We start from the raw sequence: 216965 nt of genomic DNA on the forward strand, positions 1-216965 counted from the left end.
GTCGAGCGACCGCGCCAACCGCATCGCCCGTCCGGTGCTGGACGCGATGCAGACCACGCCGGCCTTCGTCTACCTGGTGCCGGTGGTGATGCTGTTCGGCATCGGCAACGTGCCGGGCGTGATCGTGACCATCGTGTTCGCGCTGCCGCCGCTGGTGCGCCTGACCACGCTGGGCATCCGCCAGGTGCGTCCCGACCTGATCGAGGCCGCGCGCGCCTACGGCGCCTCGCCCTGGCAGCTCTTGACCAAGGTGCAGCTGCCGCTGGCCATGCCGTCCATCATGGCCGGCATCAACCAGGCGCTGATGCTGTCGCTGTCCATGGTCGTCATCGCCTCCATGATCGCCGTGGGCGGCCTGGGCCAGATGGTGCTGCGCGGCATCGGCCGGCTGGACATGGGCCTGGCCACCGTGGGCGGCCTGGGCATCGTGCTGCTGGCGATCACGCTGGACCGCATCACGCAGGCCATGGGGCAGCCGAGCCGCGGCGCCCGCCACTGGTGGCAGACCGGGCCGGCGGGACTGGTCTGGCGCCGGCTGCAAAGCCAGCAGGCCGCCAAGGCGAGTGCCGGCACCACGACCGCCACCGCCACCACCGCCGGAACAGCCAGCGCAGCCGAAGCAGCGTCCACGGCCGCCCTGGCCGTGCGCATCCACTGAATCCCAACCCCAAGGAGCATCCGCATGAACATCCAACCGATCCGCACCCTGCTCGCCTGTGGCCTGCTGGCCGCCAGCAGCCTCGGCGCCGTCGCCCAGACCATGCCCGGCAAGGGCGTCAAGGTGCAGCCGCTCAAGAGCTCCATCGCCGAGGAAACCTTCCAGACGCTGCTGGTCAGCCGCGGCCTGGAACAGCTGGGCTACGACGTGCAGCCGATCCGCGAGGTCGAGTACGCCACCGCCTACCTGGCCATCGCCAACGGGGACGCGACCTTCCTGGCCTCGGCCTGGAAGCCGCTGCACGACGACTTCTTCAAGAACGCCGGTGGCGACGCCAAGCTCTACCGCCAGGGCACCTACTCGACCAACGCGCTGCAGGGCTACCTGATCGACAAGAAGACCGCCGACGCGCACAAGATCCGCAGCATCGACCAGCTCAAGGACCCCGCGCTCGCCAAGCTGTTCGACACCAACGGCGACGGCAAGGCCGACCTGACCGGCTGCAACCCAGGCTGGGGCTGCGAGGCGGTGATCAACCACCACCTGAAGGCCTACGGCCTGTCGGACAGCGTCACGCACCAGCAGGGCAGCTACGCCGCGCTGATGGCCGACACCATCACGCGCCACAAGGAAGGCAAGCCCATCCTGTACTACACCTGGACCCCGTACTGGGTCAGCGGCGTGCTGCAGCCGGGCAAGGACGTGGTCTGGCTGCAGGTGCCGTTCTCCTCGCTGCCCGGCGAGCAGAAGGGCCTCGACACCAAGCTGCCGAACGGCCAGAACTACGGCTTCACGCCCAACACGCAGCACATCGTGGCCAACCAGGCGTTCGCCAAGGCCAACCCGGCCGCGGCCAAGCTGTTCGCGCTGATGCAGCTGCCGGTGGGCGACATCAACGCCCAGAACCTGCGCATGCGCGACGGCGAGAACACCGCCGCCGACATCGCCCGCCACACCGACGCCTGGATCAAGGGCCACCAGAAGACCTTCGACGGCTGGATCGCGCAGGCGCGCGCCGCAGCGAACTGATCCACGCACTGCGGGAGGCGTCCTATGGACGCCGCGGCACCGCAGGTTTAGCGTGCACGGGTCCGCGGCCTCTCCACACCCATGCACGCATCCGTCCGACGGCAGCGCCGCCCCGCCCGCCATGGCTGACCCGCTCACCCTGTGGCGCACGGCGCTGGCGGCGCTCGCCTTGTTCAACATCGCCGTCTGGTGCTGGAGCGCCCGGCGCGTGCAGCGTGCCGGTCTGCCCTGCGACGCCCGGTGGCAGGGCCTGCGCCGGCTGCAGCTGTGGCTGTCGGCCGGCTACGTGTTCGGCTGTGCCTTCCGCTCCGTCGTGCCGGTCTACGACATTCCCCGCCTCGCGATGGTGGACGCGCCCTGGTCCAGCGCGCTGGTGGGGCGCTCGGTCGCCACCGTGGCCGAACTGTGCTTCGCCGCGCAATGGGCGCTGATGCTCAAGGACACCACGCGCGGCGGCGGGCGGCCGCTGGCGCGGCTGGCGGCGCTGCAGATCGTGCCGCTGATCCTCGTCGCCGAACTCTGCTCCTGGTACTCGGTGCTGAGCACCTCCAACCTGGGCCACACCATCGAGGAAAGCCTGTGGGGCCTGTGCGCCACGCTGGTGGCGCTGTGCCTGCTCGCGCTGTGGCCGCGCGTGGTGCCGCAGCAGCGCCCGCTGCTTGCGCTGTGGGTGCTGGGCGCGGCGGCCTACGCGCTGTACATGTTCGCGGTCGACGTGCCCATGTACTGGCAGCGCTGGCTGGCCGACGAGGCCGCCGGCCGCGGCTACCTCACGCTCTCCGCCGGCGTGGCCGACGTGGCGGGCCGCGTCCATGTCTCCACGCGGTGGGCCGACTGGAAGACCGAGGTCGTCTGGATGACGCTGTACTTCAGCGTGGGCGTGTGGGCCAGCATCGGCCTGGTGCACGCGCCGCGGCTGCAGTTGCTGCCGCTGGCCAGCCGGCCCCGGCCATCGCCGAAAATCGCCGCATGACGACAGCCATTTATGAGATCAGCCTGATCCTGCCCGACCCACACGACCCGCGCCCGCGCAGCATCCGCGTGAGCGAGAGCTACATCCACCAGGAGAAGGACCTCAGCGCCGCGCAGAAGGCCGCCATCCTGGCGCTGCCGCCCGGCGGCACCTGGACCGGCCGCGCCATCCGCATCCAGCGCCTGGCTGACGCCGGCTGAGCCTACCGGGCCGTATCGGCCGCCTCCTGCACGCGCCGCTCGAAGGTCTCGGCGCAGCGCCGGTAGCCCTTGTGCTCCTTCTCGAACTTGGCCACCGCCTCGCGGTCGGCCGCCTCGAACACCTGGCCGATGCCCTGCTCCACGGGCTCGAAACCGCGGTGAGCGAACAGCAGCAAGCGGCGCGGATTCAGCGCCAGTTGCGCCTGCTCGAAGCTGCAGCCGCACACGTCGCGGCTGGCGCGCAGGTAGGCCATGGCCTTGGCGGGAAAGCCGTTCTCCTTGGACAGCCGGTTCAGCAGCAGTTCGTCCAGCGGATACAGCAGCGCGGTGCAGCGCGCCAGGTAGGTCTCGCGGTCGACCTCGATCTTCTGGGCCGCGGCCAGGCCGGGCAGGAGCAGCAGCAGGGCCGAGCAGGCCAGCGCGGGAATGGAGCGCATGGGCATCGTGGTGGCAGGTTCAGCGGCCGGCCATGGTAGTGCATGGCGTGGCACCGCCCTGCACCACCATCCCGCGCTACAGCTGCTACCATTTGTCAACAGGACTGGGACAAACAACGCCTGGATTTGATCCACAGGGTGGACGAAATCGCGCGTTCCGCGGCGTACAGCGCACACCGCCCGGCCAACAACCGCCCCGACGAGGAACCCGCCGTGCCCCTTGCCAAGACGCTGCTGGAGCAGTTCAACATCAACGAGATGGAGATCATCCGACGGATGGAGCTGCTGGACCTCAGCCAGCGCGAGCTCGACCTGCTTGCGGCCCAGCAGCCTCTCATCGAGCGCAAGCTGTCCTACATCGTCGCCAAGTTCTACGAGAAGCAGACCGCCTTCGACGAGATCGCGCTGCTGATCGGCGACGCCGACACGCTGGCCCGGCTGCGCGCCGCGCAGACGCGCTACATCCAGGACCTGTTCGCGGGCGACTACGGCCACGCCTACGTCAACGGCCGCTTGCGCATCGGCCTCGTGCACAAGCGCATCGGCGTGGAGCCCAAGCTGTTCCTGTCGGCCGCCTGCACGCTCAAGTACCTGCTGGCAGAGGTGCTGGCCCACGAGATCGACGACCGCGGCACGCTGCTGGAGGTGCTGCGCGCGCTCGACAAGCTCATGAACTTCGACAACGCGCTGGTCTTCGACACCTACATCGGCACCCTGCTCAGCGCCATGGAAAGCGCCAAGAAGCGCATCGAGACCTATGCCCACGCGCTGGAGCAGAAGTCCAAGATCCTCAGCACACACGCCGAACGCGACCCGCTGACCGAGCTCTACAACAAGCGCGGCATGACCATGGCGCTCACGCGCGAACTCAACGCCGCGCAGCGGCGCAAGAGCCAGGTGTCGCTGGTCTACATGGACGTCAACAAGTTCAAGTTCATCAACGACACCTTCGGCCACGCCAAGGGCGACGAGGTGCTGCGCGCGCTGGGCGAGGCCATCGCCAAGAGCTGCCGCAGCACCGATTTCGCCTGCCGCGTGGGCGGCGACGAGTTCTGCGTGATCCTGCCCGACGCCGCCGCCGACGTGGCCGAGGGCGTGGCCGGCAAGATCGCCGAGGCCTTCACGGCCCTGTTCCCCGAGTTCTCGGTCGCCGTCGGCGTGGCCGGCACCGGCCCCGAGCAGTTCATGACCGAGAGCGAGCTGCTGGAGGCGGCGGACAAGGCCATGTACGCGGCCAAGCGCGCTGTCTGAGCCGGCTCGCCGGCAGCGCTAAAAGCCCACCACCATGCGCCCGCGCGTGCCGCGCTCGCGCATGCGCGCCATGGCCTCGGGCAGCTGCGCGAACGGCAGCTGCTGCGCGATGCGCGCCAGGTGGCGCGGCCTGTAGTCGCTGGCCAGCCGCGCCCACACGGCCCGGCGCAGCGCCATCGGGCTGTTGGCGTTGATGCCGATCAAGCGCACACCGCGCAGGATCAGCGGCAGCACCGTGGTGTGCAGCTCGGCGCCGCCGGCATTGCCGAAGCTCGTGACGACGGCCTCCGGCGCCGCGCTGCGCAGCAGCCAGGCCAGCATCTCGCCGCCCACGGCGTCCACGGCACCGGCCCATTGCGCCTTGTCCAGCGCGCGGCCCGCGCCCGCCGCGACATCCGGCGCCAGCACGCGCGCCGCGCCCAGCGCGCGCAGATAGCCGTCGGCATCGCCCTTGCCGCTGACCGCCACCACCTCGTAGCCGCGCCCGGCCAGGATGTCGATGGCCACGCTGCCCGCGCCGCCGCTGGCCCCCGTCACCACCACCGGCAGGCCGCCCGGCGCCAGGCCGTTGTGCTCCATCCAGTGCACGCAGAGCGCGGCCGTGTAGCCGGCCACGCCCAGCGTGCCGGCCTCCTCGAGACTCAGGCCGGCGGGCAGCGGCAGCGCCCAGTCGGCGCGCACGCGGGCGTACTCTGCATGGCCGCCGTCGTGGTCCACGCCGATGCCGAAGCCGTGCACGATGACCGCGTCGCCCGGCGCGAAGCGCGGGTCGTCCGATGCCACCACCTCGCCCGCCAGGTCGATGCCGCCGATGCGCGGGTACTGGCGCACGATCTGGTTCAGGCCGGCCGCGGCCAGCGCGTCCTTGTAGTTGATGCTGGTGTAAGCCACGCGCACCAGCAGATCGCCGGGCGAGAGATCGGCCACGCTGAGCTCGACGAAGCGGCCGGACACGGGGCCGTCGGCCGCATCGCGGTGCAGGCGGAAGGCCCGGAAACGTTCGGGCAGCATCTCAATCGGCCTTCACATTGGCGGACTTGGCGACGCGGCCCCACTTCTCGGTCTCCGCCTTGATCAGCGCCGTGAACTCCGCCGGGCTGCAGCTCTCGGGCTCGATGCCCAGGCGCGCCAGGTGCTCGCGCATCTGCGGCGTGGCCAGTGCCTCGACCATGGCCTTGTTGAGCCTGGCCAGGATGGCCGGCGGCGTGCCGGCCGGCGCCAGCAGGCCCCACCAGGACGAGGCCTCCATGGGCACGCCCAGTTCGCCCGTGGTCGGCACGTCCGGCAGCAAGGCGCTGCGTCTGGCGGCGGCCACGGCCAGCGGGCGCAGCTTGCCGGCCTTGATCATGCTGTTGGTGGGCGGCAGGTTGTCGAAGCTCAGATCGATCTGCTTGCCCACCAGCGCCGCCACCGCCTCCGAGCTGCCCTTGTAGGGCACGTGCAGCAGCCGCGCGTCGGTGTTCGCGCGGAACAGCTCGCCCGCCAGGTGCGGGATGCTGCCGTTGCCGGCCGTGCCGTAGCTGAGCCCGTCCTTGGTGCTGCGGGTCTGGGCGATCAGGCCCTTGAGATCCTTGAGCGGCGACTCGGCATGCACCACCACATAGACCGGCGCCTTGGTGATCAGCGAGATCGGCGCCAGGTCGCGCTGCGCATCGTAGGGCAGCTTGTCGAACAGCACGGCATTGGTGGCCAGGTTGGCCGTGCCCAGCAGCAGCGTGTAGCCGTCGGGCGCAGCGCGCACCACCGCGAGCGTGCCGGTCTGCGTCGAGGCGCCGGCCTTGTTCTCGACGATGAAGCTCTGGCCGAAGACCTCCGTCAGGCGCTGGCCGATGGCCCGTGCCGCGGTGTCGGCGCCGCCGCCCGGCGCGTAGGGCACGATGATGCGCACGGGCTTGTCCGGGTAGTCGGCGGCCTGGGCGGGCGGCAGCGCGCCGGCCAGGGCCAGCAGTGCGGCAGCGGCGGCGCGGCGCGTGCATGCCATGGTGGTGTTCTGAATTCGCATGTCTGTCTCCTCGTGGTGGTTGTGCTCAGCGCAGGTCGTGCCCGGCGCGTGCCAGCGTGCGCTTGGCGATGTTGAGCTGGTGGATCTGGCTCGTGCCCTCGTACAGGCGGAACAGCCGCACGTCGCGGTAGAAGCGTTCGATGGCATGGCCGCGGATGAAGCCGGTGCCGCCCAGCATCTGCACGCAGCGGTCGGCCACGCGGCCGCACATCTCCGAGGCGAAGTACTTGCACATGGACGCCTGCATGGTCACGTCCTCGCCAGCGTCGCGCGCCCGCGCGGTCTCCAGGATCAGCGCGCGCGCCGCGTGGATCTCGGTCTGGCAGTCGGCGATCAGTGCCTGCACCAGCTGGAAGCCCGCCACGGCCTGGCCGAACTGCTGGCGCTGCGCGGTGTGGGCCACGGCCTCGTCGAGCATGCGGATGGCCGGGCCCGTGCACAGCGCGGCCAGGTGGATGCGCTGCTTGTTCAGCACCTTCATCGCGGTCTTGAAGCCGTTGCCGGTGTTGCCGGCGCCGCCCACGATCTGGTCGGCATGCACGCGGCACTGGTCGAAGAACACCTCGGAGACCGGCGAGCCGGCCTGGCCCATCTTGTCGTAGGGCTGGCCGGTGGACAGGCCGGGCGTCTCGCGCTCGACCAGGAAGGCCGTGATGCCGCGCGCCGAGCGGTCGTTCGCATCGGTGCGCGCCATCACCGTGAACAGCCCGGCGATGGGCGCGTTGGTGATGAAGCACTTGCCGCCGTTCAGCACATAGTGGTCGCCGTCGCGCACCGCGCTGGTCTGCAGCGCCACCGCGTCCGAGCCGGCCTCGGGCTCGGTCAGCGCGAAGCAGCCCGTCAGCTCGCCGCGCGCCATGCGCGGCAGGTAGCGGTCCTTCTGCGCGGGTGTGCCGTCGGCCACCAGCGCCTCCGAGCCGATGCCGGTGTTGGTGCCCACGCGGGCGCGGAAGGCCACACTGGCCTGCGACAGTTCCATCGCCGCCAGCACCAGTTCCTCGGTGGTCATGCCGGCGCCGCCGTAGGCCTCGGGGATGGACCAGCCGAAGTAGCCGCTCGCGGCCAGTTCGGCCACGAGGTCGTCGGGCACGGCGTCGAGGCGCTCGACCTCGGCCTCGCGCGGGATCATCTTCTCGCGCACCTGGCGGCGCACGCTGGCCAGCAGTTCGCCGAAGGCCTGGGGATCGCGGATCATGGGCAAGCTCCTGTTCAGATGACGTGGGCGGAACGCAGCGCGGCCAGGTCGCCGGCCGTGAGACCCAGCGCGCCGTAGACCGTGGCGTTGTGTTCTCCGCAGGCCGGGCCGGTGCGCGGCGGTGGCGGGTTGTGGCCGAAGCGCGGCACCGCGGCAGGCGCGGGCAGCGAGCCCAGCTCGGCGTCGGGCAGGCGCCAGAAGGCCTCGCGCGCCTGGAAATGCGGGTCGTCCAGCACATCTGCGATCGAATAGATCTTGCTGAAGGGCACGCCGTGCGCCTCCAGCAGCGCGGCCAGCCCCGCATAGTCCTGCGTGGCGAACCACTGCGCGATGGCACCGTCGATCTGGTCCAGGTGCCGCAGGCGCTGCGGGTTGCTCGCGAAGCGCGCATCGTCGGCCAGCCCGGGCTGCCCCATGGCCGTGCAGAGCCGGCGGAAGATGGCGTCCGACGAGCCCACGAGGGTGATCCACTGCCCGTCCTCTGTGCGGTAGATGTTGGATGGCGCCGTGTAGCTGGCCCGCGCGCCGGAGCGGCCGCGCACCTGGCCCAGGCATTCGTGCTCGGCCGCCAGCGGCTCCAGCACGCGCAGCAGCGCCTCAGTGGCCGAGAGGTCGACCTCGCGGCCCGGCGCCTGCGGCGCGCGCGCCCGCTCGGCCGCCAGGCTGGCGATGGCGAAGGCGCCGAACAGCCCGGCGATGGAATCGCCCAGCGGAAAGTTGATGTGCAGCGGGTTGCCGCCGGCCTCGCCCGTCAGGTGCGCCAGCCCGCCCATGGCTTCGAAGATGCGCGCGAAGCCGGGCCGGTCCGCATAGGGCCCGGTCTGGCCGAAGCCCGTGAGCCGCAGCACCGACAGGCGCGGGTTGGCTGCCTGCAGCGTGGCCCAGTCCAGGCCCCAGCGGTCCAGCGTGCCGGGGCGGAAGTTCTCCACCAGGATGTCGAAGCCCGCGATCAGCTGCAGGAACAGCGCCCGCCCCGCGGGCTTGCGCACGTCCAGCGAGATGCCGGCCTTGCCGCGGTTCAGCACCTTCCAGTACAGGCCCGTGGGCGCCAGGCCGCGCAGCGGGTCGTTGCCCTCGGGCAGTTCGAGCTTGACGACCTCGGCGCCCGCGTCGGCGCACAGCGTGGCGCCGAACGGCGCGGCCACCACGGTGGCCATGTCCAGGATGCGCAGGCCGGCCAGCGGGCCCTTGGTTGCATCGGTCATGACACTGCCTTTCGCAGTGTCCTGTGCTCGTTCGCTCGCATGCATCGTCTCCAGTCGTTCGGGATGAATCTGGTGCGCAGCTTAGGTTTGGCACCCACCCCGCGCCAATCCTTGTTTCGCTATATTGAACGCATGCCCGCCGCCGCCGACCCCCGCTACGCCAGCAGCCTCGCCCACGGCCTGGCCCTGCTCGACGCCTTCGCCGACGCGCCAGCCGGGCTGTCCAACAAGCAGCTGGCCGAGCGCACCGGCCTGTCCAAGGCCAGCATCTCGCGGCTGAGCACGCAGCTGCTCGCGCGCGGCCTGCTGCTGTTCGATGCCGGCACGCGGCGCTACCGGCTGGGCAGCAGCGCGCTGACGCTGGGCTACCCGCTGCTGGCCAGCCTGGGCGTGCGCCGGCTCGCGCGGCTGCCGATGAGCCAGCTGGCCGAGGCGCTGGGCGGCGCCGTCTCGCTGGCCATGCGCAACCACCACCACATGGTCTATGTGGAGACCTGCCGCTGGCACCAGCCTTCGGCCTTCAGGCCCGACGTGGGCGCGGCGCTGCCGCTGCTGGCCAGTGCGGTCGGCCGCGCCTGGCTGGCCAGTGCGGCGCCGGCCGAGCGCGTCCAGGCGCTGGCCGCGCTGCGCGGGCACGCGCCGGCCGAGCTGGCGGCCTGGGCGCCCGCGCTGGCCCAGGCCAGGCGCGACTTCGCACAGCACGGCCTGTGCTTCTCGCCCGGCCATTTCCAGAGCGGGGTGCACGCCGTGGCCGTGCCGCTGGACGTGCGCCTGGGCGGCGAACGCCTGGTGCTCAACTGCGGCCTGCCGGCCCGGCGCCTGGCCCCGGGCGAACTGGCCGGCCGCGTGGCCCCGCGGCTGCTGGCCCTGGCCCGGCGCATCGAGCAGGAATGGCGCGCCGAATCCAGCGGCGCGGTGCCGCCCGCTGCCGCCTGGCCGCCAGCACCCGCGCCGGCCCCACCGGTGCGCCGTGCCAGCGAGGACCCTGCCAACGCCGCCGCGCAGACGCTGGCGCGCGGGCTGGACCTGCTGGCCTGCTTCCAGCCCGGCGACGAGGTGCTGGGCAACGCCCAGCTCGCGCGCCGGCTCGGCCTGTCGCCGCAGACCGTGGTGCGGCTCACCTACACGCTGGTGCAACTGGGCCTGCTGCGGCGCGACCCGCTGGGCGGCAGCGGCTACCGCCTGGGCGCGGGCACCGTGGCCATTGCCTATCCCATGCTGGCCGGCCTGCGCCTGCGCGCGCTGGCGCGGCCGGGCATGCTGGCGCTGTCGCAGAAGATCGGCGGGGCGGTGTCGCTGGGCCTGCGCCACCAGGCCGGCATGGTCTACGTGCAGACCGCCTGGCGCACCGACGGCCGGCTGCTGCCACCGGACACCGGCGCCGTGATGCCCATGCTGGCCACCGCCATGGGCCGCGCCTGGCTCTGCGGCGCGCGCCCGGCCGAGCGCCGCGCCGCGCTCAACGAGATCGCCGTGCGCGACCCGGCCGCGGCGCGCCGGCATGCGGGCGTGGTCGAGCGGGCCATGGCGCAGTTCGCGCGCCACGGCCATTGCAGTTCACGCGATTTCCGGCCCGAGATCGAGGCCGTGGCCGTGCCCTTCGCGCAGCCCGTGGACGCGATCCGCTTCGTCCTCAACTGCGGCGTGCTGGCACCGCAGCCGCTACCCCCGCGCAAGGTGCTGGCGCTGGGCAGCGCGCTGACCGAGCTCGTGCACGCGCTCGAAGCGGCGCTTGCGACCTAGAAGGCTGTCGGGCTTGGGCATGGCGCCAGCTTGAAGTTGACGGTGTAGCGCGCCATGCAGGAGGCATGGGGCAGGCCAGAGCCGCTGGGCCGCAACTGCAGTTGCGCGTCGATCTGCGAGGGTTTTCAGGTCCGCGGCAGGCCATCCAGCCAGTGCAGCCGCTCGCGGGCGCCGCTCCAGAGCATGAGCCGCGTGTCCAGCCTGTCGGCCAGCGCCGGTGCCAAGGCCGCGGCCGTGCCCAGCCAGCGCAGGCGCCGGGCCGACAGCTGCACGTAGCCCAGCCCGTAGCGCCGCCCCAGCGCCTGCCACAGCGCGTGCGCGCCGGGCGACTGGCGCGCACCGCTGACCAGGCAGATGCCGCTGTCCAGCGCCCAGGCATAGACGGCCGTGGCGATGCCGCGGCCCTGGTAAGCCGGCAGGTAGCGCGAGTGCGGCGAGCGCACATGCGGGTCCACGGCCCGGCCCACTTCCACGAGCCGGTTCAGCACCGTGGTGCCGGCCAGGCAGCCGGCCGCCATGTCCTCCACGTAGACGTAGTGCTCGCCATCGGCCTGGCGGTGCCACAGCCGCAGCCCCTTCAAGGGGCCGGGCAGCAGCAGGCGGGTGGCCTGCAGCGTGCCGTCGGCCAGGCGGCCGTGCAGGCCCTGCAGCTCGCGCGCCAGGCCGTCCAGCGGCCGGTCCACGTCGATGCGCAGAAAGGTCCATGGGGCCAGGCAACGGCCCAGCCGTCGCAGCGCTTCGGGCAGCGGCCCTGCCGTCACCGGCGTGGCCGGCCATGCCAGGGCGGCGCTCATGGCAGCGGGCTCGCGTCGGCACGCTGCGGTGCCAGCACGGACGCGCCGCCGGGCGGCGCGCACCACGCCGCGCCCTGCGCGCCGTCCAGGCGCGCACGCGCCACCCGCGCGCCGGGCTCCGGCGTCGGCAGCCACAGCACATCGCTGGCCGCGCGCGCGGCGAGCTGCCGCGCCAGCGCCGGGCGCAGCAGGTCGGCCCAGCGGCTGCGCCGCGGCTTGCCCACCACCAGCAGCGAGGCTGCGCGGCTGTGCTGCGCATGCAGCAGCCGCGCCAGCGCCGGGCCCTGCAGCACCAGCGCCTGCCCGGCGGGCAGCCCGGCCTGCGCGAGCTGCCGGCCCAGCGCCAGCTCGGCCCGCCGCCTGGCGGTTTCCATCCACGACTGCACGCTGGCCACCGGCAGGTCGGCCGCGTGCAGGTGGCGCTGGATCGCCGGGTCCAGCACATGGCAGGCCATCACCCCGTCGGGCCGGCACAGCCAGCCGGCTGCGTGCAGCAGCGGGCCGGCGGCCTCGGCGTCCAGGCCCGTGGCCACCAGCGCGCTGCGGTGCGCCGTGCCCGCCGGGCGCCGCACCAGCAGCACGGGCACGCCCGCCTCGCGCAGCAGCCGCTCGGCCAGGTTCCCCTGCCACCAGGCCGGAGCCCCCGCCGGGCCCGCCGACGCCGGCAAGACGACCAGACTGGCCGCGCGCGCCTGCTTGTGCAGCAGTGCGCCGCCCTCGCCTTCCAGGTCTACCGCCACCTTGGGCCGCACGCCGATGGCGGCGGCCATGCTGCCAGCCAGGTCGCTCAGCGCCTCGCGCATGCGCACGGGCGGAGCACTGGGGCCGTGCCGCGAGGCGGGGTGCCGGTCCGGCAGCACCACCGGCGCCACCAGGCTCAGCGTGGCGCCATGCGCCCAGGCCAGGCGCGCAGCGCGCCAACCCGCCTGCACACCTGCGGCGGACGCATCGACAACGGCAAGGATCTGCCGCAACTGCATGGGAACTCCTTCATCGCACGGGGTGCGAACGCAACGACCACCCCCGGCGCGCGGACGCACTGGGGCCTTGGGGCTGTTGGGGCCCGGCGATCGGCAGCGAGGAAGGGGAAGTGCTTCTGGTGCGGACCGCCGGGCTCAGGAATGGCCGGCGGTTCGGCGCGGAGCGGCGCACCGGGCCAGCACGCTGCGCGCACGGCAAGGCCGGTCGGCTTGCGGGCGGGCGTGGTGGCGGGAAGACATGGGCGCGCAGTCTAGACGGCCTTGGCGCCAGCTGCGGCCATGGCCCCACGGTCCTTGCCAGATTGGCCTGCTGGAGCCCCGCTCAAGGGCTGTCGCCCGGCACGCGCCAGCGACTGGACAGGCGCCGCACCGTCGCCAGGGCGATCGTCTCGGCCGAGGGCGGAACCGGCTCGGGCCCGGCCCGCCCCAGCCCGGTGCCGCCCCCTCCTCAGCCCTCGCGCAGGAAGGCGATCAAGGCGTCGTTGAACTCGCGCGAATGCGAGGTGTTCAGCCCGTGCGGCGCGCCGGGCACCGTCACCAGCCTGCTGTGCGGCACGGCGCGGTGCGTGCGCAGTCCCGAGCCCGCCAAAGGCACGATGCCGTCGGCATCGCCGTGCAGCACCAGCGTGGGCACCGTGAGCTTCTCGAGGTCGTCGCGGAAGTCGGTGGTGCCGAACGATTCCATGCAGGCCAGCGCGGCCTGCTGGTCGGATTGGCGGCACAGCGCCACGGCTTCGGCGCGCTGCTGCTCGCTGACCTTCAGCTGCCCGTTGGCCGAGTAGAAATCGCGCGTGAACTGCTCGAAGAAGGCATCGCGGTCCTGCTCCAGGTTCTGCTTCATCTGCTTGGCCTTCTCGGGCGTGAGCGGGCCCTCGGGGTTGTCGGGGCCCTGCATCATGAAGGGCGGCACCGCCGCGGCGAACACCACGCTGCGCAGGCGTGCCTGGCCGTGGCGCGCCACGTAGCGCGCCACCTCGCCGCCGCCCATGGAGAAGCCGACCAGCGTCACATCCTGCTGCAGGCCGCATTCGTCCAGCACCTGGGCCAGGTCGTCGGCGAGCTGGTCGTAGCCGTAGCCGCCTGCGGGCTTGGCCGAGCGGCCGAAGCCGCGCCTGTCGTAGGCCACGACGCGGTAGCCGGCCGCGGCCAGCAGCGGCACCTGGGCCTGCCAGGCCTGGCCGGACAGCGGCCAGCCGTGGATCAGCACCACCGGGCGGCCGTTGCCGCCGCTGTCCTCGATGTGCAGGCCCACGCCCGTGCCGGCCATGGCCTTGCCTGTGGCCGCGCCGCCCACCGCGCCGGCGATGCCGCCGATGGCGCCGCCCACCACCACGCCGGCCGGACCACCCACGACCGCGCCGACGGCGGCCCCCGCCGCGGCCCCGGCCAGCACGCCACCGGCCGCGAGCGCGCTGCCGGCCTCGCGCGTGGCCTCGGCCGGCGGCAGCGGCTGCTGCGCACCGGGCCGCGGGTCTTGCGACGGCACGCCGTAGCCCGGGCGGGCCTGCGCCGCGAGATCGGCGTCGGCCGCTTCGGGCGGGGTGATGGGAGTCGGAGTCTCGGGCATGGTCTTCTCCTGGAGTTATGCCGGCGGGCCGGCAAGAGGCGGCCCGTCCACCACGGTTGTAGAAGCCCCGCCATGCCGCCGGCGCCGGCAGCCATACCCTTGCGCCGTGGGACGCCGCATGCCGCCGGCCGCGGGCCGGCGCGCCCCGTGGCTGGCGGCCAGCGCCGAGGCCGCACGTCGGCCAGCGCCTTGCCCAGGCGCAGCGATCTCCTCGCTTCACGGGCGCAACTTCTGGTGTTGCGGCAGTCCGCCGCTTTCTCCAGGCCAATGCAGGCTCGCGCATGGCTTGCGACCTGCAAGGCCTCGCACCGGCAGCCGTACCCCGAACGACGTCGTCCTATCCGTCCGTCAGGCGCTGCACCATCCTGCGCACGGCCGATGGCTGCAAGCCGCTGCGCGAGGCGTAGGCCGGCCCGGTGTAGAGGTAAGGCCCCAGTTGCCCCCACCAATCCCAGCAGCCCTTGGGGTTGAACGGGGACGCGCTGCTGCGTGCCACCTGTGGATACAGCACGATCAGCCGGTTGGTGTCGGCCCAGCGGTTGAAGCCACCGCCATCCACCACGGTGCGGCCCACGGCGCCAACACCCTGCATGCAGCCATGGAACACCACATGCACTGCGCAGCCGCGCCCATCTGCGGCGCAGGCCGCGGGAATGTAGACGAAACCCGTATCGCCCAGACCCGACGATTGGCTGGCGAACTCCCGTTGGTCGAACGGCCGCGCCGTGGCCGACAGCGCGACGGCGGGCCGCTGCAGCGGGCCGAGCAGATGGCGCAGGATCTCGCGCGGCTGGTCATAGGCCTTGCCGCCCACCGTGCACTGTTGGACATAGGGCGTGTTGTTGTCGCCGCAGCCGTTGCGGGCGCCCGGCACGATGAAGGCATGGCCGGACGGCACTCTGTCGTCCAGCCGCAGCCGGTGCGGCGGCACTCCTGCGGCGCGGTAGAAGCCGGCTGCGGCGGCCACCACGGCCGATGACACCGTCTTGTCCTGCGTGCCGCTGTACAGGTAGATGCGCTGTCGTGCAACGCCCGCCAGAGGATCGATCTGGTCGAGCGCCTCATAGGTCTGCGCGAGCCCCCAGCTTCGCACAGCCGAGGGCGAGCCCGTCATGCAGCCCCGCACATCGCCGCCCACCGTGACGGCGCAGCGGTAAGGGCCGCCTGCCACCACGCCCACCCCTTGCACGCTGGCCGAGAAGGCCACCGCGTACTGCACCGCCATGAAGCCGCCGGAGGACAGGCCCGACACCGTGGTGCGTCTGTCGTCGGCCCGCAGCGCCGGCAGCGGATCGGCCGCGCCGGCCAGCGTGGTGCCCCACAACAGCGCAACCAGGGCAACGCGGTACAGAGCATGGTGCATGGAGCTTCTCCTGCGAGAGCGAAGTCCATGGGACACGCAAATACGGTGCCGTGGCCGCTGGCCGCATCCAGTCGCCGCGCGTCGCCACGGCCCACCGCGCTGCGCCGCCAGCGGCCGCAAGCCACGCCGTCGGGCCACCGTCGCCGTCGCCGTCGCCGCCGCAGCGCCTCAGCGCGCCTTGCGGCGGCGCATCACCAGCAGGCCCGCCAGCGCCGCGCCCATCAAGGCGGTCGTCGCCGGCTCGGGCACGGCCGTCACCTCGACCGCATCCAGCGACAGGAAGCCGACCGGGTCGAAGAAATCGAAGCTCAGCGTCATGTTCTCCGCCGTGGTGAAGCCACTGAACTGGTAGACCATGTAGTCGCTCGCCACGGGATCGGTGATCGACAGCAGCGTCTTGCCGCCGAACGAGACCGTGAAGCTGCTCGGCATGCCGCCATCGGGCATGAACGCGAACGACAGGCTCCACATCTTGCCGATGCTGCCGACATCGATGGTCTGCGCGATCCCGCCCTGCGACAGGAAGGGGCCGAAGTAGGCGCTGCAGTTGCCCGCATACACGCTGGCGCCGGGCCCGGCGCACTGCACGCCGTTGAAGTCGGACTCACCGGTCTGCGCCCAGCCGGAGAAATCGCCGGTCTCGAACCCGCCGTTGGTGACGAGGTTGGCCTGCACCGGCGCCGCAAACACCGCCGTGGCGGCCAACGCGATGCCTGCAATCGACGAACCGATTTTCTTCATGCTCATTTCCTTCAGTAGACAAACAAAACTCGTGGGGGCTGCCATCACACCGCGGTGACCGTCACACGGCCGCCCTGGTAGGAGATGCGGTACTGCCGTCCGCCCGACTGGAAGCTCGCACCCTCGGGCAAGCCTGCGAAGGTGCCGAGGATGCTGGCGCCCTGGATCAGCGTGTAGCTCTCGCCCGGGTTGGGTGCCACCGCCGCCGACAGGCTCAGGCTGCCGCCGAGCGCCACGCTGCCCGAGGCCACCAGGCGCGAGGACACGCCACCGCCTTTGAGCGTGGCGGCGAACGCGCCGCCCATGCCGATCTTGGCCGTGCTGGCACGCAGCACGTCGCCAGCGGCCACCGTCACATCGGCCACCACGCCGGTGACGCCCGTAGCCTCGGCCGCGCTGACGCCCGGCGACAGCACGCCGCCGCTCATGACGACGATGGCGCCCGCCACCGTGCCCGTGCCGCCCAGCGTGCCACCGCTGGTGACCGTCACGCCCGAGCCGTTGGTGCCGACGACCGACAGCTTGCCGCCCGCCACCGTCGAGCCACCCGCATAGCTGTTGTTGCCCGTGAGGATCAGCGTGCCGCTGCCCGACTTCGTCAGCGAGGCCGTGTACTGGCCGCGGTCGATCTTGCTCTGGATGGAGGCCGCGCGCGCGTCCATCCATTCCTTGCGCCAAGCCACCGCGTTCGCATAGGGGATCTTGTCGTAGGTCTCCGGACGGCCGTTGGTGATGGCCTGGATGGCCGGGTCGTTCAGCAGGCCCTGGACCATGAAGGCCTGCGGGCTCAGCGTGCCGTTCTGGTTCAGCACATTGGGGCTGAAGGGGCCGGCCAGCGCGATGCCCTGCTGCTTGTAGCTGGCCAGCCATTGCCGGTCTTCCTGCTCGCGCTGCTTGATCGCGACCTGGCCGATGTCGTTGGACCAGACGTCCAGCGGCGCCTTGTTCATGGCGTAGACCATGGGGCTCAGGAACTGGCGCGGCCCGTGCACGCCCTTGGCCAGATCGGGAATGCCCCAGCCCCAGCGCTCGTCCGGCAGGCCGTCGGGTGCGGTCCAAGCGATGGATGCGCCGGTGGGCGAGGTCTGGCCGGTGCCCAGGAAGCGCGTGCCGTCCGACATCCGGTTGTTGGCCGTGGTCAGCATCACGTCACGGACCTGCTTGGCATCCATGTTCGGGAAGCGCGACAGCAGCACCCCCATCACCGCGGTGGCGACCGGCGTGGCCGGCGAGGTGCCGCTGGAGTTGGAGTAGTTGGTGTCGCCCGCGCTGCTCGTGGTGCGCACGCTGTTCGACGGGGTGGACACCGACCACCACTTGGCCAGCCCCGCCTCGTTGTAGCCGAACTGCTTGGTGTATTCCGGGTTGGCTGCCGTCGGCGGCTGCACCCCGCCCACGGCCACGAACTGGTTCTCCGCCAGCGGGTTGAACAGCGGGTACGCGGGCCGGAAGTACGGGTTGCTCCAGTCGTTGTTGCCGGCCGAGCGCACGTTGACCGTGCCGGTGACCTTGATGGCCTCCCAGATGGCGTCCATGAACGAGCGCCCCGGGTAGGCCGGGTTGTACTGGATGCCGCCGGCCGAGTAGGTCTTCTTGGTGAAGAAGTACTGGTACTCCAGATCCTTGAAGGTCTCGTTCGGGATCATGCTGGCCATCGCTGCGGGATTGGCGCTGTCCTTGCCGGCGATCTGGTACGCATTGGCCAGGTTGCCATTGGCGCCCAGATCGTTGCCCGACGCGTCGAACTGGGTGCGGTTCAAGGTCTGGACATACGAGCCCCAGCTGCTGTTGATCACCTGGGCGCCAGCGTCCACCAGGGCCTTGTTGGCCGTGTACCAGTACACGTAGTCGTGGAAGGGGCCGTGCGACTGCGTGTCGGAGCCGCCGGTCTTGGCCACGACCATCCTGGAGCCAAAGGCGATGCCGTGCTGGTCCAGGCCATCGCGGATGCCGGAGGTCACGCCTAGCATGCCGGTGCCGTGCGAGTAGTCGCTGGTGCGCGCCTGATCGCCATCGACCACGAAGGCCTCACCGGCCGTGAACGGGTTGCCCGGCGTGGGCGTGCTGCGGTAGCCGAAGCCCGAGGTGGCGTAGACGCCGCCGGCGCGCACCGGCGCGATCATGGTCGTCTGGAAGCCTTGGTGCGTCGTGCGGTAGCCCGAATCCATCATGCCCAGCGTGACGCCCTGGCCGAAGTAGCCCAGCGCGTAGGCCGTGGACGCGTTGACGGCGACGAGCTGCCACGGCGCAGTGATGGCCGTGCCACCGCCCAGCGAGCCGAAGTAGGTGCCGTACTCGGGCGTCTCCCAGCTGGCCTTGGCGCCGGGCACTTCCGCCGCGCTGCGTGCGACGAAGCCGGGGTCGCCCGGGTAGGACCACTCGTTGGCACCGGCCGGCATGGCCATCACGGCCAGCAGTGACAGGCAGGCCAGTTGCACCTGCATGTTTTTCAGTGCTGGTTGGGTGGGCCGTGGGCGCCGTGCGCGCGCTGTGCGCCGTGTGCCATTGCTGCAGATTCCTTGGTACATCCCTGATCCCTCAATTGACGTTGGACTTGGCGGGCTGCCACACGCAGCGGACATGCCGCGCACTGCCGGTGCGCGCATGCAGCCCTTCTGGAGGACAAGACCCTCGCCGTCTACAGCGCACGATCCGTGCCACCGGCAAGAGCTCGATTTGCGTGGCATGCCACCGGTCTGCACGGGCCGCCGCGCGTTGGAGAAAGGCCGCTGCGTGCGCGCGCCCGATGGCTGCCGGCACGAGCACGGCCAGAGGGACCCTGGCGACCGCAGACGCGGTGTCGAAAGACTTGGCCTGTCGGGGGAGGCTCAGGCCGGCGGTTCGATGGCAGCCGTCGACGGGCCTGGGCTGCAGACGGTTTTCCGAACGGCGGGCACTGTCGCGTTCGGCCACCCGAACGCAGGCGCGCGACACGCCGCCAAGCCACCGTTGCAACTGTCTGCAAGACGGTCGAAAGAGCGCGCTTTGACGTTCAAAAATCGCGCAGCTGGGCAGACCGGCACCCGTCGGCACGTCGGGTGCGGCGTGGCGTCTCAGGACCGCCTGCGCCACGCAACACGGTTGACACGCTGGCAAGCGCCCTCTCCACCAATTGATGGAAAACGCGCGCGGCTGAGTTTCAACGCCTGCGCAAATCCCTCTTAGGATTGTTTCAGAAGGTTTCTGAATCGACATTCTGTACGAGAGGGAGACGATGGGAAGACGGCGCAGATCCAGCACGGCCGACGATCTGATGGACCTCGTGGCGCTGCTGCCCTGGTGGGATGGCGTGGCGCTGGCGGCCGTAGCGTACAGGGTGCTGCATGCCGTTGCCACCCGCCCCTTACCTTCCGTGCAAACAGGCAAGCAGCTCAGCGACGCCCTTCCCTCCATGCTCATTCAGGGCCTCGCCACGGCCAGTACCTCATTCCCTTCGTTTGCCTGCTGGGCGCCCTGGCATCGTTCATGCGTCGGCGCAAGCGCAAGGCGCTGTTCGACACGACCTCCCAAGTATCTGGCGCTGATGCACTGCACGGCATGTCATGGCAGGAATTCGAGATGCTGGTCGGCGAAGGTTTCAAGCGGCGCGGGTACGGCGTGCGCGAGACGGGAGGCGGTGGAGCGGATGGTGGCGTGGACCTCGTGCTGACCAAGGGCGGGGAGAAGTTCTTCGTGCAGTGCAAGCTGTGGAAGGCGTTCAAGGTGGGTGTGGCCACGGTCCGTGAGTTGTACGGGGTCATGGCGGCGGAGGGGGTGGCCGGTGGCTTTTTGGTCACGTCCGGACGGTTCACGGGAGACGCTCGAACGTTTGCGGAGGGACGAAACATCCAACTGCTCGACGGGCTGGCATTGACGCAATTGCTGCGTGAAGGCCGCAGTGCGCAAGCGGCCAAATCCCCCACAGGTAAACCCGGTGTTCCTCACCCGGCCGCCGCGGACCTACAGCAAGCGCAGGCGACGAGCCACAAGCGACTCCGCGCGTCTATGGAGTCTGCTACCGAGCCCACCTGCCCGCGATGTTCAAAACCTATGGTTCGGCGGGTCGCGAAAAAGGGCGCGGCAGCTGGAAAAGATTTTTGGGGGTGCCCGGCGTACTCGACCGGATGCCGCGGAACGCGGGAAATCGAATGGCCGCAGAGTTTGGGCGATTAAGTACGGAGGCGCTTTTTCGTGAAGTTTTTCCTTCCGCCCTCGGCCAAGCGGACATTGCTGAGCTGGGCCAACGTTGCGGCGCATGCTCAATTTTCGAGCAGAATTCGCAGACAATCCATATATAACGTGGGCGCCTGACTACAGGCCCACAACAATCGGAGCGATGCCGCATGCACGAGGTACTTGATGACGTTTGCGAGTCACTCGACGCGCTTTCGAGTTTGATTCTGAAATCGTGGACAGATGACAGAACACTCGCAGAAGTCTACGGCTGGCACCACCCGGCTATCACAAGACACGATATCTCCGCCAAGCCGGCGGAACTGGCCTCCAAGATTCGTTTGGCTAATGTCAATGAGGTAGATGCCAAACTGTCAGCGCGTCTGCAAGACGCTCCTCGCAGGCTCCAACTTCTGCATCCGACGACAGTTCCGCACTTATTTAATGGCAACGCTCATCAGGCCCTACAAGCTCTCACAGAGACCTTGAATTGGCTGTCCGATCTCTTAGACCCGATATTTGGTTGGCAAACACTGCAAGACAACAAAGCGATGCCCGCTCCTATGGCGCGCCGCTTAAGAGGAATTCAAGCCGACATCGACGAATTGGTGCCTAACAAGGATCGCCTGCAAGAACAGATTAGGCAGATCCAGGATGCGACCGACGCGGCTGAATCTCTCCCAACAGATATGCAAAGTCTCAAAGAGGCGCGAAACACAATTAATCGTCTATCTGAACCGCCCCGTATTTTGAGGAGGCTCCAACTTTTGAGAGGATGGAGCCATGAGGAAGTCAGTGAAGTTTTCGCCCGAGGTACGCGAGCGCGCCGTGCGCATGGTGTTCGAGCACCGCGGTGAGTACGAGTCGCAGTGGGCGGCGGTGGTGTCGATTGCCGGCAAGATCGGCAGCACGCCGCAGACGCTGCTGAACTGGGTGCGCCAACAAGAGCGTGACACGGGCCAGCGCGAGGGCGTGACCACGACGCAGACGCAGCGCATGAAGGAGCTTGAAAGGGAGAACCGCGAGCTGCGCAAGGCCAACGAGATCCTGAAGCTGGCCAGCGCGTTTTTCGCCCAGGCGGAGCTCGACCGCCGGCTGAAGTCGTGAAGGCGTTCATCGACGCGCATCGCGCCGCGCACGGGGTCGAGCCGATCTGCAGGGCACTGCAGGTCGCCCCGTCGGCGTACCGGCGCCATGCGGCCCGCCAGCGCCACCCCGAGCTGCTGTGCGCCCGCGCGAAACGCGATGCGGTGCTGATGCCGCAGATCGAGCGCGTGTGGCAATCGAACCTGCGGGTCTACGGCGCCGACAAGGTCTGGCACCAGTTGCAGCGCGAGGGCGTCACGGTGGCCCGCTGCACCGTGGAACGACTCATGCGCCACATGGGTCTGCGCGGCGTGATGCGTGGCAAGGCCGCACGCACCACGATCAGCGACGCCAAAGCGCCTTGCCCGCTGGACCGGGTCAATCGCCAGTTCAACGCGCAGCGGCCCAACCAGCTTTGGGTGTCGGACTTCACGTACGTGTCCACCTGGCAAGGCTGGCTGTACGTGGCCTTCGTCGTGGACGTGTTTGCGCGGCGCATCGTGGGCTGGCGCACGAGCAGCTCCATGCGGACGGACTTCGTGTTGGGCGCACTGGAGCAGGCGCTGTACGACCGTCGTCCGCAGCGCGAAGATGCCCTTGTGTGCCACTCCGACCGCGGATCGCAGTACGTCAGCATCCGCTACACCGAACGGCTTGCCGAGGCCGGCATCGAGCCCTCCGTGGGCAGCAAGGGCGACTCCTACGACAACGCGCTGGCCGAGACCATCAATGGGCTGTACAAGGCCGAAGTCATCCATCGGCGCAGTGCGTGGAAGACCAAGGAATCGGTAGAGCTGGCGACGCTGCAATGGGTGGCCTGGTTCAACCACCAGCGCCTGCTCGAACCCATCGGGTACGTGCCACCGGCCGAGTTCGAGGCCAACTACTATCGAACTCTTGAGCAGCAGGCCATGTCGGCCTGACTCAAGCCAACGGGCCTCCGCGAATTCCGGGGCGGTTCAATCAACCGAATCTGCCGAGCTTTACGGAAAAATTGACGAACGACACAAGGATGCGGTTTCGGCGGTAACGCAGATGAATAGTCGACAAGTAGAGGCTGACAAGCTAGTTCAGCAATGCGAAGAAGCCTATCGAATTACCACCACGAAGGGTCTTGCAGCGGCGTTTGATCAACGCGCCACGCGACTCGGTTGGTCAATGTGGGTTTGGGTATTCGGCTTGCTTAGCGCGCTGGCGATTGGCGCCTACCTCGGGTCTCATCGCGTAGAACTGCTATCAACTGTGATTGCAGAAAAGGAACCTCACTGGGGCGTTATCTGGATGCATATCGCTCTCTCTGCACTCAGCGTCGGTGCGCCGTTGTGGTTTGCTTGGCTGGCAACGAAGCAGATCGGCCAACGCTTCAAGCTAGCTGAAGACTACGGATTCAAAGCGTCAGTCGCAAAAGCGTATGAGGGATATAAGCGCGAAGCCGCGCGCATTGATGAGGCGTTCGAGGCGCGTCTTTTCGCGTCGGCTCTTACTCGCTTAGAGGAAGCCCCGTTACGACTTGTGGGCAGCACAGACCATGGAAGCCCATGGCATGAATTGGTGAGCTCCCAAGCCTTTCAAAAGGCAATTACCGTAATCCCGGAATTAAAAGACAAGTTTGTCGAAGTCGCCAAGGAAGGCTTCTCTCAGGCCGGAAAGCTTGGAAAGAGAGCGACAACAGAAACGCCATCAAAAGGGGAGTAGTTCGCACACGGGGTCCTCCCCTTCCATCGAGAGGACACACCTCGTCAAGCCGTGTCATGCCTCTCACTTCAAACGTTGTGCACCATAGAAAGTCCTGATGCGGCTATCAAAGTCTCTCTGCGCGGTTGTTGGAGAGGTGCTCGCGAGCACCGGCTCACACGCGTCTCTCGAAGAGCTCTTTATATCTTCGGGCGCAACCGGCGAACCACCGAACCTCTCTCACGGCTCAAAGTGGAAGAGCTGGTTGTTCCGTTGTGGCCAAGACCAGAACGTGGACAGCCTTACGTTGCTCGGAAATCTTCTCGAAGAGTTCATGGATCTTCCGCCGAAGGATCCGGAGTACCTACCCGACTGGAGAACAAAGCGCGCGCGAGTCGACGCCGTGCTGGAAGAAAACGGCCTTCGATACTTTCGATTTGGTCGCGTGCTTCCTCAAGGCAACACGCCGGAAGATAGGGAACGCCCATTGCGCGCGACCACCGTTGCACCGCAGCCAGCGAAGCCCAGTAATGTCGAGGAACTTCTTGAAGTCGTAGTTCGAGGGCTGCGGCGGGCTATGCATCCGTTGACACACCGTCGGAAGGGATCCCAGCCGCTGTACTTTGGCAGTGAGTACGACGTGCAAGATCTCTTGCACGCTCTGCTGCGTCCCTGGATTAGTGATATCCGCCCGGAAGAATTCACACCCAGCTATGCCGGATCAAGCACACGCATGGACTTCCTTTTGCCCGCACATCAGCTGGTGATAGAGACAAAAATCGTTAGAGATCGTGCACATGCAAAGCGAGTGGGCGACGAACTCATTATCGACATCGAACACTACAGGAAGCATCCTGAATGCAATAAACTCTGGTGTGTCGTCTATGACCCGGACGGTCTCATAACGAACTCGCCAGGCTTGAAGGCCGACTTAGACGGGAAACGAAAAACTGCGGGCGGGGATGTTAACGTCAAGACATTCATTCTTTGATCTCTTGAACTACCATCCCTCACTTGCGCGGACGCCTTCGGCACCGAAGAATTTATGCGTGAGGCATAACGTCAATATCCTTCTTCAAGGAGGGATGCAAATTTAAAATTTATTGATGAGCCGAATTTTCAAGGTCTTGTGGTCTTGAAATGGGCTGCCAAATCGGATCTCCGGCACCACCGATGGCGATCAACACCACGCAATCAGAAGCGCATTTAAACTCAAACAGCAAAAAATTCACATGAAAAAAGACGATCCCCAAGAAACAGAACACCAGAAAATTGCGCAGGAAATTTTATCTCTTATCAAGAATAAAATCTCAACTTCCGACATTTTTTCGAGGGCTTCGCGCTGGGTTCGCCAAGCCCATCCTTTCAGCACTTGGGATGTGGCCAAAGCGGTTTCAAACGACCTTGTAAACAACGAGCACGTGGTCGATGAAATCTTGAAATTAGCCACCCTACAGCGGAATCCGACATACGAGATCGCTACCAAAAACAGCAACAATTCTCCTGACGACTCTGTTCAAGACAAGTTTGACAATCCTCTTTCGAGCGAAGATCGAGCTAAAAATCAAAGGTATCTTCAGATTATTTCTTTGAGCGCAAAAAATCGAGCAGAAAGCCTAACCGATAGGGCAGACTTCTATCCTGTCTTTGCCACTGTACTTACAGCCGCATCGGCAGTTATTTTTTACTTCAACGATGATTTGGTGAAATATGTTGGGTCAGCAATCACGGTCGGATTTATCATCAACGCAGTAACCGTTCGACTTCGAACAAAAACACAGATTGCGGAGCTAAAGATGCTGGCGAACGTGCTGGACCTTGTAGACAAGCGCTTTCCAAAATCTCCATAGCCGCCCATCCTGATTTTCTTCATTTAAGTCGGCGAGTTGTAAATTTATCCACCAATATTTGGGCTCTTATTTAAAATCTGGCCCCTCCCACAATCTACATTTGTTAACTGCGCCATTCTGCCTGTTGGCATTTAGTAGACCTGCGGGGGTTGGAGATCAACTTGGGCAACCAATATAAGACTGTCACGCCGCCATGCTCGAAGCAAATGACAACTGCAGTCTTGAAGAACAGGATGTTGCAGCAGCTTGCTTGGGCCATCACGTCGTCAATTTTTTACGTTGTCATCACTATGCATGGCTGAACCCTTCGATCCAAGCTGCTTCGTAGTCGCACCGCGTAAGCAGCTATGCCGCTGCCTTTGAGCCAGTAAACGTAACGCCACAAGGTATTGCATCACCTCGCCCGCGCCATCCCCTCCACCAACGCCCTCCCCCCCAACCCCAACGGCCTCTCCCGTGACCACACCACGTCCACGCAGAGCGCCATCCCGTTGTCCAGCGTCTTGAGCGGCAACGCCACCAGCCTCCCGCGGTCCAGCCGCTCCTGCACCAGGCTGGTCGGCAGCCAGCCCCAGCCCAGGCCGGCTTCCAGCAGGCCCATCGCGGCCTCGGGGCTGTCGGTGTGCCACACGTGGCGGCCGAACACCACGCGCGGGTCGGCCACGCCGCCGTCGCGGCCCGCGATCACGATCTGGCGCGTGTTGGCCAGCTGCAGCGCGCCCAGGCCGCCCGGCTGACCGGCCTCCTGCAGCAGCGCATGGCCGGGCGCCACCACGGCCAGCAGCGTCTCGTTGCCGACCTGGCGGAAGGCCTCGCGCCCGTCCAGCCGCGGGCGCTCGAACACCAGGGCCAGCTGCGCGCGGCCCGTGTGCAGCATGGCCAGCGCGTCGGCCTGGGGCGAGACCAGCACCTCCACGTCCAGCAGCGGGTGCTCGGCCGCCAGCTGCGCGAGCGGGCCGGTCCAGCGAGACGACAGCAGCTCGGGCGTGATGGCCAGCGTGAGCCGCTCCTCCAGCCCCTGCGTGAGGGCCAGCGCATGCGCGTCCAGTGCGCGCAGCTGCTGCGCGATCTGCCGGGCCTGCGGCTCCAGCGCGCGTGCGGCCGCCGTGGGCCGGGGCTCGCGGCCGCTGCGGTCGAACAGCCCGATGGCCAGCTCGGCCTCCAGGTTGGCGATCGCCATGCTGACGGCCGAGGGCACGCGGCCCAGCGACCGTGCGGCGGCGGAGAACGAACCCTGGTCGAGCACGGCCAGGAACAGCAGCACGTTGTCGGAAGTGAACAGCATGGGCTGCAATCTATCAGCTGCGCTGACATGAGTTGACTTTTTCTTTCAGCGCGACGCTCATACAGTCGCGGCCATGCAAGGCATTCAACGCAAGATCGTCTACGTCACCCTCTACGAAGGGATCGCCATCCTGTGCGCCAGCGTGGGGCTGGCCGCCATGTCCGGGGCGGGCGCGGGCCAGTCCACGGTGCTGGCCACCATCGCCTCGGCCATCGCCATCGCCTGGAACCTGGTGTTCAACACGCTGTTCGAGGCCTGGGAGAAGCGCCAGGCCGTGCGCGGGCGCTCGCTCAAGCGCCGCATCGCCCATGCCCTGGGCTTCGAGGGCGGGCTGGCCTTCATCCTGGTGCCGGTGTTCGCCTGGTACCTGGGCGTGGGCCTGTGGGAGGCCTTCCTCTACGACGCCGCCCTGCTGCTGTTCTTCCTCGTCTACACCTTCGTCTTCAACTGGGGCTTCGACCGCGTGTTTGGCCTGCCAGCCTCTGCGGCCGCGGCACAGCCGGCCTGACACGGGCCGCGCCTGCCGCCCGGGCGCGGCGGCCACCGGCGCGGCACGCGGCCAACGCATACTGCGGGCCGCCCATGCCCACTTCCACCCGCGCCCCCCTCCCCTCGTTCGCGGGCTCCCGCGCCCGGCTGCTGTGCGGCCTGCTGTGGCTGGCCGCGTGGCTGGTGCCCTGGTCCGCCGCCGCCCAGGCACTGCCTGCGGCCTCCGCGCCGGTGGCGCCTGCGGCGGCCGGCGTGGCGCCGATCCCGGTGGGCGCCATCCTGGCCCGCGCCGACGAAGACCAGGGCCTGGTCGACCGCGCGCGCCAGCTGCTGGCCGCGCCCGACCCAACGCCCGCTCTGGCGCGGGATCTCGAACGCATCGCCGCGGCCGTGGACGGCAAGCAGCGCGCCGGCGGCGGCGTGGCCATGGCCGACCTGCCCGTGATGCGGCTGGAGAGCCTGGGCCGGCACTGGCGCTTCGACGAACGCCGCTTCGACGCCTGGCAGGCGCGCGCCCAGCGCAGCCTGGCGCCCTACGGCGAGCAGCTGGCCCAACTGGCGCAGCGCCGCATGGCCTGGGCCGCCACGCGGGCCGAGGGCCTGCTCGACAACCTGCCGGCCGTGCTGGCCGCGCGCGTGCAGGGCATGCTGGACGCGGTCGACGCGACCGAGGCCGCGCTCTCCTCCGCGCTGGACCAGCAGGTGGCGCTGCACCAGCGCGCCAGCGAACTCAAGGCGCGCATCCAGGCCGGCAGCGCCGCCACCGAGGCGGCCATCGACGAGATCGACCGCCGGCTGCTGCGGCGCGACGTGCCGCCGCTGTGGGCGCAGTGGCCCGCGCTGGGCACGCCGGGCCAGGCCCTGGACCAGGCGGAGCGCAGCCTGGGCATCGAGACCCGCTTTGCCGAGGACTACCAGGCCGACGGCAGCAGCAACGTGCAGGCGCTGCGCCTGCTCGAGCTGTTGCTGCTGCCGCTGGTGCTGTGGCTGACCTGGCGCAGCCGCCCCACCGCGCACCCGGGCGACCACCATGTGGAGCGCGCGCTGCGCCGGCCCTTCTCCACCTGGCTGCTGCTGTCCATGCTGGCGGTGCTGGTGCTGGAGCCCGATGCACCGCTGCTGGTGGCCGAGGCCGCCCTGCTCATCGCCCTGGTGCCGGTACTGCGGCTGCTGCCGTCCGGCGTGCTGCAGGCGCTGGGCAGTTGGCCCTCCGTGGCCATCGGCCTGTACCTGGCCGACCGCGTGGGCGGCGTGCTGTCGGCCAGCCCCGGCGTGTACCGGCTCTACCTGCTGGCGCTGACGCTGCTGGCGCTGGGGCTGACCTGGCAGATGCAGCGCGCCATCGCCCGCATGGCCGCGGCGCCCGGTGCGCCGGATGCGCCCCATGCGCGGAGTGCGCAGCTGCGCCAGGCCGGACACCGGGCCGGCTGGGTGGTGCTGGTGCTGCTGGGCATCTCGGCGGCCTGCAACATCGGCGGCAATGTCACGCTGGCCGAGACGCTGACCAGCGGCGTGATCGACAGCGGCTACTTCGCGCTGATGCTCTACGCCGCCGTGGCGGCCAGCCTGGGCCTGGTGCAGGCGCTGCTGCGCCAGCCCGAGTTCGCGCGCCGGCGCGCGGTGCAGCAGCATGCGCCGCAGTTGCTGGCGGCCTGCCGCCGCGTGCTGCTGCTGGCCGCCGCGCTGGGCTGGCTGGCCTACACCATGGAGCGGCTGCGCGTGCTGCGGCCGGCGCAGCAGATCGGGGCGGCGGTGCTGGACATCGGCGTGGAGGTGGGCGAGGTCTCCATCAACCTGGGCGACGTGCTGGTCTTCGCGCTGGCCGTGTGGCTGGCCTGGTGGGCCGCGCGCGGCGTGCGCGGGCTGCTGCGCGAGGAGCTGCACGAACACGCGCGGCTGCCGCGCGGCGTGGGCAACAGCATCGCCACGCTGAGCTACTACGGCGTGCTGGTGCTGGGCTTTCTGGTGGCGCTGTCGGCCGCGGGCTTCAAGGTCAGCCAGCTCACGCTGGTGTTCGGCGCGCTGGGCGTGGGCATCGGCTTCGGGCTGCAGAACGTGGTCAACCATTTCGTGTCGGGCCTGGTGCTGATGTTCGAGCGGCCGATCCAGCCCGGCGACATCGTGGACGCGGCCGGCATCTCGGGCTCGGTGCGCGAGATCGGGCTGCGCGCCACCACCATCCGCACCTTCGAGGGCGCCGACGTGGTGATGCCCAACGGCCTGCTGCTGGGCGGCAACCTCGTGAACTGGACGCTGTTCGACCGCAGCCGCCGCATCGAGGTGCCGGTGGGCGTGGCCTATGGCGCCGACCCCGCCCAGGTGCTGGCCCTGCTGGTGGAGACGGCACGCGGCACGCCGGGCGTGGCGTCAGAGCCCGCACCGGTGGCCGTGATGACGGGCTACGGCGACAGCGCGCTCAACTGCTCGCTGCGGATGTGGACGCGCGACGTGAACGACTGGGTGATGGTGCGCAGCGCGGTGCTGGTGCGCGTGCTGGCCGCGCTGGAGGCGGCGGGTGTGGCGATTCCGTTCCCGCAGCGCGAGGTGCGGCTGCTGGGCGCTGCGCCGGCCACGGCAGACAGCGTGCCGGGTGCCGCGCCTGGCGCGGGCCCGGTCTAGCCAGCTTCCAGGGCCGCGCCACCGCGGCGCGGCACGCGGGGGCACACCGGCCGCGTGCTCAGCGCGGCTGCTCGCCGCGCGCCAGCCGCTCGGCGATGGCGTCGAGCACGGGCGGCAGATCGGCCACGGAGTCGATCACGTAGTGCGCACCAGCGCCGCGCAGCCTGGCCACGGCCTCCGCCCGGCGGATGCCCTGCTCGGCCGGCGACAGCGCCTGCCAGTCGGCCAGCGGCAGGCCCATGGCGTTGCCGCTCACGGCCACGCCCACGGCCCAGGTACCGGCGTTCAGGCCCTCCTCCAGGCCGAACTCGGTATCGTCCACCTTGACCACGGTGGCGGGCCAGCAGATGCCCAGGTCGGCAAAGCAGCGCCACATCATGAGCGGCGTGGGCCGGCCGGTGGCCTGGTCGCCAGCGCAGACCAGGTTGTCGGGCACGTAGCCGCCCTTGGCCGCGATGGCCGTCACCACTTCCATGATGGGCCGGTTGTAGCCCGTGGTGGAGCCGACCTTGAGGCCGCGCGCGCGCACCGCGGCCACCGCCTGGAGCGCGCCGGGGATGAAGGCGGCAAAGTCGGGCACCACGGCGGCGTTGAGCGGCGTGAAGACCTCGTACAGGCGGTCGACATCGGCGTCGGTGGGCAGCTGGCCGTATTGGGCTTCCCACTGCGCGGCGACCTCGGGCAGGCGCGTGAGGGCCTGGATGTGGTCCCACTTGGCCAGGCCCATGGGGCCGCGCGCCTGCGCGATGCTGATGGTGATGCCGAACTGATCGAACAGGCGCACGAAGGCGCCCATGGGCGCGCAGGAGCCGAAGTCCAGGATGGTGCCGGCCCAGTCGAACACCACGGCGCTCAGGCGGTCGCGGGCGGTGGAGACGGGTGTGGGTGTGGGTGCGGGTGCGGGGGCGGTCGTTGGCATGGTCTTGTCTCTTGGGGTGGATGGGTTCACCAGGCGGCGAACACATCTTCGGCGATGCCGAAGGCGGTGCTCGCGCCGGTGCCGCTGGTGACCAGCACGACGCGGGTGGCGTCGTCGGGCCGGTCAATGACGCAGTCGGTCTCGGCCGACGAAGGATAGGTGCCGACCCAGCGTTCGGTCACCTCGCAGCTGCGCAGGCGCAAGGTCTCGCGCAGGTGGCGCAGGATCAGCGCGTCCACGCGCTGGTCGGCAAAGGGCTCGGGCGCAGCGCCGTAGTGGTGCGAATCGCCCACCACCAGCGTGCCGTCGGCGCTCTGCACCACGATCAGGTGGATGCCGTGGGCCAGCGATTCGCCTTCCTCGCGCTGCATCTGGGCCAGCAAGGGCGCGGCCTCGGGCAGCCGGCTGTAGCCGTGGTAGCGCACCAGGCTCAGGTCGGCCATCACCGCGCCGGGCAGCTGGAAGCCGGGCTCGGGCCGCACGCGCAGCATCTGCAGCTGGCACAGGCGCAGCGCGTGCGGCGCCAGCCGCTCGGCGAACAGGCCGTGCAGCTCGGTGTTGGTGCACACGACCACGCGCTCGGCGTGCAGCACGGCGCGCGATGTGCGCACGCGCGGCGTGGCGACTTCGAGCACGGCCTCGCCGAAGCGGAACACCACGGCATGCGCCTCGGCCAGCCAGCGCGCCAGCAGGCCGATGGCGGTGCGCGACTCCACGCGCATCTCGTGCGGGCTGTACAGCACGCTCTGCGCGCCTTCCAGCTGCAATGCCGGGGCGCGGCGGGCGGCCTCGGCGGTGCCCAGCAGTTCGCAGCCGGCGCCCATCGGTGTGCGCAGGAAGGCTTCGAGCACGCTGTGGGCCGCGGGCCGGAAGGCCGTGAGGTACAGGCCGTGGTGCACGGCTTCGATGCCGGCCTGCGGCGCGACCTCGCCCCAGACTTCGCGCGCACGCCGCGCACGTCGCCAGGTGTCGCCGGCACCCTGGCCGGTGACGGTGATGAAGCCGAAGTTGCGGATCGAGGCGCCGACGCAGGCCGCATCGCGCTCGACCACGCAGACCTTGAGGCCGCGCTTCGCAGCGGTGTACGCATGGGCCAGGCCGACGATGCCGGCGCCGACCACGACCAGGTCGAAGTGGGTGGATGGGGTCATGGGCAATCGCGTTGCAGCCGCAGGATGGGCCAGTGGCGCTGCTGCGCCTGGGCCAGCAGCTGCGCATCGGGGTCGACGGCGCAGGGGTGGCCCACCGCCAGCAGCAGCGGCAGGTCGTTGATGGAATCGCTGTAGAAGGCGGCGCTGGCCAGCGCGGCATCCACGTCTTCGCCGCGCGCGGCCAGCCAGTCGCGCAGCCGGGCAAGCTTGCCTTCGCGCATGTTCAGCGTGCCGGCAGTGCGGCCGGTGAAGCGGCCGTCGGCCGCGGTCTCCAGCTCGGTGGCGATCAGGTGCGGGAAGTCCAGCGCCTGCGCGCTGGGCTCGGCCAGGATGCGGCTGGAGGCAGTCGTCAACACCAGCCGGTCGCCGGCCGCGCGGTGCTGCTGCACCAGCGCGTGGGCGGCCGCCGGCAGGCGCGGCGCCAGCACGGTGGCGAACCAGTCGTCGCGCAGCGGCTGCCACTGCTGCGGCGTGCGGCCGGCAAACAATGCGGCGTAGAAGCCGCAGAACTCTGCGGGCGTGGCCTCGCCGGCGTGGTAGCGGCGGTCCATCTCGGCGTTGCGTGCGGCCATGGCTGCGTCCAGCAGGCCGCGGGCGCGCAGGTAGTCGAGCCACAGCACCTCGCTGTCGCCCGTCAGCAGCGTGTTGTCGAGGTCGAACAATGCCAGGCGTGTCATCGTGCGGGCGCCTTCCACGCCTGGGTACGCCGCTCCACCAGCTTGCCCACCGCCAGGTACAGCAGCGTGACCACGGCCGAGGTGGCGGCGATCAGCACGGCCATGGCGGCGGCGGGGCCGGTGTCGCCGGCTTCGTCCAGGTTCAGGATGGCCAGCGAGGCCACGCGCGTGTCGGGCGCATACAGGAACACCAGCGCCGAGATGGTGGTCATGGCGTTGATGAAGAAGTAGCGCGACACGTCCAGTAGCGCCGGTAGGCAGATCGGCAGCGTGACGCGCCGCAGCGTGGTGAGCAGCGGCACCTTGAGCGAGGCCGAGACCGACTCGAACTCGCCGTCGATGGACTTGAGCGCCGTGACCATGGTGATGTGGCCCGTGGTGTAGAAGTGCACCACGGTGCAGAGCACCATCAGCGCCAGCGACTGGTACAGCCCGTTCAGCGGATTGCCCGGCGCGTTGAAGAAGAAGATGTAGCCCAGCCCCAGCACCAGGCCCGGCACGGCCATGGGCAGCGTGGCCATGAGCCGCAGCACCGGGCGCACCGCACCCAGGCCGCGCGTCTTCTCCAGCAGATAGGCGCCCATGAACACCACCAGCGTGCCGACCACGGCCGTGCAGGCCGCCAGCTTGAGGCTGTTGAGCATGGCGCCGCCCAGGCCGGCGTCCAGCAGGCCGGCCACGTAATGGTTGAGACTGGGCGCGAGGTTGTAGGGCCAGAAGGTGGCAAACGATGCGAACACCGCCATGCCGAACATGGCCAGCACCAGCGCCACGACCACGCCGCAGTACAGCGTCATCGCCACATCGAACCCGCGCCGGGGCCGCGGCACCAGGGCCACGGCGCGCGCGGTGAGCGTGGCGCTCTGGCGGCGCTGCACGGCCGCGTCGATGCCGAAGCTCAGCACAGCGGGTGCCAGCAGCAGCAGGGCCACCACCGCGCCGCGCTGGAAGTCCTGCTGGCCGATCACGAGCTTGAACACGTCGGTGGCCAGCACGTTGAAGCTGCCGCCCACCACCTTGGGGATGCCGAAGTCGGTGATGACCAGCGTGAAGCAGACCAGCGCGGCCGAGACCAGGCCGTACTTGGCGCCCGGCAGCGTGACGGTGAAGAACTTGCGCACGGCGGAGGTGCCCAGCGCGTCGGCGGCCTCGTACAGCCGCGCGTCGGCCAGCGCCAGCGCCGTGACCAGGATCATCAGCACGTGCGGGAAGGTGGCGAAGCACTGCGCCAGCACAATGCCGCTGGCGCCGTAGATGCCGTCGAAGCCCAGCGCCAGCCAGAAGTCCTTGGCGATGCCCTGGTTGCCGAACCAGTAGATCACCGAGATGGCCGACAGCAGCGAGGGCGCCAGCAGCGGCAGCAGCATCACGGTGCGCAGCAGGCCCTTGAACGGCATGCAGCTGCGCGTGAGCGCATAGGCAAAGGTGAAGGCCAGCGGCACCACGATGGCCGTGACCAGCAGCGACACCCACAGGCTGTTCCACAGGCTGCCGAGCAGCGCGGGCGAGCCCAGGTAGGCGATGAACGCGGCCAGGCCGGCATCGCCCCGGAAGGCCTGCGCCAGGATGGACGCCAGCGGCGCCAGCAGGCCCACGACCAGCAGCAGCGCCACCACCAGCAGGCCCAGTTGGGGCAGCCGGTCGCCCAGGCCCTGGCGCAGGCGCGGTGCGGGCAGGTGCACGGTGGCGGCCACCGTGTTCACGCGTGAGCCCCGGGCGCGGGGAACACGCGCAGCCGGTCCGACCGCAGGCCGAAGCGCACGCGGGCCCCGTGGCGCACCTGGAACTCGTCCATCTGGTTCAGCGAGTACTGCAGCTGCAGCTGCTGGCCGCCCAGACCGTCGACGGCGACGTCGGCCAGGCAGTTGCCGCCCAGGAACTCGATGCCGCGCACCGTGCCCTCGCACAGGGTGGGATCGTCCTCGCGCAGCGGGCCGACGACGCGGTCTTCGGGCCGCAGGTACAGCGCCACCGGGCGGCCGGGGTGGAAGTCGGCGCCATGGCCGGGCGCGCACTGCCAGCGCTTGTCGCCGCAGCGGAACCACTGCGCGCCCTCGGCCACGGCGTCGAGCCGGTTGACCTTGCCGATGAAGCTGGCCACGAAGGGCGTGGCCGGCTCGCGGTAGACCTCGGTGGGCGTGCCGACCTGCTCGATCACGCCATGGTTCATGACGACGATGCGGTCGGCCACGGACAGCGCCTCTTCCTGGTCGTGCGTGACCATGATGGTGGTCACACCCAGCGTGCGCTGCAGCGTGCGCAGTTCGTTGCGCAGGTGCACGCGCACGATGGCGTCCAGCGCCGAGAGCGGCTCGTCCAGCAGCAGCAGGCCGGGCGAGGTGGCCAGCGCGCGCGCCAGCGCCACGCGCTGCTGCTGACCGCCCGACATCTGCGCCGGGTACTTGGCGCCGCTGTCCGGCAGGCCCACCAGCTGCAGCAGCTCCTGCACGCGCGCGGCGATCTGCGCGCGCGGCTGGCGCCGGTTGACCAGGCCGTAGGCCACGTTGTCGGCGATGTTGAGGTTGGGGAACAGCGCGTACGACTGGAACACGATGCCGTAGTCGCGCTGGGCCGGCGGCAGCACCGAGATGTCGTGCCCGGCCTGCAGGATGCGGCCGGCGCTCTGCACCTCCAGGCCCGCGATGGTGCGCAGCAGCGTGGTCTTGCCGCAGCCCGAGGGGCCGAGGAAGCAGACGAACTCGCCGCGCCGGATGTCCAGGTCGATCGCCTGGAGCGCCGTGAAGCTGCCGAAGCGCTTCTGAACGCCTTGCAGGCGCAGGTAGGCGGGTTCGGGCGCTGCGGCCACGGCATCGGGGGCGGCGTGCATCACTTCTTCGCTTCGCTCTTGGCGTCGTAGCGCTTCGTCCACTCGGTCAGCACGCGCTCGCGGCTGGTGGCCGACTGGTCGAAGTCCATCTTGATCAGGCGCGCCTCGTAGTCGGCCGGGATGTGGGCCAGCTTGGGCGCCACGCCGGGCTGCGCGGTGACGGCGAAGTTCTTGCCGTACAGCAGCATCGCGTCCTTGGACGACGCCCAGTCGGCCAGCTTCTTGGCGGCATCCAGCTTCTTGGTGCCCTTGTGGATGGCAAAGCCTTCCAGGTCCCAGCCCAGGCCTTCCTTGGGGAACACGAGTTCGATGGGGGCGCCCTTGGCCTTGTTGGTGTAGCCGCGGTACTCGAACGAGATGCCGGCCACGAACTCGCCGGCCGCCGCCATGTTGCAGGGCTTGGAGCCCGAGTGCGTGTACTGCGCGATGTTCTGGTGCAGCGCGTCCATGTACTTCCAGCCGCCGCCCTTGCCGTTGTCGTCGCCCCACATCTGCAGCCAGGCCGCCACGTCGAAGTAGCCGGTGCCCGAGGAAGCCGGGTTGGGCATCACCACCTGGCCCTTGAACTCGGGCTTGGTCAGGTCGTGCCAGCTGGTGGGCAGCGGGATGTTGCGCTTCTTGGCTTCCACGGTGTTGAAGCACACCGTGGCGCCGAACACGTCCATGCCCCACCAGGCCGGCGGCGTCTTCTTGTCGCGGTACTTGGCCATGATGGCGTCCAGGTTCAGCGGCGCGTAGGGCTCCAGCATGCCGTTCTTGTCGAACAGCGCCAGGCTGGAGGCGGCCACGCCCCAGACCACGTCGGCCTGCGGGTTGGCCTTCTCGGCCAGCAGCTTGGCCGTGACCACGCCGGTGGAGTCGCGCACCCACTTGATGGCGATGTCGGGGTGCACCTTGTTGAAGGCTTCCTGGTAGGCCTTGAGCTGGTCGGTCTCCAGCGCGGTGTAGACCGTGAGGTCGGTCTTCTGCGCATGCGCAGCGGCACCGAAGGCCAGGCCGATGGCCAGCGCTGCGACAGTTTTGGAGAGGGGGGCGAACGGCATGAAACGACTCCTGGGTCTGGGAAGAACAGCCGGCAATGTGCCAAGTGCAAATGTCATCCTCATGACATGGAGCCGCCGCACAATGCGCACCAGCACGGATGATTGTCTATTGCAGATCGTAGACAATCTGCATTTCGCAACCCACGCTCCGCACGCATGCCCACCAGCGCTCAACCCCACCCGACGATTGCGCAGCTGCAGGGCAACTCCCTGGCCAAGCTGGTGCAGAACGAAATCGAGCGCATGGTTCTGGATGGCCGGCTGCTGCCCGGCGCGAAGCTGACCGAATCCACCCTGGCCGACCAGCTCGGCGTGTCGCGCGGCCCGGTGCGCGAGGCCTTCCGCCTGCTCGAAGAGGCCGGCCTGGTGCGTACCGAGAAGAACCGCGGCGTGTTCGTGCGCGACGTGCCGGTCGAGGAGGCGCTGGAGATCTTCGAGGTGCGCGCCGTGATGGACCTGTACGTGGGCCGCAAGCTCGCGCAGACCGCCACGCCGGCCCAGGTGCGCGAGTTGCGCCAGCTGGTCGAGGCGATGGACCAGGCCGTCAAGGCCGGCAATGCGCAGGACTACCACCGCTTCAACCTGCAGTTCCACGACCGGCTGCTGGAGCTGGCCGGCAACGCCAAGCTGACCGCCACCTACCGCAAGCTGGTCAACGAGCTGTCGCTGTTCCGGCGCAAGAACCTCACGGACGAGTCGATGGCGGTGTACTCGCGCGAGCACCGCGCCATCGTCAAGGCCATCGCCTCGGGCGACGCCGATGCCGCCGGGCAGGCCATGTACGACCACGTGATGAACAGCCGCGAGCGCACGCGGCAGAACTTCGCGGCCGGCGAGCCGGCTGTGGCGGCCACGCCGGCCCGCGCGGCGCGGCGCGCGGTGGCCGCCTGAGGCGGCCATGGCCTTGACGCTGGACGACATCCGCACGCTGTTCGACCGGCGCGGCGCCGAGCAGTACAGCGGCGAGCCCGTGACGCAGCTGGCGCATGCGCTGCAGTGCGCCTGGCTGGCCGAGCAGGCCGGCGCCGACGACACGCTGGTCACGGCGGCCCTGCTGCACGACCTGGGCCATCTGCTGAACGACCAGGGCGCATCGCCCACGCTGCGCGGCATCGACGACCTGCACCAGTTCTACGCCCTGCCCTTCCTGCGCGGCCTGTTCGGCGACGCCGTGCTCGACCCGATCAAGGGGCATGTGGACGCCAAGCGCTACCTGTGCGCCACGCGGCCGCACTACCACGCCGCGCTGTCGGAAGACTCGCGGCGCAGCCTGGTGCTGCAGGGCGGCGTGTTCACGCCGGCGCAGGCCGACGCCTTCATCGCCCGCCCGCATGCGCACGAGGCCGTGCAGCTGCGGCTGTGGGACGACCAGGCCAAGGCGGCGGGCCTGGCCACGCCGCCGCTGGCGCACTTCCTCGCGCGCGCTGAACGCTGCCGCACCGGCGCCCCTGCGTGACGCTGAGCGGGTCCGTCATCGCGGCCGTGCTGTTCGCAGCGCTGCTGCACGCCAGCTGGAACGCGCTGATCAAGTCGGCGCCCGACAAGGCGCTGGACACCGGCCTGGTCCACAGCATCGGCGTGCTGTTCGCGCTGCCGCTGCTGGCCCTCACCGGGTTGCCGGCGGCGGCGGCCTGGCCCTACCTGGCCGCCTCGGCGCTGGTGCATGTGGGCTACTACATCGCGCTGGCCGGCGCCTACCAGCACGGCGACCTGGGGCTCACCTACCCGATCATGCGCGGCTGCGCGCCGCTGCTGGTGGCGCTGGGTAGCCACCAGCTGGTCGGCGAGCAACTCTCGGCCACGGCGTGGCTGGGCGTGGTCGGCGTCTGCGTGGGGGTCGTGGTGCTGGGCCTGTCGCCGGCCAGCCTGCGCGCGGGCCACGCCAGCCGCAACAAGGCGCTGCGCTTCGCACTGTTCAACGCCTGCATCATCGCGTTCTACACCGTGGTCGACGGCCTGGGCGTGCGCGCCGCTGGCGACGCCGGCGCCTATGTGGCGGCGTTGTTCCTGTTCGACGGCATCCCTTACCTGCTGCTGGTGCTGTGGCGCCGCGGCCCGGCCGGCAGGGCCGCGGCCCTCGCCTACCTGGCGCGGCGCGCGCGCATCGCCTGGCTGGGCACGCTGGCCTCGCTGGGCAGCTACGCCATCGCGCTGTGGGCCATGACGCGCGCACCGGTGGCCGTGGTGGCGGCGCTGCGCGAGACCTCGGTGCTGTTCGCCGTGCTGATCGGTACGCTGTGGCTGCGCGAGCCCTTCGGCGCGCACCGGGGCGTGGGCGTGCTGGTGATGCTGGCCGGCATCCTGGCGCTGCGGGCGGGGTGAGGCGCTGTCGGCCTTGTCCGCCCGCGCGGCCGTACCGGCGAAAATGCCGGCGTTCCACCGAAAGACCACCTGTGCCCACACGCCAACAACGCATCAACGACCTGACCGCCATGATCCAGCGGATCGCGGACGGCGACAGCTACATCCAGCGCATGGAAGGACTGGTGGCCCGCTCCATCGAACGCGGCGAAGAGTCCGCGGAACTCTCGCGCTACCTTGCGGACATGCGCACGATGCAGGCCCTGTTCAAGGAGAGCCGCGACACGCTGGTGCAGGCCCTCGGAGAGGGCGCCCGCATCGCGGCGCTGCAGGCCCTGAACGTCATGGACTCGCCCGAGGAACGCGCCTACGACGACATCACGCGCCTGGCTTCCACGGTCTGCGGCACGCCGATCGCGCTGGTGTCGCTGGTCGACGGCACGCGCCAATGGTTCAAGTCGCGCGTCGGATTGCAGGCGAAGGAAACGCCGCGCGAACTGGCCTTCTGCGCGCATGCCATCCAGGACCCGGGCCACGTCATGGTGGTCAACGACGCGCAGGCCGACCCGCGCTTCGTCGACAACGCGCTGGTGACGGGTGACCCGAAGATCCGCTTCTATGCCGGGGCGCCGCTGGTCACCTCCGACGGCCACGCATTGGGCACGCTGTGCGTGATCGACACGGTGCCACGCACCATCGCGGCCGAGCAGATCCGGGAACTCGAGTTTCTCGCGAACCAGGTGATCGCCACGCTCGAGCGGCGCCAGTCCTGACCGGCTGCCTGCGGCGCGCCAGTCGACGGCGCACTGGCGGCCAGGCCAGGATGGCGGCGCGGCCTGCCCCGCGCCATGCAGCTCAGAACGTCGCGCGCGGCAGCTGTTTGTCGGTGAACACGAGGTAGGCCGGGTGCGGCACTGCTCCGCCAGCGGCCAGCAGCGTGGCGGTCCAGTCCATGGTCTGGTTCGGCACGGCGCTCGTGCTGCCGGCCGGGATCACGCGCGGCCAGCGCGTGAGCAGCGGCACGCGGATGCCGCCTTCCAGCAGATCCATCTTCTGGCCCACGAGTGGCCAGTTGTTGGCGTAGCGCTCGCCACCGTTGTCGCTCGTGAAGACCACGAGTGTGTTCTCGGCCATGCCGCGGCGCCCGAGCGCATCCAGCACCCAGCCGATGCCCTCGTCCATGTGGTGGACCATGCGTTGGTAGGTGGCGATGGAGCCACCGTCGGTGTGCTTGCCCACGCCCGCGATGCGGCGCGATTCCTCGGCGTCGTCGCGCGTGAGCCAGGGCCAGTGCGGGGCGCTGTAGTGCAGGCTCAGCAGGAAGGGCCGGTCGGCAGGTTGCTCCTCGATGAAGCGCACCGCCTTGCGGCTCAGCAGGTCGGTCAGGTAGCCCTCTTCGCGGATGGGCTGGTCGTCCTGCCAGAGGTCGGGCTGGCCGCGCGGGTTGCAGTGCGCGAAGTAGTCGTTGCCACCCGCGTGGAAGCCGTAGAACCGCTGGTAGCCAGACAGCCGCGGCGAGAAGTGCGGCGGGTAGCCCAGATGCCACTTGCCGACCAGTGCCGTGGTGTAGCCGGCGTCCGCCAGCAGCGAGGCCAGGCTGGGGTGCTCGGGCGGCAGGCCCAGCACCTTGTCCTCGGCCACGGTGGGGATGGGTTCCTCGGCGCCGCCGCGCAGCCGGTACTGCCAGCGCCCCGTGGCCAGCGCGAAGCGGGTGGGCGAGCACACGGCCGAGTTCGCGTAGCCGCGCGTGAAGCGCATGCCCTCGCGGGCCAGCCGGTCCAGGTTGGGCGAGACGTCGGCGGGCCGGCCATCGGCATCGCGCGCGCCGGTGCAACCCAGGTCGGCATAGCCCAGGTCGTCGGCCAGGATGAAGACGATGTCGGGGCGGGTGCTGGCGGGCATGGTGCTCACTGCAGGCTGATCTTGCTGCGATGGGCCAGCGCGTTGAACTTGCTCAGGCTCTGCACCACGAAGTCCTGCGTCTGCGCGGGGCTCAGGCTGCCGGGCAGCTGGCCCGCAGCCTCGAGCGCGACCTTCACCTCGGGCGTGGTCAGCGCCTCGGCGATGGCGGCGTGCAGCTTGCCGACCACGGCCGCATCCGTGCCCGCAGGCACGGCGGCCACGAAGAACTGCGTGGCGTCGTAGCCCTGCAGGCCGGCCTCGGCCATGGTCGGCACATCGGGCAGGCTGGGGATGCGGAACGGCGTGGTGACGGCATAGGCGCGCAGCTTGCCGGCCTTGATCTGCGCCAGCACGGGCGTCACGCCCAGCATGCCCAGCGACACCTGGCCGCCGACCACGTCGGTCACCGCCTGGCCGCCGCCCTTGTACGGCACGTGCACCATGCGGGTGCCGGCCATGGTGTTGAAGAGTTCGCCGGCCAGGTGCTGGCCCGTGCCGGTGCCCGAGCTCGCGAAGTTCCACTTGTCGGGCTCCTTCTTCATCGCGGCGATGAGATCCTTGAGCCGCGGCGGCGTGCCGGCGGCCGCACCCACGAACACGATGGGGCCTTGCGACAGCAGCGAAACGGCGGCGAGTTCGCGGCCGATCTCGGGCTGGCGCTGCGCGTGCAGCACGGGACCGGGCACGGTGACCAGCGTGTAGCCGTCGTGGCCGGCGCGGGCCGCGTACTGCAGCGCGAGCGCACCCGATGCGCCGGGCCGGTTGTCGATGACGATGGACTGGCCGATCTTGTCGGCGACCACGCGCGCCACGGCGCGCGTGAGCACGTCGACCGAGCCGCCGGGCACGAAGCCCACGATCCAGGTGATGGGCCTGGCCGCGGGCCAGGGTTTGGGGGTCTCGGCCTGGGCGGCGAACGCCGCGAACGCGAGGGCACCGGCGGCGAAGGCACGGCGGGTGAAGGCAGAACTGGGGGTCATGGAATGCTCCGGAAGGTTGGGGCGGCTCAGGCGGGATCCCTGGCGCCGGGCCTGGTGTTGGGGTGCTGCTCGACGCTGTCGTTGAAGGCCTTGACCATGCGCAGCATCGGCCCCATGACCCAGGTGTTGAACACCAGCACGTCGCTCTCCTCCTTGGGGTCGCGCGTGAGGTTGAACAGGTAGGGCGATTCGAGCTTGCCCTTGCCCTCGTTGACCTCGGGCTCCCAGTAGAAGTGCAGCTTCCAGTCGCGCCACTTGAGCGCGCGCATCTCCTGCTTGATGTAGAAGATGAAGCCCTCGCGCGCCGACTTCTCCTGCGCACCGAACAGGAAGTCGCGCTGGTCCACGCCGTCGATGGGACGGTCGGCCGGCACCTCGGCGCCCCCCACCTTGGCCAGCGTCGTGAAGAGGTCGGTCACGTGCACGATCTCGTTGCTCACGCGGCCGGCGGCGATGCGGCCGGGCCAGCGCGCGATGAAGGGCACACGCAGGCTGCCCTCCATGGCCGTGTGGTAGGTGCCGCGCCAGGGGCCGGCCGTGCCGCGGTAGGGCTGGCGGAACTCGGGGCCGTTGTCGCTGCAGAAGACGAACAAGGTGTCGTTTGCGATGCCCAGGCGCTCGACCTCGTCGACGACCTGGCCGACGCGGTGGTCCATCTCGGCCATGGCGTCGGCGAAGTCGCCGTGGCCGGTGCGGCCTGCGAAGTCGGCATGCGGCAGCGTCGGGAAGTGCAGGTGCACCATCGGGAAGTACAGGAAGAAGGGCCTCTTGGCCGCCACGTTGCGCTGCATGAAGGTGCATGCGCGCTGCACCAGTTCGGCGTCGATGCCGCGGCGCGCATCCAGGTCGTAGAGCTGGACCTGCTCGGTCGGCGCGCCGGCCTGCCCTTGCATGACGTAGGGCAGATCGGCCACGCTCGGGTCGTAGCCGATGCTGGAGGTGAACTGGCTCTCGTCCGTCGTGCGCGGGATGCCGTACCAGGTGTCGAAGCCGCGGTCCGAGGGGTAGCGGCCTTCGACATCGCCCAGGTGCCATTTGCCGTAGTGGGCCGTGGCGTAGCCCTGCTGCGACAGCAGCTGCGCCAGCGTGATCTCCCAGCGCGTGAGGCCTTGCGGCAGGCCGGGCGGCACGGACTGCAGGCTGCCCGTGCGGATCGGGTGGCGGCCCGTCATGAGGGCCGAGCGCGTGGGCACGCAGTCGCTCTCCACGTTGAAGTTCTGCAGCAGCAGGCCCTGGCGGGCCAGCGCGTCGATGCGCGGCGTGGGCGCGCCCCTCAGCGCGCCGCCGCCGTAGCAGCCCAGTTCGCCCCAGCCGAGGTTGTCGGCCAGGATGAGAACGATGTTCGGAGAAGACATGTGAAGCCGAAAGCAGTGGTGACGGCTTCAAGATATGCGAGACGCGCGCCGCCAGCATTCCCGACGGGCGCACAAGCATGAATGCGGGGAATCACCGCGCCATGCTCTGCGGCTTCATGGGGCGCTGGTCGAGCAGGAGCTGGCGGAAGGTGGTCATGAGCGGCGTCCAGTGCGCCTGCGGATGCGACAGCAGCACCTGGCTGCGCTGGATGGCGAATTCGCGCAGCGGCAGCGGCTGCACGCGGCCGAGCCAGCTGCGCAGCACCGAGGCCGGCACGAGCGCGAGCAGGTCGGTGGCCATGACCACGCCCATCACCGCTTCGGAGGTGTATTCGACCTCCACGCAGACATGCGGGCGCGGCGCCTCGTGGCGCGCGAAGATCTCCACCACATGGCGTCGGGCCGCGCTCTGCGCCGAGGGCATGACCCAGCCGTAGGGCGTGAGGTCGTGGATGGCGGGCGTGGGCAGGTGCAGCAGCGGGTGGGCGGCCCGCACCACCACGTGCATGCGGTCCTCGCCGATGTCGACCTGGGCGCAGCTCAGCGCCTGGCCGCTGTAGGTGGGCACCACGGCCAGGTCGAGCTCGCCGTTCTCGACCTGGGCATTGAGCTCATCGGACTTGCCGATGCCGAGCTGCAGCCGCATGGCGGGGCGCCGGCGCACCATGTCGGCGATCGCGCGCACCGCGATGCTGTCGGCGGCCGGGCTCGTGATGCCCAGGCGCAGCAGGCCGGCGTGGCGCGCGCGCAGGTCGGTGGCCATGCGCACGAGTTCGAAGTGCTGGGCCTCGAAGCGCCGCGCGGTCTCCAGGAAGACCTGCCCCTCCCCGGTCAGCCGCGCGCCCTTGGTGCCACGCTCCAGCAGCGGCACGCCCACCTCCTGCTCCAGCCGCCGGATGGCCTTAGAGACGGCGGGCTGGGTCTGGCCGACTTTCTCGGCGGCCCGGCTCACGCTGCCGGAGCGCACCACCTCCAGGAAGGTGGCGACATCGTTGTTGAAGAAATTCATGATCGACGGGGATGCGGATGCGACTCCGCGCCATGGTAGGACCGCCGGCAGCCGGCTGCTGCAGGCTCAGAAGCTGTGAATGAACCGATCGCGGCCACGACGGGGTGCGCCGGGCCACAGGCGTAGGCGCAGTCCGCCGCCCGGGCTCGTGCCCGGGCAAGGACTGCAACGCCCGCATGTGGCCTGGCGTGCCCCGGCCCGAAGGGCGAGGCCCTGGGCGCGGCGATGGTGTTGGAAGCCACTGGTCATCGGGCCTCGCGTGGTCGTGAGGGGTTCGTTCACAGCTTCTTCAGGCGCCGCAAGACCGTGAACCCGCGCAAGCGCCGGGGGCCGATGGCCTTGGCTTGCGTGCGATTCGGATAAGGTAGGCCCGCCCGCCTCGCCCTCCCCACCACCATGCCTCACCAGATCCGCACCGCGACCGCAGACGACGCCGGCCCGGCCTGCGCCGTGCTGCACGCGTCGATCACGCACTGCTGCGTGGACGACCACCACGGCGATCCCGCGGCCGTGGACGCATGGCTGTGCAACAGGACGCCCGCGCAGGTCCGCGCCTGGATCCTGAGCCCGCCCACCATGCCATCACGGCCTTCGCGGGCGGTCGGCCAGGCCGCCGGCACCACGCCTATTCCCCCGGGGAGCCCGACACCATGAAAACCGCCGTCTTCAGCGCCCGCCGCTACGACCAAGCCCTGCTGGCACAGGCCAACCGGGGTGCAGGCCACGAACTCGTGTTCATCGCCGACCGGCTCACCGCCGACACGGTGCCGCTGGCGGCCGGCTGCCCGGCGGTCAGCGTGTTCGTCAACGACCAGGTCGATGCCGCCGTGCTGCGCGGCCTGGCGGCCCAGGGCACGCGGCTGGTGGCCACGCGCTCGACCGGCTTCAACCACATCGACCTGGCCGCCGCCCAGGCACTGGGCATCGCCGTGGTGCGCGTGGCCGACTACTCGCCGCATTCGGTGGCCGAGTTCGCCGTGGGCCTGCTGCTGGCCGTGAACCGCAAGATCGCGCGCGCCAGCATGCGCACGCGCGACGGCAACTTCGAACTCGACGGGCTCATGGGCTTCGACCTGCACGGCAAGACCGTGGGCGTGGTCGGCACGGGCAAGATCGGCGCGATCTTCGGCCGCATCATGGCCGGCTTCGGCTGCACGGTGCTGGGCCATGACCCCTGCCCGAATCCGGACTTCGCGCAGGCGGGCGGGCGCTACGTGGCCCTGCCGGAGCTGCTGGTCAGCGCCGACGTGGTCTCGCTGCACTGCCCACTGACCGAGGCCACGCGCCACCTCGTCAACGCGCAGACGCTGGCCGGCGCCAAGCGCGGCGCGCTGCTGGTGAACACCAGCCGCGGCGGCCTCGTGGACACCGAGGCCGCCATCGCGGCGCTCAAGACCGGCCAGCTCGGCGGCCTGGCCATCGACGTCTACGAGCAGGAGGCCAGCCTGTTCTTCCAGGACCTTTCGTCCACCGTGATCACCGACGACGTGATCCAGCGCCTGGTGTCCTTCCCCAACGTGATCGTGACCGGGCACCAGGCCTTCTTCACGCAGGAGGCGATCGGGCAGATCATGCAGACCACCATCGACAGCATCACGGCCTTCGAGCGCGGCGGTGCGCTGGTGAACCGCGTGCAGCCCGGCTGAGCCAGGCCAGCGCGCCAGCCAGCCGATCACGGGCGCGTTGGCCAGGTCGATGAAGGCAAGCGCCGAGCATGCCGGCGCCCTTTCACACCGCTCTTGCCGCGGCGGCCCGGTACGGCGCGAGGCCTACCCGCGCCACTCGCGCACGTGCGGCGCCGGGTCCGCCCGCCCGGCGGGACGCTGGCCAGTGTTCTGCGGCGTGCCCACGTAGACGAAGCCCAGCAGCCGCTCATTGGGGGCCAGTCCCAAACCGGCGTGCACGGTAGGGTCGTAGGCATTGGGCCCGGAGACCCAGAAGCAGCCGTAGCCCTGCAGGTGCAGCGCGTTGAGCAGGTTCATCGTGGCCGCGCCCGTGGCCACGGTCTGCTCGATCTCGGGCACCTTGGGGTGCGGCTGCAGATGGGCGACCACGGCCACCAGCAACGGCGCCACCAGGGCCTTGCGGCGAAAGCGCTCGGCATCGCCCGCCGGATCGCGCAGGCGCGCGGCCTGCACGAACAGCTCGCCCAGGCGTTCGCGCGCCGCACCGCGAACCAGCACGAAGCGCCAGGGGCGTAGCGCGCCGTGGTCGGGCGCGCACATGGCGGCGGCGAAGGCGCGCTGCAGCTCGGCCTCGCTCGGGATGGGTTCGACCAGCGGCCAGGGGGAACGGCGGGAGAGCAGCAGGTCGAGAGCCTGCGGCGCAATGGCTTCGGTCAGGGGTGCGTCAATCATCATCGCCGGCACTATAGATGCGAGCCAATCGCAAATGGACCAGCCGCGGCAAAGACCTTGCGGCGTGCTGCAGGCGGCTGAAAAACCACAGTGCGGCCGCTGTCCAGGCGCAGGGCTTGGCAGGCAGGGGTCGCCCCGCCACAATCGCGGCCTTGGCGGCACCGCAAGGTCCGCCACACCCGGCCGGCATCCCAGATGCCGACCGGCGTGGGATCGGGAGAGTCCGCACCGCAGCAACATGCCGCGGTCGGCGCCGAAGGAGCAACCGCCCCGGAATCTCTCAGGCAAAAGGACCGGCCCCACGAACCGAACTCTGAAGAGCGCCCGGCGGCTACGCCAACCGGGTGCACCGAAGGAGCAAGCGCAGACCGTCGCGTCTGCGTGAATCTCTCAGGTCCAGCACAGAGGGGGTGTCCGCCGCACGGTCGTGCGGTGGTCCCAACCCCCTGGCGTGTTCTGGAACCTGACATGAAGCAATCCCATATCGCCGTGGTCGGCGGCGGCATCACCGGTGTCACCACCGCCTATGCCCTGGCACGCCGCGGTCTTGCCGTGACGCTGTACGAGCGCCACCGCTATGCCGCCATGGAAACCTCGTTCGCCAACGGAGGCCAGCTGTCGGCCTCGAACGCCGAGGTCTGGAACCTGCCGGCCACCATGCTCAAGGGCCTGAAGTGGATGCTGCGCGCCGACGCGCCGCTGCTGGTCTCGCCCAAGCCGAGCTGGCACAAGCTGTCGTGGTTCGCCGAGTTCATCGCCGCGATGCCGCACTACGAACGCAACACCATCGAGACCGCGCGGCTGGCCATCGCCGCGCGTGAACACCTGTTCGGCTGGGCCGCGGACGAGGGCATCGATTTCGACCACAAGCGCGAGGGCATCCTGCACATCTACCGCGACCAGGCCGGCTTCGATCATGCAGGGCGCGTGTCCACGCTGCTGGCCCAGGGCGGGCTGCAGCGCCGCGCCGTGACGCCGGGCGAGATGCGCGCCATCGAGCCCACGCTGGCCGGCAGCTACTACGGCGGCTGGTACACCGAGAGCGACAGCACGGGCGACATCCACCGCTTCACCGTCGGCCTGGCGCAGGCCGCCGCGCGGCGCGGCGTGCAGTGCCTGTACGAGCAGCAGGTCGAGTCGGTGCAGAGCGATGCCGGCGGCGTGACCATCACCGCCACCGGCCCCGACGGCCAGCGCCACCGGCGCCAGCACGACGGCGTGGTGGTCTGCGCGGGCGTGGCCAGCCGCCAGTTCGCCGCCATGCTGGGGGACCGCGTGAACATCTACCCGGTCAAGGGCTACTCCATCACCGTGCACCTGGACGACGAAGCCAGCCGCGCTGCCGCGCCCACCGTGAGCCTGCTGGACGACGCGACCAAGCTGGTCACCAGTCGGCTGGGCCCGGACCGCTTCCGCGTGGCCGGCACGGCCGAGTTCAACGGCGAGAACCGCGACATCCGCGCCGACCGCATCCGCCCCCTGGTGGACTGGGTGCGCGACTGCTTCCCGGGCGTGGACACGCGCCGCGTGACGCCCTGGGCCGGGCTGCGGCCGATGCTGCCCAACATGCTGCCGTGCGTGGGGCGTGGCCGCTCGGCCAACGTGTTCTACAACACCGGCCACGGGCACCTGGGCTGGACGCTGTCGGCCGTGACGGCGGACATGGTGGCCGGGACGGTGGCCACGGCCTATGGCAACACGGCAAGCGTCGCAGGTGCGCCGCTGGCCGCCGCGGCGGCCTGAAGCGCGGGCCTCAGCGCAGATCGATCCGCACCAGGCTCTCGCGGCCGTCCTTGCGGAAGGCCTGGTGCTTCTCGCGCGGGGCCTTGACCGAGACGTACAGCGTGTCGCCGTCCGGCGTGACGGCCAGGCTGTTCGGGTGCACCGGCAGGTCGATGCTGCGCTTGACGGCGTAGCTCGCGCCATCGATCACCGTCAGCGCCCCCGTGCCGTCCGGCTTCTCGCGCGAGACACCGCGGTTGGTGGCATAGATCTCGTTGCGCTGCGGGTTGTAGGCCACGTCCAGCGCGCCCGTGCCCAGCGGGACGGTCGCGAGCTGCCTGCCGCTGGCGATGTCGAACACGTAGAGCTGGCCGGTGTTGGAGTCGACGCTGAACAGGCGCTGGCCCCGCGCATCCAGCGCCAGGTTCAGGAAGAAGTGCCTGGAGTCCTGCGCCGTGTTGCCCTTGGAATCACCCGTGGAGAAGCGGCCGACGACCTGGCCCGCGTCGGGGTCGATGGCCAGGATCTCGTGCACGCCGCCCTGGCTCACGTACAGGCGGTTCGCAGCCGCGTCGTAGACGGCACCGGCGGTCCAGATGCCTTCGCTGCGGATGGTGTGCGTCAAGCTGCCCTTGGCGCCGTCGACGATCCAGACGACGCCGGGCTGGCCAGGGCTGGTGACGAACACGCGGTTGTGCTTCTCGTCCACGATCACCTTGCGCGTGTGCGGCATGCTTTCCTTGCCGTCGGCCTTCTTCTCGGCCACGCCGAGCTGGATCTGGCCTCGGACGGCGCCGCTCGCGGCATCCACCACGGTCAGCGAGCCGTCCAGCGTGTTGCCCACGTACAAGGTGTTGGTCACGCTGTTCAGGCCCAGCGCGAAGGCGCGGCGAGGCAGTTGCACGGTCTGCAGCAACTGCAGCGTGCGCGCGTCCAGGCGGTGCACGTAGCCAGGCGAAGCGGCGTCGAACGAGGGCGCGGTGGCCACGAACACGGTGCCGGTGGCGGGCGCCACGGCGACTTCGTAGATGCCCTGGAAGGCGTCCTGGCGCAGCACGGGTGCCGCGCCGATGGCCGCCGCGCCGGAGCTGGCGGCGTGCAGGGACGGGCCGCTCTGGCAGGCCACCAGCGCCAGTGCGGCGGCCAGGGTGGCGCACAGGCGCCAGGCGCGTTGGCGGACGGGACCAGTGGCGGGACGGATTCGCATGCGAGACATCAAGACATTTCCTTGGGAAGAGGGGTCATCACCAGGTGCGCCACGGCGGCCGCACTGACAGGCGAGAGCATACCCTCAAATGCAATCTATTCGCATTTGCCAACAACCATTCCGCGCATGCATGGCGCGCGCCATGCCGGTGCGCGCCAGTGCGTGCTGCACCAGCATGAATAAGGCGTAGGCGCTCCAATTTCCACCGTGCATCGGACCCTCTTCCGATGAATTTCCCTTATGCGATGGCGCAGAGCTTGCTATAGCATTTCAGCGTATGCACTGGAAGTCGTGCGCTCCTGCCGCTCCCGTTCTGCGCGCCCTGCCCCTTCACCCTGGAGTAAGCCATGCGAAGCCTGTGCAATGCCACGATGCCTGCCGGTGCCGTCCTGTTGACCCTCGCCCTGTCGGGCTGCGGGGGCAGCGACGGAGACCCCGAACCGACCGCGATGACGCTGGAGCAGTTCCAGGCGGCCTGCGCCGCGCTCAACGGCACGGCCGTCACGGGCGGCGCGGTGAGCGAATCCACGTTCACGGCGGCGTCCGACGGCGCGGCCAGCGCGACCGCAGTGCCGCAGCACTGCCTGCTGCGCGGCGCAATGAACCAGCGCACCGGCATCGACGGCAAGCCCTATGCGCTCGGCTTCGAGATGAGCCTGCCGGTCACCTGGAACAAGCGCTTCTACTACCAGGGCGGATCGGGCGTGGACGGCACGCTGTTCCGCGCCCTGGGCGCCTACACCGGCGGCGGCAACACGCGCAACGCGCTGCTGGACGGCTATGCCGTGGTCACCACAGACTCGGGCCACCGCGCCGAGGCGGGCGTGGCCAACGGCGCCTTCCTGTTCGGCGCCGACCCGCAGGCGCGCTACGAATACGGCGACCAGCAACTGCCCCAGGTGACGGCGGCAGCCAAGGCGCTGATCCGCAAGTTCTACGGCATCGTGCCGGTGCGTTCGTACTTCGTCGGCTGCTCCAACGGCGGCCGCCAGGCCATGATCGCGGCCCAGCGCTACCCCGACCTGTTCGACGGCATCGTGGCCGCGGCACCAGGGTTCCGCCTCACGCAGGCGTCGATCCAGGGCTCGGTCTACCAGGCGCAGATCGCAGCGGCCATCGCCCCCACCGGCACCGACGGCCGGCCGGACATCACCAAGCCGCTCACGGCCGACGACCAGGCCGTGGTGCGCCAGCGCATCCTGGACGCCTGCGATGCGCTGGACAGCGCCGCGGACGGCATGGTCAGCCGCATGAGCGCCTGCAAGCCCGACCCGCTGGCCTGGGCCTGCCAGCCGGGCGAGAGCGGCAACTGCCTGTCGCCCGAGAAGGCCAGCTACGTGAAAAAGCTGTTCGACGGCGCGAAGACGGCCGCCGGCACGCAGATCTATGCGCCCTGGCCGTTCGACCCCGGCATGGCGGCGCAGTCGGGCAATCCGTTCTACACGATCTTCGCGGGCGAGGCCTCGCACATCTACACCACGCCGCCCACCATCACGGCCGACCTGCTGGGCTACGGGCTCACGGCGGACGTGGACACGGAGTTCGCCAAGCTCAGCGCCACCACGGCGACCTTCGCGCGCTCGGGCAACGACTTCACCAATGCGGAGTCGCCGGACATGGACCGCTTCCGCGCCCGCGGCGGCAAGCTCATCGTCTTCAACGGCGCGGCCGACCTGGCCTTCTCCATCCACGATGTCGAGGCCTACTACAACCAGGTGCAGGCCCGCTACGGCGCGGACCAGGCGGCCGGTTTCGCGCGCGCCTTCTTCGTGCCGGGCATGGGGCATTGCTCCGGCGGCGCCTACGGCACCGACCAGTTCGATGCGGTGGGTGCACTGGTGGACTGGGTCGAGAAAGGCCAGGCGCCTGACGCGATGGTGTCCACGGCCCGGGCCGCGGCCGGCGTGGCCTGGCCTGGCCGCACGCGGCCGGTGTGCGCCTATCCGAAGGAAGCCGTCTACAAGGGCACCGGTAGCATCGAAGACGCCGCCAACTTCAGCTGCCAGTAGCGCTGCACCGCATGCCCCGCAAGCCCCCTGCCCCGCCGCACGACCCGGGTGCCGACTACGCCGTCACGGCGCAGGTGGGCCATCTGCTGCGGCGGGCCTACCAGCGGCACGTGGCGCTGTTCCAGTCGGAAATCCCGGACGCCCAGCTCACGGCGGCACAGTTCGTGACGCTGTGCGCCGTGCGCGACATGGGGGCTTGCTCGCTCAACGACGTGGTCAAGCGCACCGCCATCGACCAGGCCACGGTGCGCGGCGTGGTCGAGCGGCTGGCGGCGCGCGGCCTGCTCACGGTCTCGGCGCACCAGCGCGATGGACGCAAGCGCGAACTGGCGTTGACGGATGCGGGTGCCGAACTCGTGGCGGCCACCGTGCCCTTCGCCCAGCGCGTCACCGAGCGCACCTTCGGCGACTTCAATCCCGCCGAGCGGCTGGCGCTGGTCTACCTGCTGCAGCGCATGGCCGACATGCCTTGAGCGGACGGGCCGCTCAGCGGCCCACCATGTTCGCGGCCACCACCCACTGGTCGAACTGCTCGCCCGTGACGTGGCCCGAGGCGATGGCGGCATCGCGCAGGCTCAGGCCTTCCTTGTGGCCCTTCTTGGCGATGGCGGCCGCCTTGTCGTAGCCGATGTGCGGGTTCAGCGCGGTGACCAGCATCAGCGACTGCTCGACCAGGTGGGCGATGCGGTCCAGGTTGGGCTCGATGCCGACCGCGCAGTTGTTGTTGAAGCTGACCATGCCGTCGGCCAAGAGGCGCACGCTCTGCAGGAAGTTGTGGGCCACCACCGGGCGGAACACGTTGAGCTCGAAGTTGCCCGAGGCACCGCCGATGTTGATGGCCACGTCGTTGCCGAACACCTGGGCCGCGAGCATGGTCACGGCCTCGCTCTGCGTGGGGTTGACCTTGCCCGGCATGATGGACGAGCCGGGCTCGTTCTCGGGGATGCTGATCTCGCCGATGCCGCTGCGCGGGCCGCTGGCCAGCCAGCGCACGTCGTTGGCGATCTTGGTCAGGCTGGCGGCCAGGGTCTTGAGCGCGCCGTGGGCGTGCACCAGTGCGTCCTGCGAGGCCAGCGATTCGAACTTGTTGGGCGCGGTGACGAACGGCAGGCCGGTGATGCCGGCCAGCTCGCTGGCCACGCCTTCGGCATAGCCCTTGGGCGCGTTCAGGCCCGTGCCCACGGCCGTGCCGCCGAGCGCCAGTTCATACAGGTGCGGCAGCGCGGCCTGCACGTGCTTCCTGCCGTGCTCCAGCTGCGCGACCCAGCCCGAGATCTCCTGGCCCAGCGTGAGCGGCGTGGCGTCCTGCAGGTGCGTGCGGCCGATCTTGACGATGTGGTCGAAGGCCTTGGCCTTGGCATCCAGCGTGGCCTTGAGCAGGTCGATGGCCGGCAGCAGCTTGTGGGTCAGCGCGTCGACGGCGGCCACGTGCGAGGCCGTGGGAAACACGTCGTTGGACGACTGGCTCTTGTTCACGTCGTCGTTGGGATGCACCAGCCGGCCCTCGCCGCGCTCGCCGCCCAGCAGTTCGCTGGCGCGGTTGGCGATCACCTCGTTGAGGTTCATGTTGGTCTGCGTGCCCGAGCCGGTCTGCCAGACCACCAGCGGGAACTCGTCCGGGTGCCTGCCCTCGATGACTTCCTGCGCGGCGGCGACGATGGCGTCCTTCTTCTTGGCGTCGAGCAGGCCCAGCGCATGGTTCACCGTGGCCGAGGCCCGCTTGACCTGGGCCAGCGCACGGATGATCTCGCGCGGCTGGCGCTCGCCCGAGATGTCGAAGTTCTGCAGCGAGCGCTGGGTCTGCGCGCCCCAGAGCTTGTCGGATGGCACCTCGATGGGGCCAAAGGTGTCGCGTTCGGTACGGGTGGTCATGGTGGTGGTCTCAACAAACAAGAGCAATTCTCATCTTAGCGGACGCACCACAGCCAGGGTGTGCACACGGTTTCTCCCCGATTCGCCGGCACAGTGCCGTCCACCCCTTCACCACGGAGAACCCGATGCCCGAAACACGACCGCTGCCCGCGCTGCCGCGCGCCTTCAGCCGCCGCCACACCCTGGAAACCCTGGGCGCACTGGGTGCGCTCGGCAGCCTGGCCCTGCTGGGCTGCGGCGGCGGCGAGGACGACGCGACGGGCACGACGACGGGCAGCAGCACCTCGGGCAGCAGCGGATCCGGCACGGCCACCGAGACCGGCGCCAGCTGCTCCGTCGTGCCCGAGGAAACCGCCGGCCCCTACCCTGCCGACGGCAGCACGGCCAGCAGCCGCACCTACAACGTGCTGGCGCTGGCGGGCATCGTGCGCTCGGACATCCGCACCAGCATCGGCGCCACGGCCCAGGCCCTGGGTGTGCCGCTGGCGGTGGAGATCACCCTGACCAGCACCACGCAGGACTGCGCGGCGCTGGAGGGCTATGCGATCTACCTGTGGCACTGCACAGCCGACGGCAACTACTCCGTCTACACCACGCAGAGCGTCAACGACAACCAGCTGCGCGGCGTGCAGGCCACCGACGCCAACGGCAAAGTGAGTTTCACCACCATCGTGCCGGGCTGCTACTCGGGCCGCGTGCCACACATGCACCTGGAGGTCTACCGCAGCCTGGCCACGGCCACCGCGGCGGCCAACAAGCTGCGCACCACGCAACTGGCCTTCCCGCCCGAGACCATGGCCACCATCTACAACAGCAGCGGCCTGTACAGCGCGAGCATCCGCAACTTCAACAGCATCAGCCTGGCCAGCGACAACATCTTCAGCGACGGCTACGACCTGGAGATGACCACCATGAGCGGCAACGCCACCGACGGCTACACCGCCGCCATCACGATCTCCATCGCGACGTGACGGCAAGGCCGCGGTCCGCCTGGCCGCCGGCTGCCGCACAATGCCCGGCCCGCCGACCCCATCCTCCATGCCCCGCCTGACGCTGCAAGCCAAGGTCTTCGCCGCCTTCACTGCGATGCTGGCCGTGCTGCTGCTGGCCTTCGCAGCGTTCTCGCGCATCGGCCTGCAGCAGGGGCTCGGCCCCTACGCCGCCGAGATCGAGCTGGCACGCATGGACGGCCTGGTGCAGCGGCTTGCCCAGCACCACCGCCAGAACGGCGGCTGGGCCCGGCTGCAGGCCCAGCCGGCGCTGTGGCAGGAGCTGCGCCGGCCCGAGTTCGGCGGCATGCCACGCCGCGGCGAACCGCCGCCGCCCTCCGAGGAAGGCAGGCCTGGCTTCGGCGACGAGCGCCCACCCATGGGCCGGCCACCGCGCGGTCACCCGGACGAGCCACCGCCCGGCAGCCCGGATCGCCGCCTGGGCCTGCGCGACGCCCAGGGCCGCTCCGTGGCCGGCATCGACACCCGCATGCCGGACGCCGCCACGCGCCCCGTGCTGCTGGACGGTGCCGTGGTCGGCACGCTGGTTTTGGAGCCGGCCCGCGTGCAGGACAGCGCCGCAGACCGCGCGCTGCTGCGCCGCCACCTGGGCTTCGTGGCCGCCACGGGCCTGGCCGGGCTGGCGCTCGCAGCGCTGCTGTCGTGGTGGCTCACGCGGCGCTGGCTGGCACCTGTGCATGCGCTGGCCGAGGGTGCGCGTGCCGTGGCCCAGGGCCAGCTGTCGGCGCGTGTGCCGGTGGCCGGCGAGGCCGAACTGGCGCGCCTGGCCACCACCTTCAACGACATGGTGCAGCGCCTGGAGCAGGCCGACGGCTCGCGCCGCGACTGGCTGGCCGACGTGGCGCACGAGCTGCGCACGCCGCTGGCCGCCATGCGCGCGGAGATCGAGGCCTTGCAGGACGGCATCCGCCACTTCGACGACAAGGCCGCGCTGCGCCTGCACCGCCAGGTCATGCGGCTGATCCAGCTGGTGGACGACCTGCGCACCAGCCTGGAGACGCCACGCACGGGACTGCGCCTGGGCCATGTGCCCGTGCACCCGCTGGCGCTGCTGGCCGAGGCGCTGGCGGGCATGCAGGAGCGCTTCGCCCAGGCCGGCATCGCGGTGGAGGCAGCGGCGCTGCTGGCCGCCGCGCGCACAGAGGCGCAGCCCACCATCTCGGCGGACCCGCGCCAGCTGCACCAGGTGTTCCTGAATCTGCTGGAGAACAGCCTGCGCTACACCGACGCGGGGGGCCAGCTGCGCCTGCGGCATGCGGTGGTGAGCGACGCCGGCCGCCGTTGGCTGGCGCTGCGCTTCGACGACAGCCCGCCCGGTGTGGCGCCGGCCGAGCGCAAGCGCCTGTTCGAACGCCTGTACCGCGGCGAGGCTTCGCGCAACCGCGCCCATGGCGGCTCCGGGCTGGGCCTGGCGATCTGCCGCAACCTCGTGCTGGCCCATGGTGGCCACATCGAAGCCGAAGATTCGCAGCTCGGCGGCCTGTGCATCGTGCTGCGCCTGCCCCTGCTGGAAAACCTGTGACCCGCGTTCTCGTCGTCGAAGACGAACCCGACATCGCCTCGGTGCTGCTGGACTACCTGCGCCATGCCGGCTTCGAGGCCGAACACATCGCCGACGGCCGCGCGGCACTCGCGCGGCTGCTGGCCGACCCGCCCGACCTCACGCTGCTGGACATCATGCTGCCCGGCCTGGACGGGCTGTCCATCCTGCGCCAGCTGCAGCCCGGCACCACCCATCCCGTGATCCTGCTCACTGCGCGCGTGGAAGAACTCGACCGCCTGCTGGGCCTGGAACTCGGCGCCGACGACTACATCTGCAAACCCTTCTCGCCGCGCGAGGTGGTGGCACGCGTGAAGACGGTGCTGCGGCGCGCGCGCCCGGCCACCGCCGCACCGGCAGCCGCTCTGCTGCTGAACCCGCAGGACTGGTCGGCCCGCCTGCTGGACCAGACCCTGACGCTGACCAAGCGTGAATTCCGCCTGCTGCAGGCTTTGGCGCGCCAGCCGGGCCGGCTGTTCTCGCGCGCGCAGCTGCTGGACCTGGCCTACGAGGACACGCAGGACGTCAACGAGCGCGCGGTGGACAGCCACATCAAGAACCTGCGCCGCAAGCTGGCCGCGGCCGGCCCGGGGCGCGAGTGGATCCGCTCGGTCTACGGCGTGGGATTCGCTTTCGACCCTGCGCCCGAACCGGGCTGACGCCGTTGGGGATAATTCGGCCCGCCTCCTACAACGATCCCCCCACGACATGACCACGACCATCAAGCAGGCGGACCTGATCGAATCGATCGCCGCCGCGCTGCAGTACATCAGCTACTACCACCCGACCGACTACATCGCCCACCTGGCGCGTGCCTACGCGCGCGAGCAGAGCCCCGCGGCCAAGGACGCCATCGCGCAGATCCTGACCAACAGCAAGATGAGCGCCACCGGCCAGCGCCCGATCTGCCAGGACACCGGCATCGTCAACGTGTTCCTCAAGGTGGGCATGGACGTGCGCTGGGAAGGCTTCACGGGCAGCCTGGACGACGCCATCAACGAAGGCGTGCGGCGCGGCTACAACCACCCCGACAACACGCTGCGCGCCTCGGTCGTGGCCGACCCGCACTTCGACCGCAAGAACACCAAGGACAACACGCCGGCCGTGATCTTCACGGAGATCGTGCCCGGCAACACCGTGGACGTGACGGTGGCGGCCAAGGGCGGCGGCAGCGAGAACAAGAGCAAGATGGCCATGCTGAACCCGGGCGACTCCATCGTCGACTGGGTGCTCAAGACCGTGCCGACCATGGGCGCGGGCTGGTGCCCGCCGGGCATGCTGGGCATCGGCATCGGCGGCACGGCCGAGAAGTCGGTGCTGATGGCCAAGGAGTCGCTGATGGACGACCTGGACATGTACGAGCTGCAGGCCAAGAAGGCCTCGGGAGCCGAGCTCAGCAAGGTCGAGGCGCTGCGCATCGAGCTGTACGAGAAGGTCAACGCGCTGGGCATCGGCGCGCAGGGCCTGGGCGGCCTGACCACCGTGCTGGACGTCAAGATCAAGATGTACCCCACGCATGCGGCCAGCAAGCCGGTGGCCATGATTCCGAACTGCGCGGCCACGCGACATGCGCACTTCGTGATGGACGGCTCGGGCGCGGTGTACCTCGATCCGCCCTCGCTGGACCTGTGGCCCGACGTGGCCTGGGCGCCCGACTACAACAAGAGCAAGAAGGTCGACCTCAACACGCTGACCAAGGAAGAAGTCGCCAGCTGGAAGCCCGGCGACACGCTGCTCTTGAACGGCAAGATGCTGACCGGCCGCGATGCGGCCCACAAGCGCATCAAGGACATGCTGGCCAAGGGCGAGAAGCTGCCGGTGGACTTCACCAACCGCGTCATCTACTACGTCGGCCCGGTCGACCCGGTGCGCGACGAGGCCGTGGGCCCGGCCGGCCCGACCACCGCCACGCGCATGGACGGCTTCACCGAGATGATGCTGGCCGAAACCGGCCTGATCTCCATGATCGGCAAGTCCGAGCGCGGCCCGGTCGCCATCGAGGCCATCAAGAAGCACCAGAGCGCCTACCTGATGGCCGTGGGCGGCGCCGCCTACCTGGTCAGCAAGGCCATCAAGACCGCCAAGGTGGTGGGCTTCGCCGACCTGGGCATGGAGGCCATCTACGAGTTCGACGTGGTCGACATGCCCGTCACCGTGGCCGTGGACGCCGGCGGCACCAGCGCGCACATCACGGGCCCGGCCGAGTGGTCCAAGCGCATCGCCAGCGGCGAGTTCAAGGGCATCGAACTGGCCAGCGCCTGATGCTGCAGGCCATGCCGGCGGGCGACCCCAGACCCATCGGCGTGTTCGACAGCGGCACCGGCGGCCTGTCGGTGCTGCGCGCACTGCATGCGGCGTTGCCGCACGAGGACTTCATCTACGCCGACGACAGCGGCTTCGCGCCGTACGGCGAGCGCGATGCCGGCTTCGTGCAGCAGCGCACGCAGGCCATCACGGCGGCGCTGCAGGCGCGCGGCGTCAAGGCGCTCGTGATAGCCTGCAACACGGCCACCGCCGCCGCGGCCGAGGCCGTGCGCGCCGAATGGCCTGCCCTGCCCATCATCGGTGTGGAGCCGGCCTTGAAGCCCGCCGTGGCGGCCAGCCACACGCGCCGCATCGGCGTGATCGCCACGCGCGGCACCTTGGCCAGTGCGCGCTTCGCGGCGCTGCAGGCGGCCGTGGCCGGCGACGTGGACTGCGTGGTCCAGCCCTGCGACGGCCTGGCCGCCGCCATCGACGCCTCGGTGCACCGTGACGACGGACCCGATGCGGTGCAGCCGCTGGCCGCGCACTACCTCGCGCAGATGGGGCCCTTCGGCACCGGCCCCGGCGAGATCGACACGCTGGTGCTGGGCTGCACCCACTACGTGCTGATCGCCCCGCTGCTGCAGTCGCTGCTCGGTCCCTGGGTGCGGCTGGTGGCCACCGGCGAGGCCGTGGCCCGGCAGACCATGCGCCGGCTCGGCCCCGGGGGGCTGGCGCGGCGCACACGGCTCGGCGAGCTGAGCCTGCTCAGCAGCGGCCCGACCACGCAACTCGACCGCGCCGCCCGGCATTGGCTGGCACGCCTGCACGTGCCGGCCGCCTGTGGGACCATGGCATGACCGACTTGCGCCCTGGAGCCCTGCCATGTCCGAACACCCCCAACCACTGGCCGACTGCATCGCCGTCGTGACCGGCGCCAGCCGTGGCGCGGGCCGCGGCATCGCCCTGGAACTCGGCGCCGCGGGCGCCACCGTGGTCGTGACCGGCCGCAGCACACGCGAGCGGCCTGCCGCGGGCTACGACGGGATCCTCGCGCTGTCGGGCCAGAGCCTGCTGCCCGGCGACATCGACAGCACGGCCGAAGCCGTCACCGCCGCTGGAGGCCGCGGCATCGCCATCGCCTGCGACCATGGCGACGAAGCCCAGGTCGAGGCCTTGTTCGAGCGCGTGCTGCGTGAACACGGCCGCATCGACCTCCTGGTCAACAACGCCTGGGGCGGGCACCAGAGCTTCGACGGCGTGTTCGACGCGCCGTTCTGGCAGCACCCGCTCGCGCACTGGGACAGCATGCTGCAGCACGGTGTGCGGCACCACCTGCTGGCCAGCCGCCAGGCGGCACCGGCCATGGTGGCGCAGGGCCGCGGGCTGATCGTCACCACCACCTTCCACGACCGCGGCCACTACCTGCGCGGCAACCTGTACTACGACCTGGCCAAGGCCGCCATGACGCGCCTGGCCTTCGGCATGGCCGAGGAGCTGCGGCCGCACGGCGTGGCGTCGCTCGCGCTGTCGCCAGGCTGGATGCGCACCGAGTTCGTGCTGCAGGGCCACCGCACGGACGAAGACCATTGGCACGAACGCCCGGAACTTGCGCGGACCGAATCGCCGCGCTACCTGGGCCGGGCCGTGGCCGCGCTGGCGGCCGACCCGCAGGTGCTGGACTGGAGCGGCCAGGTGCTGCTGGTGGCCGAGCTCGCGCAGCGCTACGGCTTCACCGATGTCGATGGGCGCCAGCCACCGGCCTTCGCGCTCGACGCGCCGGCGGGCCGCTGAGCTTCAGAGGGTGGCAGGCGCCACGGCCACGCCCTGCGCCTGCGCGGCGTGCTCCTGGGCCGCCAGCGCCCGCAGGTGGCCGGGCCGCTGGCGCAGCCGCTCCCAGTAGGCCTGCACGCTGGCCGGGTACTGGCCCGACAGCCCGACGAGTTCGCCCAGCATCAGCGCGTAGCCGACCGAGACGTCGGCCGCCGTGAAGCGGTCGGCCGCCAGGAAGGACTGGTGCTCCAGCCGCGCCGCGATCGCGCGCAGCCGCGCCAGGAACCAGCGGCCGTAGTCCTCGGCCACCTGGGGCTGGCGCCGCTCGGGCGGCTCGAAGCGGCCGTAGCGCAGCACCAGCGTCTGCGGGAAGGTCAGCGTGGCCTCGCCGTGGTGCAACCAGTTCAGGTAGTGGGCGTGGTCGCGCTCGCCGCGGCCCACCCACAGGCCCAGGCGGTTGTCCGGATCCTGCGTCTCCGCGAGGTACTGGCACATGGCGGCCGACTCGGTCATGGTCTGGTCGCCATCCTCAAGGAAGGGCACGGTGCCCAGCACGTTGGTGTCCAGGTAGCTGCGCTGCAGCGCGCGCGGCGGGAACGGCAGCATCTTGAGCGCGTAGGGCACCTGCAGTTCTTCCAGCGTCCACAGCGGACGGAACGAGCGTGCGCTCACACAGTGGTAGAGGGTGGGCATGGCGTCGAAGGATAGCGTGGGCGTCGCAGGATTCTTGCGTCATTGCGCTGCGCGCGCTGTCGCGCGCAGGATATCGGCGTTGTGCGCGCGACCGGGTCGCCGTCCTCTTGCGCAGTGGCGCGTGGCGCAGTGCAATGGCCTGGACAAGCGGCATCGGCCGACCGGGAGAGCACATGCAAGCACAGCAAGAGACCAAGACCAGGCACGGGCTGGCCGCCGGCGACACCGGCCGGCCTGCACGCGCGGACTGGACCATCCCCCAGGGCTGGTCGCAGTACACGGCCGCGGAGCATGCCGTCTGGAAGACGCTGTTCGAACGCCAGAGCCGGCTGCTGCCGGGCCGCGCCTGCGATGCCTTCGTGCAGGGCATGCGCGATCTGCCCATCGGGCCCGAGCAGATTCCCGACTTCGAACGCCTCTCCGAGATCCTGCACGCCCGTACCGGCTGGCAGGTCGTGGCCGTGCCGGGCCTGGTGCCAGACGAGGTGTTCTTCGAGCACCTCGCGAACCGGCGCTTTCCAGCCGGCCACTTCATCCGCCAGGCGCAAGAGCTCGACTACCTGGAAGAGCCCGACGTGTTCCACGACGTGTTCGGCCACGTGCCCATGCTCATGAACCCGGCGATCGCCGACTACATCCAGGCCTATGGCGTGGGCGGCCTGCGCGCGCAGCAGCTGGGCGTGCTGGACAAGCTGGCGCGGGTCTACTGGTACACGGTGGAATTCGGGCTCGTGCAGCAGGCCGACGGGCTGCGCATCTACGGCGCGGGCATCGCCTCCTCGTACACGGAAACCGTGTTCGCGCTCGACGATCCCTCGCCCAACCGCATCGCCTTCGGCCTCGAGCGCGTGATGCGCACGCGCTACCGCATCGACGATTTCCAGGAGAGCTACTTCGTGATCGACGACCTCGATCAGCTGCTGGAACTGGCCCGCATCGACTTCGCGCCGCTGTACGCGCGCACCCAGGGCCAGGCCGAGCACGTGCCCGGCACCGTGCTGGCCAGCGACCGCGTGCTGGTGCGCGGCACCGGCCGCTACCACGCAGCCAAAAGCGCCCAGAAGTTGGTATAGAATCGTGGGCTTTTGGCGCGATAGCAAAGCGGTTATGCAACGGATTGCAAATCCGTCTAGCCCGGTTCGACTCCGGGTCGCGCCTCCAGATTCTTCGTGATGATTTCGTAAAGATCGGCAGCCCCTGCAGCCCTGTGCTCCAGGGGCTGTTTCGTGTCGGCAGGCCTGCTTTGTCGATGTGCCCCGATGGTGAAACTGGCAGACACAGCGGACTTAAAATCCGCCGCTTACCCGCGAGGGGGCGTACGGGTTCGACCCCCGTTCGGGGCACCACAACCTCCTGCAAGCCCGACCCGCCAATGCACCGGGTCCAGATCCTTTCCCGGCATGCGCCTTCACGCTCCGACCGTTTCCTGCACCGCAGGTGCCTGGCTTCGCCCCGCGGGATTCCTGCTGGCCGCCGCGCTGGTGGCCTGCGGTAGCGCGCCGCCCGCCAGCACCGTGGCCGCCGCGGCCAGCGAACCGGCCGCGACATCGCCCTCGCCTTCCGCGGCCATCAAGATCGGCGTCGCGCTCGGCGGCGGCGCAGCCAAGGGCTTCGCGCACATCGGCGTCATCAAGATGCTCGAGGCCAACGGCTTCGCGCCCACCGTGGTGGCCGGCACCAGCGCCGGCAGCGTGGTGGGCGCCCTGTACGCCAGCGGCATGAACGCGTTCGAGCTGCAGGAAAAGGCCGTCGCGCTCGACGAGGCCCGGATCCGCGACCTGCAGCTCTCCTCCGGCGGGCTGGTGCTGGGCCAGAAACTGGAGGACTACGTGAACGAGCAGGTGCGCCGCCAGCCGCTGGAACGGCTGGCCAAGCCCTTCGCGGCCGTGGCGACCCGGCTGGAGGACGGCGAACGCACGGTCTTCTCACGCGGCAACACGGGCCAGGCCGTGCGGGCCTCCAGCAGCGTGCCGGGCGTGTTCCAGCCCGTCACCATCGGCAGGTTCCACTTCGTCGATGGCGGCGTGGTCAGCCCCGTGCCGGTCGATGCGGCACGCCAGCTGGGCGCCGACGTCGTGGTCGCGGTGGACATCTCCAGCAAGGCGCGCGGCCAGGCGCCCGCCGGCATGCTGGGCACGCTCGGCCAGTCCATCGCCATCATGGGACAGAAGCTGGGCCAGGCCGAGCTGGCGCGCGCCGATGTCATCGTGCGCCCGCAGGTGCTGGACATCGGCGCGGCCGACTTCACCCAGCGTGCCAACGCCATCCTGGAGGGCGAGAAGGCGGCCCTGGCCGCCATGCCGCAGATCCGCGAGCGCATCGCGCAACTGCAGGCGGCGCGCAACCAGGCCACCCGCCTCGCGCAGCAGAAAGCGGCCGAAGCGCAGCACGAGGCCTGCCTGGCGCAACGTTCGCGCCTGCAGAAGCTGGCCGGCATGGCGGGGATGGACAGCGGCTGCCCGGCGCCGTAGGCAGCCCGGCGCCATGCCCCCGGCAGCTGGCATCGTCGCGTCCACGGGTGGCGCGAGGGCTCGCCGGCGCGCCACGGCGCGGAACTTGTGGACACTGGCGCCGGCCCTGCCCTTGCGCACTCCGACACCCTCACCTGGAAGCGACCCATGGATCGACGACTCTTCATCACCGGCGCCAGCGCCTTCGCCGCCGCACCCTGGCACAGCGCGCTCGCGCAGCCGCGCGCCGCCTGGCAGGACGACGCCGGCAGCATCACCGACGTACCCGGCCTGCGGGTCGGCCACTTCACCGACAGCCGCCGGCCCACGGGCTGCACGGTCATCGTGACCGAGGACGGCGCAGTCGGTGGCGTCGATGTGCGCGGCTCGGCACCGGGCACGCGCGAGACCGATCTGCTGCAACCGACAAATCTCGTCGAGAAGGTGCACGCGGTCATGCTGTCCGGCGGCAGCGCGTTCGGGCTCGACGCGGCCACGGGGGTCATGCGCTACCTGGAGGAGCGCAAGATCGGCTTCGACGTGGGCGTCACGCACGTACCCATCGTGCCCGCGGCCATCATCTTCGACCTCGGTGTCGGCGATGGCCGCATCCGTCCCGACGCGCAGGCCGGCTACCGCGCCTGCGAAGCCGCCAGCACGCAGCGGCCGGCCGAAGGCAACGTGGGCGCTGGCGCGGGCGCCACGGTCGGCAAGCTGTTCGGCGCCAGGCGCGCCATGAAGGGCGGGCTCGGCATGGCCTCGCTCCAGGTGGCCGGCCTCACGGTCGGCGCCATCGTCGTGGCCAATGCGGTGGGCGACGTGATCGACCCCGACACGGCGCAGCCCATCGCCGGCGCGCGCACCGAGGACGGCCGCCGCCTGCTGGACGCACGGCGCGCCATCGCGGCAGGCCAGGTGCCGCAGCGCCTGCTGGCCGGCACCAACACCACCATCGGCCTCGTCGCCACCGATGCCGTGCTGACCAAGGCCCAGGCGCAGAAGATCGCCCAGATGGCGCACGACGGCCTGGCGCGCAGCATCAATCCCGTCCACACCATGAACGACGGCGACACCCTCTTCGCGCTGGGCACGGGAAAGTCCGGCAAGACGGGCAACCCCAACCTGCTGGGCATGCTCGCCGCCGAGGCCATGGCGCGCGCGGTGGTGCGCGCCGTCCGGGCCGCCAACGGCATCGAGGGCTACCCGAGCGCCGCCGACCTCAGGACGTGACGGACACCTCGAACCAGGCGTCCGTCACGTCGGCCAGGCTCTGCAGGCCGGTGTAGCGCGCAGCGGCATTGGCACGCTCCCAGCGGCGCACCAGGTCTGGCGCCGGTGCCTCGCCATCGCGCTCCGCCTGCATGAGCTGGCGCACCAGGGCCGCCACCTGTTCGGGTGGACCCAGCCGGTCTTCCAGCGCCGCCCGGAAGCGCAGTTCCGCCGCAGCGCGTTGCTGCTCCGTCATGCCCGCATCCTCGCGCAACACCGCGGCATACGGCGGTGGCGGTGGCGGAGGTGGTGCTGGAGGCGCCGGGGGTTGAAGATCCAAGCAGAGCTGGACGGGATCCATCGCGCAATGGGTGACTGTATTTAATTACAGTATATGTGCCCGCATGCCGTGCCGAGCCTGGCCCCGTCCGGCATGTTGCAAAATACGCGCCTTGCCAACGTCCGCCGGACTCCCCACGCCGGGCGCCCACACAGTCTGGCGGCCGGCGAAAGCAGCGCGCGCCACAGTGCGTCCGCGCTGCCCGACCCCGCTTGCGGGCCCCGCCGCACACCGCGTTGGCATGGCCTCACGCACCCGCTACCATCCCCCTATGTCACGCTACAACGCCCCCTTCGAGATCCACGTCCACGGCCAGGTGCCGCTGCGCGCGGACGTGAACTACGAGCAGATCCAGGAGGCGCTCAAACCCCTGTGGAAATACGCCGGTGCACGCTCACTGGCGGCTGCCGCGGCCAGCGCCTATGAGGAAGAGCCCGGCATCCGCTTCGAGACCGCCGAGCACCTGCTCGACATGTGCTGGACCGTGCCCGGCGACGAGGACTTCAAGCAGGCGCTGGACGAGATGTGCATGAGCCTGAACGAGCTGTCCGAGCGCGGCGCGGCCATCGAGGTCAGCTTCTACGACGCCGAATTCGACGAGGACGACGAGGAGCCCCCCGAGGACGAGGAGTCGCGCGACGACTTCGTCATGCTGTTCGTCGGCCCCGACCCGGCGGCCATCATGCAGGTGCAGCGCGACCTGCTGGTGCAGGACGTGATCCACACCATGGAGCGCCACTTCGACGCGAGCGAGCTGTCCGGCGTGGTGGCCGAGATCGACAAGCTGTTCACGCAGCGCTTCGACGCACTGACGAACTCGCTGGACCTGGGCAAGCCCTCGCGCGGCCCCGGCTCCGGTGGCGGCAGCCACGGCGGTGGCGGCGGCCGCCGCCCGCGCCACCTTCATTGAGACGTCCCACCAGGCCGCTCCGCGGCCTTCGGCACCGCTGCCCGCAAGCCTTGCCGACGATAGACCGAAACGTCAGGAGCGGACGGTGCCGGTGGGCGCCGGCGCGCGCCACAGGTTGAGCAGGTTGCCCACCAGGATCAGCGCCGTGCCCAGTGCCATCCACAGGTCGATGCGCTCGGCGTAGACCAGCCAGCCGGCCAGGGCCGAGAGCGGCACGCGCAGGAAGTCCATCGGCACCACCACGGTGGCATCGGCGTGGCGCATGGCGCTGGCCATGCAATAGTGCGCGTAGGTGCCCGCGATGGCCACCAGCGTGACCCAGCCCCATCCGGCGGCCGTGGGCCAGCGCCACACGGCCAGCGCGGGCAGCAGGCCCAGCACCGACTGCACCGCCAGCATCCAGAACATGATGGTCACGGCCTGCTCGGTGCGGGCCATCGATTTCACGAGGATCACCGACACCGCGAAGCCCAGCGCCGCCACCAGCGCGATGGCTTGCCCGGCACCGATGCCGGCGCCGCCGGCCGGGCGCGCGATCATGGCCACGCCGATGGCGCCGAGCACGACGGCGGCCAGCTTCCAGCGGTGCAGCCGCTCGCCCAGGAACAGCGCGGCCAGCAGGACGGTCCAGATCGGCATCGTGAACTCGATGGCCACCACCTGCCCGAGCGGGATCAGCGTCAGCGCAAGGAACCAGCCGTATTGCGCGGCGTAGTGCACGGCGTTGCGGCCCACGTGGCGCGGCAGCTGGCGCGTGCGCAGCGCCGAGAAGCCGCCGGCCATGCGCACCAGTGGATAGAGCAGCACCAGGCCCATCAGCGAGCGCATCTCCATGATCTGGAACACGTCCATCTCGCGCGTGGCCTGGCGGCCCGCCACGGCGACGACCAGCATCAGCGACAGCCAGCCCGCCATCCACGGAGCAGCGCGCCGGGCCTGGTCCCGCACGGGAACGGGAACGGCGGCGGGCGGCAAGGGAATGCTGGACATGCAAGGCACCGGCGCGTCTCGCGGCGCCGCCGGTTCGTCTCCTGGTTGTAGGGCTGCCACTGTACCGCCAGGGGGTGTGCGCTATGGTCGCGGACCCAACACCTACGACAGGAGACAAGACCCATGAGCCTGCACCGTCAACTGCAGCAGCGCGCGGCCGAGGGCCGCCCCATCCGCATCGGCCTGATCGGCGCCGGCAAGTTCGGCTCCATGTACCTGGCCCAGGTGCCGCGTACGCCGGGCGTGCACCTGGTGGCGATTGCCGACCTCTCGCCCGCGGCCGCCCGCACCAACCTCGCCCGCGTGGGCTGGGACGCCGGCCGCAGCGCCGCCCGCTCGTTTGAGGAAGCGCTGCGCGAAGGCACGACCTGGATCACCGAGGACTGGCAGGCCGTCACGCGGCACCCGCAGATCGACGTGGTGGTCGAGTGCACCGGCCACCCCGTGGCGGCCGTGGCGCACTGCCTGGATGCCTTCGCGCACGGCAAGCACGTGGTCAACGTGACGGTGGAGGCTGACGCCTTCTGCGGCCCGCTGCTGGCGCGCCGCGCCGAGGAGGCGGGCGTGGTCTATTCCCTGGCCTTCGGCGACCAGCCCGCGCTGATCTGCGACCTGGTGGACTGGGCGCGCAGCTGCGGCTTTCCGGTGGTGGCGGCCGGGCGCGGCCACAAGTGGCTGCCGCACTTCAGCGCATCCACGCCCGAGACGGTCTGGGGCCACTACGGCCTCACGCCCGAGCAGGCGCAGCGCGGCGGCCTCAACCCCAAGATGTTCAACAGCTTCCTGGATGGCTCCAAGCCCTCCATCGAGAGCGCGGCCGTGGCCAATGCCACTGGCCTGGCCGTGCCTTCCGACGGACTGCTCTACCCGCCTGCGGCCGTGGACCAGATCCCCAACGTCACGCGCCCGCGCAGCGAAGGCGGTGTGCTCGAGCACAAGGGCATGGTCGAGGTGGTTTCCTCGCTGCAGGCCGACGGCACGCCCATCCCCTACGACATCCGCATGGGCGTGTGGGTCACGGTCGAGGGCGAGACCGAGTACATCCGCAACTGCTTCGAGGAATACAACGCCAAGACCGACGACAGCGGCCGCTACTTCACGCTGTACAAGCGCTGGCACCTGATCGGGCTGGAGGTGGGCATGTCGGTCGCCAGCGTGGCGCTGCGGCGTGAACCCACGGGCGCGGCCGTGGCCTGGAACGCCGACGTGGTCGCCACCGCCAAGCGCGACCTGGCCGTGGGCGAGACGCTGGACGGCGAAGGCGGCTACACCGTCTGGGGCAAGCTGCTGCCGGTGCAGCGCTCGCTGGGCTTCGGCGGCCTGCCGCTAGGCCTGGCGCACGACGTGAAGCTGGTGCGGCCCGTCAAGGCGGGCCAGAGCCTCAGCTGGGACGACGTGGTGCTGGACCAGACCACGCCGGCCTTCAAGCTCAGGCGGGAGCTCGAAACACTCTTCGGCCGCTGATCAGGCCTCGGTCTCCAGCACGCCGCGGTTGATCTGGTCGCGCTCCAGCGACTCGAACAGCGCCTTGAAGTTGCCCTCGCCGAAGCCTTCGCGGTAGTCGCCCTTGCGCTGGATGAACTCGAAGAACACCGGGCCCAGCAGCGGCTCGGAGAAGATCTGCAGCAACAGGCGCGGGCGGCCGCCCTCGGTCGTGCCGTCCAGCAGGATGCCGCGCGCCTGCAGCTCGGGCACCGGCTCGCCATGGCCGGGCAGGCGCGTTTCCAGGTTCTGGTAGTAGACGTCGTTGGGCGCCGTCAACACCGGGATGCCGGCCAGCTGCAGGCTGTCGATGGCCTCCAGCAGGTTGTCCGTCAGCAAGGCGATGTGCTGGATGCCCTCGCCGTTGAACTGCATCAGGAACTCCTCGATCTGCCCACCGCCCTTCTTGGCTTCCTCGTTGAGCGGGATGCGGATCAGCCCGTCGGGTGCGGTCATGGCCTTGCTGGTCAGGCCCGTGTACTCGCCCTTGATGTCGAAGTAGCGGATCTCCTGGAAGTTGAACAGCTTGTTGTAGAAGTCCGCCCAGTGCGTCATGCGGCCGCGGTAGACGTTGTGCGTGAGGTGGTCCACCACCTGGAAGCCGTGGCCCTTGGGCCGGCGGTCCACGCCGGGCAGGAACTCGAAGTCGATGTCGTAGATGCTCTTGCCGTCCTCGAAGCGGTCGATCAGGTACAGCGGCGCGCCACCGATGCCCTTGATCGCCGGCAGCCGCAGCTCCATGGGGCCGGTGCCGATCTCGATGGGCTGGGCGCCCAGCTCCAGCGCGCGGTTGTAGGCCTTGTGCGAATCCTTGACGCGAAAGGCCAGGCCGCAGGCCGAGGGGCCGTGTTCGGCCGCGAAATAGCCGGCTTCGCTGCGAGGCTCGTTGTTGACGATGAAGTTGATCTCGTTCTGCCGGTACAGCAGCACGTTCTTGGAGCGGTGGCGTGCCACCAGCGTGAAGCCCATCTTCTCGAACAGCGGCTCCAGCACGCCGGGCGTGGGCGAGGCGAATTCCACGAACTCGAAGCCGCACAGGCCCATGGGGTTGTCAAACAGGTCGGCCATGTCTTTTCTCCGGTGAAGTGGGGGTTGGCTCCAGAAACATCAATGCTAGGCAAATCTCACGCATGATTCCTGCGTTCTTTCCAGATACCACGCCGCCAGCTGCAGGAATCGCGCGGCCACCGCCTTCAGACCAGCCCGCTGACCGGTATGGCCGCGCCATGCACGGCGCGCGCGGCATCCGAGGCGAGGAACAGCATCACGTCGGCCAGCGCGTCGGGGTGCACCCACTGCGCGGCATCGGCAGCTGGCATGGCGGCGCGGTTGTCCGGCGTGTCGATGATGGAAGGCAGCACGCAGTTGACGTTCACGCCCCGCCCCTTGAGTTCGGCCGACATCGACTCCGTGAGCCGGATCAGCGCGCTCTTGGACGCGGCATAGGCCCCCATCTGCGCGCCGCCCCTGAGCGCAGCGCCCGCGCCCACGGTGACGATGCGGCCACCGCCGTGCGCCAGCAGATGCGGCACCAGCACCGCCGCCACGTTCACGAAGCTGCGCGCGTTCAGGTCCATCAGGAAGTCCCAGTTGCCGGCCGAGGTCTCGTGCACGGCCTCGCCCATGCGGAAACCGCCGGCGATGTGCAGCAGCGTGTCCACCCGGCCTGCCCGTTCGATCTGCGGCGCCAGCGCGGCGGCCAGCGCCGCACGGTCCAGCAGGTCGGCCGCCACCTGGCCCTCGGCGTCGCCGTAGGCGCGCTGCAGCGCGCCGGCATCGCGGTCCAGCAACAGCAGCCGCGCGCCCTGCGCGTGTGCGCGCGCGGCCACGGCGCGGCCCAGGTGGCCGGCGGCGCCGGTGATGAGGATGGTGCGGGCGGTGTTCGTCATGGCAATGCTCCTGGTCGTGCGGCGCAGGCCGCGTGGGCCCGCAGTGTCGCTCGCCCCGGCGCAGCCGCTGGCAAAACGCATAAGCTCGCGCCATGCAAGACCTCGGCAACTGGACCCCTTCCTCCTGGCGCGCGCGCCCGGCCCTGCAACTGCCGGCCTATGCCGACGACGGCGCCCTGCGCGCCGCCGAGCAGCGCCTGGCCACGCTGCCGGCGCTGATCTTCCCGGGCGAGATCGCGCAGTTGCGCACGCGGCTGGCCGCGGTGGCGCGCGGCGAGGCCTTCCTGCTGCAGGGCGGCGACTGCGCCGAGAGCTTCGACGAATTCGGCCAGGACGCCGTGGAATCCACCTTCCGCGTGATCCTGCAGATGGCCGTGGTGCTCACCTATGCCGCGGCCTGCCCGGTGGTCAAGCTGGGCCGCATCGCCGGGCAGTTCGCCAAACCACGCTCCTCGGACACCGAGACCGTGGACGGCACCACGCTGCCCTCGTACCGCGGTGACATCGTCAACGGCAGCGCCTTCAGCGCGGCTGCGCGCCTGCCCGACCCGGCCCGGCTGCTGACGGCCTACGCCCATTCCACCACGACGCTGAACCAGCTGCGCGCGCTGGCCCAGGGCGGCTTTGCCGACCTGCACGAGGTGCACCGCTGGACCGCCGACTTCGTGCGCACCAGCCCGCAGGGCACGCGCTTCGCGGAGCTGGCCGACCGCATCACCGAATCGCTGGCCTTCATGGAGGCCTGCGGTTTCGACGCGGCGCGCACGCCGCAGCTGCATGCGGTGGAGTTCTACACCTCGCACGAGGCGCTGCACCTGCACTACGAACAAGCCCTCACGCGGCACGATGCGCGCAGCGGCCGCTGGTACGGCGGCTCGGCCCACATGCTGTGGCTGGGCGAGCGCACGCGGCAGGTCGAGGGCGCGCACATCGAGTACCTGCGCGGCGTGGACAACCCGGTCGGCGTCAAGCTCGGCCCCAACGCCGCGGCCGACGACGTGCTGCGCCTGCTCGACCGGCTGGACCCGGACCAGCAGCCCGGCCGCACGGTGCTGATCGCCCGCATGGGCAGCGACAAGGTGGCCGAACGCCTGCCGCCGCTGCTGCGCGCCGTGCGCCGCGCCGGCCGCACGCCGGTGTGGTGCTGCGACCCCATGCACGGCAACACCGTGACAGCCTCCAATGGCTACAAGACGCGCGACTTCGCGCGCATCCTCGCGGAGATGCGCGGCTTCTTCGCCGCGCACGCGCAGGAAGGCACCTATGCCGGCGGCCTGCACTTCGAGATGACGGGCCAGGATGTGACCGAGTGCCGCGGCGGCGCCCAGGCGCTCAGCGACGAGGGCCTGGCCAGCCGCTACCGCAGCGCCTGCGATCCGCGGTTGAACGGTTCGCAGAGCCTGGAGCTGGCGTTCCAGATCGCCGACGTGCTGAAGGCCGCGCGGGCCTGAGCGCCGTCCGGCCGCCTGCGGCGCGTCAAGGCAGCACCACGTTGGCCTTCCCGGCCAGCGCCGCATAACGCGCGGCCTCGCTGCCTGTCGTGGGACGCAGGACGGAGGACGATAGACACAGGCGGCAGCGCTGGAGTGGAGCAAGCGTCGTCGACCTCGCTTGCCAGACATTCCCAACGGGCAACCCTCTGGCGCCAAAGCATCGCTTCACGCTCGCGACGAGCATGCCTAAAGTTCGCTCCAGTCTGCGCCACGGGCCGGTCAGCCGGCCGACGGCGACATCCGCCAACGAAGGAGCACGCATGCCATCCCCCACGCCGCCGCCCGCAGCGCCCGCCACCCTGCCCTCGCCCACCACGCTCCCGCTCGCCGGCGTCCGCGTGCTCGAGTTCAGCCACATGGTCATGGGCCCGACCTGCGGGATGATCCTCGCGGATCTCGGAGCCGAAGTCATCAAAGTCGAGCCGCCCGGGGGCGACAGGACCCGCAAGCTGCCCGGCCTGGGCATCGGGTTCTTTCGCAGCTTCAACCGCAACAAGAAGAGCATCGTGCTGGACATCACGAGCGAGGCGGGCCGGGCGACCGCCGCCGAGCTGGCCGGCCAATGCGACGTCGTGCTGGAGAACTTTCGACCCGGGCTCATGGAGAAGCTCGGCCTGGACCACGCCACTCTCTCGGCTCGCTTCCCGCGGCTGATCTACGTCACCCACAAAGGCTTCCTGCCCGGCCCGTACGAGCACCGCCTCGCGCTGGACGAAGTCGTGCAGATGATGGGCGGCCTCTCGTATATGACCGGGCCGGCCGGCCGGCCGCTGCGTGCGGGCACGAGCGTCAACGACATCATGGGCGGCATGTTCGGCGCCATCGGCGTCATGGCGGCCCTGCGCGAGCGGGATCGCACGGGCCGCGGCCAGGAAGTGCAGAGCGCGCTCTTCGAGAACTGCGTCTTTCTTGCGGCGCAGCACATGCAGCAGTACCTCATGACCGGCGAGCCGCCGCCGCCCATGCCCTCCCGCGTCTCGGCCTGGAGCGTGTACGACGTGTTCACGCTGGCCGGGGGCGCGCAGCTGTTCATCGGTGCCGTCAGCGACAAGCAGTTCACCACGCTATGCCAGGTGCTGGGCCGCGAGGACCTGCTGCAGTACCCGGGCTTGCACGACAACGCATCCCGCGTGGCCGTGCGCCCGCAGCTGCTGGCCATGCTGGGCGAGATCCTGGCGCAGCACCGGGTCGAGGAACTCGCGCCGCGGCTCGAGGCCGCGGGCATCCCCTACGCACCCATCGTGCGGCCCGAGCAGCTCTGCGACGACCCGCACCTCAAGCAGAGCGGTGGCCTCGTGCCCATGGCCACCGACGACGGCGGCACGACCGAGGTGGTGCTGCTGCCGCTGACCCTGGGAGGGCGTCGCCCCGGCGTGCGCATGCCGCTGCCCAGGGTCGGCGAGCACACCGACGAGATCCTGGGCGCACTTCGACCGGCCGCCGCCGCCCACTGAACCGACGACAACGACGGAGACAAACGATGCACCCCACCACCCTCACGCGCCGCCAGCTTCTTGGAGCGTGCGCCGCCCTCACTCTGCCGGCCTTCGCCCAGAGCGACAAGCCCGTGCGGCTGATCCTGCCCATCAGCGCCGGCTCTGGCGTGGACGTGATCGCGCGCGCGTCGTCGGTTGCCGTCGGCAAGGCGCTGGGCCAGCCGCTCGTCGTGGAAAACCTGCCCGGCGCAGGCGGCATCACGGGCGCCTCGGCCGTGGCCAAGGCCGCGCCCGACGGCCTGACCCTGGGCATGGTGTCCAACAACCACGTGATCAATCCGGCCGTCTACCGGAAGATGCCGTTCGACGCGATCACCGACTTCACGCCGATCAGCGTGATCGGCGCCACGCCGCTGGTGCTGGTGGCCGGCAAGGGCGTGGCGGCCGGCAACGTCAAGGAACTCGTGGCGCTGGTCAAGGCGCAGCCGGACGCGTTGAACTACGCCTCTTCGGGCAACGGCACCATCATCCACCTGGCCGGCGAGATGTTCGTCGAGCAGGCCGGGCTGCGCGTGCGCCACATCCCGTACAAGGGCACGGGCCCCATGGTCAACGACCTGCTGGGCGGTCAGGTGCAGTTCGGCGTGGTCGCGCTGCCGGCCATCCAGGCCCACATCAAGAGCGGCATGGTCAAGGCCATCGGCCTGTGCGGCGCGCAGCGCTCGCCGGCCGCGCCCGAGATCCCGACGATCGCCGAGCAGGGCCTGCCGGACTACGAGGTGGAAGGCTGGTTCGCGGTCGTCGGCCCGGCCAGGCTGCCGGCGGCCGAGGTCAAGCGCGTGCACGACGCCTTCGCCCGCGGCTTTGCCAGCCCCGAGGTGGTCGAGGCCATGGCCAGGCAGGGCAACGTGATCCGGCCGACCTCGCCCGAGGAGGCGGCCAGGTTCTTCCGCAGCGAGGCCGCGCGCTACGCGGCGCTGGCCAGGAAGGCCAACGTGGTGCTGGACTGACTGGCGCATGATGGCCGGCCTGCCGCCGCACGCCGGCTGCGGCGCCCTGCGCGCCTTCAAGCGTGCAGCGAGGACACCTGGCGCGAGCTGGTCTGTGCCACCGAGCCCAGGAAATTCGGAGCCATCGCCCGCAGCCGCTCGCTCGCCTCGCGCAGCGGCATCAGCAGCCGCTTGGCGGCCTTGGCCTCGGTCGCTTCGCCCGACAACAGGTTCACATTGAGGGCCGCGACCACTTGGCCACCGTCGCCGCGGACGGGCACCGAGAGCCCGCAGACCGCCTCGTCGAATTCGCCATCGACCCAGGCATAGCCCTTGTCCTGCACCTCGGCCAGGCGGGCACGCAGCGCTTCGGGCGTCGCCACCGTCCTGCGCGTGCAGGGCTTGAGCTCCACCGCCGCGAGGTAGCGCGCCAGCGCCTCCTCGTCCTGCCAGGCCAGCAGCACGCGGCCCGGCGAGGTGGCATAGGCGGGCAGCCGGCTGCCCACACCCAGGCGCAGCGACATCACCTTGCGCGAGGGAATGCGCAGCAGGTAGATGCTGTGCCGGCCGTCGAAGGCCGACAGCGCGACCGACTCCTTGACCTCGGCGCAGAGTTGCTCGAGCACCTCTTGCGCGACGCCCCAGAACGGCAGCGAGGTCAGGTAGGTCATTCCCAGGTTCAGGATCTTGGGCGTCAGCCGAAAGCTCTTGCCATCCGTGACCGTGAAGCCCAGCTCAGTCAGCGTCATCAGGATGCGGCGCGCCACCGTGCGCGGCAGCTGCGTGCTCGCGGCCACGGAAGCCACGGTATGTTCACCGGTGCCCGAGCCCATCGCCTCGATGACGCTCAGGCCACGGGCGAATGAACGGACGAAACCATCGCTTTCAGGAGTTGCCATAGGGGACGCTTTTGTCGGCCCGCGATTCTAGGTGGCGCCCACCGGCCCGAACTGGGGCAGGCACAGGCCCTCGCCCATCGGCAGGAAGCGCACCTGCACGCGGTCGCCGATGCGCACGAGGTCGGGCAGCACATCGACGATGTTGGCCATCATGCGCGGGCCTTCGTCCAGCGCGACCACGGCGACCACGTAGGGCAGCTTGTCGGCCATGTGGGCGTTGGCCGCGCGGTGGTTGACGGTGAAGGTGTAGATGCGGCCCAGGCCGGCGCTGCGCTCCCATTGCGGCGCCTCGGCACCGCAGTGGCGGCAGAACGCCCGCGGGATGGACTGCGTGCGTGCGCATGTGCCGCAGCGTTGGAACAACAACATCCCTCGGGCGGTGGCGTCCCAGAACGGCTGGGTGGCCTCGGTCGGGACCGGTGCAGGACGGGGGGCGGTGTTCATGCGACGTTCCCGAGGATCATGGTGGTGTTGGCCGAGAAGACGAGGCCGGGCGCGTGGCACAGCGCGTGGTGGGCGTGCGAGAGCTGGCGCTCGCCGCACTCGCCGCGCAGCTGGCGCACCGCCTCGATGACCAGGAAGATGCCGAACATGCCGGGATGTCCGTAAGAAAGACCGCCGCCCGAGGTGTTGATCGGGAAGTCGCCGCCCGGCGCCAGCCGGCCGCCCTTGACGAAGTCCTTGCCCTCGCCGCGTGCGCAGAAGCCCAGCTCCTCGAGCGACTGCAGCACGCCGATGGTGAAGTGGTCGTAGATCTGCACCACGTCGATGTCGCCGCGCGTGATGCCGGCCATCGCGAAGGCTTCGTCGGCCGTCTGGGCCACGCGCGTGTCGAGCCAGTCGTCCAGCTCCAGCGGCGTGTAGTGGTGCGAGAAGGCCTCGGCGATGCCCTTGACGTAGACCGGCATGCGGGCCAGGTCGCGCGCACGCTCCGCGCTGGTGACGACCAGCGCACCGCCACCGTCGGTCACGAGGCAGCAGTCGCGCTGGCGCAGCGGCGCGGCCACCACGGGCGAGGCGTTCACGTCGTCCAAAGTCAGCGGCCCCTGGCGGTAGGCCTTGGGGTTCAGGTTGGCCCACTGGCGCGCGGCCACCGCGATCTCGGCCAGGTCGGCCGGCCGGCTGCCGTAGCGGTGCATGTGCATTTGCGCCACCATGGCGTAGTAGCCGATCGGGCTCAGCTGCCCGTGCGGCACGATGAACTGGCCGCGCGGCGAGCGCGGGTCTTCCACCAGCCCGGTGAGCTTGCGCGAGCCGTCGGACAGCTGGGTGCTGCCGTAGGTGATGAGCGCCACCTCGCACAGGCCCGCAGCGATGGCGGCCATGGCGTGGCGGATGTGCATGAGGTTGGACATGCCGCCCACGTTGCTGCTGTCCAGGTAGCGCGGCGCGAGGCCCAGGTACTCGGCCAGCTGCAGGCCGCTGAAGCGGTCGTCGGTGTGGGCGAAGATGGCATCGACATCGCGCAGGCGCAGCCCGGCGTCGGCCAGCGCGGCGCGCGCGGCCTGGGCCTGCAGCTCCAGCGCGGTCTTGCCGGGCACCTTGCCGAGGTCGGACTCGGCCACGCCGGCGATGGCGACCGAGGAGGAAAGCGGGGAGCGTCGTGTCATGTCGGTTGTGCAGTGGGAACGGATGCGGCCTGCGGCCAGTAGGCGCGCTTGACCTCGCGCTTGAGCAGCTTGCCGGTCTCGGTGCGCGGCAGCGCGGCAGTGAAGTCCACGCTGCGCGGGCACTTGATCGGCGACAGCCGCGCGCGGCACCAGGCGATGAGCTCCTGCGCCAGCGCGTCCGATGGCGCATGGCCGTGGCGCAGCTGCACCACCGCCTTGACCTCTTCGCCGAACTCCTCGTTCGGCACACCGACCACGGCCACGTCGTGCACGGCCGGGTGCTGGCCCAGCGCGTTCTCGGTCTCCTGCGGGTAGATGTTCACGCCGCCCGAGATGATCATGTTGGCCAGCCGGTCGGTCAGGTACAGGAAGCCGTCGGCGTCCAGGTAGCCGATGTCGCCGTAGGTGGCCCAGCCCTGCGCGTTGTAGGCCTGGCGCGTCTTGCCGGGATCGCCGTGGTATTCGAACACCGGCCCGCCCGAGAACCAGATCACGCCCGGCGTACCGGCCGGCAGCGCGCTGCCGTCTTCGCCTAGGATGTGCACGGCACCGAACTCCGGGATGCCGACCGAGCCCGGGTGCGCCAGCCACTCGTGCGCGTCGAGCGAGGTGCGGCCCACCAGCTCGGTGCCGCTGTAGAACTCGTAGAGGATGGGCCCCCACCAGTCGATCATGGCCTGCTTGACCCAGACCGGGCACGGCGCCGCGGCATGCACGGCCACGCGCAGGCTGGACAGGTCGTGCGCCCGGCGCTCGGCCTCGGGCAGGCGAAGCAGCCGGATGAACATGGTCGGCACCCATTGGCTGTGCGTCACGCGAAAGCGCGCGATGGCCGCCAGCGCGGCCTGCGCGTCGAAGCGCTCCATCAGCACGCAGGTGCCGCCCTGGCGCATCACGTTCATGTTCCAGCGCACCGGGGCTGTGTGATAGAAGGGCGCCGTCGACAGGTAGACCGTGTCGCGGTCGAACGCCTTCCAGTGCATGCGCGGGTTGGGCTCGGCCACGAAATGCCGGTTGGCGCTGGCCAGCGGCCGCTTGATGCCCTTGGGCAGGCCGGTGGTGCCCGACGAGTAGCAGAAGTCCGTGCCCTCGGGCGTCTCGGGCAGGTCCACGTCGGCCGGCACGCTGTGCAGCGCGGCCTCGTAGTCCTCGAACCCCGGCACGGCGCCGTCCAGGCAGAAGCGGTGCAGCCCGACCGTGCCCTGCACGAGCACACCGTCTGCATCCATCAGGGCCGCGGCGCTGAACAGCACCCTGGCGCCACAGTCGCGCACGATGTAGAGCAGCTCGGGCGCCTTCAGATGCCGGCTGACGGTGGTGTAGTACAGGCCGATGCGGTGCGCCGCCCACAGCAGTTCGAAGTAGCGCAGGTGGTTGTCCAGGTAGATCGCCACCGCGTCGCCGGTGCGCAGGCCGCGCGCCAGCAGCAGCGCGGCGCAGCGGCGCGAGCGCTGTTCCAGCTCGGCCCAGGTCACCGCCTGGCCGCTCTCGAGCAAGCGGTAGGCGATGCCCTGCGGATCGGCCGCCGCGTTGCGCGCCAGGCTGTCGTGCGCGCGCGGCGCCATGGGTGCGGAACTACGCGCCATGGACCGCCGCCAGTCCGTGCGTCAGCACGGCCTGTCCCCGTTCGAGCGCCGACGCGCGGAACTGCACCTGCGCGCCGCGGCGCCAGATCTCCACCGCGAGCGTCTCACCCGGGATGAATGGCGCCGAGAAGCGCAGCGAGAAGCTGCCCAGCCGCTCGGGCCGGTTGCCGCAGCAGGCGCGCAGCACCGCCCGCACCGCCATGCCGTAGGTGCACAGGCCGTGCAGGATGGGCCGCTCGAAGCCCGCGCTGCGCGCCGCGGCCGGATCGGCATGGATGGGATTGCGGTCGCCATTGAGCCGGTACAGCAGGGCCGCGCTGGGCACCGTGCGCAGCTGCACCGTGGTGTCGGCCGGCTCCGGCGGCACCGCAGGCAGCGCGGCCGGTGCGTCGTCGCCCGGGCCGAAGCCGCCGTCGGCGCGGCAGAACGAGGTGTGTTCGATCGTGGCCAGCAGCCGGCCGGTGGCCTCGTCGCTGACCTCGCGCGTGGTGACGACCAGCGCGCCGCGGCCCTGGCCCTTGTCGACCACCGCGGTCACGCGCGTGCGGCTGCGCAGGCAGCCCTCGGGCGGCAGGCTGGCATGCAGCGCCATACGGTGCTCGCCGTGCAGGATGCGCATCCAGTCGATTCCGGTGCCAGGGTCGGTCGCCCAGGCGCCGGGCGCGCCGAGCACCGTGACCATCGAGGGCACGGCGCGCAGCCCCTCTTCGTAGACGAAGGGCAGTTCTTCGGCGTCCAGCGGATCTTCGCCATAGCCCAGGCTCAGCGCATAGCGGATGCAGTCCTCGCGCGTGTAGCGGCTCAACTGGTCCGGGATGGGCCAGTTCTTCAGGGTCTGGTAGTCGATCGCCATTGCGTTACTCGGCCTTCAGGTTGGCGGAGCGGATCACCTGCTCCCAGCGGGCGGTCTCGCCGGTCACGAAGCTCTGGAAAGCCTGCGGCGTGCCGCCGACCGGCACCCCGCCCTTCTCCGCGAAGCTGTGGCGGATCTCGGCGGACGCCAGCACCTTCTGCAACTCGCGGTTCAGCGCGGCCACGGTGGCCGGCGGCGTCTTCGCCGAGACGAACAGGCCCAGCCACACCGTCACCTCGATGTCGGGCAGGCCGGACTCGATCAGCGTGGGCACCTGCGGCAACTCGGGGATGCGCTCGCGCGTGGTCACGGCGATCGGCGTGAGCTTGCCGGCGCGCACCAGCGGCAGCGCGGTGATGAGGTTGTCCACCATCAGGTCGACCTGGCCGCCCATGAGGTCGGTCAGCGCCGGCGCCGCGCCGCGGTAGATGATGTTGACGGCCTGGATGCCCGAACGCGCCTTGATCAGCTCGCCCGTCAGGTGGCCCGACGAGCCGCTGGTCGACACCGCCATCGACAGCCCCTTGGGCTTGCTCTGCGACAGGGCCTTGAGCTCGGCCACGGTCTTGGCGCCCAGCTGCGGGCTGGCCACCAGCACATTGGGCATGGACAGCACGTGGATCACGGGCGCGAGGTCTTCCGCCTTGTAGGGCAGCTTGTCCTGCAGCGTGTAGTTGGCGGCGTTGGGGCCCAGGCTGCCCATCACCAGCGTGTGGCCGTCGGGCTCGGCACGCAGCGCGGCCTGGATGCCCAGCGTGCCGCCGGCACCGGCCACGTTCTCCACGATCACGGGCTGCTTGAGCACCTCGGACAGCGACTTGGCCACGATGCGGCTGGTCTGGTCGAGGATGCCGCCCGGCGCAGCCGGCGCAATGATGCGCAGCGGCTTGCCAGGCGCGATGTCGCTCGCGCCGGCCACACCGGCCACGCAGGCCGCCAAGGCGAAGAACGACACGGCGGCAGCCGTGCGAAGGGTCCGGAACCTGGCCATCTTGTCTCCTCAGGGATTACCCCGTTGAATGCCCGCCATGCGGACAATAATCTACAAATAACGGACATCAACATCCGCCAGGCGGTCAATTTAGAAGGGCGTTTGCGGAAAGTCAATACGGTCGACCGCCAAGCAGCCTGCAGCGGACACCCGGCCGCTGCCAACCCAACACGAGTCCACTTCATGCACCGAAGAGCGCTTTTCTCCCCGGACCACGAACAGTTCCGCGACACCGTGCGCCGCTTCATCGCGCAGGAAATCACACCCAGCCATGCCGAGTGGGAAGAACAGGGCCTGGTGCCGCGCGACCTGTGGCGCCGGGCCGGCGCCGCGGGCCTGCTGCTGCCGATGGCACCGGCCGAGCACGGCGGCGGTGGCGGCGATTTCCTGCACACGGCCATCGTGGTCGAGGAGATCGCGCATGCGCTGGCCACCGGCGTGACCGGCTTCACCACGCACTCGGACATCGTGGCGCCCTACCTCGTCGAATTCGGCACCGAGGCGCAGAAGTCACGCTGGCTGCCGCAGATGGCCACGGGCGAGGTGGTCGCCTCCATCGCCATGACCGAGCCATCGGCCGGCAGCGACCTGAAGGCCATCCGCACCACCGCGCGCCGCGTCGATGGCGGCTGGCAGCTGGACGGCCAGAAGACCTTCATCACCAACGGCCACCACGCCGACCGCGTGCTGGTGGTGGCCAAGACCCAGCCCGAGGCCGGCGCCAAGGGCATGAGCCTGTTCTGGGTCGACACCGGCTCCCCCGGTTTCGCGCGGGGCCGGCTGCTGGACAAGATCGGCCAACGCGCGCAGGACACGGCCGAGCTGTTCTTCGAGCAGGTCTTCGTGCCCGAATCCGACCTGGTCGGCGCGGAGGACCAGGCCTTCGGCTACCTCATGCACGGCCTGGTGCAGGAGCGGCTCATGATCGCGCTGCGCTGCGCCACGGCGCTGGAGGCCGCGCTGCAGTGGACCGTCGCCTACACGCGCGAACGCCGGACCTTCGGCAAGCCGTTGATCGACAACCAGCACACCAGGTTCAAGCTGGCCGAGATCAAGACGCTGGCCGCCGCCACGCGCGCCTTCGTCGACCAGTGCGTGGCCGAACACCTGGCACAGCGGCTCGATGCGGACGGCGCGGCCATGGCCAAGCTCTGGGCCAGCGAGGCCACCACCGCCATCGACGATCTGCTGCAGATGTTTGGCGGCTACGGCTACATGCGCGAGTACCCCATCGCCCGCGCCTATGCCGACGTGCGGCCCAACCGCATCTACGGCGGCTCGTCCGAAATGATGAAGGAAATCATCAGCCGCACGCTGTGAGGCGCGCTCTTTCTCCACGACACCAAAGGAACGACATGGATCTGCAACTGAAGGGCCGCGTGGCCATCGTGACCGGCTCGGGCCGCGGCATCGGCCGGGCCGCCGTGAGCGCACTCGCCAGGGAAGGCGTTCGCGTGGTCGTGACCGACATCGACGAGGCCGTGGCCGAGGGCACGGCCGCCGAATTGCGGGCGCAGGGCCACGAGGCCCTGGCGGTGCGCGCCGATGTCTGCGACGAGGCGCAGGTGCAGCAGCTGGTGGACCGCAGCGTGGCCGCCTTCGGCAAGGTCGACATCCTCGTCAACAACGCCGGCTTCACGCGCGACAAGTACCTGCTCAAGATGCCGATGGCCGACTGGGACGCGGTGATCGACACCGTGCTCAAGGGCGCCTACCTGTGCACGCGCGCCGCGCTGCCGAGCATGATGGCGCAGAAGTGGGGCCGCGTGGTCAACATCTCCTCGCGCGCGCACTGGGGCAACCCGGGCCAGACCAACTACTCGGCGGCCAAGGCCGGGCTGATCGGCTTCACGCGCGCGCTGGCGCTGGAACAGGGCAAGTTCAACATCACGGCCAACGCCATCGCGCCGGGCTTCATCGAGACCGAACTGGTGCGCGCGCTGCCCACCTACGAACGGCTGCGCGACGCCGCGCTGCAGCGCAACTCGGTGCCGCGCATCGGCACCCCGGACGACGTGGCCGGCGCCATCCTGTACCTGGCCTCGGAGTACGGTGGCTACATCACCGGCGAGACCATCCATGTGAGCGGCGGCCGCTTCAGCGGCTGAGGAGCAGCGCCATGCAGCTGACACAGGGTCTGCACCGCATGCTGCAGCAGCAGCCCGGCAAGGTGGCCACCTGGTTCGCGCTGCCCGACGGCAGCGTGCGCGCACGCACCTACGCGCAGCTGGGCGAGCGCGCCATGCGCATCGCCAGCGTGCTGCGCACGCACGGCGTGGCGCCGGGCGACCGCGTCGCGCTGCTGTCGGCCAACAGCGACCGTTACCTCGAGTTCTTCATGGCCAGCTGGTGGGCCGGCGCCATCGCCTGCCCCGTCAACATGCGCTGGAGCGCGGCCGAGATGGCCTACGCGCTGGACGACGCGGGCGTGCGCGTGCTGCTGGTGGACGCGGGCTTCGTGCCCATGCTCCCGGCAATCCGCACGCAGGCGCGCGAGCGCTTCGCCACGCTGTTCTTCGGCGACCTGGACGGCGCCAGCGCACCCGACCTGCCCGACCTGGAGGCCCTGCTCGCCGCCGCCGCGCCGGCGCAGGAGCACGCTGGCGGGCAGGACGACCCGGCCGCCATCTTCTACACCGGCGGCACCACCGGCCTGCCCAAGGGCGTGGTGCTGTCGCACCTGAACCTGTGGTCCTCGGCCATGGGCCGCATGGCGCAGGTGCCCTCCTCGGCCGACGCCGTGGCACTGCACGTGGCGCCCATGTTCCACCTGGCCTCGGCCGGGCGGCTGATCTCCCACACGCTGATCGGCGGCTCGGCCATGGTCCTCGCGACCTTCCGGCCCGACAGCGTGGTCGACGCGATCGAGCGCAATGCCGTGGCCGAGGTGGTGCTGATCCCCAGCATGCTGCAGATGCTGCTGGACCACCCCAGCTTCGACTCTGCGCGGCTGGCCAGCCTGCGCCGCATCACCTACGGGGGCGCGCCGATCTCGCCGGCCCTGCTCGACCGCGCGCTGCAGGTCTTGCCGCGGGCCGAGTTCGTGCAGTGCTATGGCCAGACCGAGGCCTCGCCGCTCATCACGATCAACCCGCACGAGAGCCATGTCGGCGAAGGCCGGCGGCTCGGGCGGCTGCGCTCGGCCGGCCGCGTGGTCTACGGCGTGCAGATGCGCGTGGTCGACCCCGATGGCAAGGACACCGCGCCCGGTGTGGCCGGCGAGATCATCGCGCGCGGCCCCAATGTGATGCTGGGCTACTGGCGCAAGCCCGAAGAAACGGCCAAGGCCTTGCGCAACGGCTGGCTGCACACGGGCGACGGCGGCTACCTGGACGAACACGGCTACCTGTACGTGGTCGACCGGCTCAAGGACATGATCATCACGGGCGGCGAGAACGTGTATTCGGCCGAGGTCGAGAACGCGCTGGCCGAGCACCCGGCGGTGGCCCAGTGCGCCGTGATCGGCATCCCGAGCGCGACCTGGGGCGAGAGCGTGCACGCCGTGGTCGTGCCCAAGGCCGGGGCGTCGGCCACGGCGGCGGAACTGCAGGCGCATTGCAAGGCGCGCATCGCGGGCTACAAGTGCCCCAAGAGCGTGGAGTTCCGTGCCGAGCTGCCGATGTCGTCGGTCGGCAAGGTGCTCAAGACCGCGCTGCGCCAGCCGTACCTGGACGCCGTGCGCTAGCGCCGCAGCGCGCAAGGCACAGATCGCTGAGGAAAGGGCTAGGCCCAGGCGCGCGCGTGCATAGCAGGCCAGGGGCTTTCCCACCCCTGCCCGATCGGGCTAGGGGCTGGCGCATGGCACGCGCCGACCATGCAGGACATCGGCAACACGGCACCGGCACCGCACCCTGCCGGCACAACCAGGAGACGACGAGATGCAGAACATTCGAGGATGGTGGACCCGCGCGACTGCGGCTGCCTTGCTGGCCTGCGCGGCCTTCGGCACGGCCGCCGCGGACTACCCGGATCGCCCCGTGCGTCTGGTCGTCAGCGTGCAACCCGGCGGGGCCACCGACATCGCAGCGCGCACCGTGGCGAACAAGCTCGGCGAGCGGCTGGGCCAGAGCGTGGTGGTGGAGAACAAGCCCGGTGCGGCGACGCGGCTGGGCACCGAGTTCGTCACCAAGGCCAAGCCCGATGGCTACACGCTGGGCCTGTTCTTCGGCATCTCCGGCCTGTTCCAGCTGATGTTCGACAACTACGCGCCGCTGGAACCCGGCAAGGACTTCGACGCGGTCACGCTGTTCGCGCGCGCGCCTTCGTTCCTGGCCGTGAACGCCGCGCTGCCCGTGCATTCGGTGGCCGACTTCATCGCCTACGCCAGGCAGAAGAACGGCGGCCCGAGCTTCGGCCACAGCGGCAACGCATCGACCACCAACCTGGGTGCGCTGGCGCTGCTCAAGTCGGTGGGCGCGGCCGGCATCGGCGTGGCCTACAAGGGCAACGGCCCGACCGCCGTGGCCATCGCCGCGGGCGACATCGACTTCGGGCTCATCGACTACCCGTCGGCACGCCCCATGGTCGAACGCGGCGCCATCCGGCTGATCGCGATCACCGAGCCCCAGCGCTCGCCGCTGCGCCCGGAGCTGCCCACCACGGGCGAGCAAGGCATCACCCGCGGCATCGACGGCGTCACGCCCTGGTTCTTCCTGGCGGCACCGGCCGGCACGCCGCCGGCCGTGATCGCGCTGCTGAACCGGCACGTCAACGAGGTGCTGAAGCTGCCCGAGGTCGTCGAGCGGCTGCAGGCCGCCGGTGTCGATGCCGAAGGCAGCACGCCGGCACAGGCCGTGGAGCGCTTCAGGGCCGACCGCGAACGACTGACCGGCATCGCGCGCGACCTCGGTGTCTCGCTGAAGAACTGAAGCACCACAGGAGCGCAACATGCAGACACCCGATGCCCCACCCTGGCAACGGCGGCGCGGGTGGCGTGATCGGCACCCAGCACGTGCAGACCCAGCCGCCGGACGGCTACACGCTGCTGGTGACAGTGAGCACCACGCACGCCATCGTGCCGCACCTGCAGGCCGGCCGGCTGCGCTTGCCCTGGTTCGGCGTGTTCGCGCCGGCCGGCACGCCGCTGCCGCTGCGCGATAGATTCGCCGACGTGGCGCAACAGCTGGCGCGCTCGTCACAGGCCGGCGCGCGGCTGGCGGAACTGGGCTTCATCCCGGTCGGCGCGTCGCCGGCCGCGTTCGAGGCCGAGTGGCGCGCCAGCTACACGGCGTTCGGCAACCTCGTGCGCGAGACCGGCATCCGCGTCGACAGCTGATCCGCCATCCACCCAGGCGTGCACATGCCCGGCTTCGGCACGCCTGCAGGGCGAGGCGCATCACGGCCCCAGCCGTTCACGCACGAACGCCAGCACCGGCACGGTCTCTTGCAGCAGCGCGCGCCCCAGCGCCTGCGCGCACTGCCCTGCGGTGGCGCCGGTGGCGCGCCATTCGTGCAGGCGCCGCGCATGGATGGACAGCGCGTACTCTTCCGTGATGCCGATGGCACCGTGCACGGCATGCGCGATGGCGACCGCGCGTCCTGCCGCATCGCCACAAGCGAGCTTGGCGTTGAGCGCCTGCAGGACGCTGGGTGCCGTGACGCTGCCGGAGCAGCCCAGCCGTGCCGCCATGCCCGCGTACGCCACCTGCTCGGCCAGTGCGCTGACCTCCATCTGCAGCGCCTGGAAGTGGCCGATCGGCCTGCCGAACTGGCGCCGGTCCTGGGCGTAGGCCAGCGTCATGGCCAACACGGCAGACAGCGTCCCGGCCATCTCCGCGGCCTGCAACGGCGCCGTCAGCGCCGCTGCCGTGTGCAGGGCCGGAAAGCGCGCCAGCGCACGGTCCAGCACCAGGCCATCCAGCGCGCCGCTGAGGCGCGGCCGGTAGTCGCCCGCGCGCAGGGCCAGTCCGGCGAGCGCCAGCAGATGCCAGTGGCCGCCGTGCTGCACCAGGGCGTGCGATGCCAGTTGCAGGCCGGGGGTCTGCGGCAGCGCCAGCGCACCGCCCGGCGCGGCAACGGCGTCGCACACCACCATGGGCTGGTCTGGCCGCGGCACACCGGCCGCGGCCAGCAGCGCCCGCGCGAGCGCGGTCTCCAGCAAGGGCAAGGGGCAGGCATGCAGGCCCAGCACGAAGCCGATCTCGAAGCCGGCCGCCAGGTCCAGCCCACTGCCGCCCTGCGCCTCGTCCATGAAGGCGTCGGCGTAGCCCAGCGGCGCGAGCTGCTGCCACAGTGGCAGCGGCGCACCGGCTTCGAGTGCCCGCACCCGCTCTGCAGAGCAGTGCGCTTGCAGCGCGCTGCGCAGGCCTTCGACCAAGGAATCGTTCATGCTGAAGTTCTCCTGCTCATCGCATTCCCAGGCCGCGCGCGATGATGCCGCGCAGGATCTGGCGTGTACCGCCCCGCAGCGAGAAGCTGGGCTCGATCTGTGTCAGGTAGGCCAGCGTCTGCAGCAGCGCCGGCGGCGCCGTGGCGCTGTCGTGGTCCAGCGCCTGCGCCACCCAGCCCGGCACGGCCTGCTCGAACTCCGTGCCCAGATCCTTCACGAACGCGGCCGCCAGCGCCGGCTGTTCGCCGCGCTGCAGCTGCGCCGCGATGGACAGCGACATCGCCCGCAGCACCGCCGTGCGCGACGCCATGCGGCCCAGCACCGCCAGTGCGGCGCCGTCCACGGCCGGCTGCGTGCGCAGGTGGGCCAGCCAGGTGTCGACCAGCACCATGGACGACAGCAGCCGCTCGGGGCCGCTGCGCTCGAAGGCCAGCTCGGCCGTGACCTGCTCCCAGCCCGCGCCTTCGGCGCCGACCAGCGCATCGGCCGGCAGGGCCACGTCGTCGAACAGAACCTCGCAGAAGTGCCGGTCCCCTGTGATGTCCAGCAGCGGCCGCACCGTGATGCCGGGCAGCGAGAGGTCCACCAGCACCTGCGACAACCCCTTGTGCCGGTCCTCGGGCGTGCCCGAGGTGCGCACCAGCGCGCACATCAGCTGCGAGCGGTGGGCGTTGGTGGTCCAGATCTTGCGCCCGCGCAGCACCCAGCCGGTGTCCGTGCGCAGCGCGCGCGTGCGCACGCCGGCCAGGTCCGAGCCGGTGTCGGGCTCGCTCATGCCGATGGCCACGAACAGCTCGCCGCGCGCGATGGCGGGCAGGAAGCGCTCGCGCTGGGCCTCGCTGCCGTAGCGCAGGATCAGCGGTGCGGTCTGGCGGTCGGCGATCCAGTGCGCCGAGACCGGCGCGCCGGCGGCCAGCAGTTCCTCCGACAGCACGAAGCGCGCAAAGGCGCTGCGCCCACCGCCGCCGTAGCGCGCGGGCAGCGTCAGGCACAGCCAGCCCTGCTGCGCCAGGGCGCGGCTGAAGCCGGCGTCAAAACCCATCCAGGAGCGCGCGCGCAAGGCCGGCGGCATGCCCTGCAGCGCCTCGGCCAGGAAGCGCCGCACGGGGGCCCGCAGGGCCTCGTCCTCGGCTGGAATGCGCACGGGTGTGAACGCAGCGGTGATGTCTTGCACGCTTGCTCCTCTCTCTAGAATTCCCGGCCATGGAACTGCGCCAACTGCGGCAATTCGTCGTCCTCGCCGAAACACTCAACTTTCACCGCGCCGCCGAGCGCCTGCACATGGCGCAGCCCCCGTTGTCCACGGCCATGCGCAAGCTCGAGGAAGAGCTCGGCATCGTGCTGTTCGACCGCGACCCGCGCGGCCTGAAGCTCACGGTGGCCGGCGGCATCGCGCTCGCGCATGCGCGGCACACGCTGCAAGGCGCCGAGGAGCTGCGCCGCGCGGCCACCGAGTGCGCCACCGGCGAGCAGGGCCGGCTCACGCTGGGCTTTGCCGGCACCTCCAGCTTCTCGCTGCTGCCGCGGCTGATCCCGCTGTTCCAGGCACGCTTTCCACGCGTGGAACTGGTGCTGCGCGAGTCCACCACGCGCGCCTTGATCGACGCGCTGGCCGAGCACACGGTCGACGTGGCGCTGCTGCGCACGCCCGTGTTCGAGCCCTGCGCCGCCGAGCTGCTGGAGCTGGAGCGCGACCGCTTCGTGCTGGCCGTGCACCCCGACCACCCGCTGGCGCAGCGCGCCAGTGTGGCCATGGCCGAACTCGGCGACCTGCCCTGGATCCAGTACTCGCGCCTGCTGGTGCCGGCGATGCATGCGCTGGTGCAGATGGCGTTCCGCCACGCCGGCATCGCGCCCAAGGTGGTGCAGGAGATGGTGCAGGTGCCGACCGCCGTGGGCCTGGTGGAGAGCGGCATCGGCGTGGCGCTGGTGCCCTCGGTCACGGCGCGCTACGCGCTGACCAGCGTGCGCCTCTTGCCCATCGACGACCTGCCGGCGCTGCTGGACATCGGCATCGCGCTGGCGCACCACCCGGCCGTGGCGACCGGGCCGACGCAGCGCTTCGTCGAGACCGCCAGGGCCATGCTGGACAGTGCCGCGCACTGAAATCACTCCTGCTCCATGCCGACGCGCGCGGCCACGGCGCGCAGCTGCGCGACTTCGCTCTCCTGGAAGGCGTCGAGCTCCTTCGGACCCATCGGCGCGGGGATGCCGCCCAGGCTCTCGATGTAGGCCGTGCCCTCGGCGCTGCGCACCACGTCCAGCACGGCCTTGGCCACCTTGGCGACGATGGCCGGGTCGGTGCGCGCCGGAAAGAAGCCGCCGACCCAGGCATGCACCTCGTGGCCGGGGATGCCGGCCTCGGCCATGGTCGGCACCTCGGGCAGGTCGCGCAGGCGCTGCCGGCTCGTGACGGCCAGCGCGCGCAGCCGGCCGCCCTTGATCAGCGGCGCGACGGCGCTGATCTCCGCCAGCGAGTAGGCCACGTCTCCCGCCGCCAGGCCCATCACGGCGGCCGAGGTGCCCTTGTACGGCACGTGCGTGCCGGCAACGCCGGCCTGCAGGTGGTATTGCTCGATCGCCAGCCGGTAGGTGGCGGTGCCGCTGCCGAACGGCACCTTGCCGCCGCCTGCGCGCAGATGCGCCGTCAGGTCGGCCATGCTGCGCAGCGGCGAGGCGGCCGGCACCACGAACACCATCGGAAAGCGGGCCGCCACCGCCAGCGGCGTGAACGTTGCTGCAGGCGCGGCGCGAGGAAGCGCGCGATGGTGTCGGCCCCGCTGCCGGGCGGCAGCGAGACGATGACCTTGACCGGCTTGTTCGGCCAGCCGTCGGCCGGGCCGGCCAGTGCCGGCAGCGCGCTGGCGCCGGCCAGGCCGGCCATGGCAAGCAGCGCGCGGCGGCGGATGGGGGGCTGGTGCATGTTGGTCTCCTGGTTCGAATGGGAAAGGGGTTCAGGGCCGCGGCACGGCCTTGCTGCGCCCGCTGCTGAAGGCGGCCAGCCGTTCCTCGTGCTCGGGCGTGTGGTGGGCCAGCGCCTGGAACGCAGCCGAGAGTTCCAGCAGCGTGTCCAGCCGCACCTGCTCGCCCTCGCGCAGCAGCCGCTTGCCCAGGCGCAGCGCATGGCCGGGCTGGGCCGCGATCTCCTGCGCCAGCGCCAGCGCGGTCGGCATCAGCTGCTCGGGCGCGACGACCTGCGACACCAGGCCGTCCGCACGGGCCTGCTGCGCGTCGATGGCGCGGCCCGTGAAGGCCAGTTCGGCCGCGCGCGAGCGCCCCACCAGCCGCGGCAGCAGCCAGGCGCCGCCGTCGCCCGGGATCAGGCCGAGCCGCACGAAGCTGCAGGCGAAGCGGGCCTGCGCGCTGGCGATGCGGATGTCGCACAGGCAGGCCAGGTCCATGCCGGCGCCGATGGCGTGGCCGTTGACGGCCGCGATCGTCGGCACCTCCAGCGCGTACCAGGCCAGCACCATGCGCTGGATGCCGTCGCGGTAGGCGTCGCGCGAGAGCACCGGCATGCCCAGGCCGCTGCCGACCTGGTCGCGCAGCGCCTTGACGTTGCCGCCGGAAGAGAACGCGCTGCCGCTGCCGGTCAGCACCACGGCATGCACGGTGCGGTCGGCGGCGATGCGCGCGCAGGCGGCCAGCAGCGCCTCGATCGCATCGGGATCGGAGACGGCGTTCTGCGTCTGCGGCCGGTCCATGGTCAGCACCGCCACGCGGCCTTCGCGCCGCTCGGTCAGGAAGGGCGTCATTCGGGTTGCACGCCGGCATTGCGCGCGGCCGTGGTCCAGCGCGTGATCTCGGTGCGCAGCAGCGCGTCGAACTGCGCCGGCGTGGAGGCATGCAGCACCACGCCCTGCGCGGCGAACTGCTGGCGCAGTGCCGGGTCGGCCACGACCTGGTTGATCGCCTCGCTGAGCCGCTGCACCACCGGCGCGGGCGTGGCCGCGGGCAGCAGCACGCCATGCCAGGTGGTGGCGCTGAAGCCCTTGAGCACGGTCTCGGCCACCGTCGGCACCTGCGGCAGCACGGCGGCGCGCTCGGTGCTGGTGACGGCCAGCGCACGCACGCGCTGGTCGCGCACGAAGGGCAGCGCGCTGCTCAGCGCGTCCAGCATGAAGTGGATGCGCCCGCCGATCAGGTCGGTCATGGCCGGCGCCGTGCCCTTGTACGGCACGTGCACGGCCGTCGTGCCGGTGCCCTGCAGCAGCAGTTCCACGCCCAGGTGCGTGATGTTGCCGATGCCGCCCGAACCATAGCTGGCCTGGCCCGGATGCGCCTTGAGGTACTGCACCAGCTGCGCCATCGTGGTGACCTCGGCCGGCAGCGCCGGCCCGGCGACGAAGATGGCGGGGATGGACGCCGGCAGCGCGACCGGTGCGAAGTCCTTGGCCGGGTCGTAGCCCATCTTCTTGTACAGCGCGGGCGTGACCGCGATGCCCGAGGAGTGGTAGAGCGCGGTGTAGCCGTCGGCCGGCGCCTTGGCGACGAACTCGCTGGCGATGTTGCCGCCGGCGCCGAGCCGGTTCTCGACGATGAACTGCTGGCCCAGCACCTCGCCGAGGCGGGCCGCCATCGCGCGCGCCACCACGTCGGTGGGGCCGCCGGCCGCGTAGGGCAGCACCAGCCGGATCGGCTTGGCCGGCCAGGCGGCCTGGGCGTGTGCGGCCCATGGCGCCAGTGCGGCGGTGGTCAGCGCGCCCAAGGTGGCGAGCAGGTGGCGTCGGTCTGGGTGAAGCATGCGTGATCTCCTTGTGTTCGTGTCGTTAGGCGGCGCGCCGGCGCATCAGGCGCAGCGGCGTGTAGACCAGCACCGGCGTGCCGTGCTGGTTCGTCACCGTGTTGCGGGTGCGGACCAGGCCGCGGTCGGGTTTGGACGTGGCACGCTGTTCGATGACCTCGCAGTCCAAATGCAGCGTGTCGCCGATGAACGTGGGCCCCTGCATGTCGAGCTCGGTGTGCAGGAAGGCCAGGCCCGCGGCCTGGAACGACGGTGCCACCAGCCCTTCGGCATAGGTGTAGACCAGCCCGCCCGGCACCACGCGGCCGGCGATGCCCATGGCGGCGCGGTCGGCGGGGTCGGCATTGCCGAACAGTTCCTCGGTCAGCCAGGTCAGGTTGACGAAGCTGACCAGGTCGGTCTCGGTCACGGTGCGCTTGCGTGTGCGAAAGCGCGTGCCCACGGGCAACTCGTCCCAGTGGATGTCCAACGCAATGGGCAACAGGGCCATGGGTGTCTCCTCAATACGACTTGGGCAGGCCCAGCACCTTCTCGGCGATGAAGCACAGCACCATCTGCGGGCTGACCGGCGCGATGCGCGGGATCAGCGCCTCGCGCAGGTAGCGCTCCACGTGGTATTCCTTGGCGTAGCCGTAGCCGCCGTGCGTCATGACGGCGGCAGTGCAGGCCTTGAAGCCGGCCTCGGCCGCCAGGTACTTGGCGGCGTTGGCCTCGGCGCCGCAGTTCTCGCCACGGTCGAATTTGGCCGCCGCGTGGAAGGCCATCAGGCTGGCGGCCTCCAGCTCCATCCAGCTCTCGGCCAGCGGATGCTGCACGCCCTGGTTCTGGCCGATCGGGCGGTCGAACACGATGCGCTCCCTGGCATAGGCGGCAGCACGCGCCAGCGCGGCCCGGCCCAGGCCCACGGCCTCGCCGGCCACCAGGATGCGCTCGGCGTTCATGCCGTGCAGGATGTAGTGGAAGCCCTTGCCCTCCTCGCCGATGCGGTCGGCCTCGGGAATGCGCAGGCCGTCGATGAAGACCTGGTTGGTGTCCACCGCCTTGCGGCCCATCTTGTCGATCTCGTGCACTGCGATGCGGCTGCGGTCGAAGTCGGTGTAGAACAGCGACAGGCCCTCGGTCTTGTGCCGCACCTGCTCCAGCGGCGTGGTGCGCGCCAGCAGCAGCATCTTCTCGGCGCTGCCCGCGGTGGAGATGAAGGTCTTGGTGCCGTGCACCACATAGCCGTCGCCGCTGCGCACCGCGCGCGTCTTGAGCTGCGTGGTGTTGAGCCCGGTGTTGGGCTCGGTCACCGCGAAGCAGGTGCGCTCGCGGCCCGCGATCAGCGGCGGCAGCATGCGCTGCTTCTGCGCCTCGCTGCCGAACATCACCACCGGGTTCAGGCCGAAGATGTTCATGTGCACGGCCGAGGCGCCGCTCATGCCCGCGCCCGATTCGGCGATGGCCTGCATCATCACGGTCGCCTCGGTGATGCCCAGGCCCGAGCCGCCGTAGGCCTGCGGGATGCAGATGCCCAGCCAGCCGGCCTGGGCCAGCGCCTGGTGGAAGTCGGTGGGAAAGCCGCCTTCGCGGTCCTTGCGCAGCCAGTAGTCGGCGTCGAAGCCGGCGCAGATCTGCAGGATCGCTTCGCGGATCTCGCGGTAAGCGGGTGAGAGTGTCGAGTCCATGGTGTGCTGTGTTCAGGGGTTCGGGTCCAGCGCGCCGCTGGCGCGCAGCGCCGCCAGCTCGGCCGGGCCGTAGCCGGCCTCGCGCAGCAGTTCCTCGCTGTGCTGGCCCAGCTGCGGCGCGAAGTGGCGTTGCGCGGGCTGCGTCTTCGACCAGCGCGCCGGCACGCGCATGGCGCGGATCGCGCCCTCGCTCGGGTGCTCCTGCGGCGTGAGGAAGTCCACCGCCTGCAGGTGCGGGTCGTCCAGCAGCGTGTCGACCGTGTGCATCGGCATGTGCGGGATGTCGGCCTCGGCCAGCACCTCGAGCCACTGCGCCGTGGTGCGGGTGGCCATGGCCTGCGCCACCATCGCGTACAGCAAGCGGATGTTCTCGGTGCGCCGGCCGATGGTGGCGAAGCGCGGGTCGTCCCGGAACAGCTCGGGCTGGCCGATCAGCGCGAAGAAGGACTGCCACTGGCGGTCGGTGTAGAACATCGTGCAGATGTAGCCGTCCAGCGTGCGGTAGGGCCGGCGGTCCGGGTTCAGGATGCGCGGGTAGCCGGTGGGGCCCAGCGGCGGCTCGAAGGTCTGGCCGCAGAGGTGGTCGCCCAGCGTGAGCTGCGCCATGGTCTCGAACATCGGGATCTCCACCGCCTGGCCCTCGCCGGTGCGCTGGCGGTGGAACAGCGCCGCGAGGATGGCGTTGACGGCGGCGATGCCGACGATGCGGTCGGCCAGCGCGCCGGGCGCGTAGCGCGGCACCTCGCCGCCGGCCAGCACCGACAGCGCCGGGATGCCGGTGGCGCCCTGGATCAGGTCGTCGTAGGCCGGCCGCGCCGCGTACGGGCCCTGCTGGCCGAAGCCGTGCAGGCCGGCGTAGACGATGTCGGGCTTGACCGCCGCCACGTCGGCATAGCCCAGCTGCAGCCGCTGCATGGCCTGCGGCCGCACGTTGTAGACCAGCACGTCGGCGGTGGCGGCCAGGCGCAGCAGCGCGGCGCGGCCCTCTGGGTGCTTCAAGTCCAGCACGATGCTGCGCTTGTTGCGGTTGCAGTGCAGGAACAACGCGCCCATGCCGAGGTTGCGCATCGGCCCCAGGTGGCGCGTGCTGTCGCCGGCCGGCGCTTCGACCTTGATGACATCGGCCCCCATGTCGCCCAGCAGCACGGTGGCGAAGGGGCCCATGAGCACCGAGGTCAGGTCCAGGATGCGGATGCCGGCCAACGGGCCGGCGGTGGAGGATGGTGGCGTGGTCATTGGGGGGCGGCGAAGATGCTCGGGCGGCATCGTCGGCCCCGGCGCGATCTGTGGCAAATACCGTTTGTGGCTCGGCCGATACTTTGCGAATATCGAGCCGGCCGGATGGCGTCAGAGTGCCACGGTGGCGTCGCCCAGGATGCGGGTTTCGCCGGCCTGGTTCGCGGTCTGGATCTCCACCTTCACGCGGCGCTCGCCATCGGCCTCGAACTTCTGCACCACCTTGCCGGTGCAGGTGATCTCATCGCCCAGGTGCGTGATGCCGGTGAAGCGCGCGTTGAACTGGCGGATGCGGCGCTGGTCCACCCACTGCGTGAGCAGGCGGCCCAGGTAGGCCATGGACAGCATGCCGTGCGCGAACACATCGGGCATGCCGCCGCGGCGTGCGTAGTCGATGTCGATGTGCATGGGGTTGTGGTCGTTCGACGCACCGGCGAACAGCGCCAGCGTGGTGCGGTTGATGGCCGGCAGTGCCAGCGGCGGCAGGGTGTCGCCGACCTGCAGGTCGTCGAAGGCGGGAAGGGTCATGGCAAGGCTCCGTTGCGGGGTGAGAGGGTGGACGTTCAAGCGCTGCGGTGCACCAGCACCTTGCGCACGTCGGCGACGTGCTCGTTGCGCTGGTTGGTGATGCGCGTGTGCATCACCACGAACTCCAGCGCGCCGTTCTTCTTGTCGTACACGTCGGTCACGCGGCCCTCGAACAGCAGCGTGTCGCCGGCATGGGCGACCTGGTGGTAGGTGAAGGACTGCTCGCCGTGCAGCACGCGCGGCAGTTCGATGCCGGCCTTCTCGCGCCAGTCGCTGGGCGGCTGCATCAGCTCCATCGAGAACAGGAAGGTGGGCGGCACCGGCAGGCCGGGGTGGCCGGCGTCGCGCGCCGCGGCATCGTCGAAGTAGACGGGGTCCGTCTCGCCGATGGCCTTGGCGAAAAAGCGCAGCTGTCCCGCCTCTGCGGTCACGCGCAGCGGGGGAAAGACCATGCCGATGATGTTGCGGTCGATCATGAAAAGCTCCAAAGGGGAAAAGGGGCACGGCGAGCATGGGTGCCGGCGGCCCGCCCGGCCCCCACCCGCGATGGCGAGGGGAGGGAAAACCCGCGAGCGTCACCATGGCGATACACCTGCGGTATCGGCCGACATCCAATCGGTATTTGCCGGCACCGCCCGGCCTGCTGAAAGATCCAGCCCCTGAACCAGAAGACACACGGAGACACGCATGGGACCGCTCGCAGGCATCAAGATCGTCGAACTGGCCGGCATCGGCCCCGGGCCCATGGCCGCCATGCTGCTGGCCGACCTGGGCGCCACGGTGCTGCGCATCGAACGCACCGAGCCGGCCGACCTGGGCGTGCGGCGCCCGCAGAAGTTCAACCTGCTCATGCGCAACCGCGAGTGCATCGCGCTGGACCTGAAGCAGCCCGAGGCCGTGCAGCAGGTGCTGCAGTTCATCGACAGCGCCGACGGGCTCATCGAGGGCTTTCGCCCCGGCGTGACCGAGCGGCTGGGCCTGGGGCCGGACCCCTGCCTGGCGCGCAACCCGCGCCTGGTCTACGGCCGCATCACCGGCTGGGGCCAGACCGGGCCGCTGGCGCACGCGGCCGGCCACGACCTCAACTACATCGCGCTGACCGGCGTGCTGCATGCCATCGGCCGCGCCGGCCAGCCGCCCACGATCCCGCTGGCGCTGACCGGCGACTTCAGCGGCGGCGCGCTGTACCTCGTGATGGGCATGCTCGCGGCGCTGCTGGAGGCGCGCAGCTCGGGCCAGGGCCAGGTGGTCGATGCGGCCATCGTGGACGGCACCACCTCCATGGCCACCGTGTTCTACGGCCTGCACGCCGCCGGCATGTGGAACCCCGCGCGCGGCAGCAACATCCTGGACTCCGGCGCGCCGTTCTACGAGGTCTACGAATGCCAGGACGGCGGCTGGATCTCGGTCGGCCCGATCGAGGCGCGCTTCTACCGGCAGTTGCTGACCCTGATCGACCTGGACCCGCAGGCCCTCGGCGCGCAGCACGACCAGGGCGCCTGGCCGCAGGCCAAGGTGCTGATCGCCCAGCGCTTCAAGACCCGCACGCGCGCCCAGTGGTGCGAACTGCTGGAGGGCACGGACGTGTGCTTCGCGCCGGTGCTGTCGTTCGACGAGGCGCCGCGGCATCCGCAGCTGCAGGCGCGCGGCAGCTTCGTCGAGATCGACGGCGTGGTGCAGCCGGCGCCGGCGCCGCGCTTCAGCCGCAGCGTGCCGCAGACGCCGCGCCCGCCCCAGGCCGAGCCGACACGCGACATCGCCGCGGTACTGGCCGCCTGGCGCGGGGCTTGAACGCGCTGCCGGCCCCGGGCAGTACCATCGCGCGCCTGGCCAGGCCCGACGGCGGCCCGGCCCCGCTGCCTGCTCCACCCGCCATGCGCAGTCCCTACCCGTCCAGCCCCTCCGCGCCAGCGCGCGTGCTCGAGCCCATCGCCAGCACCAAGCTGCAGCCGCCGCGCGGCCGCCGCCTGATGGCACGCGACGCGCTGCTGGCGCGCATGCTGGAGGCGCGCCGCAAGCGCTGCGTGGTGGTGCAGGGCCCGGCCGGCAGCGGCAAGACCAGCACGTTGGTGGCCTGGCGCCAGGCCCTGCTGTCGCTGGACTTCGACGTCGCCTGGCTGTCGTTGGCGGCCGAGGACGACGAGCTCACGCGCTTCTTCGACTGCCTGCTGGCCAGCCTGGCCGAGGTCGATCCGGCGCTGGTCGGCGAGACCGCCCGGCTGCTGGGCCGCGACAGCGAGGAGTCGGCCGTCGAGCACTGGGTCATCACGCTGGTGCAAAGCATCGCCGCCCGCCCGCGCGAGCTGGTGCTGATGGTCGATGACCTGCAGCACCTGGAGGACCCGCGCATCTTCCAGGCCCTGCAATGGCTGCTGGACTACGCGCCGGCGCAGCTGCACCTGGTGCTGGGCTCGCGCAGCGCGCTGCCGCTGTCGCTGGCCCGGCTACGCGCCCAGGGCGCGCTGCAGGAGTTCGACCTGCGCGACCTGCGCTTCTCGGCCGAGGAGTCCGAACGCTTCCTGCGCGAACAGCTGGGCAACATCGCCCAGCGCGACGCCCAGCTGCTGCACGAGCTGACCGACGGCTGGGTCGCCGGCCTGCAGCTGTTCGCGGTCGACCTCAAGGCCAAGCAGGGCGCCGGCTTCGCGCGCGTGCAGGTGCGCGATCCACAGGCCTTCGCCACCTACTTCGAGCGCGAGGTGCTGGGCCACCTGGCGCCCGACGACCTGGCCCTGCTCACGCGCGCGGCCGGCTGCAACCGCTTCTGCGCCTCGCTGTGCGCCGCGCTGACGGGCCAGCCCCATGCGGTGGCGCACATGGCCGCGCGCCTGAGCCACCTGGACAGCGAAAGCCTGTTCATCAGCCAGGTGCGCAGCCACGACCGCGAGAGCTGGTACCGCGTGCACCCCTTGCTGCGCGAGGTGCTGCTGACGCACCTGGCCGCGCTGCCCGAGCCCGAGCGGCGCGCGCTGCACGGCACGGCCTGGCGCTGGTTCGACGCCCACGGCCACATCGACGAAGCCGTGCGGCATGCGGTGCAGGCCGGCGACGCCCAGGCCGCGGCCGACCTCGTGGAAAGCATTGCGCCCAGTCTGCTGGCACGCGGCGCGCTGAGCCAGCTGGCCGGCCTGGTGCACCGGCTGCCGGCCGAGCAGGTGCGCCAGCGCATCGGCCTGCGTCTGCTGCTGGCCAACCTGCAGCTGTACGCGCGCAACCTCGACGCGCTGGAGCAGAGCCTGCGCGAGATGGAGGCCGACCCCGCAGCGATGGACGCGCGCCAGCAATACCGCCTGACCCTGCTGCGCGGCGGCCTGGCACTGCAGCGCGACGACACCAACGCGGTGCTGGCGATCCAGGCCGCGCTGGAGGCCATCCCCGACGACGCCGATGCCTACGCGCTGGCCGGCCGCGGCCATGTGCTGGCCTGGATGCACATGAACCGCGGCGAGTTCGAACGCGCACGCGCCGTGTTGGCCGACAGCGCCGCACGCGGCGTCGGCCTGGGCCGGCTGCTGGTCGGGCGCTGCCTGGAAGGGATGAGCTACGCACTCGAAGGCCGCATGACCGAGGCCGAGCACCGGCTGCGCGAAGCGCTGCAGGAAGCCGAGAGCGACCCCTTGGTCGACGTGGGCGTGGCCTGCGTGGCGGCCGGCCTGCTCAGCGACACGCTGTACGAGTCCAACGAGCTGGAGGCCGCAGCGCGGCTGATCGAGCCGCGCATCGAACTGCTGGAGCGCACCTCCATCCCCGACGCCGTGGTCCGCGCGCTGGTCGTGCTGGCCCATGCGCACTGGCTGGGCGGCCGCCGGCTGGAAGGCCTGGCCACGCTGGAGCGGCTGGAGGACTACGGCAGCCGCCAGCACCTGGACCGCGTGCTCTCGCATGCGCTGCTGCTGCGCCTGCGCTGGCATCTGCGCCAGGGCGAGACACCGCAGGCCCAGGAGCTGCTGGACCGCCTCGTCGCGCTCGGCGAGCGCCATGTGGGCGGCGGGCGCGGCGCGGCCGGCGAGATCCGCGGCAACGTGCTGCGCGCCCGCGTCGAGATGTGCCTGCACTGGAACGACTTCGGTGCCGCGCTGGACCTGCTGCGGCCAGCCGCCGCGCACGCCGAGGCCACCGGCCGCGGCCGCCGCGCCGCCAGCCTGCAGCTGCAGATCGCGCTGGCCGAGCGCGGCCTGGGCCACGCCGACGCCGCGCGCCAGCACCTGCTGCAGGCGCTGCGCCTGGGCCACCGCCTGGGCCTCATGCGCTGCCTGCTGGACCTGTCGCCCGATGTGCCGCAGGTGCTGCAGACCGCGCTCGACGCAGGCGCGCTCGACCCGGTGCTGGGCTTCTACGCGCAGCGCCTGCTGGCCGCGGCGCAGCAGACGCAGCAGCGTGCCCAGCCGGCCCGGCCCGCAGCCGGCGACGGCAGCGCGCTGGACAGCATCAGCGAACGCGAACGCGAGGTGCTGGCGCTGGTGGCCCAGGCCATGCCGAACAAGAAGATCGCGCGCGTGCTGGGCGTCACGCCGCACACCGTCAAGTGGCATCTGCGCAAGATCTACGGCAAGCTCGGTGTCGCCGAGCGCGACGAGGCCGTGGCCCGCATGCGCGACCTCGAGACCCGGGAATTCCCCAGGCCCTCCTGAGGCCGAACTAGCCACCCCGGGTAGCGCCCGCACGCGCGCCGTTCTCCATCATCGAAGCCATCCGGTGCGCAGGCCCAGCGCCGCACGCCGGACCACCACAACGCCGACGCCGCCTGGGCGCCCGATGGAGACACCACCATGATTCGTTCCGTGCTGCGCTGCCTGCTGCTCGCCTGCCTGGCCGCGCTCCCACCCGCCTGGGCCGAGGGCTTCCCGTCCAGGCCGCTGCGCTTCATCTCGCCGGTCGGCCCCGGCAGCAGCGGCGACACGATCACGCGCTTCGTCGCCGAGCGCACGGCCAAGCTGCTGGGCCAGCCCAGCTTCGTCGAGAACCGGCCCGGCGCCGGCCAGAGCGTGGCCGCGCAGGCGCTGCTGTCCGCGCCGGCCGACGGCTACAGCCTGCTGCTGGTCTCGCCCGGCTCCATGGTCATCAACCCGCTCGTCGACAACCCGCCGGCCTACGACGTGCGCGAGCTGCTGCCGCTGGTGAATGCCGCGCGCGCCAGCGTGGCACTGGTCACCGGCGCCGGGTCGAAGTACGCGACGGCCACCGCGCTGCTGGATGCGGCCCGCCGCGCGCCGGGCAGCGTGAGCCTGGCCAACTACGGCACCACCTACCGGCTCGGCGGACTGGCGCTGCAGCAGCAGGCCGGCGTGCGCTTCAACGAGGTGCCGTACAAGACCGGCGCGCAGATGCTGACCGACGCCATCGGCGGCCAGATCGACGCCGCGCTGACCGACCTGGGCGGTGCGCTGCCGCTGATCCGCAGCGGCAAGCTGCGCGCGCTGGCCGTGGCGAACCGCGAGCGCCACACCGCGCTGCCCGAAGTGCCCACGCTGCGCGAAAGCGGCCTGCCCGACTACGAACTCACGATCTGGGTCGGCTTCGCGATCCGCAGTGGCACGCCGGCGCCCGTGGCGCAGCGGCTCGAGGCCACGCTGCTGCAGGTGCTGGCCCAGCCCGAGTTCGCCGAGACCGCCCAGCGCGCCGCCAACATGGAGGTGATGGGCCAGGACAGCCGCGCCTTTCGCGCCCAGATCGACGCCGACACCCAGCGCTACCGCGCGTTCGCCCCCAGCCTGGCGGCGCAGCGCTGACCCCCATTCACACCCACAAGGAAGACAGCATGACTGCACTGTGCAAAGACCGCATCGTCGCCATCACCGGAGCCGGCCGTGGACTGGGCCGCGAATACGCGCTGGCGTTCGCGCGCCAGGGCGCCAAGGTGGTCGTCAACGACCTGGGCGCGCAGCCCGACGGCAGCGGCAGGGCCAGCGGCCCGGCGCAGGAGGTCGTGGCCGAAATCCAGGCCCTGGGCGGCCAGGCCGTGGCGAATACCGACGATGTGTCCGACTTCGAAGGCGCGCGCCGCCTGGTGCACACCGCCATCGACTGCTTCGGCGGCCTGGACGTGCTGGTCAACAACGCCGGCATCCTGCGCGACCGCACGCTGGTCAACATGGACATCGAGGAATGGGACGCCGTCATCCGCGTGCACCTGCGCGGCAGCTTCTGCCCGCTGCGCCACGCCGCGGCCTACTGGCGTGACGAGGCCAAGGCCGGCCGCACGCGCCAGGCGCGCGTGGTCAACACGAGCTCGTCCTCGGGCCTGTACGGCATCGTCGGCCAGACCAACTACGGCGCGGCCAAGGCCGGCATCGCCAACCTGTCCATCGTCGCCGCGCGCGAGCTCGAACGCTACGGCGCGACCGTCAACGCGGTCTACCCCACCGCGATGAGCCGGCTGACCGAGAGCCTGTTCAAGAGCGGCCAGCTGAACCCCAAGGCCCCCGCCGGCGCCGCCGGCTTCGACCCGCTGGACGCGGCCAACGTGGCGCCACTGGTGGTCTGGCTGGGCAGCGTGCAGTCGGGCGCCGTCACCGGCCGCGTGTTCGGCGCCAAGGGCGGGCGCATCACGGTGGCCGAAGGCTGGCGCGCCGGGCCCCACGTGCAGAAGGACAGCCGCTGGACCGCCGCCGAACTCGGTGCGGTGCTGCCCGACCTGGTGGCGCGCGCCGCGCCGAACGCCGACCTGGGCGGCCAGTTGCATCGCACCACGGCATGAACCCACCAAGCCAGCGGACGCCGATCCGCGGCAGGAGACCCAACGCATGAAGACACCCAACTACCTCGGGGACTTTGCCGCCCTCACGCCGGACAAGCCAGCCGTGATCGACGCCGCCACCGGCGAGCGGCTGAGCTACCGCGAACTGGACGAGCGCTCCAACCGCCTGGCCCAGCTGCTGCACGCGCAGGGGCTGCGCCGCGGCGACCGCATCGCCGTGCTGATGGAGAACCACCTGCGCTACTTCGAGGTGGCCTGGGCCGCGTTCCGCTCGGGGCTGCTGCTGACCGCAGTCAACCGCTTCCTGACCGCGGGCGAGGTGGCCTACATCGTGCAGGACAGCGGTGCGCGCGCCGTGGTCTCCTCCTTCGCGATGGCCGAGGTCGCAGCCGAGCTGACCGACGCGATGCCGCTGTGCGAGCGGCGGCTGATGGTGGACGGCACCATCGCCGGCTGGGAGCCCTACGAAGAGGCCGTGGCCGACATGCCCAGCGCGCGGCTGGCCGAGGAATGGGTCGGCGGCACGCTGCTGTACAGCTCGGGCACCACGGGCCGGCCCAAGGGCATCGTGCGGGCGATCCCGCGCACACGCTTCACGGACGACAACGCGCTCGACCCGCGGCTGGCGATGATGCAGCACTACGGCTTCGACGCCGATGCGGTCTACCTGTCCACCGCACCGCTGTACCACGCCGCTCCGCTGTCCTACGGCACCAACCTGCAGTTCTACGGCGGCACCGTGGTCTTCATGCGCAAGTTCGACGCAGTGCAGGCGCTGGCGCTGATTGAGCGCTACCGCATCACCCACAGCCAATGGGTGCCGACCATGTTCATCCGGCTGCTCAAGCTGGCGGACGCGGAACGTGCGGGCTTCGACCTGTCCAGCCACCGCGTGGCCATCCACGCCGCCGCGCCCTGCCCGCCCGAGGTCAAGCGCCGCATGATCGAATGGTGGGGCCCCATCGTGCAGGAGTACTACGGCGGCAGCGAGGGCAATGGCCTGACCGTGCTGGACAGCCACGAGGCGCTGGCCCGCCCCGGCTCGGTGGGCCGGGCCAAGACCGGCGTGCTGCGCATCTGCGACGACGACGGCCACGTGCTGCCGGCCGGCCAGGACGGGCTGATCTATTTTGAGCGCGAGACGCTGCCGTTCCACTACCACAACGACCCCGAGAAGACGCGCGCGGCCCAGCATCCGCACCATCCGACGTGGACGGCCATCGGCGACATCGGCCACCTGGACGCCGACGGCTACCTGTACCTGACCGACCGGCGCTTCTTCATGATCATCTCCGGCGGGGTCAACATCTACCCGCAGGCCATCGAGGATGCGCTGGCCCTGCACCCCAGCGTGCAGGACGCCGCGGTGATCGGCGTGCCCGACGCCGAGATGGGCGAGTCCGTGAAGGCGGTGATCGAACCGGCGCCCGGCGTGGCGCCGACGCCGGCGCTGGCCGAGGAACTGATCGGCTTCCTGCGCGGCAAGGTGGCGCGCTACATGGTGCCGCGCTCGCTCGACTTCATCGACGTGATGCCGCGCCTGCCCACCGGCAAGCTCTACAAGCGCGCGCTGCGCGAGCGCTATGCCAGGCCAGCCGAGGAGGCCCGCACATGAAGCCGCTGCGACGCATCGCCGGCATCGCTGCGCTGGCGTTTTCCACACTGGCCGCGGGCCAGGCCTGGCCGACCCGACCGATCACCATCCTCGCGGCCGCGCCAGCGGGCGGCACCACCGACGTGATCGCGCGGGCCCTGGCCGATGTCATTGGCAAGTCCCTGGGACAGCCGATGGTGGTGGACAACCGGCCTGGCGCCTCCGGCATGCTGGCCGTGCAGCAGGTGGCGCGCGCACCGGCCGACGGCTACACCGTGCTGGTGACCGTGTCCACGCCGATCTACTACGCGCCCTACACCGTCGCCAAACTCAGCTACGACGTGCGGCGCGACCTGGCCCTGCTCACGCACCTGTGCGATGCCAGCCTGGTGCTGGCCGTGCACAAGGACGTTCCGGCCCGCACGCTGCCGGAGTTCCTGGCCTGGGCCGGCCAGCAGCAGGGCAGGCTCAGCTACGGCTCGTACGGCACGGGATCGTCCGGCCACCTGGTCAGCGCCTACCTGGCACGCAAGCACGCGCTGGACATGGTGCACGTGCCGTACAAGGGCGAGACGCCGCTGCTGCAGGACCTGATCGGCGGCCAGGTGCAGTGGACACTGGCCACGGTGGGCAGCATGCTGCCGCACATCCAGAACGGCCGGCTGCGCGCGCTGGCCGTGCTCGGCGACCAGCGCCTGCCCGACCTGCCCGAGGTGCCGACCATCGCCGAGCTCGGCTACCACGAGCCGGAGGTCAGGATCATCGGCGGCCTCGTGATGGTGGCGCCGGCCGGCACGCCGGCCCCCATCCTGGCGCGGCTGGAGCAGGAGGTCCGCGCCGCCGTGCAATCGACCGCGCTGAAGGCGCGCTTCCAGGCCTACGGCCTGGTCCCCGTGGGCAGCAGCGCGGCGCAGATGCGCGAGTCTCTCGACGCCCAGGGCCGTGTCATCGCGCGCCTGGTGCAGGCCGCCGGTGTGCGGCTCGACTGATTCCTCTCTCCGCAAGGAAGCCCGTATGGACACCGATCCTGAAACCCTGCGCGCCTCGCAGCTGCGCATCGACGCCGGCGTGGCCGAACTCAGCCACCAGCGGCCCGACACGCGCAACGCGCTGTCCAGCGACCTGCAGCAGGACTACGCCGAGCTCATCGACCGCATCGAGCGCGACCACTCGATCCGCGTGCTGCTGATCACCGGCTCGGGCGGCAGCTTCTCGGCCGGCGGCGACGTCAAGTTCATGCATGCGCGGCTGGCCGACCCCAGCCTGGGCACGGCGGACTACATGCGCGGCCGGCTGCGCCGCGCCCACCAGTGGCTGACCCGCCTGCGCGAGCTGGAGGTGCCGGTGATCGCCGCGGTCGACGGGCCCGCCTACGGCGCCGGTTTCGGCCTGGCGATGCAGGCCGACTTCGTGCTCGCCTCCACGCGCGCGGCGTTCTGTGCCTCGTTCGCGCGGCTGGGCGCGGTGCCCGACTTCGGCCTGCTGCACACGCTGCCGCGGGCCGTGGGCCTGCCGCGCGCCAAGGAACTGATGCTGACCGCACGCCGCCTGGGCGCGCAGGAGGCGCAGGCCTGGGGCCTGGTGCACGCCGTGCACGCGCCCGAGGCGCTGCTGCCCGCGGCCCGCGCCTTCGCCAAACGTTTGTGCCTGGGCCCGCGCGAGGCCACCAGCATGACCAAGAACCTGGTCAACCGCAGCTACGAGACCGACTGCGCCGCCATGTTCGCTGCCGAGGCCAACGCCCAGGCCGTGGCCATGCAGACCCCCTACCACGCCCAGGCCGTGGCGGACTTCGCGCGCGACGGCGCCTTCCGCTACGACTGGGATCAACTGAGCAAAGGAGAGGCGACATGAGCGAGAACGTCCTGATCGCCGGGGTCGGCATGGTGCCCTTCACCAAGCCCGGCGCCGGCCCGAGCTACCTGGAGATGGGGGTCGACGCCGTGCGCATGGCGCTGGCCGATGCCGGCATCGGCTACGAGCAACTGCAGATGGCCTTTGCCGGCTACGTCTACGGCGATACCAGCTGCGGCCAGGGCGTGCTGTACCGCGTGGGCCGCACGGCCATCCCGGTGTTCAACGTCAACAACGCCTGCGCCACCGGCTCCAGCGCGCTGTACCTGGCGCGCGCCGCGGTGCAGAGCGGCCAGGTCGACTGCGCGCTGGCGCTGGGCTTCGAGCAGATGCAGCCCGGCGCCACGCGCTCGAACTTTCCGGACCGGCCGATCCCGCGCGGCGACGTGTTGCCGATCCAGGACCGGCTGTGCGGCGACGCGGGCGAGATCCCGCGCAACCTCGTCACCTTCGGCGGCGCCGGGCGCGAGCACATGCGCCGGTACGGCACGCAGCTGTCGACCTTCGCCGCGATCCGCGCCAAGGCCAGCCGCCATGCGGCCAACAATCCGCTGGCACTGTTCAGAAAGATCGTGACGACCGAGGACGTGCTGCAGGACCAGGTCATGTGGGAGGGCGTGATGACCCGCATGATGGCCTGCCCGCCGACCTGCGGCGCAGCCGCCGCCGTGGTCTGCTCGCCCGCGTTCGCGCGGCGGCACGGGCTGCGCACCGACGTGGCGATCCTGGCGCAGGCCATGGTCACCGACCCGGTGGAATCGTTCGAGCCGCCCACCATGCAGGGCTTCGTCGGCGCCCACATGGCGCAGCGCGCATCGCGCGCGGTCTACGAGCAGGCCGGCGTGGACCCGCGCGACATCCCCGTGGTCGAGCTGCACGACTGCTTCGCCCACAACGAGCTGCTGAGCTACGAAGCGCTGGGCCTGTGCCCCGAGGGCGGTGCCGAGCAGTTCGTGCTGGACGGCGACAACAGCTACGGCGGCCGGGTCGTCACCAACCCTTCGGGCGGGCTGCTGTGCAAGGGCCATCCGCTGGGCGCCACGGGCCTGGCGCAGTGCTATGAGCTCACGCAGCAGCTGCGCGGCACGGCAGACAGGCGCCAGGTGGACGGCGCGCAACTGGCGCTGCAGCACAACCTGGGCCTGGGCGGCGCCTGCGTGGTCACTCTGTACGGCCGGGCCTGAACCCGCCCATCCGGCTAGTGCCAGCCGCACCTGCGCTGGCCATCATGAAGGCTTGGGTCAAGGCCCGGACATCACCAGAAAGGACACCCAGTGCATGTGACGCGAACGGTCTTCCGCGAAGACCACGAGATGCTGCGCCCCAGCGCGCAGCGCTTCTTCGAGCGCGAATGCGCACCCCGCCAAGCCATGTGGGACGAGGCCGGCCGCGTCGACCGCGAGACCTGGCTCAAGGCCGGCCGCGAGGGCCTGCTGTGCACGGCCGTGCCGACCGAATACGGCGGCGGCGGCGGCGACTTCGGCCATGCCGCGGTCATCGTCGAGGAGATGCACCGCGCCGGCGTCTCCGGCACCGGCTTCTCGCTGCACTCGGACATCATCGCGCCCTACATCGTGCGCCTGGGCACCGAGGCGCAAAAGCGCCGCTGGCTGCCCAAGGTCTGCGCCGGCGAGACCATCCTGGCCGTGGGCATCACCGAGCCCGGCGGTGGCTCGGACGTGAAGGCCGCGCGCACGGTCGCCGTGCGCGACGGCGACGACTACGTCATCACCGGCAGCAAGACCTTCATCAGCAACGGCATGACCGCCGACATGGTCATGGTGGTCTGCAAGACCGACCCCGCCGCCGGCGCCAAGGGCGTGAGCCTGGTCATGGTGGAGACCGACCGCGCGGGCTTTCGGCGTGGCCGCAAGCTGCACAAGGTGGGCCAGCCCGCGGCCGACACGGCCGAGCTGTTCTTCGACCAGGTGCGCGTGCCCGTGGCCAACCGGCTCGGCGAGGAGAACAAGGGCTTCTCCTACCTGATGCAGGAGCTGCCGCAGGAGCGGCTGATCATCGCGCTGTACGCCGCCGTGGCGCTGGAGCGCGTGCTGGACCTCACGCTGCAGTACGTGAAGGACCGCCGCGCCTTCGGCCAGACCGTGTGGGACTTCCAGAACACCAAGTTCAAGCTGGCCGACGCCAAGGCCCATGCGGTGGCCGTGCGCACCATGGTGGACTACTACCTGGGCGAACACCTGCGCCGCAAGCTCACGGTGCAGGAGGCCGCCATCGCCAAGCTGCACAGCACCGAGACGCTGTGGAAATGCCTGGACGACATGGTGCAGCTGCACGGCGGCTACGGCTACATGCTGGAGTACCCGATCGCCCGCGCCTTCACCGACTACCGCGTCTCGCGCGTGGTCGGTGGCGCCAACGAAGTCATGCGCGAGCTGATCGCGCGCCAGCTCTGAACGCTGGCCTCACCTTTTCAATCAACGGAGCAAGCCATGAGCAAGAACACCGTCGTCGCCGGCGTCGGCATGATCCCCTTCACCAAGCCGGGCGCCAGCCCCAGCTACACCGACATGGGCGCCGGTGCCGTGCGCGCCGCGCTGCAGGACGCGGGCCTGGACTACAGCCTGGTGCAGCAGGCCTACGTGGGCTACGTCTATGGCGACTCCACCTGCGGGCAGACCGCGCTGTACGAGGTGGGGCTGACCGGCATCCCGATCGTCAACGTCAACAACAACTGCTCCACCGGCTCGACCGCGCTGTACCTGGCGCGCGCCGCGGTCGAGAGCGGGCAGGCCGACTGCGTGCTGGCGCTGGGCTTCGAGCAGATGCAGGCCGGCGCGCTGAAGTCGCACTGGGACGACCGGCCGCGCACGCGCGCCCGCTTCGTGCACGTGATGCACGACCTGACCGACGACGTGCCCGAGCTGCCGCAGGCGCTGCGCACCTTCGGCGGCGCCGGACGCGAGCACATGCGCAAGTACGGCACGCGCATGGAGACCTTCGCGGCGATCCGCGCCAAGGCCAGCCGGCACGCGGCCAACAACCCGCTGGCGATCTTCCGCAACGTGGTGACGACCGAGGATGTGATGCACGACAAGGTCATGTGGCCCGGCGTGATGACGCGGCTGATGGCCTGCCCGCCGACCTGCGGCGCGGCCGCGGCCATCGTCTGCACCGAAGCCTTCGCCAGGAAGCACGGCCTGCGCAGCGACGTGCGCATCCTGGCGCAGGCCATGACCACCGATCCGGCCAGCTCGTTCGAGCCGCCTTCGCTGATCGCCTACGCCGGCTTTTACATGGCGCAGGCGGCCGCACAAAAGGTCTACGAGCAGGCCGGCGTCGGGCCACAGGACATCCGCGTGGCCGAGCTGCACGACTGCTTCGCGCAGAACGAGTTGCTGACCTACGAGGCGCTGGGCCTGTGCGGCATCGGCGAGGCGGAGAAGTTCGTCCACGACGGCGACAACACCTACGGCGGCAAGACCGTCACCAACCCCTCGGGCGGCCTGCTGTCCAAGGGCCACCCGCTGGGCGCCACAGGCCTGGCGCAGTGCTACGAGCTCACGCACCAGCTGCGCGGCAGCGCCGACAAACGGCAGGTCGAGGGCGTGCAGCTGGCGCTGCAGCACAACCTGGGGCTGGGCGGCGCCTGCGTGGTCACGCTGTACGGCAAGCATTGATTTTTCACCGAAGGAGAACCGCAGCATGAACATGAAACTCGAAGGCCAGGTCGCCATCGTCACCGGCGCAGGCCGCGGCATCGGCCGCGCCATCGCGCACAAACTGGCCAGCGAGGGCGCCCACGTGGTCGTCAACGACCTGGACACCGCACCGGCCGAGGAGGTGGCGGGCGAGATCCGCGCCGCCGGCGGCCAGGCCGTGGCCTTCGCCTGCAACGTGACCGATGCCGACTTCGGCCAGCGCATCGTCAAGACCGCGCTGGAGAAGTTCGGCAAGCTGGACATCATCGTCAACAACGCCGGCTACACCTGGGACAACGTGATCCAGAAGATGAGCGACGAGCAGTGGGACGCCATCCTGGACTGCCACCTGAAGGCGCCGTTCAACCTGCTGCGCGCGGCCCAGCCCTACCTGCGCGAGGTCAGCAAGGCCGAGGCCGAGGCCGGCCGCGAGGTGTTCCGCAAGGTCGTCAACATCTCCTCGATCTCGGGCACGCAGGGCAACGCGGGCCAGACCAACTATGCCGCGGCCAAGGCCGGGGTGATGGGGCTGACCAAGGCGCTGGCCAAGGAATGGGGGCGCATGAAGGTCAACGTGAACTGCGTGGCCTTCGGCGCCATCGACACCAGGCTGACCCAGCCCACCACCGAGGACAAGACGGTGCAGGTCGAGGGCCGCGACATCAAGGTCGGCGTGCACCCCGACCGCATCGCCGCAGCCGGGCGCGACACCCCCCTGGGCCGCTTCGGCACGGTGGAAGAGGCGGCAGGCTCGGTCTACCTGTTCTGCATCCCGGAGTCGAACTACGTGACCGGCCAGACGCTGATCTGCGGCGGCGGGCGCGGCGGGTTCTGAGCCGCCATCCGGGCCGAAGCGCCCGGTTCATACAACGACAGGAGACAAGACCATGCGCACGCACATCCCTGCCCCGGCGCGCCGCCGCACCCTGGCCTGGCTGGCCGCCCTGTGCGGCGCGGCCCTGCCGGCCGCGGCGCAGCAGCCGGCCTACCCCGAGCGCCCGGTGCGCATCGTCTCGATCAGCAGCGCGGGCACCGGCGTGGACGACTTCACGCGGCTGGCGGCCAAGTACTTCAGCGACCGGACCGGCCAGTCCTTCTTCGTCGAGAACCGGCCCGGCGCCAACGGCATCATCGCGACCGACCACGTGGCCAAGGCGGCGCCCGACGGCTACACGCTGCTGCTGACGGCGGCCAGCGCGATCACGGCCAATCCTTATATGTACCGCAACCTGCCGTACGACCCGAACAAGGACCTGGCGCCGGTCGCGCGCATGTCGGTGGTGCCCATCGTGGTGACGGTGCCCACGCGCTCGCCGCACCGGACCCTGCAGTCGCTGCTGGACGCCGCCCGCGCCCAGCCCGGCAAGCTCAGCTACGGCATCAGCACGGCCGGCTACAAGGTGATGGTGGCGGCCGTCAACGGCCTGGCCAAGGTGCAGGCCGTGGAGGTTCCGTACAAGGGCACGACCACGCTCTTGCCCGACCTGATCTCAGGCACGCTGGACTACGCGATGGTGGAGATCTCGCAGGTCGTGCCGCAGATGCAGGCCGGCAAGCTTCGCCCGCTGGCGGTCTCCAGCCCGGCGCGCGTGCCGGCGCTGGCCGACGTGCCCACGCTGGCCGAACTGGGCATGGGCGAGGCCACGCTGACGAGCTGGATGGGCCTGTTCGCGCCGGCCGCCACGCCGCCGGCCATCGTCCGCCAGCTGTCGGCGCTAGCGCTGGAGTTCGTCGCCTCACCGCAGGCCAAGGCGCATTTCGAGCAGCGCGGCACGGCCGCCTACCCAGCGGCGCTGGAGGGGTTTCGCCAGGCCATCGTCGAGGACCAGGCGCGCTGGAAGCACTACATCACTGCCGTCGGCCTGCAGCCGGAGTAGTGCGTCCTGAGAGGGTGTTTCCGAAATGAATAGGCCCACGCCGGGGTGCCCTGCGGCCATGGGCAAGGCGCGACACGCAGGCCGTGCTGGAGCCCGGACAAGTGGCGCAACGCAGCCCATGGCCGCAGGGCGCCCCGGCCCGAAGGGTGCGGCCCCAGGGCACGCCCACTCGGCGTTGCAAGGCTGGTGCGGGCAGACAGCCCGCACGGCGCCTTGCGCCTTGATTGGCCGCGCCCTGGGGCCACACGTGGGCCTATTGATTTCGGAAACACCCTCTGAGGACGCTGCCGCATTCGCCGCGCTGGGGCGGGCGCCCTGCTCCAAGCACCCGCGCCAGCGCCCACCCACCGTTCAGGCGGCGATGCGGCTGTCGCCCCAGGTCCTGGGCAGGCCGGCGCGCCACAGCGCGCCGTGCAGCAGCTCGCCCTCCAGCCAAGCCGCGACCTGGTGGCGCAGCGCGAGCAGCTTGTGCAGGTCGATGCCGGTGGCGATGCCCATGTCCTCCAGCATGAAGGCCAGGTCTTCGCTGGCGGCATTGCCGCTGGCGCCGGGCGCGTGCGGGCAGCCGCCGATGCCGGCCAGCGTGGCGTCGAAGCGGTCCACGCCGGTCTGCAGCGCGGCGTAGACGTTGGCCAGCGCCAGGCCGCGCGTGTCGTGGAAATGGCCGCAGCACAGGCGCTCGCCCGCGATGGCGCGGGCCTGCCCGAACAGCGCGGCCACGGCACCGGGATTGGCATAGCCCACGGTGTCGGCGATGCTGACGCGGTCGGCGCCGGCGTCCAGCAGCGCCTGCATGCAGCGCAGCACCTCGGCCGGTGCCACCTGGCCCTGCAGCGTGCAGCCGAAGGCCGTGCCGATGCCACCCTCGATCAGGGTCCTGGAGCCCGCGGCATCGCGCGCGGCGCGCATCTTCGCCACCTCGGCCACCACGGCGTCGGGCGTCTTGCGCAGGTTGGCCAGGCTGTGCGCGTGGCTGGCCGACAGCGGCACCAGCATCACGTCGGCCTCCCCGGCGATGGCGCTCTCGGCGCCGCGCAGGTTGGGCACCAGCACCGAGACCACGAGGCCGGGCAGCGTCTTCGCGTAGGCCACGAGCTCGGCCGTGTCGGCCAGCTGCGGCAGCAGCCGCGCCGGCACGAAGGAGCCGACCTCGATCTCGCGCTGGCCGGCCGCGTGCGCGGCGCGGATCCATTCCTTCTTGCGCGCCGTGGGCAGCACGGCCTGGATGCTTTGCAGGCCGTCGCGCAGGCCGACTTCGCGCACCAAGGCGCGGCGGGGTTGGGTCACGGTGTGGTCTCCGAGTGGGCTGGCGCGCACTTTAGGCCTGCCGATCGAGATCAAGAAGCGCTATTCTTTCGCGCCAGACATGCCGCTTCGGAAAGCCTCCATGCACGACCTCGACCTCACCACGCTGCGCCTGTTCGTCGCCACCTGCACGCTGCGCAACATCGCGCGCGCCGGCGAGCAGCAGCACATCGGCGCCTCGGCCATCAGCAAGCGGCTGGCGCAGCTGGAGCAGACCGTCAACGCACCGCTGTTCGAGCGCGGCCGCCGCGGCGTGGTGCCCACGGCGGCCGGCGAGATCCTGCTGGAGCATGCGCGCGCCATGCTGGCCAGCGCCGACCGCGTGGCACGCGACATGGCGGCCTACCGGCACGGCATCAAGGGCCAGGTGCGCGTGCTGGCCTCGATGTCGTCCGTCGCCGAGCAGCTGCCCGACGACATCGCGAGCTTCCTGCAGGACCCGGCCCATGCCGAGATCCGCGTGGACCTGGAGGAGCAGGTCTCCAGCGCCATCGTGGGGGCCGTGCGCGAGGGCCTGGCGCCGCTGGGCATCTGCTGGGACGCGGCCGACATGGAAGGCCTGCAAGTGCGCCGCTACCGCAGCGACCGGCTGGTGCTGGTGGCCCACCCCGGCCACCCGGCAGCGCAGCAGGCGCGCAGCAGCTTTGCTGACAGCCTGGCCCACGAGCACGTGGGCCTGCCCGCCACCACCGCGGTCTACGGCATGCTGGCGCGCGCGGCCGCCATCGCCGGGCGGCCGCTGCACTACCGCACGGTGGTCTCCACCTTCGAGGCCAGCCTGCGCTGCGTGCGCGCCGGCCTGGGCATCGCGGTGGTGCCGCGCGAGGTGGTGCAACTGGCGGCCGCGGACAAGGGCCTGCGCATGGTGGAACTCACCGACGCCTGGGCCACGCGGCATTTCGCGATCTGCTTGCGCAGCGAGGAAAGCCTGTCGCCCTCGGCGCGGCTGCTGCTGGCGCACCTGCAGGCGCGGGCAGCCGGCTGAGCTACCAGACCCCGATCTGGATGCCGTGCCGCTTGACGGCCTCGGTGCGTTCCTCGACCTCGGCATCGCCGGTGGTGGTGCGGTTCTTGTGCGCGAGGCTCCACTGCAGCAGCCGCGCGCGCATCTCCTGCGCCACCGCGGGCGGCGGATCGGCGCCCAGGTCGACGAGTTCGTCGGGGTCGTTCTGCAGGTCGAACAGCTGCGGGCGGAAACCCTCCCAGTCCACGTACTTCCAGCGCGCCGTGCGCACCATGGTGCCGCGGCATTCACCGGGCGCGCGGCCCAGCGTCCAGCGCGCGGCGCGGAAGGCGTAGTCGGCTTCGGAGAACACGGCGTCGCGCCAGGGCACATCGCGGCCATGCAGCAGCGGCAGCAGCGAGCGGCCTTCGAGCCGGTGGCTGTGCTGGGCCAGGTCCACGCCCAGGCTGTCGAGGATGGTGGGCAGCACGTCGATGGCTTCGGCCAGCGGCGCCAGCACCTGGCCGCGCGTGGCATCGGCGGCGGCCCGCGGGTCGGCCACGATGAGCGGCACGCGCACGGCCGCCTCGTAGAACAGCTCCTTCTCGCCCAGCCAGTGGTCGCCCAGCATGTCGCCATGGTCAGCGCAGAACACCACCAGCGTGTCGCGCGCCTGGCCACTGTCCTGGAGCGCGGCGAACACGCGGCCCAGCGCCGCGTCCAGCTGCGCCACCAGGCCCATGTAGGTGGGCTTCACGTGCGCGGCGATGGCGTCGTCGGCGAAGTTGCGGCTCTCCTCGTGCTGCTGGAAGGCGCGCACCACGGGGTGGGCGTCGTGCCGCTCGTGCGCGGCCTTGACGGTGGGCCGCTGCGGCGCACCGCGGAACATGGCGTGGTACGGCGCCGGCGCCACGTAGGGCCAGTGTGGCTTCACGTAGGACAGGTGCAGGCACCAAGATTCGCCGGCGCTGGCGGTGATGAAGTCCACGGCCCGGTCGGTCAGGTAGGCCGTCTCGGAATGCTCGGCGCGCACGCGGGCCGGCAGGTGCGCGTTGCGCATGGACCAGCCCGAGCGCACGCTGCCGTCCTCGGCCTGCACCGCCACCACGTAGTCGTTCCAGGGGTCGCTGCCTGCGTAGCCCGCTGCGCGCAGGAAGTCGGCATAGCCGCTGCGCGCGTCCGGCGGGCTGTGGCCGTCGAAGCGCTCGATGGGCGAGAAGCCCCCCTCGCGCAGCAGTGCGCCGCGTTCGGACTCGATCTCGATGCCCGCGCGGTCCAGCGCCGCCGTGTCAGGCAGCACATGCGACTTGCCGGCCAGCGTGGCGCGCAGGCCCAGCGGGCGCAGGTAGTCGCCCAGCGTCCACTGCGCGGCCGACAGCGGCACGCGGTTCCAGCGCGCGCCATGGCTCGCCACGTAGCGACCGGTGTAGTAGGACATGCGCGAGGGCCCGCACACCGGGCCCTGCACGAAGGCGTGGCGCAGCAGGGCGCCGCGCCGGGCCAGCGCGTCGATGTGGGGCGTGGGCACGGGCGAGCCGCCGTAGGCACCCACATGGTCCCAGCGCAGCTGGTCGACCATGATGAACAGGACGTTGCGCAGCGCCGCCATCATTCGATCCGGATGCCGGCCTGGCGCACCACGCTGCCCCACTTGGGCAGCTCGGCACCGATCAGCGCGCCGAACGCCGCCGGCGTGCCGGTGTGCAGGTACACGCCCATGCCGGCGAAGCGCTCGGGCACGCCAGGCTCGGCCAGCGCCTGCACGATGGCCGCGTTCAGCGGCGCCACGGCCTTGGCCGGCAGCGAGCGCGGCGCCACGATGCCGGCCCAGTCGCGCACGTCGAAGCGATCCATGCCCGCGGCCGCGAAGGTCGGCACGCCCGGCAGCGCATCGAGCGGCTGGGCCGCAGTGACGGCCAGCGCGCGCAGCCGGCCGCTCTGCACATGCGGGAAGGCGGCGGCCACCGAGGCGAACATCATGTCCGACCGTTCACCCACCAGATCCTGCAGCGCGTTGACGGGGCCACGGTAGGGCACGTGCAGGATGAAGGTGCCCGTGAGCTGCTTGAGGTACTCACCCATCAGGTGCGCTGGCGAGCCGTTGCCGCCCGAGCTGTAGCTGAGCTTTCCGGGGCGTTGGCGGGCCAGGGCCACGAGCTCCTGCACGCTGGCAACGCCCAGGTCGGGCCGGGTCACGAGCACGTTGTAGGTCCATTGCGTCTGGGCCACGGGCACCAGGTCGGCCCGCGTGTCGTAGGGCATCTTCGCGTGCAGCGCGGGCAGCACCGTGTGCGGCATGAACATCACGCCCAGCGTGTGGCCGTCGGCGGTCTTGGCCACCAGATCCATGCCGATCAGTCCGGTCGCGCCGGAGCGGTTCTCGACCACGAAGGGCTGGCCGTAGCGCTGCGCCAGCCGGTCGGCCAGGTGGCGCGCCATCGGGTCCCAGGGACTGCCGGCGGCCGAGGTCACGACGATGCGCACGGGCTTGCCGGGCCAGGCCGAGGCCGACGCAGGCGCCATGGCGGCGCCCAGCAAGGCGCCAGCGCCGCCCTGCAGCAGGGCACGGCGGGAGAGGGATGGATGCGGCATGGTGCGGCGCCTCAATCGAGCTTGACGCCGGCCGCACGCACCACCCGGCCCCACATCGTGCGGTCGGCCTCGATGAAGGCCGCGAACTCGGCCGGCGTGTTGCAACGCAGCTCGCCGCCGTAGTCGCGCCACTTCTTCTGCAGATCCGCTGACTGGCAAACCTTGGCCATGGCTGCACTGAGCTGGGCCAGGATGGCCGGCGGCGTGCCGGCCGGCGCCAGCACGCCCTGCCAGGCGATGGGCGCGTAGTCGGGCAGGCCCTGCTCGGCGAAGGTGGGCACGTCCGGGAAGCTCGGGTGGCGCGCCTGGCCCGTGATGCCCAGCAGCTTGAGCTTGCCGCCACGGATGGGGCCGGCCGCCGCCGGCAGGCCGTCGAACATGAGCTGCACCTGTCCCGCCATGAGGTCGGTGTAGGGGCTGTTGCTGTTGTACGGCACGAGGTTGCTGCGCACGCCGGCCGCGTTGTTGAACCACACGGCCGACAGGTGCGAGTAGCTGCCCGGCCCCTGCGTGGCCACCGCGGCGGACTCGGGCCTGGCCTTGAGCTGGGCCACGAGTTCGCGTGCGTCATGCGCCGCCAGGCCCGGCGTGGCGACCAGGCCGGTGTTCAGCACGCCCAGCAGGCTGATCGGCGCGAAGTCGCGCGCGGCGTTGAAGGGCAGCTTGCTGTACAGGTGCGGCACCACCGAGAGCGAGCTCGTGGTGCCGATGTACAGCGTGTAGCCGTCGGCCGGCGCGCGGGCCGCGGCCTCGGTGCCGATGATGTTCGAGGCCCCCGGCCGGTTCTCGACGAAGAAACTCTGGCCCAGCACGGCCGTGAGCCCGGCCGCCAGTTCGCGCGCATTGGCGTCGGGCCCGCTGCCCGCGGGGAAGGGCGCAATGATGCGCACCGCCTTGGCCGGGTAGTCGGCCTGCGCTACCGCGCCCAGCGGCAGGGCGGCCAGCACCGCCAGCGCCATTCCCGCCCCACTCCTCACCAGCCCTTCGAGAAATGCCATCGTTGTCTCCTATTGCGAATCCGTGCCCATTGCACGGATCGGATCTTACAAAAAACATTGTTATTGTCAAAATAAGATAATTCAAATACGATTTCTCCATCGACACGATCATCACGCACACCCTTTATCGGGAGGAGACAATTCGATGGGTACACCTTCACAGCTGCAGTTCAGCCACATCGGCCTGTACGTGACCGAGCTTTCGCGCATGGCGCGCTTCTACAAAGAGGCCCTGCACTTCACGCAGACCGACGCGGGCGACCTGGGCGCCGTGCAGCTGATGTTCCTGAGCCGCGATCCGAACGAGCACCACCAGCTCGTGCTGGCCACGGGTCGGCCGGCCGACATGGCCTTCAACGTGGTCAACCAGATCTCGTTCCGCGTGCCCGACCTGGCGGCGTTGCGCGGCTTCCACGACCGGCTGCTGGCCATGGGAGCCAGCAACATGCACCCCGTCACGCACGGCAACGCCATCTCGGTCTACTGCCGAGACCCCGAGGGCAACCGGCTCGAGCTGTTCATGGACACGCCCTGGTACTGCGACCAGCCGCTGCGCGAGACCATCGACCTGGCCCGGCCCGACGCCGAGATCCTGGCCCAGGCCGAGGCCATCGCACGCCGCCACCCCAAGTTCATGCCACGCGCGCAATGGCAGGCCGAGGTGGCCCGCCGGATGCAGGAGGACCAGCGTGGCTGAACCGGTGCCGCTCTACGACGTGGCCATCGCGGGCCTGGGGCCCACCGGCGCCATGCTGGCCAACCTGCTCGGCGCCGCCGGCCGCTCGGTGCTGGTGCTGGAGAAGGAGACCGGCGTGTTCCCGCTGCCGCGCGCCATCCACTTCGACGGCGAGGTGCTGCGCGTGCTGCAGTCGGTCGGTCTGCGCGACGAGGTGCTGGCCATTGCGCGGCCCGGCACCCAGGGCATGCACTTCGTCAACGCAGCAGGGCAGACCATGCTGATCCGCGGCGGCACGGCCGCGCTGGGCCCGCATGGCGGCGCCAACAACTACTACTTCCACCAGCCCGAGCTGGAGGCCGTGCTGCGCGCGGGCCTGGCGCGCTACCCGCAGGTGGATGTGCGCCTGGGCCACGAACTCGCGGCCATCGCCACGCAGGACGACAGCGCCCTGCTGCAGGTGCGCCATGCCGGCGGCACCGAGACCCTGAGGGCGCGCTACGCGGTCGGCTGCGACGGCGCGCGCTCGCCCGTGCGCCAGCACATGGGCAGCCCGCTCGTCGACCTGGGCCTGCGCCAGCCCTGGCTGGTGTTCGACGTGCTGCTGCGCCAGCCCGTGGACCTGCCCGACCACACCGTGCAGTACTGCGACCCGCGCCGCCCCATGACCTACTGCAACGTGGTGGGCGCGCGCCGGCGCTGGGAAATCATGGTGCTGCCCGACGACGACCGCGCCGCGCTCGTGCAGCCCGCGTCGCTGTGGCGCCTGGTCGCGCCGTGGGTCACACCCGAGCAGGCCAAGCACGAGCGCGCGGCCATCTACACCTTCCACTCGGTGATTGCCGAGGGCTGGCGCGCGGGCCGGCTGCTGCTGGCCGGCGACGCCTGCCACCAGACCCCGCCCTTCCTGGGCCAGGGCATGTGCGCCGGTATCCGCGACGCGGCCAACCTGGCCTGGAAACTGGACGCGGTGCTTGCCGGCCGCGCGCCCGAGGGGTTGCTGGACACCTACGAGTCCGAGCGCAAGCCCCACGTGCGCGCGCTGATCGAACTGGCCGTGCGCCTGGGCGGCATCATCCAGACCACCGACGCCGCCGAGGCGGCCGCGCGCGACGCGCGCTTTGCCGCCGGCCGGCCCGAGGTCTTCGAGCTGCCGCCGCAGCTGCTGGGCGCGGGCGCCTTCGATCCGCAGGGCCAGGCCGTGGCCGGCCGGCCCTTCCCGCAGCCGCGGCTGCGCGACGGCCGCCTGCTCGACGAGCTGCTGGGCCGGCGCAGCGCCGTGATCGGCCGGCGCGATGCACTGCAGGCCGCGGCCCCGGCCACGACCGAGCGCTGGCGCCGCAGCGACGCCATCGTCATCGACCAGCCCGAGCCCGGCATCGAGGCCTGGCTCGACGCCCACGACGCCCAGGCCGTGATCCTGCGCCCCGACCGGTATATCGTCGGCGTCGCGCGCACGGGCCCTGAACTGGATCGCATCTCGCAATACCTTCCCGTCGCGCCATGAACCACTCAACGGGAACCTGCCTTGTCGGAATCCTCTTCGTCCAGCCTGGAGCGCATGCTGGGCGTGCTCGACCTGTTCGACGACACCCACCTCACGCGCAGCGCGGAAGACATCGCCACGCTGCTCGACGTCTCCCTGCCCACCAGCTACCGCTATGTCCGCCTGCTGCTGCAGGCCGGGCTGCTGCAGCGCGTGGAGGACTCGCAGTACGCGCTGGGGCCGCGCATCATCCTGCTGGACCACTACATCCGCGGTGCCGACCCGGTGTTGCAGACCGGCCTGCCGGTGCTGCGCGAGCTCGTGGCCGCCACCGGCTTCGACTGCGTGGTGACCGGGCTGTTCGGCACCCAGGTGCTGGACACGCACCGGGAGATGGGCGGCGCCCCCGCCACGCTGGCCTATGGGCGCGGCCGGCCGCGGCCGCTGTTCCTGGGCGCGGCGCCCAAGGTGCTGCTGGCCAGCTTCGGGCCGGTGGCGCTCAAGAAGGTGTTCGAGTCGCAGCATGCCGAAGCCGTGCGCGCCGGCCTGCCGGCGGACTGGAGCGACTTCCGGCGCAGCTTCGCGGCCATCCGCAAGGCAGGCCACTATGTCTCGCGCGGCGAGCTGGAACCGCAACTCGTGGCCGTGGCCGCGCCCATTCCCAAGCCCGATGGCGGCGCCTGGGCTGCCATCTCGCTGGTGTTCGAGTCCTCGCGCCTGGCGATCGTCGACCTTGACAAGCTGGTCCGACTGGTCACCGACGCCGCCATGCGCATCGGAGGTCGGTTGGGCTGAACCCTCCCACCCCTCCCCTCGATAAGGAACTTCCGTGAAACTCATCAGCTACCAGACCAACGGCCAGGACAGCTACGGCGCCGTCGTCGGCGAACGCGTCGTCGACCTGCGCGCCGTCTTCAGCGCGCGCGCACCCGACCTCAAGACCTTGATCGCCGCCGACCTCGTCGACGAAGCCCGCGCGGCACTGGCCAGCGCCAGGGCCACGCTGCCGCTCAGCGAGGTCAAGCTGCTGCCCGTCGTGCCCAACCCCGGCAAGATCTTCTGCATCGGACTGAACTACGGCGAGCATGTGCGCGAGACCGGCAAGCAGGTGACCGAGAAGCCCGTGATCTTCCTGCGCGTGGCCGATTCGCAGCTGGCCCATGGCGAGGACATCGTGCGCCCGCGCGTGTCCGAGCGGCTGGACTACGAGGGCGAGATCGCCATCGTGATCGGCCAGGGCGGCCGCCACATCGCCGAGGCCGATGCCTGGCAGCACATCGCCGGCTACAGCTGCTACAACGACGGCAGCGTGCGCGACTGGCAGCTGCACACCTCGCAATGGGCGCCGGGCAAGAACTTCTGGCGCACGGGCGGCTTCGGCCCCTGGCTGGTGACGGCCGACGAGATTGCGCCCGACCGGCAGATGACGCTGGTGACGCGCCTGAACGGCCAGGAGATGCAGCGCGCCACCACCGACATGATGATCCACAGCATCCCGCGCCAGATCGCCTACATCTCGGCCTTCATCCCGCTGGAGCCGGGCGACGTGATCGTCACCGGCACGCCGGGCGGCGTGGGCAACAAGCGCACACCGCCGGTGTTCATGAAGCCCGGCGACGTCGTGGAGATCGAGGTGGACGCCATCGGCGTGCTGCGCAACGGCATCCGGGACGAATGAGCGCGGAGCAGCTGCTCGCACTCGAAGAGCGGCGCCGCGCTGCCATGCTGGCCGGCGACCTGGGCGCGTTGCGGGCGCTGCTGGCACCGGACCTGCGCTACACCCACTCCACGGGCGCCTGCGACACGCGCGACAGCCTGCTGGCCATGCTGGCCGGCGGGCAGATCGCCTACCGGCAGCTGGCCTTCACACCGCTGGCCGTGCAGTGCACGGCGGACGCCGACACCGTGAGCGGCGAGATGCATGCCGAGGTGCTGCGCGACGGCGTGCCGCGCGGCGTCGCGGCCCGCTACCTCGCCGTGTGGCTGCAGCGCGCAGGCGTGTGGCAGCTGGCGGCCTTCCAGGGCACCGCATTGCCGCCGCGCTGAACGCTCAGAACGTCGCCTGCGGCAGGTCCTTGGGGCCGAACACCAGCGACACACGCGCCTCGTCCGGGATCGGCGGCATCTGCGCGTTCAGCGCCTCCCAGGCCGCACGCAGTTCGGCCAGCTGCGCGGGTTGGCGCGCGGCCTGGTTGGCCCGCTCGCGCGGGTCGGCCACCACGTCGAACAGGAACTCGTTGCCGTCCTGGCGCAGGTACTTCCAGTGGCCGCGCAAGAGCGCGCGCTGGCCGCGGTGCTTCATGCGCCAGAACAGGTCACGCTCGGGCACCGGCGCGGCCGGGTCGGCAAAGTGCGGCAGCAGGCTCTGGCCGTCCAGCGGGTAGTCCGGGTGCGGCGCCACGCCGGCCGCATCCAGGAAGGTGGCGGTCCAGTCCATGGTCAGGTTGGGGCGGTCGCTCACGCCGCCGGCCGCGATGCGCGCGGGCCAGCGCGCCAGCAGCGGCACGCGCAGGCCGCCTTCGAGCAGGTCCATCTTGCCGCCCACGAAAGGCCAGTTGTTGGAGAAGCGCTCGCCGCCGTTGTCGCTCGTGAACACCACCAGCGTGTTGTCCGCCAGGCCGCGCCGCGCCAGCGCGTCCAGCACGGCGCCGATGCCCTCGTCCATCTGCGTGACCATCTTCTGGTAGGTGGCCAGGCTGCCGCCGTCCAGGTGCTTGAGGCCGGCGCCGATGCGCATGGACTCGGCCGCGTCCTCGCGCGTGAGCCAGGGCCAGTGCGGCGCGCTGTAGTGCAGGCTCAGCAGGAAGGGCTGCTCCGCGCTCTGGCGCTCGATGTAGTCCGCCGCCTGCGCGCTGAGCAGGTCCGTGAGGTAGCCCTCGCGGTGGATCTCGGTCTCGTTCTCCCACAGGTCGTGGTTGCCGCGCGGGTCCAGGTGCGAGAAGTAGTCGGCCCCGCCGGCATGGAAGCCCCAGAACTCTTCGTAGCCCGACAGGCGCGGGCCGAAGTGCGGTGGGTAGCCCAGGTGCCACTTGCCGACCAGGGCCGTGGCATAGCCGGCATCCTTCAGCAGCGAGGGCAGCGTGGGATGCGCGGGCGGCAGGCCCAGCACCTTGTCGCCATGGGCCGCGGCCAGCGGCTCCTCGGCCGCGCCGCGCAGGCGGTACTGGTAGCGGCCGCTGACCAGCGCGAAGCGCGTGGGCGAGCAGACGGCCGAGTTGGCATAGCCGCGCGTGAAGCGCAGGCCCTCCGCGGCCAGGCGGTCCAGCCGGGGCGAGACATCGATGGGCTGGTTGGCGGCATCGCGCGCGCCGGTGCAGCCCAGGTCGGCATAGCCCAGGTCGTCGGCGAGGATGAAGATCAGGTTGGGGCGCTTGTCTGGCATGCGCGGGACTCTACGCCAAGCGCGCCGACACCATCTGCATGGACGGCGGGCTTTCGGGGCGTGCCCAACCCGCGCTCATTTGCGCGGCTTGGCCTGCCGCTCGAACTTGCGCCAGTAGGTGAAGGTGTCCTGGTGCACTTCCAGGTCCAGTTCGGCCACGCGGGCCTGCAGCCGCTCCTGCACGTCGGCCACGGCCTGGTTGTAGATGGCCGGGCCGATCTCCTCAAGGAAGAAGCCCAGCAAGCCGCCCGCGGCGATGTTGCCGATGGGCTCGTCCATGCTTTCGCGGAAATAGCGCTCGATAGAGGCAATGGCCTCCTTGCGCACATCCTTGGACAGTTCGATGGCCATGGACCGGGCCGCTCTCAGGCCGGTTTGACGCGGTACACCGCGCAGAGCTTGTTGCCGTCCGGGTCGCGCACATAGGCCAGGTGCATGGCGCCCATGCCTCCCTCGCGCAGGCCCGGTGGGTCTTCGATGGAGCGGCCGCCGTGCGCCACGGCGACATCGTGGAACTGCTTGACCTGCTCGGGCGAGCTGCACTTGAAGCCGATGGTCCCGCCGTTGGCGCAGGTGGCCTCTTCGCCGTTGATGGGCTGGCTCAGGCCGAAGCTGCTGCCGTCGTGGCGGTAGAACAGCCGCACATGGCCCGAGGCCGCGACATTGCGCATGGCCTCGCCGGCGCCCAGCACGCCGAGCACGGCGTCGTAGAAGCGCTTGGAGCGGTCGATGTCATTGGAGCCAAGCATCACGTGGTTGAGCATGGGGAACGGAGAGGGTTGAGGGGGTGGCGATGGTACGGCGATCGGCGGCGCGATCCTGAGCCGCGCGGGACGGCCACGTTGCGCCGGCCTGTGCGCTGAAACGCGGTGCACGCATGCCGCAGCCCCTTCTCCTCGGTCGTCGATCAGCTGCGTTGGCGGCCACCGGCCTGCCTGGGCCTGGTGCCCACGCGCCTGTCAGGCGCAGCCCCCCAACTGGCTCGCCAAACCCGTGGTTCACGAACTCCGAGAGCCTGGGTCGATGGGACTGGCCTGAGTTTGTCCACCCCAACGAAAAACGGGCTACATCTTGCGATGTAACCCGTTGATCCATTTCTTATTTTTGGTCGGTGTGAAAGGATTCGAACCTTCGACCCCTTGCACCCCATGACTGCGATGGAACGCGTCCAAGGCCTTGAGCCGGCAGACCTTTCGCGCCCGGGCGCTGACAAACCGATGGGCTGAAATCTGCCCGGACTTAGACCAGCATCCGAGGGAGAAATGCGCGTTTGTCAGCGCCTTCCCGCCGGCCGATTTGGCCGTCCGCGCCGCCCTGCCAACAATGTCGAGCACCTTGGGGGACCGACATGGACAACGACGCATTCGAGTACCTAGCGATCAGGACGGAACCGGAACAGTACTGCGGCCGGCCAGACGAGCCGAGCCACTACATCCACGAAGTGAGCGGCAAGGTCGTCCTGATCGACGAGTCCGACAGCGTGTCCAAGGAGGTCGGCGAATACGCCTGCTCGTTGATCGACGCTGACGCCGCAGACCTGAACGGCGTCAGCCCGTTCGACGTTTACGACACGACCCAAGCCACCTACAACGTCTACTACGCACTGTTTGACGAACTTGGGGCGAACGCCAGGGTGAAGAAGGCGCTTGGCGGTGCTGACCTGCTGTGGTCGCACAACCTGTTGGTGATCGACAGGCTGATCATCTACCCGGCGTTCCGCGGCCAAACGATCGGCCTGCGCGTTCTGGCCATCCTGCTGCAGCGCTACCAGCACGTTGCCGAGTTTGCCGCACTGAAGCCCTTTCCTCTGCAGTTTGAGGGAGGGATGGACGCCGATGAAGCCGCGAGCCTCGGCCTCGCGGGCTTCACGTGCACGTTGGACTACGGGAAGCGCCGGCTCGCTCGCTACTATGCAGGCGTCGGCTTTACGAAGTGCCGGGGCTCAGACTTCATGGTGCGCTCGGCGGAGCACCGCCTCGAGCCGAGCCACTACATCCACGAAGTGAGCGGCAAGGTCGTCCTGATCGACGAGTCCGACAGCGTGTCCAAGGAGGTCGGCGAATACGCCTGCTCGTTGATCGACGCTGACGCCGCAGACCTGAACGGCGTCAGCCCGTTCGACGTTTACGACACGACCCAAGCCACCTACAACGTCTACTACGCACTGTTTGACGAACTTGGGGCGAACGCCAGGGTGAAGAAGGCGCTTGGCGGTGCTGACCTGCTGTGGTCGCACAACCTGTTGGTGATCGACAGGCTGATCATCTACCCGGCGTTCCGCGGCCAAACGATCGGCCTGCGCGTTCTGGCCATCCTGCTGCAGCGCTACCAGCACGTTGCCGAGTTTGCCGCACTGAAGCCCTTTCCTCTGCAGTTTGAGGGAGGGATGGACGCCGATGAAGCCGCGCGCCTCGGCCTCGCGGGCTTCACGTGCACGTTGGACTACGGGAAGCGCCGGCTCGCTCGCTACTATGCAGGCGTCGGCTTTACGAAGTGCCGGGGCTCAGACTTCATGGTGCGCTCGGCGGAGCACCGCCTGCCGTTCTAGCGGCCCACAAGACGCCGGCCGGCTGGTTCGACGTGATGCTGCTGGCCAACCGGTCGGGGCGGGTGCAATGGATCGGCCGCAACGATGCTGCTTTCTCACGAGGACCTCGCGAAAGATGAGGGGATAGACCTAGAGATTTGCCCCCGTTCAACCCAACAGCCTCGCGGCGGTGCGTGCGAGCCACGTGCGAACGCTCCGCGCTCAAGCTGAAGGCGGGGTCGGCCTGATCCAGTGCACCCACAAGCCGCGCAGCCTCGCAAGGCCGTAGATCGCCGACAGCGCGAAGATGCCCCACTGCTCGGCCTTCCAACTGGCCCAGAACCAGAACTGCGTGCCGACTAGGCGGAACACCGATGCCCAATGGGTGACGGCGCTGCTGCGCTCCTGGGAGCACCAGCTGCCACTGCCACCAGCGGCTCGGACCGCAACAGCAGGCGGGTGATCAGGTCGGGTTGCCCTTGGAGGCATACCGCTTGTGATCGTCCGAACCTGGCCTCGCGGGCGCGCTGTTGCTCGGGACATACGTCTGCCTCATCGCGCTGTTCACGTATGACCTTGCCACAACAGTCGTAGCCGGCGAGGGCGCCACTTCAGGGGTGCTTGCGATGCGGTCGTTCATGCGGGAAGCCTTTACGTTGTCTGTGCCCCAGAGTACACCAGTGCAGCGACACGTTGACGTGGAATTCAACATGCCGCTTTGGCAGGCAACCTGCTTGGTCTGTTGTCCTACGAAATAAGCATGTGCTCCTGCGGCGCAGCTGCCTACCGGACGAGCGTTCTGAGAAAAAGGCCCTGAAGCGTTTCCGCCACAGGGCCTGTTAGGCACCAGCCAGAGCCGGCGAGGAGACAACTATTGCCGTCTTGGTGCAACACGTGCACCACCATAACGTCCTAGAAACGGTCCTGGACATTCTGGTGGCGCCGCAGACCTGGTCCGTGCACCAACGTGGCCAAATTCATGGGACGTGACATCTGATGCACATCGCATGCCAGCTTTCGATGGGAGAGGTCATCCGCGCAGACAAAATGTCAACGATCTTCAAAGCGCAACTCCGCATCAAGTGGCGCATTCCTGCCGCGGTAGCAGGCCATGAGCGCTGATTCGAGTGCGCCATCCAACGCCTCGGCGGCTACAAGCTCCATGGGCGCAGGCTCATGCAGCGGCGCGAGGCCGCTGTCTCCCCACGCTGCGCGCGCTTGATCGCCTGCGAATGCCTCTTCCGGGGTGACACCTGCCCGCGACAGGAACAGCAAGGCAGCAGCCAGGCCGCGCTCGGCCTCTTGCGGCGTCGCCCGAGGAGCATAGAAATGCAAACGCATACCGTTCATGGCTTCGCCTGGCTGACAAGCTCGCGGATCTGGAACTGCGCGTGGCACTGCGGAATGCATTGATAGCACCCGTCCACTTGGCCGAAAAACATGCGCGCGGCTCTCAGCGCCTCGTCGCAGTATTCATACAGTCCGAGCAGTCGCGTGAACTTCAGTGCAGGCCACCCTGGACACCCGTCAAGGTGAACGATGTGGCTGCCGTTTTCGTCCTCATCAAGGGAAACGCAGAACTGGTGCATCGCCGCAAACTTCCGTGCAAAAAAGGAAGTTTGCCGAGTCCCCTGCGATCAAAAGACCGCACCGGCGCCGGCAGTCGGCTGCCGCTGCCTTCGGTCAGCCGGATGTCAATTTCCGCCAACTCAACCAGTAGTCCCACCATCCCAAATGCCACTCGATGCGCAAAAGTGTGTCGGCGGGTTCGGTGAAGGGATTGGCTTCCCAGAAAAGACCAAGCCTTGCGGCATGTGCCCCGCCATTTCGGGCCGCAATACATGCAGCGAGGGAGTGCATTGATTCAGCATAAGCGAGGCGGCTCCGACGCAGAAATTCCCGGTGACGGGCAAAGACGCCCCCGTCTGAGCAGTTCTGGCAGTTACGAGCCAAGTCATCACCGGCCAACACGAATGTCGTGACATAGATCACTGATCCGACAAGCATCGGTGTTTACCCTTGGAGCCATGAAGCAGATCAGGATAACGAGCCATGTCGAGCGCCCGCCCAGCAAGGGGCAGCAGTTCGTCTGCGAATGGATGGAAGCCTCGCTGATGAACCGCTGGCTTCTGAAGATCAGGCTTGCCGAGGCGCTGGCGGCCCACGGCGAGGGTAGCCACTGGGTAGAGACTCGAGACAAAGAACAGGCGCGGGAATCCGTGGCCGCGTAAGACCGGCGAGGCGGCGCCAAAGGCTGGCCTGCGCGCGCTCCATGGCCTTCGCAGGGTGCACCCCAGCCCTAAAGAGACGGTCCTGCGGGCTGCGTGCGGCACATAGCGGCGAACGCATGGCATACGACTGCGGTGCGAGCATCGTGCCAGTAGGTTGACCCTGTATTGCGGCCGGCGTCAGACCCCTGCGCAATGGACCAGGCCGGCCAGGCTGGAACGCCCAGAAGTCTTGGCCAGCCTGGCTGCTCAAACTACTTGGCAGGCGCTGTGGACTTCATCTCGCCGACGCCACCCTTCTTGTCGGCCTTTTCGCCATCCGCTTCGGGCGAGGGTGTGGGAGCAGCCTTGCGGTCTCCGGTCGATGCGCGGCCCGTCGTGTCAGCCGACCCGGTCGCCGGCTTGCGTTCTGCCGGCACGCGGGCCTTCTCGCCCGTCGTTTCCGTTGTGGGGGCAGGTGCCATGCCGCCGGACGGGGCTGCACCGCTCTTGCCCGAAGCGCTGCTTCCGGCCATGTCGGGCCGCGGGCCTGCAGGTGCAGTGCCCTTTTCTCCATTGGCTTGAGCAGACGGAGCAGGCATGCCTGTCGTGTTGCTCTGCGCGAATGCAGCCATGCTTGCGGCTTGTGCGATCACGATGCCCGTTGCCAAAAGAAGCTTCTTCATTTCATGTCCTTCAAAGGTGATCCGCTGCGCCGAGTAGCGCTGCCTGGAACACCTTCAGGCTAAGAAGCTGGCTGGGGCGAAGCGGTAGGACAGAAGGCAGTTGGAACGCAAGCGGCCGATCATCATGCATGTCCCCCCACCAAGGTGACTCCCATCGAGCCCAACAAGGCGACGGCCGGATGGAACACACCCGACCGTCTGACCATGGCATGCCCGTTTCTTAGGAGATGCATGCCGTGGCTGAGGAAATTATCTGGATCCGCTCAGCGATGCATATCCCATGATCACGGGATGTTCGCGATTCGTTCGAGATGATGCTTCCTACAGAGTCTACCGAGCTGGGATGACGGCGCAGAAGCTGTGTTCTGAAAAAACTTGCGTGTCGTATCAGCAAGCATTCGAACACTTCTCATGAGCTGCAACATCTCAATCAGAGCCTGGGTTTTCGACCACGCCATCAGGACCGCACAAAGCAGGTCCACCACCCAACGAAGCAACGGGGGGCGGTGAAACAGTGCACGCAGATCTAGTACGCGATCTCACCCTCCGCAAGTTGCCCGCCCTCTTCGACGACCCTTCCATCATCGAGAAGATCCGCGAACTGCACACGGCTGGTTCGGTCGTTGCCACCCTCCCGGGACTTGGCGAATCCCCGCAATGTGCTGCCGTAATGGCTGTTGCTCCCACGGTGCGCGCCGCAGAGGAGGCCAAGAGCCTGACCCGGGCACACTTCGTTGGCGGCCCCAAGCACGGCGAACACCTCGACCTGCAGGAACTGGCACCCGTCATTGGTTTTCCGCCGCGCCTGGCAGGTCGTGGCCGTGTGCTCTATCACTTGAAGCGCGGCAGGCACTTCGGCAAGTCTTGGGTGATGTACGTTTTCGAAGGGACACCAGACCGAATGCTGCAACTGGCTGCCGAGCGACTGGATCGAGACGGCATCCGTAGCAACTAGGGCGAGGCAGTCTCACCAGATCCCAGGCAACAGCTGGCGAATCAGCTGCGCGCCGGCCTCAGGCGGGATCAGCATGGCCTGCCGGCCGCAGACGTAGGCAGTGACGCCCCAAGCGAAGACCGTCAGCAGCACCAGCAGCACCATGGGCACGACGCGGCCCAGCGCCACCCTCAGGCGGCGGCGAAAGCGGCGGCGCGTCATAGCGCCCCCATCCCCGTATCGTGCTCCTTGGGCCTGTCGTGCCGACTTGATTCGATCAGCTCGACGCCGATGCTCAGCAGCAAGTCGCGCAGATTCAGCCAGTCTCGCTTCGTGATCTTGCCCCGCGATTCGTCGTTGGTGGCCGCACTCAGGAATGCGCGCTTGCCGCCGTCCATCAACTGGATGTGGATGCTGCTGGCAAACTTGTTCCTCTGCTCGTAGCTGTCGCCGGGCAGATAGCGCCGGGCTGTCATGGACGTGATCTCCAGGTGCCAGGTCATCGCGGCCATGCCTCCACCAGGCCGGCGCGCTTGGCCCGCTCGCATCCGTAGGCCCTGATCCACTCGACCGACCACATGGCCAATTCCTGGGCGCTGGTGCCCTCGGCAAGGTCAGCCGGCGTTGCGCAAGGCATCGTCAGCACCACAGGCGGCGGGTCGATCTTCGCGGGCACAACGCGCGGCGTCGTTGAGCAGGCGGACAGCATCAGCAGGGACAGGGCAGGCAGCCAGCGGTTCGGTGACAAGTTCGATCTCCTTGATGGTCTTGGTGATGAAGCGGTCCCGGTAGACCGTCTGAGTGACGACGCGCTGCTCGACCTCGGCGGCCCTGCTCCTGTTGGACTCGCGCTGCAGTTCGGTCGCCTGCTCGCCGGCCAGCTGGTACTCGGCCAGGGCCTGGCGCGCCTGCGCGGTCTGCGCGCGCTGGTGCAGCAGCAGGCCGGCCAGCACCAGGGCGGCGATCCCGAGAACAGCGATCGCGGGGTTTCGGATGTCGGGCATCAGCCCCACCAGATCCACAGCGGCGCCCGCGCGCGGCGGCCGAGCGCCGACAGCCAGCGCGGCACCCTCATGGCGCCAGCAGGCCGGCCGAGAAGTGGCCGTCCCTGCCCCACTCCGCGCACAGCTCGCGCGTGGTGTCGCGGCGGTCCACCAGGCCTGGCAACCGAGTCCGTTGGCCGGAGACCGTGCCGTACACCCAGCGAGGCATCTGCGCGCACGCGCCGGCCAGGTCGCCAGCGTTCGCCAGGCGCTGGATCGTGGTGCCGTCCAGGGCGCCCGCGCCCAGGTTGAACACCATGTCGATGAACGATGCGCGCACCCAGGCGTTGTACGTGTCCCAGTACCGGAGCCGGGCCTTGGCCTGCTTCTCCGCGTCCCGGTAGCGTGGCAGTTCCAGGCGCTTGCAGTCCTCGCGCGTGTACGTCCGACCGGCCACGACATCCGGCCCGGTGATGCCGTTGCAAACGGTCAGGGGCTGCCCGCGGCCCAGCCGGTCCACGTACGGCGTGCCGATGTGCCGGCCGCTGCTTTCGAAGTGCGCGCCCAGTTCCATGGCGAGCAGGACCTCGGCGCTGGGCTGCTGGCTGGCGACGTAGGCGGTGCCGCTGGCCAGGGCCACACTGGCGGCCACGGCCAGCAGCCTGTTGCGCAGCACCGCGTTCAATCGTCCTCTCCCAGCGGCAGCAGGTCGGTATCTGTGCGGTGTCCGCCGAGGATGCGCTGCATGCGTGCGGTGTGCTCGCGCTTGGCGCGGCGGCGGGCGTCCCACTTGAACCAAGCATTTAGCGCGAAGCCTGCAACGGCGACGACGAAGCCGGCCCAGCCCAACAGGTCACTCGACAACGCCGTACCGCCGACGAGGGATACACCGGCACCGGTGTACATACCCTTGGACGCGGCGGCTGCAGCGGCCACCTCGGCCTCCGCGCTGCGCGGAGCAAGGAGAGCCAGGACCGCAGCAGCAGCGGCCGACAACTTCTTCTTCATGGGAGCCTTTCGGGCAAAAGAAAAGCCGCCTCGGTGGGCGGCTTGGATGGGGAGATCGGTGCGCGAGCTACGGGAGATCGAGCGCCGGCATCATGGCCAGCGCTTCGGCATCGGTCGGGAACGACGCGGCGCCGGCTTCGACCTGCGCGAGGTGCGCGTAAGCCTGCGTCCAGACTGCTGAGCGCCAGGCGAAGAAGGCGTCGGCCTGGGCTGAGAACACCGGGTTCGGGTCGCCGCGGTAGGTGATGGCGGTCTTCAGGTCGTCGTAGCCAATCGCCTGCGCCGCGATGTCCATGGTCCGCTGCAGCAAGTCGGTCAGATGCTTGCGCATCTCTACGGCCGACAGGGCCGGAGCGACCCAGCCGGGCGCCTCAACGTCGAGCACGTGCCGATCCGACGGTGCCGGGCCGAAATCCAGCACCGCCCCGTCGATGTACAGGCACTGTGCAGGGTCGTACCGGCGATCCACAAACTTGAGCGTGCCGCCCAGCATGGGCCGCTGATCCTCGCCGCTGACATAGGTCTGCAAGATCCGCCGGCCGGAGAACTCGATCCAGTAATGGCTCATCGCTGGCCGCCTTCCAGGGTGATGGTTGAGCCGTGAACGATCGAGGAAGCATCCAGCCGCCGAACGGAATACACGTTCCAACCGGCGATCGGACTCGGGTCGATGGCATCGATCGGGATGCTTTGCCGCAGGATCAAGGTATTTGCGTTTGAAACGGACACCGTCACCAAGCTCAACACCTCGCCAGTGGAGTCTTTGTAGATCCCCAGCGTGGACGATGGGCCGTTGTTGTCTGAGTACGACTGCATGGTCAGGTTGACCACGCCGCGGATGACCACGCCAGAGCTGCCCGCCGCCATCGTGACCCCCTGCGCGACAAGGTACGTCGAGCTGGTGGCCCCGCCCTGGGCGAATCGCTTGGTGGTCACCGCCCCACCGGCGATGTTCAGGGTCGAGACGGCGTTGATCGTGTCGGCCGTGAAGGCCCCGCGCAGCAGCAGCTGGCCCGTGTTGATGTTGTAGCGCAGGAAGTTGCCTGCGCCTGCGTCATCGCCGACGTAGAAGCCGCTGTTTGGGCTGAGCTCGACGCGACGGCCGGCGCTGAGCATGTACAGCGACTTGCCGTCCAGGTCGATGGTCATCCGCCCGTCGGCCGACACCATGCGGCCGTACACGACCAGGCCCAGGTCGCGAGACAGCGCGCCCAGGCTGGATGTCCGGATGCCGGACTCGTCTATGAGCGTGCCAACGCCGGCCGCCGCGTACTCGGACAATGCCGTCTGATAGGCGCCGGCAGCGGCCAACATCGGCTGCGTCAACCATGCGTAGCTGTTGCCACCACCTGGATGGGTCGGAAACTTGCGCAGGAAGAAGCGGCACGATGCCGAGGAGGCCGGGCACGTCACGAAGCCGCCGAGGCGCTTGTAGCCCGACAGCGCTACGCCGCCCCCGTGGGTGGCCGCGTTCATTTCCGACGCATTCCACTCCCCGAGGTAGGTGCCCCCCGCATCGTAGAAAGCCACCATGACGTAGGCCGTGCAACGGTGCGCCGCGGTGTACCCGGAGAACTGGTAGCGCTTGCCACCCTCCACCGGGATGGACTCGGTGTACCACTGGGCCACCAGATTGGCGCCAGCGTTCACCTCATTGGGCTGGTGGATGCACAGGGCGTGCCCCCCTGCTGGGCGCCAATTCGCATCTGGATAGTCCAGGGCGAGCACGCACGCCGTACCGATGTTGCCGTTGTCGGCAAACCATCCGCTGTCGGTCACCAGCACCGAGTTGGGGATCAAGTTGGCACTGACGCCGAAGGCGGCCTTGTCAGCCGTCAGCGATCCGGTCTTGACGTGCCGCCCCTCGATCTCGTCGCCCCGGATGTGGGTGCCGCGGATCTGGTCGGCGCCGACCATTCGCGCCATCACAGTGCCGTCGATGAACATGTTGCCGTTCAGACCGAACGACGGCACGCCATTGATCAGGCCGGCCACGAACCCATACTTCACTTCGCCGGTGGCCTGGTATGCCCAGGCGAACTTGTGGCTGAGCACCACAAAGTCCGACGTGGCACCGTCGGTGCCCAGGCGGATGCCAGCGACCAGGTTGCCGGCCTGCACGCTCACGGTGTAGCTGGCTGCCACCTTGCCATCGAGCGTGGCGAGCGCCTGCGAGGTCGTGGCCACGCTGGCGCCCAGCACCAGCGCGCTCGCGCTGCGCTTGCGCACATCGGGCTCGGCCACCCACATCACCTGCCCTGCAGGTGCCACATCGCCGATGGCGAAGTGCCCGGCGAACGCCACCGCTCCAGCCGGCAGCGTCAGGGCCCCCGACAACACCTGCCAGCCGCCCGTTGCTCCGCTGTAGGACCGTGTCGTGAGGGAACCCGGGATCAAGGCATTGGCCGCATCGACCGCGAACACTTGCACGTGCACGGCACTGGACTGCGCGCCGGTCGGCGCCCACACGCTGACAGAGAAGTCCACGACCTCGCCGGGCCGAGCCTCGGCCAGCGTGGCAGCGCCGGCACCGAAGCGCATGTTGTGACCCGACCAGACGCCCGCCGCGGTGCTCTTGGTGAGCCGTAGCACACGGGCAGATGGGGCCCCAGACGGCACACCTGCGCCGCCGCGCGCGAAGTAGTCGGCCGCGATCGTCGGATCGGCGGCGTACCGCCAGCCGGCCGGATCGAAGGTCGGGTTCGTCAGCAGGTTGGCGCTGCTCGCGCTGGTGATGTTCGCCACCACCTGCTGGCGCGCCTGGGCCTCCGCGGCGATCTCGCTGGACAGAGCTTCCGCCTCGTCCTGCACCGCCGCATTGATGGCCTGCTGCTGCGCCGTCGTCACGGTCGTGGCCAGCAGGTCCACGCGCTCGGTCTGGACCTGCAGGCCGTCCTCGGTGGCCTCGATCCGGGTTGCCTGCTCCTGCAGCTGCACCGCGTGCGCGGCCACGGCCTCGCCGAGTGTGTCGTAGTCGCCGATCTTCTGCCACCAAGTGGGCGACGTGTCCGGCGCGTGGCCCACGTTGCCGTCCTGCAACGAGCGGAACAGGCCGCCGTCGTGCTTGACGATGCCGCCCTCGCTGTAGGTGGCGTCCACAACCCACTCGGCCGCGCCGGCAATGTCTGCCAGCTGCGCGTTGATCACCCCGATGTCGGCCGTGTTCGCGCCGATGGCCAGGACCGCCTCGTCCAGCCCCTCCTCCAGCTCGGCGATCGCCTCGCCGATGTCCGGCAGCGTCGTGATCTCCACGTAGCCCGGCGCCGACCGGTTGCCGCCCATGTCGATGGCCGTCACCCAGTGCATGTACACGCCCGCCGACGGCGTGCTGTAGATGTAGCCCAGCGCGTCGGTCGTAGTGCGCACGTCGGCGTCGGCATAGATCGGACCGACCCGCACTTCGTAGTGGCGCAGCGGCTGCGTGCCGGCCGAGTTGGTCCAGTACAGCTCGGCCTGCAACCCGAAGGCCTTTCCCGTCACGATCGGCTGGCTCGGCGCCTCGATCAGCAATGCGGTGGTCACCGGCACGGACTCGTCGCCCGCGCTGTTGACGTGCGACGCGAAGAAGACGTGGGTCCCGGCCTGCAGCCAGCCCAGGTTCACGCTGTCGGTGCGGCCCTCGAATGCCGGCGTCGCGGTCTCCCAGGTCGCGCCGGCCAGGCCCCTGCGGATCCGCGTGGTGGCGTAGTCCACGGCGTCGATGCCTTGGGGCGCGCTCCAGCGCAGCACGATGCCGTTCGTCTCCACGAACGCGGCCAGGCCCACCACCTCGCCGACCACCACGTTCGGGTCCACGAAGATGATGGACGCGACCGTGCCCATGCGGCCCAGGCCATCGAAGGGGCGCACCTCGACGGACCAGGTCTGATCCGATGGCACGCGCCAGGCCAGCCGCGTGCCGTAGACGTTGCTGTCGATCAGCACCAGCGGCTGGCCCACGGGCCCTGCCCACACCTGGGCGTGGTCGTAGTTGCCGGTCACGTCCCAGGTGGCCGACAGCTCGTGCTCCCAGCCGGCCCCCACCTTCACGCGCGATCGCGTGATCTGCAGGTCACTCGCGACCGGCAGGTTCGCCGTCAGCGACGAGCCGTTCGGCGCCGGGACATAGTTCCCGTTGATCACGTAGTCCCAGAACTCGGGGCCTTCGGGCACGCAGGAGATGCGCGCGCCCTTCAGATCCGCCTCGGGCTCCATGCTGACCACGCGCACCCGGTAGCCCGGCGTCGGCTTGAAGTCGTAGCACCAGAGCGTATCGTGCGCCGGATCGTCCTCAGTCGCGCCGGGCAGCGCCAGACCTGCGGGCCAGGGATCGGACAGCGTCACCTGGTCCGACGCCGCCGACAGCACCTCGACCTGGAACACCCGGTAGTCGCGGTAGCCCGGCAGCCGAACGCCGATGTAGGCCTGCGGCGTGGCCGGCACCGCCTCGTCCAGCTGCAGCACTACCTTGCCGGCCACCGTCGTCGCGGACATCAGGCGCCCGCCGTAGCCCCATTGCGTCAGGTCGTGGCTGATGGACAGCAGCGACAGGCGCCGGTAGTCCAGGTGCTCGATGTCGGCCGTGTAGCCGATGGTCTTGAACTGATACAGGCTTTGGGCGAGGTGATAGCGCGCCATGATGGCCGCGTGCGCCTCGCTGGTGACGCCTTCGCCGGTGATGCGGGCCGGGTTGAGCATCGTCGTGACGCCCGGCGCCGACACGCGCAGCGTCTGCGTCTCCCAGTTGCGGTCGCGGTCCAGGTACTGGTACTCGATGCCGTCCGCGGCGTTGCTCAGGCTGTAGGAGACCTCGAAGGAAGCCTTCAGCATGGTGGCCATGTTCGCCACGCCGGACAGCGGCTGTCCGCTGGACACGAACACCGCCGTTGGCCGGCTGCCGTCCGTCCAGCTGAACTCGCCCATGCCGGCCAGCGCCACCTCCTGGCAGAACTGCCCGAGCGACATGGCATCGGTCACCCACTTGTCGTAGGTGTAGCCGTTGGCCGTGCAGTGGAGCATGAAGGCCTTCAGGCCCTCGATGTCGATCTGCTCATCGGGCAGGCCGAAGCCGAACTGCAGTTCGCCGTTGGCATAGACGCCGCGCATGGTCTGCAGCAGGATGGCGCCAGGGTTCGACAGCCCGTTCTCGCGCGTCGTCGCCGTGGCCCACGCCGAGCCGTTCCAGATCGGCATGGGCCGGGCACGGTAGGTCGCGCGCACGGTGTCCAGGCTGCCGGAGATCTGGCCCGTGGCCTTGATCTTGATCCCGATGCGGCCCCAGTCGCTGTAGTCGGTCGGGTCGGGCTGGATGGTCCGCAGGACGTTCCATCCGATCTTGCATTGGTCCTTGCCTTCGCCCTCGTCCCAGGTCGGGGCGCCCAGGCGCACGCGGACCTCGTACTGGCCCTGTGCCACCTGGAGGGTGAAGGTCCGGCGCATGATGTCCGCCGTCGCGTTGGTCAGGGTCTCTGTCAGCGCTGGCAGCCAGTCCGATGCGCCCACCAGCCGCTGCTCAACATAGACCGTCACGTTGTTGACCAGCGTGTTGCCCTTGGGCCCGATGTCGTACAGCTGGCCCTCGAAGTCGAACTGCAGCGCGATGGCATCGGGTGAGCTGGTGCGCACGACCCAGGCCCCGTCGTTCTCCAGCTCGGCGCCCGTGATGACATCGGCGTTGCTGTACAGCGGGATGTCCTCGCTGGGCATGCCCGGGAACCCGCTGTAGAACACGGTCACATCGCTGTAGCCGCTGAGGGGCGAGTCGCCCACGGTCAGCCCCGATGCGCTGTGCACGTTGACCCCGCCAAGTAGGATCAGGCTCAGGTACTGCTCGTCCCCTTCGAACCAGGTGTAGGCCGCGCTCGCGGCATCCGGGGTGACGCGCATTTCGCCCCACAGCGTCGGGATCGGCTGGTACGGCCGCACGCTGTTGCGCTGCCCGCTCAGGCTGTAGATGGCGCGCGCAGCGGCCGAGCCCGACGCGCTTGGCACCTTGGGCGCCAGTACCTTGTTGATGAGCGCAGACCCGGCGATGACCACGCCAGCCTGAATCGCGGCCAGCGTAGCGCCCGCAGACGCCGCCACGAAGGTGCCGCCGACGGCGCCGTAGATGCCCGCCGCGATGCCGGCCGAGAAGAACGTCAGCACCGCGATGGCGATCAGGGCCACCACCTGCTTGCCGACCGAGGCGCGGCAGGCGATCAGCATGCCGTGCTTGGGGAACGTCCGAGCCCACATGGCCTGCGGCACCGTCGCCCCGGCGATGCTCACGGTCCATGCACCCGAGCGGATGCCGGGCACGTGCCGCTCCATGAACGCCGCGAGGCTCTCGCCCGGCTGCAGATCCGCCGGCACGTTGCGCTGGCCGTCCAGGGTCGCGAAGTTCGGCGTGATGACCAGGCGGCCGGATGCGTCCAGCAACTCGGCCGGCACGCCCCCAACTGCGGCCAACTCGGCGCGATTCAGTTCCATCGAAAGTACCCCATGACCGTCAGGCCCATGGCCGACAGGTCTTTGATCTTGTGCAGCGAACTGCCGCCCTGCATCCATGCCGCGGTGTGCAGCACGTAGGGCGTGTGGTTCAGAAAGAAGTACGTGCCGACGTGGCCGGCCGTGGTCTTGCCACCCTCGCGCATGAGAACCACGTCACCGTCACGGGGCTCGGCCACCTCGTGCCCCAGCTCGGAGCAGTACAGGGCGATCGCGGCGTCTTGCGCGTTGGACTCCAGCGGCCGAAGCCGCTTGCCGGCCAGCGCGACCTCGCGCCCGAACAGCTCACGCTGCACGAGCATCACGAGGTCGCCGCAGTCCATCCTCCGAGGGCAATACGGAATGCCGATGAATCGGTCGGTGTGCACGTTAGAAGATGCCGGGCAAGGTGAAGGGGTTGGCGATCTGCTTGCAGGCCGCCTGGCGCATCAGCTCATCCACGCTGGCCGTCGCGCTGGCGCTGCTGCCTGTGATCACCACGCCCGTGAGCGGCATCCAGAAGACGTGCTCATGTACGTCCGGCGTGTCGCGCGCAACGATGATCAGCCGGGCCATCGTGGTGGTGCCGGGCAGCAGCCGCTCCAGCTCGGTGCTGATGTCCCGCCCGACGTTGTCCATCACCAGCTGCATGCGCGGGGCCTGGCCGCTCACGTCATCGGGCAACGAGAACCCGAACGGCAGCGCGATGTAGGTGACGCCCTTGCTGGTGAAGTCCTGCACGTCGTTGCAGATGTGCATGGGGCCGGTGAAGCTGGGGTTGGTGACTTCCAGAAGCTCGACGTGGCCGACCGTGTTGGTCAGCCGCTGATTGCGTTCGCGGAACTGGGTCATCGCAGGTACTGCAAGGTGACATCGCGCTTGGCCAGCGCGTAGCCCGACGTGACGGGAACCAGCTTGCCGATGTTTCCGCCCTTGAAACGCACGCTCAGCAGCTGATTCGTGCGGGGGTTGAGCCAGTCGAAGAAGCCGATGCGCTTGATGGTCTGGAAGTACCAGGTGTCGAAGCTGATCGTGTCCTGCTGCTCGTAGAACATCATCGAGGCCGGGACCTCTACAACCACGCGGCTCTGCCCCACGCGCATCTTGGCCAGGCCTCGCTCCATTTCGGAGACCACGACGCCAGGGTCGAATTCCTCGCCAGCACCCTCCAGCAGGATGCAGACATAGTCCGGAAGTGCTGCCATTACGCCCCCTTGAGGACCGGATACCGGCCAGTCAGAGCGCGCGACACACTCCCGGAACCTCCGGCAATTTCGCCCGCGATCTCATCCTTGATCGCCTTCTTGATCGTGACGATCAGGTCCATACCGCCATTGGCGTTCGGCCGCTTCTCGGCGGTCACCGCCGCGCCGGCCTGGTTGTAGATGTTCACGTCGCCGAAGCTCCCGCGCGCGGTCGGAGCGAATGCCGCGCTGCTCGACCCGCCCACCCCGCCGCCTGCGTGGCTGCGCCCGCTGCGGATGGTTGACACCAGCTGCGCGAAGCCTGCTGGTCCGCCGATCTTTGCCATGTCGACCTGGTTCAGGACGCCCTCGCCCTTGTGGACAATGCCGGCCGGCTGGTACTTGCCGCCGGCACCGGTGTAGCCGCCATCAGCCCAGCCACCGCCAAACCAGCTCATGACCCCGGTCAGCAACGATCCGAAGAGGCCGCCGCCACCGGATCCTCCAGAACCGCCTGACCCCTTGGCACCGAACAGTGAGTTCACGAGCTGCTGTCCGAGCTGCTTGCTGATCAGGTTGTTGAACTCGTTGAACACCGACTTGCCGAAGTCCTTCACCGCGTCCTTGGCGCTCTTGGACCGGTCCGCCAGGTCTGCGAACAGTCCGGAGAACGAGCCCTCGAAGGTAGAACGCAGCTTGTCGTTCAGCGGGTCGATGGAGGCGTTGAGTTCCTCCATCTGCAGCTTGACTCGGCCGAAGGCCTGCTGCTGCTCCGGCGTGAGAAGGCCGAGCGCCTGCAGCCGCGTGAACTTGTCGATCTCCTGCTGCAGCAACGCGATGCGCTCGCGCCGCGCGGCCCCGGTGCGCTGCAGCGCCTCCATCTCAGTGATGGTGCCCGCCTCGCGGTCGATGGCGATACGCCGCTCGGCGTCGCTCAGGTCGCCCTGGATCAGCGAGAACTGCTGCGTGAGTTGGTTCAGCTGCGCTTGCGCGATCGCCGATTCCTTCAGCTTCGCGAGGGTGTCGAGGCCCTCCTGGTTGCCGTTGGCTTGGAACAGCTTCTTCAGCCCCTCGTTCGCCTTGTCGAAGTTCAGCGCCGCGGCCTCTGCGGTCTGGCCGCGCAGCTCCATCAGCCGCACGCTCACGTCCTGCAGCGAGTCGGCCAGATCCTTGGCGGCCTGCTTCTGCTTCTCGTCCAGCTCGATGGCAGCCAGGCCGGCGTCCTGCTGCACCTTGGCGCGCTTGGCGACCAGCTCCGCGATCTTGCCCTCGGCGTCGGCCCGGTCGGTCTTCTTGTCGGCCGCGTTGCGGTACTTCTCCAGCGCGGCAATCTGCGCGTCGTAGGCTTTGACCTGGCCGGCAGTCGCCTCCTCCAGGATGGCTCGCTGCGCGCCGTAGAAGCCCTGCACCGACAGCAGGCCCTGGCCGTTGTACAGGTCGAGCATGCGGTTGCGGTCGGCCATCAGGCCGGTTTGCTCCTGTACCAAACGTTCGAACTCCTTGAGTTCGTTGCCCAGCAGGTTCTTGGTCGCGTCGTCTCCCTTGACGGCGATCCGACCCGGCTTCGGCCGGTCCTTGGCCGGCTCGGTGCCGGGCGTGGGCGCCCTATTGGCATCCGCCACGAGCCCCGCGCGCGTCTTGCGCAGCTTCTCCAGCTCCGCCGTGGTCTCGGCCACGTAGGCCGTGTATTCCTTGAAGCCCTCGGCCCGCGGGTCCGTGGTCTTCAGCGCGCGCTGCGCCGTTGCCAAGCCGATCTCCAGGGACGAGATCTGTTCGTTCAGCTGCTCGATGGGATCGGCCGAGCCGTGCGCCAACTTGGCCAGCGCCTCGCCGACGAAGCGACTGAAATTGATGACGTGCGTGGTCGCCGAAGCCAGGAACGAGATCACCGACGCCAGCCCGGCAGTCAGCGCCGCGAAGGCCTGCTTGGTCTCCGACGAGTTCATCTGCTTCGTCAGGTCCTGGATGGACTCGGTCGCCCCTTGCAAACTCCCGTCATCGCCCGTCATCAGGCTGTTCAGGCTGTTCTGCAGCTCGGAGATCGCGCCGCCAAAGGTGTTGCGCGCGGCCTCCGCGGCGCCGCCGTACGACGACTTGAGCGCGTCCAGGATGATCTTCTGCGCCTCGGCCGTGCGGCCGGTGTCCTGCAGCTTCTTGACGAGCTTTTCCTGCTCCTCGGTGAAGCGGAAGCCCTGCTTGGACAGCGCCGTCAGGCCCTCGGCCGGCACGTCCAGCGCCTTGCCGACGGTCTCGGCGGCCTGCTCCACGGTCATGCCCATGCGGGCGGCCATGTCCACAGCGGCCTGCAGCGCTTCGGGGAACTCGTTGCCGACGACGTTGGTGTAGGACAGCAGGCGCGTCTGCGCGCGGTTGATGTCCCCATCGCTGAAGACGCCCGCCATGGCCGAGGCCATCTCGTTGAGCTCGTCGGCGGAGTAGCCCGCAGCCTCCTTCGTGCTCTTGAGCACAGCAACCAGCTGGGCCTGCTCACCCTGGGCGTCCTTGGACTCCTGGATGAACTTGGCGAAAGTCGAGCCGATCGTGATGCCGGCGAAGCCCGCAGCGATCGCGCTGCCCAGCGTGGACCATTCCCGCTCGATCTCCTTTTTTGCGCTTGGACAGCTCGCGCGCGGTGCGCGCGGCCTGGCGCTCGGCTTGGGTGGCGCCTTGCGTAAAGCCGCCGATCTTCATGATGAGGTCGATCGTGAGCGACCCCAGCGAGCGTGCTGCCATCTACTTCACCCAGGAGAAAGTGCGACCGCGAAGGAAGTCGTACGCGGCGTGGAAGGAACATCCAGCGAGGTCCGCGACCTTCTGGATCGTTGCGCCCTCTTGTCTTAGCCGTCGACCGCGTGCAACAGCTTCTGGACTTAGGACGCTCTTCGCCGCGCGCATTGCGTCGGCCGCACTCTTGACGCGGCCGGGTTCATAAGCCCCGCCGCCCTTTCCCTTGCGCGACGCCGAGATCTTGGCCCGCGTCTCTTTCGAGTGGGACCGTCCGGTGAACGGGCTGAAGTCCTTCCGCCGCGACTCGCTCATGCGGCGGCGCGAGGCCTCCGAGTGGCGGTAGCCGAGCTGCGACCCCGCGCGCGGCGCGACGTTGTACTCGGGCGCCAGCGCATCCATGGCGGCCTGCTCATACATGATGAGGTTGTCCTTGGTGCATGCGATCAGCTTGTTGAAATGAAAAGCGCCTGGTCCGTAGAGGCACCAGGCGCGTTGAAGGGGGAGGCAGTGATGGGCGCTTCGCTGCAGAGCGTTGATGTGTTCGCGCCATCGTTTGGCGAAGTCCATGGCGCTGCCCACGTAGCGCTTGCCGTTCACCACGTTGCGGATTTCGTAGATCCCGGTCTGGTGTTCAGCGGCCATTGCGTACCTCCACCGGCGCACGGAACATGCGCGCGATCATTTCCAGGGACGCGGCCGTCGGTGCGGTCGCTTCCTGCTGCTCTTCATGCGGGTCGTGATAGCGCAGGAACTTGTCCAGCGTCTCCTTGCCGCCGTTGCTGGCGTTTCGCTGCCAGTCGGAACGCCCGAACAGGAACTCAATCCGATGGCCCACGTTCAAGGTGCCGAAGCGGGCCCGGTACTCGGCCCACACCATCACCTCTTCAGCGCTCAGACGCTCTCGGGCTTCTGCGAGGGTTCGGCCGCCGATTCCGTTGAGGACGAGTTCGCAGAGGAGCTCGTCGGCGGCCGTGAGTTTTTTGCGCCACCACCCATGGCCTGGTTGATGGCCGCCAGCAGCTTGAAGCCCAGTTGCGAGTTCAGCGCGCGCGCGTTCTCGGTGCCGAGCGGGACCAGCTTGCCGGCCTCCTCGACCAGGACCATCTGCCCGATGGCAGCCGCGCGCTTGTCGGGCGAGTCGTCGGTCTGCAGGTCCATGGCCATGCCGAAGGCCATCGGCTTGACGTACACATCGATCGAGTAGTCCTCGCCGTCGTCGCCCTTCCAGTCGATGGTCTGCATGACCGGCGCGAGGTCGCGGATTGCTCCGGCCGACTTCATGCCAGCAAGGCCCTTGAGTTTCTTCATGTGATCCTTTCAGAGGGCCGACCCGCGGTGGGGCGGCCTGACACTCAGGCCGGGGTGGCCAGAACAGACGTCGGGTTCGCGCGGACGGGCATTCCCTTGCTCGCGCTGACCATGCCCGTGCGAACGTCGTACAGCGCGTTGTCGATGCCCGACGTGGTCTCCGGCGTGGTTGCGCCGCCAGCCGTGGGACCGGGGTAGCCCGACAGGTAGCTGATGCCCACGCTGGTTGGCGCCGATGCGACGCCCTCCAGCACCACGGTCACTTCGTTGCCCGCCAGCGAGGTGCTGGTCGGCACCACGGACGACGCGCCGTTCACGCTGATGCGGAAGCCAGACGGGTTGCCGCCGCCCTTCGTCGCATAGCTGCCATTGCCGCCCGTGATGGGCTGCTTGATGGTCAGCACCTGCGTGCCCGAGTCGTAGGTGTAGGTGGCCGTCTTCAGGTAGCCGCCATTGGCGTCATGCGTGCTGAAGCCGGCGCGCCATGCCACGAAGGTGGCCAGGCGCTCGGCCATGGCGCCCTGCTCGTTCAGGCTCGGCCGGTAGTGCACGCCGTCCAGCGTGTTGGGCACGTCGGTCAGCGTCGTTGCAAGGCAGACCTTCCATCCTTGCGCCTGCCGCGCCTCGACCCAGAGCTGGTCGCTGTTGCGCGTGGTGTTCAGGCCAGCGGTGACGAAGTCCGAGCCGACAGGGATGATGCCCAGCACCCAGTCCGTGTAGGCGCCACCAGGGGCAGAGGCCGTGGCCTCCTCCAACTGCGCATAGAGCTTGTCCAGTTCGGGCCAGCGAGTGGCTTCGTTCTGCGCCGCATCGCCCTGGCCGTTGTTCCAGATGAAGTTCTTGGGGCGAGCTTCGTGGATGGCTTCCTTGACCCGGTCCCAGGTGTTGCCGGGAACGTTGTAGCGCGACAGGCTGATGCCCTGGATCGCGCAATGCATCATGTAGGCGTGGCGCCCCGTGACGTTGGCCAACAGGTCGCAGTACAAGGTCTGACCGTACAGATCCGTGTAGCTCGTGGCGGCGCGGCGCAGCCAGCCCGTCCGGTGAGTGCCCAGCACGCGGTTGATCGAGTACACAGGCATGTGCTTGTTGTACGTGTTGATCTTGCCCTGCGCGCCAGCGGACACGGCGCGCGTGCCGGCGTCGTCGTTGAACTTGGCCAGGATGGACTGCCCCATCACCAGCACACCGTCGCCGATGGCGTATTGGCCCTGCAGGCGAACCGGATCGGACCAGCTGGTATCGGCCTTGCGGAAGCGGGTCTCCACGAACCAGTAGCCGGCGAGGTGCGGAACAACGAAGTTGCCGGCCCAGGGGCCGTCTGCCGCGCTCGTGGCAACATCTGCCCAGTCCTGCACGATGTCGGCGCCGGCTGCGGGGAACGCAGCCGTTATTGCGACGATGCGCGCCTGAATGGTCGTCGTGCCTGGTCCGCGCCGATTGCCCCACATGCGCAGCGCGGTGGTCGTTGCCGGCTGATTTGCAGCCGTCCACACCGTGCCAGGACGCCAGCCACAGGTGACGGCTTCGTAGACCAGCTGCGGCTTCGTCGTGGCCGGGAATGTCACTCCGACCCCGACGACGGTGCCGTGCTGCCCCGCGATCAACTCCTCCATCTTCGTCGCGTCGCCGGCCAGCGCGTTGCCTGGCCAGTAGCGGTCGCCGCGCGCAGCGTCGAACGTAAGCACGTCGCGAGCGTCGATGCCTTGAGACAGCAGGCGGGCCTGCGCCTTGCTGATCGTGCCGCCGTTGTAGACGACCACCTGGCTGATCGGTCCACCCCAGTAGGTACGGAGGTTCTGCGCGTTCTGGGTGACATGGTTCAGCATGCCGAGCACCATCGGCTTGTTGGCGATGCCAGTGAAAGCGATACCGGCGTCCAGCTCCGTCAGCGTGTTGCCCGGACCGCCACCCGGGCCGGCGTCCTGCAGGATCGGCTCATGGCCTGGGTCGCAGTCCCAGAACTTCACCACGCCGGCTTCGCAGGTGACCAAGAAGCTGTGCGCCACGTTGCCTGGCACCGCCAGCGTCGAGGGCTTGCCCACGAGCATGTACGGCTTGAGCGTGCCTGGGACCATCGTGCCGGGAGGCTGACGGTTGGTGACGCGGATGCCGTTGTCGTCGCGGGCCGTGGCGAAGGGAACGCCAGCAAAGCTGCCGTCCGACCATGGATTGGACGCACCCGATCCGAACATGCCGATGGCGAGTGCGGAGTTGCCCGTCAGCAGGGTGTCCGACTGGTCGCCGATCGAGAGCAAGCCTCCGCCCATGTTCAGTGCCGCGGAGCGCCAGTTTGTCGACAGGAAAATCGCCCAGTCGCCATCAGCGCGGAGCGTGACGTTCCCGCAGTCGATGTGGCCGTCGTTGACGGACGAGTTCTGAGCGCCAGAGAACAGCGCGTCGAACGGTGCCGAGGCCCGGAGCACGGCGCCGGCCTCGGCCACGGTCAAGACGGCCTCGCTGGACCAGTCAGAAACCAGCGAGCCGTTGACGGCGCGCACGCGCACCTTGGTCTGGTCCGCATCGATGTCCACGCCGGTCAGGGTCAGCGTGGTGCTGGACTCGCTGACATCGGCCCAGGCGCTGCCGGGAGGCTGCACCTGCCATTCCACGTCGGTGTAGGTGCCGCCGATGGACACATTGAACGTCGCCGTGCCGCCCGGGGCGATGGTCTGGCTGCTCGGGGCTGCGTCGATGGTCGGCACAGTGCCGCCGCCCGAAGCCGCCGTCGGGATGTCCTCCAGCGTCGCGACGGCGCCTGGGCCAGCCGCGTTGATGGGCGTGATCTGGTAGTCGTAGCCGGTGTTGGCCGCCAGGCCGGTGACGGTGGCGCTGGTGCTGCTGACCGGCGCGCCGAAGTTGATGAATGCGCCGGTCGAGGTTCCAAGACGGTAGGCGACCTGGTAGGTGAACGGACCCGCGCCGGTCTCCGGGGCATCCCAGGTCAGGGGCTGCGAGTTCGCGGTCGCGGTGCCGGCCGCGAGGTTGCGGACGGCGCCAGGCACCAGCGGCGAGGTCGAGCCGCCGCCGTACATGGCGACCAGCAGGGACCAAGCACCGGATGCCTTCTCGTAGACGATGCCGGCCACGGCGTCGAGCGCCAGGTCGCCGTTCGCGCCCAGGCTGGGCGCCGGCACACCGGTCGTGGCGTGCACCAGGCTGGCGTCGGCGAACAGCACCTTGGAGAAGGCGCCGATCACGACGGTGCGGCCGTGGCTGGCTGCGGCGTTGGCCGTCGGCGAGCCGGCAGAGGTCGAAAGGGACCACAGTCGCTGCACGCTGGCCGGCTCGGCCATGATCTTCAGGTCGATGCCGTCGAACCAGACCGGCAGGCCCATGGCGATGCAGGCGCGCTCGTCGGCGATGCGGTCGAGGAAGTCCTGGCGGTCCGCGAAGATCTTCTTGGTGCCGGGCACCCGGTCGCCCTGCGACCGGTTGAGGGCAGCGATGTAGCGCTGCCGACTGCCCACTGGAGTGGTGAAATCAGGCATGCGCGCTCCTTAGCTGATGTTCCAGGTGGCGGGGGTGGGCTCGGCGTGCGGGTAGTCCATGCGGAACAGGCGCCACACGAAGCTGTCCTCGTCCGCGAACGTCACGCTGGACTGCGCGGGCGACGGGCCGCCATCGGTGTTCGGACCGCTCTCGCCGGCACCGTTCCAGTCGCCCGGCGTGTTGCTCGAGTCGGTGAACGTCACGCCGGCAGCAGACACGTCCGCAGGCACTGCCACCCAGCCGTAGTTGTCGGGCGTCGTGGTGATCGTGAACTGGCCGGTCTTGGTGCCGCCGTTGCCGAACTGCGTGGCGCCGTCCAGGAACGCCTGCGTGCCGACCGTGTGCGCGTTGGCCGGGCCAACGAACCAGCGCGGGCGGTTGCCGGCCGACTTCGGGATCAGGACCTGCGTGCCGCTGATCTGGATGCCGACGGTGGACTGCACCACGCTGTTCAGAGCGAAGCTGAACGGGAACGAGGACAGGTAGCCTTCGAACAGGAGCCAGGACCGGCCCGAGGGCAGCACGAAGTCGCCGTCGGCCACCTCAGGCGGCAGGTTGATGGTGCCGTCCGGCTCCATCGGGCCATCACCCCAGCCGATGGCCCACTTGATGGTCAGGCCAAGCTGCTTGAGCTCGTACAGCTTCAGGTGCGACGCGTCGGACGGGTCGGTGTTGATGCCGAACGAGCCAGCGCCGGGCGTACCCATGCCGGCGACGTACTTGCGATCCTTGCCCGAGTTCAGGCAGGTCGTCTCGATCTGCTCAACCGCGGAGTCGATGCCATCGATGGTGGTGACACAGCCCACGACAAGCAGGCTGTTGTCGCGGGGGTCGATACCGAACAGGTCGGTGCCTTGGGTCTTGACGGTCACTTGTGGTGCCTCCAGTGAGAAAGGCCGCAAGGCGGCCGACGTGTTGAAAAGAAAAAAGGCCGCGAAGTGCGGCCTGTGAGGGGATGGGAGCGGCGAGCTACCGGAAGACGATCCAGGACACGTCGAAGCCGACGTGCAGGCCCTTGGTCTGCGGGTCGATGTTCTCGCCGCGCCAGGCGGTCACATGGGCATGGCCCTCGAGGGCGTCACGCAGCGCGAACGCAACGGCACGGACCGTCTCGACGCCCTGCGAGGGCGAGGCGTAGACATCGATCTGGAACAGGCCCGCGTCGTGCAGCGGGCGGCGTGACAGCGTGTTGCCCGGCGTGCCTGCAGCGGTGCGCCAGACGGCATAGGGGTACTCGGCCTTTTGCGGCGCCATGCCGAAGGCATAGAAGCGCAGCGGCCCGCGCAGTGCGCGCAGGTGCGCCTGCACGGCCGGCACGTTGACGGCCTTGAAGATGGGCGGGTTCATCAGCTTCTTCCCTGCCGCTTGATGGCCCGATCCAGGCCCTTGTCCAGGTTGGCGGCCACGGTGCTCACGATGCCGTCGATGTTCTGCTCGATGGCTGGGCGCATGAACGGTTGGGCCCGGGCATGCTCGTGGCCGAACTCCACGAATGCCCAGTAGCGCGTGTCGCCACCAGGCCCGCCAGGCTCCGTACCCTTCGGACGACTCTTGGGGATGCGAGCACCGCCCAGCACGCCGACGCGGAACGCCAAGTCGCCGGTCCGCTTGAACGTCTTCGTGCTGAAGCGCTCCTCAATGTTGGCAGCGATGCGCTCGGCGGTTTCCGGGTCATCCAGCCGGCTCGCGTTCTGCTTTGCCGCGTCGCGGATGAGCTGGGCACCCTTGCGCAGGGCAGACCGACCGGTCCGCTTCTGAACCTCCTCGGGCAACGAACGCAGCTTGACCATGGCGCTGTCAAACCCCTTGAGGTCGAAGGTGTCGGCCATGGTCATTGCCCTTCGGTCGCGCCGCGCGAGCACGGCGCGGTCAGGTAATCCAGACCAGACTCCTTGTCCGGCAGGAAGTCGGCCGGGTTGTAGATCACTTCCGGGCGACCGGTGCGCACATGGACCAGGCGCATGGATGCATCCAGGCCGTCGCGGTAGCGGATGACGATGCGCGCGACGATTTCGGCCTGGGTCTTGGCGCTGGCGATGAATTCGCGCGCGCTCAGCGGCTCGATCGCGGCCCAGACGGTGGCGACCTCGACCCAGTCCCGTGCGGTCTCGCCGGTCGTGGGGTCCTGCAGCACCGCGCCGGTCTCGTCGCGCAGGTAGTCCAGGCGCTCGATGCGGACCTGATGGCGCAGCGTTCCGGCTTCCATGGTCATGCCACCGTCGAACGCCGCAGGGCTGTGAGCAAACTGGTCGCACCTCTGCTCAGCGGATAGCCGAACCGTCCGCTGTACAGATCCCCCGTTGACGTGTGATCGCCCTGCCCGTCGCGGTAGCGGTGCTGATAGGCCAACTCGACCAGGACTGCGGCCTTGACCACCGGCCGCACAGTCGGCTTGCCACCACCGTCCACGGCCGGAACAGGCACGCCGTTCTCATCGCGCACCACAGCGCCGGCTCCATCTCGCGCCAGCACGTACAGACGCCATTCGTCCTTGAGCCAGTCCCGCACGGCCTCGCTGACAGCCGGGATCATGATGGCGAACCATGGGCCGTCAGCGGCGGTGTCGCTGCGGACGTGCAGCGCGGCTTCCTCAACGGTGACCAGCTCCACTTCAGGCCCCCAACTTGATAGGCGCGGGCGGGCCGGCCTGGATGGTCTTCACGATGGACTGGCCATCGCGTCCCTTGCGCGCGCCAACAATCCAGTCGTCTGAACCGGTGTCGGGCTTGGCTGTGGTGTCGCGCTTCGCGTACCAGGTCGATCCGTTGTGCACCCATGCCTCGCAGGCCTTGGCCGTGCCACCGTCGCGCCAGTAGCCGGCCGGGCGAATGCCGCCAGCAGGGAAGCGGACTTCCTTCGTGCGGCCGGCGCAAGCGGCCTTGATGCGCACCTCGTGGCTCTCCTCGAGATATTCCATCTCGAAGGCATCCAGGCTGATGCCGTCGGTGCCGTCCTTGCCGTCTTTGCCGACGACCGGGCCCAGCGACTTCACCGTGCCGTTGGTCAGCGTCACCAGCAGCTCGCCGGCTCGGTCGATCATGGCGCCAGCCAGTCCTACGCCGTCCTTCCCGTTCTCCCCATCCTTCCCGGGCGCCGGCACAGGGATGGCCTTCACCGCTTCGTCCAGGCCCTTGCGCGCTTCGTCGCGGATGGACTGCACGGCGCTGTCGAGGACAGGCTGGACATCGGCCAGAGTCACGCTCTTTCCGTCCTCCGGCTGGCGGATGCCCTTCATCACCGCATCGAGGGCGCTGGTCCCTTCAGCAATCGACTGCGCCACCGCAGCCGTCGCCTGCTTGACCAAGTCGTTCACGACGGGCTGGAAGTCATCAAGCGTGACGCCCTTTGCGGGCGGCAACGCCGTCACAGCGTCCTTCACCATCTCGCGAACCGCCTCCATGTCGCAGTCCTTGCCGTCGGCGGGTACGCGGATGGTGGCCGCGGCCTTGGTCACCTCCTGCGCGATCAAGTCGGAGTAGTCGGGGCGCTGGGCCAGCTGCGACTTCAACGCCTCGATCTCGGCCTGGAGCGGAGCGATGGCTTTGCGGATGGCCGCGCCCATGGCCTTGCCGAAGGTCTCAGGGTCAAATGACATTGGCGGGCTCCAGTTCCTCGTTCATCGCTGCGATCGCCTTCTGTGTCGACACGATGGCCTTGGCCGCATCGATAGTTGCTTGGTCTTCGTCGGAGATGGGCGCAGGCGCGGGCGGGGGCGCAGCGGGGGCCGGCGCAGGCGCGGGCTCGAGATCCTGTCGCTTCTCCAGCACCGCCAGCGGGTAGTCCTGGTGCTGTCCCCACAGCGTGCCGCCGCCTCCTGTGGGCGCCAGGTTGAACCTCGCGCGCGCCTCGTCCGGCGTCTTGATCTTGCCCTGCACCAGCTTGGACTCCACCTCTGCGCGCTTGCCTTCATCCATGCGCAGCAGTGGGTCGAGGTCGAGCTCGACCCCGAGCGGCGCGGCAATGGCCAGGCCCTGGTCCAGCAACAGCTCCATGTGCTCGATGTGCGTCTGCAAGGCGTCGGCGTAGTACAGCTGGTTCATGTCATCGACCTTCATGCCCGCGGGGATGGTGCCGATGCCGACCTTGAACGGAGGAATGCCGAAGGGCTGGCAGATCTGCTCATCGCTCGACCCCATCTGCTCGACCATCTGGGCGTCGATGCTCTTCATGTCGAAGGCCGTGAACTTCATGTCCGCGCCGACAATGGCCAGCTTGCCGGCGTTGGAGCCGCTGAAGTTGGTCTCCCAGTACTCTTTGACTTCCTTCGCCTCCTCGTCCGTCATACCGGCTGGACCGGTCAGAAGGCCGCCCGGACGCGCGTTGTTGGTGAAGAACTCCGTCGCCGAGCGAAGGATCTTCATGTTCTTCAGCGCGGGCCAATGTGCGGCCGCAACGGGAGGGACGCCCACCAGCGGGTGGAACAGAGTCATGCACCGGTCGTGGATGATCTCGCTGGCCGGCACGATCAGGTCCTGGGCCGGATAGCCCACCGGCAGCGAGTTCAGCGCGTCGGTCTGCAGCTGGTAGAACACGAAGCCCGAGTCCGAGATCATCGGCAGGCAGCGCTGCGGATCAAGGATGTACAGCGCGTTGACGACGCCGCGCGCGTCGCGGCGCTTCAGCACGTACGTGTTGCCGGCCGTCAGCTTGCTCAGCATCCAGTACTCGCGGAATTGGGCCGGCGTCTGGAAGTCGTTGGGCTTGCGCAGCACCGGGTCATAGGCCGCGTTCTCCACAGCAACCCAGTTGCCGCCCTTCTCGCGCTTGCGCAGAGAGAACGGAAGCTTGCCGATGTCCGACGAGATGCGGTTGATGCAGGCATACAGCGTCGGGTAGGTCAGCAGGTCGGACTGCTTCTCCTCGATGTTCTTCTGCCACGCGCCTGCGAAGGGCTCGGAGATCGTGCGCCACTGATTGCGCCAGGCGCCCGGGACCATGCTCAGCGACTTCTGCCGCGTGAGCCCGCTTTTCAGCGCACTGAGAACGGTCAGTTCAGGCATTGGTGGTCATCCCATTGGCGATCAGCGAGGCCGCGGCCAGCAAGAACACGCCGCCCGCCACCAGGGCCCAGCCGGTCCCGGCGATCACGGCGACGCCAGCGACGATGCATCCGGCGCCGGCCGCGCCCAGGCCGAGCACGGCCGTCAGCGGCTGCGCAGCGATGCGCATCAGCCGATCCTTCACGCGGTGGCCTCGCGCAGGGCGGCGCGCAGCTTGTCAGCGCCAGCGTTGTGGTGGACCTTCAGGCCGCGCTCCTGCGCGAGCGCGCGCAGTTCGTCGGCGTCCATGGCGTCCAGGTCGGGCGCGGCTTCGGCCACCACCACTGACCCCTTGCCCATGCGCGTCAGCAGGCGCGCCTCGGCCTGGCTGACCTTGCGGGTTCGGCCGCCGTTGAATGTGAAGATGACTTGGCTCATGGTGTCCTTCCTCTTGCACAAGGGGCCTCCTTGCGGAAGCCCCTTGCACCAGCTGGCTGGTTACGGGGTCGGCACGCCGGTCCAGTTGACCGTGGCCCACACCACAGCGCCTGGGCGACGCTTGACGAAGTTCAGGATCCGCTCGACCAGGAAGCCGACGCTGTTGGTCTGCCACAGGCTGACCACGTTCGTGGCGCCCGGGGCGCCGGTCGTGGCGTCCTGAGCCGGGGCGTCGTCCATGACAATGGAGGCCTGGTCGGAGATCGACACCTCGATGCCGCCCTCATCGCCCAGGAAGATCTCGTCGCCCTTGATCAGCAGCACCACGTTGGCCGGGATGGCCTGCGAGGTGAACGCCGGCAGGCCAGCCAGGGTGCCGCCCTCGGGCGTGATGCCGGGGAACGCGGCAGCGCCGGCCAGGTTCGTGACGCCGCCCAGGTCGATGGCGGTCGTCTCGGACATCAGCCAGAAGGCACCGGCCACGCTGAGGTTGTTGCCGACCAGGGCTTTGAGCATCGTGGCGATGTCCAGGCGGATGCCTTCCAGCGAGCCGTCACCCGGCAGCACGGTGGCCGTGACGCCGTTGCGCAGGCCTGCAGGGGACACGCCCGCCACGGCAGCGGCGGTGCCGACCAGGGTGCTGTCGATCGCGGTGCCGATGGACAGGACCAACTCGTCGCGGATCAGCGCATCGGCGGCGACGGATGCACGGCGGATGGTCTCCTTCGTGGCCGCGGCGATGGTCGTCACCTTCAGCGGCTCCAGCTTGGTCTTGGTGTAGCTCCACTGGGTCACCGGCTTGGACTTGCCTTCGCCCGTCCACTTGGCCACACCGGCCGTGCCTTGCACCAGCACAGGGGTGTCGAACGGCAGACGGCGCAGGCGGCCTTCGATCTGGCCCAGCACCGTCTTGGCGCGCAGGTAGGTCACGAAGTCGGCGAAGTAGGCGCCGCCGTCCAGCACCAGGTTGCCGGCCCAGCCAGCGTTGCCAGTGTTGGCGGCCGGTACGGCAGCCTTGACCAGCGACGTGCGCAGCTCCTTGTCGTCCGGGTACAGGGCCGACGCGACCTGCAGGGGGTCGGCGTTGTCCAGGCGGGAAATGGCCTTGATCCGGGCGATGCGAGCGAAGCCGAGGCCTTCTTCCAGCTTCTCGGTGTTCTTCACCTGCACCGGAAGGCGGTCGGCAGCGCCGCCCACGGCGACAGCGCCGGCCTTCTGGGTCGTGTCCACGGGCTTTGCGCTGTCCTTCTCGGCGGCCTCGATCTCGGCCATGCGCGAAAAACGCGCGATGTCGCCGTCCAGCGACTTGATGGCGGACTGCAGCGTGTCGAACTCCTCCTGCTCGCCGGTGTCCATGGAGCGGCTTTCATCGACCGACTTGCGGGCGATGACGTTCAGTTCGTCGGCCTTGGCCGCGCGGGTCGCCTTCAGGTCGGCGACTTGTTGTGCGTACGTCTTCATTGGGGTCCTTCAAGAACGCAAAAACCGCCACGAGGGCGGTTCAACGATGGGTGCCGTCACGCGGACGGCTCGGGTTGTTCGGTCGTGCGACCTGCGTGCAACGGCAGGCGGCCGGCCGGGTCAGGGGCGAATCAGCTGGATGGCCCCGTTGAGGTTCTGGGTGTGCAAGGCGCTCACAAGCGGGATGGCGCCGCGCTGGCGCGCGTACAGCGCCTTGACGGTGTCGATGGTGGCGTCAGCGTTGGCAGGGATGGTCACCGGCGAAAGCTCGACCACTTCCATGTCCACGAGCAGCGGCGGACCGCTCTTGCGCACGAAGCGCCGGCCGCCCATGGCGCCGATGCTCACGAACTTGACCAGGCCGGACTTCACGGCCTGCCAGGCCAGGTCGGCCCGCTCCTTGAGTAGGCCCGGCTCGGTCAGCTTGGCGAAGTTGGCCACGAAGCGGATCGCGTCGCCGTCCTTGAACAGCTGCGCCCGGCCGATCGCCGGCATGCTCTGCTGGTGCTGCCAGATCAGCGGCACCTCGGGACGGAAACGCGCGGAGGCGATGTCCAGGACCTCGCCGTGCCGGTCCATGCTGCCGGTGGTTGCGATGCCCGTGATCTGGCGCAGGTCTTCGCTGACGCCCTTCAGGACCATCTCGCAGAAGGTGACGTGTTGGGCGCTCATCGCGTCCTCGCTTTCTCGTTTGCGGTCAGCCGGCCACGGCCAGGACCAGTTTTCGCGGCGGCGCGTGCAGCTGCGTGCGCCCCACGCCCATCAGCAGGGCGCAGAAGTCATCGATCTTCTCGGCAGCCTTGCGCTTGTCGGGCGCGTTGTTCAGGTTGGCGTCCTGGCGCGCGACCATGTTGGACGCGTTCCAGTTCAGGATCGGGTCGTTGCCATGGACGAAGCGGCCGTTCAGGTATGCCACCTCGAGCGCCTGCATGGCCGGGTGGTAGCTCTTGGGCCCCTGGATGAACTGCTCCATCTGCACATTGGCCGCCCGCAGCCGCTGCACCGTCTGCGCAGCGTTCCAGCCGTCGTAGCCGACTGACTGCAGGTTGAACGTCTGGTGCACCTCGATGATCTTTTGCTCGATCACGGCGTAGTCGATCGCCTCGTCGCCCGACTCGATCAGCAGGCCCTTCAGTACCCAACCCGCGTATGGGATCAGACCGCGCAGCGTGCGCCGCCGCACCGCCGATGAGGGCACGAAGCGCCAGCCGTGCGTGTAGATCTCGCCCTTGATGTCCCAGACCAGCCGGAACGACGCCAGGTCGGTCGTACTCGACAGGTCTAAGCCGCCGCAGCACGGATGCTTGCGCAGCCACTCCAGGTCCACCTCGCGCTTGCACTCGCGCCACTTGGTCAGGTTCACCCAGCCCTTGGACACCGACGACGGCCGATTAAGCCGCTTGATCTTGAACTCGGCGTGCGTGCCAGGCTTGTCCTTCGCCTCGATCGCCAGCTTGCGGATCTCGTCCAGCAGCAGCGGGTTGACCTCCATCAAGGGGTTGGCCTTGTGGTACGCCTCTTCATCGAAGTCGTCGTCAGCCTCGGTGCCGAGGTCTTCGTCTTTCTCGTCAACGGCGTAGTACAGCGCCAGGTAGTGGTCGGCCTCGATCAGGCCGCGCAGCACCTTCTTGGCGAACTCGCGCTCTTCTTCCCACGGGCCCGGGTTCGCGTAGCCCTCTGTCGTGAGGTACAGGAACAGCGGGTTCTTGCGCGCGCCGGCCGCCGACTTCAGCACGTTCAGCAGGTCGTGGTTCTTGTGCGCGTGCAGTTCGTCCAGCACCGTGCACGACGGGTTCAGGCCGTCCTGGGTGCTGGCCTTCGCGTGGAGGGCCTTGTAGCTGCCGCCGTTCTCGTAGCTGGCGATCGCCTTCGCGAACGCTTCCAGGCTGAAGGCCTCGCGCAGGTCGGTGGTCTTCTCCACCATGCGCTTGGCGACCTTGAAGACGATGCTGGCCTGGTCGTACGTCGTCGCCGCGGTGATGACCTGGGGCCCGACCTCGCCCTCGCAGGTCAGGCAGTACAGCGAGATGATCGACGCCAGCGTGCTCTTGGCGTTCTTGCGCGCGATGGCGAACAGGGCCGTCGTGAACCGCCTGGTGCCGTCCAGCTTGCGGAAGCCGAACAGCTGCACCAGGAAGAACACATGCGACTCGTGCAACACGATGGTCGGGGTGTCCCACGTCCCTTCAACGTGGGGGAGCTTTTCTGCAAAGTCGCACACGTCGGTCGCGTGCCACTCATCGAACTTGAACGGAGCGTCATCCGCCTTCGCGCGCTCCAGGTCGTTCAGGAAGCGTTGCGCGGCGAACCGCATCCAGATGCCGAACCGCTTGCGGTTCTTGGGGTCCAGTGCCTTCTGCGCGTAGCCCTTCGCTATCGCGACGAAGTCACGGGGCTGCGCGTCGGCCATTGCGCGCGAACTTGTTGCCCTCGGGCGTGTCGTTGCCCACTGCCTTCACCTTCCCCTGCGCAACCGGCGTCAGGCCAAAGTCGTTGATCAGGTTGCGGTACTGGGCGACCATGGACGCGACCGGCGCCTCGCCAGCGGCGAACAGCTGGACCAGCTTGCCATGCAGGCTGCACAGCATGGCCAAGGCGCTCAGACCGCCCTCGGACAGCAGCTTGTTGGCCACCAGAATCGGGGCCAACCGGTTCCACTCCTTCACGGCGTGGGCGTTGGGCAACCAGCTGGGGGGCTTGGGCACTTCAGTGACGACGGGCAGCTCGGCGGAAGGCTCCGCAGCGCGGTCCTTTCGTTCCGTGCCGGCGATGACCTTCAGGCTGGCCGGCTTCTTACCGGGACCTGGCATGTGGCACCTCGAAAAACGGTTTTTCTAACCTGACGGCGTGAAAAAAAGACTGGGGGCGCGGTGTCCAGGGATGTGGTCCCCAAACTACAGACCTCCGCCCCCCTGCCTCGGTCGGCCCGGTCACAGCGCCGTGGTGCATCACGGGATGGGCCAGCCGTCCTCACCGATGCGGGGCGTGTGCCGCCTGCCCAGGTCGTCGCTGGTCTTCTTGTCGTGGCACACGAGGCAGAGCACCTGCATGTTCTTGTCCTCGTCCTCGCCTTGCTTGTGGAGCGGGACGATGTGGTCAGCCTGGAAGCCGTCGGGCCAGTCGGTCAGCTTGCGGCAGTGGGCGCAGTGCGGGTCCTTGGTCCACAGCCTCAATCGGCGGGCCTGTGCCCTGCGGCCGCGCAGCCTGCCGTCGTGGTCGTCATAGCGGGCGGCCATTGAGCCCCACGCGTGGCGGTGCCTCGGTGTCGCCTTGTCCTGCGTCGTCAGCCTCGGCCATCGCGCGGACCAGTGCCTCGTTGCTGGCTGCCAGGCGGCTGATGGCCTGTGTCTGCAGGTGCATGGCCTGGACCAGTTTGGCGATGTTCAGGTTCAAGGATTGATCGAGCTCGCTCATAGGCTACCTTGGTCCACTTGGCGATCCAGGCACGGCGGGCAGCGCATGCGGCGCAGGGCATCAGCGCCAGGCCCAGTGCCCAGCTGCGCCGCGGCAATGGATGCGATCGGCCATGCCCGCAGGCGATTCCTGCAGCCGGTCGTAGCAGTGGAACAGCACGGGTTTGTCGGAGCCGCCGTGGATCGCATGGATCGCGCGGAAGCGGATCTGGTAGGTCTCCACCTGTTCCCGATTCGGGTGCAGGCGCAACGGGTCGTGCGCCGCCACGACGATGCCGACATCTGTGTCCACGCTCATGACTCGCTTAAGCGGCTCGCGCCTGCCGATCTCGAAGACCTGGGCGCCGAGTGCGTTGTGGCGGTCGTACAGCATTGCATCTCCTCACGAGTGGCACCCATCGGACCTACCGGGCTTGTTCTGGCTCGGCTGGGTGCTGCCGTTCGCTGCTCACCAGGCGCCGCAGAGCTTGCGGTGGGAACTCCCGCGCTGTTTGCCCGCAGCGCGGCCGACGCCCGGGTGTCGGTCCAGTCGGGGGTTCAGGGTGAAAGGTCGCCAGCCGCGATCCCGAGCGGACAAGGTCAGCGTGATGGGGTGGGAACGCGGCCGGCAAGTGAGTGACAGCCGCGCTGCTGTGTCGGCTTGTACTTAACGCTGAGGAGGACTTTGACGAACCTGTGGTCGCATGCTGTTGACCGGCGCGACGCGTGAGGCTACGTTCAGGCAACCACCTTGAAAGAAGCCAGCCATGACGCCTTCGGAAGTTGACTTTCACCTTGAGGAGTACAAGCAGATTCGTGACGAAGTCACGAGTCTTATCACCAAGACTGAACAACTAGTTCAGTACTGCGTTCTCATTGCTGCCGGCGTCTTCACATGGCTGACTGCCCTGTCCTTCGGAATGGACGAATCGGGTCCCTGCTCCAAAGTACCAGTGAGCGGCGATATTGCCCAACAAGTTTGGTGGATACCTGCCGGCGCTGTACTAGTGGTCGGGCTTCTTGGCCTGGGCCGTTTCGTCCGCGTCAAAGAAATGGGCAAGTATCTCCAGCAGTTGGAAGACGCGATGGGCCACAAGTCTCTTGGCTGGGAAAAATTTTTGTCCCGTCAGCCGATCACGGTAGCCGTGGTGACAGTAGTCGCTTGGCTAGCCCTACTCGTGGGGACTGCGTATGTTGCTGTGAACATGCAGGACCTGATCCAGTCGGGTCGCGGTTGCATCGTCAAATCGGAGCCTTCGAAGTAAGGTTTTTCTGAGCCTTCCCGGTTTCGATCTGGAGCATCGCGAGGGAATCGAACCCTGCTCTGCGCGGCCTGGAAGGCCGGCGGCGCGACCGGCGCGCTGGAATGCCAAAAAGCGGTTTTGGCTGACAAATCCGACTGTCACATCTGACAGCCGTAGGAAGGCGGCTGAACCGGCCCGTCCACTACTCTTGCTGGATCAGGTTGGAAGCGCGTTGGACGGAGCGGAAATGGCCAGGATCACGATGGAGAAGGACTACGAGGTACGCCACTGGATGCGCACGCTTGCTTGCAGCGAACTCGAACTCCGACAAGCAATCAAGGCCGTTGGTCCAGATGAACAAGAAGTTCGCCGCTATCTCCAAGGCAAGATCCCAAGTACATCTCGCTGGAGATCGCTCGCTGAAAGATCGAAGCGCGGCGGCTCGACCGGATGCGGCGATCTATAGCTCCCGTGGTGTCAGCGCCCCGGCCGTTTCAAGGCCCTGTCCTGCGCGTTCGCAGCCCGCTGGCCCACGCATGCGGCCATCATTGCTCGACGACATTGGGCCACTATTCACAGAAGGCCTTCCATGCTTGAAACAAAGCCCGACAACGGCAAAGTGCCGGTATCGTCAAGCCGCAATCGCTATGCCAACAAGCGAATGCTCATCATCTGCGGCGCGATCGCGGCAGTGATCGTCTTGGTCGTTGTGATGCGAGTGTTGAGCACCGTTCAGGCTTGACCCACTAGAAGGCCCGCCGATCTTGCGAAGGGCGGGCCTGAATGGGGGTGGTGGCGACCGTAATCGCACCAGCGGCCTCAACGCGCTGCACTGCAGCTGCAGAGCGCTCTACCTGCTGGGCTACACCACCAGAAATGAACCGCCCCGGAATTCGCGGAGGCCCGTTGGCTTGAGTCAGGCCGACATGGCCTGCTGCTCAAGAGTTCGATAGTAGTTGGCCTCGAACTCGGCCGGTGGCACGTACCCGATGGGTTCGAGCAGGCGCTGGTGGTTGAACCAGGCCACCCATTGCAGCGTCGCCAGCTCTACCGATTCCTTGGTCTTCCACGCACTGCGCCGATGGATGACTTCGGCCTTGTACAGCCCATTGATGGTCTCGGCCAGCGCGTTGTCGTAGGAGTCGCCCTTGCTGCCCACGGAGGGCTCGATGCCGGCCTCGGCAAGCCGTTCGGTGTAGCGGATGCTGACGTACTGCGATCCGCGGTCGGAGTGGCACACAAGGGCATCTTCGCGCTGCGGACGACGGTCGTACAGCGCCTGCTCCAGTGCGCCCAACACGAAGTCCGTCCGCATGGAGCTGCTCGTGCGCCAGCCCACGATGCGCCGCGCAAACACGTCCACGACGAAGGCCACGTACAGCCAGCCTTGCCAGGTGGACACGTACGTGAAGTCCGACACCCAAAGCTGGTTGGGCCGCTGCGCGTTGAACTGGCGATTGACCCGGTCCAGCGGGCAAGGCGCTTTGGCGTCGCTGATCGTGGTGCGTGCGGCCTTGCCACGCATCACGCCGCGCAGACCCATGTGGCGCATGAGTCGTTCCACGGTGCAGCGGGCCACCGTGACGCCCTCGCGCTGCAACTGGTGCCAGACCTTGTCGGCGCCGTAGACCCGCAGGTTCGATTGCCACACGCGCTCGATCTGCGGCATCAGCACCGCATCGCGTTTCGCGCGGGCGCACAGCAGCTCGGGGTGGCGCTGGCGGGCCGCATGGCGCCGGTACGCCGACGGGGCGACCTGCAGTGCCCTGCAGATCGGCTCGACCCCGTGCGCGGCGCGATGCGCGTCGATGAACGCCTTCACGACTTCAGCCGGCGGTCGAGCTCCGCCTGGGCGAAAAACGCGCTGGCCAGCTTCAGGATCTCGTTGGCCTTGCGCAGCTCGCGGTTCTCCCTTTCAAGCTCCTTCATGCGCTGCGTCTGCGTCGTGGTCACGCCCTCGCGCTGGCCCGTGTCACGCTCTTGTTGGCGCACCCAGTTCAGCAGCGTCTGCGGCGTGCTGCCGATCTTGCCGGCAATCGACACCACCGCCGCCCACTGCGACTCGTACTCACCGCGGTGCTCGAACACCATGCGCACGGCGCGCTCGCGTACCTCGGGCGAAAACTTCACTGACTTCCTCATGGCTCCATCCTCTCAAAAGTTGGAGCCTCCTCAAAATACGGGGCGGTTCAGAAACGCGAAAACCCGCCGAAGCGGGTTCAACAACAGACTGCGTTGATCAGGCTGTCTTACGTCGGCGTGCTGCTGCCGCACCAACCAGACCCAAACCAATCAGCGCCAATGATCCTGGCTCTGGCACGTCCGAACCCGAGTCATCCACGCGGGACCAAGAAGTCAGATTTCCGGAAAACTCGAATCCTACCCATCGGCAGCCATAAGAACTTTCCCAGTCAGCTGCCGACGATTGAAAACATCCGTAATCGGTACTGCGGAAGGTGAACCAAGCTTCATCCACTCCGGGTATGGACAGAGGATCCGAAAAAACGTCGTACGAATACGATTGCAGCAGAAACTGCCGCATGCGGCTGCCGTAAAAGCCCGGACCGTCATCGGCAGGGCCGTAGCCTTCCCACTGGGTTCCTTCATAGTAGAACTTGGACGTGGCGTAAGGATCGATGCCGTTTGTATGGATGAAGGTGCCCGATTCCGCCGGCCACGCATGATCCATGGCGAACGTCTCACCGCCAATGGTGACCGACCAGTCCACCATCGCCTGATACAGCCACCCGGGTCCCAACGGGACGTATTCCGGCTCCCGCTCCCGCGCCTTCGAAAGATCGATCGTGTAAGTGCCGCTGAAGGCACCTGCCCTCCACGCGACAGGCAATCCTGGATCGATATCTGGCGACACCCCAGTGAAGCGATACGTGACGGGAGCTGCAGTTGCAGCTATAGCCGCGGAAAAAACGATGGCCGCAATCAGCGGTTTAACGAGATTCATCGATCTGCCGAACAGTTGTAAACAAATGTTCAAGCAATCGCTATGCCAGCCAAGAGCGCGCGCCCGCTTGTGTAGGACAAGGCCTTGTGAGGACTTGGCGTTGTAAAAAAAGCCGACTCTCACGAACCTTCGTTTCACATGGCACAAACGACAAAGCCCTCCGCATGGGAGGGCCTGTGCAACGCGGGAAGCTACTTCTGCTGGTTGGGCGATGGCTGCTGGCCCTGCTGCCCGCCAGGCCGCTTCTGGTTCGGGTCCATCTGCTGCTGACCGGGCTGCTGGCTGTTCTGGCCTGCTTGGTTGCCCTGATTCGGCATCTGCTGGCCCTTGTTGTCCATGCCGCTGGTGCTGGGGTTCGTCGCACTCTGCTGCGTCTGGGGCGACTGCGGGTTGGAGTTCTGGCCCTGGCTCTGATTCGGTTGCGTCATCTCAAGTCTCCTGTGTTGCGTGAACCGGCTGGCCCACGTCGCCCACAGTAAGAATGTCGCGCGGCGCGAAATGTCATGCAGAACCGCTCGTCCATGTGGGAGTCCACCCACACGACAGCGGAAAGCAAAAGGCCCCCAGTGATGGAGGCCTCGAATTTACCGAGCGCTGCATCTTCAGACACCGCCGCCTCCAACATGGATGGGCGACCCTGGGTATGCGTTTGCGCTCAGTCGTTGGGGTCGCATGCTAGCGACTTCGTTCAGGCGCGTCTAGCTCTTGCGGAAGAGCCGAATTCCTTGCCGTGCGCAGCGCCGCCCGCCTTCGCGAGTCGGCGGCTCGCGCCTGCCTCGTGTTCTCGGCGTTCGGCACGATCTCCACATTGCTGGCCGAGTACGGGCCCTGGTCTCCGAACCTGGACATGCAGTACTGGTCTCGAAGAACGCCACGTCTGTGCCAGTGCCCCGACTCCTTCCAGATGGCCCACCACTGGCCGCGGGTCAACTCCCACGGTATGCCACGCTTGTGTGCGTTCGCTCGCTGCACGCTGTAGGCGGCGCCTGCGCCTGCCTCCTTCATCTCGCGCTTGGTCTCGATGTTGCAGCCCCATCGTTCCATGCGTGCGGCGTCTTCGGCATCCGCCCGCATCGCACTGAGCTCTGAACGTTTGGCTGCCTGGACGCGGCGATACAACCCGTCAAGCCCCAACGCATCGAGCTTTTGGCAGATGCGTTGGCGGGACACCCCGCGCTGATCTGCGAGGGCCTGCGCCGTTGCCCCGGACAAGATGAGCGGCTCCCATTCCAGCCGCTCCAGCGCACGCTTCTCCGCCCATGCACCCATGTCACACCCCGCGGTTGATCAGCATCTGCCGGCCGTCACGCACCAGCCGGGCCAGGCCCTCCATCGTCGTACCCAGCGCTTGGCACGCACGCTTCGGGCTCACGGGCTTGACGTAGTGCCAATTGATCGCCGTGCGGTTCGATTGCGGCAGCGCGGCCACCGCCTTGGCCATCTTCACGGCGTCGGCCGTGTCCAGCACATCCGAGATTTGGTAGGCCATGTCCGCACGCACGCGAGGCGGTGGCGGAACCATGCGGAACATGGGCGAGGTCATCGGGGCCGTCGTGCCGTTGCACCAGCGCGCCCAGTTGGCCAAGCGGCGATCCATGACCCGCTGATGCGGCTCGACGGCGTGGAAGTCGATGGGTGCGCGGCTGCGGCGTTCTGTGGCTTGGATTCGTTCTGCAATCGCGGTCATGGCTTCCTTTGGTCTAACAACGTGGTCAAGAAGGGGAAGAACAAGGGTCAGTTCTCATAGGCAAGGCTGAAGACCCGGTGGACTGCGCATACCACCCCTTACCCAGGGGGAGACCTGGGAGGCGTGGCATGCGCATGAGGCAGTGGCAGTTAGCCCAGCGTTCAGCGCCCTGGTGGTGGCCGATGCGCCCCACCAGGTAGCCCAGACTTACAGCCCCGCATCGGGACCCTGCGCACGCTCTAGACAATCCACCCACGTTTCGGCTTTGCACATTCCGGGTAGCCGAGGTCTTGGCCCTTGCCCCCGCGTATCGAGCCGCTGGCAAGGGTTGCGAGGCTCGCCCTAGGGCATGGCCACCTCCTGCGTCCGAACGCGCATCAGGAGGCCGCAGACCGCCAGCAGGCCGGCACGGACGTGCATGTCGTTGGCGTCCTCGCCGAGCTGTGGGCTCAAGCAATACGGCAGGCCAGTAGCCTGGGCTGCGCGCTCCCCTGCCCCGCTCTTGTCGTTGTCGGCGAACACGTAGCGCCGGCCCTTCGTGATCTGGGCGGCCACCAGCACCATGTTGGAGTCGCTGAAGCAGACCAGAACCGCGGCGTTGAGCCGCATCTGGCGCGCAGCCGCCTCTATGGACAGGCCGGTCGCGTATCCCTCGCAGAAGATCGTCTCCATGGCGCGCGGCGAGCCGAGGCGCAGCACGACACCCTGGGCCCGCATGCCATAGGTCATCTTCTTGACCCAGCGCATCACGCCGGGCTCCTCCTCGGTGTCGGTCCAGCGGATGACCTGGGCGCCGCGCAGCTCGTTGGTCTTCCAGTCGCGCATAGGCACCAGCAACCCGCCATCGGGCAGAACCAGGCCTTCCGCGTTCGGGAAGCCCTTGCGGTACAGGTAGTCGTGATGGTGCGGGTGCGTCTCGCGCAGCATCTCCGCGGCGCGATGGGCCGCACGTTGCTGAAGGCGCTGCTGGTCCTCGCGCGCGGCCTAGCGCTTGGCCTGCCATGCGCGCTTCTCTTCCTCCGTCCAGGGCTTGGCGTTCGGGTCGTTGAACCAGTGCGTGCGCTTCTCGCCATCCCAGGCGAAGACCCAGCCGCGCTGCCCATCCCAGAAGTACGCGCCGTTGGTGCTCTTCGGGTGCTCGACCGTGGGGCAGCGCTTGACCTTCTCGCTCGGGTTGAACTTGGAGGGGTTGATCTCCAGCCCGTGCGCCCGCGCGAAGTTGATGAAGTCCATCATGTGGCGGCGGCCTCCGCGCGGCGACGATGCCTTTCAGCGATCTGCCTGGCCTTGCGCTTGCCGTTCAGGCCGGCCGTCAGCGCCTCGGGCACTTCCACATGGCGGGCGTCATCGAAGCGCGGGAAGCGTGGGGGCTCGCGGCCTGTCAGTTCCTTGAACTGCATGCACGCATAGCCCGGCTTCTTCTGCACCCAGGAGGTTTCGCGCGCGAAGCTGCACAGCTGCAGCCACAGGTCGGCATCGCTGCTCTTGAGCTTGTGCTTGCCGATGCTGATCTCCTGCATCACGCCGGCCTCATGCGAGATCAGCGAGCGATTGGCGATCTCGTGGCCGCAGGACATGCAGCGTTGGCGGAACGGCTTGTAGCCGCACTTCGGGCAGCCCTTGCGCTCGCGCTCGTCCTGGTCGTCGGAGCGGACCTTCTTGTCCAACGCCTCGCCCATGTCCAGGGTCTTCAGGCCGTTGAAGAAGATCTCGGTGTAGTCCTCGGCGAAGCGGGTGATGTTGCCGCTGTGGTCCAGCAGGATGCAGTCGGCCTTTCCGGTGTCCGGCGACGAGCGCAAGCCGCGGCCCCACATCTGAATGGCCGTGGACAGCGACTTGCGCAGCGGCCGGCAGTCCACCACGCAGCCAACGTCCTGCACGTCGAAGCCCTTGGCCAGGGCCTCCACGCTGATCAGGATGCGGATCATGGAGTCGGGCTTGGAGAACTCCTTGACCAGGTCATCGCGGACAGCCTTGGGCGTGTCCTGGGTGAAGGTGGCGGCGTAGACGCCCACCTCGCTGAAGCGGCGGCAAAGCTCCTCGCAGTGCGCGATGGTGGAGCCGAACACGATGGTCTTGCGGCCCTCGGCATGGCGCAGCCATTCGGCCACCACGTCGCCGATGATCTCCATGCCGCGCTCTTCAGCAGCTGCATGCGTCCATTCACCGTCGCTGCCGATCTTGGCGCCGGCCATGTCTGGGCGGCGGGCCGACAGCACACGCATGGGCACCAGAATGCCCTCCTGCGTGAGCTGGTGCATCGTGGTGTTGCTGATCAGGTTCGTGAAGATCTTGCCCAGGCCGCGCGAGAACGGCGTCGCCGACAGACCGAAGACGCGCGCCTCGCTCTCCATTGCGAACTTCACCCAGGCCTCGCGCTGCGTGTGCGCTTCGTCCACGATGACCACGTCCAGCGCCTTCGGCCAACCGCGGCTCTCGATGCTCTGGATGCTGGCGATCTGGAACGGCCGGCTCCAGTCCTGCCGCGGGTGGTCGCCCTGGATCACGCCGTGATCGCGCAGGCCGTACTCATCGGCGCGGGCGCTGGTCTGGTCGATGAGGGTGATGCGGTCACAGATGAACGCCACGCGCTTGCCGGCCTTCAGCGCCTTGTGACACAGGCGCAGGCCCAGGTACGTTTTGCCGGCACCGGTGGGCGCCATAACCATCTGGTTCTTGTGGCCCTCCAGTAGGCCCTCGGCCACCAGCTTCATGGCGTCGGCCTGGAACGGACGGGGCGGCTTGAAGCCGGCGGGTGCTGTCTCGAAGAGCTCCATCACGCGCTTGCCTTCTCGGCCCTGGTCTTCCAGAACTTCACCGACCTCGTCAGCTCGCTGATCTCGTTCAGCATGCTGTCGATGCGAGCCTGCAGGCCCTGCGCCAACTTGCGGTACTTCGACGCCTCCGCCACCGCGGCGGCCAGCTTGTCCTCGGCGCCGACCACGGCAGCCAAGGTGTTCGCGTCTTCCTGTGCGCCGGCCAGTTGCTCGCGCAGCGCTGCGTTCTCCTCCTCGAGCAGGTGCTGGCGGTCTTCCGCTTCGGTCTTCGCCTGGGTGGCCTGCGCAGCCTTGATCTCGGCGTTCACCAGCTTCACGGCCGGCACCTTCTTGGGCTTGCCCCTGTACTTGGCGGCCTTGTTCATCGGGGCCTTGATCGCCTCGGCCTGCTGCTCGGTCGGCAGCTGTGCGATTGCTGCTGCCTTCGGCAGGCCAATCTCGCCGCTCTCCACCGCTTGCACCACCTGAGGCGCTGCAGTCCGCTCGACAGCGCGGAATTGCTCTACTGATCGCACGCCGACCCCCAGCTTTTCTGCCATCTGTTTGCTGGTGATCAGAGGGTCCGCACTGAGTGCGGACCCATGCTGGTTCCGGCCAACTGGAGCCCACGCGAACACCTTGCTCGCCGCGGCGATCAGTTGCGCTTGCGTGATGTGCCGGCGGGCCTTGTTCTGTGCCAGGACGAAGTCGCGCGGGTCGTCCTCAGGGTCAAGTTCCTGCGTCGGACAGGGCATGCCCAGTTCTTGCGCTGCCTGATAGCGATTCCAGCCATCCAGGACCATGCCGTCATAGATGGTGATGGCGTTCTTGACGCCGAGGTTCTCGATGGAGTCCTTGAGCGCCTGGAACTCATCGGCCGACATGGCCGGGAATGCCGCGCTCAGCGGATGCTGCTGGTACGTCATGCAGCCTCCCGGACCGCAAGATCAACCACCGCACGGCGGCGTTGGCCCTCGGGTTTGCCGGCGTCATGCGCGGCCTGCAGGTGCGCGAACAGCGCAGCCTGGGCTGCCATCGACTCGGCGAATTCCTTGGTGATGCGCACCATGTCCGCGTCCTTGATGCCCTTGGCGTCAGCCTTGGCGGCGGCCTCGGCCAGGAACTCGCCGAACTCCTTGGCGGACGCAGCGATGCGGCAGGCATCGGCCGTGCTCATGCTGGCGGTCGATTCGATCGGCACCAGCGCGTAGCCCAATTGCATGGCCATGGCTTGCAGTGGCGAGTGATCGCCTGTCAGGCTGCAGATCTGCACGAACTCCTCCGGGCTGCAGTGCGCGGTCGGATAGTTCGGGTTGACCTTGTGGCTCAGGCTCGTGGCCGACATCTCCATGAATGGGGCCAGACCAGCTGCACCGTTGGAATCCTCGGGCGTGGGGCCGCGGAAGCGGCGCACAGCGTTGTAGAGCAGCGCGGTGATGTTCATGGCTGGTCCCGTGGCAGATCGGGCGCGGAAATGACAGTGACTTCGCCTGGGCCGCTGGGCACACTGGCGCCAATGACCTCACCAGAAAGACCAGACAGGTTCGACCCCGTGGCAGCCATGCCGCATGCAGACGGCACGCTCGTGATCAACGGGTCGGTGACGCTGCGCGTGCATGCGCAGCCAGGCATCCCAGAGCACAGGCTGCTGTCCGTCATGACGGCCCGCGTCGTCGGCGGGAAGTTGCTGATGAAGTTCACGTCGGTGCGGCTGCCCGACCGGAACGAGCAGTTCGACGCGCGACTACGGCGCCAGCGAATGCAGCGCTGATCGGCTCTACGCATGGACGCGCTCCACTTCAGGCTGCAGGTCCACGTGCCGAAGAAAGATGTGCGGATGGTCCAGCTTCACACGAGGCGGGATGCCGCGCTTCAACCAGTTCTGCACACGCTGTGGGCGACCGTATCCCAGCAGGCTTGCCACCTTTGTAGCCCCACCGAGACGCCGGATCAGGGCGACGTCAGCTTGAACTTGGAGATCGGTCGTCATGTCATGGCGTTTAAAAGAACACGGTGTGTACTATAAACAAGTTCGCTATGTTTAACAACGCCGCGTTTCGGCGGGCGACAATCCACCAGTGCTGCACGCATCGAAAAACGTCCACCCGTCCTTCGTTCGCCTCTTGGAAGGAGTCATGTCGCTTGGCGTGACGAACTCAAGCATGCTTGCAACGGAGCTCGGCGAGTCGCCCCAAACCATTACCAATTGGGCAAGGCGCGGCGTGTCGAAGGCAGGAGCACTGAACGCTCAGGGCAGGTATGGCATCTCGGCCACATGGGTCATCACCGGAGAAGGGGCCCCTCTTGCCGCGCAGTCGGATGCGGAAGTTGACCCGGCTCTGGTGCAGCGCTACTCAGCACCGTCAGTCACTAAGGCCCTTGAGGTGATCGCCGCGGCTGCGGAGAAGGCGGACCCGGGCGAGCGTGCAAGCATTGCCGGGCTTTTGAGAGAGCTTGTGCAGGACCCGAAGCGCAACGCCGCGGATCTCATTCCCGTTCTTGCGCGGCGGCTGTCGTAGCGTTTAGATCGAAGGCCGAGGAGGTCGTCTACAAGTTCACTGCGTTTGGGAAAGCGCAGCGGCTCACCTGCGCCGGTCGGGCGGAGATCGCGTTCGGGCAGTGCTGCACGTACTGCTGATGCAATAGCCCGGAGCTAGCTTCTTCCCCACAAAGGGGGATGTATGCATGGCATGTCTGTTACATGCAGACACATGCGTGAGATGATGTTGCGGCGCAATACCCCTGCGTCACACATTCCGTCCACCCGAACCCCTAGCTGTATGTTTAAACGCACCGCCCTCGCGCTTGCCGCGACCTTCGTTCTTGGGAGCGCCAGTGCTGGCGTCGTATGGAACACCGGCCCCGAGATTGGCATTGCCAACTACGCCACCTACCGCCTGCTTGCCGACGACTTTTCCTTCAGCAAGGCGACCACCGTGACAGGTGCTGAACTCAGCGTGATCGGCATCAACAACTTCTCTCGCTGGGACGGTACTGTCGAGTACTACATCTTCACGGACAACGCAGGCCGCCCCGGCACGGCAGCGCTCCATGGCAAGGGGCAGAACATCTCGATCACCGAAGGGGGCTTTTACTGGCCTGGGCTTGGCACGTCGAAGCGACTGTCCTTCGACTTCGAGAGCAGCCTGAGCGCTCTTGCGTCCACCACCTACTGGCTGGGTATCCATCTGCAGAAGGACTACGAAGTCAGCTTCAATGACTCCGGCTATCTGAATGCCCTGTGGATGTACTCGTCTTACGACGTTGGCAATGCCGCGACGGCTCATCTCGGCGACCAATCGGCGTGGGCTGACTATGTGCCCACCGGCACCTTCTCGTTCTCCCTGCGAGACAACGAAATTTCGGCAGTTCCTGAGCCCTCCCCTGTCACCCTCATTGGCGCCGGCCTGGCTGGGCTGCTTTGGATGCGCCGACGCAAGGACACGCGCGAACAGGCCTGAGCGTGGCCGCCCCACCCCGCCTGCAGTACACCAGCGTCCGCACGCGGGTGGTGGATGGCCAGGTGGTGATCGGGCTCAAGCACACGGGCAAGGACGGGGAAGGCGCACAGGTCAAGCTGCCTTGGATCGAGCCGCCCGAGGATCTGGCGCGGCTGATCAACACACTGCAGCAGGTGATGGACGGGGTTGGGCCAGGGCCTGAGGAAATAGGGTCCAGCGGGAGCCCGAGCACACGGGGAAAACTAGAATGACCGACATGAGCGCGAGCGTGCATTTCTCCATCAAGTACGACGGACCAGCCCTGGTCACGCATCAGATGGATGTGCGCGAGTTGGCCCCTGCCCTGATCGGGCTTTCTGAGCTGTTGGAGCACGCGAACAAGGCTGCTTTCCCTGATGCGGCGCCCGTCCGGATCAACGTGCAGGGCACCTTCAAAGGAGGGTCGTTCGGCGTTGATCTGATCGCCGTGCAGAACATCGGCCAGCAAATCATGTCGATGCTGTCCGGCCCTGGGGCAACATCGGCCGCCAACCTCTTCGGCATCCTCTCTGGGCTGGGCCTATTGGGCGGGGGCGGCCTGATCGGCGTGATCCGGTGGCTGCGCGGGCGAAAGCCAACGGCAATACGCCTTGAAGGCGACTCGGCCGTGTTCGAACTGCAGATGACCGAGTCTGTCGAGACGATGGAGGTCGATCTTGTCGCGGGCCGGCTCTATCAGAGCAAGGTGGTGCGGCAGGCTTTGGCAAAGGTCGTGAAACCCCTGGAGCGCGATGGCATTGACGTGTTCGCGTCAGGCCGCGAAGGCGTTGCTGAGACAGTCATCACGAAGGAGGATGTACCGTCGTTCGAGCAAGCCGCCGCGGATGCTGAAATCGTCTCTGACACGCTCAGCGCCGGGGTACTCCTGCAGCTTGAATCGCCCGTGTTCAAGGACAAGAACAAGTGGCGCTTCAACGACGGCGCGACCTCTTTCTTTGCGGAGCTTGCCGACCCAGAATTCGTGCGGGCTGTTGAGCTTGGCGAGGAGCGCTTCGGCAAGGGCGATGTCCTTGTCGTTGATCTTCGCCGGGTGCAGAGCATTGTGGATGCCGGACTCAGGCTCGAGTACGTGGTGGTGAAGGTGCATGAACACCGAGCCCCCTTGCAACAGTCCTTGATTCCATGACCATCAAGCCGCACCCCGTGCGGCATTGTTCATTCTGGGGTGTCTACGCCCGCTCGATCTTGCGCCAGGCTGCATCGGCACGCAGCTGCTGCCGAGTCGGATCGTCGTTGCGGCACACCCAGCAGCTGCAAGGCGTCGGCGTGTCAATCACTCGGCCTGCGCGCTGGCTGGCGTAGCCCGCCCAGTAGCCCGCCCTGCCCTTCTTCAGGCGCTCGCGGTGGTGGCGTCGTTCGGATCGCATTGATGGATTGTCATCGCGGCGCGTGGTTTCGTCATTCTGGGCATGATCACGGCGCCACCAAGGCACAGTACAGTCCATCCACCCGATGCAATCTCATTCAGAAAGGAGCCCGTGATGTAGTTACTTCGGAAAGAACACTATGTCACGCACTTTCAAGGACCGCCCCTGGCGTCTGCGCTTCCCTCGCTACCTCGGCGCAGAACGTAGGAAAGCGGCGCGCAGCACGGATGTGGAATGGCGGTATTTGCGCCAGGCGCCCGGCTGGTTCATCACCCTGTTCGTGGAATCGCGGCGCCGCGCAGCACTACGAACTTGGCGGTATGTGGTCGCGCGCTGCAATGCGGGCGAATTGGCTGAACTCGACACGCCGCCTCACCCAAAGGTAAAGCGCGAGTACTTTTTGTAGCCCGCCCAACTCAGCCCAACCGGCCGGCCAGAACCAGCGAGGCGCGCAGCATGTCGTTGATCCGCGTCTGCCAGCCGTCACCGGTGGCACGTAGCGCCTCCACGACGTCGGGATCCAGCCGCAGCTTCACCGGCTCCTTGGTCGCTGCAGCCTTTGGCCGGCCGCGCTTGACCAACACCTGATCGCGAAACTCATCGGCGCGCTCGAAGAAGGCATCGTCCAACTCCGGCGCGTCGTCGGGGTCAACCCAGTCTTTGGCCGTAGCGCGCTTGTTCGCGATCATTTGCTTTCCTCATGCTGATGATGCGGCGGGCCTCGCCGCGAGGGGTCCAGACCAACACGACCATGCGGCCATCGAGAAGGCCCATCGTGATGAACCGATCTTCTGCGTAGTCATCGCGCAGGTCTGGAGCCGTGAAGTGGTGTCCGGCAAACACCTCTCCTGCGCGCGCAAAGTCCAAACCTCGCTCGGTCAGCGCACAGGTTCGCTTATCAGGGTCGAATTCGATCTGCACTTTATTTATTGTGCACCCGATAAATTGCAGGTGTCAATCTGTAGAACGCACAACCCGGGTGTACAAGTCCGCATAGCCAGGTCTGCCGCGGCGCCGGCAGGTTCAGGCTGGGCTCCACGCCCTTCAGCAACATGCACCCGTTGCTGATCCGCACGATGACTGCCCTGCGGAGTTCGGCGATCTGCCAGCCGTCCTCCCTGTACAGCCGCGCCACTTGGTTCGCCCTGTCCGCCTTCTCATAGACCATCGTTCCCACGAGCTTGGAGCGCGTCAGCACCTGCCCGTAGTTCAGCGGGCAGCCCTTCTCATGGAGGCGGAAGACGAGCAGACGCATAACTGGATAAAACACCAGTTTGCCCAAGGCACTAAAAGCCACCATCGGGCATCGGCACGATAGCGCTGACGCCCAGAAGCAAAAAACCCGGCCAAAGCCGGGTTGCTGCAGAGCAAGCTGGACTAGGCCTGCTTGCGCCGACGGGCAGCAGCGAGACCGACTAAGCCAAGCCCGACCAGCGCCAGGGATGCCGGCTCGGGCACTTCAGCGACCGTGATCGGATCACGCGCCCAGACACTGATATGCGAGATGTCTTGGTCGTTGCCCTTATGGTTCTCGAAGTCGGTGTCCATCGTCCACGTGCCGGTGATCGTGTAGGGCGTGCCCAGGTCGAAAGCACCGTTCATCTTCGTGAAGTCGAAGTCGTAGACGGCCCAGCTCGTACTGGACTTCACCGAGAACGCCAGGTGGTCGAAGTTGCTGCGCGAGAACAGGTTGTTTGCAGCGAAGATGGCCTTGATGTTCTCGTCAACCGACAGCGTCCAGGTGCCGCCAACACTGGAGTCTTGCGTCTGAACGTACTTCAACACCTGGCTCAGGGAGAAGGCGCTGCCGCCGACCGGCGTGACATTCGAGTAGCTCAGCTCGCCTGCGTTGCCCTCAAGCATCCCAAGCATGATCCAGCCCGGGTCCACCGCGGCGTTCGGATTCTTCAGCGCCAGCAGTTGGCTGGGCTGGATGAACTGCGTCGGGCTCAACAGACCGTACTGTCCATTGAGCAGCCCGTCGTTCAGGTAGCCGAGGTTGGGCGACGGATTGAGCGCAGGACCTTCGTTGCCGGTATAGACGCCGGCACAGCTCGTCGCGTTGATCGGGCCCACGGGGTCTAGCGGTCCACCGGAGTACGAAGCACTGGGCGTGGCGCCTGTGATCTTCCAGTTGGCAACGTTGCAGGGATTGTTCGGATCGAGCGTGCCAGAAGCACCGCCAGGGACTGGCCCTGCGACAGCGGCTGCCGACGCCAAACACAGCGTGGCGATAGAGAGAAGGGAGGTCGTAACTTTCATGTGAGTCTCCTATGCAAGAAGTTACATAAGTGCAACAAGAATGCCATGGGTAAAAAAGACAAACGTTTCAAAGCGAAGCAGCGCACGGTGGACACCCTCGCAAACTTACGTGTAAGACACCGCGACAGTCTTGTGTAGGACAACCAATCAAATGCGTCTGAGTCGCATCCGAATCTGCTAGGCAACAACGCTGAAGCCGGCCCTTGGCTGGTTGCAACAAAAGCACGAATGGGCAATCGCGATGCGCGATATGCGGCGGTCAGCGTTGATGTTCCCGCTCTTCATAGCGCACCGTCATCGCGATGCGTCGCCGGTCGGCCTGGTTGAGCACGAGGAAGTGGCGCATGCGGATGGGCCTGCCGTCCAAATCGGCGTCAATCTGGCCCTGCAGCAGCACGGCGGTGATCTCGCGGATGCAGTTCTCCGTGCCGAACACTTCAACGTGCATCACGCCAGGCTCGTCAACCGCGGCAGCAACCCGGGAGTAGCCTTCTATGCAGTGGAAGCTGGGTACGTCGAGGGTGACGAACATCGCGGCACCACGCTTTCCTTGGTCGTTGGTGATGGCCGCAGAATCACTGCGTGGGCCAGCCAGCGCCGTCGTCCAGACGCCATGCACGGCGTCAGATCACCTGCCGACGGCGCTCGAAGGACCCCTCAATGTGTGTCCCATGACGGTACATGGCCGGCATGAGCAGCACCACGGATCGAGCACTGGCACAGACCGGATACGGCCGGGTCAGTGGCGCGCGGGCAGCGGGGTCAAAACTCCCATTAGGATCGGACTGAAGGCCATAGGCCTCACGCGGCTCCGTTCATGCAACCCCATGCGCAGCAAAGCACCGGAGCGGGCCCGGACTACTTCTGCCGCCTACGGGCCGGCGCCGCGGTGGGAGCAGACATCGAGATGCTTTCGGATCACGGTGCCCAGGTAGGTGTGTGCGGTGGGGATTGTTCGAGGCGCGGGGCCTCAGTGCAAGGGGGATGCGGGGCGCAGCGGACCCCTGGCCTACTTGCTCGCTGGCAGCTGAGGCGCTTGCGATGCTTGCTTGTCCAAGCGATCGCTGATTGACTTCAATTGTTCGGTCGCCGTCGTTACAGCCGTGGCTGTATTTCGACCAGACTCGTAGCTCGCGACCATGTTGTTTAGCACCCCGGCTAAGCCAAACACGGTAGCCAGCGCTGAGGCAACGACCACGCTGAGGAGCGCGATGGTGGCGGTGCGAACCTCGCGGCGCGTGGCGACCGCCTGCTCGCTGGTACTTCTCAGCTCCCTTAGCATGGTCTCGAACTGCGCCTTCTGCTCCACATCACGCACGTCCATCCGAGCGACGAATTCTGCAACTCGGCGGTCCATGCTTGACTCCAATGCTTGGAGCTTGGCGTCGATCTCTTCGCGGGAAGGCGTACTCACCCCGGCATTATCCTCCTGCGGAATATTGGGGATCCTGACGAGATCTACCTTGAGCTTCTCGACCGTCGTGGCAAGGTCGCTTTGCTGCCTGTCCAAAAAGCGCAAAGCTTCAATAACTGTATCAAGGGTTTCTTGGTCCGGAGGCGATCCATCTTCTCCCGGAGAGTTCTGGGCATCGACAGATGGTGGAACGGATTGGGCTGCTTCCGCCGCCACCGCTGCTGCTGCCGATGCTGTCGGGGTGACATCAAACGGCAGGTCGTCGAGATCAACATCGACTTCGATCGGGATCGGTCCTTCTACTAAGCCGAGAGGCTCCTCAGTGTCAACGTGGACTGGCTGCGCAGCGGCTCCAGCCTCAGCTCCGAGTGACTCGGTGTAAATGCGCGACGGCCTCTTGGCCGCGTTCTCTAGCGCCTTGTCAATTGCTGCCGATGTAAATGGGTCGAATCCCTTGGTGGCCATGTCGTCTCTCTGTCAGTTCTGATTTACTGGCGCAAAGACTTTTTCGAAGCCGGCGCCCTGTGCATGGCCTCGACGGCCGCCTTGGGTCGCCCGGCGTCAATGCCCTCGAAAGGGTCCGGGCCGCTCATCCTGCGGATGAAGTGCAGCCGCCGCTCGCGCTCTGCAGCCTCAGCCGCATCCGCCTGGGCCTGCGTCACTCCGACATCGCTGCAGGCCTCTTCGATTCGGGCCATCTCCGCTTCGAGATCGCGAATTTCGTCCTCAACCTGACGCACCGCGATCACCTCGTCGATGCGCTGCGTCCTTCGACGCTCCGCGGCACTGATCTTGGCGGCAACGACGCTGTAGTGACTGCGAGCCATGCTGAGCCTCTCCACAAGGCCAACGAGCACGCCATCAAGCTCCCTAGCAAGTTGAATCGCGGCCGGGAGCTTTCCCTCTGGGTCAGCGTGGCCCAGTTCATCAATACGCGCTAGCAGTGCGTCCTTCATCATGCGATACAGCCGCATTGCGTCGTCGAGCGCGCCGATGCGCAAGTCCAGAACGCGCTGCTCCACAAGCAGATCCCAGTCAGGCTCGACCCCGCCCCCCTGCGGATTGAAAGATGCCTGCAGGCGGGCGACAAGCTCCGAGGTCAGCGACCGTTTGGATTCAGCTGCCGCACGCTCAAGTTGCTCCCGCAACTCTAGAGGGCAGCGGAAGTTCAATTGTGGTTCAGATCGGGCCATTTAAAGATTCTCGCATCACGGTGCTTGCACAATCTGCTAACACGGTGCTAGTATTAACACCGTGCTTGAAACCGTTTCAAGCCAGAACATGGAGCAGCGATGCAGAGTAACCAGATTCCCGTCGTCGTGAAGCCGCTGATGGTCCGGCTCGGACCTGAAGCCTACCAGTGGGTCCAGCAGCAGGCGGCGCAACAAGAGCGCTCCGCCAACTGGATCGTCGGCAAGGCCGTGGAAGAAGCGCGCAAGAACGCGCAATCGCAAGAGGCAGCGCAATGTACGCCCTCACCTTCCCAGGTGCGCCGCGCACCATGAACACCCGCGAGATCGCGGAGCTCACCGGCAAGCGCCACGACAACGTAATGCCGACATCCGCAAGATGCTGACCGAATGCATGGCGAAGGGGGTCTCCTCAGTCTTCAGGACACCCATCGCAACGAGCCAAACGGCCAGATCTACGCCTCGTTCAGCCTGCCGAATCTTGCAGGGAATCGCAGCGGGGGCGCTGCTGGTGATGACGATCAGCGTGCTGGCCGTCGCCGCCAGCAGCTTCATGCGCTGGGGGAGCCGGCCGCGCGCGTGGCAGAGGGCGACCGCGGGCATCTCGAACTACGCCGCCGATCTGGTCACTGCGGCGGGCATCGGCGCCGGATTGGCCACCGCGTTGGTGGCTTGGTGGGCGGCATGACCGCAGCGCAGCTAGCCGACGCTGCCTTGCGCTCCGTCGGCGCTTACACAAACCGATCTGCCGCAGAAAGCCTAAGAGGGTGTATCTAAAATGATTTACCCGGCCAGCCTAGTTGCGAGCATACGCGCTTCTGCGAGCCAGACCCAGGCCACAGGCGCCCAGTTGGAGCGGTCATGGTGAGCGATCAGCCTGCGCGCACGCTCGTTCCATGCGTGGGTGCGCTCGACCACCCAGCGCTTGGCTTGCACGATGAAGCCCTTGAACCGCCCCGGAATTCGCGGAGGCCCGTTGGCTTGAGTCAGGCCGACATGGCCTGCTGCTCAAGAGTTCGATAGTAGTTGGCCTCGAACTCGGCCGGTGGCACGTACCCGATGGGTTCGAGCAGGCGCTGGTGGTTGAACCAGGCCACCCATTGCAGCGTCGCCAGCTCTACCGATTCCTTGGTCTTCCACGCACTGCGCCGATGGATGACTTCGGCCTTGTACAGCCCATTGATGGTCTCGGCCAGCGCGTTGTCGTAGGAGTCGCCCTTGCTGCCCACGGAGGGCTCGATGCCGGCCTCGGCAAGCCGTTCGGTGTAGCGGATGCTGACGTACTGCGATCCGCGGTCGGAGTGGCACACAAGGGCATCTTCGCGCTGCGGACGACGGTCGTACAGCGCCTGCTCCAGTGCGCCCAACACGAAGTCCGTCCGCATGGAGCTGCTCGTGCGCCAGCCCACGATGCGCCGCGCAAACACGTCCACGACGAAGGCCACGTACAGCCAGCCTTGCCAGGTGGACACGTACGTGAAGTCCGACACCCAAAGCTGGTTGGGCCGCTGCGCGTTGAACTGGCGATTGACCCGGTCCAGCGGGCAAGGCGCTTTGGCGTCGCTGATCGTGGTGCGTGCGGCCTTGCCACGCATCACGCCGCGCAGACCCATGTGGCGCATGAGTCGTTCCACGGTGCAGCGGGCCACCGTGACGCCCTCGCGCTGCAACTGGTGCCAGACCTTGTCGGCGCCGTAGACCCGCAGGTTCGATTGCCACACGCGCTCGATCTGCGGCATCAGCACCGCATCGCGTTTCGCGCGGGCGCACAGCAGCTCGGGGTGGCGCTGGCGGGCCGCATGGCGCCGGTACGCCGACGGGGCGACCTGCAGTGCCCTGCAGATCGGCTCGACCCCGTGCGCGGCGCGATGCGCGTCGATGAACGCCTTCACGACTTCAGCCGGCGGTCGAGCTCCGCCTGGGCGAAAAACGCGCTGGCCAGCTTCAGGATCTCGTTGGCCTTGCGCAGCTCGCGGTTCTCCCTTTCAAGCTCCTTCATGCGCTGCGTCTGCGTCGTGGTCACGCCCTCGCGCTGGCCCGTGTCACGCTCTTGTTGGCGCACCCAGTTCAGCAGCGTCTGCGGCGTGCTGCCGATCTTGCCGGCAATCGACACCACCGCCGCCCACTGCGACTCGTACTCACCGCGGTGCTCGAACACCATGCGCACGGCGCGCTCGCGTACCTCGGGCGAAAACTTCACTGACTTCCTCATGGCTCCATCCTCTCAAAAGTTGGAGCCTCCTCAAAATACGGGGCGGTTCACCCTTGGCTGGGGCCTCGGGCCACAGTTGCTGCTGCTCGACAACAAACGTGCCCGTCACGCGATTCGAAGGTCTGCGGACGATCTCTACGGCGATGCCATGCGTCTTCTCCAGGTCCATGGCGCACTGACCGCCGTAGGCCGAGTCTGCGTACAGCCTCTTGAGGCCCGTCACCTTGGCGCAGGCTTGGGCCACCACGGATGCGGCCCCGTCGCGATCCTGCACGCTGGCAGCCGTGACGGTCACAGCCAGCAGCAGCCCCAGCGTGTCGACCACCAAGTGGCGCTTGCGGCCCTTGACCTTTTTGCCGGCATCGAAGCCGGTGTCTCCGCCCTGCGGGGTGCTGCGCGTGCTTTGCGAATCGATGATGGCCGCCGTGGGTTCGGGTGCCTTGCCCACGCGGTCGCGCCACTGTTGGCGCAACCGGTCGTGCATGGCCTCGAAGGTGCCGGCGCGTGCCCAGCCGCGAAAGGCCGAGTACACCGCACGCCAAGGCGGAAAGTTGCCGGGCAGCAAGCGCCACGCGCAGCCGGTGCGCACGATGTACATGCAGGCGTTGGCAATGTCGCGGCGCGCGTGCGTGATCGGCTTGCCGCGCCCACCTTCGCGCTCAAACAGGTCATGCACGAGAGCCCACTCGGCATCGGTCAGGTCCGTGTTCATGCCGCCAGGCTTGGCTTGCCGGCGGTGCGCTGTCGTGTAGCCGTAGCGCTGCGGAGCCGAGCCCTGGACCGCCGCACGCGTGCTGGCGCCGCGAGGCGGGCGCACGCGCTTGACTCCCGCCTTCTTCAGCGCCTTGCGAATCGTCGCCGAGCAGACATCGATGCCCGTGTGGCGAACGAACTCGCGGGTGAGCTCATCCATCGACGACTGCGGCATGCGCAGCGCCAGCTCCACCAATGCGCGCAGGTCCTGCGCTTGCAGCAGTGCTGGCCTGCCGGGTTGCTTCTTGCTCGTCCCCGTGTTCACTCGTCACCTCCTGCGCTCCCAGAACCGAGAGGGCGCGCAGGGTATTTTAATTCAGATACACCCTCTAAGGACAGCGCAACTATTTCTTGGGACGGGTCTTAGGCGTAACTGGCCCTTCTTCAGAGGAGCTGTCGCGGCTTGTCTGCAGCGGAGACTCCTCCCGGGAGGCAATCCACGCGGGTTCATCAGAGACGTCCGCCAACTCAAGATCGCCGTTCTCGTACTCTTTGAAGATGCGGGCCAACTGCGCAGCATGCTCCAAATAAGAAGTCAGTTCTGCAAAGAGTTCCTTCGGGCTTCGTTCGGTGTACCGCCCCTCGTCATCGATCGTGCCCAAGGTTGGCGGGGCGGGAATGAAAGCTGCGGGAACGGTAAGCCCTCTCTCGATCAACGCAACCAGCTCTGCGTTGTAGCTTCGTCCTTTCTTCTGCGCCGACGCATGCACCGCCATGTGCAATTCAGGCGGCAGCCGCAAGGCGGTCTTAACGAAGTTCTTCTGATCAACGCTGGTGGCCATGCCTCCATCATAGTCCCTGTCGCCGACTCAACAATTGCCCCCACCATGGAAGCATGCCTCTATCATTGCTCCATGCCTCCAAAACGGAGGCATTCATGACTACAAAAACTCAGAAGGACTTTGTGAAAACCGCCCTGCGCCTGCCCCCAGATCTCCACGGTGAGTTACACGCCGCTGCTGCCGAAGCCGAGCGCGGGTTCAACGCGGAGATCCTGTTCCGGCTGCGCCAGTCGTTCAAAGGTCGCAAAAAGGGTCTCCCTAACATTTCGAAGAACAGCCTCCAAAGCGACTCCACAAACCAGCCCGACCTCGCACCAAGCATGCAACCCTTCACCCATCAATCCACCACCAACGAAGGACAGAAACCATGAGCAACATCGTTCCCTTCAACTTCGATGGCGCCAGCGTGCGCGTGATCGACATCAACGGCGAACCGCACTTCGTCGGCAAGGACGTGGCCGAGGCGCTGGGCTACGCCGACACGACGAACGCCATGAAGCAGCACTGCAAGGGGGTGGCGAAACGCCACCCCCTTCAGACGACTGGCGGCATCCAAGAGATGCGCGTTCTGGCCGAGCCCGACGTGCTCCGCCTGATCGTTGCCAGCAACCTGCCGGCTGCCGAGCGCTTCGAGCGCTGGGTGTTCGAGGAGGTGCTGCCCTCGATCCGCAAGACCGGCAGCTACACGGCCAAGACCACCCGGCCGCAGACTCTGTCGCGCAACCAGGTGGCGGCCAGCATCCTCCTGCTGCGCAGCGCCGCCGAGGACTTGAAGCTGTCTCCTTCCGCTGTCCTGGGTGGCTACCAGCGGCTGGAGCTGCAGCTGGGAGTCACCGGCCTGCTGCCCGGCTATGCAGTGGATGCCTCCAACTCGGCAAGTGGCTCCAGCGAGGAAACGAAGTCGGCTGCCGAACTGTTGGAGATCCACAGCGTCGGCCTCAGCGCTATCGCCTTCAACCGTCTGCTCTTGCAGCACGGCTTCATCGAAGAACGCGAGCGTCCTTCGTCGAAGGGTGGCACCAAGAAGTTCAAGGTGTGCACGAACATGGAGTTCGGCAAGAACCTCACGAACCCGAACAACCCGCGGGAAACGCAACCGCACTGGTACGTGCGCAAGTTCCCCGAGTTGCTTGATCTGGTCATTCCCGCCAAGCCGAAGGTGGCAACGGCGTGACATACATCGACCACATCACCGGCCCGCCGCGAAGACGGCAGGCCATAAAAGGCGAAGCCGAAATGCGCTTGGACCCGCAAATCGGCTTCTGTGACCCGAGAACCCTCACGAGGAACCTAGATCATGTAGAACGATAGCACCGTTGCGCCTGCGCGCGCAAATCCGCAGCAGATGACCAGTAGCACCCCTGCGGTCATCGAACCCGAAATCGACCACGCCGCGCGCAATGCGCTGCTCAAGATCGCGGGCCACGCCTGCGACATCCAGAACCTGATCGACATTGCGTCGTCGGCCAACGCCGAGGACTACCAGCGCGATGCGGCTACCAGCGCAGCACGCGGCTTGGCCACCCTCATCGGTGCTACCTCTGTCGCGGTCACCTGCGAGTCCGTCCCGTCCAGCGTCAGCCTGTGGCTCTTGGGAGGTCAAGCATGACCGCCGCCACCATCGAGACTCCCTGGCATGCCGACCTCTCGGAGGACCGGGACAGCGCGCGCAGCCTGGCCCACGCCGGCGTCTCCGACATCGAGCATTTGTGCGTGGACATGCTGGAGCGTGCCAACGATCGCTTGGGCTGCGAGGACATGACCGACAGCGCTTGGTGCGCGCGCGTGCGCATGTTTGCTACGCGCATCAAGGAGTTGAACTCCCTGGTGATGTCGCATCTGGACGAAGACAGCGTGCAGCTGCGCGAGGCGCACCGCATGGTCTACGGCCGGTTCCCGCACGAAGGTGAAAAGCCATGACCGCCGCGACCATCATCGTAGAGAAACCGGCAGCACCGGCCGCGCCTGTCGAAGACCTGGCCGCGCGCCGCGCGCTGGCGCTCGACGCCAACTTCGAGCTGGAGTGCCTGGCGGAAGCTGCGCGTGAGTTGCTCGATGCAGAGCGGAACGAGGGCACGATCAAGTTCAGCGCCATGCTTGCACGCATCATTACGCTGAACGAGATCGTGTTCTTCGCTGCGCGGCTGCACGGGGAGCCCGACCCGGACAACGCCTGGGGCGACAAGGACAACCTGGAAACGCTTCGCATCGCGCTCCAAGGGAGGCTGCTATGAGCATCACGACCATCAAGCGGCCTGCCGCGGTCGAGATCGACGCGGGCGCATCGGGCGGACCTGTGCACGCTGCCAGCCTCGCCCGGAGCGTGGTCGAGACCCTGAGCAGCCACACCGTCCACCCCGCCCTCAGGGCTCTTGACGACCTCGTTTTCGAGACGGGCGAACTGCTGCACGTAGCCATCACCAAGCGGGACGTTGACGGCGGCACCTATGCCGCGAACAAGCTGGAGCAGGTGATCGCGCTTTCCGTGATCTTGGAGGAATACGAGGAAGGCGGCGAGTGGGACTCGCTCGGCGCTGCTCAATACCTGCTGCGCGACGCCCTGCAGCAGCTGAACGAACTTCGGGGAGATTGGAAATGACCGCCGCGACCATCGAGCAGCCACGGGCTGCGCGCAAGGCCTCCGCCGCCTCGGCAGGGCCTGAAGAGGCGAAGCTGCGCCGGCTGTCGCAGATCCTCTACGACGCATCGCAGACGGACGGCGCGAACTTCGACTCTGGCTATTCCCTTCGCCTGCTGCGCATCGCGTCCGAGATCGCGCTTGTCGAAGCCGCCGGCTTCGACAAGCGGACCGAGAAGGACCGCATCAACTCGGCGTTCGACTTGGCCGCCATCGTCGGCTCGGCGCGGCGCGTGCCGTCCGATTTGCCGCTGCCGGCCGGGCTGCTTGCCCTGATCGAACAGGCGCGCGTGCTGCTCAGCGATCTGTGCGACTGCGAGGACTGCTTCGATGACGAGCGCAGCAAGCCTGCGTCGCCATCGGCCCCGTTCCTGAACGGCTACACGCCGACGCAGCTGCGGGAGATCCTGGCCCACATCGCGAGCAGCACCGAGGCGGCCACTGAGATCTTGCTGGATGTCGAGGCCCACATCGGCGGCGAAGAGTGGACGACTTCGCAGTGCATCACGAACGTGCACGTCGCTGCGCAAGCTCTGCGCTTGGTTGGTGCGATGGCCGATCAGGCTGCCGGCACCGGCATCATGGGCGGGCCGATCGAGTGGTCCATGGGCGATCGTGATTTGAAGGGAGCCGCCCATGCATGAGCGAGTCATCGGCGGCCTGCGCTTCAAGGCCATGCCCGGCTACTCCTGCTACTCCGGCAGCTCGGCTGCGCTGCTCGGCGCAGGCTTACTTATGCCCGAGCAGTTGCCCGGCGTGAACGGCAACCCCGCGACGTGCGCGTCGTTCCACGCGGACGGCTCTCGCGTGCGGAAGGGGGCGCCCGGTGCACACCTGGAGCCCGGCTACCTCAAGGTGCAGCGCATGCGGGGCGACAGCTTCCTGCTCAAGCGGTGCATCGCGGAAATCGAGGTGCCCATCGCACAGCCGAAGCGCGGACCGAAGCCGGCGCCGCGACGGTTCGAACACTGGCCGTTCCCTGTGGTTGTCGGAGGCATCCCGTCATGAAGTGCCCCGCCTGCACCAGCGACGAGCTCCGTGTGATGTCCACCAAGGCCGGGCCCAACAAGATCATCCGGCTACGATCCTGCGCCGCTTGTGGCCACCGCTGGCCGACGATGGAGATCAGCACCGCCGAGATCAGCCGGATGGAGCAAGCCGTCCAGGTGGTCCGATCCTTCAGCACGTTGAGCAGAGAACTCGATGCCGAGGCCCCGCACAGTTAACCGGAAGATCCCCGACCTGCCGCGTGGTATGCGCAAGGTCGGGGCACTGTGGTACTGGCGAGGGACGGATCAGCTGACGAAAGAAATCGAGGCCGGACTTAAGGCCACGGGCATGAAGATGCGCTGCGGCGCCACACCGGTCCAGGCCAGGCTGTGGTGGGAGAAGCACGTCTCCCCTGCCCTGGCAGCGGCCATGCCCGAGGACGATGTCGTCGGCACTGTGGAAGAGCTGCTGCGCAAGTACCGCGCCGATGAACTACCGACCCTCACCCGCGAGCAGACCAAGCAGGAGTACGAAGGCCGGATCCGCCGCATCCGCGCCGCCTTCGGCAAAATCCGCTACGCCAAGACCGAGGCTCAGGCCATGCAGCTGGGCCACCTTTCGGCCGTGACGATCACCAAGCACCTGCACGACAACCGGAATCGCGCTTCGTCGGCCAACAAGGACATCCAGTTGCTCTCGCGCATGTTCCGACTGGCGCGGGTGCGCTGGGGCCTGACCACGTTCAACCCGTGCGAGGCCATCGAGTACCTGCCTGAGCAGCCCCGGGACCAGTACGTGAGCGACGACCGCTACCTGGAGATCTACGAAGCCGCGAGCCCGATCCTGCAGTGCATGCTGGAGATCTCGACGCAGACCGGCGCACGGGAGGGGATGATCTTCGACATCCGGCTGCGGGACTTCGACGAGCGCCAGATCGAACTGCGGGTCACGAAGAAGCGCAACAGCGTCGGCTACGTGTCCAAGGTCTACGAGATGACGCCGGACCTCTGGAAGGCGCTGTGCAGGGCGAAGGAGCTTCGCAAGAAGAACCGCGGCGGCGCAGCCAGCTTGCCCAGCGACTACCTCTTCATCACCAAGCAGGGCAACCCGTATTCGAAGGAATCGTTCAAGAGCTTGTGGCGTGTGGTGCGCAAGAAGCTGGGCCTGGCACCGCGGGAGATCACCTTCCACGACATGCGCGCGAAGGCTGCATCGGACGAGGTTTCGGACGAGTCAGCGAAGGAGCTGCTGCACCACAACGACGTGAAGGTGACCAGGCGGGTCTACCGGCGCAAGGTGCCTGTTTCGACCCCGCTGCCGTCCGCGATTGGAGGCCGCGAGAAGGCCTGAAAGCATGGGTTTGTCAGGACTCACCCGAGTTTGTCAAACCCAACGAAAAACGGGCTAGGACTTGTGGTCCTAACCCGTTGATCTGCTTCTTATTTTTGGTCGGTGTGAAAGGATTCGAACCTTCGACCCCTTGCACCCCATGCAAGTGCGCTACCAGGCTGCGCCACACACCGAAGCCCATGAGTATAGCGGAGTATTCAGGGGATATCGGCGAGCAGTGAGCGAATTTCAAAAAGTTCGCGCCGTACCTGCGCCAGGCGCACTGCCGCACCGACATCGTCGTCGCCGATCAGCAAATCATCGAACGCCTTGAGGTCGACCTCCTCAGCTACAAACGTGTCCACATCCTGCGCGTCATCAACATCGAGAGCGACGCCTGCAAGCCCATCGTGCGGGGGCCGCCCATGCTCCTGCAGCTTGTTGCGCGCACCGCTGATCGTGAACCCCTGGTCATAGAGGAGGTCGCGGATGCGCCGGATCATCAGCACCTCATGGTGCTGGTAGTAACGGCGGTTTCCGCGCCGCTTCATGGGCCGCAGCTGGGTGAACTCCTGCTCCCAATAGCGCAGCACATGCGGCTTGACGCCGCACAGGTCGCCAACCTCACCGATGGTGAAGTAGCGTTTGGCGGGAATCGAAGGGAGGGTGTTGCCCATGAGAAGGGGACGGCTGCGCGAGGGCCGCAAAGGTTACCCCAACGGCCGGCATGCGCCAAGCAACCAGAACGCGCCAGGACTGTGGGCCAGGCCAGGCACGCCGGGGTCTCAACCCTGGATCTGGTCCTTGAGCTTGTGGCTGGCGTGGAACGTCACAACGCGGCGCGCCTTGATCGGAATGGCCTCGCCGGTCCGCGGATTGCGACCTGGCCGCGGCGCCTTCACACGGATCTGGAAGTTGCCGAAGCTGGAGATCTTCACGTCGGTGCCGTTCACGAGACTGGTGGTGACCAGATCGAAGAAGGCATCGATCATGTCCTTGGACTCGCGCTTGTTCAGGCCAATCTGCTCGAACAGCAGTTCGGCCAGTTGCGCCTTGGTCAACGCAGGCGTCTCCAGGCTTTCTACGGAAATCTTCACCGCATCTCTCCGCTCGTCGTCCATGTCGTCGAAATCAACCTGCGCCTGCATGCGAACCTCCTCAAGTGCGGAGTCGCGCACCGACGCGCTCGCCCAAACTGGCCAGAACGCGCTGCACGCATGACTCGATCTGTTCCTCGGCGAGTGTCGCATCTCCGCCGTTCAACACCAGCCGCACGGCCAGGCTTTTCTCGTCGGCGGCCAGGCCTGCAGGCACGGCCACCCCGGGCTTGGCACGGTAGACGTCGAACAGTTCGGCGTGCCGCAGCACGTCGGCGGTGGCTGCCGATTGGATCGCGGCCATCAGCGCAGTGTGCGTCACCGACTCCTTGACGACCACGGCAATGTCACGCTCCACATCCTGGAAGCGCGGCACGGGCTGCGCGGCAGGCACGGCCTGCGCTTGCACCGCATCGAGTTCCAGTTCGAAGAGCACGGGCGCGTGTGGCAGCTCCCAGGACTGACGCCAGCGTGGGTGCAATTCGCCGACCACGCCAATGACGCGGCCATCGAGGAGCACGCGCGCGGCACGGCCAGGATGCAACGCCGGATGTTCGGCCGCCTCGAACCCCACACGCCGCGGCGCGAGCAAGGCCTCCACATCGCCCTTGACGTCGTAGAAGTCGACCCGTTGACCTTTGCGCGACCAGTCCATGCTCTCGGCATCGCCAAAGGCCAGACCCGCAACGCGCATGGGCTGGTGGATACCTTGCACGGTGGCATCGGTGGTGGCCACCGCCGCATCGCGCAGGAACACGCGACCGAGCTCGAACACCCGCACGCGGCTGGCACGGCGGTCCAGATTGAACTTGAGCACCTGCAGCAGCGAGCCGATCAGCGACGAGCGCATCACGCTCATGGGGCTGGCGATCGGGTTGAGCAGCGTGATCGGATGGGCGTTGCCATGCAGGTCGCGCTCCCACGCACTCTGCACGAAGCTGAAGTTGATGGTTTCCTGGTAGCCCAGAGCGGCCACGCGGCGGCGCACGGCGAAACGGCTGCTGCGCGACTCTGGCAGAACGCGGGCCGTGATGGGCGCCAGCGGCGGCGTGGTTGGCAGGCGCTCGTAGCCGATCAGGCGCGCGACCTCCTCGATGAGGTCTTCCTCGATCAGCAGGTCGAAGCGGTGCGGTGGCGGCGTCACGGTCAGCACGCCTTCGCCTTCCTCCAACGGGAAGGCCAGGCGGCGCAGTGCATCGACGCAATCGGCCTGCGTGAGCGGCATGCCGATCACGCGCGCAGCCCGCGCCACGCGCAGCTGCACGGGCTTTTGCACGGGCAGCTGCAGCGTCTGGTCGTCGATGGGGCCGGCCTCGCCACCGCAGATCTCCAGCACCAGCTGCGTGATGCGCTCGATGGTCTGCACAGTGCGGCTCGGGTCCACGCCGCGCTCGAAGCGGTGGCCCGCATCGGTGGAGAAGTTGAAGCGGCGCGAACGGCCCTGGATCGCCTCGGGCCACCAGAACGCTGCCTCGATGTAGATGTTGCGCGTGTCGTCGGACACGGCCGTGGCGTCGCCACCCATGATGCCGGCCAGCGACTCGACGGTCTGCGCATCGGCGATCACGCCGACCTTGGCATCCAGCGCCACGGTGTTGCCGTTGAGCAGCTTGAGCTGCTCACCCTCGCGGCCCCAGCGCACGACCAGGCCACCATGGATCTTGTCCAGGTCGAACATGTGCGAGGGCTGACCAGCCTCGAACATCACGTAGTTGGAGATGTCCACGAGCGGCGAGACGCTGCGCTGGCCGCAACGCGCCAGGCGCTCGACCATCCAGGCCGGCGTGGTGGCGCGCGTGTTCACCCCGCGCACGATGCGGCCCGAGAAGCGGCCGCACAGTTCAGGCGCCTCGACCTGCACGGGTAGGCAGTCGTCGATGCGCGGTGCGATGGGCACGGGCTCGGTCGCGATAAGCGGAGCGCCAGTCAGGGCCGACAGCTCGCGCGCCACACCGTACACCGACAAGCCGTGCGCGAGGTTGGGTGTGAGCTTGAGCGTGAGCAGCATGTCGTCCAGGCCCAGGTGCGCGCGGATGTCCTGGCCCAGCGGCGCATCGGCCGCGAGTTCGAGCAGGCCACCATGGTCTTCGCTCAGCTTGAGTTCGCGCGCCGAGCACAGCATGCCCTGGCTCTCGACACCGCGCAGCTTGCCCAGCTTGATGCGGAACGGCTGGCCGTCCTCGCCAGGCGGCAGCTCCGCGCCGACCAACGCGCAAGGCACCTTGATGCCGACACGCGCGTTCGGCGCACCGCACACGATGTTGAGCAGCTGCGGCTGGCCAACGTCCACCTGGCACACGCGCAGGCGGTCCGCATTCGGATGCTGGACGGCTTCCTTGATCTCGCCGACCACGATCTTGCTGAACGGCGGCGCGACGGGGCGGCGCTCCTCCACCTCCAGACCGCCCATGGTCAGGGTGTCGGCCAGCTCAGCGCTGCCGATGGGCGGGTTGCAGAAGGCGCGCAGCCAGGACTCTGGGAATTGCATCGTTGTTCTCGTCTATTCGGAAAGCGGCGGGATCACTGGAACTGCGACAGGAAGCGCAGGTCGCCGTCGAAGAACAGCCGCAGATCGTTCACGCCATAGCGCAGCATGGTCAGCCGATCCGGGCCCATGCCGAAGGCAAAACCGATGTAGCGCTCGGGGTCCAGCCCCATGTTGCGCACCACGTTGGGGTGCACTTGGCCGGAGCCCGCGACTTCGAGCCAGCGGCCGGCCAGCGGCCCGCTCTGGAACTGGATGTCGATCTCGGCGCTGGGCTCGGTGAACGGAAAGAAGCTCGGGCGGAAACGCAGCACCAGGTCGTCGCTCTCGAAGAAGGTCCGGCAGAAATCCGTGAACACGACCTTGAGGTCCTTGAAGCTCACGTTCTCGCCCAGCCACAGGCCTTCGCACTGGTGGAACATCGGCGAGTGCGTGGCGTCGCTGTCCACGCGGTAGGTGCGGCCCGGTGCGATCACGCGGATCTCGGGCGCCTTGGTCTGGCCGCTGGCATCTGCGGCTGCGGCCTCGAAGGCGGCCGCGTGCTTGCGGATGTGCTGGTGGGCATAGCGCACCTGCATCGGGCTGGTGTGCGGGCGCAGGTTGTAAGGAACGCCGTCCTCGCCCTGGATGTCCACGTAGAACGTGTCCTGCATCGAACGCGCTGGGTGGTTGGGCGGGTTGTTCAGCGAGGTGAAGCTGTGCCAGTCGCTCTCGATCTCCGGGCCGTCGGCCACATCGAATCCCATGCTTGCGAAGATGGCCTCGATGCGCTCCAGCGTGCGCGAGACCGGGTGCAGGCCACCGGCGCCGCGCTGTCGCCCCGGCAGCGTCACGTCCAGCGCCTCGGCCTTGAGCTGCAGTGCCAGTTCGGCATCGGCCAGGCCCTGGCGCGCGGCGTTCAACGCCGCTTCGATCGCCTGTTTGGCCTGGTTGATGGCCGCTCCGCGCGTCTTCTTCTCGTCCACGCTGAGCGTGCCCATGCCCTTCATGAGCTCGGTCAGGCGACCGGACTTGCCCAGGAAGCGCGCCTTGGCGTTCTCCAGGTCGGCCGGCGTGGTGGCGGCGGTGAAGTCCTCGCGCGCCTGCGCGACGATGGCATCCAAATCGTTCATGGGAATTCTTGGCAAATGAAAAAGGGGCCGAGACTCCTGCAGGAAATCCCGGCCCCTGAGGTCCTGAGCGGTGGTGGGTGAACGCCAAGCCCGAAGGCTGGTTCACCCGCGTGGCACTCAGGCCGCCAGCTTGGCCTTGACCTGCTCGACGATGCCGGCAAAAGCGGCCTTGTCGTGCACGGCGATGTCGGCCAGCATCTTGCGGTCGATCTCGATGGACGCCTTCTTCAGGCCGTTGGCGAACTGGCTGTAGGTCAGGCCCAATTCACGTGCAGCGGCATTGATACGGGCGATCCACAACTGACGGAACACGCGCTTCTTGGTACGACGGTCACGGTAGGCGTACTGGCCCGCCTTCATCACCGCCTGCTTGGCGATGCGGAAGACGTTACCGCGGCGACCGCGGAACCCCTTGGCGAGCTTCAGAACTTTCTTGTGACGTGCACGGGCGGTAACACCACGTTTGACGCGAGGCATAAATTACTCCTTGTTCGTCCGTTAGATCAGATGCCGCGGCCGGGCAGCATCTGCGCCATCGAGGCCATATTGGTCTCGTGCACAGTCACCGCACCACGCAGTTGGCGCTTGTTCTTGGTGGTCTTCTTCGTCAAGATGTGACGCTTGAAGGCTTGGCCGCGCTTGACGGTGCCACCGGGACGAACGCGGAAGCGTTTCTTCGCCGCGCTCTTGGTCTTCATTTTGGGCATGTGCATGCTCCTTCTTGGTTGTGCTCGTGAGGCGCCGGAAACCGATTCCGGACTTGTTGGCCCCGAGCCACTTTTGGTGCGAAGGCCTTGCGGCCCTCGCGTTCACCACCGGCAGGCGACCAACCCGCCGACGTTGAATTCTTACTGCGCTCTCAGGAAGCTGCGCTGGGCGCGGCCTCTGGTGCGGGCTTCGCTGCAACCGGCTTCTTGCGGGCCGGTGCAATCATCATGATCATCTGGCGGCCTTCCAACTTGGGAAACTGCTCGACGATGATCAGGTCCTGCAGGTCGGTGCGGATGCGCTGCAGCAGCGCCATGCCCAACTCCTGGTGCGTGATCTCGCGGCCACGAAAGCGCAGCGTGATCTTGCACTTGTCGCCATCGGCAAGAAAGCGCCGAATATTGCGCATCTTGATGTTGTAGTCGCCGTCGTCCGTGCCAGGGCGGAACTTGACTTCCTTGATCTCGATGACCGTCTGCTTGGCTTTTGCGTCGGCCGCCTTCTTCTGCTCTTGGTATTTGAACTTGCCGTAGTCCATCAACCGGCAGACAGGCGGGTTCGCCGCGGCGACGACCTCGACGAGGTCTACGTCCAGCTCACCCGCCATGCGCAAAGCCTCCGCCAAGCTGACGACACCCAGGGGCTCGTTCTCGGGGCCGGTGAGACGCACTTCCGGGGCCATGATTTCCCGGTTCAGGCGGTGCTTGCGTTCTTCGCGGTGACGACGGTCACGAAATTCAGTAGCGATGGCTCAATCCTTCAACATCAAACGCTATATTAAAAATAGCAACAGCCGTCATATGCATGCGGCCAAGACAGAAACCAGGGCCTTGCCTGACCCTAGATTCATGCCTTGGAAGCGATGTCGCCGGCCAGCTTCGCTTGGAAGTCCGGTAGCGGCATCACACCGAGGTCCAGATTGCCTCGGGCACGCACTGCGACGGCACCGGCTTCCCGCTCTTTGTCACCTACGACAAGGATGTAAGGAAGCTTTTGCATCGAATGCTCCCGTATTTTACGGGTAATCTTCTCGTTGCGCAGATCGAGCTCCACCCTAAACCCTTGATCCAGCAGCGTTTTGGCAACAGTCCGCGCGTAATCGGCCTGTCCGTCCGTGATATTGAGGACGGAAACCTGCTTGGGCGCGAGCCACGCGGGCAGTGCGCCAGCGTGCTGTTCGATCAGGATGCCGATAAAACGCTCCAGGCTGCCGACGATGGCGCGGTGCAGCATGATGGGCCGGTGGCGCGCGCCATCCTCGCCCACGAAATCGGCGTCCAGCCGCTCAGGCATGTTGGGGTCGACCTGCATCGTGCCGCACTGCCATTGGCGGCCTAGCGCATCCTTCAGCACGTACTCGATCTTCGGACCGTAGAAGGCGCCCTCGCCTGGAAGGTATTCGAACTCACAGCCGGAGGCGCGCAGGCCGTCTGCCAATGCCGCCTCGGCCTTGTCCCAGCTTTCCTCGCTGCCGATGCGCTTCTCGGGACGCGTAGACAGCTTGTAGAGAATCTCCGTGAAACCGAAGTCCTTGTAGACCTTTTGCAGCAGCGTCGTGAAGGCCGTGACCTCGCCCTGGATCATGTCCTCGGTGCAGAAGATGTGGCCATCGTCCTGCGTGAAGCCGCGCACGCGCATGATGCCGTGCAGACCACCCGTGGGTTCGTTGCGGTGACACTGCCCGAACTCGCCGAAGCGCAGCGGCAAGTCGCGATAGCTCTTGATGCCCTGCTTGAAGATCAAGATGTGGCCCGGACAGTTCATCGGCTTGAGCGCGTAGTCGCGCTTCTCCGACTCCGTGACGAACATGTTCTCGCGGTACTTGTCCCAGTGGCCCGTCTTCTCCCACAGGCCTTTGTCCAGGATCTGCGGACCCTTGACCTCTTGGTAGCCGTTGTCGCGGTACACGCGACGCATGTACTGCTCCACCTCCTGCCACAGCGTCCAGCCTTTTGGATGCCAGAACACCATGCCTGGTGCGTGCTCATCCAGGTGGAACAGGTCGAGTTCGCGGCCCAGCTTGCGGTGATCGCGCTTCTCGGCCTCTTCCAGCATCGTCAGATACTGCTGGAGTTCGTCCTTCGTCGCCCAGGCCGTGCCGTAGACGCGCTGCAGCATCTCGTTGCGGTGGTCGCCGCGCCAGTAGGCGCCGGCCACCTTCATGAGCTTGAAGAAGCGCAGCTTGCCCGTGCTGGGCACGTGCGGACCACGGCACAGGTCTTCGAACTTGCCTTCGCGGTACAGGGACACGTCTTCGTTGGACGGGATGCTCGCGATGATCTCGGCCTTGTAATGCTCGCCCAGGCTCTCGAAGTAGGCCACGGCTTCGTCGCGCGGCAGCACGCGGCGCACCACGGGCTCGTCCTTGGCAGCCAGTTCGGCCATCTTCTTCTCGATGGCCACCAGGTCCTCGGGCGTGAACGGGCGCTTGTACGAGAAGTCGTAGTAGAAGCCGTTCTCGATGACTGGGCCGATCGTGACCTGTGCCTCCGGAAACAACTCCTTCACGGCATACGCCAGCAAGTGAGCCGTCGAGTGGCGGATCACTTCCAGGCCGTCGGCGTCCTTGGCCGTCACGATGGACAGCGGGCTGTCGGCCGTGATTTGGTGGCTCGTGTCGACGACCTTGCCGTCGATCTTGCCGGCCAGGGCCGCCTTGGCCAGGCCGGAACCGATCGACGCGGCGACTTCGGCCACCGTGACCGGGCCGGGGAACTCGCGCTGCGAACCGTCGGGAAGCGTGATGTGGATCATGGGTTCAATGCTCATCAGGGTGGAGATCGATGCGCCAACAAAAAAGCGCGGAACAGGTCCGCGCTTTTCTGGTGGGAATGCAGGCAGGCAGGCGCGAACGGTCGGCCTCAACGGCCGTTGGAGGTCTCCGTCGTAGTTCGCGGTGTCATAACCAGCATGCCTTTCTCGCCCTTGTTCATGGAAGCAAAGCCCGCATTCTAGCGGCCCAAGCGAAAAAGGCCCCGGCAGCTTCCTGCCGGAGCCCTGTCTCCTCGCCCTACCCAATCAGTGGAACTGCTCTTCTTCGGTCGACCCCGTCAGCGCCTTGACGCTGGACGAGCCACCCTGGATCACCGTAGTCACGTCGTCGAAGTAGCCAGCGCCGACCTCCTGCTGGTGCGACACGAAGGTATAGCCCTGTTCGCGTGCTGCGAATTCCGGCTCTTGCACCATCTCCACGTAGTGCTTCATGCCTTCGCCGCGGGCATAGGCGTGCGCGAACTTGAAGGTGTTGTACCAGTTGACGTGGATGCCAGCCAGCGTGATGAACTGGTACTTGTAGCCCAGCGCGGACAGTTCGTCCTGGAACCTGGCGATCGTCTTGTCGTCCAGGTTCTTTCTCCAGTTGAACGACGGCGAGCAGTTGTACGACAGCAGCTTGCCCGGGCTCTTGGCATGCACGGCCTGCGCGAACTCACGGGCGAAGCCCAGGTCCGGCGTGCCGGTTTCGCACCACACCAGGTCGGCGTAAGGTGCGTAGGCCACGCCGCGGCTGATGGCCTGCTCCAGACCGTTCTTGACGCGGTAGAAGCCCTCCTGCGTGCGCTCGCCGGTCAGGAACGGCTTGTCGTTGGCATCGTGGTCGGAGGTGATCAGGTTGGCGGCTTCCGCATCGGTACGCGCCAGCACGATGGTGGAGACACCCATCACGTCGGCGGCGAAGCGCGCGGCGATCAGCTTCTCGCAGGCTTCGTGCGTGGGCACCAGCACCTTGCCGCCCATGTGACCGCACTTCTTGACAGCAGCCAGTTGGTCTTCGAAGTGCACGCCCGCAGCACCGGCCGCGACCATGTTCTTCATGAGCTCAAACGCGTTCAGCACGCCGCCGAAGCCGGCTTCCGCATCGGCCACGATGGGCAGGAAGTAGTCGATGAACTCCTTGTTGCCGGGCTCAATGCCACGGCCCCACTGGATTTCGTCAGCACGCTTGAAGGTGTTGTTGATACGGCGGACCATGGTCGGCACCGAGTCGTAGGCATACAGCGACTGGTCGGGATACATGGTTTCGGAAGTGTTGCCGTCGGCGGCCACTTGCCAGCCCGACAAGTACACCGCCTCCAGACCAGCCTTGGCCTGCTGCATGGCCTGGCCGGCGGAGATCGCGCCGAAGGCGTTCACGTAGCCCTTCTTGGCGCCACCATTGATCTTCTCCCACAGCTTCTCGGCGCCGCGCTTGGCCAGGGTGTATTCGATCGGCAGCGAGCCGCGCAGGCGCACCACGTCAGCAGCGCTGTAACCGCGCTTGACGCCCTTCCAGCGCGGGTTGGTCGCCCAGTCCTTCTCCAGGGCGGCGATCTGCTGTTCACGGCTGAGTTGTTCGGTCACGGATTGGGGCATGGAAGTTCTCCAGGACGTTGATGGGATGGGCAAATTCTATGTCTTATATAAGACCAGATTTTTCTCATATGTCTTATACAAGACAAAAATTAATATCAATAAAAACAATATCTTAAGTTCCACTTTTCTCAATAAGAAATACTGAACTCCATTGCAAAAACAGGACCAAGGCACTTTCCGAATAAATTTCACATTAAGAAATGTGTTTTTTGCTGATGCAGTGCAGCAATTCACCCCCCCCACGAGCAGCCCCTTCCGCCGCGGCCATGCCCCTCGACCACGCCGCGCGTAGGCCATGATGCGCGGCTTCGTCGCACCCACAAGATGAACCTCGTGACCCCGTCCTCCCACCGCCTTGCCGCCAGCGCCTGCCTTGCCGCCAGCATGACCCTGGTCGGCAGCTATGTCGCCCTGTCCAAGCCGCTCGCCGCCGCATTCCCGGTTCTGCTGCTGGCCTGGCTGCGCTTTGGCATCGCCGCAGTGGCCATGCTGCCCTGGCTGCGCAAGCCGGCGCACGAGCCGCCGATGACCCGCACCACGCGCCGCCTCGTGTTCCTGGAATCCTTCCTCGGCAACTTCCTGTTCTCGATCTGCATGATCTACGGCGTCAGCATGACCAGCGCCGTGTCGGCAGGCGTGGTCATGGCGGCCATCCCAGCGGCCGTGGCCGTTGCGAGTTGGCTGCTGCTGCGCGAGCGCGTCACGGGCCGCACCTGGGCGGCCGTCGCCTGCGCCGTGGTCGGCATCGGCCTGCTGGGCATCGCCAAGCCCGTTCATGGCGCACCAGGCGGCGGCAGCCAGCAGGGCACCGCCTTGCTGGGCCACCTGCTGCTGTTTGCGGCGGTGCTGTGCGAAGCCGCCTATGCAGTCATCGGCAAGAAGCTGACCAGCAGTCTGGGGCCCAAGCGCATCAGCGCACTGATCAACCTCTGGGGCTTGGTGCTCGCCACGCCGTTCGGCCTGTACTTCGCCGCGCAGTTCGACTTTGGCGCCGTCAGCGCGGGGCTGTGGATCCTGCTGGTGTTCTATGCGCTGGCCGCCAGCATCTGGACCGTGTGGCTGTGGATGACCGGGCTGCGGTCCATCCCCGCGGCGCAGGCCGGCGTGTTCAGCGTGCTGCTGCCGGTCAGCGCCGCGCTGACGGGCGTGCTCGCGCTCGGCGAGCGCATGGGCACCCTGGAATTGCTGGCGTTGGCGATCGCCCTGGTCGGCGTGGCCCTTGCCACGCTGCCGGGCCGCTCGGTCAGCGATCTTTGAGGCGGTGCGCCGCTGGGCGCACGTTCTCCTGGCGCGCGGGCAGCACCGGCGCATGCTCGCGCGGCGCGTTCAGAACAATGGAGGTCGAGGTGTCGGCCAGCACGCAAAACTTGCTCACCACCGCATCCAGGTGCGGCACATCGATCACCGCGATCTCGAGCACCCAGCTGTCCTCGCCGGTCACGTTGAAGGCATTGATGACCTCGGGCGTCTGCTCGATGAGCTTGACCACACGCGCGTACTCGGCACGCCCCACCCGCACCAGCGCACGGATACCGTAGCCAAGACGCGACAGATCGAGCTCGGCACGGTAGGCCTTGATGACCCCGGCGATCTCCAGCTTGCGCACGCGCTCGGTGACCGCCGGCTGGCTCAAATGCACCCGTCGGCCCAGCTCGGCCATGGTCATGCGGGCTTCTCGCTGCAACTCCGAGAGGATCTTGTCGTCGTAGGCGTCGAGCGCATGGGCTTCAGCAATCATCCGAAACTCTTTTGAAGATTGAAGTTGATCTGCATTCTACTTATCAGGAATTCGCCATTCTTATGATTTTCTTTTCCCTGCAAACGTCGCCCCAGGCAAATCGCTGCTCCTGCGGCGGTGGTGCCGCGCGGCACCCTCGCGGACGCCGGCCGCACACCTCGCCGCGCCTGCTGCGCGATGCGCTCGCCAGCGCCTGCACGCACAGCATGTTGGCGCGCGAAAAATCCGCGACATGCACAGCGAAAAAGGAGGCTCTCTCTCTTGGAAAGCCGTTTCTTCTCCATTAGCATCCGCTCTGCCAGTGAGGAAGGTTTTTTCGCTGGTGACAACGCAACACCAAAAAGGATCTCAATCATGGCAACTGCAAAGAAAGCGCCCGCGAAAGCGGCTCCGGCAAAGAAGGCGGCCCCGGTCGCGGCGAAGAAGGCTGCCGCCCCCGCCAAGAAGGCAGCGGCTCCGGCGAAGAAGGCCGCCGCGCCCGCCAAGAAGGCAGCTCCGGCCAAGAAGGCCGCCGCGCCCGCCAAGAAGGCCGCAGCACCCGCCAAGAAGCGCGCCGTCAACGCCGCCTTCATGAAGGCCCTGACGCCCAGCGCCGCGCTGGCCGGCGTCGTCGGTGCAGCCCCGATGCCGCGCACCGAAGTGGTCAGCAAGCTGTGGGTCTACATCAAGAAGAACAAGCTGCAGGACGCCGTCAACAAGCGCATGATCAACGCCGATGCCAAGCTGAAGGAAGTCTTCGGCAAGGCCCAGGTGTCCATGTTCGAGATGGCTGGCCTGATCGGCAAGCACCTCAAGTAAGACGGCCCTCGCCGTCTTCATCAAAGGCCGGCTCTGCCGGCCTTTTTCATGGGCGCTCAGGCCTTGCCGGCCTTCCTCAAAGCAGCCTGCGTGATCGCGCTCAGGGTGCCGCGCGTGGTGATGACCTCGGGGTCCAGCACCACCTCGATCAGCGTGCCGTTCGGCCGCTCCAGCGCCGCCAGCAACTGGGCCTCGAACTCCTCGGTCCGCGTGATGCGCACGCCGGCATAGCCGTAGGCCTCGGCCAGCTTCACGAAGTCGGGATTGGCCAGCGCCGTGCCGCTCACGTTCTTCGGGTACTCGCGCTCCTGGTGCATGCGGATGGTGCCGAACATGCCGTTGTTGAGCAGCAGCACGATGCTCTTGGCGCCGCATTGCGCGGCCGTGGCCAGTTCCTGCCCGTTCATGAGGAAGTCGCCGTCGCCCGCGATGGTGAAGGACACCCGGCCGGTCGTGATGGCTGCTGCGATCGCCGCCGGCACGCCATAGCCCATCGCACCATTGGTCGGCGCCAGCTGCGTCTTGTGGCCCTTGGCCAGGCCATGGTGGCGAAAGAATCGGTGCATCCAGCTGGCGAAGTTGCCCGCGCCGTTGGTGACCACCGCGTCGGCCGGCAGGTGCTTCTGCAGCAGGCCGACGATGGCCGGCATGTCGATGTCGCCCGGCAGCGCCTGCGGCTGCAGGTTCTCCAGGTAGTCGGAATGGGCCGCCTGGGTCCAGTCCTCCCACGGCAGGCTGGTCGGCGCCGTCAGCACCTCGAGCGAGCGCGCCGCCGCGTTCATGGTCGCGTTGATCGCCAGATCGGCCTGGTAGACCCGGTTGAGCTCCTCGGCGCTGGCGTGGATGTGGACCAGCTTCTGCTTGCTGCGCGGCGCCTCGATCAGCGTGTAGCCGCCGGTTGTCATCTCGCCCAGCCGTGGACCGATGGCCAGGATCAGGTCGCTGTCCCGCACGCGTTGCGCGAGCTTGGGGTTGAGGCCGATGCCGATGTCGCCGGCGTACTGCGGATGCCAGTTGTCGAAGGTGTCCTGGAAGCGGAAGGCGTTGCCCACGGGCAGCTTCCAGTTCTCGGAAAAGCGCTGCAGTGCCTGTGCGGCCTGCGGCGTCCAGCCGCTGCCGCCCGCGATCACAAGCGGCTTGCGCGCGGCCAGCAGCATCTCGCGCAACGTGCGCAGCGCACCAGGGTCGCTCCAGGCCTGCACCGCCTCCACGCGCGGCAGCGGCGCCACGTCGACCTCCTGCACCAGCATGTCCTCGGGCAGAGCCAGCACCACGGGGCCGGGGCGGCCGTTCATGGCCGTGGCGAACGCGCGCGCCACGTACTCGGGAATGCGCCGCGCGTCGTCGATGCGCTCCACGCGCTTGGCGAAACCCTTGGTGCTGGGGCCGAAGAAGCTTTGGTAGTCGACCTCCTGGAACACTTCGCGGTCGCGCGAGTCGCTGGCCACGTCGCCGACGAACAGCACCATGGGCGTGGAATCCTGGAACCCCGTGTGCACGCCGATGGAGGCATTGGTGGCACCGGGCCCGCGCGTGACGAAGCACACGCCGGGCCGGCCGGTCAGCTTTCCATGGGCCTCGGCCATGAAGGCGGCGCCGCCCTCCTGCCGGTTGATGACGAACTGGATGCGGTCGCCGTAGGCATGGAAGCCGTCCAGCGCCGCGAGATAGCTCTCGCCGGGTACGCCGAAGACGTGGCTCACGCCCTGCTCGACCAGACACTGCACCAACAAATGACCCGCGATCTGTTTGCTCATGGAATTCCTGTGGGAAGCTGCGTTGCGAAAGACGGCGGCCATTATGGGCCGTGGCCCGCCCGGGCTTGCTTTAATTCACCAATCAGTTAATTATCAGGACATGAGCGCCACCCCCACGCCCCTCGAACCGCGCACCCGCGATGCCGACCGCTCGCAGCTGATCATCCTGGACGCCGCCCGCGAGGAGTTCGCGCGCCACGGCCTGGCCGGCGCCCGCGTGGACCGCATCGCCGAGCGCGCCGGCATCAACAAGCGCCTGATCTACTACTACTTCGAGAGCAAGGACGGCCTGTTCCTCGCAGTGCTGGAGCAGACCTACCTGGACATCCGCGAGGCGGAAAAGCAGCTGCACCTGGACGAGTTGCCGCCCGCCCAGGCCATCCGCCGCCTCACCGAATTCACCTGGGACTACTACCTCGCCCACCCCGAGTTCCTGACCCTGCTCAACAGCGAAAACCTGCACCGCGGCACGCATCTGGCGCAGTCGGCCCGGGTGCGCGAGATGAACTCGCCGCTGATCGACACGCTGGCCCAGATCCTGGAGCGCGGCCGCGCCGAAGGACTGTTCCGCGGCGGCATCGACCCGCTGCAGCTCTACGTCTCCATCGCCGGCATGGCGTACTTCTACCTGTCCAACCAGCACACGCTGCGCGCCGTGTTCGGCCGCGACCTCATGACGCCCAAGGCGCAGCACGAACGCCTGTCCCACATGTGCGAGGTCGTCCTAGGGTATGTACTTAGAAGCTGACGAGAGGCGCGCGTTGACGTCGGCAACCCCGGATTCCTAGAATGGCACAATTCACCGATTGGTGAAAACAAGTCAACACCCGGAGACCCAACATGACCTCGACCCGCCTGGCCACCCTGCTCGCCGCCGCCCTGCTGCCCGCATTCGCCGCCGCCCAGGGCGGCTATCCGAACAAGCCGATCCGTGTGGTCGTGCCGTTCGCGGCCGGCAGCACCACGGACATCATCGCGCGCGCCATCACCGACAAGATGGGCCAGAGCATGGGCCAGACCCTGGTGGTCGACAACCGCGGCGGCGCCAGCGGCACGATCGGCCAGCAGGCCGTGGCCACGGCCGCGCCGGACGGCTACACGATCATGATCCACTCGTCCTCGCACACGGTCAGCCCGTCCACCTTCGCCAAGCTGCCGTTCGACACCGTGGCCGACTTCGCCGCCGTCACGCCGATCTCCAGCACACCCAACGTGCTCGTGATCTCGCCGGCCAAGGGCATCAAGACGGTGCAGGACCTCGTGGCCAAGGCCAAGGCCGAGCCCGGCAAGATGAACTTCGCGTCCGCCGGCCAGGGCAGCGCCACCCACCTGAACGCCGAGAAGTTCAAGATGGCCGCCCACATCGACGCCACCAACATCCCGTTCAAGGGCTCGGCCGAGGCCGTCACCGAAGTGCTGGCCGGCCGCGTGGACTACTACTTCTCGCCGATCGCGCCCGTCATCGGCCAGATCAAGGATGGCCAGTTGCTGGCCCTGGCGGTCGGCTCGCCCAAGCGCGCCAGCGCACTGCCCGACGTGCCGACCACCACCGAAGGCGGCGTGCCGGGCTCGGAGTTCAACTTCTGGATCGGCATGATGGCCCCTGCCAAGACCCCGCGCGACATCGTCAACCGCCTGCATGACGAAGTGCTCAAGGCATTGGCCAGCCCCGAGGTGAAGGAGCGCTTCCTCAAGCTCGGCGCCGACGCCTGGACCATGAAGCCCGAAGAGTTCGACGCCTACATCAAGACCGAGATCCAGGCCAACGCCAAGCTGGTCAAGGCGGCCGGCCTCTCGCCGTCCAACTGACCCCCCGCCCTCCCGTTCCCTCTCCACGTTCGCAGGAAGTTCGCTATGCCTACCCAACGCCTTGGTCTGATCATGCACGGTGTCACCGGCCGCATGGGCATGAACCAGCACTTGATCCGCTCCATCGTCGCCATCCGCAACCAGGGCGGCGTCACGCTCTCCAACGGCGACAAGGTGATGCCCGACCCGATCCTGATTGGCCGCAATGCCGAGAAGATCGAGGCGCTGGCCAAGGCCCACGGCATCGCGCGCTGGGGCACGAACCTCGAGGCCGCCCTCGCCAACAAGGACGACACGGTGTTCTTCGATGCCGGCACCACGCAGATGCGCCCCACGCTGCTGGCCCAGGCGCTGCGCGCCGGCAAGCATGTCTACTGCGAAAAGCCCATCGCCACCACGCTGGCCGAGGCCATGGAGATTTCCAAGACCGCCAGCAAGTCGGGCCTCAAGCACGGCGCCGTGCAGGACAAGCTGTTCCTGCCCGGCCTGCGCAAGCTGGACATGCTGCGCCGCGCGGGCTTCTTCGGCAAGATGCTGTCGGTGCGCCTGGAGTTCGGCTACTGGGTGTTCGAGGGCGACCTGCAACCGATCCAGCGCCCGAGCTGGAACTACCGCAGTGAAGACGGCGGCGGCATGATCCTGGACATGATGTGCCACTGGCGCTACGTGCTGGACAACCTGTTCGGCAAGGTGCAATCGGTCTCCTGCCTGGCCGCCACGCACATCCCCAAGCGCTGGGACGAAGCCGGCAAGGAATACACCGCCACCGCTGACGACGCGGCCTACGCCACCTGCGAACTGCAGGGCCATGGCGGCGAAAGCGTGATCGCGCAGCTCAACATGAGCTGGGCCACGCGCGTGCGCCGCGACGACCTCGTGACCTTCCATGTCGACGGCACGCATGGTTCGGCCGTGGCCGGCCTGTCGGACTGCCGCGCCCAGAGCCGCGTGAACACGCCGCGCCCGGTCTGGAACCCGGACGTCAAGCAGACCATGAACTTCTTCGACCAATGGCAGGAAGTGCCCGATTCCATGGTCTACGACAACGGCTTCAAGATCCAGTGGGAGCACTTCATCCGCCACGTGGTGGAAGACGCGCCCTACGCCTGGACACTGCCCGAAGGCGCCAAGGGCGTGCAGCTGGTCGAGGCCGCGCTGCAGTCGCACAGGGAACGCCGCTGGGTCGACGTGCCCGAGCTGAAGGTCTGACACCATGGCGCTCTCGATCCAACTCCCCACGCCGCAAGGCCTGGCCGACTACACCCTGCGCGGCCAGCCGCTGGCCCGCCCGCCGGCCGGCCTGAAGTTCAACCGCATCGCCTATTCGGCCGCACACGTGGTGGCCGACCCGCTGGCCGCCGTCGACCCCTGGCTCACGGCCGCCGTGGACTGGGACGCCACCATCGCCTACCGCCAGCACCTGTGGTCGCTGGGCCTGGGCGTGGCCGAGGCCATGGACACGGCCCAGCGCGGCATGGGCCTGGACTGGCCCACCTCGCTGGAGCTGATCCGCCGCTCGCTGGACGCGGCCAAGGACCACCCGGGCGCTTTCGTGGCTTCGGGCTGCGGCACCGACCACCTGGACATCGACGCGGTCAAGACCGTGGACGACGTGATCCGCGGCTACGAGGAGCAGATGGCCGCCATCGAGAAGCTCGGGGGCAAGCTCATCATCATGGCCAGCCGCGCGCTGGCCCGCGTGGCCAAGAGCCCGGCCGACTACGAGCGCGTGTACGGCCGCATCCTGTCGCAGGCCAGGCAGCCGGTGGTGCTGCACTGGCTCGGCCCGATGTTCGACCCGGCGCTGGCAGGCTACTGGGGCAACGACAACGCCGACGCGGCCATGGACACGGCCCTGGCCGTCATCGCGGCCAACCCGACCAAGGTCGATGGCATCAAGATCTCCCTGCTCGACAAGGACAAGGAGATCGCGATGCGCCGGCGCCTGCCGGATGTGGGCGGCCTGGACGGCCGGGGCGTCCGCATGTACACGGGCGACGACTTCAACTACGCCGAACTCATCGCAGGCGACGGCTGGGGCGAGCAGCCCCTGCAAGGCCAGAGCGATGCGCTGCTGGGCATCTTCGACGCGATCGCGCCGGCCGCCAGCGCGGCGCTGGGCAAGCTGGCCGAGGGCAAGCTCGACGAGTTTCACAGCATCCTGGGGCCGACGGTGCCGCTGTCGCGCCACATCTTCGCTGCGCCCACGCGCTTCTACAAGACCGGCGTGGTGTTCATGGCCTGGCTCAACGGCCACCAGAAGCACTTCACGATGGTCGGCGGGCAGCAGAGCACGCGCTCGCTGCAACACCTGGCCGAGCTGTTCCGCCTGGCCGACGCGGCCAACGTGCTGGAGAAGCCAGAACTGGCTGTGCAGCGCATGCGTTCGCTGCTGGCCGTCCACGGCATCGATTGAGCTTCCGCGGGGCGGCAGGTGCGGCCCCGCCACCACATCAGGAGACAGACATGCACGTCGTTTCGCGCCGGGCCCTGGCGGCCCTCGCCCTCGCGCTGCCGTTCACGGCCGCGTTGGCCAATGACTATCCCAACAAGCCCGTGCGCGTGATCATCCCGTTCCCGCCGGGCGGCACGCTGGACACCGTGGGCCGACTGCTCGCGCAAAAGCTCGGCGAGCAGACGGGCCAGAGCTTCGTGGTCGAGAACCGTCCCGGCGGCAACGCCACCATCGGGGCGGGTGCCGTGGCCAAGTCGCCGGCCGACGGCTACACGCTGCTGTTCAACGCCTCGACCTTCACGACCTCCACGCACTTCCTGAAGTCGCCGCCCTACGACCCGGCCACCGACTTCACGCCGATCGCGCTGGTGGCCAAAGCGCCGCTGTCGGTCTCGGTCAACAAGGATTTGCCCATCACCGACGTCAAGTCGCTGATCACGCATGCCAAGGCGAATCCGGGCAAGCTCAGCTTCGCGGTAGGCTCCATCGCCTCGGCCGGGCATTTCTCGACCGAACTGATCAAGAGCAGCGCCGGCCTGAACCTGCAGATCGTGCCTTACAAGGGCTCGGCACCGGCCTACCAGGACTTGGTGGGCGGGCAGATCGCCGGCTTCGTCGACCCGGTGCTGGGCGCGACCTCGTTCTACAAGAGCGGCATGCTGGAGATCATCGCCGTGACCTCCAAGACCCGGCTGCCCACGCTGCCCGAGGTGCCCACGGTCGGCGAGACCATCCCCGGCTACGAGTTCTACAGCTGGTACGGCCTGTGGGGCCCGGCCAAGCTGCCGGCCGAGGTCACGGCCAAGCTCAATGCCGAGGTCAACAAGGCGCTGGCCGGCGAGATGAAGGAGCGGCTGACCAGCCAGGGCATCCTGCTCGGCGGCGGCAGCCCCGACGAGTTCGCGCGCTTCCAGAAGGACGACACGGCGCGCGCGTTCAAGACCATCGCCGATGCCAACATCCGCCCCGAGTGAGTCCCGTGCCGTCGTGACCGGCAGCAGTGCCGGCATCGGCGCGGCGATCGCCCAGACCCTGCTTGCGCAGGGCTGGGCCGTGACGGGCATGGACCGCGCCGCTGCCTCCATCGATCACGTGCGCTATGACCACGTGCAAGTGGACCTGGCCGACGGTGCCGCCACCGACGCGGCGGCGCGCGCCGCCGAGGGCGCGCAAGCCTTGGTGCACGCGGCTGGCGTGCTGCGCGTGGCGCCGCTGGGCCGCCTGAAGCCCGAGGACGGCGCCCGCATGTGGCAGCTGCACGTGGACGCGCTGAGCCGCATCGCCAACATCCTGCTGCCGGCCATGGCCCGCGCAGGCCAGGGCCGCGTGGTGCTGATCGGCAGCCGCGTCGCCAGCGGCGTGGCCGGCCGCAGCCAGTACGCCGCCACCAAGGCCGCCATGCTGGCGCTCGCGCGCAGCTGGGCGGCCGAGGTCGTGGCGCAGGGCGTCACGGTCAACGTGGTGTCGCCCGCGGCCACGCGCACCGGCATGCTGGACGACCCGGCACGCCAGACCGAACAACCCAAGCTGCCGCCCATGGGCCGGCTCATCGAGCCCGACGAGGTCGCCGCACTGGTGGGCTTCCTGCTGTCGCCGGCCGCTGCGCCCATCACGGGCCAGGACATCCGCGTCTGCGGTGGCGCTTCGCTATGACCGCACCCGTCCCCCCCGTCGGACTGGTCGGCCTGGGCCTCGTGGGCCAGGCCATCGCGCAGCGCCTGCGTGAAGCCGGCATCGCCACGCTGGGCTACGACATCCGCGCCGAGGCGCGTGCAGCGTTCGAAGGTGAAGCCGCCGACAGCGTGCGCGCGCTCGGCGAGCGCTGCGACACCGTGGTGCTGGCCGTGTTCGACACCGGCGGCGTGGTCGACAGCGTCGAGGGCGTGCAAGGCCTGCTGTCGGCCGCAGCGCCGCGCACGCAACTGTTGATCGACTGCTCCACGGGCGACCCCGACAAGCTGCAGGCCCTCGCCGGACGCCTGGCCGCACGCGGCCTGGGCTTCGTTGAGGCCCCGCTGTCCGGCTCCAGCGAACAGATCGCCGCCGGCCAGGCCACGATGCTGGTGGGCACCGACGCCGCCACGCTGGCCCGTGCCGCGCCGCTGCTGGACCGCATCGCCGCCACGCGCGTGCACGTGGGTGGTGCCGGCATGGGCGCGCGCGCCAAGCTGGCCACCAACCTCGTGCTGGGCCTGAACCGCGCCGTGCTGGCCGAAGGCATGGTCTTCGCCGAGCGCCTGGGCATCGCACCTGCGGCCTTCCTCGAACTGGTGCTGGCCACGCCCGCACGCTCCGGCGCCGCCGAAGCCAAGGGCCGCATGATGGTCGAGGAGCGTTTCGAACCCCAATCCCGCATCCGCCAGCATCTCAAGGACGTGGACCTCATGCTGGCCGCCGCGGCCGACCAGGGCCAGGCCCTGCCCCTGTCGCAGACCCACGCCGCGCTCATGCGCGCGGCCATCGCGGCCGGCGACGGCGAACTCGACAACGCCGCCATCGTGCGCCAGCTGCGCCGCGAGCGCATTCCTCCCACCTCTTCCTGAAGCACCCCCATGCGCGATTTCTCTTCCAGCCACGAATGGCTGTCCATGAACACCGCCACCGTGCGCAAGCAGTGGCAGCTGCCGCAGATCATCGACGAGTGCGCACGCCGCGGCATCCGCGCGATCAGCCCCTGGCGCGACCAGGTGGCCGCTGCCGGCCTGGAGGCCACGCGCCGGCAGCTCAAGGAACACGGCATGCAGCTGTCGGGCTACTGCCGCGGCGGCTTCTACCCGGCCGCCGACGCCGCTGGCCTGGCCGCCGCGCTCGACGACAACCGCCGCGCCATCGACGAGGCCAAGACGCTGGACGCGGCCTGTCTCGTGCTCGTGGTCGGCGCGCTGCCAGGTGCGCTGACCGGCAAGCCGGCCTACACCGACATCGCCCGCGCCCGCAACGAGGTGCGCGACGGCATCTCTGCCTCGCTCGAGTACGCGCGCGAGGTCGGCATGCCGCTGGCCATCGAGCCGCTGCACCCCATGCAGGCGGCCGAGCGCGCCTGCATCAACACGCTGGAACACGCGCTGGACCTGTGCGATGCGCTCGACCCCGGCCAGACCGGCATGCTGGGCGTGGCCATGGACGTCTACCACTGCTGGTGGGACCCCAAGCTGCAGCAGCAGATCGCCCGCGCCGGCGACGCGAAGCACACGCGCCTGTTGGCCTACCACGTCTGCGACTGGCTCACGCCCACGCGCGACCTGCTCAACGACCGCGGCATGATGGGCGACGGCGTGGTCGAGCTCAAGAAGATCCGCGGCTGGGTCGAGCAGGCCGGTTTCGCCGGCTTCGCCGAGGTCGAGATCTTCTCGGAACTGGACTGGTGGCAGCGCCCCGGTGCCGAGGTGCTGGAGACCTGCATCGCGCGCCACAAGAGCGCGGTATAAACCCGGCCGTGCATTCGCCTCCCACCAACGCAGCCGCCAACCGACGCGGCATCTGGATGATGGCGGGGGCCATGGCGGGCTTCGTCGTCAACGACGCCATCGTCAAGCATGTGAGCGAGGGCATGCCCTCGGCGCAGCTGATCTTCCTGCGCGGCGTGCTGGCCTCGTTGCTGGTGCTGGGCATGGCCTGCGCGCTGGGCGTGCGCAGGCAGCTGCGCCACGTATTGCAGCCGCGCGTCGCATCGCGCGCAGCGGTGGACGCCTGCGCCACGGTGATGTACCTGCTCTCGCTGTTCCACCTGCCGCTGGGCAATGCGACGGCCATCAACCTCGCGGCGCCGCTGTTCATGGTGGTGTTCGCGGTCTGGTTCCTGAAGGAGCGCCCCGGCACTGCGCGCTGGCTGGCCGTGGCCGTGGGTTTCGCCGGCGTGCTGTGCGTGGTGCAGCCCCGCAGCGATGGCTTCAATGCCTGGGCCCTGCTGTGCCTGGCCGGCACGCTGTTCCACGCCACGCGCGACCTGCTCACGCGCCGCATCGACCCGGCCATTCCCTCCATCGTGGTCACGCTGTCCACGGCGGTGGCGGTCACGCTGCTGTCGGGCGCCATGTCGCTGGCCCAGGGCTGGCAGCCCTTTGCGCCGGTGCAGCTGGCATGGCTGGCGGCCGCATCGGTGTTCCTCGTGGCCGGCTACTTCCTGATCATCCAGTGCATGCGCCAGGGCGAGGTTTCGCTGACAGCGCCATTCCGCTACTCGGCCCTGCTGTTCGCCGTGGTGCTGGGCTATGGAGTCTGGGGCGACGTGCCCAACGCCTGGGCCTGGTGCGGCATCGCGCTGCTGGTGGGCTCGGGCCTGTATGTGGTGCACGACCAGCGCGGCCGCACAGCGCGGGCGCAGCGCCTGGCGCTCGAAGCGCAAATCGACTAGCGACCCTCTTGAAAACATCCAATGACCATCCATATGGATGGCATGAGGATGTTTTCATGACCAACACCCAGTCCATTGCGCGCGTCAGCGAGTCCGAGAAGCTGACCATCAACCTCGGCTACGTCGATCTGGGCCAGATCGACCTGCTGGTGGCCGAGGGCTTCTACGCCAACCGCAGCGACTTCATCCGCACCGCCATCCGCAACCATCTGGCGACGCACGGCGACGCGCTGCGCCAGGTGGTGGCGCGCAAGATGCTGGTGCTTGGACTACAGCAGTTCTCGGCAGCCGACCTCACACGGGTCCGCGCGGCCGGCGAGAAACTGCAGATCAGGGTGCTGGGATTGGCCAGCATCGCGCCCGATGTGCCAGCAGAACTTGCGGCGGAGACCATCGAATCCATCACCGTGCTGGGTGCGCTCCATGCGAGCCCGACCGTCCGAGCCGCATTGGCCGGACGCATCCACTGAGACGAGAACTCCACCATGAAGCACCTGTTCACCGAGCTGTTCGGCGAAGCCACGCGCCTGACCCAGGGCGGCCAGTTCCAGGCCGCCACCGACCTGATCCAGCGCACGCTGCGCGATGCCGGCCTGGCCGGCCTGGCACCGACGCAGGCGCCACCAGACCAGGGCACCGTGATCGATGCCGAGAGCCGCGTGGTCCCCGATGAGGCGCTGCCACCGTCGGCCACACGCAGCGAACACGCCGCTGCGCCCGACGCCGAACAATGGCTGGACGGCAGCTTCAGCCACCGTGGCCGAACGCTGGCCTACAAGCTCTACGTGCCGCCCACTGCGGCCAACGCAGCGCCTGCGCCGCGGCCGCTGCTCGTCATGCTGCACGGCTGCACGCAGGACGCGGACGACTTCGCCGCCGGCACGCGCATGAACCAACTGGCCCGTGCGGCCGGCATGCTGGTGCTGTACCCCGTGCAGACCCAGCACGCCAACGCGCAGAAGTGCTGGAACTGGTTCAAGCCGCAGCACCAGCGGCGCGACCAGGGCGAGCCGGCCCTGCTGGCCGCGCTGACAAAGGAGGTCATGGCCACCCATGCGGTCGATGCCGAGCGCGTCTATGTGGCGGGCCTGTCGGCCGGTGGCGCCATGGCCGACATCCTGGGCCGCAGCCATCCCGACCTGTTCGCGGCCGTCGGCGTGCATTCCGGCCTGCCGCTGGGTACCGCGAACGACCTGCCCTCGGCCCTGGCAGCCATGCGCAGCGGTCCCACGGGCGCGGCCACCACCGACCTGCCCACGCGCCCGGTCATCGTGTTCCACGGCGACGCGGACAGCACCGTGCATCCGTCCAATGGCGCCGCCGTCGCACGCGACGGCCGGCCGCAAGAGCGCCCCGACATCCGCAAGGGCCGCGCGCCGAACGGCCAGGCCTTCACCCACACCGTCTACCGCGGCGCCGACGGCAGCAGCCAGGCCGAGCACTGGGTACTGCACGGCCTGGGCCATGCCTGGTCGGGCGGCAGCCCGGCGGGCAGCTACACCGCGCCGGGCGGCGTAGATGCCAGCGCCGAACTGCTGCGCTTCCTGCTGTCGCACAGGCGTCCTTAGCCGCCAAAGGGTTGCCGCGCGCCGCCTAGAATTGCCCCGCGCCGACCCGTCACGGGCCGGCGCAAAGCGTTCTCAGGGCGGGGTGCAATTCCCCACCGGCGGTGATGGCGGGGCAACCCGCACAAGCCCGCGAGCGCCTTGCACGCCAGCCGTGCAAGGGTCAGCAGATCCGGTGCGATCCCGGAGCCGACGGTCACAGTCCGGATGAAAGAGAGCGCGATCGCGATGCCGCGCGTGCGTCCGCCATGGATGCGCGCAGGCCATGCGTTCGTGCGCCCTGATTCAGGCCAACCTTGCTCCAAGGAACACCATGAGTCAGCTCAACGACCTTCCTCTCTCCTCCCACAGCGGCAGCGACCAGCGCCGCATCGCCTTCGTCGAGGCGCAGTGGCATGCCGACATCGTCCACCAGGCACGCGACGCCTTCCTCGCCGAGATGGAACGCCAGGGCTTCGCGCGCGAGCGCATCGACGTGCTCGACGTGCCCGGCGCTTTCGAGATCCCGCTGCACGCCAAGCGCCTGGCCCAGTCGGGCCGCTATGCCGCCGTGGTCTGCTGCGCGCTGGTGGTCGACGGCGGCATCTACCGCCACGAGTTCGTTGCCAACACCGTGGTCAGCCGCCTGATGGACCTGCAGTTGGAGACGGGCGTGCCCATGATCTCGGCCGTGCTGACGCCGCACCACTTCCATGAGCACGTCGAGCACCGCAAGTACTTCCACCAGCACTTCGCCGTGAAGGGCACGGAGGCCGCGCAGGCCTGCGTGCAGACCATCGCCGGGCTGCAGCGCCTGGACGCCCTGCTGGCGGGCTGACAAGCGGGCGTTGCGACGGCCCATTCGCAGCGTCCAAGCTGCGCCTCAGGCGTGGGCCGCAGGCGCCATCAGCATGCCGCGCCGGAAGGTCTCCGCGATCACCATGCTGGGGCCTTCGGGCGTGGCGATGCAGTACAGGCGCGAAGCCGCGGCGTCCGGTAGGCCACCGGCCGCGTCCCAGAGCCGTTCGTACAGCGCCGGCACCGGCTCGAGAAAACGGCGCCGGATCCACATGCGCGACAGCAGGTGCCCGATGGGAACCACGCCGGCCTCCAGGTCCCGCCGCACGTCGGCCGGCAGCCCGTCCAGGCCGATGTAGGCGAGGTTGTCCATCATCACCCGGCCCTGCGCGGCCAGGCAGGTGATGCGCTCGATGAACAGCCCACCCGGCAGGACAGCGCGCACCGCTGGCGGCACGCTGGCCGTGACACGCTGCTCCAGCAGGTGCAGCGCGACCGGCCCGCCCGCGACCGTCTCGCACAGGCGGGTGGTCGATCCATCCTGCGCCAGCAACAACTGCAGCACCCGCGCGCAGGCCGACGGATCGGACGGATCGAGGAAACGCTGCCGTTGCAGCGCAAGGAGTTCGGTGGGAGGCATGCAGTGACCCGGATGACGCGCCGTGCGCGCCGCCGCACTGTACACACCAGCCGCGCGCGCAGGCTCAGCGCCGCCACAACTGCGGCAACGCCGATGCCAGGATCGCCACGCCCGAGGCCGTCAGCAAGCCCAGCACCAGCCGGCGGAACGCCGCCTCGGACAGGCCCTGGTACAGCCGCGCGCCCAGCAGCACGGGCACCAGCACGGCCGCGGCCACGATGCCCAGCAGCGGCAGCATGGCCGCCGTCAGATGGCCGCCCAGCACATGCAGGGCCAGCGCCACGCTGAGCATGGCGAGGTTGAAGTTCTGGACCACGGCGCGCTGCGCATCGCGCGGGTAGCCGCGCAGCGTGCACCACAGCGTGGGCACGGTGCCCGACAGTCCGCCGATGCCGCCCATCACGCCGCCGACCAGGCCGGCCACGCCGTCACCGAGGCGGCCGCCGCGGATGCGCGGCAGCCGTGCCGACAGCAGCATGGTCGGGCACCAGACCACCAGCAGCAGACCCAGCGCGGCCTTGAACACCACCACATCCAGCCGCGGCAGCAGCCACAGGCCCAGCGGCACGCCGCACAGGCCGCCGACCAGGAAGGGCCAGAGCAAGGCCTTGTCAGGCATGCGGCGCTGCGTGAAGGCAGCGATCACCTGCCCGGTCCAACCGCCGAAGATCGCGAGCGAAGCGCCCAGCAGCGGGTCCAGCGTCCAGGCCCAGACCGACAGCGAGACCATGCTGAACGCAAAGCCCGACAGGCCTTGCACGAAACCGGCCAGGGCCGCGCCCACGGCCACCCAGGCAATGAGCGCCAGCGACACTCAGGCGGGTGCCAGGGCCGTGCGCCGCACGCGGCCCACGTTGAACGCGCTGGCGATCAGCACGGCCTGCACGATCGCCAGGCCGAAGAACACGGCCGCGTACTGGCCCTTGTCCATCAGCGGACCGAACACCAGCGGCGCCAGGGCCTGGCCGATGTCCAGGCCCGAGTAGACGACCCCGTAGACGCGGCCGCTCGCATTGGCCGGCGTGGCACGCTTGACGATCATGTCGCGCGAGGGCCCGGCGATGCCCGCGCCCAGGCCCATCAGGCCGAACAGCACCGGCACCATCCAGGCCGGCGGGTGCGTAAGCCCCAGCGCCAGCGCCACGCAGGCCGCGAAGCCGAAGCCCAGCGCCACCAGCTTCTCGCAGCGCGTGGGGTCGGACACCAGGAAGCCCCCCGCCACCATGGCCAGCGCGCTGCAGACCATGTAGACCGTCAGGCACAGCGCCGCCTGGGCCACGGGTACGGCGTGCAACTCGCGCGCCGCACCGGGCGCGAACACCTGCACGATGCCCAGCGCCACCGCGTAGAAAAAGAAGAAGCCGAAGCACATCCAGACCGCCGGGATGCGCAGGAAGCCGAAGCTGCTGTCGGCCGCCGCGGCACCAGGCCTGGCCGGCGCCGCTGCGGGCAGCGCCAGCTTCTCGCGGTTCAGCAGCAGCAACGCCAGCACCGCGAACGCGAACACGCCGGCGCAGACCAGGGCCGTGCGCCACGAGGTGGCGATCGTGATCGGCACCAGCATGGCCGGCGCCACCGCCCAGCCCAGGCTGCCTGTGATGCCGTGCACGCTGTAGCCATGGCCCAGCCGCGCCGCGCTGACCTTGCGGTTCAGCAGCGTGTAGTCGACCGGATGGAACACGCCGTTGCCGATGCCGGCCACGACCGAGAACAGCGCCAGCATCCAGTAGTGCGTGCTGGCGGCGTAGCCGAACGCCGCCAGCCCCAGCAGCGCGAGCCCGCCGAACAGCACGGGCCGCGGGCCGAAGCGGTCGACCACGAAGCCCGAGGCCGCCTGCACCGCGCAGGAGGTGACGAAGAACAGCGTCATCAGGAAGCCCAGTTCGGCATAGCCCACGCCGAAGTCGTCCTTGAGCCAGGGGAACAGCGGCGCCAGCAGCAGCTGACTGAAGTGGCTGACCAGGTGGGCGATGCCGACCAGGCCGATCACGTGCGCGTCTTGTCTCAGGCTCGCCGTGCCCGCCGGCAGGGAGGCCGCTGTTGTCGTCGTCATGGGGCCGGATGCTACGCCTGCAGAATTGCGACGAAAAGACAGGATTCGTCGGATACCGGACAATCTGCGCCATGGCCCAGCGACACCCCCGCCTGGAACCGGTGGGCGACACCGACCCCTTCACGCCCGATGCGGCGCGCCCGGTCCGCGTGCGTGCGCGCAGCATGCCGGCCGATACCCATTTCGAGCCGCACCGCCATCCCTGGGCCCAGCTGGCCTTCTGCGCCACCGGCACGCTGCGCGTGCGCGCGCTGCCCGAGGGTGAGCGGCGCGAGGAGCTGACCTACATCGTGCCGCCCTCTCGCGCGGTCTGGATCGCGCCGGGCCAGCTGCACTGCATCGACGTGCTGGAGGCGGCCGAGTTCCGCACGCTGTACCTGCACGCCAGCCTCACGCCCGCGGGCTGGAGCGGCAGCCGCATGATCGTGGCCTCGCCGCTGCTGCGCGAATGCGTGCAGGGGCTGGACGCGCAGCCACTGCGGCCGGCGCGCGAGACCCTGCTGATGCAGCTCGTGCACGACGAGATCACGCATGCCGACCCGCAGGCCCTGGCCGTGCCCATGCCGCATGCGCAGCTGGGCGACAAGCGCCTGCGCGCCCTGTGCGAGGCCGTGGTGCGGGCCCCCGCGGCGCGCACCACCCTGGCCGAATGGGCCGCCGACGTGGGCGCCAGCGAGCGCACCATCGCGCGGCTGTTCCAGGGCGAGCTCGGCACCAGCTACCAGCAGTGGCGCCAGCAGGCCGCCCTGGCCCATGCGCTGCCGCTGCTGGCCCAGGGCGCCTCGGTCGGGCAGGTGGCGGCCGCCACGGGCTATGCCAGCGACAGCGCGTTCTCGGCCATGTTCAAGGCCGCCATGGGCCAGCCGCCCAGCAGCTTCCAGGGCCGCTGAAGCGTCGATCCATCGCTTTTCCGATCGGAAATCGATGAAGTTAAATCGCTTTTTGATCAGCCGGCTTGCTTCCAGAATCGCGGCCTTGCCCACCCCAACCCCTCGCGAGGCCCCGACATGCAGCACCTTCTCTCCCTGACGATCGCCATGGCCGCCGCCCTCGCCTGCGGCCACGCGGCAGCGCAGTCCGACACGCTGGCCAAGATCAAGTCCAGCGGCACCATCACCATCGGCGCGCGCGACAGCCAGATCCCGTTCTCGTACAAGCCCACCGGCAGTGGCGACCCGACCGGCTTCACCAACGACATCTGCCTCAGAATCGTCGATGCGGTCAAGGCCCAGCTCGCGTTGCCCAAGCTCGAGGTGCGCTACATGATCCTGACCTCGACCAACCGGATCCCGCTGCTGAACAACGGCTCGGTCGATCTGGACTGCGCCACCACGACCAACACCGTCCAGCGCCAGCAGCAGGTGGCGTTTGCCCCCAGCCACTTCGTGACCAGCATCACGGCGGCGGTCAAGAAGAACTCGGGCATCCACAGCTTCGCCGACCTGAACGGCAAGACCGTCTCCACCGTGGCCGGCAGCACCGGCGTGCAGTTGCTGCGCGCCTACAAGCGCTCCGGCAACATCGAGGTGCAGGATCTCGCGGCCAAGGACACGGCCGACGGCTTCCTCATGATGGCCTCGGGCCGCACGGCCGCCTACATCCTGGACGACGTGCAGCTGGCCGGCTTCATCGCCACCGCTCCCAACCCGGACGAGTTCAAGATCCTCACGCAAGAGTCGCTGCGCCAGGAACCCTACGGCATCATGTACAGGAAGGAAGACCCGGCTTTCAAGGCGCTGGTCGACAAGACCGTGACCGACATCATGGCCTCGGGCGCGATCAACGAGATCTACGCCAAGTGGTTCCTGCGGCCGATCCCGCCGACCAATGCCAACCTGAACTTCCCGATGACCGAAGCGGTCAAGGAGATCTACAAGAACCCCAACAGCAACGGCGTCTGATCAGAGCTCTCAGTCGCCCTGGAACATGCGCGAGAAGTCGCAGCTTTCCTGGGCCAGCATGACGACCGAAGCCAGCAGCGAACTGCGGTGCTCGCCCTTGTACATGGCCACGTAGGGCACGGGCGGCAGCGCCGGCGTGACGTCCAGCACCGCGAGCAGGCCGCCCTGCACCATGGGTGCCACGGCCTCGCGCGGCAGGTAGCTCACGCCCAGGCCGGAGACCGTGAGCCCAATCAGCGCCACCAGGTTGTGGACGACGATGGGCTTGGCCGGCTGCACGCCCAGGTTCTTCATCCAGCCGTCGTAGAGCAGGCCCGTGCCCGAGCGTGTCCCCTGCAGCAGCAATTGGTGCTGCGCCAGCTCGTGCAGCCGGATGCGCCGCCCGGCCTCGACCAGGCCGGGCTTGCACATCCAGGCGCTCTCGACCATGCCGACCCGCTTGCTCGGGATGCGCGTGTCGGCGAAGGCATCGGGCACGACCACGAGGTCGAGTTCATCGGCCAGCACCTTCTCGCGCAGGTTGACGCTGCTGTCCACGTCGGGCTCCAGCGTGACCTGCGGGTAGTGCACCTGGATCAGCTCGACCCAGCGCGGCAGCCAGGTCATGGCGGTGAGTTCGGTCACGCCGATGCGCACGCGGCGCGCGACGACCTCGGCGCGGCCGAACTGCTCGATGGCGGCATTGCGCTGGTCCAGCAGGCCCTTGGCCAGCAGGAACATCTCTTCGCCCTTGTCGGTGAGCCGGGCCGAGCGCTGGCTGCGGTCGAACAACGCGGTGTCGAAGGCCTGTTCGAGCTCGTGCACGCGCTTGGACACGGCCGACTGCGAGGTGTGCAGCTTGTGCGCAGCGAGCGCGAAGCTGCCGAGTTCGCCGATCCAGTACAGCGCCTCGAGTTGCTTGAAGGTCATCATCGCCGGGACTCCACAACACTTTTTCTCCACAAATCCTAACCACTTCCATCGCCTTTTGGCATCCAAGGAACACCCATGACAGCCCCCCAAGGCGAACTCTTCTCCGACGCGCTGCAGGCGCAGATCAAGGCCCGCTTCCTGCACGTCGACCACGACATCACGGGCCGCGAGCGGCTGTTCTTCGACAACGCGGGCGGCTCGTTCCGGCTGAAAGCGGCCGTCGAACAATTCGCGCGCATCGACGCCGTGCCCGACAACCCCGAGCGCATCCACGAAACTGCGGTGTTCCTGCAGCAGGTGCAGGCCAGGGGCACGCAGGACCTGCGCACCGTGCTCAACGCCGAGGGCGGCAGCGTCTACGCGGCGCTGACCGCCTCGGGCGCCATGTTCGACATGGTGCGTGCCATCGCCGAGAACGTGCCCGGCAGCAACATGGTCACCACCGTGCTGGAACACCCCTCCTCGTTCGACGCGATGCAGCTGTACGCGCAGCGCACGGGCCGCGAACTGCGCGTGGCGCCATCCAACCCGGCCACGGGCGGTGTCGACGTGGACGCCATCTGCCGCCTCGTCGATGCCGACACCGCGCTGCTGAGCGTGATCTACGCCTCCAACATCTCGGGCGCCAAGCTCGACATCGCCGCCATCGTGCGGCGCGCACGCGCGATCAAGCCCGACCTCTACATCGTGGTTGATGCCGTGCAGCACGCGCCGCACGGGCTGATCGACCTCGCCAAGACACCGGTGGACGGCATCAACATCGCGCCCTACAAGTTCTTCGGCTGCCGCGGCTCGGGCCTGGCCTGGCTGTCGGACCGCGCCGCCCTGCTGCCGCACCACAAGCTGGCGGCCAAGAAGCCCGACTTCTGGGACCTGGGCAGCGCCGCGCCCTGGCAGTTCGTGGTCATGAGCGAGATCGTCGACTACGTCAGTTGGCTGGGCGCCCAATGCGGCGCAGCCGGCGACCGGCGCGCGCTGTTCGCCCACGGCATCGAGAAGATCGAACTGCACGAACGCGCGCTGTTGGCGCGACTGCTCGAAGGCAGTGAAGCCGCGCCCGGCCTGCGCCACCAGCGCGGGGTGCAGGTGTTCCTGGACCATGAAGACCTGGCCAAGCGTGACTTGATCCTGGCCATCGGCATCGACGGCCTGGAGTACGCCCAGGCCGTGCGCGAATACGAGCAGCGCGGCGTGGTGGTCTACGAGCGCGTGGCGACCAGCCTGTACTCCAGGCGCATGCTGGAATCGTTCGGGCTGGCAGGGGCCGTGCGCGTGTCGCCGCTGCACTGCCATGGCACGGCCGACGTGGACCGCTTCCTGCGCGTCACGCAGGAGATCGCGCAGGAGATCGGTCAGGCAGTGGGCGGCCCGCGCTGATCACGGAGCCGCGAAGGCCGCGGCCGCCTCCACGCGCGCGCGCTCGACCACCAGCGCACGGTCGCCTTCGAGCATGAAGCCCTGGCGGACCAGGCGGCTGACGGCGGCGTCCACCTGCTCCACGTAGCTCTTGGCCCCCTCGGGGTAGCGCACGGCCAGCGGCGTGCGGCTGTCGCCCGGCGTGGCCTGGCGCGGCAGCGCGGCGTAGCCGCCGTAGACGTTGCACAGGTCGCCCGCGCCATAGCCCGGTGCGCGCGGGTTCCAGCCCGTGAAGGTGGCCAGCGGCGCCTGCACGAAGGGCAGGCGCACACCGCCCAGGTCGTTGCCATCGGCATCGGTGGCAGGCACATAGGCCGGATAGGTTTTGCCGCGCAGGGGCGGCTGGACCGTGGTGTCCATCACCTGCAGCTGGTTGTAGGCCGGCTGCGTCGCGCTGCCCGCGATGCGCGCCGGCTGCAGCTGTTCCAGCTTCACCAGGGTCTTGTCGGCCAGCGAAGGAAAACGGCTGGGCGGCGGCGCCTTGCCGGTGGCGACCCAGTCCTCCAGCGCCACGTACAGCGCGCGCAACACTGGCGAGGGATTCAGCGGATTGCTCGGCCGCGCGCAGACCGGCACGGCCTCGGGCGCCGCGCCCCAGCGGTTGAAGTGCGGCGCACCGGCCACGAAGTACAGGCGCACGTCGGGCGGCATCGCCACGGGCTTGCCGTCCGGCGTGGTGCTGAGCAAGTAGGCGCGCGCCTGGTAGAACTCGGTGGACGAGTCCACATGCACGATGCGCGGGCAGGTGGCGGTGGCGCGGCAGGCCTCCAGCAGGCTGCCGCTGTTGCCGCTCACGGGGTCACGCGTCTGCGCGTAGGTGAACGGGAACTGGTCGCCCGGAAAGTCGTGGTCCTCGTGCTGGCGCGAGTAGCGGCTGGGCTGCGCGAAGCGGTAGTTCACGTAGGTCTTGCGCGAGCCGGCGATGTGCGGCATGGCGCCGTCGAACACGCGGCGCCCGCCTTCGTCGGCGTTGAAACCCTCGTAGATGAAGTCGCGCACGAAACGGCCCGACTGCGAGATGCCCAGGCCCAGCGTGTGCTGGATGCCCGACAGCGGGCTGGCGAGCGCATGGCCGGGGTTGCCGCGCAGGAAGGACACCAGGTCGCGCGTGGCCGCGAAGGCCAGGCCGGCCGGCACGGCGCCCTGCGCGGGGTAGACGAATTCGTAAATGGCGCCGGCGTCCATGTTGGCCGGCCGCGTGATCTCGATGCGGTTGGGCGCCGTGTAGCGGAAGGCGCCCTGCAGCACGCGCGGTGTGTCCGCATCGCGGGCGCGCACGGTCAGCACGGCGCGCGCCGGGTCCAGGTCGCTGGCGGGATAGGTCAGCTCGCCCACACCGGTGGCGCCCGGCTTGTCGAAGATGAACTGCTCGCGCGTGGTGCCGCGCACGCTGTCGATCACCGGCAGCTGCATGTGGATCAAGGCCCTGCCGATGTCGCTCTGCCAGCCGCTCCAGACGACCGTGGTGCCGCGCTGCATCAGAAAGCCATCGCCGGCCTCGGCCGCCTTGCTCGGAATGTTGCTGACCGCACCAAGGTTGAGCATGACCATGGCATGGCTGCGCCCGCGGTTGGGCACCTCGTACAGCAGCGTGGTGGAACGCTTGGCCGGATCGGCGGCGCGCAGCACCGTCACCTGGGTCGAGAACTCCACCAGGCCGGCCGCGTTCACGGGCGCACGGCCGATGTCCACGATGTGGGCCAGCTGCGGCGACTTCGGGTCGACGGCGAAGGAGGCCACCGCGTCGATGCGCTCGTAGGTGCCGGCGGTGCCGAAGACGCGGCCCTCGAAGGCCGGCTTGGCCGACACCGTCTTGAAATCGACGACGCGAGCATGGGCGGCACCCCAGCCGGCAGCCAGGGCACAGAGCAAGATGGAGAGACGAGAGAAGTTCATGACTTTCAATTTACATTACAGGTCACATGCAACATGCAATTGTCGGGCCATGGGCACGGAAGCTGCTGGCTGAAGCCGACAATCCCGCCATGCCGTCCGCCCTGCCCCCGAAGACCCGCCGCACCCAGGCCAGCCGCTCCACCGAAACGCGCCAACGCGTGATGGACACGGCGGTCGCGCTGATCAGCGAGCGCAGCTTCCAGGCCGCCACGGTGTTCGAGATCGCCAAGCGCGCCGGCGTGACCACGGGCGCCGTGCAGCACCATTTCCCGAGCAAGGCCGACCTGATCCTGAGCCTGATCGACCACCTGGGCACGCTGCCCATCGAAAGCGGCGGCATCTGGCCCGCCCCCTCCGTGCCGCTCGCCGAACGCGCCGAGGCCTTCGTGCAGGCCCTATGGCTGCGTTCGTACGAACCGGCGCGCTTCCTGGTGGCCTGGTCGGTCTACTTCGGCTGCGCCGGCGAACCGGCGGTGCTGCAACACGTGGGGCAGCGGCGCGACGCGATGACGGCTCGGCTGCACGCGCGCTTCGCCGAGATGTTCCCGGAAGCCGGCGGGGGCGAAGGCTGCCAGACCCTGGTGGACACGCTGCTGTCCTGTCTGCGTGGCCTGGGCGTGGGCCGCACCTTCGGCGCCGACGCGCAGGCCGAAGCCCGGCAGCTGCGCTTCATCGCAAGCATGGTGGTGCAGCACTGCGCCAGCGTGGCGCCCGCTGCGGCCAGCCAGGCCCGCGCCGTCAAGCCGCCAGCGCGACGCCGCCCGCCAGCCGCTCGCTGACCGCCGCGCGCACCGCCGGCGGCGCCTCCTGCAGCAGCGCCGGCCAGTCCGCCTGCGCCTGCTTGACCAGCTGGCGCGCAATGCGCAGCAGATTCGGCACGCGCAGCAGCCGCGCGGCCTTGAGCATGGCCTCCAGCTGGCCCCAGCCGAAGGCGCGCAGCCGCGTATCGATGGCGCGGTTCACGGCGTAGTCGTTCGGGCCGACCTCGGCGAACAGCGCGCTCACGCAGACCGGGTCGTACAGCGGCGCCAGCACGGGCTGGCGCGCGTCGGGGTACAGCAGCGCCCAGTTCTTGAGGTGGGCGTCGGTGTTGCCCATCAGGATGAACGCGACGAAGCGCCCCAGGAACTCGCGCACGTCGGCCACCGGCCGGGCCGAGTAGTGGTCCAGCACCTCCAGCATGGTGGCGTAGTCGCGCACCATCTCGCGCCCGTACTTGTGCTGCGGCGGGTACTGCAGCGCCTGGGCGAACTCCTCCATGTGGATGCGCTGTCCGTCGGGCCCGCGGTCGAAGCGCGGCACCGCGAGGATCTGCGCGAACGGCAACTGCTCGGGCAGTTCGGCATCGGCGCGCGAGATCACGCGGGCCTGGGCACAGGCCAGGCCCAGCGCTCCGCACAGGCGGTAGCCCGCCATCTCGTTGGCCACCAGGTCCGGGTGCCGCGCCGTCGGCAGCTTGAGGATGAAGGCGCCGGCCTGGCCGTGCCGGCGCACCACGTAGCGCCGGCCGTCCTGCACGGCCGAGAACTTGGTCACCACGCCGGGCAGCGCGGCGGCGTCCTCCACCGGCTGTTCGACGAAGCCGGGCTCCAGCACGTCCAGGCCCAGCGCAGTGTGCCAATGCCGCACCACGTCGGGAATGCCCTCGCGCGCGGGCACGGGCTCGACCTCGATGGCGCCCATGAGGTCGTGGCCGGCGGCGGCCA

Annotated in this window: 230 protein-coding genes, 4 tRNA genes, 3 pseudogenes, 2 riboswitches and 3 other annotated features (2 of these 242 running past the window's edge); of the genes and pseudogenes, 106 read left to right on the forward strand and 131 right to left on the reverse strand. The window is 68.5% G+C overall.

Annotated features, from left to right (window positions below; all coding sequences use genetic code 11):
* From proW to ACSQ4M_RS26370, 4 genes are all read left to right on the forward strand, one after another.
* Window positions 1-658, forward strand: the 3' portion of a protein-coding gene (gene proW, locus ACSQ4M_RS26355; protein WP_436192353.1) for a glycine betaine/L-proline ABC transporter permease ProW. The gene continues 617 nt to the left of window position 1, outside the view; only the last 658 of its 1275 coding nucleotides appear in the window; the start codon falls outside the window, past its left edge; it ends in the stop codon at window positions 656-658.
* A 24-nt stretch (window positions 659-682) separates the two neighbouring features.
* Window positions 683-1687 carry a glycine betaine/L-proline ABC transporter substrate-binding protein ProX gene (gene proX, locus ACSQ4M_RS26360; RefSeq protein WP_436192354.1) on the forward strand — a complete coding sequence of 335 codons (1005 nt, stop codon included), beginning with the start codon at window positions 683-685 and terminating at the stop codon, window positions 1685-1687.
* 121 nt (window positions 1688-1808) lie between these two features.
* The gene (locus ACSQ4M_RS26365; protein WP_436192355.1) at window positions 1809-2660 is read left to right on the forward strand and encodes a hypothetical protein; all 852 of its coding nucleotides are present in this window, start codon (window positions 1809-1811) and stop codon (window positions 2658-2660) included.
* Complete coding sequence (locus tag ACSQ4M_RS26370) at window positions 2657-2860, forward strand: hypothetical protein (protein ID WP_436192356.1); 204 nt, start codon at window positions 2657-2659, stop codon at window positions 2858-2860. The genes ACSQ4M_RS26365 and ACSQ4M_RS26370 overlap by 4 nt, the downstream gene beginning before the upstream one ends.
* A gap of 2 nt (window positions 2861-2862) precedes the next feature.
* Here ACSQ4M_RS26370 and ACSQ4M_RS26375 read toward each other — a convergent pair whose 3' ends face one another.
* Window positions 2863-3303, reverse strand: coding sequence for a hypothetical protein (locus tag ACSQ4M_RS26375; protein ID WP_436192357.1), 441 nt, complete (start codon window positions 3301-3303; stop codon window positions 2863-2865).
* A 207-nt stretch (window positions 3304-3510) separates the two neighbouring features.
* Here ACSQ4M_RS26375 and ACSQ4M_RS26380 point away from each other — a divergent pair, with 207 nt between their 5' ends.
* Complete coding sequence (locus tag ACSQ4M_RS26380; protein WP_436192358.1) at window positions 3511-4548, forward strand: GGDEF domain-containing protein; 1038 nt, start codon at window positions 3511-3513, stop codon at window positions 4546-4548.
* Window positions 4549-4566: 18 nt separating this feature from the next.
* On the opposite strand, the gene ACSQ4M_RS26385 is transcribed toward ACSQ4M_RS26380, so the two are convergent.
* Genes ACSQ4M_RS26385 through ACSQ4M_RS26400 form a run of 4 tightly spaced genes read right to left on the reverse strand, consistent with a single transcriptional unit; the run spans window position 4567 to window position 8950 of the window.
* Complete coding sequence (locus ACSQ4M_RS26385) at window positions 4567-5559, reverse strand: acrylyl-CoA reductase family protein (RefSeq protein ID WP_436192359.1); 993 nt, start codon at window positions 5557-5559, stop codon at window positions 4567-4569.
* A 1-nt stretch (window position 5560) separates the two neighbouring features.
* The gene (locus tag ACSQ4M_RS26390) at window positions 5561-6550 is read right to left on the reverse strand and encodes a tripartite tricarboxylate transporter substrate binding protein (protein ID WP_436192360.1); all 990 of its coding nucleotides are present in this window, start codon (window positions 6548-6550) and stop codon (window positions 5561-5563) included.
* Window positions 6551-6575: 25 nt separating this feature from the next.
* A complete protein-coding gene (locus ACSQ4M_RS26395; protein ID WP_436192361.1) occupies window positions 6576-7745 on the reverse strand; it encodes an acyl-CoA dehydrogenase family protein in 1170 nt (389 codons plus the stop codon).
* 14 nt (window positions 7746-7759) lie between these two features.
* A complete protein-coding gene (locus ACSQ4M_RS26400; protein ID WP_436192362.1) occupies window positions 7760-8950 on the reverse strand; it encodes a CaiB/BaiF CoA transferase family protein in 1191 nt (396 codons plus the stop codon).
* A gap of 132 nt (window positions 8951-9082) precedes the next feature.
* Between ACSQ4M_RS26400 and ACSQ4M_RS26405 the strand changes: the two genes are divergently transcribed.
* Complete coding sequence (locus tag ACSQ4M_RS26405) at window positions 9083-10693, forward strand: IclR family transcriptional regulator (RefSeq protein ID WP_436192363.1); 1611 nt, start codon at window positions 9083-9085, stop codon at window positions 10691-10693.
* Between the two features lie 125 nt (window positions 10694-10818).
* On the opposite strand, the gene ACSQ4M_RS26410 is transcribed toward ACSQ4M_RS26405, so the two are convergent.
* The 6 genes from ACSQ4M_RS26410 to ACSQ4M_RS26435 all read right to left on the reverse strand — a co-directional run bounded on the left by ACSQ4M_RS26410 (window position 10819) and on the right by ACSQ4M_RS26435 (window position 18582).
* Complete coding sequence (locus ACSQ4M_RS26410) at window positions 10819-11487, reverse strand: N-acetyltransferase (protein WP_436192364.1); 669 nt, start codon at window positions 11485-11487, stop codon at window positions 10819-10821.
* Complete coding sequence (locus ACSQ4M_RS26415; RefSeq protein ID WP_436192365.1) at window positions 11484-12467, reverse strand: universal stress protein; 984 nt, start codon at window positions 12465-12467, stop codon at window positions 11484-11486. The genes ACSQ4M_RS26410 and ACSQ4M_RS26415 overlap by 4 nt, the downstream gene beginning before the upstream one ends.
* A gap of 448 nt (window positions 12468-12915) precedes the next feature.
* Window positions 12916-14034, reverse strand: coding sequence for an alpha/beta fold hydrolase (locus ACSQ4M_RS26420; RefSeq protein ID WP_436192366.1), 1119 nt, complete (start codon window positions 14032-14034; stop codon window positions 12916-12918).
* A gap of 337 nt (window positions 14035-14371) precedes the next feature.
* Window positions 14372-15397, reverse strand: a complete 1026-nt coding sequence (locus ACSQ4M_RS26425) for an extracellular catalytic domain type 2 short-chain-length polyhydroxyalkanoate depolymerase (protein ID WP_436192367.1) — start codon at window positions 15395-15397, stop codon at window positions 14372-14374.
* Between the two features lie 168 nt (window positions 15398-15565).
* Complete coding sequence (locus ACSQ4M_RS26430) at window positions 15566-16138, reverse strand: PEP-CTERM sorting domain-containing protein (RefSeq protein ID WP_436192368.1); 573 nt, start codon at window positions 16136-16138, stop codon at window positions 15566-15568.
* Between the two features lie 44 nt (window positions 16139-16182).
* Window positions 16183-18582, reverse strand: coding sequence for a S8 family serine peptidase (locus tag ACSQ4M_RS26435; RefSeq protein WP_436192369.1), 2400 nt, complete (start codon window positions 18580-18582; stop codon window positions 16183-16185).
* A gap of 770 nt (window positions 18583-19352) precedes the next feature.
* Here ACSQ4M_RS26435 and ACSQ4M_RS26440 point away from each other — a divergent pair.
* The 6 genes and pseudogenes from ACSQ4M_RS26440 to ACSQ4M_RS26465 all read left to right on the forward strand — a co-directional run bounded on the left by ACSQ4M_RS26440 (window position 19353) and on the right by ACSQ4M_RS26465 (window position 24900).
* Window positions 19353-20290, forward strand: a pseudogene (locus tag ACSQ4M_RS26440) (restriction endonuclease).
* A 170-nt stretch (window positions 20291-20460) separates the two neighbouring features.
* Window positions 20461-21147 carry a hypothetical protein gene (locus ACSQ4M_RS26445; protein ID WP_436192370.1) on the forward strand — a complete coding sequence of 229 codons (687 nt, stop codon included), beginning with the start codon at window positions 20461-20463 and terminating at the stop codon, window positions 21145-21147.
* Window positions 21074-22299, forward strand: a protein-coding gene (locus tag ACSQ4M_RS26450) for an IS3 family transposase (protein WP_157086564.1) whose coding sequence is annotated in 2 segments (ribosomal slippage) — window positions 21074-21362 and window positions 21362-22299 — 1227 coding nt in all. Because the reading frame shifts where the segments join, the coding sequence is not laid out codon by codon here. Before ACSQ4M_RS26445 ends, ACSQ4M_RS26450 begins: the two co-directional genes overlap by 74 nt.
* Window positions 21352-21468, forward strand: a sequence feature (AL1L pseudoknot). It overlaps the preceding gene by 117 nt.
* Before the next feature lie 112 nt (window positions 22300-22411).
* On the forward strand, window positions 22412-23071 hold the full coding sequence (locus tag ACSQ4M_RS26455) for a hypothetical protein (protein WP_436192371.1): 660 nt from the start codon (window positions 22412-22414) through the stop codon (window positions 23069-23071).
* Window positions 23072-23342: 271 nt separating this feature from the next.
* Window positions 23343-24041: a hypothetical protein gene (locus tag ACSQ4M_RS26460; RefSeq protein ID WP_436192372.1), complete on the forward strand. Its 699-nt coding sequence runs from the start codon at window positions 23343-23345 to the stop codon at window positions 24039-24041.
* Window positions 24042-24282: 241 nt separating this feature from the next.
* Entirely contained in the window at window positions 24283-24900 is a 618-nt protein-coding gene (locus tag ACSQ4M_RS26465) for a hypothetical protein (RefSeq protein WP_436192373.1), read from the forward strand.
* A 394-nt stretch (window positions 24901-25294) separates the two neighbouring features.
* On the opposite strand, the gene ACSQ4M_RS26470 is transcribed toward ACSQ4M_RS26465, so the two are convergent.
* The gene (locus ACSQ4M_RS26470; protein ID WP_436192374.1) at window positions 25295-26185 is read right to left on the reverse strand and encodes a LysR family transcriptional regulator; all 891 of its coding nucleotides are present in this window, start codon (window positions 26183-26185) and stop codon (window positions 25295-25297) included.
* Between the two features lie 73 nt (window positions 26186-26258).
* Here ACSQ4M_RS26470 and ACSQ4M_RS26475 point away from each other — a divergent pair, with 73 nt between their 5' ends.
* On the forward strand, window positions 26259-26693 hold the full coding sequence (locus tag ACSQ4M_RS26475) for a PACE efflux transporter (RefSeq protein WP_436192375.1): 435 nt from the start codon (window positions 26259-26261) through the stop codon (window positions 26691-26693).
* 74 nt (window positions 26694-26767) lie between these two features.
* On the forward strand, window positions 26768-29293 hold the full coding sequence (locus ACSQ4M_RS26480) for a mechanosensitive ion channel domain-containing protein (protein WP_436192376.1): 2526 nt from the start codon (window positions 26768-26770) through the stop codon (window positions 29291-29293).
* Between the two features lie 58 nt (window positions 29294-29351).
* Here the strand turns inward: ACSQ4M_RS26480 and phnX are convergent, their stop codons facing one another.
* Genes phnX through ACSQ4M_RS26510 form a run of 6 tightly spaced genes read right to left on the reverse strand, consistent with a single transcriptional unit; the run spans window position 29352 to window position 35910 of the window.
* Window positions 29352-30212: a phosphonoacetaldehyde hydrolase gene (gene phnX / locus ACSQ4M_RS26485; protein WP_436192377.1), complete on the reverse strand. Its 861-nt coding sequence runs from the start codon at window positions 30210-30212 to the stop codon at window positions 29352-29354.
* Between the two features lie 26 nt (window positions 30213-30238).
* Entirely contained in the window at window positions 30239-31363 is a 1125-nt protein-coding gene (locus ACSQ4M_RS26490; RefSeq protein ID WP_436192378.1) for a TIGR03364 family FAD-dependent oxidoreductase, read from the reverse strand.
* Window positions 31360-32040: an HAD family hydrolase gene (locus ACSQ4M_RS26495; RefSeq protein WP_436192379.1), complete on the reverse strand. Its 681-nt coding sequence runs from the start codon at window positions 32038-32040 to the stop codon at window positions 31360-31362. The genes ACSQ4M_RS26490 and ACSQ4M_RS26495 overlap by 4 nt, the downstream gene beginning before the upstream one ends.
* On the reverse strand, window positions 32037-33743 hold the full coding sequence (locus ACSQ4M_RS26500; protein WP_436192380.1) for a putative 2-aminoethylphosphonate ABC transporter permease subunit: 1707 nt from the start codon (window positions 33741-33743) through the stop codon (window positions 32037-32039). The genes ACSQ4M_RS26495 and ACSQ4M_RS26500 overlap by 4 nt, the downstream gene beginning before the upstream one ends.
* Window positions 33740-34867, reverse strand: coding sequence for a putative 2-aminoethylphosphonate ABC transporter ATP-binding protein (locus tag ACSQ4M_RS26505; RefSeq protein ID WP_436192381.1), 1128 nt, complete (start codon window positions 34865-34867; stop codon window positions 33740-33742). The genes ACSQ4M_RS26500 and ACSQ4M_RS26505 overlap by 4 nt, the downstream gene beginning before the upstream one ends.
* Window positions 34867-35910 carry a putative 2-aminoethylphosphonate ABC transporter substrate-binding protein gene (locus ACSQ4M_RS26510; RefSeq protein WP_436192382.1) on the reverse strand — a complete coding sequence of 348 codons (1044 nt, stop codon included), beginning with the start codon at window positions 35908-35910 and terminating at the stop codon, window positions 34867-34869. Before ACSQ4M_RS26510 ends, ACSQ4M_RS26505 begins: the two co-directional genes overlap by 1 nt.
* A 156-nt stretch (window positions 35911-36066) precedes the next feature.
* Between ACSQ4M_RS26510 and ACSQ4M_RS26515 the strand changes: the two genes are divergently transcribed.
* The 4 genes from ACSQ4M_RS26515 to ACSQ4M_RS26530 all read left to right on the forward strand — a co-directional run bounded on the left by ACSQ4M_RS26515 (window position 36067) and on the right by ACSQ4M_RS26530 (window position 38984).
* On the forward strand, window positions 36067-36801 hold the full coding sequence (locus ACSQ4M_RS26515) for a phosphonate utilization associated transcriptional regulator (RefSeq protein ID WP_436192383.1): 735 nt from the start codon (window positions 36067-36069) through the stop codon (window positions 36799-36801).
* Between the two features lie 7 nt (window positions 36802-36808).
* Window positions 36809-37366, forward strand: a complete 558-nt coding sequence (locus ACSQ4M_RS26520; RefSeq protein ID WP_436192384.1) for a phosphonate degradation HD-domain oxygenase — start codon at window positions 36809-36811, stop codon at window positions 37364-37366.
* Window positions 37363-38232: an EamA family transporter gene (locus tag ACSQ4M_RS26525; protein WP_436192385.1), complete on the forward strand. Its 870-nt coding sequence runs from the start codon at window positions 37363-37365 to the stop codon at window positions 38230-38232. The genes ACSQ4M_RS26520 and ACSQ4M_RS26525 overlap by 4 nt, the downstream gene beginning before the upstream one ends.
* A 71-nt stretch (window positions 38233-38303) precedes the next feature.
* On the forward strand, window positions 38304-38984 hold the full coding sequence (locus ACSQ4M_RS26530) for a GAF domain-containing protein (protein ID WP_436192386.1): 681 nt from the start codon (window positions 38304-38306) through the stop codon (window positions 38982-38984).
* A 124-nt stretch (window positions 38985-39108) separates the two neighbouring features.
* On the opposite strand, the pseudogene ACSQ4M_RS26535 reads toward ACSQ4M_RS26530, so the two are convergent.
* The 4 genes and pseudogenes from ACSQ4M_RS26535 to ACSQ4M_RS26550 all read right to left on the reverse strand — a co-directional run.
* Window positions 39109-40113 (reverse strand): annotated as a pseudogene (locus ACSQ4M_RS26535) (sulfatase-like hydrolase/transferase); the annotation flags it as partial.
* A gap of 5 nt (window positions 40114-40118) precedes the next feature.
* Entirely contained in the window at window positions 40119-41093 is a 975-nt protein-coding gene (locus ACSQ4M_RS26540) for a Bug family tripartite tricarboxylate transporter substrate binding protein (protein ID WP_436192387.1), read from the reverse strand.
* A gap of 26 nt (window positions 41094-41119) precedes the next feature.
* Window positions 41120-42448, reverse strand: a complete 1329-nt coding sequence (locus ACSQ4M_RS26545) for an arylsulfatase (RefSeq protein ID WP_436192388.1) — start codon at window positions 42446-42448, stop codon at window positions 41120-41122.
* Window positions 42449-42539: 91 nt separating this feature from the next.
* A complete protein-coding gene (locus ACSQ4M_RS26550) occupies window positions 42540-43457 on the reverse strand; it encodes a LysR family transcriptional regulator (protein ID WP_436192389.1) in 918 nt (305 codons plus the stop codon).
* Window positions 43458-43853: 396 nt separating this feature from the next.
* On the opposite strand from ACSQ4M_RS26550, the gene ACSQ4M_RS26555 reads away from it, so the two are divergent.
* On the forward strand, window positions 43854-44111 hold the full coding sequence (locus ACSQ4M_RS26555) for a hypothetical protein (protein WP_436192390.1): 258 nt from the start codon (window positions 43854-43856) through the stop codon (window positions 44109-44111).
* Window positions 44108-45103, forward strand: a complete 996-nt coding sequence (locus ACSQ4M_RS26560) for a 2-hydroxyacid dehydrogenase (RefSeq protein ID WP_436192391.1) — start codon at window positions 44108-44110, stop codon at window positions 45101-45103. Before ACSQ4M_RS26555 ends, ACSQ4M_RS26560 begins: the two co-directional genes overlap by 4 nt.
* A 123-nt stretch (window positions 45104-45226) precedes the next feature.
* Here ACSQ4M_RS26560 and ACSQ4M_RS26565 read toward each other — a convergent pair whose 3' ends face one another.
* Window positions 45227-45826, reverse strand: coding sequence for a nitroreductase family protein (locus ACSQ4M_RS26565; RefSeq protein WP_436192392.1), 600 nt, complete (start codon window positions 45824-45826; stop codon window positions 45227-45229).
* Window positions 45827-46018: 192 nt separating this feature from the next.
* A riboswitch (glycine riboswitch) is annotated at window positions 46019-46120 on the forward strand.
* Window positions 46121-46282: 162 nt separating this feature from the next.
* On the opposite strand from ACSQ4M_RS26565, the gene ACSQ4M_RS26570 reads away from it, so the two are divergent.
* Window positions 46283-47557 carry a D-amino acid dehydrogenase gene (locus ACSQ4M_RS26570; protein WP_436192393.1) on the forward strand — a complete coding sequence of 425 codons (1275 nt, stop codon included), beginning with the start codon at window positions 46283-46285 and terminating at the stop codon, window positions 47555-47557.
* 10 nt (window positions 47558-47567) lie between these two features.
* On the opposite strand, the gene ACSQ4M_RS26575 is transcribed toward ACSQ4M_RS26570, so the two are convergent.
* Complete coding sequence (locus ACSQ4M_RS26575; protein ID WP_436192394.1) at window positions 47568-48752, reverse strand: YncE family protein; 1185 nt, start codon at window positions 48750-48752, stop codon at window positions 47568-47570.
* A 338-nt stretch (window positions 48753-49090) separates the two neighbouring features.
* On the opposite strand from ACSQ4M_RS26575, the gene ACSQ4M_RS26580 reads away from it, so the two are divergent.
* Both ACSQ4M_RS26580 and ACSQ4M_RS26585 read left to right on the forward strand, forming a co-directional pair.
* The gene (locus ACSQ4M_RS26580; RefSeq protein ID WP_436192395.1) at window positions 49091-50752 is read left to right on the forward strand and encodes a tannase/feruloyl esterase family alpha/beta hydrolase; all 1662 of its coding nucleotides are present in this window, start codon (window positions 49091-49093) and stop codon (window positions 50750-50752) included.
* A gap of 11 nt (window positions 50753-50763) precedes the next feature.
* Window positions 50764-51225: a MarR family winged helix-turn-helix transcriptional regulator gene (locus ACSQ4M_RS26585; protein WP_436192396.1), complete on the forward strand. Its 462-nt coding sequence runs from the start codon at window positions 50764-50766 to the stop codon at window positions 51223-51225.
* Window positions 51226-51238: 13 nt separating this feature from the next.
* Here the strand turns inward: ACSQ4M_RS26585 and fumC are convergent, their stop codons facing one another.
* Entirely contained in the window at window positions 51239-52624 is a 1386-nt protein-coding gene (gene fumC, locus ACSQ4M_RS26590; protein ID WP_436192397.1) for a class II fumarate hydratase, read from the reverse strand.
* A 125-nt stretch (window positions 52625-52749) separates the two neighbouring features.
* Between fumC and ACSQ4M_RS26595 the strand changes: the two genes are divergently transcribed.
* The 6 genes from ACSQ4M_RS26595 (at window position 52750) to ACSQ4M_RS26620 (ending at window position 59212) form a co-directional block, all read left to right on the forward strand.
* The gene (locus ACSQ4M_RS26595; RefSeq protein WP_436192398.1) at window positions 52750-53595 is read left to right on the forward strand and encodes an intradiol ring-cleavage dioxygenase; all 846 of its coding nucleotides are present in this window, start codon (window positions 52750-52752) and stop codon (window positions 53593-53595) included.
* Window positions 53596-53662: 67 nt separating this feature from the next.
* Window positions 53663-55156, forward strand: a complete 1494-nt coding sequence (locus ACSQ4M_RS26600; protein ID WP_436192399.1) for an ATP-binding protein — start codon at window positions 53663-53665, stop codon at window positions 55154-55156.
* Complete coding sequence (locus tag ACSQ4M_RS26605; RefSeq protein ID WP_436192400.1) at window positions 55153-55833, forward strand: response regulator; 681 nt, start codon at window positions 55153-55155, stop codon at window positions 55831-55833. The genes ACSQ4M_RS26600 and ACSQ4M_RS26605 overlap by 4 nt, the downstream gene beginning before the upstream one ends.
* A gap of 49 nt (window positions 55834-55882) precedes the next feature.
* Entirely contained in the window at window positions 55883-57436 is a 1554-nt protein-coding gene (locus tag ACSQ4M_RS26610; protein WP_436192401.1) for a fumarate hydratase, read from the forward strand.
* On the forward strand, window positions 57436-58278 hold the full coding sequence (gene murI, locus ACSQ4M_RS26615; protein WP_436192402.1) for a glutamate racemase: 843 nt from the start codon (window positions 57436-57438) through the stop codon (window positions 58276-58278). The genes ACSQ4M_RS26610 and murI overlap by 1 nt, the downstream gene beginning before the upstream one ends.
* Window positions 58279-58303: 25 nt before the next feature.
* The gene (locus ACSQ4M_RS26620) at window positions 58304-59212 is read left to right on the forward strand and encodes an SDR family oxidoreductase (protein ID WP_436192403.1); all 909 of its coding nucleotides are present in this window, start codon (window positions 58304-58306) and stop codon (window positions 59210-59212) included.
* Window positions 59213-59215: 3 nt separating this feature from the next.
* Here the strand turns inward: ACSQ4M_RS26620 and ACSQ4M_RS26625 are convergent, their stop codons facing one another.
* Window positions 59216-59884 (reverse strand): glutathione S-transferase family protein, encoded by a 669-nt coding sequence (locus ACSQ4M_RS26625; RefSeq protein WP_436192404.1) that lies wholly within the window; start codon window positions 59882-59884, stop codon window positions 59216-59218.
* A gap of 173 nt (window positions 59885-60057) precedes the next feature.
* On the opposite strand from ACSQ4M_RS26625, the gene phhA reads away from it, so the two are divergent.
* The 5 genes from phhA (at window position 60058) to ACSQ4M_RS26650 (ending at window position 63564) form a co-directional block, all read left to right on the forward strand.
* Window positions 60058-60957 (forward strand): phenylalanine 4-monooxygenase, encoded by a 900-nt coding sequence (phhA, locus tag ACSQ4M_RS26630; protein ID WP_436192405.1) that lies wholly within the window; start codon window positions 60058-60060, stop codon window positions 60955-60957.
* A 14-nt stretch (window positions 60958-60971) separates the two neighbouring features.
* A tRNA-Cys gene (locus ACSQ4M_RS26635) sits at window positions 60972-61045 on the forward strand.
* Between the two features lie 92 nt (window positions 61046-61137).
* Window positions 61138-61230: transfer RNA gene (locus ACSQ4M_RS26640), tRNA-Leu, on the forward strand.
* 54 nt (window positions 61231-61284) lie between these two features.
* Entirely contained in the window at window positions 61285-62355 is a 1071-nt protein-coding gene (locus tag ACSQ4M_RS26645) for a patatin-like phospholipase family protein (RefSeq protein WP_436192406.1), read from the forward strand.
* 147 nt (window positions 62356-62502) lie between these two features.
* Window positions 62503-63564, forward strand: a complete 1062-nt coding sequence (locus ACSQ4M_RS26650; protein WP_436192407.1) for a P1 family peptidase — start codon at window positions 62503-62505, stop codon at window positions 63562-63564.
* Here ACSQ4M_RS26650 and ACSQ4M_RS26655 read toward each other — a convergent pair.
* A complete protein-coding gene (locus ACSQ4M_RS26655) occupies window positions 63554-63799 on the reverse strand; it encodes a hypothetical protein (RefSeq protein WP_436192408.1) in 246 nt (81 codons plus the stop codon). The two genes, ACSQ4M_RS26650 and ACSQ4M_RS26655, sit on opposite strands and share 11 nt — an antisense overlap.
* Before the next feature lie 355 nt (window positions 63800-64154).
* On the opposite strand from ACSQ4M_RS26655, the gene ACSQ4M_RS26660 reads away from it, so the two are divergent.
* Window positions 64155-64793 carry a DUF6806 family protein gene (locus ACSQ4M_RS26660; RefSeq protein WP_436192409.1) on the forward strand — a complete coding sequence of 213 codons (639 nt, stop codon included), beginning with the start codon at window positions 64155-64157 and terminating at the stop codon, window positions 64791-64793.
* A gap of 72 nt (window positions 64794-64865) precedes the next feature.
* Here the strand turns inward: ACSQ4M_RS26660 and ACSQ4M_RS26665 are convergent, their stop codons facing one another.
* Window positions 64866-65783 (reverse strand): DMT family transporter, encoded by a 918-nt coding sequence (locus ACSQ4M_RS26665; RefSeq protein ID WP_436192410.1) that lies wholly within the window; start codon window positions 65781-65783, stop codon window positions 64866-64868.
* Between the two features lie 123 nt (window positions 65784-65906).
* Here ACSQ4M_RS26665 and ACSQ4M_RS26670 point away from each other — a divergent pair, with 123 nt between their 5' ends.
* The gene (locus ACSQ4M_RS26670; protein ID WP_436192411.1) at window positions 65907-67247 is read left to right on the forward strand and encodes an NAD(P)H-dependent oxidoreductase; all 1341 of its coding nucleotides are present in this window, start codon (window positions 65907-65909) and stop codon (window positions 67245-67247) included.
* Here the strand turns inward: ACSQ4M_RS26670 and hppD are convergent, their stop codons facing one another.
* Both hppD and ACSQ4M_RS26680 read right to left on the reverse strand, forming a co-directional pair.
* A complete protein-coding gene (gene hppD, locus ACSQ4M_RS26675) occupies window positions 67248-68333 on the reverse strand; it encodes a 4-hydroxyphenylpyruvate dioxygenase (RefSeq protein WP_436192412.1) in 1086 nt (361 codons plus the stop codon).
* Between the two features lie 125 nt (window positions 68334-68458).
* Window positions 68459-69154 (reverse strand): SDR family NAD(P)-dependent oxidoreductase, encoded by a 696-nt coding sequence (locus ACSQ4M_RS26680; protein ID WP_436192413.1) that lies wholly within the window; start codon window positions 69152-69154, stop codon window positions 68459-68461.
* Between the two features lie 92 nt (window positions 69155-69246).
* Here ACSQ4M_RS26680 and ACSQ4M_RS26685 point away from each other — a divergent pair, with 92 nt between their 5' ends.
* The 3 genes from ACSQ4M_RS26685 to ACSQ4M_RS26695 all read left to right on the forward strand — a co-directional run bounded on the left by ACSQ4M_RS26685 (window position 69247) and on the right by ACSQ4M_RS26695 (window position 73093).
* On the forward strand, window positions 69247-70605 hold the full coding sequence (locus ACSQ4M_RS26685; protein WP_436192414.1) for a class II 3-deoxy-7-phosphoheptulonate synthase: 1359 nt from the start codon (window positions 69247-69249) through the stop codon (window positions 70603-70605).
* Window positions 70606-70907: 302 nt separating this feature from the next.
* A complete protein-coding gene (locus ACSQ4M_RS26690) occupies window positions 70908-72101 on the forward strand; it encodes a CaiB/BaiF CoA transferase family protein (protein WP_436192415.1) in 1194 nt (397 codons plus the stop codon).
* 26 nt (window positions 72102-72127) lie between these two features.
* Window positions 72128-73093 (forward strand): Bug family tripartite tricarboxylate transporter substrate binding protein, encoded by a 966-nt coding sequence (locus ACSQ4M_RS26695; protein WP_436192416.1) that lies wholly within the window; start codon window positions 72128-72130, stop codon window positions 73091-73093.
* 56 nt (window positions 73094-73149) lie between these two features.
* Here ACSQ4M_RS26695 and ACSQ4M_RS26700 read toward each other — a convergent pair whose 3' ends face one another.
* Genes ACSQ4M_RS26700 through ACSQ4M_RS26725 form a run of 6 tightly spaced genes read right to left on the reverse strand, consistent with a single transcriptional unit; the run spans window position 73150 to window position 79011 of the window.
* Window positions 73150-73971 carry an IclR family transcriptional regulator domain-containing protein gene (locus ACSQ4M_RS26700; protein WP_436192417.1) on the reverse strand — a complete coding sequence of 274 codons (822 nt, stop codon included), beginning with the start codon at window positions 73969-73971 and terminating at the stop codon, window positions 73150-73152.
* Window positions 73972-73998: 27 nt separating this feature from the next.
* A complete protein-coding gene (locus ACSQ4M_RS26705) occupies window positions 73999-74415 on the reverse strand; it encodes a Zn-ribbon domain-containing OB-fold protein (RefSeq protein WP_436192418.1) in 417 nt (138 codons plus the stop codon).
* Entirely contained in the window at window positions 74412-75581 is a 1170-nt protein-coding gene (locus ACSQ4M_RS26710; RefSeq protein ID WP_436192419.1) for an acetyl-CoA acetyltransferase, read from the reverse strand. Before ACSQ4M_RS26710 ends, ACSQ4M_RS26705 begins: the two co-directional genes overlap by 4 nt.
* The gene (locus ACSQ4M_RS26715; RefSeq protein ID WP_436194070.1) at window positions 75578-77146 is read right to left on the reverse strand and encodes an AMP-binding protein; all 1569 of its coding nucleotides are present in this window, start codon (window positions 77144-77146) and stop codon (window positions 75578-75580) included. Before ACSQ4M_RS26715 ends, ACSQ4M_RS26710 begins: the two co-directional genes overlap by 4 nt.
* A gap of 10 nt (window positions 77147-77156) precedes the next feature.
* Window positions 77157-78020: a MaoC/PaaZ C-terminal domain-containing protein gene (locus ACSQ4M_RS26720; protein WP_436192420.1), complete on the reverse strand. Its 864-nt coding sequence runs from the start codon at window positions 78018-78020 to the stop codon at window positions 77157-77159.
* A 4-nt stretch (window positions 78021-78024) separates the two neighbouring features.
* Window positions 78025-79011: a tripartite tricarboxylate transporter substrate binding protein gene (locus ACSQ4M_RS26725; protein WP_436192421.1), complete on the reverse strand. Its 987-nt coding sequence runs from the start codon at window positions 79009-79011 to the stop codon at window positions 78025-78027.
* A 183-nt stretch (window positions 79012-79194) separates the two neighbouring features.
* On the opposite strand from ACSQ4M_RS26725, the gene ACSQ4M_RS26730 reads away from it, so the two are divergent.
* The 5 genes from ACSQ4M_RS26730 (at window position 79195) to ACSQ4M_RS26750 (ending at window position 84286) form a co-directional block, all read left to right on the forward strand.
* Window positions 79195-80331 carry an acyl-CoA dehydrogenase family protein gene (locus ACSQ4M_RS26730; RefSeq protein ID WP_436192422.1) on the forward strand — a complete coding sequence of 379 codons (1137 nt, stop codon included), beginning with the start codon at window positions 79195-79197 and terminating at the stop codon, window positions 80329-80331.
* Window positions 80332-80366: 35 nt separating this feature from the next.
* Window positions 80367-81119, forward strand: coding sequence for a 3-oxoacyl-ACP reductase FabG (gene fabG, locus ACSQ4M_RS26735; protein ID WP_436192423.1), 753 nt, complete (start codon window positions 80367-80369; stop codon window positions 81117-81119).
* An 11-nt stretch (window positions 81120-81130) separates the two neighbouring features.
* Window positions 81131-82696 (forward strand): acyl-CoA synthetase, encoded by a 1566-nt coding sequence (locus ACSQ4M_RS26740; protein WP_436192424.1) that lies wholly within the window; start codon window positions 81131-81133, stop codon window positions 82694-82696.
* A 193-nt stretch (window positions 82697-82889) separates the two neighbouring features.
* Entirely contained in the window at window positions 82890-83879 is a 990-nt protein-coding gene (locus ACSQ4M_RS26745) for a Bug family tripartite tricarboxylate transporter substrate binding protein (protein WP_436192425.1), read from the forward strand.
* Between the two features lie 32 nt (window positions 83880-83911).
* Entirely contained in the window at window positions 83912-84286 is a 375-nt protein-coding gene (locus tag ACSQ4M_RS26750; protein WP_436192426.1) for a hypothetical protein, read from the forward strand.
* A gap of 60 nt (window positions 84287-84346) precedes the next feature.
* Here the strand turns inward: ACSQ4M_RS26750 and ACSQ4M_RS26755 are convergent, their stop codons facing one another.
* The gene (locus ACSQ4M_RS26755; RefSeq protein ID WP_436192427.1) at window positions 84347-85339 is read right to left on the reverse strand and encodes an acyl-CoA dehydrogenase family protein; all 993 of its coding nucleotides are present in this window, start codon (window positions 85337-85339) and stop codon (window positions 84347-84349) included.
* A gap of 16 nt (window positions 85340-85355) precedes the next feature.
* Window positions 85356-86483, reverse strand: a complete 1128-nt coding sequence (locus ACSQ4M_RS26760) for an acyl-CoA dehydrogenase family protein (RefSeq protein ID WP_436194071.1) — start codon at window positions 86481-86483, stop codon at window positions 85356-85358.
* A 59-nt stretch (window positions 86484-86542) separates the two neighbouring features.
* Here ACSQ4M_RS26760 and ACSQ4M_RS26765 point away from each other — a divergent pair, with 59 nt between their 5' ends.
* Window positions 86543-87445 (forward strand): LysR family transcriptional regulator, encoded by a 903-nt coding sequence (locus ACSQ4M_RS26765; protein WP_436192428.1) that lies wholly within the window; start codon window positions 86543-86545, stop codon window positions 87443-87445.
* A 2-nt stretch (window positions 87446-87447) separates the two neighbouring features.
* On the opposite strand, the gene ACSQ4M_RS26770 is transcribed toward ACSQ4M_RS26765, so the two are convergent.
* The 9 genes from ACSQ4M_RS26770 to ACSQ4M_RS26810 all read right to left on the reverse strand — a co-directional run bounded on the left by ACSQ4M_RS26770 (window position 87448) and on the right by ACSQ4M_RS26810 (window position 93990).
* Window positions 87448-88056, reverse strand: a complete 609-nt coding sequence (locus tag ACSQ4M_RS26770; RefSeq protein WP_436192429.1) for a tripartite tricarboxylate transporter substrate binding protein — start codon at window positions 88054-88056, stop codon at window positions 87448-87450.
* Complete coding sequence (locus ACSQ4M_RS26775; protein WP_436192430.1) at window positions 87987-88262, reverse strand: hypothetical protein; 276 nt, start codon at window positions 88260-88262, stop codon at window positions 87987-87989. Before ACSQ4M_RS26775 ends, ACSQ4M_RS26770 begins: the two co-directional genes overlap by 70 nt.
* A 31-nt stretch (window positions 88263-88293) precedes the next feature.
* Window positions 88294-89094, reverse strand: a complete 801-nt coding sequence (locus tag ACSQ4M_RS26780; RefSeq protein WP_436192431.1) for a crotonase/enoyl-CoA hydratase family protein — start codon at window positions 89092-89094, stop codon at window positions 88294-88296.
* Complete coding sequence (locus tag ACSQ4M_RS26785) at window positions 89091-90083, reverse strand: tripartite tricarboxylate transporter substrate binding protein (RefSeq protein ID WP_436192432.1); 993 nt, start codon at window positions 90081-90083, stop codon at window positions 89091-89093. Before ACSQ4M_RS26785 ends, ACSQ4M_RS26780 begins: the two co-directional genes overlap by 4 nt.
* A gap of 25 nt (window positions 90084-90108) precedes the next feature.
* Complete coding sequence (locus ACSQ4M_RS26790; RefSeq protein ID WP_436192433.1) at window positions 90109-90573, reverse strand: MaoC family dehydratase; 465 nt, start codon at window positions 90571-90573, stop codon at window positions 90109-90111.
* Window positions 90574-90583: 10 nt separating this feature from the next.
* Entirely contained in the window at window positions 90584-91750 is a 1167-nt protein-coding gene (locus tag ACSQ4M_RS26795; protein ID WP_436192434.1) for an acyl-CoA dehydrogenase family protein, read from the reverse strand.
* Between the two features lie 12 nt (window positions 91751-91762).
* Window positions 91763-92986 (reverse strand): CaiB/BaiF CoA transferase family protein, encoded by a 1224-nt coding sequence (locus ACSQ4M_RS26800; protein ID WP_436192435.1) that lies wholly within the window; start codon window positions 92984-92986, stop codon window positions 91763-91765.
* 111 nt (window positions 92987-93097) lie between these two features.
* Window positions 93098-93514 carry a MaoC family dehydratase gene (locus ACSQ4M_RS26805; protein ID WP_436192436.1) on the reverse strand — a complete coding sequence of 139 codons (417 nt, stop codon included), beginning with the start codon at window positions 93512-93514 and terminating at the stop codon, window positions 93098-93100.
* A gap of 35 nt (window positions 93515-93549) precedes the next feature.
* Window positions 93550-93990 (reverse strand): MaoC family dehydratase N-terminal domain-containing protein, encoded by a 441-nt coding sequence (locus tag ACSQ4M_RS26810; RefSeq protein ID WP_436192437.1) that lies wholly within the window; start codon window positions 93988-93990, stop codon window positions 93550-93552.
* A gap of 211 nt (window positions 93991-94201) precedes the next feature.
* Here ACSQ4M_RS26810 and ACSQ4M_RS26815 point away from each other — a divergent pair, with 211 nt between their 5' ends.
* The 12 genes from ACSQ4M_RS26815 (at window position 94202) to ACSQ4M_RS26870 (ending at window position 109195) form a co-directional block, all read left to right on the forward strand.
* Window positions 94202-95305 (forward strand): CaiB/BaiF CoA transferase family protein, encoded by a 1104-nt coding sequence (locus ACSQ4M_RS26815; RefSeq protein WP_436192438.1) that lies wholly within the window; start codon window positions 94202-94204, stop codon window positions 95303-95305.
* An 83-nt stretch (window positions 95306-95388) separates the two neighbouring features.
* Complete coding sequence (locus tag ACSQ4M_RS26820) at window positions 95389-98145, forward strand: LuxR C-terminal-related transcriptional regulator (RefSeq protein ID WP_436192439.1); 2757 nt, start codon at window positions 95389-95391, stop codon at window positions 98143-98145.
* Between the two features lie 138 nt (window positions 98146-98283).
* Window positions 98284-99243, forward strand: coding sequence for a tripartite tricarboxylate transporter substrate binding protein (locus ACSQ4M_RS26825; protein WP_436192440.1), 960 nt, complete (start codon window positions 98284-98286; stop codon window positions 99241-99243).
* 29 nt (window positions 99244-99272) lie between these two features.
* A complete protein-coding gene (locus ACSQ4M_RS26830) occupies window positions 99273-100211 on the forward strand; it encodes an SDR family oxidoreductase (protein WP_436192441.1) in 939 nt (312 codons plus the stop codon).
* A gap of 46 nt (window positions 100212-100257) precedes the next feature.
* Window positions 100258-101826: an acyl-CoA synthetase gene (locus tag ACSQ4M_RS26835; RefSeq protein ID WP_436192442.1), complete on the forward strand. Its 1569-nt coding sequence runs from the start codon at window positions 100258-100260 to the stop codon at window positions 101824-101826.
* Window positions 101823-102794, forward strand: a complete 972-nt coding sequence (locus tag ACSQ4M_RS26840; protein WP_436192443.1) for a Bug family tripartite tricarboxylate transporter substrate binding protein — start codon at window positions 101823-101825, stop codon at window positions 102792-102794. The genes ACSQ4M_RS26835 and ACSQ4M_RS26840 overlap by 4 nt, the downstream gene beginning before the upstream one ends.
* Before the next feature lie 25 nt (window positions 102795-102819).
* Window positions 102820-103659 (forward strand): enoyl-CoA hydratase/isomerase family protein, encoded by an 840-nt coding sequence (locus ACSQ4M_RS26845; RefSeq protein WP_436192444.1) that lies wholly within the window; start codon window positions 102820-102822, stop codon window positions 103657-103659.
* Window positions 103656-104843, forward strand: a complete 1188-nt coding sequence (locus ACSQ4M_RS26850; RefSeq protein WP_436192445.1) for a lipid-transfer protein — start codon at window positions 103656-103658, stop codon at window positions 104841-104843. Before ACSQ4M_RS26845 ends, ACSQ4M_RS26850 begins: the two co-directional genes overlap by 4 nt.
* Window positions 104844-104933: 90 nt before the next feature.
* Window positions 104934-106073, forward strand: coding sequence for an acyl-CoA dehydrogenase family protein (locus ACSQ4M_RS26855; RefSeq protein ID WP_436192446.1), 1140 nt, complete (start codon window positions 104934-104936; stop codon window positions 106071-106073).
* 36 nt (window positions 106074-106109) lie between these two features.
* Window positions 106110-107297: a lipid-transfer protein gene (locus ACSQ4M_RS26860; RefSeq protein WP_436192447.1), complete on the forward strand. Its 1188-nt coding sequence runs from the start codon at window positions 106110-106112 to the stop codon at window positions 107295-107297.
* Between the two features lie 25 nt (window positions 107298-107322).
* Entirely contained in the window at window positions 107323-108153 is an 831-nt protein-coding gene (locus ACSQ4M_RS26865; RefSeq protein WP_436192448.1) for an SDR family NAD(P)-dependent oxidoreductase, read from the forward strand.
* A 52-nt stretch (window positions 108154-108205) separates the two neighbouring features.
* Window positions 108206-109195, forward strand: coding sequence for a Bug family tripartite tricarboxylate transporter substrate binding protein (locus tag ACSQ4M_RS26870; protein WP_436192449.1), 990 nt, complete (start codon window positions 108206-108208; stop codon window positions 109193-109195).
* A 351-nt stretch (window positions 109196-109546) separates the two neighbouring features.
* Here ACSQ4M_RS26870 and ACSQ4M_RS26875 read toward each other — a convergent pair whose 3' ends face one another.
* Window positions 109547-110482 (reverse strand): hydroxymethylglutaryl-CoA lyase, encoded by a 936-nt coding sequence (locus ACSQ4M_RS26875; protein WP_436192450.1) that lies wholly within the window; start codon window positions 110480-110482, stop codon window positions 109547-109549.
* A 100-nt stretch (window positions 110483-110582) separates the two neighbouring features.
* Here ACSQ4M_RS26875 and ACSQ4M_RS26880 point away from each other — a divergent pair, with 100 nt between their 5' ends.
* On the forward strand, window positions 110583-111485 hold the full coding sequence (locus ACSQ4M_RS26880) for a LysR family transcriptional regulator (protein ID WP_436192451.1): 903 nt from the start codon (window positions 110583-110585) through the stop codon (window positions 111483-111485).
* Window position 111486: 1 nt separating this feature from the next.
* Here the strand turns inward: ACSQ4M_RS26880 and ACSQ4M_RS26885 are convergent, their stop codons facing one another.
* From ACSQ4M_RS26885 to ACSQ4M_RS26895, 3 genes are read right to left on the reverse strand one after another with little or no spacing between them, the layout of a single operon-like run.
* On the reverse strand, window positions 111487-113052 hold the full coding sequence (locus tag ACSQ4M_RS26885; RefSeq protein WP_436192452.1) for a sulfatase-like hydrolase/transferase: 1566 nt from the start codon (window positions 113050-113052) through the stop codon (window positions 111487-111489).
* Window positions 113052-114035 carry a tripartite tricarboxylate transporter substrate binding protein gene (locus ACSQ4M_RS26890; RefSeq protein ID WP_436192453.1) on the reverse strand — a complete coding sequence of 328 codons (984 nt, stop codon included), beginning with the start codon at window positions 114033-114035 and terminating at the stop codon, window positions 113052-113054. Before ACSQ4M_RS26890 ends, ACSQ4M_RS26885 begins: the two co-directional genes overlap by 1 nt.
* An 11-nt stretch (window positions 114036-114046) precedes the next feature.
* Window positions 114047-115033 (reverse strand): Bug family tripartite tricarboxylate transporter substrate binding protein, encoded by a 987-nt coding sequence (locus ACSQ4M_RS26895; protein WP_436192454.1) that lies wholly within the window; start codon window positions 115031-115033, stop codon window positions 114047-114049.
* 145 nt (window positions 115034-115178) lie between these two features.
* Here ACSQ4M_RS26895 and ACSQ4M_RS26900 point away from each other — a divergent pair, with 145 nt between their 5' ends.
* From ACSQ4M_RS26900 to ACSQ4M_RS26920, 5 genes are read left to right on the forward strand one after another with little or no spacing between them, the layout of a single operon-like run.
* Complete coding sequence (locus ACSQ4M_RS26900; protein WP_436192455.1) at window positions 115179-115730, forward strand: VOC family protein; 552 nt, start codon at window positions 115179-115181, stop codon at window positions 115728-115730.
* Window positions 115723-117216, forward strand: coding sequence for a bifunctional 3-(3-hydroxy-phenyl)propionate/3-hydroxycinnamic acid hydroxylase (mhpA, locus tag ACSQ4M_RS26905; RefSeq protein WP_436192456.1), 1494 nt, complete (start codon window positions 115723-115725; stop codon window positions 117214-117216). The genes ACSQ4M_RS26900 and mhpA overlap by 8 nt, the downstream gene beginning before the upstream one ends.
* Before the next feature lie 21 nt (window positions 117217-117237).
* Entirely contained in the window at window positions 117238-117990 is a 753-nt protein-coding gene (locus ACSQ4M_RS26910; RefSeq protein ID WP_436192457.1) for an IclR family transcriptional regulator, read from the forward strand.
* Between the two features lie 34 nt (window positions 117991-118024).
* Window positions 118025-118873, forward strand: coding sequence for a fumarylacetoacetate hydrolase family protein (locus ACSQ4M_RS26915; protein ID WP_436192458.1), 849 nt, complete (start codon window positions 118025-118027; stop codon window positions 118871-118873).
* Complete coding sequence (locus ACSQ4M_RS26920; protein ID WP_436192459.1) at window positions 118870-119241, forward strand: nuclear transport factor 2 family protein; 372 nt, start codon at window positions 118870-118872, stop codon at window positions 119239-119241. The genes ACSQ4M_RS26915 and ACSQ4M_RS26920 overlap by 4 nt, the downstream gene beginning before the upstream one ends.
* 4 nt (window positions 119242-119245) lie before the next feature.
* Here ACSQ4M_RS26920 and ACSQ4M_RS26925 read toward each other — a convergent pair whose 3' ends face one another.
* From ACSQ4M_RS26925 to ACSQ4M_RS26935, 3 genes are all read right to left on the reverse strand, one after another.
* Window positions 119246-120577, reverse strand: coding sequence for a sulfatase family protein (locus tag ACSQ4M_RS26925; RefSeq protein ID WP_436192460.1), 1332 nt, complete (start codon window positions 120575-120577; stop codon window positions 119246-119248).
* Between the two features lie 75 nt (window positions 120578-120652).
* Window positions 120653-120928, reverse strand: a complete 276-nt coding sequence (locus ACSQ4M_RS26930) for a DUF2164 domain-containing protein (protein WP_436192461.1) — start codon at window positions 120926-120928, stop codon at window positions 120653-120655.
* Between the two features lie 14 nt (window positions 120929-120942).
* Window positions 120943-121341: a VOC family protein gene (locus ACSQ4M_RS26935; protein ID WP_436192462.1), complete on the reverse strand. Its 399-nt coding sequence runs from the start codon at window positions 121339-121341 to the stop codon at window positions 120943-120945.
* Window positions 121342-121925: 584 nt separating this feature from the next.
* Here ACSQ4M_RS26935 and ACSQ4M_RS26940 point away from each other — a divergent pair.
* Window positions 121926-123125, forward strand: coding sequence for a hypothetical protein (locus ACSQ4M_RS26940; protein WP_436192463.1), 1200 nt, complete (start codon window positions 121926-121928; stop codon window positions 123123-123125).
* Between the two features lie 1029 nt (window positions 123126-124154).
* Here ACSQ4M_RS26940 and ACSQ4M_RS26945 read toward each other — a convergent pair.
* Together ACSQ4M_RS26945 and ACSQ4M_RS26950 are read right to left on the reverse strand one after the other, a co-directional pair.
* Entirely contained in the window at window positions 124155-124454 is a 300-nt protein-coding gene (locus ACSQ4M_RS26945) for a hypothetical protein (protein WP_436192464.1), read from the reverse strand.
* Window positions 124451-124693, reverse strand: coding sequence for a hypothetical protein (locus tag ACSQ4M_RS26950; protein WP_436192465.1), 243 nt, complete (start codon window positions 124691-124693; stop codon window positions 124451-124453). The genes ACSQ4M_RS26945 and ACSQ4M_RS26950 overlap by 4 nt, the downstream gene beginning before the upstream one ends.
* A gap of 438 nt (window positions 124694-125131) precedes the next feature.
* Here ACSQ4M_RS26950 and ACSQ4M_RS26955 point away from each other — a divergent pair, with 438 nt between their 5' ends.
* Entirely contained in the window at window positions 125132-125335 is a 204-nt protein-coding gene (locus ACSQ4M_RS26955; protein ID WP_436192466.1) for a hypothetical protein, read from the forward strand.
* A 251-nt stretch (window positions 125336-125586) separates the two neighbouring features.
* On the opposite strand, the gene ACSQ4M_RS26960 is transcribed toward ACSQ4M_RS26955, so the two are convergent.
* Window positions 125587-125997, reverse strand: coding sequence for a hypothetical protein (locus tag ACSQ4M_RS26960; RefSeq protein ID WP_436192467.1), 411 nt, complete (start codon window positions 125995-125997; stop codon window positions 125587-125589).
* 553 nt (window positions 125998-126550) lie between these two features.
* Between ACSQ4M_RS26960 and ACSQ4M_RS26965 the strand changes: the two genes are divergently transcribed.
* Complete coding sequence (locus ACSQ4M_RS26965; RefSeq protein WP_436192468.1) at window positions 126551-126952, forward strand: hypothetical protein; 402 nt, start codon at window positions 126551-126553, stop codon at window positions 126950-126952.
* Between the two features lie 12 nt (window positions 126953-126964).
* Here the strand turns inward: ACSQ4M_RS26965 and ACSQ4M_RS26970 are convergent, their stop codons facing one another.
* From ACSQ4M_RS26970 to ACSQ4M_RS27125, 32 genes are all read right to left on the reverse strand, one after another.
* Window positions 126965-127153 carry a hypothetical protein gene (locus ACSQ4M_RS26970; RefSeq protein WP_436192469.1) on the reverse strand — a complete coding sequence of 63 codons (189 nt, stop codon included), beginning with the start codon at window positions 127151-127153 and terminating at the stop codon, window positions 126965-126967.
* Window positions 127150-127443 carry a hypothetical protein gene (locus ACSQ4M_RS26975; RefSeq protein ID WP_436192470.1) on the reverse strand — a complete coding sequence of 98 codons (294 nt, stop codon included), beginning with the start codon at window positions 127441-127443 and terminating at the stop codon, window positions 127150-127152. The genes ACSQ4M_RS26970 and ACSQ4M_RS26975 overlap by 4 nt, the downstream gene beginning before the upstream one ends.
* 102 nt (window positions 127444-127545) lie before the next feature.
* Window positions 127546-127935 carry a hypothetical protein gene (locus ACSQ4M_RS26980; RefSeq protein WP_436192471.1) on the reverse strand — a complete coding sequence of 130 codons (390 nt, stop codon included), beginning with the start codon at window positions 127933-127935 and terminating at the stop codon, window positions 127546-127548.
* A 67-nt stretch (window positions 127936-128002) separates the two neighbouring features.
* A complete protein-coding gene (locus ACSQ4M_RS26985; RefSeq protein ID WP_436192472.1) occupies window positions 128003-128599 on the reverse strand; it encodes a glycoside hydrolase family protein in 597 nt (198 codons plus the stop codon).
* Window positions 128596-128922: a holin gene (locus tag ACSQ4M_RS26990; protein ID WP_436192473.1), complete on the reverse strand. Its 327-nt coding sequence runs from the start codon at window positions 128920-128922 to the stop codon at window positions 128596-128598. Before ACSQ4M_RS26990 ends, ACSQ4M_RS26985 begins: the two co-directional genes overlap by 4 nt.
* A gap of 67 nt (window positions 128923-128989) precedes the next feature.
* Window positions 128990-129490, reverse strand: coding sequence for a hypothetical protein (locus ACSQ4M_RS26995; protein ID WP_436192474.1), 501 nt, complete (start codon window positions 129488-129490; stop codon window positions 128990-128992).
* A complete protein-coding gene (gene gpJ / locus ACSQ4M_RS27000) occupies window positions 129487-135372 on the reverse strand; it encodes a TipJ family phage tail tip protein (RefSeq protein WP_436192475.1) in 5886 nt (1961 codons plus the stop codon). Before gpJ ends, ACSQ4M_RS26995 begins: the two co-directional genes overlap by 4 nt.
* Complete coding sequence (locus ACSQ4M_RS27005) at window positions 135363-135758, reverse strand: hypothetical protein (protein WP_436192476.1); 396 nt, start codon at window positions 135756-135758, stop codon at window positions 135363-135365. The genes gpJ and ACSQ4M_RS27005 overlap by 10 nt, the downstream gene beginning before the upstream one ends.
* Before the next feature lies 1 nt (window position 135759).
* Window positions 135760-136221: a DUF1833 family protein gene (locus tag ACSQ4M_RS27010; protein ID WP_436192477.1), complete on the reverse strand. Its 462-nt coding sequence runs from the start codon at window positions 136219-136221 to the stop codon at window positions 135760-135762.
* Window positions 136218-136574 carry a hypothetical protein gene (locus ACSQ4M_RS27015; protein WP_436192478.1) on the reverse strand — a complete coding sequence of 119 codons (357 nt, stop codon included), beginning with the start codon at window positions 136572-136574 and terminating at the stop codon, window positions 136218-136220. Before ACSQ4M_RS27015 ends, ACSQ4M_RS27010 begins: the two co-directional genes overlap by 4 nt.
* Window positions 136574-139021, reverse strand: coding sequence for a phage tail length tape measure family protein (locus tag ACSQ4M_RS27020; protein ID WP_436192479.1), 2448 nt, complete (start codon window positions 139019-139021; stop codon window positions 136574-136576). Before ACSQ4M_RS27020 ends, ACSQ4M_RS27015 begins: the two co-directional genes overlap by 1 nt.
* Before the next feature lie 19 nt (window positions 139022-139040).
* Window positions 139041-139286, reverse strand: a complete 246-nt coding sequence (locus ACSQ4M_RS27025) for a hypothetical protein (protein ID WP_436192480.1) — start codon at window positions 139284-139286, stop codon at window positions 139041-139043.
* Window positions 139287-139922 carry an NUMOD3 domain-containing DNA-binding protein gene (locus ACSQ4M_RS27030; protein WP_436192481.1) on the reverse strand — a complete coding sequence of 212 codons (636 nt, stop codon included), beginning with the start codon at window positions 139920-139922 and terminating at the stop codon, window positions 139287-139289.
* Window positions 139912-140157 carry a hypothetical protein gene (locus tag ACSQ4M_RS27035; protein WP_436192482.1) on the reverse strand — a complete coding sequence of 82 codons (246 nt, stop codon included), beginning with the start codon at window positions 140155-140157 and terminating at the stop codon, window positions 139912-139914. Before ACSQ4M_RS27035 ends, ACSQ4M_RS27030 begins: the two co-directional genes overlap by 11 nt.
* A 14-nt stretch (window positions 140158-140171) precedes the next feature.
* Window positions 140172-140588: a phage tail assembly chaperone family protein, TAC gene (locus tag ACSQ4M_RS27040; protein ID WP_436192483.1), complete on the reverse strand. Its 417-nt coding sequence runs from the start codon at window positions 140586-140588 to the stop codon at window positions 140172-140174.
* Window positions 140589-140632: 44 nt separating this feature from the next.
* Window positions 140633-144079, reverse strand: coding sequence for a fibronectin type III domain-containing protein (locus ACSQ4M_RS27045; RefSeq protein ID WP_436192484.1), 3447 nt, complete (start codon window positions 144077-144079; stop codon window positions 140633-140635).
* 9 nt (window positions 144080-144088) lie between these two features.
* Complete coding sequence (locus ACSQ4M_RS27050) at window positions 144089-144952, reverse strand: phage tail tube protein (protein ID WP_436192485.1); 864 nt, start codon at window positions 144950-144952, stop codon at window positions 144089-144091.
* A 97-nt stretch (window positions 144953-145049) separates the two neighbouring features.
* Window positions 145050-145427 carry a tail completion protein gp17 gene (gene gp17, locus ACSQ4M_RS27055; RefSeq protein WP_436192486.1) on the reverse strand — a complete coding sequence of 126 codons (378 nt, stop codon included), beginning with the start codon at window positions 145425-145427 and terminating at the stop codon, window positions 145050-145052.
* Entirely contained in the window at window positions 145427-145909 is a 483-nt protein-coding gene (locus tag ACSQ4M_RS27060) for an HK97-gp10 family putative phage morphogenesis protein (protein ID WP_436192487.1), read from the reverse strand. Before ACSQ4M_RS27060 ends, gp17 begins: the two co-directional genes overlap by 1 nt.
* A 2-nt stretch (window positions 145910-145911) precedes the next feature.
* Window positions 145912-146292: a phage head closure protein gene (locus ACSQ4M_RS27065; RefSeq protein WP_436192488.1), complete on the reverse strand. Its 381-nt coding sequence runs from the start codon at window positions 146290-146292 to the stop codon at window positions 145912-145914.
* Window positions 146289-146690, reverse strand: coding sequence for a hypothetical protein (locus tag ACSQ4M_RS27070; RefSeq protein WP_436192489.1), 402 nt, complete (start codon window positions 146688-146690; stop codon window positions 146289-146291). Before ACSQ4M_RS27070 ends, ACSQ4M_RS27065 begins: the two co-directional genes overlap by 4 nt.
* A gap of 1 nt (window position 146691) precedes the next feature.
* Entirely contained in the window at window positions 146692-147675 is a 984-nt protein-coding gene (locus ACSQ4M_RS27075) for a hypothetical protein (protein ID WP_436192490.1), read from the reverse strand.
* On the reverse strand, window positions 147665-149080 hold the full coding sequence (locus ACSQ4M_RS27080) for a phage portal protein (protein WP_436192491.1): 1416 nt from the start codon (window positions 149078-149080) through the stop codon (window positions 147665-147667). The genes ACSQ4M_RS27075 and ACSQ4M_RS27080 overlap by 11 nt, the downstream gene beginning before the upstream one ends.
* Window positions 149073-149249, reverse strand: coding sequence for a hypothetical protein (locus tag ACSQ4M_RS27085; RefSeq protein WP_436192492.1), 177 nt, complete (start codon window positions 149247-149249; stop codon window positions 149073-149075). The genes ACSQ4M_RS27080 and ACSQ4M_RS27085 overlap by 8 nt, the downstream gene beginning before the upstream one ends.
* 11 nt (window positions 149250-149260) lie before the next feature.
* A complete protein-coding gene (locus tag ACSQ4M_RS27090; protein WP_436192493.1) occupies window positions 149261-149497 on the reverse strand; it encodes a hypothetical protein in 237 nt (78 codons plus the stop codon).
* A 60-nt stretch (window positions 149498-149557) separates the two neighbouring features.
* On the reverse strand, window positions 149558-150958 hold the full coding sequence (locus tag ACSQ4M_RS27095) for a phage major capsid protein (protein ID WP_436192494.1): 1401 nt from the start codon (window positions 150956-150958) through the stop codon (window positions 149558-149560).
* A 120-nt stretch (window positions 150959-151078) separates the two neighbouring features.
* On the reverse strand, window positions 151079-151630 hold the full coding sequence (locus ACSQ4M_RS27100; RefSeq protein WP_436192495.1) for an HK97 family phage prohead protease: 552 nt from the start codon (window positions 151628-151630) through the stop codon (window positions 151079-151081).
* A 25-nt stretch (window positions 151631-151655) separates the two neighbouring features.
* Window positions 151656-153368 (reverse strand): terminase large subunit, encoded by a 1713-nt coding sequence (locus tag ACSQ4M_RS27105; protein WP_436192496.1) that lies wholly within the window; start codon window positions 153366-153368, stop codon window positions 151656-151658.
* Entirely contained in the window at window positions 153346-153768 is a 423-nt protein-coding gene (locus ACSQ4M_RS27110; RefSeq protein WP_436192497.1) for a hypothetical protein, read from the reverse strand. The genes ACSQ4M_RS27105 and ACSQ4M_RS27110 overlap by 23 nt, the downstream gene beginning before the upstream one ends.
* A gap of 138 nt (window positions 153769-153906) precedes the next feature.
* Window positions 153907-154194: an HNH endonuclease gene (locus ACSQ4M_RS27115; protein ID WP_436192498.1), complete on the reverse strand. Its 288-nt coding sequence runs from the start codon at window positions 154192-154194 to the stop codon at window positions 153907-153909.
* Window positions 154178-154372 (reverse strand): hypothetical protein, encoded by a 195-nt coding sequence (locus tag ACSQ4M_RS27120; protein WP_436192499.1) that lies wholly within the window; start codon window positions 154370-154372, stop codon window positions 154178-154180. Before ACSQ4M_RS27120 ends, ACSQ4M_RS27115 begins: the two co-directional genes overlap by 17 nt.
* 60 nt (window positions 154373-154432) lie before the next feature.
* Complete coding sequence (locus ACSQ4M_RS27125) at window positions 154433-154744, reverse strand: hypothetical protein (RefSeq protein WP_436192500.1); 312 nt, start codon at window positions 154742-154744, stop codon at window positions 154433-154435.
* A 373-nt stretch (window positions 154745-155117) separates the two neighbouring features.
* Between ACSQ4M_RS27125 and ACSQ4M_RS27130 the strand changes: the two genes are divergently transcribed.
* Window positions 155118-155615: a hypothetical protein gene (locus ACSQ4M_RS27130; RefSeq protein ID WP_436192501.1), complete on the forward strand. Its 498-nt coding sequence runs from the start codon at window positions 155118-155120 to the stop codon at window positions 155613-155615.
* Between the two features lie 29 nt (window positions 155616-155644).
* Here the strand turns inward: ACSQ4M_RS27130 and ACSQ4M_RS27135 are convergent.
* Window positions 155645-155720, reverse strand: a tRNA-Gly gene (locus tag ACSQ4M_RS27135).
* Window positions 155721-155856: 136 nt separating this feature from the next.
* Here ACSQ4M_RS27135 and ACSQ4M_RS27140 point away from each other — a divergent pair.
* Window positions 155857-156060, forward strand: coding sequence for a DUF3606 domain-containing protein (locus ACSQ4M_RS27140; protein ID WP_436192502.1), 204 nt, complete (start codon window positions 155857-155859; stop codon window positions 156058-156060).
* 123 nt (window positions 156061-156183) lie between these two features.
* Window positions 156184-156336, forward strand: coding sequence for a hypothetical protein (locus ACSQ4M_RS27145; protein WP_436192503.1), 153 nt, complete (start codon window positions 156184-156186; stop codon window positions 156334-156336).
* A gap of 174 nt (window positions 156337-156510) precedes the next feature.
* Here ACSQ4M_RS27145 and ACSQ4M_RS27150 read toward each other — a convergent pair.
* From ACSQ4M_RS27150 to ACSQ4M_RS27195, 10 genes are all read right to left on the reverse strand, one after another.
* Window positions 156511-157736 (reverse strand): IS3 family transposase gene (locus tag ACSQ4M_RS27150; protein ID WP_157086564.1). Its coding sequence is split into 2 segments (ribosomal slippage): window positions 156511-157448 and window positions 157448-157736, totalling 1227 coding nucleotides; the frame shifts between segments, so codons are not numbered across the junction.
* Window positions 157342-157458: a sequence feature (AL1L pseudoknot), on the reverse strand. Its footprint overlaps the gene before it by 117 nt.
* 97 nt (window positions 157737-157833) lie before the next feature.
* Window positions 157834-158556, reverse strand: a complete 723-nt coding sequence (locus tag ACSQ4M_RS27155) for a PEP-CTERM sorting domain-containing protein (protein WP_436192504.1) — start codon at window positions 158554-158556, stop codon at window positions 157834-157836.
* A gap of 191 nt (window positions 158557-158747) precedes the next feature.
* The gene (locus tag ACSQ4M_RS27160; RefSeq protein WP_436192505.1) at window positions 158748-158984 is read right to left on the reverse strand and encodes a hypothetical protein; all 237 of its coding nucleotides are present in this window, start codon (window positions 158982-158984) and stop codon (window positions 158748-158750) included.
* Window positions 158985-159231: 247 nt separating this feature from the next.
* Entirely contained in the window at window positions 159232-159825 is a 594-nt protein-coding gene (locus ACSQ4M_RS27165; protein ID WP_436192506.1) for a hypothetical protein, read from the reverse strand.
* A gap of 1 nt (window position 159826) precedes the next feature.
* Window positions 159827-160243 carry a hypothetical protein gene (locus tag ACSQ4M_RS27170; RefSeq protein WP_436192507.1) on the reverse strand — a complete coding sequence of 139 codons (417 nt, stop codon included), beginning with the start codon at window positions 160241-160243 and terminating at the stop codon, window positions 159827-159829.
* 342 nt (window positions 160244-160585) lie between these two features.
* A complete protein-coding gene (locus ACSQ4M_RS27175; RefSeq protein ID WP_436192508.1) occupies window positions 160586-161170 on the reverse strand; it encodes a toprim domain-containing protein in 585 nt (194 codons plus the stop codon).
* Between the two features lie 57 nt (window positions 161171-161227).
* The gene (locus ACSQ4M_RS27180; protein ID WP_436192509.1) at window positions 161228-161479 is read right to left on the reverse strand and encodes a hypothetical protein; all 252 of its coding nucleotides are present in this window, start codon (window positions 161477-161479) and stop codon (window positions 161228-161230) included.
* Entirely contained in the window at window positions 161476-163020 is a 1545-nt protein-coding gene (locus ACSQ4M_RS27185) for a DEAD/DEAH box helicase (RefSeq protein WP_436192510.1), read from the reverse strand. The genes ACSQ4M_RS27180 and ACSQ4M_RS27185 overlap by 4 nt, the downstream gene beginning before the upstream one ends.
* Window positions 163020-163925 (reverse strand): ParB/RepB/Spo0J family partition protein, encoded by a 906-nt coding sequence (locus ACSQ4M_RS27190; RefSeq protein ID WP_436192511.1) that lies wholly within the window; start codon window positions 163923-163925, stop codon window positions 163020-163022. The genes ACSQ4M_RS27185 and ACSQ4M_RS27190 overlap by 1 nt, the downstream gene beginning before the upstream one ends.
* On the reverse strand, window positions 163922-164443 hold the full coding sequence (locus tag ACSQ4M_RS27195; RefSeq protein ID WP_436192512.1) for a phage regulatory CII family protein: 522 nt from the start codon (window positions 164441-164443) through the stop codon (window positions 163922-163924). The genes ACSQ4M_RS27190 and ACSQ4M_RS27195 overlap by 4 nt, the downstream gene beginning before the upstream one ends.
* 108 nt (window positions 164444-164551) lie before the next feature.
* Between ACSQ4M_RS27195 and ACSQ4M_RS27200 the strand changes: the two genes are divergently transcribed.
* Window positions 164552-164770, forward strand: a complete 219-nt coding sequence (locus ACSQ4M_RS27200; protein ID WP_436192513.1) for a hypothetical protein — start codon at window positions 164552-164554, stop codon at window positions 164768-164770.
* Window positions 164771-164776: 6 nt separating this feature from the next.
* On the opposite strand, the gene ACSQ4M_RS27205 is transcribed toward ACSQ4M_RS27200, so the two are convergent.
* Complete coding sequence (locus tag ACSQ4M_RS27205; protein ID WP_436192514.1) at window positions 164777-164989, reverse strand: hypothetical protein; 213 nt, start codon at window positions 164987-164989, stop codon at window positions 164777-164779.
* A gap of 88 nt (window positions 164990-165077) precedes the next feature.
* Here ACSQ4M_RS27205 and ACSQ4M_RS27210 point away from each other — a divergent pair, with 88 nt between their 5' ends.
* The 4 genes from ACSQ4M_RS27210 (at window position 165078) to ACSQ4M_RS27225 (ending at window position 167625) form a co-directional block, all read left to right on the forward strand.
* Entirely contained in the window at window positions 165078-165518 is a 441-nt protein-coding gene (locus ACSQ4M_RS27210; protein ID WP_436192515.1) for a hypothetical protein, read from the forward strand.
* A gap of 261 nt (window positions 165519-165779) precedes the next feature.
* A complete protein-coding gene (locus ACSQ4M_RS27215) occupies window positions 165780-166460 on the forward strand; it encodes a PEP-CTERM sorting domain-containing protein (protein WP_436192516.1) in 681 nt (226 codons plus the stop codon).
* Window positions 166461-166462: 2 nt separating this feature from the next.
* On the forward strand, window positions 166463-166711 hold the full coding sequence (locus ACSQ4M_RS27220; protein ID WP_436192517.1) for a hypothetical protein: 249 nt from the start codon (window positions 166463-166465) through the stop codon (window positions 166709-166711).
* Window positions 166708-167625 (forward strand): hypothetical protein, encoded by a 918-nt coding sequence (locus tag ACSQ4M_RS27225; protein WP_436192518.1) that lies wholly within the window; start codon window positions 166708-166710, stop codon window positions 167623-167625. Before ACSQ4M_RS27220 ends, ACSQ4M_RS27225 begins: the two co-directional genes overlap by 4 nt.
* Before the next feature lie 43 nt (window positions 167626-167668).
* Here the strand turns inward: ACSQ4M_RS27225 and ACSQ4M_RS27230 are convergent, their stop codons facing one another.
* A complete protein-coding gene (locus ACSQ4M_RS27230; protein ID WP_436192519.1) occupies window positions 167669-167866 on the reverse strand; it encodes a hypothetical protein in 198 nt (65 codons plus the stop codon).
* A gap of 139 nt (window positions 167867-168005) precedes the next feature.
* On the opposite strand from ACSQ4M_RS27230, the gene ACSQ4M_RS27235 reads away from it, so the two are divergent.
* Window positions 168006-168272 (forward strand): hypothetical protein, encoded by a 267-nt coding sequence (locus ACSQ4M_RS27235; RefSeq protein ID WP_436192520.1) that lies wholly within the window; start codon window positions 168006-168008, stop codon window positions 168270-168272.
* Between the two features lie 10 nt (window positions 168273-168282).
* Here the strand turns inward: ACSQ4M_RS27235 and ACSQ4M_RS27240 are convergent, their stop codons facing one another.
* From ACSQ4M_RS27240 to ACSQ4M_RS27270, 7 genes are all read right to left on the reverse strand, one after another.
* On the reverse strand, window positions 168283-168555 hold the full coding sequence (locus ACSQ4M_RS27240) for a BrnA antitoxin family protein (protein WP_436192521.1): 273 nt from the start codon (window positions 168553-168555) through the stop codon (window positions 168283-168285).
* Window positions 168515-168787, reverse strand: a complete 273-nt coding sequence (locus ACSQ4M_RS27245) for a BrnT family toxin (protein ID WP_436192522.1) — start codon at window positions 168785-168787, stop codon at window positions 168515-168517. The genes ACSQ4M_RS27240 and ACSQ4M_RS27245 overlap by 41 nt, the downstream gene beginning before the upstream one ends.
* A 1-nt stretch (window position 168788) precedes the next feature.
* On the reverse strand, window positions 168789-169121 hold the full coding sequence (locus tag ACSQ4M_RS27250; RefSeq protein ID WP_436192523.1) for a hypothetical protein: 333 nt from the start codon (window positions 169119-169121) through the stop codon (window positions 168789-168791).
* 122 nt (window positions 169122-169243) lie between these two features.
* Window positions 169244-170128 (reverse strand): PEP-CTERM sorting domain-containing protein, encoded by an 885-nt coding sequence (locus ACSQ4M_RS27255; RefSeq protein ID WP_436192524.1) that lies wholly within the window; start codon window positions 170126-170128, stop codon window positions 169244-169246.
* A gap of 259 nt (window positions 170129-170387) precedes the next feature.
* Entirely contained in the window at window positions 170388-170747 is a 360-nt protein-coding gene (locus tag ACSQ4M_RS27260; protein ID WP_436192525.1) for a hypothetical protein, read from the reverse strand.
* Between the two features lie 390 nt (window positions 170748-171137).
* Window positions 171138-172007: a hypothetical protein gene (locus ACSQ4M_RS27265; RefSeq protein ID WP_436192526.1), complete on the reverse strand. Its 870-nt coding sequence runs from the start codon at window positions 172005-172007 to the stop codon at window positions 171138-171140.
* Between the two features lie 23 nt (window positions 172008-172030).
* Window positions 172031-172735: an Arc family DNA-binding protein gene (locus tag ACSQ4M_RS27270; RefSeq protein WP_436192527.1), complete on the reverse strand. Its 705-nt coding sequence runs from the start codon at window positions 172733-172735 to the stop codon at window positions 172031-172033.
* Between the two features lie 99 nt (window positions 172736-172834).
* On the opposite strand from ACSQ4M_RS27270, the gene ACSQ4M_RS27275 reads away from it, so the two are divergent.
* Window positions 172835-173047 (forward strand): hypothetical protein, encoded by a 213-nt coding sequence (locus tag ACSQ4M_RS27275; RefSeq protein WP_436192528.1) that lies wholly within the window; start codon window positions 172835-172837, stop codon window positions 173045-173047.
* 199 nt (window positions 173048-173246) lie between these two features.
* Window positions 173247-173420: a hypothetical protein gene (locus tag ACSQ4M_RS27280; RefSeq protein WP_436192529.1), complete on the forward strand. Its 174-nt coding sequence runs from the start codon at window positions 173247-173249 to the stop codon at window positions 173418-173420.
* Between the two features lie 95 nt (window positions 173421-173515).
* Here the strand turns inward: ACSQ4M_RS27280 and ACSQ4M_RS27285 are convergent.
* The 4 genes and pseudogenes from ACSQ4M_RS27285 to ACSQ4M_RS27300 form a co-directional block, all read right to left on the reverse strand.
* Window positions 173516-173677: pseudogene (locus ACSQ4M_RS27285) on the reverse strand (IS5-like element ISCARN14 family transposase); the annotation flags it as partial.
* Between the two features lie 41 nt (window positions 173678-173718).
* Window positions 173719-174944, reverse strand: a protein-coding gene (locus ACSQ4M_RS27290; RefSeq protein ID WP_157086564.1) for an IS3 family transposase whose coding sequence is annotated in 2 segments (ribosomal slippage) — window positions 173719-174656 and window positions 174656-174944 — 1227 coding nt in all. Because the reading frame shifts where the segments join, the coding sequence is not laid out codon by codon here.
* Window positions 174550-174666: a sequence feature (AL1L pseudoknot), on the reverse strand. It overlaps the preceding gene by 117 nt.
* Window positions 174871-175962 (reverse strand): IS5 family transposase, encoded by a 1092-nt coding sequence (locus tag ACSQ4M_RS27295; RefSeq protein ID WP_436192530.1) that lies wholly within the window; start codon window positions 175960-175962, stop codon window positions 174871-174873. Before ACSQ4M_RS27295 ends, ACSQ4M_RS27290 begins: the two co-directional genes overlap by 74 nt.
* Window positions 175963-176041: 79 nt before the next feature.
* Entirely contained in the window at window positions 176042-176479 is a 438-nt protein-coding gene (locus tag ACSQ4M_RS27300; protein WP_436192531.1) for an Arc family DNA-binding protein, read from the reverse strand.
* A 122-nt stretch (window positions 176480-176601) separates the two neighbouring features.
* Between ACSQ4M_RS27300 and ACSQ4M_RS27305 the strand changes: the two genes are divergently transcribed.
* From ACSQ4M_RS27305 to ACSQ4M_RS27350, 10 genes are all read left to right on the forward strand, one after another.
* Window positions 176602-176850 carry an Arc family DNA-binding protein gene (locus ACSQ4M_RS27305; protein ID WP_436192532.1) on the forward strand — a complete coding sequence of 83 codons (249 nt, stop codon included), beginning with the start codon at window positions 176602-176604 and terminating at the stop codon, window positions 176848-176850.
* Complete coding sequence (locus ACSQ4M_RS27310) at window positions 176847-177653, forward strand: BRO-N domain-containing protein (RefSeq protein WP_436192533.1); 807 nt, start codon at window positions 176847-176849, stop codon at window positions 177651-177653. Before ACSQ4M_RS27305 ends, ACSQ4M_RS27310 begins: the two co-directional genes overlap by 4 nt.
* A gap of 171 nt (window positions 177654-177824) precedes the next feature.
* Window positions 177825-178088, forward strand: coding sequence for a hypothetical protein (locus ACSQ4M_RS27315; RefSeq protein ID WP_436192534.1), 264 nt, complete (start codon window positions 177825-177827; stop codon window positions 178086-178088).
* Window positions 178085-178399 (forward strand): hypothetical protein, encoded by a 315-nt coding sequence (locus ACSQ4M_RS27320; RefSeq protein WP_436192535.1) that lies wholly within the window; start codon window positions 178085-178087, stop codon window positions 178397-178399. Before ACSQ4M_RS27315 ends, ACSQ4M_RS27320 begins: the two co-directional genes overlap by 4 nt.
* The gene (locus tag ACSQ4M_RS27325) at window positions 178396-178713 is read left to right on the forward strand and encodes a hypothetical protein (protein WP_436192536.1); all 318 of its coding nucleotides are present in this window, start codon (window positions 178396-178398) and stop codon (window positions 178711-178713) included. Before ACSQ4M_RS27320 ends, ACSQ4M_RS27325 begins: the two co-directional genes overlap by 4 nt.
* The gene (locus ACSQ4M_RS27330; RefSeq protein WP_436192537.1) at window positions 178710-179078 is read left to right on the forward strand and encodes a hypothetical protein; all 369 of its coding nucleotides are present in this window, start codon (window positions 178710-178712) and stop codon (window positions 179076-179078) included. Before ACSQ4M_RS27325 ends, ACSQ4M_RS27330 begins: the two co-directional genes overlap by 4 nt.
* Window positions 179075-179761, forward strand: coding sequence for a hypothetical protein (locus tag ACSQ4M_RS27335; protein WP_436192538.1), 687 nt, complete (start codon window positions 179075-179077; stop codon window positions 179759-179761). The genes ACSQ4M_RS27330 and ACSQ4M_RS27335 overlap by 4 nt, the downstream gene beginning before the upstream one ends.
* Entirely contained in the window at window positions 179754-180125 is a 372-nt protein-coding gene (locus ACSQ4M_RS27340; RefSeq protein WP_436192539.1) for a hypothetical protein, read from the forward strand. Before ACSQ4M_RS27335 ends, ACSQ4M_RS27340 begins: the two co-directional genes overlap by 8 nt.
* Before the next feature lie 35 nt (window positions 180126-180160).
* On the forward strand, window positions 180161-180343 hold the full coding sequence (locus tag ACSQ4M_RS27345) for a hypothetical protein (RefSeq protein ID WP_436192540.1): 183 nt from the start codon (window positions 180161-180163) through the stop codon (window positions 180341-180343).
* A 28-nt stretch (window positions 180344-180371) separates the two neighbouring features.
* A complete protein-coding gene (locus ACSQ4M_RS27350) occupies window positions 180372-181457 on the forward strand; it encodes a site-specific integrase (RefSeq protein WP_436192541.1) in 1086 nt (361 codons plus the stop codon).
* Between the two features lie 96 nt (window positions 181458-181553).
* Here the strand turns inward: ACSQ4M_RS27350 and ACSQ4M_RS27355 are convergent.
* From ACSQ4M_RS27355 to aceA, 10 genes are all read right to left on the reverse strand, one after another.
* Window positions 181554-181630: transfer RNA gene (locus ACSQ4M_RS27355), tRNA-Pro, on the reverse strand.
* A gap of 24 nt (window positions 181631-181654) precedes the next feature.
* Window positions 181655-182113 (reverse strand): MerR family transcriptional regulator, encoded by a 459-nt coding sequence (locus tag ACSQ4M_RS27360; protein ID WP_436192542.1) that lies wholly within the window; start codon window positions 182111-182113, stop codon window positions 181655-181657.
* A 108-nt stretch (window positions 182114-182221) separates the two neighbouring features.
* Complete coding sequence (locus ACSQ4M_RS27365; protein ID WP_162243992.1) at window positions 182222-182584, reverse strand: integration host factor subunit alpha; 363 nt, start codon at window positions 182582-182584, stop codon at window positions 182222-182224.
* 10 nt (window positions 182585-182594) lie between these two features.
* Window positions 182595-185021, reverse strand: coding sequence for a phenylalanine--tRNA ligase subunit beta (pheT, locus tag ACSQ4M_RS27370; RefSeq protein ID WP_436192543.1), 2427 nt, complete (start codon window positions 185019-185021; stop codon window positions 182595-182597).
* A 32-nt stretch (window positions 185022-185053) separates the two neighbouring features.
* Window positions 185054-186130 carry a phenylalanine--tRNA ligase subunit alpha gene (gene pheS, locus ACSQ4M_RS27375; protein ID WP_436192544.1) on the reverse strand — a complete coding sequence of 359 codons (1077 nt, stop codon included), beginning with the start codon at window positions 186128-186130 and terminating at the stop codon, window positions 185054-185056.
* Window positions 186131-186247: 117 nt separating this feature from the next.
* The gene (rplT, locus tag ACSQ4M_RS27380; RefSeq protein ID WP_056661604.1) at window positions 186248-186607 is read right to left on the reverse strand and encodes a 50S ribosomal protein L20; all 360 of its coding nucleotides are present in this window, start codon (window positions 186605-186607) and stop codon (window positions 186248-186250) included.
* 26 nt (window positions 186608-186633) lie between these two features.
* On the reverse strand, window positions 186634-186837 hold the full coding sequence (gene rpmI, locus ACSQ4M_RS27385) for a 50S ribosomal protein L35 (RefSeq protein WP_056661607.1): 204 nt from the start codon (window positions 186835-186837) through the stop codon (window positions 186634-186636).
* 152 nt (window positions 186838-186989) lie between these two features.
* Window positions 186990-187586, reverse strand: coding sequence for a translation initiation factor IF-3 (gene infC, locus ACSQ4M_RS27390; protein ID WP_436194072.1), 597 nt, complete (start codon window positions 187584-187586; stop codon window positions 186990-186992).
* A gap of 98 nt (window positions 187587-187684) precedes the next feature.
* On the reverse strand, window positions 187685-189592 hold the full coding sequence (gene thrS / locus ACSQ4M_RS27395; RefSeq protein ID WP_436194073.1) for a threonine--tRNA ligase: 1908 nt from the start codon (window positions 189590-189592) through the stop codon (window positions 187685-187687).
* A gap of 264 nt (window positions 189593-189856) precedes the next feature.
* Entirely contained in the window at window positions 189857-191188 is a 1332-nt protein-coding gene (aceA, locus tag ACSQ4M_RS27400; RefSeq protein ID WP_436192545.1) for an isocitrate lyase, read from the reverse strand.
* Window positions 191189-191512: 324 nt separating this feature from the next.
* Between aceA and ACSQ4M_RS27405 the strand changes: the two genes are divergently transcribed.
* Window positions 191513-192445, forward strand: a complete 933-nt coding sequence (locus ACSQ4M_RS27405) for a DMT family transporter (RefSeq protein ID WP_436192546.1) — start codon at window positions 191513-191515, stop codon at window positions 192443-192445.
* Here ACSQ4M_RS27405 and ACSQ4M_RS27410 read toward each other — a convergent pair.
* Entirely contained in the window at window positions 192432-192926 is a 495-nt protein-coding gene (locus tag ACSQ4M_RS27410) for an Lrp/AsnC family transcriptional regulator (RefSeq protein WP_436192547.1), read from the reverse strand. The genes ACSQ4M_RS27405 and ACSQ4M_RS27410 overlap by 14 nt on opposite strands.
* An 11-nt stretch (window positions 192927-192937) precedes the next feature.
* Here ACSQ4M_RS27410 and ACSQ4M_RS27415 point away from each other — a divergent pair, with 11 nt between their 5' ends.
* Both ACSQ4M_RS27415 and ACSQ4M_RS27420 read left to right on the forward strand, forming a co-directional pair.
* Window positions 192938-193213: a hypothetical protein gene (locus tag ACSQ4M_RS27415; protein WP_436192548.1), complete on the forward strand. Its 276-nt coding sequence runs from the start codon at window positions 192938-192940 to the stop codon at window positions 193211-193213.
* A gap of 67 nt (window positions 193214-193280) precedes the next feature.
* Window positions 193281-193724, forward strand: coding sequence for an SWIB/MDM2 domain-containing protein (locus ACSQ4M_RS27420; RefSeq protein WP_436194074.1), 444 nt, complete (start codon window positions 193281-193283; stop codon window positions 193722-193724).
* Between the two features lie 56 nt (window positions 193725-193780).
* Here ACSQ4M_RS27420 and ACSQ4M_RS27425 read toward each other — a convergent pair whose 3' ends face one another.
* Window positions 193781-195481 carry a thiamine pyrophosphate-binding protein gene (locus tag ACSQ4M_RS27425; protein ID WP_436192549.1) on the reverse strand — a complete coding sequence of 567 codons (1701 nt, stop codon included), beginning with the start codon at window positions 195479-195481 and terminating at the stop codon, window positions 193781-193783.
* A gap of 100 nt (window positions 195482-195581) precedes the next feature.
* Between ACSQ4M_RS27425 and ACSQ4M_RS27430 the strand changes: the two genes are divergently transcribed.
* The 12 genes from ACSQ4M_RS27430 (at window position 195582) to ACSQ4M_RS27485 (ending at window position 206481) form a co-directional block, all read left to right on the forward strand.
* Window positions 195582-196229, forward strand: a complete 648-nt coding sequence (locus tag ACSQ4M_RS27430) for a TetR/AcrR family transcriptional regulator (RefSeq protein ID WP_436192550.1) — start codon at window positions 195582-195584, stop codon at window positions 196227-196229.
* Window positions 196230-196321: 92 nt separating this feature from the next.
* On the forward strand, window positions 196322-197290 hold the full coding sequence (locus ACSQ4M_RS27435; protein WP_436192551.1) for a tripartite tricarboxylate transporter substrate binding protein: 969 nt from the start codon (window positions 196322-196324) through the stop codon (window positions 197288-197290).
* 45 nt (window positions 197291-197335) lie between these two features.
* Window positions 197336-198499, forward strand: coding sequence for a Gfo/Idh/MocA family protein (locus ACSQ4M_RS27440; protein WP_436192552.1), 1164 nt, complete (start codon window positions 197336-197338; stop codon window positions 198497-198499).
* A gap of 4 nt (window positions 198500-198503) precedes the next feature.
* The gene (locus ACSQ4M_RS27445; RefSeq protein ID WP_436192553.1) at window positions 198504-199706 is read left to right on the forward strand and encodes a dihydrodipicolinate synthase family protein; all 1203 of its coding nucleotides are present in this window, start codon (window positions 198504-198506) and stop codon (window positions 199704-199706) included.
* Window positions 199707-199756: 50 nt separating this feature from the next.
* Window positions 199757-200719, forward strand: a complete 963-nt coding sequence (locus tag ACSQ4M_RS27450; protein ID WP_436192554.1) for a Bug family tripartite tricarboxylate transporter substrate binding protein — start codon at window positions 199757-199759, stop codon at window positions 200717-200719.
* The gene (locus ACSQ4M_RS27455; protein WP_436192555.1) at window positions 200697-201398 is read left to right on the forward strand and encodes an SDR family NAD(P)-dependent oxidoreductase; all 702 of its coding nucleotides are present in this window, start codon (window positions 200697-200699) and stop codon (window positions 201396-201398) included. Before ACSQ4M_RS27450 ends, ACSQ4M_RS27455 begins: the two co-directional genes overlap by 23 nt.
* Window positions 201395-202288 carry an NAD(P)-dependent oxidoreductase gene (locus tag ACSQ4M_RS27460; RefSeq protein WP_436192556.1) on the forward strand — a complete coding sequence of 298 codons (894 nt, stop codon included), beginning with the start codon at window positions 201395-201397 and terminating at the stop codon, window positions 202286-202288. The genes ACSQ4M_RS27455 and ACSQ4M_RS27460 overlap by 4 nt, the downstream gene beginning before the upstream one ends.
* Window positions 202289-202297: 9 nt before the next feature.
* Window positions 202298-203173 carry a sugar phosphate isomerase/epimerase family protein gene (locus ACSQ4M_RS27465; RefSeq protein ID WP_436192557.1) on the forward strand — a complete coding sequence of 292 codons (876 nt, stop codon included), beginning with the start codon at window positions 202298-202300 and terminating at the stop codon, window positions 203171-203173.
* Between the two features lie 8 nt (window positions 203174-203181).
* Window positions 203182-204099: a DMT family transporter gene (locus ACSQ4M_RS27470; protein WP_436192558.1), complete on the forward strand. Its 918-nt coding sequence runs from the start codon at window positions 203182-203184 to the stop codon at window positions 204097-204099.
* A 56-nt stretch (window positions 204100-204155) separates the two neighbouring features.
* On the forward strand, window positions 204156-204569 hold the full coding sequence (locus ACSQ4M_RS27475; RefSeq protein ID WP_436192559.1) for a CopG family transcriptional regulator: 414 nt from the start codon (window positions 204156-204158) through the stop codon (window positions 204567-204569).
* Window positions 204570-204584: 15 nt separating this feature from the next.
* Window positions 204585-205667, forward strand: coding sequence for an extracellular catalytic domain type 1 short-chain-length polyhydroxyalkanoate depolymerase (locus ACSQ4M_RS27480; RefSeq protein ID WP_436192560.1), 1083 nt, complete (start codon window positions 204585-204587; stop codon window positions 205665-205667).
* 64 nt (window positions 205668-205731) lie between these two features.
* Window positions 205732-205887: riboswitch (FMN riboswitch) on the forward strand.
* A gap of 90 nt (window positions 205888-205977) precedes the next feature.
* Window positions 205978-206481 (forward strand): 6,7-dimethyl-8-ribityllumazine synthase, encoded by a 504-nt coding sequence (locus ACSQ4M_RS27485; protein ID WP_436192561.1) that lies wholly within the window; start codon window positions 205978-205980, stop codon window positions 206479-206481.
* Between the two features lie 45 nt (window positions 206482-206526).
* On the opposite strand, the gene ACSQ4M_RS27490 is transcribed toward ACSQ4M_RS27485, so the two are convergent.
* The 3 genes from ACSQ4M_RS27490 to ACSQ4M_RS27500 form a co-directional block, all read right to left on the reverse strand.
* Window positions 206527-207081 (reverse strand): chorismate--pyruvate lyase family protein, encoded by a 555-nt coding sequence (locus tag ACSQ4M_RS27490; RefSeq protein WP_436192562.1) that lies wholly within the window; start codon window positions 207079-207081, stop codon window positions 206527-206529.
* Between the two features lie 64 nt (window positions 207082-207145).
* Window positions 207146-207895: a sulfite exporter TauE/SafE family protein gene (locus ACSQ4M_RS27495; protein ID WP_436192563.1), complete on the reverse strand. Its 750-nt coding sequence runs from the start codon at window positions 207893-207895 to the stop codon at window positions 207146-207148.
* Entirely contained in the window at window positions 207896-209134 is a 1239-nt protein-coding gene (locus tag ACSQ4M_RS27500; RefSeq protein ID WP_436192564.1) for an MFS transporter, read from the reverse strand. It abuts the gene before it with no gap.
* A gap of 71 nt (window positions 209135-209205) precedes the next feature.
* On the opposite strand from ACSQ4M_RS27500, the gene ACSQ4M_RS27505 reads away from it, so the two are divergent.
* Complete coding sequence (locus ACSQ4M_RS27505; RefSeq protein ID WP_436192565.1) at window positions 209206-210024, forward strand: AraC family transcriptional regulator; 819 nt, start codon at window positions 209206-209208, stop codon at window positions 210022-210024.
* Window positions 210025-210141: 117 nt separating this feature from the next.
* A complete protein-coding gene (locus ACSQ4M_RS27510) occupies window positions 210142-211035 on the forward strand; it encodes an amino acid ABC transporter substrate-binding protein (RefSeq protein WP_436192566.1) in 894 nt (297 codons plus the stop codon).
* A 9-nt stretch (window positions 211036-211044) separates the two neighbouring features.
* Here the strand turns inward: ACSQ4M_RS27510 and ACSQ4M_RS27515 are convergent, their stop codons facing one another.
* Window positions 211045-211944: a LysR family transcriptional regulator gene (locus tag ACSQ4M_RS27515; RefSeq protein ID WP_436194075.1), complete on the reverse strand. Its 900-nt coding sequence runs from the start codon at window positions 211942-211944 to the stop codon at window positions 211045-211047.
* A gap of 78 nt (window positions 211945-212022) precedes the next feature.
* On the opposite strand from ACSQ4M_RS27515, the gene ACSQ4M_RS27520 reads away from it, so the two are divergent.
* Window positions 212023-213324, forward strand: coding sequence for an aminotransferase class V-fold PLP-dependent enzyme (locus tag ACSQ4M_RS27520; RefSeq protein WP_436192567.1), 1302 nt, complete (start codon window positions 212023-212025; stop codon window positions 213322-213324).
* Here ACSQ4M_RS27520 and ACSQ4M_RS27525 read toward each other — a convergent pair whose 3' ends face one another.
* Window positions 213325-215259, reverse strand: coding sequence for an alpha/beta hydrolase domain-containing protein (locus ACSQ4M_RS27525; RefSeq protein WP_436192568.1), 1935 nt, complete (start codon window positions 215257-215259; stop codon window positions 213325-213327). It lies immediately after the preceding gene.
* An 89-nt stretch (window positions 215260-215348) separates the two neighbouring features.
* On the opposite strand from ACSQ4M_RS27525, the gene ACSQ4M_RS27530 reads away from it, so the two are divergent.
* Entirely contained in the window at window positions 215349-216038 is a 690-nt protein-coding gene (locus ACSQ4M_RS27530; RefSeq protein WP_436192569.1) for a TetR/AcrR family transcriptional regulator, read from the forward strand.
* On the opposite strand, the gene ACSQ4M_RS27535 is transcribed toward ACSQ4M_RS27530, so the two are convergent.
* Window positions 215998-216965, reverse strand: the 3' portion of a protein-coding gene (locus tag ACSQ4M_RS27535; RefSeq protein ID WP_436192570.1) for a type II toxin-antitoxin system HipA family toxin. Its footprint extends 334 nt past the window's final position; the window shows 968 of its 1302 coding nt (coding positions 335-1302); its start codon lies beyond the right edge, outside the window; the stop codon is at window positions 215998-216000. The two genes, ACSQ4M_RS27530 and ACSQ4M_RS27535, sit on opposite strands and share 41 nt — an antisense overlap.

Source organism: Pseudorhodoferax sp. LjRoot39 (assembly GCF_964253035.1).
In the GTDB taxonomy this organism is placed as follows: Bacteria; Pseudomonadota; Gammaproteobacteria; order Burkholderiales; family Burkholderiaceae_C; genus Pseudorhodoferax.

Bases quoted from the DNA above. Each gene is read 5' to 3' on its own strand.
- proX (WP_436192354.1), top strand. From the start codon at position 683: ATGAACATCCAACCGATCCGCACCCTGCTCGCCTGTGGCCTGCTGGCC.
- ACSQ4M_RS26365 (WP_436192355.1), top strand. From the start codon at position 1,809: ATGGCTGACCCGCTCACCCTGTGGCGCACGGCGCTGGCGGCGCTCGCC.
- ACSQ4M_RS26370 (WP_436192356.1), top strand. From the start codon at position 2,657: ATGACGACAGCCATTTATGAGATCAGCCTGATCCTGCCCGACCCACAC.
- ACSQ4M_RS26375 (WP_436192357.1), bottom strand. From the start codon at position 3,303: ATGCCCATGCGCTCCATTCCCGCGCTGGCCTGCTCGGCCCTGCTGCTG.
- ACSQ4M_RS26385 (WP_436192359.1), bottom strand. From the start codon at position 5,559: ATGCTGCCCGAACGTTTCCGGGCCTTCCGCCTGCACCGCGATGCGGCC.
- ACSQ4M_RS26390 (WP_436192360.1), bottom strand. From the start codon at position 6,550: ATGCGAATTCAGAACACCACCATGGCATGCACGCGCCGCGCCGCCGCT.
- ACSQ4M_RS26395 (WP_436192361.1), bottom strand. From the start codon at position 7,745: ATGATCCGCGATCCCCAGGCCTTCGGCGAACTGCTGGCCAGCGTGCGC.
- ACSQ4M_RS26400 (WP_436192362.1), bottom strand. From the start codon at position 8,950: ATGACCGATGCAACCAAGGGCCCGCTGGCCGGCCTGCGCATCCTGGAC.
- ACSQ4M_RS26405 (WP_436192363.1), top strand. From the start codon at position 9,083: ATGCCCGCCGCCGCCGACCCCCGCTACGCCAGCAGCCTCGCCCACGGC.
- ACSQ4M_RS26410 (WP_436192364.1), bottom strand. From the start codon at position 11,487: ATGAGCGCCGCCCTGGCATGGCCGGCCACGCCGGTGACGGCAGGGCCG.
- ACSQ4M_RS26415 (WP_436192365.1), bottom strand. From the start codon at position 12,467: ATGCAGTTGCGGCAGATCCTTGCCGTTGTCGATGCGTCCGCCGCAGGT.
- ACSQ4M_RS26420 (WP_436192366.1), bottom strand. From the start codon at position 14,034: ATGCCCGAGACTCCGACTCCCATCACCCCGCCCGAAGCGGCCGACGCC.
- ACSQ4M_RS26425 (WP_436192367.1), bottom strand. From the start codon at position 15,397: ATGCACCATGCTCTGTACCGCGTTGCCCTGGTTGCGCTGTTGTGGGGC.
- ACSQ4M_RS26430 (WP_436192368.1), bottom strand. From the start codon at position 16,138: ATGAAGAAAATCGGTTCGTCGATTGCAGGCATCGCGTTGGCCGCCACG.
- ACSQ4M_RS26435 (WP_436192369.1), bottom strand. From the start codon at position 18,582: ATGCAGGTGCAACTGGCCTGCCTGTCACTGCTGGCCGTGATGGCCATG.
- ACSQ4M_RS26445 (WP_436192370.1), top strand. From the start codon at position 20,461: ATGCACGAGGTACTTGATGACGTTTGCGAGTCACTCGACGCGCTTTCG.
- ACSQ4M_RS26455 (WP_436192371.1), top strand. From the start codon at position 22,412: ATGAATAGTCGACAAGTAGAGGCTGACAAGCTAGTTCAGCAATGCGAA.
- ACSQ4M_RS26465 (WP_436192373.1), top strand. From the start codon at position 24,283: ATGAAAAAAGACGATCCCCAAGAAACAGAACACCAGAAAATTGCGCAG.
- ACSQ4M_RS26470 (WP_436192374.1), bottom strand. From the start codon at position 26,185: ATGCTGTTCACTTCCGACAACGTGCTGCTGTTCCTGGCCGTGCTCGAC.
- ACSQ4M_RS26475 (WP_436192375.1), top strand. From the start codon at position 26,259: ATGCAAGGCATTCAACGCAAGATCGTCTACGTCACCCTCTACGAAGGG.
- ACSQ4M_RS26480 (WP_436192376.1), top strand. From the start codon at position 26,768: ATGCCCACTTCCACCCGCGCCCCCCTCCCCTCGTTCGCGGGCTCCCGC.
- phnX (WP_436192377.1), bottom strand. From the start codon at position 30,212: ATGCCAACGACCGCCCCCGCACCCGCACCCACACCCACACCCGTCTCC.
- ACSQ4M_RS26490 (WP_436192378.1), bottom strand. From the start codon at position 31,363: ATGACCCCATCCACCCACTTCGACCTGGTCGTGGTCGGCGCCGGCATC.
- ACSQ4M_RS26495 (WP_436192379.1), bottom strand. From the start codon at position 32,040: ATGACACGCCTGGCATTGTTCGACCTCGACAACACGCTGCTGACGGGC.
- ACSQ4M_RS26505 (WP_436192381.1), bottom strand. From the start codon at position 34,867: ATGCACGCCGCCCCCGATGCCGTGGCCGCAGCGCCCGAACCCGCCTAC.
- ACSQ4M_RS26510 (WP_436192382.1), bottom strand. From the start codon at position 35,910: ATGCCGTTCGCCCCCCTCTCCAAAACTGTCGCAGCGCTGGCCATCGGC.
- ACSQ4M_RS26515 (WP_436192383.1), top strand. From the start codon at position 36,067: ATGCCCACCAGCGCTCAACCCCACCCGACGATTGCGCAGCTGCAGGGC.
- ACSQ4M_RS26520 (WP_436192384.1), top strand. From the start codon at position 36,809: ATGGCCTTGACGCTGGACGACATCCGCACGCTGTTCGACCGGCGCGGC.
- ACSQ4M_RS26540 (WP_436192387.1), bottom strand. From the start codon at position 41,093: ATGACCCCCAGTTCTGCCTTCACCCGCCGTGCCTTCGCCGCCGGTGCC.
- ACSQ4M_RS26545 (WP_436192388.1), bottom strand. From the start codon at position 42,448: ATGTCTTCTCCGAACATCGTTCTCATCCTGGCCGACAACCTCGGCTGG.
- ACSQ4M_RS26550 (WP_436192389.1), bottom strand. From the start codon at position 43,457: ATGAATTTCTTCAACAACGATGTCGCCACCTTCCTGGAGGTGGTGCGC.
- ACSQ4M_RS26555 (WP_436192390.1), top strand. From the start codon at position 43,854: ATGCCTCACCAGATCCGCACCGCGACCGCAGACGACGCCGGCCCGGCC.
- ACSQ4M_RS26560 (WP_436192391.1), top strand. From the start codon at position 44,108: ATGAAAACCGCCGTCTTCAGCGCCCGCCGCTACGACCAAGCCCTGCTG.
- ACSQ4M_RS26570 (WP_436192393.1), top strand. From the start codon at position 46,283: ATGAAGCAATCCCATATCGCCGTGGTCGGCGGCGGCATCACCGGTGTC.
- ACSQ4M_RS26575 (WP_436192394.1), bottom strand. From the start codon at position 48,752: ATGTCTCGCATGCGAATCCGTCCCGCCACTGGTCCCGTCCGCCAACGC.
- ACSQ4M_RS26580 (WP_436192395.1), top strand. From the start codon at position 49,091: ATGCGAAGCCTGTGCAATGCCACGATGCCTGCCGGTGCCGTCCTGTTG.
- ACSQ4M_RS26585 (WP_436192396.1), top strand. From the start codon at position 50,764: ATGCCCCGCAAGCCCCCTGCCCCGCCGCACGACCCGGGTGCCGACTAC.
- fumC (WP_436192397.1), bottom strand. From the start codon at position 52,624: ATGACCACCCGTACCGAACGCGACACCTTTGGCCCCATCGAGGTGCCA.
- ACSQ4M_RS26595 (WP_436192398.1), top strand. From the start codon at position 52,750: ATGCCCGAAACACGACCGCTGCCCGCGCTGCCGCGCGCCTTCAGCCGC.
- ACSQ4M_RS26600 (WP_436192399.1), top strand. From the start codon at position 53,663: ATGCCCCGCCTGACGCTGCAAGCCAAGGTCTTCGCCGCCTTCACTGCG.
- ACSQ4M_RS26610 (WP_436192401.1), top strand. From the start codon at position 55,883: ATGACCACGACCATCAAGCAGGCGGACCTGATCGAATCGATCGCCGCC.
- murI (WP_436192402.1), top strand. From the start codon at position 57,436: ATGCTGCAGGCCATGCCGGCGGGCGACCCCAGACCCATCGGCGTGTTC.
- ACSQ4M_RS26620 (WP_436192403.1), top strand. From the start codon at position 58,304: ATGTCCGAACACCCCCAACCACTGGCCGACTGCATCGCCGTCGTGACC.
- ACSQ4M_RS26625 (WP_436192404.1), bottom strand. From the start codon at position 59,884: ATGCCCACCCTCTACCACTGTGTGAGCGCACGCTCGTTCCGTCCGCTG.
- phhA (WP_436192405.1), top strand. From the start codon at position 60,058: ATGCAAGCACAGCAAGAGACCAAGACCAGGCACGGGCTGGCCGCCGGC.
- ACSQ4M_RS26645 (WP_436192406.1), top strand. From the start codon at position 61,285: ATGCGCCTTCACGCTCCGACCGTTTCCTGCACCGCAGGTGCCTGGCTT.
- ACSQ4M_RS26650 (WP_436192407.1), top strand. From the start codon at position 62,503: ATGGATCGACGACTCTTCATCACCGGCGCCAGCGCCTTCGCCGCCGCA.
- ACSQ4M_RS26655 (WP_436192408.1), bottom strand. From the start codon at position 63,799: ATGACGGAGCAGCAACGCGCTGCGGCGGAACTGCGCTTCCGGGCGGCG.
- ACSQ4M_RS26660 (WP_436192409.1), top strand. From the start codon at position 64,155: ATGTCACGCTACAACGCCCCCTTCGAGATCCACGTCCACGGCCAGGTG.
- ACSQ4M_RS26665 (WP_436192410.1), bottom strand. From the start codon at position 65,783: ATGTCCAGCATTCCCTTGCCGCCCGCCGCCGTTCCCGTTCCCGTGCGG.
- ACSQ4M_RS26670 (WP_436192411.1), top strand. From the start codon at position 65,907: ATGAGCCTGCACCGTCAACTGCAGCAGCGCGCGGCCGAGGGCCGCCCC.
- hppD (WP_436192412.1), bottom strand. From the start codon at position 68,333: ATGGCCGACCTGTTTGACAACCCCATGGGCCTGTGCGGCTTCGAGTTC.
- ACSQ4M_RS26680 (WP_436192413.1), bottom strand. From the start codon at position 69,154: ATGACGAACACCGCCCGCACCATCCTCATCACCGGCGCCGCCGGCCAC.
- ACSQ4M_RS26685 (WP_436192414.1), top strand. From the start codon at position 69,247: ATGCAAGACCTCGGCAACTGGACCCCTTCCTCCTGGCGCGCGCGCCCG.
- ACSQ4M_RS26690 (WP_436192415.1), top strand. From the start codon at position 70,908: ATGCCATCCCCCACGCCGCCGCCCGCAGCGCCCGCCACCCTGCCCTCG.
- ACSQ4M_RS26695 (WP_436192416.1), top strand. From the start codon at position 72,128: ATGCACCCCACCACCCTCACGCGCCGCCAGCTTCTTGGAGCGTGCGCC.
- ACSQ4M_RS26700 (WP_436192417.1), bottom strand. From the start codon at position 73,971: ATGGCAACTCCTGAAAGCGATGGTTTCGTCCGTTCATTCGCCCGTGGC.
- ACSQ4M_RS26705 (WP_436192418.1), bottom strand. From the start codon at position 74,415: ATGAACACCGCCCCCCGTCCTGCACCGGTCCCGACCGAGGCCACCCAG.
- ACSQ4M_RS26710 (WP_436192419.1), bottom strand. From the start codon at position 75,581: ATGACACGACGCTCCCCGCTTTCCTCCTCGGTCGCCATCGCCGGCGTG.
- ACSQ4M_RS26715 (WP_436194070.1), bottom strand. From the start codon at position 77,146: ATGGCGCCGCGCGCGCACGACAGCCTGGCGCGCAACGCGGCGGCCGAT.
- ACSQ4M_RS26720 (WP_436192420.1), bottom strand. From the start codon at position 78,020: ATGGCGATCGACTACCAGACCCTGAAGAACTGGCCCATCCCGGACCAG.
- ACSQ4M_RS26725 (WP_436192421.1), bottom strand. From the start codon at position 79,011: ATGGCCAGGTTCCGGACCCTTCGCACGGCTGCCGCCGTGTCGTTCTTC.
- ACSQ4M_RS26730 (WP_436192422.1), top strand. From the start codon at position 79,195: ATGCACCGAAGAGCGCTTTTCTCCCCGGACCACGAACAGTTCCGCGAC.
- fabG (WP_436192423.1), top strand. From the start codon at position 80,367: ATGGATCTGCAACTGAAGGGCCGCGTGGCCATCGTGACCGGCTCGGGC.
- ACSQ4M_RS26740 (WP_436192424.1), top strand. From the start codon at position 81,131: ATGCAGCTGACACAGGGTCTGCACCGCATGCTGCAGCAGCAGCCCGGC.
- ACSQ4M_RS26745 (WP_436192425.1), top strand. From the start codon at position 82,890: ATGCAGAACATTCGAGGATGGTGGACCCGCGCGACTGCGGCTGCCTTG.
- ACSQ4M_RS26750 (WP_436192426.1), top strand. From the start codon at position 83,912: ATGCCCCACCCTGGCAACGGCGGCGCGGGTGGCGTGATCGGCACCCAG.
- ACSQ4M_RS26755 (WP_436192427.1), bottom strand. From the start codon at position 85,339: ATGAACGATTCCTTGGTCGAAGGCCTGCGCAGCGCGCTGCAAGCGCAC.
- ACSQ4M_RS26765 (WP_436192428.1), top strand. From the start codon at position 86,543: ATGGAACTGCGCCAACTGCGGCAATTCGTCGTCCTCGCCGAAACACTC.
- ACSQ4M_RS26775 (WP_436192430.1), bottom strand. From the start codon at position 88,262: ATGCACCAGCCCCCCATCCGCCGCCGCGCGCTGCTTGCCATGGCCGGC.
- ACSQ4M_RS26780 (WP_436192431.1), bottom strand. From the start codon at position 89,094: ATGACGCCCTTCCTGACCGAGCGGCGCGAAGGCCGCGTGGCGGTGCTG.
- ACSQ4M_RS26785 (WP_436192432.1), bottom strand. From the start codon at position 90,083: ATGCTTCACCCAGACCGACGCCACCTGCTCGCCACCTTGGGCGCGCTG.
- ACSQ4M_RS26790 (WP_436192433.1), bottom strand. From the start codon at position 90,573: ATGGCCCTGTTGCCCATTGCGTTGGACATCCACTGGGACGAGTTGCCC.
- ACSQ4M_RS26795 (WP_436192434.1), bottom strand. From the start codon at position 91,750: ATGGACTCGACACTCTCACCCGCTTACCGCGAGATCCGCGAAGCGATC.
- ACSQ4M_RS26800 (WP_436192435.1), bottom strand. From the start codon at position 92,986: ATGACCACGCCACCATCCTCCACCGCCGGCCCGTTGGCCGGCATCCGC.
- ACSQ4M_RS26805 (WP_436192436.1), bottom strand. From the start codon at position 93,514: ATGACCCTTCCCGCCTTCGACGACCTGCAGGTCGGCGACACCCTGCCG.
- ACSQ4M_RS26810 (WP_436192437.1), bottom strand. From the start codon at position 93,990: ATGATCGACCGCAACATCATCGGCATGGTCTTTCCCCCGCTGCGCGTG.
- ACSQ4M_RS26815 (WP_436192438.1), top strand. From the start codon at position 94,202: ATGGGACCGCTCGCAGGCATCAAGATCGTCGAACTGGCCGGCATCGGC.
- ACSQ4M_RS26820 (WP_436192439.1), top strand. From the start codon at position 95,389: ATGCGCAGTCCCTACCCGTCCAGCCCCTCCGCGCCAGCGCGCGTGCTC.
- ACSQ4M_RS26825 (WP_436192440.1), top strand. From the start codon at position 98,284: ATGATTCGTTCCGTGCTGCGCTGCCTGCTGCTCGCCTGCCTGGCCGCG.
- ACSQ4M_RS26830 (WP_436192441.1), top strand. From the start codon at position 99,273: ATGACTGCACTGTGCAAAGACCGCATCGTCGCCATCACCGGAGCCGGC.
- ACSQ4M_RS26835 (WP_436192442.1), top strand. From the start codon at position 100,258: ATGAAGACACCCAACTACCTCGGGGACTTTGCCGCCCTCACGCCGGAC.
- ACSQ4M_RS26840 (WP_436192443.1), top strand. From the start codon at position 101,823: ATGAAGCCGCTGCGACGCATCGCCGGCATCGCTGCGCTGGCGTTTTCC.
- ACSQ4M_RS26845 (WP_436192444.1), top strand. From the start codon at position 102,820: ATGGACACCGATCCTGAAACCCTGCGCGCCTCGCAGCTGCGCATCGAC.
- ACSQ4M_RS26850 (WP_436192445.1), top strand. From the start codon at position 103,656: ATGAGCGAGAACGTCCTGATCGCCGGGGTCGGCATGGTGCCCTTCACC.
- ACSQ4M_RS26860 (WP_436192447.1), top strand. From the start codon at position 106,110: ATGAGCAAGAACACCGTCGTCGCCGGCGTCGGCATGATCCCCTTCACC.
- ACSQ4M_RS26865 (WP_436192448.1), top strand. From the start codon at position 107,323: ATGAACATGAAACTCGAAGGCCAGGTCGCCATCGTCACCGGCGCAGGC.
- ACSQ4M_RS26870 (WP_436192449.1), top strand. From the start codon at position 108,206: ATGCGCACGCACATCCCTGCCCCGGCGCGCCGCCGCACCCTGGCCTGG.
- ACSQ4M_RS26880 (WP_436192451.1), top strand. From the start codon at position 110,583: ATGCACGACCTCGACCTCACCACGCTGCGCCTGTTCGTCGCCACCTGC.
- ACSQ4M_RS26885 (WP_436192452.1), bottom strand. From the start codon at position 113,052: ATGGCGGCGCTGCGCAACGTCCTGTTCATCATGGTCGACCAGCTGCGC.
- ACSQ4M_RS26890 (WP_436192453.1), bottom strand. From the start codon at position 114,035: ATGCCGCATCCATCCCTCTCCCGCCGTGCCCTGCTGCAGGGCGGCGCT.
- ACSQ4M_RS26895 (WP_436192454.1), bottom strand. From the start codon at position 115,033: ATGGCATTTCTCGAAGGGCTGGTGAGGAGTGGGGCGGGAATGGCGCTG.
- ACSQ4M_RS26900 (WP_436192455.1), top strand. From the start codon at position 115,179: ATGGGTACACCTTCACAGCTGCAGTTCAGCCACATCGGCCTGTACGTG.
- ACSQ4M_RS26920 (WP_436192459.1), top strand. From the start codon at position 118,870: ATGAGCGCGGAGCAGCTGCTCGCACTCGAAGAGCGGCGCCGCGCTGCC.
- ACSQ4M_RS26925 (WP_436192460.1), bottom strand. From the start codon at position 120,577: ATGCCAGACAAGCGCCCCAACCTGATCTTCATCCTCGCCGACGACCTG.
- ACSQ4M_RS26930 (WP_436192461.1), bottom strand. From the start codon at position 120,928: ATGGCCATCGAACTGTCCAAGGATGTGCGCAAGGAGGCCATTGCCTCT.
- ACSQ4M_RS26935 (WP_436192462.1), bottom strand. From the start codon at position 121,341: ATGCTCAACCACGTGATGCTTGGCTCCAATGACATCGACCGCTCCAAG.
- ACSQ4M_RS26940 (WP_436192463.1), top strand. From the start codon at position 121,926: ATGGACAACGACGCATTCGAGTACCTAGCGATCAGGACGGAACCGGAA.
- ACSQ4M_RS26945 (WP_436192464.1), bottom strand. From the start codon at position 124,454: ATGAACGGTATGCGTTTGCATTTCTATGCTCCTCGGGCGACGCCGCAA.
- ACSQ4M_RS26950 (WP_436192465.1), bottom strand. From the start codon at position 124,693: ATGCACCAGTTCTGCGTTTCCCTTGATGAGGACGAAAACGGCAGCCAC.
- ACSQ4M_RS26955 (WP_436192466.1), top strand. From the start codon at position 125,132: ATGAAGCAGATCAGGATAACGAGCCATGTCGAGCGCCCGCCCAGCAAG.
- ACSQ4M_RS26960 (WP_436192467.1), bottom strand. From the start codon at position 125,997: ATGAAGAAGCTTCTTTTGGCAACGGGCATCGTGATCGCACAAGCCGCA.
- ACSQ4M_RS26970 (WP_436192469.1), bottom strand. From the start codon at position 127,153: ATGACGCGCCGCCGCTTTCGCCGCCGCCTGAGGGTGGCGCTGGGCCGC.
- ACSQ4M_RS26975 (WP_436192470.1), bottom strand. From the start codon at position 127,443: ATGGCCGCGATGACCTGGCACCTGGAGATCACGTCCATGACAGCCCGG.
- ACSQ4M_RS26980 (WP_436192471.1), bottom strand. From the start codon at position 127,935: ATGCCCGACATCCGAAACCCCGCGATCGCTGTTCTCGGGATCGCCGCC.
- ACSQ4M_RS26990 (WP_436192473.1), bottom strand. From the start codon at position 128,922: ATGAAGAAGAAGTTGTCGGCCGCTGCTGCTGCGGTCCTGGCTCTCCTT.
- ACSQ4M_RS26995 (WP_436192474.1), bottom strand. From the start codon at position 129,490: ATGAGCCATTACTGGATCGAGTTCTCCGGCCGGCGGATCTTGCAGACC.
- gpJ (WP_436192475.1), bottom strand. From the start codon at position 135,372: ATGGAACTGAATCGCGCCGAGTTGGCCGCAGTTGGGGGCGTGCCGGCC.
- ACSQ4M_RS27010 (WP_436192477.1), bottom strand. From the start codon at position 136,221: ATGACCCAGTTCCGCGAACGCAATCAGCGGCTGACCAACACGGTCGGC.
- ACSQ4M_RS27015 (WP_436192478.1), bottom strand. From the start codon at position 136,574: ATGGCAGCACTTCCGGACTATGTCTGCATCCTGCTGGAGGGTGCTGGC.
- ACSQ4M_RS27025 (WP_436192480.1), bottom strand. From the start codon at position 139,286: ATGGCAGCACGCTCGCTGGGGTCGCTCACGATCGACCTCATCATGAAG.
- ACSQ4M_RS27030 (WP_436192481.1), bottom strand. From the start codon at position 139,922: ATGGCCGCTGAACACCAGACCGGGATCTACGAAATCCGCAACGTGGTG.
- ACSQ4M_RS27035 (WP_436192482.1), bottom strand. From the start codon at position 140,157: ATGGTGTGGGCCGAGTACCGGGCCCGCTTCGGCACCTTGAACGTGGGC.
- ACSQ4M_RS27040 (WP_436192483.1), bottom strand. From the start codon at position 140,588: ATGAAGAAACTCAAGGGCCTTGCTGGCATGAAGTCGGCCGGAGCAATC.
- ACSQ4M_RS27045 (WP_436192484.1), bottom strand. From the start codon at position 144,079: ATGCCTGATTTCACCACTCCAGTGGGCAGTCGGCAGCGCTACATCGCT.
- gp17 (WP_436192486.1), bottom strand. From the start codon at position 145,427: ATGAACCCGCCCATCTTCAAGGCCGTCAACGTGCCGGCCGTGCAGGCG.
- ACSQ4M_RS27060 (WP_436192487.1), bottom strand. From the start codon at position 145,909: ATGGCCGACACCTTCGACCTCAAGGGGTTTGACAGCGCCATGGTCAAG.
- ACSQ4M_RS27065 (WP_436192488.1), bottom strand. From the start codon at position 146,292: ATGACCATGGAAGCCGGAACGCTGCGCCATCAGGTCCGCATCGAGCGC.
- ACSQ4M_RS27075 (WP_436192490.1), bottom strand. From the start codon at position 147,675: ATGTCATTTGACCCTGAGACCTTCGGCAAGGCCATGGGCGCGGCCATC.
- ACSQ4M_RS27080 (WP_436192491.1), bottom strand. From the start codon at position 149,080: ATGCCTGAACTGACCGTTCTCAGTGCGCTGAAAAGCGGGCTCACGCGG.
- ACSQ4M_RS27085 (WP_436192492.1), bottom strand. From the start codon at position 149,249: ATGCGCATCGCTGCGCAGCCGCTGACGGCCGTGCTCGGCCTGGGCGCG.
- ACSQ4M_RS27090 (WP_436192493.1), bottom strand. From the start codon at position 149,497: ATGAGCCAAGTCATCTTCACATTCAACGGCGGCCGAACCCGCAAGGTC.
- ACSQ4M_RS27095 (WP_436192494.1), bottom strand. From the start codon at position 150,958: ATGAAGACGTACGCACAACAAGTCGCCGACCTGAAGGCGACCCGCGCG.
- ACSQ4M_RS27100 (WP_436192495.1), bottom strand. From the start codon at position 151,630: ATGAGCGCCCAACACGTCACCTTCTGCGAGATGGTCCTGAAGGGCGTC.
- ACSQ4M_RS27105 (WP_436192496.1), bottom strand. From the start codon at position 153,368: ATGGCCGACGCGCAGCCCCGTGACTTCGTCGCGATAGCGAAGGGCTAC.
- ACSQ4M_RS27110 (WP_436192497.1), bottom strand. From the start codon at position 153,768: ATGCCAGGTCCCGGTAAGAAGCCGGCCAGCCTGAAGGTCATCGCCGGC.
- ACSQ4M_RS27115 (WP_436192498.1), bottom strand. From the start codon at position 154,194: ATGGCCGCCCGCTATGACGACCACGACGGCAGGCTGCGCGGCCGCAGG.
- ACSQ4M_RS27120 (WP_436192499.1), bottom strand. From the start codon at position 154,372: ATGAGCGAGCTCGATCAATCCTTGAACCTGAACATCGCCAAACTGGTC.
- ACSQ4M_RS27125 (WP_436192500.1), bottom strand. From the start codon at position 154,744: ATGCTGTACGACCGCCACAACGCACTCGGCGCCCAGGTCTTCGAGATC.
- ACSQ4M_RS27130 (WP_436192501.1), top strand. From the start codon at position 155,118: ATGACGCCTTCGGAAGTTGACTTTCACCTTGAGGAGTACAAGCAGATT.
- ACSQ4M_RS27140 (WP_436192502.1), top strand. From the start codon at position 155,857: ATGGAGAAGGACTACGAGGTACGCCACTGGATGCGCACGCTTGCTTGC.
- ACSQ4M_RS27145 (WP_436192503.1), top strand. From the start codon at position 156,184: ATGCTTGAAACAAAGCCCGACAACGGCAAAGTGCCGGTATCGTCAAGC.
- ACSQ4M_RS27155 (WP_436192504.1), bottom strand. From the start codon at position 158,556: ATGAATCTCGTTAAACCGCTGATTGCGGCCATCGTTTTTTCCGCGGCT.
- ACSQ4M_RS27160 (WP_436192505.1), bottom strand. From the start codon at position 158,984: ATGACGCAACCGAATCAGAGCCAGGGCCAGAACTCCAACCCGCAGTCG.
- ACSQ4M_RS27165 (WP_436192506.1), bottom strand. From the start codon at position 159,825: ATGGGTGCATGGGCGGAGAAGCGTGCGCTGGAGCGGCTGGAATGGGAG.
- ACSQ4M_RS27170 (WP_436192507.1), bottom strand. From the start codon at position 160,243: ATGACCGCGATTGCAGAACGAATCCAAGCCACAGAACGCCGCAGCCGC.
- ACSQ4M_RS27175 (WP_436192508.1), bottom strand. From the start codon at position 161,170: ATGCTGCGCGAGACGCACCCGCACCATCACGACTACCTGTACCGCAAG.
- ACSQ4M_RS27180 (WP_436192509.1), bottom strand. From the start codon at position 161,479: ATGATGGACTTCATCAACTTCGCGCGGGCGCACGGGCTGGAGATCAAC.
- ACSQ4M_RS27185 (WP_436192510.1), bottom strand. From the start codon at position 163,020: ATGGAGCTCTTCGAGACAGCACCCGCCGGCTTCAAGCCGCCCCGTCCG.
- ACSQ4M_RS27190 (WP_436192511.1), bottom strand. From the start codon at position 163,925: ATGACGTACCAGCAGCATCCGCTGAGCGCGGCATTCCCGGCCATGTCG.
- ACSQ4M_RS27195 (WP_436192512.1), bottom strand. From the start codon at position 164,443: ATGAACATCACCGCGCTGCTCTACAACGCTGTGCGCCGCTTCCGCGGC.
- ACSQ4M_RS27205 (WP_436192514.1), bottom strand. From the start codon at position 164,989: ATGACGACCGATCTCCAAGTTCAAGCTGACGTCGCCCTGATCCGGCGT.
- ACSQ4M_RS27215 (WP_436192516.1), top strand. From the start codon at position 165,780: ATGTTTAAACGCACCGCCCTCGCGCTTGCCGCGACCTTCGTTCTTGGG.
- ACSQ4M_RS27225 (WP_436192518.1), top strand. From the start codon at position 166,708: ATGACCGACATGAGCGCGAGCGTGCATTTCTCCATCAAGTACGACGGA.
- ACSQ4M_RS27230 (WP_436192519.1), bottom strand. From the start codon at position 167,866: ATGCGATCCGAACGACGCCACCACCGCGAGCGCCTGAAGAAGGGCAGG.
- ACSQ4M_RS27235 (WP_436192520.1), top strand. From the start codon at position 168,006: ATGTCACGCACTTTCAAGGACCGCCCCTGGCGTCTGCGCTTCCCTCGC.
- ACSQ4M_RS27240 (WP_436192521.1), bottom strand. From the start codon at position 168,555: ATGATCGCGAACAAGCGCGCTACGGCCAAAGACTGGGTTGACCCCGAC.
- ACSQ4M_RS27250 (WP_436192523.1), bottom strand. From the start codon at position 169,121: ATGCGTCTGCTCGTCTTCCGCCTCCATGAGAAGGGCTGCCCGCTGAAC.
- ACSQ4M_RS27255 (WP_436192524.1), bottom strand. From the start codon at position 170,128: ATGAAAGTTACGACCTCCCTTCTCTCTATCGCCACGCTGTGTTTGGCG.
- ACSQ4M_RS27265 (WP_436192526.1), bottom strand. From the start codon at position 172,007: ATGGCCACCAAGGGATTCGACCCATTTACATCGGCAGCAATTGACAAG.
- ACSQ4M_RS27270 (WP_436192527.1), bottom strand. From the start codon at position 172,735: ATGGCCCGATCTGAACCACAATTGAACTTCCGCTGCCCTCTAGAGTTG.
- ACSQ4M_RS27275 (WP_436192528.1), top strand. From the start codon at position 172,835: ATGCAGAGTAACCAGATTCCCGTCGTCGTGAAGCCGCTGATGGTCCGG.
- ACSQ4M_RS27280 (WP_436192529.1), top strand. From the start codon at position 173,247: ATGACGATCAGCGTGCTGGCCGTCGCCGCCAGCAGCTTCATGCGCTGG.
- ACSQ4M_RS27300 (WP_436192531.1), bottom strand. From the start codon at position 176,479: ATGGCCACCAGCGTTGATCAGAAGAACTTCGTTAAGACCGCCTTGCGG.
- ACSQ4M_RS27310 (WP_436192533.1), top strand. From the start codon at position 176,847: ATGAGCAACATCGTTCCCTTCAACTTCGATGGCGCCAGCGTGCGCGTG.
- ACSQ4M_RS27315 (WP_436192534.1), top strand. From the start codon at position 177,825: ATGACCAGTAGCACCCCTGCGGTCATCGAACCCGAAATCGACCACGCC.
- ACSQ4M_RS27320 (WP_436192535.1), top strand. From the start codon at position 178,085: ATGACCGCCGCCACCATCGAGACTCCCTGGCATGCCGACCTCTCGGAG.
- ACSQ4M_RS27325 (WP_436192536.1), top strand. From the start codon at position 178,396: ATGACCGCCGCGACCATCATCGTAGAGAAACCGGCAGCACCGGCCGCG.
- ACSQ4M_RS27330 (WP_436192537.1), top strand. From the start codon at position 178,710: ATGAGCATCACGACCATCAAGCGGCCTGCCGCGGTCGAGATCGACGCG.
- ACSQ4M_RS27335 (WP_436192538.1), top strand. From the start codon at position 179,075: ATGACCGCCGCGACCATCGAGCAGCCACGGGCTGCGCGCAAGGCCTCC.
- ACSQ4M_RS27340 (WP_436192539.1), top strand. From the start codon at position 179,754: ATGCATGAGCGAGTCATCGGCGGCCTGCGCTTCAAGGCCATGCCCGGC.
- ACSQ4M_RS27345 (WP_436192540.1), top strand. From the start codon at position 180,161: ATGTCCACCAAGGCCGGGCCCAACAAGATCATCCGGCTACGATCCTGC.
- ACSQ4M_RS27350 (WP_436192541.1), top strand. From the start codon at position 180,372: ATGCGCAAGGTCGGGGCACTGTGGTACTGGCGAGGGACGGATCAGCTG.
- ACSQ4M_RS27360 (WP_436192542.1), bottom strand. From the start codon at position 182,113: ATGGGCAACACCCTCCCTTCGATTCCCGCCAAACGCTACTTCACCATC.
- ACSQ4M_RS27365 (WP_162243992.1), bottom strand. From the start codon at position 182,584: ATGCAGGCGCAGGTTGATTTCGACGACATGGACGACGAGCGGAGAGAT.
- pheT (WP_436192543.1), bottom strand. From the start codon at position 185,021: ATGCAATTCCCAGAGTCCTGGCTGCGCGCCTTCTGCAACCCGCCCATC.
- pheS (WP_436192544.1), bottom strand. From the start codon at position 186,130: ATGAACGATTTGGATGCCATCGTCGCGCAGGCGCGCGAGGACTTCACC.
- rplT (WP_056661604.1), bottom strand. From the start codon at position 186,607: ATGCCTCGCGTCAAACGTGGTGTTACCGCCCGTGCACGTCACAAGAAA.
- rpmI (WP_056661607.1), bottom strand. From the start codon at position 186,837: ATGCCCAAAATGAAGACCAAGAGCGCGGCGAAGAAACGCTTCCGCGTT.
- thrS (WP_436194073.1), bottom strand. From the start codon at position 189,592: ATGATCCACATCACGCTTCCCGACGGTTCGCAGCGCGAGTTCCCCGGC.
- aceA (WP_436192545.1), bottom strand. From the start codon at position 191,188: ATGCCCCAATCCGTGACCGAACAACTCAGCCGTGAACAGCAGATCGCC.
- ACSQ4M_RS27405 (WP_436192546.1), top strand. From the start codon at position 191,513: ATGAACCTCGTGACCCCGTCCTCCCACCGCCTTGCCGCCAGCGCCTGC.
- ACSQ4M_RS27410 (WP_436192547.1), bottom strand. From the start codon at position 192,926: ATGATTGCTGAAGCCCATGCGCTCGACGCCTACGACGACAAGATCCTC.
- ACSQ4M_RS27420 (WP_436194074.1), top strand. From the start codon at position 193,281: ATGGCAACTGCAAAGAAAGCGCCCGCGAAAGCGGCTCCGGCAAAGAAG.
- ACSQ4M_RS27425 (WP_436192549.1), bottom strand. From the start codon at position 195,481: ATGAGCAAACAGATCGCGGGTCATTTGTTGGTGCAGTGTCTGGTCGAG.
- ACSQ4M_RS27430 (WP_436192550.1), top strand. From the start codon at position 195,582: ATGAGCGCCACCCCCACGCCCCTCGAACCGCGCACCCGCGATGCCGAC.
- ACSQ4M_RS27435 (WP_436192551.1), top strand. From the start codon at position 196,322: ATGACCTCGACCCGCCTGGCCACCCTGCTCGCCGCCGCCCTGCTGCCC.
- ACSQ4M_RS27440 (WP_436192552.1), top strand. From the start codon at position 197,336: ATGCCTACCCAACGCCTTGGTCTGATCATGCACGGTGTCACCGGCCGC.
- ACSQ4M_RS27445 (WP_436192553.1), top strand. From the start codon at position 198,504: ATGGCGCTCTCGATCCAACTCCCCACGCCGCAAGGCCTGGCCGACTAC.
- ACSQ4M_RS27450 (WP_436192554.1), top strand. From the start codon at position 199,757: ATGCACGTCGTTTCGCGCCGGGCCCTGGCGGCCCTCGCCCTCGCGCTG.
- ACSQ4M_RS27455 (WP_436192555.1), top strand. From the start codon at position 200,697: ATGCCAACATCCGCCCCGAGTGAGTCCCGTGCCGTCGTGACCGGCAGC.
- ACSQ4M_RS27460 (WP_436192556.1), top strand. From the start codon at position 201,395: ATGACCGCACCCGTCCCCCCCGTCGGACTGGTCGGCCTGGGCCTCGTG.
- ACSQ4M_RS27465 (WP_436192557.1), top strand. From the start codon at position 202,298: ATGCGCGATTTCTCTTCCAGCCACGAATGGCTGTCCATGAACACCGCC.
- ACSQ4M_RS27475 (WP_436192559.1), top strand. From the start codon at position 204,156: ATGACCAACACCCAGTCCATTGCGCGCGTCAGCGAGTCCGAGAAGCTG.
- ACSQ4M_RS27480 (WP_436192560.1), top strand. From the start codon at position 204,585: ATGAAGCACCTGTTCACCGAGCTGTTCGGCGAAGCCACGCGCCTGACC.
- ACSQ4M_RS27485 (WP_436192561.1), top strand. From the start codon at position 205,978: ATGAGTCAGCTCAACGACCTTCCTCTCTCCTCCCACAGCGGCAGCGAC.
- ACSQ4M_RS27490 (WP_436192562.1), bottom strand. From the start codon at position 207,081: ATGCCTCCCACCGAACTCCTTGCGCTGCAACGGCAGCGTTTCCTCGAT.
- ACSQ4M_RS27500 (WP_436192564.1), bottom strand. From the start codon at position 209,134: ATGACGACGACAACAGCGGCCTCCCTGCCGGCGGGCACGGCGAGCCTG.
- ACSQ4M_RS27505 (WP_436192565.1), top strand. From the start codon at position 209,206: ATGGCCCAGCGACACCCCCGCCTGGAACCGGTGGGCGACACCGACCCC.
- ACSQ4M_RS27510 (WP_436192566.1), top strand. From the start codon at position 210,142: ATGCAGCACCTTCTCTCCCTGACGATCGCCATGGCCGCCGCCCTCGCC.
- ACSQ4M_RS27515 (WP_436194075.1), bottom strand. From the start codon at position 211,944: ATGACCTTCAAGCAACTCGAGGCGCTGTACTGGATCGGCGAACTCGGC.
- ACSQ4M_RS27520 (WP_436192567.1), top strand. From the start codon at position 212,023: ATGACAGCCCCCCAAGGCGAACTCTTCTCCGACGCGCTGCAGGCGCAG.
- ACSQ4M_RS27525 (WP_436192568.1), bottom strand. From the start codon at position 215,259: ATGAACTTCTCTCGTCTCTCCATCTTGCTCTGTGCCCTGGCTGCCGGC.
- ACSQ4M_RS27530 (WP_436192569.1), top strand. From the start codon at position 215,349: ATGCCGTCCGCCCTGCCCCCGAAGACCCGCCGCACCCAGGCCAGCCGC.